General features: G+C 65.2%; 185 protein-coding genes, 1 tRNA gene, 3 pseudogenes and 1 riboswitch (1 of these 190 cut by a window edge). Of the genes and pseudogenes, 101 read left to right on the top strand and 88 right to left on the bottom strand.

The genetic code is table 11. The annotated features are described in order from the left end of the window. The 4 genes from B5M41_RS12575 to B5M41_RS12560 form a co-directional block, all read left to right on the top strand. Positions 1 to 222, top strand: a 222-nt coding sequence (locus B5M41_RS12575) for a hypothetical protein (protein ID WP_230640068.1), incomplete at its 5' end; no start/stop codon positions are given. 325 nt (positions 223 to 547) lie between these two features. Then, the gene (gene hrpB / locus B5M41_RS12570; protein ID WP_134652693.1) at positions 548 to 3016 is read left to right on the top strand and encodes an ATP-dependent helicase HrpB; all 2469 of its coding nucleotides are present in this window, start codon (positions 548 to 550) and stop codon (positions 3014 to 3016) included. Positions 3017 to 3036: 20 nt separating this feature from the next. Further along, the gene (locus B5M41_RS12565; RefSeq protein ID WP_134652696.1) at positions 3037 to 4338 is read left to right on the top strand and encodes an ActS/PrrB/RegB family redox-sensitive histidine kinase; all 1302 of its coding nucleotides are present in this window, start codon (positions 3037 to 3039) and stop codon (positions 4336 to 4338) included. Positions 4339 to 4415: 77 nt separating this feature from the next. Next, positions 4416 to 4985, top strand: a complete 570-nt coding sequence (locus tag B5M41_RS12560; protein WP_134652698.1) for an ActR/PrrA/RegA family redox response regulator transcription factor — start codon at positions 4416 to 4418, stop codon at positions 4983 to 4985. Positions 4986 to 5144: 159 nt separating this feature from the next. On the opposite strand, the gene B5M41_RS12555 is transcribed toward B5M41_RS12560, so the two are convergent. After that, on the bottom strand, positions 5145 to 5675 hold the full coding sequence (locus B5M41_RS12555) for an MmcB family DNA repair protein (protein ID WP_134652700.1): 531 nt from the start codon (positions 5673 to 5675) through the stop codon (positions 5145 to 5147). A 386-nt stretch (positions 5676 to 6061) separates the two neighbouring features. Between B5M41_RS12555 and B5M41_RS12550 the strand changes: the two genes are divergently transcribed. Next, positions 6062 to 6724, top strand: a complete 663-nt coding sequence (locus B5M41_RS12550) for a L,D-transpeptidase (protein WP_134652702.1) — start codon at positions 6062 to 6064, stop codon at positions 6722 to 6724. A 98-nt stretch (positions 6725 to 6822) separates the two neighbouring features. On the opposite strand, the gene B5M41_RS12545 is transcribed toward B5M41_RS12550, so the two are convergent. Together B5M41_RS12545 and B5M41_RS12540 are read right to left on the bottom strand one after the other, a co-directional pair. Beyond that, positions 6823 to 8988 (bottom strand): malate synthase G, encoded by a 2166-nt coding sequence (locus tag B5M41_RS12545; RefSeq protein ID WP_134652705.1) that lies wholly within the window; start codon positions 8986 to 8988, stop codon positions 6823 to 6825. Between the two features lie 124 nt (positions 8989 to 9112). After that, positions 9113 to 11119: a hydantoinase/oxoprolinase N-terminal domain-containing protein gene (locus B5M41_RS12540; RefSeq protein ID WP_134652707.1), complete on the bottom strand. Its 2007-nt coding sequence runs from the start codon at positions 11117 to 11119 to the stop codon at positions 9113 to 9115. 125 nt (positions 11120 to 11244) lie between these two features. Here B5M41_RS12540 and B5M41_RS12535 point away from each other — a divergent pair, with 125 nt between their 5' ends. Further along, entirely contained in the window at positions 11245 to 11796 is a 552-nt protein-coding gene (locus B5M41_RS12535; protein WP_134652709.1) for a hypothetical protein, read from the top strand. On the opposite strand, the gene B5M41_RS12530 is transcribed toward B5M41_RS12535, so the two are convergent. The 5 genes from B5M41_RS12530 to hslV all read right to left on the bottom strand — a co-directional run bounded on the left by B5M41_RS12530 (position 11741) and on the right by hslV (position 16751). Beyond that, positions 11741 to 13147, bottom strand: coding sequence for a cytochrome P450 (locus B5M41_RS12530; protein ID WP_134652711.1), 1407 nt, complete (start codon positions 13145 to 13147; stop codon positions 11741 to 11743). The genes B5M41_RS12535 and B5M41_RS12530 overlap by 56 nt on opposite strands. A gap of 122 nt (positions 13148 to 13269) precedes the next feature. Further along, on the bottom strand, positions 13270 to 14217 hold the full coding sequence (locus tag B5M41_RS12525) for a DUF1402 family protein (protein ID WP_167719472.1): 948 nt from the start codon (positions 14215 to 14217) through the stop codon (positions 13270 to 13272). A gap of 178 nt (positions 14218 to 14395) precedes the next feature. Next, a complete protein-coding gene (gene hslU / locus B5M41_RS12520; protein WP_134652714.1) occupies positions 14396 to 15700 on the bottom strand; it encodes an ATP-dependent protease ATPase subunit HslU in 1305 nt (434 codons plus the stop codon). Between the two features lie 9 nt (positions 15701 to 15709). Next, complete coding sequence (locus tag B5M41_RS12515) at positions 15710 to 16204, bottom strand: GNAT family N-acetyltransferase (RefSeq protein ID WP_134652716.1); 495 nt, start codon at positions 16202 to 16204, stop codon at positions 15710 to 15712. Continuing rightward, entirely contained in the window at positions 16191 to 16751 is a 561-nt protein-coding gene (gene hslV, locus B5M41_RS12510; RefSeq protein WP_134652718.1) for an ATP-dependent protease subunit HslV, read from the bottom strand. The genes B5M41_RS12515 and hslV overlap by 14 nt, the downstream gene beginning before the upstream one ends. 58 nt (positions 16752 to 16809) lie before the next feature. Between hslV and B5M41_RS12505 the strand changes: the two genes are divergently transcribed. The 8 genes from B5M41_RS12505 to coaA all read left to right on the top strand — a co-directional run bounded on the left by B5M41_RS12505 (position 16810) and on the right by coaA (position 22797). Next, positions 16810 to 17103 (top strand): hypothetical protein, encoded by a 294-nt coding sequence (locus tag B5M41_RS12505; RefSeq protein WP_134652720.1) that lies wholly within the window; start codon positions 16810 to 16812, stop codon positions 17101 to 17103. A 919-nt stretch (positions 17104 to 18022) separates the two neighbouring features. Continuing rightward, positions 18023 to 18616 carry an imidazoleglycerol-phosphate dehydratase HisB gene (hisB, locus tag B5M41_RS12500; RefSeq protein WP_134648628.1) on the top strand — a complete coding sequence of 198 codons (594 nt, stop codon included), beginning with the start codon at positions 18023 to 18025 and terminating at the stop codon, positions 18614 to 18616. A 71-nt stretch (positions 18617 to 18687) separates the two neighbouring features. Continuing rightward, positions 18688 to 19158 carry a DUF2628 domain-containing protein gene (locus B5M41_RS12495; protein ID WP_134648627.1) on the top strand — a complete coding sequence of 157 codons (471 nt, stop codon included), beginning with the start codon at positions 18688 to 18690 and terminating at the stop codon, positions 19156 to 19158. A 1-nt stretch (position 19159) separates the two neighbouring features. After that, positions 19160 to 19801 carry an imidazole glycerol phosphate synthase subunit HisH gene (hisH, locus tag B5M41_RS12490; protein WP_134648626.1) on the top strand — a complete coding sequence of 214 codons (642 nt, stop codon included), beginning with the start codon at positions 19160 to 19162 and terminating at the stop codon, positions 19799 to 19801. A 13-nt stretch (positions 19802 to 19814) separates the two neighbouring features. Next, entirely contained in the window at positions 19815 to 20558 is a 744-nt protein-coding gene (hisA, locus tag B5M41_RS12485) for a 1-(5-phosphoribosyl)-5-[(5-phosphoribosylamino)methylideneamino]imidazole-4-carboxamide isomerase (RefSeq protein ID WP_134648625.1), read from the top strand. 106 nt (positions 20559 to 20664) lie between these two features. Beyond that, a complete protein-coding gene (gene hisF / locus B5M41_RS12480; RefSeq protein ID WP_134648624.1) occupies positions 20665 to 21441 on the top strand; it encodes an imidazole glycerol phosphate synthase subunit HisF in 777 nt (258 codons plus the stop codon). A gap of 40 nt (positions 21442 to 21481) precedes the next feature. Continuing rightward, positions 21482 to 21802, top strand: coding sequence for a phosphoribosyl-ATP diphosphatase (locus B5M41_RS12475; RefSeq protein WP_134648623.1), 321 nt, complete (start codon positions 21482 to 21484; stop codon positions 21800 to 21802). Beyond that, complete coding sequence (coaA, locus tag B5M41_RS12470) at positions 21802 to 22797, top strand: type I pantothenate kinase (protein ID WP_134648621.1); 996 nt, start codon at positions 21802 to 21804, stop codon at positions 22795 to 22797. Before B5M41_RS12475 ends, coaA begins: the two co-directional genes overlap by 1 nt. 17 nt (positions 22798 to 22814) lie before the next feature. Here the strand turns inward: coaA and B5M41_RS12465 are convergent, their stop codons facing one another. The 4 genes from B5M41_RS12465 to B5M41_RS12450 all read right to left on the bottom strand — a co-directional run bounded on the left by B5M41_RS12465 (position 22815) and on the right by B5M41_RS12450 (position 26157). After that, positions 22815 to 23438: an alpha-ketoglutarate-dependent dioxygenase AlkB family protein gene (locus tag B5M41_RS12465; RefSeq protein ID WP_134648619.1), complete on the bottom strand. Its 624-nt coding sequence runs from the start codon at positions 23436 to 23438 to the stop codon at positions 22815 to 22817. A 1-nt stretch (position 23439) separates the two neighbouring features. Beyond that, positions 23440 to 23898, bottom strand: coding sequence for a peptidoglycan-binding protein LysM (lysM, locus tag B5M41_RS12460; RefSeq protein WP_134648617.1), 459 nt, complete (start codon positions 23896 to 23898; stop codon positions 23440 to 23442). A gap of 96 nt (positions 23899 to 23994) precedes the next feature. Beyond that, positions 23995 to 24429, bottom strand: a complete 435-nt coding sequence (gene arfB / locus B5M41_RS12455) for an alternative ribosome rescue aminoacyl-tRNA hydrolase ArfB (RefSeq protein ID WP_134648615.1) — start codon at positions 24427 to 24429, stop codon at positions 23995 to 23997. A gap of 117 nt (positions 24430 to 24546) precedes the next feature. Next, positions 24547 to 26157, bottom strand: a complete 1611-nt coding sequence (locus tag B5M41_RS12450) for a phosphoenolpyruvate carboxykinase (RefSeq protein WP_134648613.1) — start codon at positions 26155 to 26157, stop codon at positions 24547 to 24549. A gap of 314 nt (positions 26158 to 26471) precedes the next feature. On the opposite strand from B5M41_RS12450, the gene B5M41_RS12445 reads away from it, so the two are divergent. The 12 genes from B5M41_RS12445 (at position 26472) to trxA (ending at position 44052) form a co-directional block, all read left to right on the top strand. After that, positions 26472 to 27203, top strand: coding sequence for a response regulator transcription factor (locus tag B5M41_RS12445; protein WP_202402299.1), 732 nt, complete (start codon positions 26472 to 26474; stop codon positions 27201 to 27203). A 132-nt stretch (positions 27204 to 27335) separates the two neighbouring features. Next, a complete protein-coding gene (locus B5M41_RS12440; RefSeq protein WP_134648638.1) occupies positions 27336 to 29081 on the top strand; it encodes a sensor histidine kinase in 1746 nt (581 codons plus the stop codon). Next, positions 29078 to 29539 carry an HPr kinase/phosphorylase gene (locus B5M41_RS12435; protein ID WP_134648609.1) on the top strand — a complete coding sequence of 154 codons (462 nt, stop codon included), beginning with the start codon at positions 29078 to 29080 and terminating at the stop codon, positions 29537 to 29539. The genes B5M41_RS12440 and B5M41_RS12435 overlap by 4 nt, the downstream gene beginning before the upstream one ends. 150 nt (positions 29540 to 29689) lie before the next feature. Continuing rightward, a complete protein-coding gene (locus tag B5M41_RS12430; protein WP_134648607.1) occupies positions 29690 to 30091 on the top strand; it encodes a PTS sugar transporter subunit IIA in 402 nt (133 codons plus the stop codon). 15 nt (positions 30092 to 30106) lie between these two features. After that, positions 30107 to 30379: an HPr family phosphocarrier protein gene (locus B5M41_RS12425; RefSeq protein WP_134648605.1), complete on the top strand. Its 273-nt coding sequence runs from the start codon at positions 30107 to 30109 to the stop codon at positions 30377 to 30379. Between the two features lie 109 nt (positions 30380 to 30488). Then, the gene (gene ahcY, locus B5M41_RS12420; protein ID WP_134648603.1) at positions 30489 to 31889 is read left to right on the top strand and encodes an adenosylhomocysteinase; all 1401 of its coding nucleotides are present in this window, start codon (positions 30489 to 30491) and stop codon (positions 31887 to 31889) included. Positions 31890 to 32092: 203 nt separating this feature from the next. Continuing rightward, on the top strand, positions 32093 to 34639 hold the full coding sequence (locus B5M41_RS12415; protein WP_370359679.1) for a sensor histidine kinase: 2547 nt from the start codon (positions 32093 to 32095) through the stop codon (positions 34637 to 34639). 1 nt (position 34640) lies between these two features. After that, the gene (tsaE, locus tag B5M41_RS12410) at positions 34641 to 36137 is read left to right on the top strand and encodes a tRNA (adenosine(37)-N6)-threonylcarbamoyltransferase complex ATPase subunit type 1 TsaE (RefSeq protein ID WP_134648599.1); all 1497 of its coding nucleotides are present in this window, start codon (positions 34641 to 34643) and stop codon (positions 36135 to 36137) included. A 13-nt stretch (positions 36138 to 36150) separates the two neighbouring features. Continuing rightward, on the top strand, positions 36151 to 36885 hold the full coding sequence (locus tag B5M41_RS12405; protein ID WP_134648597.1) for a nucleotidyltransferase family protein: 735 nt from the start codon (positions 36151 to 36153) through the stop codon (positions 36883 to 36885). Next, positions 36882 to 40070, top strand: a complete 3189-nt coding sequence (gene addB / locus B5M41_RS12400; protein WP_134648595.1) for a double-strand break repair protein AddB — start codon at positions 36882 to 36884, stop codon at positions 40068 to 40070. The genes B5M41_RS12405 and addB overlap by 4 nt, the downstream gene beginning before the upstream one ends. Next, the gene (gene addA, locus B5M41_RS12395; protein ID WP_134648594.1) at positions 40063 to 43623 is read left to right on the top strand and encodes a double-strand break repair helicase AddA; all 3561 of its coding nucleotides are present in this window, start codon (positions 40063 to 40065) and stop codon (positions 43621 to 43623) included. Before addB ends, addA begins: the two co-directional genes overlap by 8 nt. A 108-nt stretch (positions 43624 to 43731) precedes the next feature. Further along, positions 43732 to 44052, top strand: coding sequence for a thioredoxin (gene trxA / locus B5M41_RS12390; protein ID WP_134648592.1), 321 nt, complete (start codon positions 43732 to 43734; stop codon positions 44050 to 44052). A 53-nt stretch (positions 44053 to 44105) separates the two neighbouring features. Here the strand turns inward: trxA and B5M41_RS12385 are convergent, their stop codons facing one another. The 5 genes from B5M41_RS12385 to B5M41_RS12365 form a co-directional block, all read right to left on the bottom strand. Continuing rightward, a complete protein-coding gene (locus tag B5M41_RS12385) occupies positions 44106 to 45449 on the bottom strand; it encodes a bifunctional folylpolyglutamate synthase/dihydrofolate synthase (protein ID WP_134648590.1) in 1344 nt (447 codons plus the stop codon). A 1-nt stretch (position 45450) separates the two neighbouring features. After that, entirely contained in the window at positions 45451 to 46362 is a 912-nt protein-coding gene (gene accD / locus B5M41_RS12380; RefSeq protein WP_134648588.1) for an acetyl-CoA carboxylase, carboxyltransferase subunit beta, read from the bottom strand. 89 nt (positions 46363 to 46451) lie between these two features. Then, entirely contained in the window at positions 46452 to 47291 is an 840-nt protein-coding gene (gene trpA / locus B5M41_RS12375) for a tryptophan synthase subunit alpha (protein WP_134648586.1), read from the bottom strand. Between the two features lies 1 nt (position 47292). Next, positions 47293 to 48513: a tryptophan synthase subunit beta gene (trpB, locus tag B5M41_RS12370; RefSeq protein ID WP_134648584.1), complete on the bottom strand. Its 1221-nt coding sequence runs from the start codon at positions 48511 to 48513 to the stop codon at positions 47293 to 47295. Beyond that, the gene (locus tag B5M41_RS12365) at positions 48510 to 49184 is read right to left on the bottom strand and encodes a phosphoribosylanthranilate isomerase (RefSeq protein WP_134648582.1); all 675 of its coding nucleotides are present in this window, start codon (positions 49182 to 49184) and stop codon (positions 48510 to 48512) included. The genes trpB and B5M41_RS12365 overlap by 4 nt, the downstream gene beginning before the upstream one ends. Positions 49185 to 49313: 129 nt before the next feature. On the opposite strand from B5M41_RS12365, the gene B5M41_RS12360 reads away from it, so the two are divergent. After that, positions 49314 to 49508: a YqaE/Pmp3 family membrane protein gene (locus tag B5M41_RS12360; RefSeq protein ID WP_134648580.1), complete on the top strand. Its 195-nt coding sequence runs from the start codon at positions 49314 to 49316 to the stop codon at positions 49506 to 49508. A 24-nt stretch (positions 49509 to 49532) separates the two neighbouring features. Here the strand turns inward: B5M41_RS12360 and B5M41_RS12355 are convergent, their stop codons facing one another. From B5M41_RS12355 to B5M41_RS12315, 9 genes are all read right to left on the bottom strand, one after another. After that, the gene (locus tag B5M41_RS12355; RefSeq protein ID WP_134648578.1) at positions 49533 to 50294 is read right to left on the bottom strand and encodes a M48 family metallopeptidase; all 762 of its coding nucleotides are present in this window, start codon (positions 50292 to 50294) and stop codon (positions 49533 to 49535) included. Between the two features lie 142 nt (positions 50295 to 50436). Then, positions 50437 to 50871, bottom strand: a complete 435-nt coding sequence (locus B5M41_RS12350) for a DUF2852 domain-containing protein (protein ID WP_134648576.1) — start codon at positions 50869 to 50871, stop codon at positions 50437 to 50439. 128 nt (positions 50872 to 50999) lie between these two features. Then, positions 51000 to 52298: a polyhydroxyalkanoate depolymerase gene (gene phaZ / locus B5M41_RS12345; RefSeq protein WP_134648574.1), complete on the bottom strand. Its 1299-nt coding sequence runs from the start codon at positions 52296 to 52298 to the stop codon at positions 51000 to 51002. Positions 52299 to 52480: 182 nt separating this feature from the next. Further along, positions 52481 to 53497 (bottom strand): zinc-binding alcohol dehydrogenase family protein, encoded by a 1017-nt coding sequence (locus tag B5M41_RS12340; RefSeq protein WP_134648572.1) that lies wholly within the window; start codon positions 53495 to 53497, stop codon positions 52481 to 52483. Position 53498: 1 nt separating this feature from the next. Beyond that, a complete protein-coding gene (locus B5M41_RS12335; RefSeq protein WP_134648570.1) occupies positions 53499 to 54473 on the bottom strand; it encodes an ABC transporter permease in 975 nt (324 codons plus the stop codon). 83 nt (positions 54474 to 54556) lie between these two features. After that, on the bottom strand, positions 54557 to 56110 hold the full coding sequence (locus B5M41_RS12330) for a sugar ABC transporter ATP-binding protein (protein WP_134648568.1): 1554 nt from the start codon (positions 56108 to 56110) through the stop codon (positions 54557 to 54559). 84 nt (positions 56111 to 56194) lie between these two features. After that, positions 56195 to 57184 (bottom strand): ABC transporter substrate-binding protein, encoded by a 990-nt coding sequence (locus B5M41_RS12325; RefSeq protein WP_134648566.1) that lies wholly within the window; start codon positions 57182 to 57184, stop codon positions 56195 to 56197. A gap of 209 nt (positions 57185 to 57393) precedes the next feature. After that, on the bottom strand, positions 57394 to 57840 hold the full coding sequence (locus B5M41_RS12320) for an RbsD/FucU family protein (protein ID WP_134648564.1): 447 nt from the start codon (positions 57838 to 57840) through the stop codon (positions 57394 to 57396). Between the two features lie 18 nt (positions 57841 to 57858). Next, complete coding sequence (locus B5M41_RS12315; RefSeq protein ID WP_134648562.1) at positions 57859 to 58878, bottom strand: aldo/keto reductase; 1020 nt, start codon at positions 58876 to 58878, stop codon at positions 57859 to 57861. A 180-nt stretch (positions 58879 to 59058) separates the two neighbouring features. Here B5M41_RS12315 and B5M41_RS12310 point away from each other — a divergent pair, with 180 nt between their 5' ends. Both B5M41_RS12310 and B5M41_RS12305 read left to right on the top strand, forming a co-directional pair. After that, positions 59059 to 59937 (top strand): GntR family transcriptional regulator, encoded by an 879-nt coding sequence (locus B5M41_RS12310; RefSeq protein WP_134648560.1) that lies wholly within the window; start codon positions 59059 to 59061, stop codon positions 59935 to 59937. Positions 59938 to 59947: 10 nt separating this feature from the next. Beyond that, positions 59948 to 61039, top strand: coding sequence for a mannitol dehydrogenase family protein (locus B5M41_RS12305; RefSeq protein ID WP_134648558.1), 1092 nt, complete (start codon positions 59948 to 59950; stop codon positions 61037 to 61039). Here the strand turns inward: B5M41_RS12305 and B5M41_RS12300 are convergent. Further along, on the bottom strand, positions 61033 to 61833 hold the full coding sequence (locus B5M41_RS12300; protein WP_134648556.1) for an aldolase/citrate lyase family protein: 801 nt from the start codon (positions 61831 to 61833) through the stop codon (positions 61033 to 61035). The two genes, B5M41_RS12305 and B5M41_RS12300, sit on opposite strands and share 7 nt — an antisense overlap. Positions 61834 to 61903: 70 nt before the next feature. After that, the gene (gene gabD / locus B5M41_RS12295) at positions 61904 to 63355 is read right to left on the bottom strand and encodes an NADP-dependent succinate-semialdehyde dehydrogenase (RefSeq protein ID WP_134648554.1); all 1452 of its coding nucleotides are present in this window, start codon (positions 63353 to 63355) and stop codon (positions 61904 to 61906) included. 160 nt (positions 63356 to 63515) lie between these two features. Between gabD and B5M41_RS12290 the strand changes: the two genes are divergently transcribed. Then, positions 63516 to 64109: a nitroreductase family protein gene (locus B5M41_RS12290; RefSeq protein WP_134648552.1), complete on the top strand. Its 594-nt coding sequence runs from the start codon at positions 63516 to 63518 to the stop codon at positions 64107 to 64109. Positions 64110 to 64150: 41 nt separating this feature from the next. Here B5M41_RS12290 and gyrB read toward each other — a convergent pair whose 3' ends face one another. The 5 genes from gyrB to B5M41_RS12265 all read right to left on the bottom strand — a co-directional run bounded on the left by gyrB (position 64151) and on the right by B5M41_RS12265 (position 69473). After that, entirely contained in the window at positions 64151 to 66583 is a 2433-nt protein-coding gene (gene gyrB / locus B5M41_RS12285) for a DNA topoisomerase (ATP-hydrolyzing) subunit B (RefSeq protein ID WP_134648550.1), read from the bottom strand. Between the two features lie 136 nt (positions 66584 to 66719). Beyond that, complete coding sequence (locus tag B5M41_RS12280; protein WP_134648548.1) at positions 66720 to 67097, bottom strand: helix-turn-helix domain-containing protein; 378 nt, start codon at positions 67095 to 67097, stop codon at positions 66720 to 66722. Beyond that, positions 67094 to 67660: a Smr/MutS family protein gene (locus tag B5M41_RS12275; RefSeq protein WP_134648546.1), complete on the bottom strand. Its 567-nt coding sequence runs from the start codon at positions 67658 to 67660 to the stop codon at positions 67094 to 67096. The genes B5M41_RS12280 and B5M41_RS12275 overlap by 4 nt, the downstream gene beginning before the upstream one ends. Further along, the gene (gene mltA, locus B5M41_RS12270; protein ID WP_134648544.1) at positions 67647 to 68762 is read right to left on the bottom strand and encodes a murein transglycosylase A; all 1116 of its coding nucleotides are present in this window, start codon (positions 68760 to 68762) and stop codon (positions 67647 to 67649) included. The genes B5M41_RS12275 and mltA overlap by 14 nt, the downstream gene beginning before the upstream one ends. 9 nt (positions 68763 to 68771) lie before the next feature. Further along, positions 68772 to 69473, bottom strand: a complete 702-nt coding sequence (locus tag B5M41_RS12265; protein ID WP_134648542.1) for a Tim44/TimA family putative adaptor protein — start codon at positions 69471 to 69473, stop codon at positions 68772 to 68774. 80 nt (positions 69474 to 69553) lie between these two features. Between B5M41_RS12265 and B5M41_RS12260 the strand changes: the two genes are divergently transcribed. Together B5M41_RS12260 and secB are read left to right on the top strand one after the other, a co-directional pair. After that, positions 69554 to 70075: an FxsA family protein gene (locus B5M41_RS12260; protein ID WP_230640066.1), complete on the top strand. Its 522-nt coding sequence runs from the start codon at positions 69554 to 69556 to the stop codon at positions 70073 to 70075. A 70-nt stretch (positions 70076 to 70145) separates the two neighbouring features. Further along, on the top strand, positions 70146 to 70622 hold the full coding sequence (secB, locus tag B5M41_RS12255; RefSeq protein ID WP_134648540.1) for a protein-export chaperone SecB: 477 nt from the start codon (positions 70146 to 70148) through the stop codon (positions 70620 to 70622). A 79-nt stretch (positions 70623 to 70701) separates the two neighbouring features. Here secB and dnaQ read toward each other — a convergent pair whose 3' ends face one another. Genes dnaQ through B5M41_RS12230 form a run of 5 tightly spaced genes read right to left on the bottom strand, consistent with a single transcriptional unit; the run spans position 70702 to position 74340 of the window. Further along, positions 70702 to 71406, bottom strand: a complete 705-nt coding sequence (dnaQ, locus tag B5M41_RS12250; RefSeq protein ID WP_134648538.1) for a DNA polymerase III subunit epsilon — start codon at positions 71404 to 71406, stop codon at positions 70702 to 70704. 51 nt (positions 71407 to 71457) lie between these two features. Beyond that, positions 71458 to 72045, bottom strand: coding sequence for a dephospho-CoA kinase (gene coaE, locus B5M41_RS12245; protein WP_134648536.1), 588 nt, complete (start codon positions 72043 to 72045; stop codon positions 71458 to 71460). Beyond that, on the bottom strand, positions 72045 to 72902 hold the full coding sequence (locus B5M41_RS12240) for a shikimate dehydrogenase (RefSeq protein WP_134648534.1): 858 nt from the start codon (positions 72900 to 72902) through the stop codon (positions 72045 to 72047). The genes coaE and B5M41_RS12240 overlap by 1 nt, the downstream gene beginning before the upstream one ends. Further along, the gene (locus B5M41_RS12235; RefSeq protein ID WP_134648532.1) at positions 72895 to 73494 is read right to left on the bottom strand and encodes a Maf-like protein; all 600 of its coding nucleotides are present in this window, start codon (positions 73492 to 73494) and stop codon (positions 72895 to 72897) included. The genes B5M41_RS12240 and B5M41_RS12235 overlap by 8 nt, the downstream gene beginning before the upstream one ends. A 24-nt stretch (positions 73495 to 73518) precedes the next feature. Continuing rightward, complete coding sequence (locus B5M41_RS12230) at positions 73519 to 74340, bottom strand: pyruvate, water dikinase regulatory protein (protein WP_134648530.1); 822 nt, start codon at positions 74338 to 74340, stop codon at positions 73519 to 73521. Positions 74341 to 74818: 478 nt separating this feature from the next. Between B5M41_RS12230 and hemE the strand changes: the two genes are divergently transcribed. The 8 genes from hemE (at position 74819) to B5M41_RS12190 (ending at position 83523) form a co-directional block, all read left to right on the top strand. Continuing rightward, positions 74819 to 75781, top strand: a complete 963-nt coding sequence (gene hemE, locus B5M41_RS12225; RefSeq protein ID WP_268998334.1) for a uroporphyrinogen decarboxylase — start codon at positions 74819 to 74821, stop codon at positions 75779 to 75781. Further along, the gene (gene hemJ / locus B5M41_RS12220) at positions 75778 to 76317 is read left to right on the top strand and encodes a protoporphyrinogen oxidase HemJ (protein ID WP_134648526.1); all 540 of its coding nucleotides are present in this window, start codon (positions 75778 to 75780) and stop codon (positions 76315 to 76317) included. Before hemE ends, hemJ begins: the two co-directional genes overlap by 4 nt. Before the next feature lie 186 nt (positions 76318 to 76503). Beyond that, positions 76504 to 77769, top strand: a complete 1266-nt coding sequence (gene rho / locus B5M41_RS12215) for a transcription termination factor Rho (protein ID WP_134648524.1) — start codon at positions 76504 to 76506, stop codon at positions 77767 to 77769. Positions 77770 to 77887: 118 nt separating this feature from the next. Further along, complete coding sequence (mnmE, locus tag B5M41_RS12210; RefSeq protein WP_134648522.1) at positions 77888 to 79210, top strand: tRNA uridine-5-carboxymethylaminomethyl(34) synthesis GTPase MnmE; 1323 nt, start codon at positions 77888 to 77890, stop codon at positions 79208 to 79210. A gap of 67 nt (positions 79211 to 79277) precedes the next feature. Further along, positions 79278 to 81167 carry a tRNA uridine-5-carboxymethylaminomethyl(34) synthesis enzyme MnmG gene (gene mnmG / locus B5M41_RS12205; protein ID WP_134648520.1) on the top strand — a complete coding sequence of 630 codons (1890 nt, stop codon included), beginning with the start codon at positions 79278 to 79280 and terminating at the stop codon, positions 81165 to 81167. After that, the gene (gene rsmG, locus B5M41_RS12200) at positions 81164 to 81799 is read left to right on the top strand and encodes a 16S rRNA (guanine(527)-N(7))-methyltransferase RsmG (RefSeq protein WP_134648518.1); all 636 of its coding nucleotides are present in this window, start codon (positions 81164 to 81166) and stop codon (positions 81797 to 81799) included. The genes mnmG and rsmG overlap by 4 nt, the downstream gene beginning before the upstream one ends. Before the next feature lie 14 nt (positions 81800 to 81813). Further along, positions 81814 to 82608: a ParA family protein gene (locus tag B5M41_RS12195; RefSeq protein ID WP_134648516.1), complete on the top strand. Its 795-nt coding sequence runs from the start codon at positions 81814 to 81816 to the stop codon at positions 82606 to 82608. A gap of 24 nt (positions 82609 to 82632) precedes the next feature. Next, complete coding sequence (locus B5M41_RS12190; RefSeq protein WP_134648514.1) at positions 82633 to 83523, top strand: ParB/RepB/Spo0J family partition protein; 891 nt, start codon at positions 82633 to 82635, stop codon at positions 83521 to 83523. 15 nt (positions 83524 to 83538) lie between these two features. Here the strand turns inward: B5M41_RS12190 and holA are convergent, their stop codons facing one another. The 3 genes from holA to leuS are packed head-to-tail and all read right to left on the bottom strand — an operon-like array spanning position 83539 to position 87748. Further along, positions 83539 to 84573 carry a DNA polymerase III subunit delta gene (gene holA, locus B5M41_RS12185; protein ID WP_134648512.1) on the bottom strand — a complete coding sequence of 345 codons (1035 nt, stop codon included), beginning with the start codon at positions 84571 to 84573 and terminating at the stop codon, positions 83539 to 83541. Between the two features lie 6 nt (positions 84574 to 84579). Further along, a complete protein-coding gene (gene lptE, locus B5M41_RS12180) occupies positions 84580 to 85104 on the bottom strand; it encodes an LPS assembly lipoprotein LptE (RefSeq protein WP_134648511.1) in 525 nt (174 codons plus the stop codon). Beyond that, positions 85091 to 87748: a leucine--tRNA ligase gene (gene leuS, locus B5M41_RS12175; protein ID WP_134648510.1), complete on the bottom strand. Its 2658-nt coding sequence runs from the start codon at positions 87746 to 87748 to the stop codon at positions 85091 to 85093. Before leuS ends, lptE begins: the two co-directional genes overlap by 14 nt. A 232-nt stretch (positions 87749 to 87980) precedes the next feature. Here leuS and B5M41_RS12170 point away from each other — a divergent pair, with 232 nt between their 5' ends. Continuing rightward, positions 87981 to 88640 (top strand): YggS family pyridoxal phosphate-dependent enzyme, encoded by a 660-nt coding sequence (locus tag B5M41_RS12170; protein ID WP_134648508.1) that lies wholly within the window; start codon positions 87981 to 87983, stop codon positions 88638 to 88640. Between the two features lie 123 nt (positions 88641 to 88763). After that, entirely contained in the window at positions 88764 to 90662 is a 1899-nt protein-coding gene (locus B5M41_RS12165; protein WP_134648506.1) for a propionyl-CoA synthetase, read from the top strand. A gap of 99 nt (positions 90663 to 90761) precedes the next feature. Here the strand turns inward: B5M41_RS12165 and B5M41_RS12160 are convergent, their stop codons facing one another. Then, positions 90762 to 91463 (bottom strand): DUF1013 domain-containing protein, encoded by a 702-nt coding sequence (locus B5M41_RS12160; RefSeq protein ID WP_134648504.1) that lies wholly within the window; start codon positions 91461 to 91463, stop codon positions 90762 to 90764. A 231-nt stretch (positions 91464 to 91694) separates the two neighbouring features. On the opposite strand from B5M41_RS12160, the gene acs reads away from it, so the two are divergent. Beyond that, complete coding sequence (acs, locus tag B5M41_RS12155; protein WP_134648502.1) at positions 91695 to 93650, top strand: acetate--CoA ligase; 1956 nt, start codon at positions 91695 to 91697, stop codon at positions 93648 to 93650. Between the two features lie 224 nt (positions 93651 to 93874). On the opposite strand, the gene B5M41_RS12150 is transcribed toward acs, so the two are convergent. Beyond that, on the bottom strand, positions 93875 to 94072 hold the full coding sequence (locus B5M41_RS12150) for a DUF1674 domain-containing protein (protein ID WP_134648500.1): 198 nt from the start codon (positions 94070 to 94072) through the stop codon (positions 93875 to 93877). Between the two features lie 157 nt (positions 94073 to 94229). On the opposite strand from B5M41_RS12150, the gene htpX reads away from it, so the two are divergent. The 4 genes from htpX to purH all read left to right on the top strand — a co-directional run bounded on the left by htpX (position 94230) and on the right by purH (position 100090). Beyond that, complete coding sequence (htpX, locus tag B5M41_RS12145) at positions 94230 to 95195, top strand: zinc metalloprotease HtpX (RefSeq protein WP_134648498.1); 966 nt, start codon at positions 94230 to 94232, stop codon at positions 95193 to 95195. Continuing rightward, positions 95192 to 96598 carry an RsmB/NOP family class I SAM-dependent RNA methyltransferase gene (locus B5M41_RS12140; RefSeq protein ID WP_134648496.1) on the top strand — a complete coding sequence of 469 codons (1407 nt, stop codon included), beginning with the start codon at positions 95192 to 95194 and terminating at the stop codon, positions 96596 to 96598. The genes htpX and B5M41_RS12140 overlap by 4 nt, the downstream gene beginning before the upstream one ends. A 100-nt stretch (positions 96599 to 96698) precedes the next feature. Continuing rightward, the gene (locus tag B5M41_RS12135) at positions 96699 to 98381 is read left to right on the top strand and encodes a heparinase II/III family protein (protein WP_134648493.1); all 1683 of its coding nucleotides are present in this window, start codon (positions 96699 to 96701) and stop codon (positions 98379 to 98381) included. 98 nt (positions 98382 to 98479) lie between these two features. Beyond that, the gene (purH, locus tag B5M41_RS12130; RefSeq protein ID WP_134648491.1) at positions 98480 to 100090 is read left to right on the top strand and encodes a bifunctional phosphoribosylaminoimidazolecarboxamide formyltransferase/IMP cyclohydrolase; all 1611 of its coding nucleotides are present in this window, start codon (positions 98480 to 98482) and stop codon (positions 100088 to 100090) included. A gap of 57 nt (positions 100091 to 100147) precedes the next feature. On the opposite strand, the gene B5M41_RS12125 is transcribed toward purH, so the two are convergent. Together B5M41_RS12125 and B5M41_RS12120 are read right to left on the bottom strand one after the other, a co-directional pair. Then, a complete protein-coding gene (locus tag B5M41_RS12125; protein WP_134648489.1) occupies positions 100148 to 101533 on the bottom strand; it encodes an MFS transporter in 1386 nt (461 codons plus the stop codon). 82 nt (positions 101534 to 101615) lie between these two features. Beyond that, on the bottom strand, positions 101616 to 106385 hold the full coding sequence (locus B5M41_RS12120; protein ID WP_134648487.1) for an NAD-glutamate dehydrogenase: 4770 nt from the start codon (positions 106383 to 106385) through the stop codon (positions 101616 to 101618). A gap of 287 nt (positions 106386 to 106672) precedes the next feature. On the opposite strand from B5M41_RS12120, the gene pdxY reads away from it, so the two are divergent. Next, complete coding sequence (gene pdxY / locus B5M41_RS12115; RefSeq protein ID WP_134648485.1) at positions 106673 to 107548, top strand: pyridoxal kinase PdxY; 876 nt, start codon at positions 106673 to 106675, stop codon at positions 107546 to 107548. A gap of 92 nt (positions 107549 to 107640) precedes the next feature. Continuing rightward, positions 107641 to 108282: a carbonic anhydrase gene (locus tag B5M41_RS12110; protein ID WP_134648483.1), complete on the top strand. Its 642-nt coding sequence runs from the start codon at positions 107641 to 107643 to the stop codon at positions 108280 to 108282. 88 nt (positions 108283 to 108370) lie between these two features. On the opposite strand, the gene B5M41_RS12105 is transcribed toward B5M41_RS12110, so the two are convergent. The 3 genes from B5M41_RS12105 to B5M41_RS12095 all read right to left on the bottom strand — a co-directional run bounded on the left by B5M41_RS12105 (position 108371) and on the right by B5M41_RS12095 (position 110753). After that, complete coding sequence (locus B5M41_RS12105) at positions 108371 to 109192, bottom strand: lytic murein transglycosylase (RefSeq protein ID WP_134648481.1); 822 nt, start codon at positions 109190 to 109192, stop codon at positions 108371 to 108373. Positions 109193 to 109399: 207 nt separating this feature from the next. Next, positions 109400 to 110434 (bottom strand): aspartate-semialdehyde dehydrogenase, encoded by a 1035-nt coding sequence (locus tag B5M41_RS12100; protein ID WP_134648479.1) that lies wholly within the window; start codon positions 110432 to 110434, stop codon positions 109400 to 109402. Positions 110435 to 110546: 112 nt separating this feature from the next. Further along, positions 110547 to 110753 (bottom strand): hypothetical protein, encoded by a 207-nt coding sequence (locus B5M41_RS12095; RefSeq protein ID WP_134648477.1) that lies wholly within the window; start codon positions 110751 to 110753, stop codon positions 110547 to 110549. 183 nt (positions 110754 to 110936) lie between these two features. Here B5M41_RS12095 and B5M41_RS12090 point away from each other — a divergent pair, with 183 nt between their 5' ends. Beyond that, positions 110937 to 112826, top strand: coding sequence for an MFS transporter (locus B5M41_RS12090; RefSeq protein WP_134648475.1), 1890 nt, complete (start codon positions 110937 to 110939; stop codon positions 112824 to 112826). A 59-nt stretch (positions 112827 to 112885) separates the two neighbouring features. Here the strand turns inward: B5M41_RS12090 and B5M41_RS12085 are convergent, their stop codons facing one another. The 5 genes and pseudogenes from B5M41_RS12085 to B5M41_RS12065 all read right to left on the bottom strand — a co-directional run bounded on the left by B5M41_RS12085 (position 112886) and on the right by B5M41_RS12065 (position 116305). Next, entirely contained in the window at positions 112886 to 113581 is a 696-nt protein-coding gene (locus B5M41_RS12085; protein ID WP_134648473.1) for a phosphatase PAP2 family protein, read from the bottom strand. 135 nt (positions 113582 to 113716) lie between these two features. Beyond that, a complete protein-coding gene (gene leuB, locus B5M41_RS12080) occupies positions 113717 to 114826 on the bottom strand; it encodes a 3-isopropylmalate dehydrogenase (RefSeq protein WP_134648471.1) in 1110 nt (369 codons plus the stop codon). A gap of 108 nt (positions 114827 to 114934) precedes the next feature. Continuing rightward, positions 114935 to 115290, bottom strand: a pseudogene (locus B5M41_RS12075) (RidA family protein). 4 nt (positions 115291 to 115294) lie between these two features. After that, a complete protein-coding gene (leuD, locus tag B5M41_RS12070; RefSeq protein ID WP_134648469.1) occupies positions 115295 to 115900 on the bottom strand; it encodes a 3-isopropylmalate dehydratase small subunit in 606 nt (201 codons plus the stop codon). Between the two features lie 150 nt (positions 115901 to 116050). Further along, positions 116051 to 116305: a hypothetical protein gene (locus B5M41_RS12065; RefSeq protein ID WP_134648467.1), complete on the bottom strand. Its 255-nt coding sequence runs from the start codon at positions 116303 to 116305 to the stop codon at positions 116051 to 116053. Between the two features lie 109 nt (positions 116306 to 116414). Between B5M41_RS12065 and B5M41_RS12060 the strand changes: the two genes are divergently transcribed. Together B5M41_RS12060 and B5M41_RS12055 are read left to right on the top strand one after the other, a co-directional pair. Further along, positions 116415 to 117323 carry an HpcH/HpaI aldolase/citrate lyase family protein gene (locus B5M41_RS12060; RefSeq protein WP_134648465.1) on the top strand — a complete coding sequence of 303 codons (909 nt, stop codon included), beginning with the start codon at positions 116415 to 116417 and terminating at the stop codon, positions 117321 to 117323. Beyond that, positions 117320 to 117526 carry a DUF1737 domain-containing protein gene (locus B5M41_RS12055; protein ID WP_134648463.1) on the top strand — a complete coding sequence of 69 codons (207 nt, stop codon included), beginning with the start codon at positions 117320 to 117322 and terminating at the stop codon, positions 117524 to 117526. Before B5M41_RS12060 ends, B5M41_RS12055 begins: the two co-directional genes overlap by 4 nt. A gap of 85 nt (positions 117527 to 117611) precedes the next feature. On the opposite strand, the gene B5M41_RS12050 is transcribed toward B5M41_RS12055, so the two are convergent. Then, positions 117612 to 118055 carry a metallopeptidase family protein gene (locus B5M41_RS12050; RefSeq protein WP_134648461.1) on the bottom strand — a complete coding sequence of 148 codons (444 nt, stop codon included), beginning with the start codon at positions 118053 to 118055 and terminating at the stop codon, positions 117612 to 117614. A gap of 366 nt (positions 118056 to 118421) precedes the next feature. Between B5M41_RS12050 and B5M41_RS12045 the strand changes: the two genes are divergently transcribed. Together B5M41_RS12045 and bfr are read left to right on the top strand one after the other, a co-directional pair. Beyond that, positions 118422 to 118733 carry a (2Fe-2S)-binding protein gene (locus B5M41_RS12045; protein ID WP_134648636.1) on the top strand — a complete coding sequence of 104 codons (312 nt, stop codon included), beginning with the start codon at positions 118422 to 118424 and terminating at the stop codon, positions 118731 to 118733. After that, complete coding sequence (bfr, locus tag B5M41_RS12040) at positions 118699 to 119184, top strand: bacterioferritin (RefSeq protein WP_134648459.1); 486 nt, start codon at positions 118699 to 118701, stop codon at positions 119182 to 119184. The genes B5M41_RS12045 and bfr overlap by 35 nt, the downstream gene beginning before the upstream one ends. 54 nt (positions 119185 to 119238) lie before the next feature. Here the strand turns inward: bfr and B5M41_RS12035 are convergent, their stop codons facing one another. From B5M41_RS12035 to obgE, 10 genes are all read right to left on the bottom strand, one after another. Continuing rightward, entirely contained in the window at positions 119239 to 119766 is a 528-nt protein-coding gene (locus B5M41_RS12035) for an RNA pyrophosphohydrolase (protein WP_134648457.1), read from the bottom strand. 9 nt (positions 119767 to 119775) lie between these two features. Next, positions 119776 to 120969, bottom strand: a complete 1194-nt coding sequence (locus B5M41_RS12030) for a divergent polysaccharide deacetylase family protein (protein ID WP_134648455.1) — start codon at positions 120967 to 120969, stop codon at positions 119776 to 119778. A gap of 70 nt (positions 120970 to 121039) precedes the next feature. Continuing rightward, positions 121040 to 122362, bottom strand: a complete 1323-nt coding sequence (locus tag B5M41_RS12025) for a S41 family peptidase (protein ID WP_134648453.1) — start codon at positions 122360 to 122362, stop codon at positions 121040 to 121042. Continuing rightward, complete coding sequence (locus B5M41_RS12020) at positions 122352 to 123782, bottom strand: murein hydrolase activator EnvC family protein (RefSeq protein WP_230640063.1); 1431 nt, start codon at positions 123780 to 123782, stop codon at positions 122352 to 122354. Before B5M41_RS12020 ends, B5M41_RS12025 begins: the two co-directional genes overlap by 11 nt. Positions 123783 to 123904: 122 nt before the next feature. Then, the gene (rlmH, locus tag B5M41_RS12015) at positions 123905 to 124387 is read right to left on the bottom strand and encodes a 23S rRNA (pseudouridine(1915)-N(3))-methyltransferase RlmH (protein ID WP_134648634.1); all 483 of its coding nucleotides are present in this window, start codon (positions 124385 to 124387) and stop codon (positions 123905 to 123907) included. Positions 124388 to 124521: 134 nt separating this feature from the next. Continuing rightward, complete coding sequence (gene rsfS / locus B5M41_RS12010; RefSeq protein WP_160871824.1) at positions 124522 to 125001, bottom strand: ribosome silencing factor; 480 nt, start codon at positions 124999 to 125001, stop codon at positions 124522 to 124524. A 31-nt stretch (positions 125002 to 125032) separates the two neighbouring features. Continuing rightward, a complete protein-coding gene (locus B5M41_RS12005) occupies positions 125033 to 125641 on the bottom strand; it encodes a nicotinate-nucleotide adenylyltransferase (RefSeq protein WP_230640071.1) in 609 nt (202 codons plus the stop codon). 37 nt (positions 125642 to 125678) lie between these two features. After that, the gene (locus B5M41_RS12000; protein WP_134648449.1) at positions 125679 to 126956 is read right to left on the bottom strand and encodes a glutamate-5-semialdehyde dehydrogenase; all 1278 of its coding nucleotides are present in this window, start codon (positions 126954 to 126956) and stop codon (positions 125679 to 125681) included. Then, positions 126949 to 128121: a glutamate 5-kinase gene (gene proB, locus B5M41_RS11995; protein WP_134648447.1), complete on the bottom strand. Its 1173-nt coding sequence runs from the start codon at positions 128119 to 128121 to the stop codon at positions 126949 to 126951. The genes B5M41_RS12000 and proB overlap by 8 nt, the downstream gene beginning before the upstream one ends. A gap of 1 nt (position 128122) precedes the next feature. Beyond that, positions 128123 to 129133: a GTPase ObgE gene (gene obgE, locus B5M41_RS11990; RefSeq protein ID WP_134648445.1), complete on the bottom strand. Its 1011-nt coding sequence runs from the start codon at positions 129131 to 129133 to the stop codon at positions 128123 to 128125. A gap of 85 nt (positions 129134 to 129218) precedes the next feature. Here obgE and B5M41_RS11985 point away from each other — a divergent pair, with 85 nt between their 5' ends. After that, complete coding sequence (locus tag B5M41_RS11985) at positions 129219 to 130079, top strand: endonuclease/exonuclease/phosphatase family protein (protein ID WP_134648443.1); 861 nt, start codon at positions 129219 to 129221, stop codon at positions 130077 to 130079. A gap of 160 nt (positions 130080 to 130239) precedes the next feature. Here B5M41_RS11985 and B5M41_RS11980 read toward each other — a convergent pair whose 3' ends face one another. The 4 genes and pseudogenes from B5M41_RS11980 to rplU all read right to left on the bottom strand — a co-directional run. After that, positions 130240 to 130830: a GNAT family N-acetyltransferase gene (locus B5M41_RS11980; RefSeq protein ID WP_134648441.1), complete on the bottom strand. Its 591-nt coding sequence runs from the start codon at positions 130828 to 130830 to the stop codon at positions 130240 to 130242. Beyond that, positions 130827 to 131459, bottom strand: coding sequence for a GNAT family N-acetyltransferase (locus B5M41_RS11975; protein ID WP_134648439.1), 633 nt, complete (start codon positions 131457 to 131459; stop codon positions 130827 to 130829). Before B5M41_RS11975 ends, B5M41_RS11980 begins: the two co-directional genes overlap by 4 nt. Positions 131460 to 131585: 126 nt before the next feature. Continuing rightward, on the bottom strand, positions 131586 to 131855 hold the full coding sequence (gene rpmA, locus B5M41_RS11970; RefSeq protein WP_134648437.1) for a 50S ribosomal protein L27: 270 nt from the start codon (positions 131853 to 131855) through the stop codon (positions 131586 to 131588). Between the two features lie 88 nt (positions 131856 to 131943). Next, a pseudogene (rplU, locus tag B5M41_RS11965) lies at positions 131944 to 132255 on the bottom strand (50S ribosomal protein L21); the annotation flags it as partial. 338 nt (positions 132256 to 132593) lie between these two features. On the opposite strand from rplU, the gene B5M41_RS11960 reads away from it, so the two are divergent. Then, positions 132594 to 132683 (top strand) — tRNA-Ser (locus B5M41_RS11960). A gap of 71 nt (positions 132684 to 132754) precedes the next feature. Here B5M41_RS11960 and B5M41_RS11955 read toward each other — a convergent pair. Continuing rightward, a pseudogene (locus tag B5M41_RS11955) lies at positions 132755 to 133554 on the bottom strand (endonuclease/exonuclease/phosphatase family protein). A 222-nt stretch (positions 133555 to 133776) separates the two neighbouring features. Between B5M41_RS11955 and B5M41_RS11950 the strand changes: the two are divergent. The 10 genes from B5M41_RS11950 to B5M41_RS11905 all read left to right on the top strand — a co-directional run bounded on the left by B5M41_RS11950 (position 133777) and on the right by B5M41_RS11905 (position 143160). Then, complete coding sequence (locus B5M41_RS11950) at positions 133777 to 134595, top strand: SDR family NAD(P)-dependent oxidoreductase (protein WP_134648433.1); 819 nt, start codon at positions 133777 to 133779, stop codon at positions 134593 to 134595. Positions 134596 to 134675: 80 nt separating this feature from the next. Beyond that, on the top strand, positions 134676 to 135974 hold the full coding sequence (locus tag B5M41_RS11945; RefSeq protein WP_134648431.1) for an ABC transporter substrate-binding protein: 1299 nt from the start codon (positions 134676 to 134678) through the stop codon (positions 135972 to 135974). Between the two features lie 158 nt (positions 135975 to 136132). Beyond that, positions 136133 to 136828 (top strand): ABC transporter ATP-binding protein, encoded by a 696-nt coding sequence (locus B5M41_RS11940; protein ID WP_306159437.1) that lies wholly within the window; start codon positions 136133 to 136135, stop codon positions 136826 to 136828. Continuing rightward, the gene (locus tag B5M41_RS11935; RefSeq protein WP_134648429.1) at positions 136825 to 137556 is read left to right on the top strand and encodes an ABC transporter ATP-binding protein; all 732 of its coding nucleotides are present in this window, start codon (positions 136825 to 136827) and stop codon (positions 137554 to 137556) included. Before B5M41_RS11940 ends, B5M41_RS11935 begins: the two co-directional genes overlap by 4 nt. Next, positions 137543 to 138400 (top strand): branched-chain amino acid ABC transporter permease, encoded by an 858-nt coding sequence (locus B5M41_RS11930; RefSeq protein WP_134648427.1) that lies wholly within the window; start codon positions 137543 to 137545, stop codon positions 138398 to 138400. The genes B5M41_RS11935 and B5M41_RS11930 overlap by 14 nt, the downstream gene beginning before the upstream one ends. Positions 138401 to 138404: 4 nt before the next feature. Then, positions 138405 to 139448, top strand: a complete 1044-nt coding sequence (locus tag B5M41_RS11925; protein WP_230640062.1) for a branched-chain amino acid ABC transporter permease — start codon at positions 138405 to 138407, stop codon at positions 139446 to 139448. Next, entirely contained in the window at positions 139445 to 140458 is a 1014-nt protein-coding gene (locus B5M41_RS11920; protein WP_134648425.1) for a zinc-dependent alcohol dehydrogenase, read from the top strand. The genes B5M41_RS11925 and B5M41_RS11920 overlap by 4 nt, the downstream gene beginning before the upstream one ends. A 25-nt stretch (positions 140459 to 140483) precedes the next feature. Then, entirely contained in the window at positions 140484 to 141263 is a 780-nt protein-coding gene (locus B5M41_RS11915; protein ID WP_134648423.1) for an alpha/beta fold hydrolase, read from the top strand. Positions 141264 to 141322: 59 nt separating this feature from the next. After that, the gene (locus B5M41_RS11910) at positions 141323 to 142549 is read left to right on the top strand and encodes an acyl-CoA dehydrogenase family protein (protein WP_134648421.1); all 1227 of its coding nucleotides are present in this window, start codon (positions 141323 to 141325) and stop codon (positions 142547 to 142549) included. After that, complete coding sequence (locus B5M41_RS11905) at positions 142546 to 143160, top strand: flavin reductase family protein (protein ID WP_134648419.1); 615 nt, start codon at positions 142546 to 142548, stop codon at positions 143158 to 143160. The genes B5M41_RS11910 and B5M41_RS11905 overlap by 4 nt, the downstream gene beginning before the upstream one ends. A gap of 33 nt (positions 143161 to 143193) precedes the next feature. Here the strand turns inward: B5M41_RS11905 and B5M41_RS11900 are convergent, their stop codons facing one another. Further along, complete coding sequence (locus B5M41_RS11900; RefSeq protein WP_134648417.1) at positions 143194 to 144144, bottom strand: LysR family transcriptional regulator; 951 nt, start codon at positions 144142 to 144144, stop codon at positions 143194 to 143196. An 80-nt stretch (positions 144145 to 144224) separates the two neighbouring features. On the opposite strand from B5M41_RS11900, the gene B5M41_RS11895 reads away from it, so the two are divergent. Genes B5M41_RS11895 through B5M41_RS11855 form a run of 9 tightly spaced genes read left to right on the top strand, consistent with a single transcriptional unit; the run spans position 144225 to position 153474 of the window. Continuing rightward, positions 144225 to 145085 (top strand): dioxygenase family protein, encoded by an 861-nt coding sequence (locus B5M41_RS11895; protein ID WP_134648415.1) that lies wholly within the window; start codon positions 144225 to 144227, stop codon positions 145083 to 145085. Next, entirely contained in the window at positions 145082 to 146146 is a 1065-nt protein-coding gene (locus B5M41_RS11890) for a maleylacetate reductase (protein WP_134648413.1), read from the top strand. The genes B5M41_RS11895 and B5M41_RS11890 overlap by 4 nt, the downstream gene beginning before the upstream one ends. A 24-nt stretch (positions 146147 to 146170) precedes the next feature. Next, positions 146171 to 147448, top strand: coding sequence for an ABC transporter substrate-binding protein (locus B5M41_RS11885; RefSeq protein ID WP_134648411.1), 1278 nt, complete (start codon positions 146171 to 146173; stop codon positions 147446 to 147448). A gap of 3 nt (positions 147449 to 147451) precedes the next feature. Then, entirely contained in the window at positions 147452 to 148171 is a 720-nt protein-coding gene (locus B5M41_RS11880) for an ABC transporter ATP-binding protein (protein ID WP_134648409.1), read from the top strand. After that, on the top strand, positions 148171 to 148881 hold the full coding sequence (locus B5M41_RS11875) for an ABC transporter ATP-binding protein (protein WP_134648407.1): 711 nt from the start codon (positions 148171 to 148173) through the stop codon (positions 148879 to 148881). Before B5M41_RS11880 ends, B5M41_RS11875 begins: the two co-directional genes overlap by 1 nt. Next, positions 148878 to 149741 carry a branched-chain amino acid ABC transporter permease gene (locus B5M41_RS11870; protein WP_134648405.1) on the top strand — a complete coding sequence of 288 codons (864 nt, stop codon included), beginning with the start codon at positions 148878 to 148880 and terminating at the stop codon, positions 149739 to 149741. Before B5M41_RS11875 ends, B5M41_RS11870 begins: the two co-directional genes overlap by 4 nt. Before the next feature lies 1 nt (position 149742). Then, positions 149743 to 150828, top strand: a complete 1086-nt coding sequence (locus tag B5M41_RS11865) for a branched-chain amino acid ABC transporter permease (protein ID WP_134648403.1) — start codon at positions 149743 to 149745, stop codon at positions 150826 to 150828. After that, positions 150828 to 152582 (top strand): FAD-dependent oxidoreductase, encoded by a 1755-nt coding sequence (locus tag B5M41_RS11860; RefSeq protein ID WP_134648401.1) that lies wholly within the window; start codon positions 150828 to 150830, stop codon positions 152580 to 152582. The genes B5M41_RS11865 and B5M41_RS11860 overlap by 1 nt, the downstream gene beginning before the upstream one ends. Before the next feature lie 7 nt (positions 152583 to 152589). Beyond that, entirely contained in the window at positions 152590 to 153474 is an 885-nt protein-coding gene (locus tag B5M41_RS11855) for an intradiol ring-cleavage dioxygenase (RefSeq protein ID WP_134648399.1), read from the top strand. Positions 153475 to 153526: 52 nt separating this feature from the next. Here the strand turns inward: B5M41_RS11855 and B5M41_RS11850 are convergent, their stop codons facing one another. After that, on the bottom strand, positions 153527 to 154519 hold the full coding sequence (locus B5M41_RS11850) for a LysR family transcriptional regulator (protein ID WP_134648397.1): 993 nt from the start codon (positions 154517 to 154519) through the stop codon (positions 153527 to 153529). 164 nt (positions 154520 to 154683) lie between these two features. Here B5M41_RS11850 and B5M41_RS11845 point away from each other — a divergent pair, with 164 nt between their 5' ends. Both B5M41_RS11845 and B5M41_RS11840 read left to right on the top strand, forming a co-directional pair. Then, on the top strand, positions 154684 to 155640 hold the full coding sequence (locus tag B5M41_RS11845; RefSeq protein WP_134648395.1) for a VOC family protein: 957 nt from the start codon (positions 154684 to 154686) through the stop codon (positions 155638 to 155640). Positions 155641 to 155704: 64 nt separating this feature from the next. Next, a complete protein-coding gene (locus B5M41_RS11840) occupies positions 155705 to 156295 on the top strand; it encodes an alpha/beta hydrolase (RefSeq protein WP_230640061.1) in 591 nt (196 codons plus the stop codon). A 38-nt stretch (positions 156296 to 156333) separates the two neighbouring features. Here B5M41_RS11840 and B5M41_RS11835 read toward each other — a convergent pair whose 3' ends face one another. From B5M41_RS11835 to B5M41_RS11825, 3 genes are read right to left on the bottom strand one after another with little or no spacing between them, the layout of a single operon-like run. After that, a complete protein-coding gene (locus B5M41_RS11835) occupies positions 156334 to 156639 on the bottom strand; it encodes an antibiotic biosynthesis monooxygenase (RefSeq protein ID WP_134648391.1) in 306 nt (101 codons plus the stop codon). Between the two features lie 41 nt (positions 156640 to 156680). Next, entirely contained in the window at positions 156681 to 158243 is a 1563-nt protein-coding gene (gene lsrK / locus B5M41_RS11830) for an autoinducer-2 kinase (RefSeq protein WP_167718958.1), read from the bottom strand. Between the two features lie 6 nt (positions 158244 to 158249). After that, positions 158250 to 159197 (bottom strand): sugar-binding transcriptional regulator, encoded by a 948-nt coding sequence (locus B5M41_RS11825; protein WP_134648389.1) that lies wholly within the window; start codon positions 159195 to 159197, stop codon positions 158250 to 158252. A gap of 238 nt (positions 159198 to 159435) precedes the next feature. Between B5M41_RS11825 and lsrA the strand changes: the two genes are divergently transcribed. The 8 genes from lsrA to B5M41_RS11785 all read left to right on the top strand — a co-directional run bounded on the left by lsrA (position 159436) and on the right by B5M41_RS11785 (position 168439). After that, positions 159436 to 160938 carry an autoinducer 2 ABC transporter ATP-binding protein LsrA gene (gene lsrA, locus B5M41_RS11820; protein ID WP_167718955.1) on the top strand — a complete coding sequence of 501 codons (1503 nt, stop codon included), beginning with the start codon at positions 159436 to 159438 and terminating at the stop codon, positions 160936 to 160938. Then, positions 160931 to 161962, top strand: coding sequence for an autoinducer 2 ABC transporter permease LsrC (gene lsrC, locus B5M41_RS11815; protein ID WP_134648385.1), 1032 nt, complete (start codon positions 160931 to 160933; stop codon positions 161960 to 161962). The genes lsrA and lsrC overlap by 8 nt, the downstream gene beginning before the upstream one ends. Further along, positions 161959 to 162972 (top strand): ABC transporter permease subunit, encoded by a 1014-nt coding sequence (locus B5M41_RS11810; protein WP_134648383.1) that lies wholly within the window; start codon positions 161959 to 161961, stop codon positions 162970 to 162972. The genes lsrC and B5M41_RS11810 overlap by 4 nt, the downstream gene beginning before the upstream one ends. A gap of 2 nt (positions 162973 to 162974) precedes the next feature. After that, complete coding sequence (gene lsrB, locus B5M41_RS11805) at positions 162975 to 164006, top strand: autoinducer 2 ABC transporter substrate-binding protein LsrB (RefSeq protein WP_134648381.1); 1032 nt, start codon at positions 162975 to 162977, stop codon at positions 164004 to 164006. Between the two features lie 66 nt (positions 164007 to 164072). Beyond that, positions 164073 to 165326, top strand: a complete 1254-nt coding sequence (locus B5M41_RS11800) for a class II aldolase (RefSeq protein WP_134648379.1) — start codon at positions 164073 to 164075, stop codon at positions 165324 to 165326. A gap of 84 nt (positions 165327 to 165410) precedes the next feature. Beyond that, positions 165411 to 166079, top strand: a complete 669-nt coding sequence (locus B5M41_RS11795) for an RluA family pseudouridine synthase (RefSeq protein ID WP_134648377.1) — start codon at positions 165411 to 165413, stop codon at positions 166077 to 166079. A gap of 10 nt (positions 166080 to 166089) precedes the next feature. Beyond that, positions 166090 to 166716, top strand: a complete 627-nt coding sequence (locus tag B5M41_RS11790; RefSeq protein ID WP_230640060.1) for a class I SAM-dependent methyltransferase — start codon at positions 166090 to 166092, stop codon at positions 166714 to 166716. Between the two features lie 100 nt (positions 166717 to 166816). Then, on the top strand, positions 166817 to 168439 hold the full coding sequence (locus tag B5M41_RS11785) for an ABC-F family ATP-binding cassette domain-containing protein (protein ID WP_134648373.1): 1623 nt from the start codon (positions 166817 to 166819) through the stop codon (positions 168437 to 168439). Positions 168440 to 168465: 26 nt separating this feature from the next. Here B5M41_RS11785 and B5M41_RS11780 read toward each other — a convergent pair whose 3' ends face one another. Further along, positions 168466 to 168870, bottom strand: a complete 405-nt coding sequence (locus B5M41_RS11780) for a (R)-mandelonitrile lyase (RefSeq protein WP_134648371.1) — start codon at positions 168868 to 168870, stop codon at positions 168466 to 168468. Positions 168871 to 168982: 112 nt separating this feature from the next. On the opposite strand from B5M41_RS11780, the gene B5M41_RS11775 reads away from it, so the two are divergent. Then, complete coding sequence (locus B5M41_RS11775; protein WP_134648630.1) at positions 168983 to 170221, top strand: TIGR03862 family flavoprotein; 1239 nt, start codon at positions 168983 to 168985, stop codon at positions 170219 to 170221. 209 nt (positions 170222 to 170430) lie between these two features. Beyond that, entirely contained in the window at positions 170431 to 171315 is an 885-nt protein-coding gene (gene purU, locus B5M41_RS11770; RefSeq protein WP_134648369.1) for a formyltetrahydrofolate deformylase, read from the top strand. Positions 171316 to 171367: 52 nt separating this feature from the next. On the opposite strand, the gene B5M41_RS11765 is transcribed toward purU, so the two are convergent. After that, positions 171368 to 172672 carry an NAD(P)/FAD-dependent oxidoreductase gene (locus B5M41_RS11765; RefSeq protein WP_134648367.1) on the bottom strand — a complete coding sequence of 435 codons (1305 nt, stop codon included), beginning with the start codon at positions 172670 to 172672 and terminating at the stop codon, positions 171368 to 171370. Beyond that, a complete protein-coding gene (locus B5M41_RS11760; protein WP_134648365.1) occupies positions 172672 to 174021 on the bottom strand; it encodes a glutamine synthetase family protein in 1350 nt (449 codons plus the stop codon). The genes B5M41_RS11765 and B5M41_RS11760 overlap by 1 nt, the downstream gene beginning before the upstream one ends. A gap of 138 nt (positions 174022 to 174159) precedes the next feature. Between B5M41_RS11760 and B5M41_RS11755 the strand changes: the two genes are divergently transcribed. Next, positions 174160 to 174855, top strand: a complete 696-nt coding sequence (locus B5M41_RS11755) for a GntR family transcriptional regulator (protein WP_134648363.1) — start codon at positions 174160 to 174162, stop codon at positions 174853 to 174855. 2 nt (positions 174856 to 174857) lie between these two features. Here B5M41_RS11755 and B5M41_RS11750 read toward each other — a convergent pair whose 3' ends face one another. After that, a complete protein-coding gene (locus B5M41_RS11750; protein WP_230640070.1) occupies positions 174858 to 175163 on the bottom strand; it encodes an MOSC domain-containing protein in 306 nt (101 codons plus the stop codon). Positions 175164 to 175195: 32 nt separating this feature from the next. After that, complete coding sequence (locus B5M41_RS11745; protein ID WP_134648359.1) at positions 175196 to 175561, bottom strand: MOSC N-terminal beta barrel domain-containing protein; 366 nt, start codon at positions 175559 to 175561, stop codon at positions 175196 to 175198. A 163-nt stretch (positions 175562 to 175724) separates the two neighbouring features. On the opposite strand from B5M41_RS11745, the gene B5M41_RS11740 reads away from it, so the two are divergent. After that, positions 175725 to 176978, top strand: a complete 1254-nt coding sequence (locus tag B5M41_RS11740; RefSeq protein ID WP_134648357.1) for an NAD(P)/FAD-dependent oxidoreductase — start codon at positions 175725 to 175727, stop codon at positions 176976 to 176978. A gap of 241 nt (positions 176979 to 177219) precedes the next feature. Here B5M41_RS11740 and B5M41_RS11735 read toward each other — a convergent pair whose 3' ends face one another. Next, positions 177220 to 177660, bottom strand: coding sequence for an Lrp/AsnC family transcriptional regulator (locus B5M41_RS11735; RefSeq protein WP_160871774.1), 441 nt, complete (start codon positions 177658 to 177660; stop codon positions 177220 to 177222). Positions 177661 to 177770: 110 nt separating this feature from the next. Here B5M41_RS11735 and B5M41_RS11730 point away from each other — a divergent pair, with 110 nt between their 5' ends. Continuing rightward, positions 177771 to 178871 carry a saccharopine dehydrogenase family protein gene (locus tag B5M41_RS11730; RefSeq protein ID WP_134648353.1) on the top strand — a complete coding sequence of 367 codons (1101 nt, stop codon included), beginning with the start codon at positions 177771 to 177773 and terminating at the stop codon, positions 178869 to 178871. A 153-nt stretch (positions 178872 to 179024) separates the two neighbouring features. Here B5M41_RS11730 and B5M41_RS11725 read toward each other — a convergent pair whose 3' ends face one another. Genes B5M41_RS11725 through hglS form a run of 4 tightly spaced genes read right to left on the bottom strand, consistent with a single transcriptional unit; the run spans position 179025 to position 184653 of the window. Further along, entirely contained in the window at positions 179025 to 180257 is a 1233-nt protein-coding gene (locus B5M41_RS11725) for a pyridoxal phosphate-dependent aminotransferase (RefSeq protein ID WP_134648351.1), read from the bottom strand. A gap of 22 nt (positions 180258 to 180279) precedes the next feature. Further along, entirely contained in the window at positions 180280 to 181803 is a 1524-nt protein-coding gene (gene amaB / locus B5M41_RS11720; protein ID WP_134648349.1) for an L-piperidine-6-carboxylate dehydrogenase, read from the bottom strand. Between the two features lie 22 nt (positions 181804 to 181825). After that, a complete protein-coding gene (locus B5M41_RS11715; protein ID WP_134648347.1) occupies positions 181826 to 183244 on the bottom strand; it encodes an FAD-binding oxidoreductase in 1419 nt (472 codons plus the stop codon). Between the two features lie 11 nt (positions 183245 to 183255). Continuing rightward, positions 183256 to 184653 carry a 2-oxoadipate dioxygenase/decarboxylase HglS gene (gene hglS / locus B5M41_RS11710; protein ID WP_134648345.1) on the bottom strand — a complete coding sequence of 466 codons (1398 nt, stop codon included), beginning with the start codon at positions 184651 to 184653 and terminating at the stop codon, positions 183256 to 183258. Positions 184654 to 184821: 168 nt separating this feature from the next. On the opposite strand from hglS, the gene B5M41_RS11705 reads away from it, so the two are divergent. Beyond that, positions 184822 to 185718, top strand: a complete 897-nt coding sequence (locus B5M41_RS11705; protein WP_134648343.1) for a LysR family transcriptional regulator — start codon at positions 184822 to 184824, stop codon at positions 185716 to 185718. Between the two features lie 116 nt (positions 185719 to 185834). Next, positions 185835 to 187118: an NAD(P)/FAD-dependent oxidoreductase gene (locus B5M41_RS11700; RefSeq protein ID WP_134648341.1), complete on the top strand. Its 1284-nt coding sequence runs from the start codon at positions 185835 to 185837 to the stop codon at positions 187116 to 187118. Between the two features lie 58 nt (positions 187119 to 187176). On the opposite strand, the gene B5M41_RS11695 is transcribed toward B5M41_RS11700, so the two are convergent. Then, positions 187177 to 188379: an MFS transporter gene (locus tag B5M41_RS11695; protein WP_134648339.1), complete on the bottom strand. Its 1203-nt coding sequence runs from the start codon at positions 188377 to 188379 to the stop codon at positions 187177 to 187179. A gap of 107 nt (positions 188380 to 188486) precedes the next feature. Between B5M41_RS11695 and B5M41_RS11690 the strand changes: the two genes are divergently transcribed. The 6 genes from B5M41_RS11690 (at position 188487) to B5M41_RS11665 (ending at position 193787) form a co-directional block, all read left to right on the top strand. Further along, complete coding sequence (locus B5M41_RS11690) at positions 188487 to 189308, top strand: AraC family transcriptional regulator (protein WP_134648337.1); 822 nt, start codon at positions 188487 to 188489, stop codon at positions 189306 to 189308. Positions 189309 to 189435: 127 nt separating this feature from the next. Then, entirely contained in the window at positions 189436 to 190215 is a 780-nt protein-coding gene (gene cobF, locus B5M41_RS11685) for a precorrin-6A synthase (deacetylating) (protein WP_134648335.1), read from the top strand. Further along, positions 190212 to 191666 (top strand): precorrin-3B synthase, encoded by a 1455-nt coding sequence (cobG, locus tag B5M41_RS11680; protein ID WP_134648333.1) that lies wholly within the window; start codon positions 190212 to 190214, stop codon positions 191664 to 191666. Before cobF ends, cobG begins: the two co-directional genes overlap by 4 nt. Continuing rightward, positions 191663 to 192295: a precorrin-8X methylmutase gene (locus B5M41_RS11675; protein ID WP_134648331.1), complete on the top strand. Its 633-nt coding sequence runs from the start codon at positions 191663 to 191665 to the stop codon at positions 192293 to 192295. The genes cobG and B5M41_RS11675 overlap by 4 nt, the downstream gene beginning before the upstream one ends. Then, positions 192292 to 193026 carry a precorrin-2 C(20)-methyltransferase gene (locus tag B5M41_RS11670; RefSeq protein ID WP_134648329.1) on the top strand — a complete coding sequence of 245 codons (735 nt, stop codon included), beginning with the start codon at positions 192292 to 192294 and terminating at the stop codon, positions 193024 to 193026. Before B5M41_RS11675 ends, B5M41_RS11670 begins: the two co-directional genes overlap by 4 nt. Beyond that, positions 193023 to 193787: a precorrin-3B C(17)-methyltransferase gene (locus B5M41_RS11665; RefSeq protein WP_134648327.1), complete on the top strand. Its 765-nt coding sequence runs from the start codon at positions 193023 to 193025 to the stop codon at positions 193785 to 193787. Before B5M41_RS11670 ends, B5M41_RS11665 begins: the two co-directional genes overlap by 4 nt. On the opposite strand, the gene B5M41_RS11660 is transcribed toward B5M41_RS11665, so the two are convergent. Next, positions 193751 to 194521, bottom strand: a complete 771-nt coding sequence (locus B5M41_RS11660) for a cobalt-precorrin-6A reductase (protein WP_134648325.1) — start codon at positions 194519 to 194521, stop codon at positions 193751 to 193753. The two genes, B5M41_RS11665 and B5M41_RS11660, sit on opposite strands and share 37 nt — an antisense overlap. Here B5M41_RS11660 and cbiE point away from each other — a divergent pair. Further along, positions 194505 to 195770 (top strand): precorrin-6y C5,15-methyltransferase (decarboxylating) subunit CbiE, encoded by a 1266-nt coding sequence (gene cbiE, locus B5M41_RS11655; protein WP_134648323.1) that lies wholly within the window; start codon positions 194505 to 194507, stop codon positions 195768 to 195770. The two genes, B5M41_RS11660 and cbiE, sit on opposite strands and share 17 nt — an antisense overlap. A gap of 3 nt (positions 195771 to 195773) precedes the next feature. After that, entirely contained in the window at positions 195774 to 196535 is a 762-nt protein-coding gene (gene cobM / locus B5M41_RS11650) for a precorrin-4 C(11)-methyltransferase (protein ID WP_134648321.1), read from the top strand. Here cobM and metH read toward each other — a convergent pair whose 3' ends face one another. Together metH and B5M41_RS11640 are read right to left on the bottom strand one after the other, a co-directional pair. After that, the gene (gene metH, locus B5M41_RS11645; RefSeq protein WP_134648319.1) at positions 196536 to 200327 is read right to left on the bottom strand and encodes a methionine synthase; all 3792 of its coding nucleotides are present in this window, start codon (positions 200325 to 200327) and stop codon (positions 196536 to 196538) included. Positions 200328 to 200408: 81 nt separating this feature from the next. After that, positions 200409 to 200624 carry a hypothetical protein gene (locus tag B5M41_RS11640; protein ID WP_134648318.1) on the bottom strand — a complete coding sequence of 72 codons (216 nt, stop codon included), beginning with the start codon at positions 200622 to 200624 and terminating at the stop codon, positions 200409 to 200411. A 96-nt stretch (positions 200625 to 200720) separates the two neighbouring features. Next, positions 200721 to 200948, bottom strand: a riboswitch (cobalamin riboswitch). Between the two features lie 404 nt (positions 200949 to 201352). On the opposite strand from B5M41_RS11640, the gene B5M41_RS11635 reads away from it, so the two are divergent. Beyond that, positions 201353 to 201969, top strand: the beginning of a protein-coding gene (locus B5M41_RS11635) for a GH36-type glycosyl hydrolase domain-containing protein (RefSeq protein WP_134648316.1). 7885 nt of this gene lie beyond the right edge of the window; 617 of the gene's 8502 nt are visible here — the first part of the coding sequence; the start codon lies at positions 201353 to 201355; its stop codon lies beyond the right edge, outside the window.

The raw sequence follows: 201969 nt of genomic DNA, 5'->3' as shown, positions 1-201969 counted from the left end.
CTCTTTCCAGGACCGGTTCAAAAACCGATCCGCGACATCGCCGACCACGTTTCTCTTTCTTCTCTCTTCAATTGTCAAAAAGCCGACGGTCAAAACCGTCCCAGTCTCACACAAAGCAGCGAAATCCCCGAACCTCGTTCGGCTCAATTCTCACCAGCTTCTCAAGGAAACCCTAGAGCGAGTTCGTCGGCCGCCAGAAGCGCCGCCGCTCTCGTTCGATGAGCGGCGTTATAGGACCATCATTCGGAACCGTCAACAGCCGATTTCATAAAAATGCAGAAAAGATGTAAGTATCTGGTTTTAAACACATAATTCGGATGAAGAGGGCTTGGCCCGCTCGCGGACGGCGCTGGGAAGCCTGATTTCCGTGTAAAAATCTTGTCCAGGTGGTAAAAATTCTCGCCGCCATCGCAAAACGTGCCGACCGGCCTCGCGATCCCGGCCTCTTTTACAGATCATGCATGTCGGGCTATGCAGACGGCGAACACGGACGCGAAGGATTGGCTTCTATATTGGGCGTATCCTTCAGGCATGCGCAGGCGCGATCATGGCATTCCTCTCAGACACTCTGCCGAAACTGCCCGTCACGGAGGCGCTGCCCGCACTCGGTGCGGCGCTCTCGTCAGGCACGCGCGCCATCCTTTCGGCGCCGCCGGGTGCGGGCAAGACGACGCTGGTGCCGCTCTTTCTTCTCGATGCGGCCTGGCGGGGCGACGGCCGGATCATCCTGCTCGAACCGCGCCGGCTGGCGGCGCGCGCCGCGGCCGGGCGGATGGCGTCCCTGCTCGGGGAAAAGGTCGGCGAGACCGTCGGCTACCGCATGCGGCTCGATGTCAGGGTTTCCCAGAAGACCCGCATCGAGGTGGTGACGGAGGGCGTCTTCGCCCGAATGATCCTCGATGACCCGGAACTGTCAGGCATTTCCGCCGTGCTGTTCGACGAGTTCCACGAACGCTCGCTCGATGCGGATATCGGGCTGGCGCTGGCGCTCGACGTGCAGGCGGCGTTGCGCGACGATCTCAGGATCGTCGTCATGTCGGCGACGCTCGATGTCGAGCGGGTGACGACCCTGCTCGATCATCCGCCGTCGATCGTCAGCGCGGGGCGGAGCTTCCCCGTCGAGATCCGCCACCAGGACCGGCCCGCCGGCGAGCGCATCGAGGACACGATGGCGCGCGCCATAACAGAGGCGCACCGCGCGGAAAGCGGCTCCATTCTCGCCTTCCTGCCGGGACAGGCCGAAATCACCCGAACGGCCGAGCGGCTGGCCGGCCGGTTCGGGCCGGAAACGACGGTCGTGCCGCTCTACGGCACTCTCGGCCAGAAGGAACAGGACGCCGCGATCCGTCCCGCGCCCGCGGGCACGCGCAAGATCGTGCTGGCGACCTCGATTGCCGAGACCTCCATCACCATCGACGGCGTGCGCATCGTCATCGACAGCGGATTGCAGCGCCTGCCGGTCTTCGAGGCGGCGACCGGCATCACCCGGCTGGAGACGGTGCGCGTGTCGCGCGCCTCGGCCGACCAGCGCGCCGGCCGTGCCGGGCGAACGGAGCCGGGCGTGGCGATCCGGCTGTGGCATGCCGGCCAGACGGCGGCGCTGCCCGCCTTCACGCCGCCGCAGATTCTCTCCAGCGACCTCTCGGGCTTCCTGCTCGACCTTGCCCATTGGGGCGTGACCGATCCTTCGGCGCTGCTTCTGGTCGACCAGCCGCCGGCCGCCGCCCTGGAGGAGGCGCGCAACCTGCTGCGCCTGCTCGGTGCGCTGGACGCCGCCGGCGCGCTCACGCCGTCCGGCAAACGCATCCGCGACCTCGCCCTGCCGCCGCGGCTCGCGGCGATGATCCTGCATGCGGCTGAGGACGGCGAACAGCTCGCCGCCGCGCGGCTGGCTGTGCTGCTCACCGAACAGGGGCTGGGCGGCACGGCCGTCGATATCGAGGAGCGGCTGCGGCGCTTTTCCAGCGAGCGCGGCGAACGGGCGGAGGCCGCCCGCCGGCTGGCGCAGCGCATGGCGGAGGGTTTCGGCACGGCGAAGGCCGCCGGTTCCCGCGCGCCCGGCGCCCTGCTCCTGCATGCCTTTCCCGATCGCATCGCCCTGCAGCGCGGCGGGCGCGGCCGGTTCGTGATGGCCAACGGCCGCGGCGGCGAGCTGCCGGAGACCGAGCGCCTGGCCGGCGCCGACATGATCGTCGTGGCCGATCTCACCGGACAGGCCGGCCGCCAGCGCATTCTCGCCGCCGCCGAGATCGACCGCGCCACGGTCGAGGCCGAGCTTGCCGACAAGATCGTGCGCGAGGACCAGTGCGTCTTCGACCGCGCCAGCCGGCAGGTGCGGGCGCGCCGGGTGGTGCGGCTCGGCGCGATGATCCTGGAGGAAACGCCGCTGCCGCGCCCGAGCGGGCCGAAGGCGGCGCAGGCGCTTGCCGATGGCGTGCGCCAGCTCGGGCTCCAGGTCCTGCCGTTTTCCCGCGAGGCGGCGCAGCTGCGCGACCGGATCGGCTTCCTCCACCGCTCGATCGGCGAGCCCTGGCCGGACACGGGCGAAGCCGCACTTCTTGCACGGCTCGACGACTGGTTCGTGCCCTTCCAGGAGAACACGCGCGGCCTTGACGACGTCACGGCGGCGAGCCTGCACGAGGGGCTGATGGCGCTGGTGCCCTATGAGATGCAGCGCGATATCGCCCGCCTCGCCCCCACCCATTTCGAGGCGCCGACGGGACAGCGCCATCCGATCCGCTATGATGGCGAGGAACCGGTGCTGGCGATCCGCGTGCAGGAACTGTTCGGGCTGAAGCAGCATCCGGCCGTCGCCGGCGGGCGGCTGCCGTTGCTCTTGGAGCTGACATCGCCGGCCCACCGGCCGATCCAGACGACGCGCGACCTGCCCGGCTTCTGGGCGGGCTCCTGGCGGGACGTGCGCGCCGATATGCGCGGCCGCTATCCGAAACACCCCTGGCCGGAAGACCCGGCCGCGGCCATGCCGACGACGCGCGCCAAGCCGCGCGGCACATGATGATGAAGAAGGACCCTACGATGGCAGGCTACCAGGACATCGATTTCGAAGGCTCCGGCCGTCGGCTGCGTCTCGAAACGCTCATCCGCCTGCGCTGGCTTGCGGTGGCGGGCCAGTCGATCACCGTCATCGCGGTCAGCCTGTGGCTGGAATTTCCCCTGCCGCTGGTGCCGGCCGCCATTCTCATCGCGCTGCTCGCCGCGGTGAACTTCTTCCTCACCGTGCGCTTTGCGCCCGCCCATCGCCTGACGCCGCCATCGGCGCTGCTGCTGCTCGCCTTCGACCTCTGCCAGCTGATGGCGCTGCTCTTCATCACGGGCGGCCTTGCCAATCCCTTCGCGCCGCTGGTCTGCGTTCCCGTCATCATCTCGTCGTCGCTCCAGCCGGTGCGCTTCAGCGTGGTGCTCGGCCTGCTTGCTGTCGCGGGCATCACGGCGCTGGCCTTTACGCCCTTTCCGCTGCCGTGGTTTGCCGGCACGCTGCTCGTGGTTCCGCCGATCCTGACGGCCGGCTTCTGGTTCGCGATCGTCTGCACGACGGCCTTCGCCGCCTTCTATTCCTACCGCGTGTCGCAGGAGGCGACCGAGCTGTCGGACGCGCTTGCCGCCACCGAACTCATCCTGCAGCGGGAAAAGCACCTGTCGCAGCTCGACGGGCTGGCGGCCGCCGCCGCCCATGAACTCGGCACGCCGCTTGCCACGATCAGCGTCGTCGCCCGCGAGATGGAGCGCGAACTCGGCAGCGACGAGCGCTTCCGGGAGGACGTGCAGCTTTTGCGCAGCCAGAGCGAACGCTGCCGCGACATCCTGCGTCGGCTCACGACCCTCTCCACCGAGGACGAGGCCCATATGCGCGTGCTGCCGCTCTCCTCGCTGATGGAGGAGGTCATGGCGCCGCACCGCGAATTCGGCATCGCGCTCAAGCTCGTCGAGAACGGCGACCGCGCGAGCGAGCCGGTCGGCACCCGCAATCCCGGCATTCTCTACGGCCTGGGCAACCTTCTCGAAAACGCCGTCGACCATGCCCGGGCGGAGGTGACGGTCACCGTGAGCCACACGCCGGAGCGGGTGACGATCGTCATCGAGGACGACGGCGAAGGCTATGCGACGGACATTCTCCAGCGCATCGGCGATCCCTATGTCACCAAGCGCCAGAAGGACGAGCGCGCCGGCGGGCTCGGGCTCGGGCTGTTCATCGCCAAGACGCTTCTGGAGCGGTCGGGCGCCAGATTGGCCTTCGGCAACCGCACCGGCGACCAGCCCGGCGCGCGGGTATCGGTCGATTGGCCGCGGGCGCGCATGGAGGCAAAGGGTGCGAAATGACTTTACCCGCCGCATCTTAAGGGTGATAAGCTGATCCCGGTCAAGAATGGACGAAAATCCGCGACGGAAGACGTAAAATGGCAGAAAGCACCGAACCGCAGACGCAAACCGACGATATCGGCCCCGATCCCTCGCTTCTCCTCGTCGATGACGACGCGCCGTTCCTGCGCCGCCTGGCGCGCGCCATGGAGACGCGCGGCTTCGCCGTCGATACGGCCGAATCCGTCGCGGAGGGCATCGCCAAGGCCAAGACCACGCCGCCGAAATATGCGGTGGTGGACCTCAGGCTGGGCGACGGCAGCGGTCTCGACGTGATCGCCGCCATCCGCCAGCGCCGCGACGACACGCGCATCATCATGCTGACCGGCTACGGCAATATCGCGACGGCGGTGAACGCGGTGAAGCTCGGCGCCGTCGACTATCTCGCCAAGCCGGCGGATGCCGACGATATCTTCGCGGCGCTGACCCAGCGGCCGGGCGAGAAGGTGGAGCTGCCGGAAAACCCGATGTCGGCGGATCGCGTGCGCTGGGAGCATATCCAGCGCGTCTACGAAATGTGCGACCGCAACGTCTCGGAAACCGCCCGCCGCCTCAACATGCACCGCCGCACCTTGCAGCGCATCCTGGCGAAGCGCGCGCCGAAGTAATCATCGCAGGATTGCGGACCCCCCTCATCCGCCTGCCGGCACCTTCTCCCCGTCGGGGAGAAGGAGGACATCAGAGGGCGCATCTCCTCCCTCCCTTCTCCCCCCGGGGAGAAGGTGGCCCGAAGGGCCGGATGAGGGGGTTTTTTACCGCAATGCTCCCTAAGCCGGCGTGTCCCGCCGTCCCGAAACGATGGCGGAGATATCCGGCCCGTCGCGCCTGGTATCCATGGAAAATTCCGCCAGCAGCAGCCGGCCCGCGGCCACGCGGGCAAAGGCGAAGGTCACGGCCTTGCGCGTCGGCGCGGCCAGCCTGTGTTCGGGCGCCTCGCGCAGCATATGCGCGCCGTAGCCGTCCGACAGGATGAGCCCGCAGTCCTCGGGAAAGATATCGAGCGGCACGTCCTTGTGCGTGGCGAAGAACAGCCGGTCGCAATGGCGCCGGTAGTCCGGCCATTTGCGATCCACCCGGAAATCCTCGATCGAGGTCTTGATCTCGACGATCCAGATCTCGCCCTTGTCGGAGAGACTGATGAGGTCGGCGCGCCGGCCGCTCGCCAGCGTCAGTTCCGGCAGCACGGCATGGCGCATGTCCATCAGCATGCGCTGCACCCCGCGGCGTACCATCATGGCACGGTCGGACTGGCGGCCGTCGAGCAGCGGGTTGTCATTGTGCAGGGAAACGATCGTCATGTGGGTCAACCTCGGCGATTCGCCATTCTAGCGCGAAGCGCGCGGGATGGCTCGAAACGGCCGGAAAAGTTAAGGCGCGCGGGTCGGGACCGGTACGCGCAACAGTTCATTAACCGCGCCGCGCGGTTCCTGTTCGCGCAGGGGCCGGCGGAGAGAAAACCGTTGAACGGCGCGCGGGGGCATGCTTGGCAAGAAACCGGGCATGGTGGAAGCGGCTGGCGGCCGGGCATTGTTGTTGCAAAAAAACAATCCCGCGGCTTTTTGCTTTGGCCAGAGCTCAGGCAAGGGCGCGCAGACTTGCATTGACCGGTTTAATCGAAAATAAACCATAATCAATGAAAGCTCCGCGTACCGGAACTTCTTAATCCCTGATCCAAGAGACTCACATGCGCTTCCGCAATGCCCTCCTTCTGTGCGGCCTGGCAGCGGCCGTCACACTCGCCGGTTGTTCGTCGTCCTCCACCTCAACGCCGGGCGAAAGGGTGGCGACCAATGCCATCTTTACCTCGGAATATGGCGCTGTTGAGGACAACGGTTACGCGCTGCCGGCCATCCCGATCAGCAGGGTGAACGAGAAGTTCCATCGCCAGATCGTCGATTACGCGACGAGCGAGAAGCCCGGCACCATCGTGGTCAACACGCCGAACCGCTTCCTCTATTATGTCCTGCCCGGCGGCAAGGCCGTGCGTTACGGCATCGGCGTCGGCAAGCAGGGTTTTGCCTGGCAGGGCGAGGCCTATATCGCCTGGAAGCAGGAATGGCCGACCTGGCATCCGCCGCAGGAAATGGCCGCCCGCAAGCCTGACGTCGCCCGCTACGTCAAGGAAGGCATGGGCCCGGGCCTGAAGAACCCGCTCGGCGCACGCGCGCTCTACCTCTTCAATGAAAAGGGCCAGGACACGCTGTTCCGCCTGCACGGCACGCCGGAATGGGCCTCCATCGGCACGGCCGCCTCGTCGGGCTGCATCCGCCTGATGAACCAGGACATCATCGACCTCTACAAGCGCGTCCGCCCCGGCCGCTCGGCCCGCGTCGTCGTCCAGCAGTAACCGGACGAAACCCCCATCCGACAAGAAGCCGCCGGATCGCTCCGGCGGCTTCTTTCGTTTCGGGTCGATGCGGTGCCCCTCCCCGCGTTACGCGCAATTTACCCCTTCGCCTTCAGCTCCAGGCGGCGGCGATGCAGGACGGGCTCGGTGTAGCCGTTCGGCTGCTCGCGGCCCTTGAGCACCAGGTCCAGGGCGGCCTGGAAGGCGATGGAGCCCTTGAAATCGCCGGCCATCGGGCGATAGAGCGGGTCGCCGGCATTCTGCCCGTCGACCACGGCCGCCATGCGCTTCATCGTCTCGACGACCTGCGCTTCGGTGACGACGCCGTGGTGCAGCCAGTTGGCCATGTGCTGGGCGGAAATGCGCAGCGTGGCGCGGTCTTCCATCAGGCCGACATTGTTGATGTCGGGCACCTTGGAGCAGCCGACGCCCTGGTCGATCCAGCGCACGACATAGCCGAGGATGCCCTGGGCGTTGTTGTCGAGTTCACGCTGGATCTCCTCCGGCGTCCAGTTCGGCCGGACCGCGACCGGCACCGACAGGATATCCGACAGTTTGGCGCGCAGGCGTGCGCGCAGCGACGCCTGCACGTCCGCGACATTGACCTTGTGGTAGTGCGTGGCATGCAGCGTCGCGGCCGTCGGCGACGGCACCCAGGCGGTGTTGGCGCCGGCCTTGGGATGGGCGATCTTCTGCTCCAGCATCGCCGCCATCAGGTCCGGCATGGCCCACATGCCCTTGCCGATCTGCGCATGGCCGGACAGGCCGCATTCCAGGCCGATATCGACGTTCCAGTTCTCGTAGGCGGAAATCCAGGCGGCCTGCTTCATGTCGCCCTTGCGGATCATCGGCCCCGCTTCCATCGAGGTGTGGATCTCGTCGCCGGTGCGGTCGAGGAAGCCGGTATTGATGAAGACGACGCGCTCCTTCGCCGCGCGGATCGCCTCCTTGAGGTTGACCGTGGTGCGGCGCTCCTCGTCCATGATGCCCATCTTCATCGTGTTGGGCGCCATGCCGATGGCAGCCTCGACGCGGCCGAAGAGCTTCGAGGCGAAGGCCACCTCTTCCGGCCCGTGCATCTTGGGCTTGACGACATACATCGAGCCGGCCTGCGAATTCTTGCGCCGGCCATTTTCGCCGACGTCGTGCAGTGCGATCAGGCCGGTGACCATCGCGTCCATGATGCCTTCCGGCACCTCGTTGCCGTCGCGGTCGCGGATCGCCGGATTGGTCATGAGGTGGCCGACATTGCGCACCAGCATCAGCGAGCGGCACTTCACTTCGAAGGTCGAGCCGTCGGGCGCGGTGTAGTCGAGATCGGGGTTGAGGCGGCGGATGAAGCTCTTGCCGCCCTTCGAAACCTCCTCCGAGAGGTCGCCCTTCATCAGGCCCAGCCAGTTGCGATAGACGACGACCTTGTCCTCGGCATCGACGGCGGCGACCGAATCCTCGCAGTCCATGATGGTCGTGAGCGCGGATTCGACCCAGACATCGGAAATATGCGCGGGATCGTCCTTGCCGGTCGGCGTCGCCGCATCGATCAGGATTTCGATATAGAGGCCGTTGTTGCGAAGCAGGACCTGGCTCGGGGCCGCCGCTTCACCAAGATAGCCGGCGAACTTCCCGCCGTCGGCAAGGCCCGTCCGCACGCCGCTCGTCAAGGCGACGACAAGCTTTCCGCCTTCGACCGCAAGGCCGGCGACATCGCGCCAGAAGGCGCCGTCGAGGGGGACGCTATCGTCCAGGAACGCGCGAACCCAGGCGATGACCCTGGCGCCGCGCACGGGATTGTAGCCCTTGCCCTTTTCCGCGCCGTCGGTCTCCGGGATCGCATCCGTGCCGTAGAGCGCGTCATAGAGCGAGCCCCAGCGCGCATTGGCGGCGTTCAGCGCATAGCGCGCGTTCATGACGGGCACGACGAGCTGCGGGCCGGCGAGGCTGGCGATTTCAGGGTCGACGTTCTCCGTCGTCACCGTGAAGGCGTCGCCCTCGGGCAGCAGATAGCCGATCTCGCGCAGGAAGGCCTCATAGGCCGCCATGTCCGAAGGCGCACCGTTTTCGCGATACCAGGCGTCGATCTTCTCCTGCAGCACGTCGCGCTTAGCGAGCAGCGCGCGGTTCTCAGGCGCAAGCTCGTGCACGATGGCGGAGAAGGCGGCAAAATAGGCCTCGGCGTCGACGCCCGTGCCGGGAAGGGCCTCCTTGACGAGAAAATCGTATAGATCGCTGTCGATCGAAAGACCGGCTTTTTCCGTATAGGTCATGAAAAGACTCCGAAGAACGGGACGAAGGGGGAGTATCCCGAATGCTGCCACTTTCCGCGGCTTTCATTCATAGTCAATTCGGCAATAACGTGAATTATTTATTCCGTAACGGAAACAATCCCGTCTAAGCCTCCCGGGCGATGCGCGGCCGGCCGCTCGCGGTCGCGGTAAAGCGCGCCTCGATCAGCTTGCGGCTGCCCTCCACCTCGGGCGCGTCGATCTCCTCGGCGAAGGTCACGGCCGGCTCGTCGGCGCCATTGGCGCGGGCGGCATGCAGGGCACCCGTCATCGCGCGTTCGCGGGCCAGCGAGAAGGCCGCGGCTGCGTCCACGTGACGCACGCTTTCCCCCGCCCCGGCGACGACGAACACGCCCTCTTCCGGCTGCGTCACGAAGACGGTCACGCTGTTGCGCACCTGGCCGACGACCGCGCCGACGGCATTGGCCACCCCGGCATCGGCGGGAATGACCGATTCGGCACCGAGCATGGAGGCGATATCGGGATAGTAGACCGGCGCGGACGCCCCTAGACCGACGAGCGGCCGGTCGAGCGCGATCTGGAACCGCACGATGCCGGCGCGCCGGTGCAGCGCCCGGTCGACGGCGACGGAACCGGCCGGATCAATCGCGCCCACGCCGTCATCGGCAAGGCAGGCGGAGAGGATGACATCGGACGATTGCCGGGTCAGCCGGTCGACGATGCGCCGCGCGAGCGCGTCCGGGCTGTCGGCGATCGGCCGGCCGGTGCCGTCTTTCACGCGGGCGGCAAGGGCGAGACCGAGACGCGCGGCCTCGGCATCCCACTGTCCCTGCCCGCCCAGCACATGCATGGCGTCCGAGGGCGTGACCCCGCAGATATGCACGAGGCCGCGCGCCACAAGCCGGTCGAGCGTCGCCTTCTGCGGCGTCGTCATCAGCAACCCCTCGAGCGGAACCGGCGCGGCGCCGATCTTTTCGTAGAGCGCCTGTTCCTGCGGCTGGAGGCCGCTTGCCAGTCGCTCGGGAACGCCCGTGCGCACGGCAAAACGCCCGTCGTGCCGGCCGACATGGGCGGTGCGCAGCTGGCGCTCCAGCACCGGCAGGATGCTGTCGGGATGCAGCGTCGAGGCAAGGCTGAGCGGCAGGAAGCGCCGCGGTCCGAGATCGATGCGCGCCGCAAGCCCGCGGTCGTCGATGCGCACCTCCGAATCACCGCCGAGGCCGAAGGTGCGCATGGCGACAGCCTCCACCATGGTCCGGTAGCCGCCGACGACGGCTCCCTCCGCGTCGAGCTTCGGGCGGCCCTTGTCGAGCACCGCCACGTCGGTCGTCGTGCCGCCGATATCCGACACCACGGCATCGTCGAGGCCCGTCAGGTGGCGCGCGCCGACCAGGCTGGCCGCCGGGCCGGACAGGATGGTCTCGATGGGGCGCAGCCGCGCTTCGGCCGCCGAGATCAGCGCGCCGTCGCCGCGCACCACCATCATCGGCACCTGGATGCCGCGACGCTGGAGAAAATCCTCGCAGGCGCCGATCAGCCGGTCGATCATCGAGACGAGGCGGGCATTGAGCAGCGTCGTCAGCGCCCGGCGCGGCCCACCGAGCTTGGAGGACAGCTCGTGGCTGCAGGTCACCGGCAGGTGCGAGATGGCGCGGATGCGTTCGCGCACGCGCTGTTCGTGCGCGGGGTTGCGCACGGCGAAATAGCCGGCGACGGCAAAGGAGGACACGGTCTGCGACAGGGCCGGCAGCGCCTCGTCCAGCGCGCGCATGTCGAGCCGCGTCTCGTTGCCGTGCACATTGTGGCCGCCGGGCAGGAAGAGCACGGGGTCGGTGCCGAGCGCCTCGGCAAGACCGTCGCGCTTGAGGTCGTCGGGGCCGAAGCCGATCATCACGAGACCCGCCCGGCCGCCCTGGCCTTCCACCAGCGCATTGGTGGCGAGCGTGGTGGAAAGCGAGACGAGGCCGATGGCGGAAACCGGCACCCTCGCCTTACCGAGCACCGCATCCACCGCGCCGGAAATGCCGACCGAAAGATCGTGGCGGGTGGTCAGCGCCTTGGCGCGCGCCACCACGCCGAGGGTTTCACTGTAGAGGGCGGCGTCCGTATAGGTGCCGCCGGTATCGATGCCGAGTAACAAATGGTCTGCCACGAGAATACTTCCAAACCGCATGCCGTCCCTGTTCAAAGCCGGCCTGGAATGGTGTTATGGCATGTCCGGCGCCGTTGTCACCATCCCGCCGGCGACATGCCTGTGAAGCATCGAGGAGACCCAGAGTGTTTGATCCGCGTCATGGAAACCGCCTGCTGAAAGCCCTCCTTGTCGGGACGGCCCTGCTCACCGCAGGCCTGCCCGCTGCCGCCCAGGAGGACGACGGGGCGGAGTATCAGGCCCAGATCCCCGATGTCTCGATCTACAAGGCGATGCTGGATGCCAACAAGCGCACGGGCTGGGTGCAGTTCCGCGAATATGCCGGCCAGCAGCTCATCTATTTCACGGCGTTGCAGAGCATGCATTGCCGGCTCAAGGAAGTGCGCTACTCCATCAATTCCGATGCGCTCGACCAGACCTTCCCGATGGCGACGTGCGATCCGGAGCTGCCTTTCAACCTGCCCTCGGACGACAGCCAGAACTGGATCTACATCAAGCTGAAGCCCGGCGAGGCGCAGACCATCGCCGTGCAGGCCGTCTGGGACGACGGCAGCGGCAGCGAGATCGTCGTCTACCAGCCGTGCAAGAACCCGGAAGCCACCTGCGCCGCGATCAAGACGATCAAGAAGGCGAAGGCCCGCGGGGACGAGCCCGCACCTTCAACGCCAGTCCGTTAGCCGGCTGCGTCGTCAGGCGCTGCACCGGCCAGGGCCTGGTGTCCTCCGTCATGTCGAAGCGGAAACGGTGCATCAGCACGCCGAGCGCGATGATCGCCTCCTGCATGGCAAAGGTCGCGCCGATGCAGATGCGCGGGCCGGCACCGAAGGGCAGGTACTGGAAACGGTGGATCTGGTCGCGGTTCTCGGGCAGGAAGCGCTCGGGCATGAAGGCGCGCGGCTTCTGCCACAGCCGTTCGTGGCGGTGCAGCGTCCAGGGCATGACGAGGATCGTCACGTTGCGGGGTATCTCCACCACCTCGCCGTCCGGGCTCGTCCAGCTGTCGTCGGCGATGGCCTCGCGGTTGATGGAGGGTGCGGGCGGATAAAGCCGCATCGCCTCCTCGAAGGCCGCGCGCGTCCAGGGCATGCGGTCGAGCCAGTCGACCGGATCCGCCCCGCTTTCCACCACGCGGTCGATCTCCTCTTCCATCGCCTCGCGCACATGCGGGGAATTGGCGACGCAGTAGAGCGTCCAGGCGAGCGCCCGGGCCGTCGTCTCGTGGCCCGCGCCGATGAAGGTCAGGATATTGTCCTCCACCTCCTCCATGGTCAGCCCGTCCGGCCCGGCGGCGCGCAGCAGCAGCGTGAGGAAGTCGCTCGGCGCGTCGCCGCCTTCCGCCATGCGCTTGAGGCGAAGCTCCATGGTGTCGCGCACGATCTTGCGGAACTTGCCGAGCACCCGCTGCCCGCCGATGCGCGTGACGCGCGGCACCCAGGTCGGCGCGCGCAAAAGATCCATCGGGTCGACGCGGCCCATGGAATGCAGGAGATCGTCCACGTCATCGGCGAAATTCGTGGAGGCGGTGACGATCTCGCCGGAAAACAGCGTGTCCGACAGGATGGAAAAGGCAAGCTCCGTCATGTCGTTGCCGATATCGAAGACCGTGCCGTCAGCGCCCTCGTATTTCTGCACATAGAGCTCGGACTGTCTGAGCATCTGCGTGGCAAAGCCCTTGGCGTGGCGCGGCGTGAAGATGGGCGCGACGGCCTTGCGCGAGCGGCGCCAGACGGGACCCTCGGCCGTCAGCAGCCCGTCGCGCAGGATCGGCCGCAACACAAGCTGGCGCACCACGGACATCTTGTAATTGGCGGCGTTGTCGACGAGCAGGTATTTGATCAGGCCGGGATCGTTGACGATCAGCGTCTTCTCGCCGACGAAGCTCGTCATGATCCAGGGCAGCGTGTAGGAGGGCTCGCCCCACAGCTCCAGCGGATTGCGGAAGACGGTGCGGATGATCTCGAGTTTCGACGGCGGCACCGTGCGCGGGATCGGCGCGGGCGGTTCGAACGGCTCGGGACGCATGTCCATGGTCGGCTTCCTTCCTTCGGCTCGCCGTCAATATGGGGCGCAACTGGGCCGAGAGGAAGGCGGCGGCCGGTCAAGGCCGCGTGAACCGGCGCCCGATCGACGCCGAATTCGAGGAAAAGCCGCTAGAGCAGGCTGCGCAGGTCGTCCAGCTTGTCGTTGACCAGCCAGCCGTAATAGTTCTCTTCCGGCCAGGTCGCCTCGCCGGCGGCGCGGCGCGCGGCGAAGGCCGCGGCGCGCGCATCGGGCGTACCGATATTGTAGAGCGTCGCCGTCAGGCCGGGATTCCTGGAAATGTCCACGCCGGCGATCTTCTTGTAGGCGTCGATCGAGCGGCGGATGGCCGCGGCCATGTAGGCCAGCGAGATGTCCGGGTCCATGATCGCCTGGTAGACGCCGGCCGCATCGTTCTCGTCGAGCGGCTTATAGCCGGAGAAACGCGCCACGTCGTCGGTCAGCGTCAGCGCCGTCAGCGGGTTGATCTGGCCGAGGCCGAAGGTCTGGCCGGCATAGAAGGGCTGGAAGAACACCGCGCTGAAACGGTTCTTCGGGAAGGACGTGCCGCCGACCGTCTTGCCGCTGAAGGAGCGGTTCCAGACGTTCTCGCGGCAGGTCCACAGCGCGTAGGAACCCTTCTTGCCCTCGCATTCGCTAAACTGCGGACGCTTCAGGAAGTCGTCGATCGCCTCGCCTTCATAGGCGAAGCGGAAATTGCCGGTATAGGAGGCCGCCTTGACGTAATAGCTCTGCAGGCGGTCGTAGGCGTCGACATTGTAGGTGTGCTCGCCGACGATGGCGCCGACGATATGGATGGGGTCGATGCCGTATTTACCGGCCGCCGCCTTGATCTTGCCCGTCAGCTGCCGGTCGCCTGCCAGAAGGTCGCGCACCTTCTGGTATTTCGCCTCGAACGAGCTCTTGTTGCCCTTCGTGCGGCGGATGGAGGCGCCCGGAATAGCGGGCTGCTCCGCGTTGCGGTTGCCGGCGGGCACCACGTCGATCGCCAGCGCCGTGGTCTGGCTCTGCACGAAGAGGGCGGCTGCAAGGGCAAGCACGGGGAAGAGCTGTCGCACGGTTCCGGTTCCTGTCTGGTCAATCGTTCTAGATGGCATGGACGGGATGCAGGACAATCGTGTCGTCATCATGCCGGACGCGGCAATGGCCTAGGCCGCGTGTGCGGTTCTGTCGAGGGGGCGCGTGCCCAAAAGCGCGACACCGGCAGTTGCTAAGACAACCACCGGTGCCGAAACGTCACAGGATGTAGCGCGACAGATCCGTGTTGGCCGCCAGCGCGCCGACATGCGTCTTCACATAGTCGGCATCGATGACGAGGCGGTTGCCGCCCTTGTCCGGCGCCTCGAAGGAGATCTCGTCGAGCACCCGCTCCATCACCGTCTGGAGGCGGCGCGCGCCGATATTCTCGACGCTCGAATTCAGCTGCACGGCGACATCGGCCAGCGCGTCGATGCCGTCCTCGGTGAATTCGAGGTCGACATCCTCCGTGCCCATCAGCGCCTTGTACTGGCGGATGAGGCTCGCTTCCGTCTCCGTCAGGATGCGGCGGAAGTCCTCGCGCGACAGCGCCTTCAGCTCGACGCGGATCGGCAGGCGGCCCTGAAGCTCCGGCAGGAGGTCAGAGGGCTTGGAGACATGGAAGGCGCCCGAGGCGATGAAGAGGATATGGTCCGTCTTCACCGGCCCGTATTTCGTGGCGACCGTCGTGCCTTCCACGAGCGGCAGCAGGTCGCGCTGCACGCCCTCGCGGGAAACGCCCGCGCCCATGCCGCCGTCGCGCGCGGCGATCTTGTCGATCTCGTCGATGAAGACGATGCCGTCGTTCTCGGCCGAGCGGATGGCCTCGCGCTGGATCTGCTCGTTGTCGAGCAGCTTGTCGGACTCGTCGTCGATCAGGATCTTGTAACTGTCCTTGACCGTCGTCTTGACCTTCTTGGTGCGGCCGCCCATTGCCTTGCCGAACATTTCCGACAGGTTCAGCACGCCGATATTGGCGCCCGGCATGCCGGGGATCTCGAAGCCGCCGGGCGTGCCGGTATCGGCCACGTCGACCTCGATGTCCTTGTCGTCGAGCTCGTTGGCGCGCAGCTTCTTGCGGAAACTGTCCCGGGTCGCGGGCGAGGCGGTGGCGCCGACCAGCGCGTCGAGCACGCGTTCCTCGGCATTGGCATGGGCTTTCGCCGTCACCTCGGCGCGCTTCTTCTCGCGCACCAGGCCGATGCCGACCTCGACGAGGTCGCGCACGATCTGCTCGACATCGCGGCCGACATAGCCGACCTCGGTGAACTTGGTGGCCTCGACCTTGACGAAGGGCGCACCGGCGAGCTTGGCGAGACGGCGGGAAATCTCCGTCTTGCCGACGCCGGTCGGGCCGATCATCAGGATGTTCTTCGGCATGACCTCGTCGCGCAGGTCCGGCGCCAGCTGGTGGCGGCGCCAGCGGTTCCTCAGTGCGATGGCCACGGCGCGCTTGGCGTCATGCTGGCCGATGATGAAACGGTCGAGCTCGGAAACGATCTCGCGGGGGGAAAAATTGGTCATGGGTTTCCTCTAGCAACGGTCCCGGGCCAAGATCAGCGCCGGGCCGTCCTTTGTCATGCGTTGATCGAAAGCATGGAATCCGGCCTTCTCATAGGCCCGGATGGCATGCGCATTCTCGGGATGCGGATCGAGCACCACCCGCTCCACGCCCTCGGCGAAGACCTTTTCCACGAAGGCATCGATCATGGCCGGCCCGTGGCCGAGGCCGACCATGTCGGCAGGGCCGATGAACTGGTCTATGCCGAGCGTGCGGTCCGGCCGGTCGCCGAAGGACAGGTCCGACGGGTCGATCCTGTAGCTCTGCAGATAGGCGAAGGGCTTTCCGTCGTGGGAGACGATGAAGGACGCCATTGCAGGTTCGTCGAAATCCGCGGCGATACCCGCAACCTCCTCAGCCGGATCGCCCCACCAGCGCCGGACATGCGGCGCGGCGAGCCAGCGTTCCAGCATCGGCAGGTCGGCGGCCGTCACAGGCCGGAAAGCGTATGCCTCAGCGGTCGGCATCCAGCGTCTCCACCACGACGTTGTGGTTGGTGTAGACGCAGATGTCGCCTGCGATCTGCATGGCCTTGCGGGCGATCTCCTCGGCCGACTTGTCGGTGTCCATCAGCGCGCGGGCGGCGGCATAGGCATAGTTGCCGCCCGACCCGATCGCCATGGTGCCGTGTTCCGGCTCCAGCACGTCGCCATTGCCGGTCAGCGCCAGCGTGACGGACTTGTCGGCCACCAGCATCATCGCTTCGAGACGGCGCAGGTAACGGTCGGTGCGCCAGTCCTTGGCGAGCTCGACGGCGGCGCGCATCAGCTGGTCGGGATATTGCTCCAGCTTGGCCTCGAGCCGCTCGAGCAGGGTGAAGGCATCGGCGGTCGCGCCGGCAAAACCGGCGATGACATCGCCCTTGGCAAGGCGGCGCACCTTGCGCGCATTGCCTTTCATGACGGTCTGGCCAAGGCTTACCTGGCCATCGCCCGCCATGACCACCTTGCCGTCCTTGCGGACGGTGATGATCGTCGTGGCGTGCATGGAAGCATAGGGATCGTGTTCACTCATATCAGACCTCTGAGGCCCGAGGACCGGGCAGGGATACCGCCGGCGAGGCGGCTTCGTTGTGCCCTATGTAAGCAGCGGTTCGGCGATTGCAAAGGCCGCGCGCCGTCATCGCGCGCCCGGCCCATGGAAAGCGCGGGAGAGGCTGGCTTCGTCCAAAATAAGCCTTGCTTTGTCTCTGGAATATGCGGGTTATGGTTTCCCATCCAATGTGAGGGTAATGACGATGGCCAAGGGTCAGGTCCGCAGCAACAAGGAAGTCCGCAAACCCAAGAAGGACAAGGTGGCCGCAAAAGCCGCCCCGACCCTTGGCGCGCAGGTCAAGAACAGCGAAAGCGCAACCAAGAAGAAATGACGCCAAGGGGCGCCGCTTCGCCGGTGCCCCCTCTCCTGCATTCATCGCCCGAGACGACACGGCGCGCCCGCGCGCCCCTCCGCGCTACGTCTCCACGGCGCCGTACGTCCCCTGCCGCGCGACGTTACCCTGCCACGCCATGTCTTCCACGCTACGCCTCTGCTGCGCTACCGCCCTCTCCTCCGTCATCCTCGGGTCAAGCCCGAGGATGACGTCGGTGGGTGTGGCCTGGCGCGTGCGGCGGCTGTCGGTGTGACAACGGCAGGTGTGGTGGCGGTTGATATAATGACGACCGCAACCACCCGTGAAACACGGGGACGCCGTCACCGAAAAAACCCAATCATTCCAGTCCCCATCGCCCTTTTCACGCGCAAATCATCCCCGTCTTCCGCTCATCGCCTATCCTGAACGTCCTTCCGCCGCCGGACGGATCGCGTAACGTGTCGATGCGGGCGGGAGGAGGCGCTTTCGTTGTCTGCCGTAACGTGCGGCGGGGCGAGAGAGGTTTGGAGCGACGAAGGGGTGACGCCCTTCGCCGTGCGGGGCTTCCCCCGTCCCCGGGTCGCGGGGACGGTTTGGGTCCGCCATGCAGGCAGGATAGCAGCCCATGCCCCCGGAAAGTGCGGAACGCGGTTTCCGGACAAGGCGCATGGGCCAGCCAGAATGCGCAGCGAAGCCCTGCCATGCCTGAAGGAGGACAAGACCGCCTCCGAAGAACGCCTGGGCCGCGCGAAAGCGAAGCCACCACACACCCTTTCCAGAGGCGACGCTTTCGCGCGGTTCTCCGGATTGCCGAATGCTGATCATCCCGGCGGCGTCTGCGCGCGGGATCATCGCCGCATGCGCCGGAAACCCTCGAAAGACTGGCGTTTTATGAAGAGCCCTGTTAAGGAGCGCCAATACTTTACCGGAGACTGCAATGAGCCGCACCGCCAGCGTTTCGCGCAAGACGAACGAGACCTCCGTATCGGTCACCGTCGATATCGACGGCACCGGCACGTCGACCATTTCGACGGGCGTCGGTTTCTTCGATCATATGCTCGACCAGCTGTCGCGCCATTCGCTCATCGACATGGAGATCAAGACCGAGGGCGACCTGCATGTCGACGATCACCACACCGTCGAGGACACCGGCATCGCCATCGGCCAGGCCATCGCGAAGGCGCTCGGCGACCGTCGCGGCATCACGCGCTATGCCTCGCTCGACCTTGCCATGGACGAGACCATGACGCGCGCCGCCGTCGATGTCTCCGGCCGCCCCTTCCTCGTCTGGAACGTCGATTTCTCGGCGCCCAAGATCGGCACCTTCGACACCGAGCTGGTGCGCGAATTCTTCAACGCGCTTGCCCAGCACGCCGGCATCACGCTGCATATCCAGAACATCTACGGCGCAAACAACCATCATATCTCGGAGACGTGCTTCAAGGCCGTCGCGCGCGTGCTGCGCACGGCGACCGAGATCGATCCCCGCCAGGCGGGCCGCGTTCCCTCGACGAAGGGTTCGCTGGCCTGAAAGCAATTCCAGCAAAAGCGTGAAGCGGTTTGCGTCCGGAATTGCAAAGCTAACAAAAGCCGGAGGCCGTCATGGCCACATTCCTCGTTCTGATACCACCGGGTGCCCTGAGCGGCGATGAAAAGGCCCGGTTCGTGCGCGACCGCTTCTCCTGGGTCGCCTTCTTCCTGCCGTTCCTCTGGCTCGCCTGGCATCGCGCCTGGCTTGCGGCCGCCCTCGCCTTCGCCGTGCAAATGCTCGGCTCGGCCATCTCGGATCACCCAGTCTTCGGGCTTGCCGGGCTGGGCGTCTGCCTTGCCACCGGCCTGCTCGTGGCGCTCGAAGGCCCCTCGATGGTCGTCGCGGGCCTCGAGCGAAAGGGCTGGACGATCGATGCCGTGATCTCGGCCGAGGACCGCGCGACGGCGGAAGACATCTACGACATGGAAACCCCGGCCGGCGAGACGGAGGCGCGCGACGGCGTGTCCCTGCCGGCCTCCGGAACCGCGACGCGCCCGCATGCTCCCATGCTCGGCCTCGTCGGTTTCAAGGAAGGACGATAGAATGCGCGTAGCCATCATCGATTACGGTTCGGGCAACCTGCGCTCGGCCACCAAGGCCTTCGAGCGTGCCGCCCGCGAAGCCGGGATCGACGCCGAGATCGACCTCACGGACAAGGCCGACCGCGTGGCATCCGCCGACCGCATCGTGCTGCCCGGCGTGGGCGCCTATGCCGATTGCCGCCGCGGCCTCGACGCCGTGCCCGGCATGGTGGAGGCGTTGCGCGAGGCGGTGGAGGCCAAGGCCCGCCCCTTCCTCGGCATCTGCGTGGGCATGCAGCTCATGTCGTCGCGCGGCCTGGAAAAGACCACGACGCAAGGCCTCGGCTGGATCAAGGGCGACGTGGTGCTGATGACGCCGAGCGAGCCCGACCTCAAGATCCCGCAGATCGGCTGGAACACGCTGGACCGCAAACGCGCGCATCCGCTGTTTTCCGGCATCCCGGAAACGCTGCACGCCTATTTCGTGCACTCCTACCACCTCGCCGCCGAAAACCCCGACGACGTCGTCGCGACCGTCGACTACGGCGGTCCGATGACCGCCTTCGTCGCCAGGGACAACAAGGCCGGCGCGCAGTTCCACCCGGAAAAGAGCCAGGCGCTCGGCCTCGCCCTCATCTCCAATTTCCTCCGCTGGAAGCCCTGAACTGGAAAACGCCATGATCCTCTTTCCCGCCATCGACCTGAAGGACGGCCAGTGCGTTCGCCTGAAACTCGGCGACATGGAGCAGGCCACCGTCTACAATCCCGACCCGGCCGCACAGGCCAAGGCCTTCGAGGACCAGGGCTTCGAATGGCTGCATGTGGTCGACCTCAACGGCGCCTTCGCGGGGACGAGCGTCAACGGTGCTGCCGTCGACGCCATCCTGAAGGCGACGAAGAACCCCGTGCAGCTCGGCGGCGGCATCCGCACGCTCGACCATATCGAAAGCTGGCTGGCGCGCGGGCTCTCCCGCGTCATCCTCGGCACCGTGGCCGTGCGCGATCCAGCACTCGTCATCGCGGCCTGCAAGGCATTTCCCGGCAAGGTCGCCGTCGGCATCGACGCCAAGGGCGGCAAGGTGGCCGTCGAGGGCTGGGCGGAAGCCTCCGAGCTCGGCGTCATCGAGCTTGCGAAGAAGTTCGAGGGCGCCGGCGTTGCCGCGATCATCTACACCGACATCGACCGCGACGGCATCCTGACCGGCATCAACTGGGCCTCCACGCTGGAACTGGCCGACGCCGTGTCCATCCCCGTCATCGCCTCGGGCGGCCTCGCCTCGATGGACGACATCCACCGCCTCGTCGCCTCCGACGCCCGCAAGCTGGAAGGCGCGATCTCCGGCCGCGCGCTCTACGACGGCCGCATCGATCCCGCCGAAGCGCTGGCAACGATCCGCGCAGCACGGGGAGAAGCCGCATGACCCTCAAGGCCCGCGTTATTCCCTGCCTGGACGTGAAGGACAGCCCGCGACGCCCGCAGCCGCGGAGCGGCGAGGACGCGCAAAACGAAAAGATGGAGGCCGTCCTTTGACCCTCAAGGCCCGCGTTATTCCCTGCCTGGACGTGAAGGACGGCCGCGTCGTGAAGGGCGTCAGCTTCCTCAATCTGGTCGATGCCGGCGATCCCGTCGAATCGGCCAAGGTCTATGATGCCGCCGGCGCGGACGAGCTGTGCTTCCTCGACATCACGGCGTCCTCGGACAACCGCGACACGATCTTCGACGTCGTGGCGCGCACCGCCGACCATTGCTTCATGCCGCTCACCGTCGGCGGCGGCGTGCGCACGGTCGCCGATATCCGCAAGCTGCTGCTGGCCGGCGCCGACAAGGTCTCGATCAACTCGGCCGCCGTCTCCAATCCGGATTTCGTCGCCGAGGCCGCCGACAAGTTCGGCAACCAGTGCATCGTCGTCTCGATCGATTCCAAGAAGGTCTCGGCCGAGGGCGAGGAAGACCGCTGGGAGATCTTCACCCATGGCGGCCGCAAGCCGACCGGCATCGACGCCGTCGCCTTTGCGGAAAAGATGGTGGAGCGCGGCGCGGGCGAACTGCTTTTGACCTCCATGGACCGTGACGGCCAGAAGGGCGGCTATGACATCGCGCTGACCCGCACCATTGCCGACCGCGTTTCCGTGCCGGTCATCGCATCGGGCGGCGTCGGCACGCTGGATCATCTCGTCGAGGGCGTGCGCGACGGCCATGCGACGGCCGTGCTCGCCGCATCCATCTTCCACTTCGGCACCTATACGGTGGGCGAAGCCAAGCGCTACATGGCCGAGCACGGCATCGCCATGCGGCTGGACTGACGGGCAGCGGCACATGCCAAGCAATGAACAGGAGGCCCCGATGAGCACGTTTACCCTGGCCGATCTCGAAGCGATCGTGGCTGCCCGCGCGGCTGCCGATCCCTCGGAAAGCTGGACGGCCAAGCTCGTGGCGGCCGGGCAGCCGAAGGCGGCAAAGAAACTGGGCGAAGAAGCCGTCGAGACCGTGATTGCGGCCATCGAAGGCGACAAGGCCGCGCTGACCAGCGAGGCGGCCGATCTGCTCTATCATCTGATGGTCGTCTTGAAAATCGGCGGGGTGCCGTTACAAGATGTGCTGGGGGAGCTGGAGAGGCGCACAGGCCAGTCCGGCCTAGCGGAAAAGGCCAGCCGGAAGAATTGATGATCCAGGCAGCGCGCGACAAGGACCAGCCGGATATTCCGGATGATTTCGGCAACCGGAACTATTCGCCCTATCGATTCTTCCCCGCCGAGGAATGGGCGCATTTCCGTGCCGATACGCCGCTGACGCTGACGGCCGACGAGGTCCAGCGCCTGCGCTCGCTGAACGACCCGATCGATCTCGACGAGGTCCGGCGCATCTATCTCTCGCTGTCGCGCCTCCTGTCGGCCCATGTCGAATCCTCGCAGATGCTGTTCGAACAGCGCAAGCGGTTCCTGGCGCTGTCGAACGAGGCCAAGACGCCGTTCGTCATCGGCATTGCCGGCTCGGTGGCGGTCGGCAAATCGACCACGGCGCGTATCCTGAAGGAACTGCTGTCGCGCTGGCCGTCCAGCCCGAAGGTCGATCTCGTCACGACGGACGGTTTCCTCTATCCGAACGCCGTGCTCCAGCGCGAGAACCTGATGGAGCGCAAGGGTTTCCCCGAGAGCTACGATACCGGCGCGCTGCTGCGCTTCCTGTCGGCGATCAAGGCCGGCAAGCCGAACGTGCCGGCGCCGATGTATTCGCACCTCACCTATGACGTGCTGCCGAACGCCTTCCGTGCCGTCGACCGGCCGGATATCCTGATCTTCGAGGGCATCAATGTCCTGCAATCGCGCAACCTGCCGGCCGACGGCAAGATCGTGCCGATGGTATCGGACTTCTTCGACTTCTCGATCTATATCGACGCCGAGGAAAGCCTGATCCACAGCTGGTATGTCGAGCGCTTCATGCGGCTGCGCGACACCGCCTTCCAGAACCCGGATTCCTACTTCCACCGCTATGCGCGGATCAGCGAGGCGGATGCGCTCGCCATCGCCGAAGGGCTCTGGCACAACATCAACCTGAAGAACCTGCACCAGAACATCCTGCCGACGCGCCCGCGCGCCGACCTCATCCTTCAGAAGGGCGAGAACCACCTCATCGAGACGGTGGCGCTGCGCAAGCTTTAGCCGGAGTCGGGGACCGTTCAAGGATTGACGCGTCGCAGCGTCAGGTTGATGCGCCCGGGATTTCTCAGGAGCGTGGACGTGCCGGGATAGATCCGGTCGACGCCATGGAAGATGAGCCGGCTTTCGCCCCCGAACACGAAGACGTCGCCGCTCGACAGCCGGAACGAGCGCGTCGGATCGCTGCGCGACGTGCCGCCGACGCGGAACAGGCACTGGTCGCCGAGCGAGACGGAGACGACGGGTGCGGCAAGATCCGTCTCGTCGCGGTCCTGATGCAGGCCCATCTTCGCCTCCGGGTCATAGAAATTGACGAGGCAGGCTTCCGGCGGCTTTGCGAAGCCGGAAACCGCTTCCCACAGGGCCAGAAGCGTTTGCGGGATGGCCGGCCAGGGGCGGCCCGTTTCCGGGTGGGTGGGCTGGTAGCGGTAGCCGTTGTCCTTGTCCGTCACCCAGCCGAGCGCGCCGCAATTGGTCATGCGCACGGACATCGCCTTGCCGGTCTTCGGCATGCGCGGCACGTAAAGCGGTGCATCGGCAACGACCGCGCGGATGGCGGCCACGAGGGCTTCCTGCGCCGCGCGATCGAAATAGTCAGGGACATAGCGCAACCCCGGTGCGAGGTCGTGCCCCGTCTCCGTCACATCAGGTCTCCGACAGGTCCGGGATGCGCAGAACCTGGCCGGGATAGATCTTGTCCGGATGGGACAGCATCGGCCGGTTGGCGTCGAAGATCACGGTGTGCTTGGCGCCCTTGCCCTTGCCGTACTGGGCTTCGGCGATCTTCCAGAGGTTGTCGCCCTTCTTGACCGTGTAGAAGACCGGCTCCCTGGCGGGCGCGGACGCAACGGCAAGGCCTTCCGTATCGACCTTGGAGACGCCCAGCGTGTTGCCGACGGCGACGATGGCTTTCTCGAAGACGGCCTGGTCCGCGACGCTGCCCTTCAGGACGACCTTGTCGTCGACAACCTCGACCTGCACCGCGTCGGTGCCGAGGCCGTGCGATTCCAGTTCCTTCTTCACCGCTTCGGCATCCGGTGCATCGTCGCCGCCGCCGATGCCCAGCTTCTTGCCCGCGTTCTTGATAAAGCTGAAGAGACCCATGTGTTTACCTCCCGTTCTCAGCCGAATTAAGCAGACCCTTCCGGTAAAGGGAAGGAATTGTTTTCTTCAAACCGATAAACGGCCAAGTTGCGGCCGTCATTCGCCATCCGGCCGGGCGCGCATGCGCTTGACGTCGGAACGGCCGGATTTCGCCTTGAGGCGGCGCTCGACCGAGCCCTTCGTCGGCTTCGTCTTGCGACGCGGCGGCGGTGGCGGTTCAGCGGCCTTGAGGATCAGTTCCTTCAGCCGTTCGCGTGCATCCTCGCGGTTGCGCTCCTGGCTGCGGAAGCGGCTGGCCTCGATCATCAGCACGCCGTCCTTGGACACCCGGCGGCCGGCGAGCTTCAACGCATTGGCCTTCACCCGCTCATTGAGCGCGGGCGAGTTGCGCAGATCGTAAAACAGCTGGACCGCCGTCGAGACCTTGTTGACATTCTGTCCGCCCGGACCGCCCGCCAGCACGAACTGCTCGGTCAGTTCCCAGCCGGCAATGGTGATCGTGTTGCTGATATGGAGGGGTTCGCTGGCCATGAGAGTTCCTTTCCACGCCGTTGTAACGGCGCGACCAGGAAACGGGAAGCCATTTGCGGCAACGAAAAACCCGGCCTTGCGGGCCGGGTTTCACGTGAATCACCGTCTGCAACAGGCTTATTCTGCTGCAACCTTGAGGCCGGGAGCGGCGTCGCGCACGCTGCCGTCGACCTGATCCTCGAACTTCTCGAAGTTCGCAACGAACATGTCGACGAGCTTCTGGGCCTGCTTGTCGTAGGCGGCGCCATTCGACCAGGTCGAGCGCGGATCGAGGATCTTCGTGTCGACGCCCGGCACCGAGACGGGCACCTGGAAGCCGAAATTGTCGTCGCGGCGGAAGAGCGCATCCTTCAGCGAGCCATCGAGGGCGGCAGCGAGCAGGGTGCGGGTCGCCTTGATCGGCATGCGACGGCCTTCGCCGTAGGCACCGCCGGTCCAGCCGGTGTTGACCAGCCAGCAATCGACGCCGTGCTCGGCGATCAGTTCCTTGAGCAGGTTGCCATAGACCGTGGGGTGGCGCGGCATGAAGGGCGCGCCGAAGCAGGTCGAGAAGGTGGCTTCCGGCTCGGTCACGCCGCGCTCCGTGCCGGCGACCTTGGCGGTGTAGCCGGACAGGAAGTGGTACATGGCCTGGTCCGGCGTCAGACGGGCGATCGGCGGCATGACGCCGAAGGCATCGGCCGTCAGCATGATGATCGTCTTCGGATGCGGCGCACGGCCGGTGTCGCTGGCATTCGGAATGAAGTGCAGCGGATAGGCGCAACGCGTGTTTTCCGTCAGCGAGCCATCGTTGAAGTCGGGCACGCCGTTGGCGTCGAGCACGACGTTCTCCAGGACGGTGCCGAAACGCTGCGTCGTCGCGTGGATTTCCGGCTCGGCCTCGGCCGACAGGCGAATGGTCTTGGCGTAGCAGCCGCCTTCGAAGTTGAAGATGCCGTTCTCGCCCCAGCCGTGCTCGTCATCGCCGATGAGCGTGCGGTTCGGATCGGCCGAAAGCGTGGTCTTGCCGGTGCCCGACAGGCCGAAGAAGACGGCGGCGTCGCCATCGGGGCCGACATTGGCCGAGCAGTGCATCGGCATGACCTTTTCGCTCGGCAGCAGCCAGTTGAGCACCGTGAAGACCGACTTCTTCATCTCGCCGGCATAATAGGTGCCGGCGATCAGCACGATGCCGCGCGTCAGGTCGCAGGCGATCATGGTTTCGGTGCGCGCACCGTGGCGGGCCGGATCGGCCTTGAAGGTCGGCAGGTCGATGATGGTGAGCTTCGGCGCGAATGTCGCAAGATCCGCCTCTTGCGGGCGGATGAGCAGATTGCGGATGAACAGCGAATGCCAGGCGAGTTCGGTGACGACGCGGGTCGGCAGCGCGTAATCGGCATCGGCACCGCCGATCAGGTCCTGCACGAAGAGATCGCGTTCGGCGGCATGGGCGAGCATGTCGGCGTGAAGCGCATCGAAATGCGCGCGCGACACGGCCTTGTTGTTATCCCACCAGATGGCGCTTTCGGTGTTTTCGTCGCGCACGACGAACTTGTCCTTCGGCGAGCGGCCGGTGTGCTGGCCGGTCAGCGCGCGAAGCGCGCCATGGGCGGTCTTGACCGCCTCGCCGCGGCCGAGCGCTTCTTCATAGAGCGCCTCGGCTGCAAAGTTGTACCGCACCGTGCCGTTTGTATGGATACCTATCGCGGTAAGCCCCTGCGCGGGGTTGCGAACGCCAAGTTCCTGCATGGTCCAGCTTTCCTCCGTGGACGAAGACGCAAGGTCAATCTGGGCGGAACCTAATATGCAACTGTCACAAAGGCAAGCGCCTGATCGAAATTAGGCAATGATATCAAACAATTAATCGATTTAAATCTTTGTACTACTTTTTTAATCGTTTGAATAATCGATTTAAAAATGATTCGAAAAACCGCGGCGGAACGTCACCCTTTATCTTTGCCACAATTTGTTCCACCTTTATCCCCACAGAGGCGCATCACTTACCAGGACAGGAACTCGATCCGAGGTCGGGAAAGGCGCTCATGACTATGGAGACCAGCAGGATGCAAACGATCGCACTCGTCGACGATGACCGGAATATTCTGACATCCGTGTCGATCGCGCTTGAGGCGGAAGGATACAAGGTTGAGACCTATACGGACGGCGCCTCCGCGCTCGACGGCCTTCTCGCCCGCCCGCCGCAGCTTGCAATCTTCGACATCAAGATGCCCCGCATGGACGGCATGGAGCTTCTGCGCCGCCTGCGCCAGAAGTCCGACATCCCGGTGATCTTCCTCACCTCCAAGGACGAGGAGATCGACGAACTGTTCGGCCTCAAGATGGGCGCGGACGACTTCATCACCAAGCCGTTCTCCCAGCGCCTGCTGGTCGAGCGCGTCAAGGCGATCCTGCGCCGCTCCTCCAACCGCGAGGCCGCCGCATCGGCCGGCGCCGGCGGCAACGCCGCCAAGGCCGGCGAGATCGCCGCCCGCTCGCTGGAGCGCGGCCAGCTGGTCATGGACCAGGAGCGCCACACCTGCACCTGGAAGGGCGAGCCGGTGACGCTCACCGTTACGGAGTTCCTCATCCTGCATTCGCTCGCCCAGCGCCCCGGCGTGGTGAAGAGCCGCGATTCGCTGATGGACGCCGCCTATGACGAACAGGTCTATGTCGACGACCGCACCATCGACAGCCACATCAAGCGGCTTCGCAAGAAGTTCAAGATGGTCGACACCGATTTCGACATGATCGAGACGCTCTACGGCGTCGGCTACCGCTTCCGCGAGGCAGCGTAAGGCGCGATTTCGCTTGCATGAACCGCGGCGGCAATGGCATGCCGCGGTCGGCTGCGGAATGGCTCGAAAGGACGGATGCGCGTGTTGCAGGAGGTGCAGGAAAGGGCTGGTGAGGACGCCGAAGGCCGGCAGATGCCGCGTTCGTTGCGCCGCCGCTGGACCCATCCCTTCACGCTGGCGCGCCGTATCTTCGGCAATGCCGTCTTTTCCAGCCTCACGCGCCGCATCCTGTTCTTCAATCTCGTCGCGCTCGTCGTGCTGGTGGCGGGCATCCTCTATCTCAACCAGTTCCGCGAGGGGCTGATCGATGCGCGCGTCGAAAGCCTGCTGACGCAGGGCGAAATCATCGCCGGTGCGATTTCCGCCTCCGCCTCGGTCGACACCAACTCGATCACCATCGACCCGGAAAAGCTGCTCGAACTCCAGGCCGGCCAGAGCATCACGCCGCTGCCGAACGACGAGGACCTGGAGTTCCCGATCAATCCCGAACGCGTGGCGCCCGTGCTGCGGCGGCTCATCTCGCCGACGCGCACCCGCGCCCGCATCTACGACACCGACGCCAACCTGCTGCTCGATTCGCGCCATCTCTACACGCAGGGCCAGGTGCTGCGCTTCGACCTGCCGCCCGTCGAGCAGGAGAATGCCGGCGTCTTCGAGCGCCTGAACATCTGGTTCAACCGCATGCTGCAGCCCAGCAGGCTGCCGCTCTACAAGGAAGCGCCGGGCGGCGACGGCTCGATCTACCCTGAAGTGATGAACGCGCTGACGGGCGTGCGCGGCGCCGTCGAGCGGGTCAACGACAAGGGCGAGGTCATCGTCTCGGTCGCGGTGCCGGTGCAGCGCTTCCGCGCGGTGCTGGGCGTGCTTCTGCTCTCCACGCAGGCCGGCGACATCGACAAGATCGTGCATGCCGAGCGTCTCGCCATCATGCGCGTGGCGGGTGTTGCGGGTCTCGTCAACATCGCGCTGTCGCTGCTGCTCTCCAGCACCATCGCCAACCCGCTGCGCCGCCTTTCGGCCGCGGCGATCCGCGTGCGGCGCGGCGGCGCGAAGGAGCGCGAGGAGATCCCCGATTTCTCCGTCCGCCAGGACGAGATCGGCAACCTGTCCATCGCGCTCAGACAGATGACCACGGCGCTCTATGACCGCATCGACGCGATCGAAAGTTTCGCCGCCGATGTGAGCCATGAGCTGAAGAACCCGCTGACCTCGCTGCGCAGCGCCGTCGAGACCCTGCCTCTGGCGCGCACGGACGAATCGAAAAAGCGGTTGCTGGATGTCATCCAGCACGACGTGCGCCGCCTCGACCGGCTGATCAGCGACATTTCCGACGCCTCGCGCCTCGACGCCGAGCTGGCGCGCAGCGATGCCCGCACGGTTGATCTGGAAAAGCTGCTGGGCGACCTCATCGACGTCTCGCGGCAGATCAACACGCGCAAGAAGCCGGTGACGCTGGATTTCGTCGTCGACCGCAAGGACAATCCGAAGGCCCGGTTCGAGGTCAGCGGCTACGAACTGCGCATCGGCCAGATCGTCACCAATCTCATCGAGAACGCCCGCTCCTTCGTGCCCGATCCGGGCGGGCGCATCGTGGTGCGGCTGTCGCGCGGGCGCGGCGACCGCTGCCTCGTGCAGATCGAGGACAACGGGCCCGGCATCCAGGCAGAAAACATCGACCGCATCTTCGAGCGCTTCTACACCGACCGGCCGGCCGGCGAGGCCTTCGGGCAGAATTCCGGCCTCGGCCTCTCCATCTCGCGGCAGATCGCCGAGGCGCATGGCGGCACGCTGAAGGCGGACAACATCATCGACAAGGCGACGGGGGAGATCGCCGGCGCGCGCTTCACCCTGTCGCTGCCCGCCGACAAGCAGAAATGACGGCCCCTGCCCCTGTCAATGTGCATGGAACGGCCATCGTGATCGGCACGACGGGGCTTCTCTTCACCGGTCCCTCCGGCGCGGGCAAGAGCATGGCCGCGCTGCATTGCATGACGGAGGCGCGGGCGCGCGGGCTGTTTTCCGCGCTCGTCAGCGACGACCAGATCCTGGTGAGCGTCGAAGGCGGCAGGCTCATCGCCCGGGCTCCCGTTTCCATCGCCGGTCTTGCCGAACTGCGCGGCGCGGGCATCGTCTCCGCCGGGACCATCGAGGCGGCCGTGCTGCACCGTGCCATCCGGCCGATCGCACCACCGTTTGCCGAGCGGCTGGCCCCGGAAGGCGAAACCGTGGAGGTGCTGCCCGGCCACGCCCTGCCGCTGACGCGGCTGCCGCTTGCCGCCGGTTGCACCGCCTTTTCGCTGCTCGCCGCAATTCACCCGGAAATTATCGGGACTTGATCGCGAAAGCCGCCCGAAAAGGGAAAAACGGCCATTTTAGGCTTGCCTTCGGACTTTTCATTGACATGATGGCCACCCCAATGGTGGACGGAATTGTTGCATTGCGATATTCCGCCGTCCGTTCGAATTGGGAAACGGGAGCGACTGCTGATGATCGGACTGGTGCTTGTCACCCATGGCAAGCTGGCGGAGGAATTCCGGCACGCCCTTGAACACGTTGTCGGACCGCAGAAGGCGATCGAGACCGTCTGTATCGGCCCCGAGGACGACATGGACCAGCGTCGCCAGGATATCCTGCGGGCGGTCCAGGAGGCCGATCAGGGCAACGGCGTCATCATCCTCACCGACATGTTCGGCGGCACCCCGTCCAACCTCGCCATCTCCGTGATGAACGGCGACGGCATCGAGGTGATCGCCGGCGTCAACCTGCCGATGCTGATCAAGCTTGCCGGCATCCGCGGCGAGAACAACATGGAGAAGGCGCTGATCGACGCATCGGAAGCCGGCCGGAAATACATCAACGTCGCCAGCCGCGTCCTCAGCGGCAAATAAGGTCTCCCGCCCTCCATGACCGTCTCGAAAGAGCTCCTCATCATCAACAAGCGCGGCCTGCACGCCCGCGCCTCGGCGAAATTCGTCCAGACGGTCGACGGCTATGACGCGGAGGTCACCGTCTCCAAGGACGGCATGACCGTGGGCGGCACCTCCATCATGGGCCTGATGATGCTCGCGGCCAGCCCCGGATGCAGCGTGCATGTCACCGCCACCGGCGCGCAGGCCCAGGAGGTTCTCGACGCGCTCGACGCACTGATCGCCGACAGGTTCGGCGAGGAGATATAATCCTCCATCAGACATAAGGACATAAAGACTTCTTTATGTCTTGGTTGCTCCAGCCGGCATTTCCTGATAGGAAGCGCCATCAACCAGAGCCAGAAGGCTGGAGTATTTCATGACCACCACGCATGACTACCACGTCGCCGACATCGCGCTTGCCGATTTCGGCCGCAAGGAAATCGAGATCGCCGAGACGGAAATGCCGGGCCTGATGGCCTGCCGCGAAGAGTTCGGCGCATCCAAGCCGCTCAAGGGCGCGCGCATCACCGGCTCGCTGCACATGACCATCCAGACCGCCGTTCTCATCGAGACGCTGGTGGCGCTGGGTGCGGACGTGCGCTGGGCCTCGTGCAACATCTTCTCCACGCAGGACCACGCCGCCGCGGCCATCGCCGCCGCCGGCATCCCGGTCTATGCCGTGAAGGGCGAGACGCTGACGGAATACTGGGAATATACCGACAAGATCTTCCAGTGGACCGATGGCGGCCTCTCCAACATGATCCTGGACGACGGCGGCGACGCCACCATGTACATCCTGCTCGGCGCCCGCGCCGAAGCCGGCGAGAACGTGCTGTCCAATCCGGGCTCGGAAGAAGAAGAGATCCTCTTCGCCCAGATCAAGAAGCGCCTTGCCGCCTCCCCGGGCTGGTTCACCAAGCAGCGCGACGCCATCAAGGGCGTGACCGAGGAGACGACGACCGGCGTCAACCGTCTCTACCAGCTGCAGCAGAAGGGCCTGCTTCCCTTCCCGGCGATCAACGTCAACGACTCGGTCACCAAGTCGAAGTTCGACAACAAGTACGGCTGCAAGGAATCGCTGGTCGACGGCATCCGCCGCGGCACCGACGTCATGATGGCCGGCAAGGTCGCCGTGGTGTGCGGCTACGGCGACGTGGGCAAGGGCTCGGCCGCCTCGCTGCGCGGCGCGGGCGCGCGCGTCAAGGTCACGGAAATCGACCCGATCTGCGCCCTGCAGGCCGCCATGGACGGTTTCGAAGTCGTGCAGCTCGAGGATGTCGTGTCCTCCGCCGACATCTTCATCACCACGACCGGCAACAAGGACGTCATCCGCGTCGAGCACATGCGCGAGATGAAAGACATGGCGATCGTCGGCAATATCGGCCACTTCGACAACGAGATCCAGGTCGCCGCGCTCAAGAACTTCAAGTGGACCAACATCAAGCCGCAGGTCGACATGGTCGAGTTCCCCAAGGGCAACCGCATGATCCTGCTTTCCGAGGGACGCCTGCTCAACCTGGGCAACGCCACCGGCCACCCGTCCTTCGTGATGTCCGCCTCGTTCTCCAACCAGGTGCTGGCGCAGATCGAGCTCTTCACCAAGGCCGACGCCTACAAGAACGAAGTCTATGTCCTGCCCAAGCAGCTCGACGAGAAGGTCGCACGTCTGCACCTCGCCAAGCTCGGCGCGAAGCTGACGGAGCTTTCCGATGAACAGGCCGGCTATATCGGCGTGACGGTGCAGGGCCCGTTCAAGGCCGAACACTACAGGTACTGATCCTTACCCGGATTATCCACAACATCTAGGGGCGGCGCGCTTGACACGAGCGCGCCGCCTCTTTTTTAGGCCCGTCCCTTCCCGACGATTCGGTAAACAAGTATCGTTAACGCGTTGATTCGGCGTGCAGATGCGGACCCTTCGCGCCGGATTGGGATGTCTTGTCGATCAGGCGGCAAACGGACGGAGACATACCGGGGATGATGTCGGAACTGAAACGAGGCCGTTCCGGGCAGGCTTTTGGCATGCCGGAGCGGGACAGGGCGCATTCGGTTGCGCCGCAAAATGGATTTATGGTTAACGGACGGTTGATGCGCCCCGTGGCGCGCCGCCTGGCATCCGTGCTGGCGGCGGGATCGGCGCTTGCAGCATTCGCAGGACCGGCGCATGCCGCCGGCCCCTATCTCGCCACCACGGAAATCGTCACCGTCTCGATGCTGCTGGGCGTGATGTCCGCGGCCATGCTCTCCGCCATCTGGATGATCCGCCAGCGCGGCCGCATGGAAGCGGAAAACCGCGAACTGCGCGCCCATCTCTCCGACGCCCGCCACAACGTGTCGCGCCTGCAGGCGCTGATCGGCGACAAGGATCGCCGCATCGTCATGTGGGACGGCCTGTCGGGCAAGCCCGAATTCCTCGGCCAGCTGGCGCCGGAAACCGGCGCGCCGGTCGCCGACCGCGATTTCCTGGCCTTCGGCCGCTGGCTGAAACCCACCTCCGCCGCCGAGATCGAGCGTGCCGTCGAGCGGCTGCGCACGCAGGCGCAGAGCTTCGACCTCATTCTCGAAACGAGCCGTGACGAAGTGCTGGAGGCACAGGGCCGCGTTTCCGGCGGGCAGGCCTTCGTGCGCTTCGTGGCGCTGAACAATCTGCGCGCGGAAGCCGCCGAGCTGAAGCTCGAACGCGAACGGCTCGTCGCTGCGCTGAGCACGTTGCAATGCCTCATCGACCAGATCGATCTTCCCGTCTGGCAGCGTGCGCCCGACGGCTCACTCGCCTGGGTGAACGAGGCCTATGCGGAGGCCGTCGAGGCGAAGGACGCCGCCGCCGCGGTGCGCGAGGCGCGCGAGCTTCTGCCGACCGTCGCGCGCGAAAAGATCCGGGCGACTAGCACCTACGACACCCCGTTCCGCGACAAGGTCTCGACCGTCGTTCGCGGCAATCGCAGCTTCTTCGACGTGGTGGATGCGCGCACGCCCAATGGCTCGGCCGGCATCGCGATCGACGTCTCGGATGTCGAGGCGGTGCGCGAGGAACTGACGCGCACGCTGAAAAGCCATGCCGAAACGCTCGATCACCTTGCCACGCCCGTCGCCACCTTCGACGGCGAGCAACGCCTGCAATTCTACAACCAGGCCTTCCAGCGCATGTGGGAGTTCGACACGGCGTTCCTGGAGAGCAAACCCGGCAACGGCGAACTGCTCGACCGGCTGCGCGCCGCCGGCAAGCTGCCCGAACAGCTGAACTGGAAGCAGTGGAAGGACACAGCCCTTTCCGTCTACCGCGCCATCGACACCCAGAGCGACCTCTGGCACCTGCCGAACGGCCAGACGCTGCGCGTCTTCGCCACCGCCCGCCCGCAGGGCGGCGCCACCTGGGTCTTCGAGAACCTGACCGAGAAGGTCGACCTGGAGACGCGCTACAACACGCTGATGCTGGTGCAGGACGAGACCATCGACCACCTGGCCGAGGGTGTCGCGGTGTTCAGCCCCGACGGGCGCATCCGCCTGTCCAACCCGGCCTTCCGCGCCATCTGGGGCATCAGCGAGGCCGAGGCGAAGTCGGGCACGCATATCCGCGCCATCGAGCAGGCCTGTGCGCCGTCCTATGACAAGCCGGACGGCTGGAAGCGCTTCGGCCAGATGATCACCAGCTTCGACGACGAACGGCCCTCCTCGCAGGGCATGCTGGAACTGCGCACCGGCCTCGTGCTCGACTACGCCGTCATCCCGCTCTCCAACGCGCAGACGATGCTGACCTTCGTCAACATCACCGACAGCGTGCGGGTCAGCCGGGCGCTTACGGAGAAGAACGAGGCGCTGCGCAAGGCGGACGCGCTGAAGAACGATTTCGTCCAGCACGTTTCCTACGAGCTGCGCTCGCCGCTGACCAATATCATCGGTTTCGCCGACCTCCTGAAGACGCCGACCATGGGCGAGCTCAACGAGCGGCAGGCCGAATATGTCGACCATATCGCCACCTCGTCCGCGGTGCTGCTGACGATCGTCAACGATATCCTCGACCTTGCGACCGTCGACGCCGGCATCATGGAACTCGACTATACCGAGATCAACCTGACGGACCTGCTCGACGACGTGTCCATGCAGTTCGCCGACCGGCTGCACGAGGCGCAGGTGACGCTCGAGATCACCGCGCCCGACAATCTCGGCACCATCGTCGCCGACCAGCAGCGCCTCAAGCAGATCCTCATCAAGCTCCTGAGCAATGCCGCCAACTTCGCGCCGGAAGGCAGCGCCATCGGCCTGCGCTGCTGGCGCGAAGGGGCCGACCTCGTGCTCACCGTGACCGACCGTGGCCCCGGCATTCCGCAGGACGTGCTGACCACCGTCTTCAACCGCTTCGAAAGCCATGGCCGCCAGGGCGGGCCGGGGCTTGGCCTCTCGATCGTCGAGAGCTTCGTCAGCCTGCACCACGGCACCGTCACCATCGACAGCCAGGAAGGCCGCGGCACGAAGGTCACCGTGCGCATTCCTTCCGCGTCGATGACCTCGTTTGCAGCGGCGGAATAGCATGGCGCTCGACATCGTCCTTGCCGATGAAGCCGCAACCATCCGCTTCGGCGAGGACATGGCGCTGGCACTGAAGCGCGGCGACTATGTCGCGCTATCGGGCGATCTGGGTGCCGGAAAATCCACCTTCTCCCGCGCCCTGATCCGCGCCATCGCCGATGACGCTTTTCTCGAAGTGCCGAGCCCGACCTTCACGCTCGTCCAGACCTATGACCTGCGCATTCCCGTCGCGCATTTCGACCTCTACCGCATCGCCGATGCCGCCGAGATCGACGAACTGGGCTTCGACGAGGCGCTGTCGGATGGCATCTGCCTGGTGGAATGGCCGGAAAAGGCGGACGGCGCGCTGCCCGCCGATGGCATAAGCCTGACTTTCGTGCATGAGGGCGATGGCCGGCGCGTCTTCATCGACGGCCCGGCACCGGCGCTCGCCCGCATCCGCCGGTCGCTCGCGATCCGCGCCTTTCTTGACGAAGCCGGCTACAGAAACGCCACGCGCCGCCACCTGACGGGCGACGCCTCCACGCGCGCCTACGAACATATCCATACCGGCGCGAGCCGCTTCGTGCTGATGGATTCGCCCGCGCACCTGCCCGGGCCGATCCTCGCGCAGGGCAAGTATTACCAGCAGATCGCCCATATCGCCGAGGACGTGAAGCCGTTCGTCGCGGTGGGCCGCTATCTCGTTTCGCGCGGCCTGCGCGCGCCGGCAATCCATGCCATGGATATCGCGCAGGGCATTCTCCTGATCGAGGACCTCGGCAGCGACGGCATACTCGACGCCGGCGGCGCGCCGATCGCCGAGCGCTACCGCGAAAGCGCCGCCTGCCTTGCGCATCTGCACGGACAGGCTTTCGAGCGCGACCTGCCGGTGACCGACGGTATCATCCACCGCGTGCCGGATTTCGACCGGGACGCCATGCAGATCGAGGTGAGCCTGCTCACCGACTGGTACCTTCCCTTCACGCGCGGCACGCCGGCAAGCGACGCCGAGCGCCGCGACTATATCGCCATCTGGGACGGGCTGATCGAAAGCCTTGGCGCGGCGGAGCACAATCTGCTGCTGCGCGACTTCCACTCGCCCAACATCATCTGGCGGCCGGATGCCGCGGGCACCGACCGGGTCGGCATCATCGACTTCCAGGACGCGATGATCGGTCCTTCGGCCTACGACGTCGCCTCGCTGGTGCAGGATGCCCGCGTCGACATGCCCGACGCGGTCGCGCAGGGCGTGCTCGACCACTACCTTTCGCTGCGCGCGGCTGAGGGCGGCTTCGACCGGGCGCGCTTCCTGCGCGACTGGCACGTCATGGCCGCGCAGCGCAACTGCAAGCTCATCGGCCTGTGGGTGCGGCTGATGCAGCGCGACGGCAAGCCGGCCTATATGCGCCACATGCCGCGCACCTTCCGCAATCTCACGCGCGCGCTTTCCCATCCCGACCTCGCCCCCTTGCGCGACTGGTGCGAAAAGGCTGGAATCCTCGCGACCGAATCATAAGCGCGGGATAGCGATGAAGATCGAAGACGCCATGGTGCTGGCCGCCGGCCTTGGAACGCGCCTGCGGCCCATCACCGACACGATGCCGAAGCCCCTGGTGCCGATCGCCGGAAAACCGATGATCGACTACGGGCTCGATGCGCTGGCCGCAGCGGGCATCACGCGCGCCGTCGTCAACGTGCATCACTTCGCCGAGCAGATGCGTGCGCATCTCGCCCGCCGCGCGGTTCCGGAAATCCTTCTCTCCGACGAGACGGAGCGGCTGATGAATTCCGGCGGCGGGCTGGCCAGGGGCCTGAAGCTGCTCGGGCGCGGGCCGGTCATGGTGATGAACGCGGATCTCTTCTGGATCGGCGAAAAAGCCGGCGAAACAACCAATCTCCAGCGGCTTGCCGAACGGTTCGACCCTGACGCCATGGACATGCTGATGCTCTGCGTGCGGCTGGAGGATACGACAGGCCATAACGGCAAGATCGATTTTTCGCTCGACGATGCCGGACGCCTCACCCGCTATCGTGAAGGCTTCGGCACGCCGGTCGTCTATGCCGGTGCCCTGGTGCTGATGCCGGGCCTGCTCGACGACGCGCCCGACGACGCCTTCAACCTCAACATCTATTTCGACCGGGCCATCGAAAAGGGGCGGCTTCACGGCATGCTGCTCGACGGGCACTGGATCACCGTCGGCACGCCCGAGGCGGTCGGCGCGGCGGAGGCCGTGATCGCCTCGTTCGGCGAGGCGGCGGCATGAGCGGCGCGCCGGGCGGCCGGATCTACACGATCCCGGCGAGCCTGCCCTTCCTGAAGACGGTCGCCGAAGCGCTTGTCGACGGGCGGCTCGTGCCCGGCTTCACCTACGATCCCGCCGATCCGCTGGCCTTGGCGGATGTCACCATCTATGTGCCGACCCGCCGCTCCGCGCGCGTGCTGCGCTCGGAATTCGTCGACCTGTTCGGCGGCCGCTCGGCCATCCTGCCCACCATCCGGGCGCTGGGCGAGACCGAGGACGACAGCGGTTTCTTCGACGAGGTGGCGCCGGCATTGCTCGACATGGCCGAGCCGCTCTCCGGCCCGACGCGGCTTCTGGAACTCGCCCGCCTCGTGCTGGCCTGGCGCAACCAGCTGCCTGCCGCCGTGACCGCGGTGCATGCCGAAAGCCCGCTCGTCGCCCCGGCCAGCCCGGCGGATGCCGTCTGGCTTGCCCGCAATCTCGCCGACATCATCGATGCGATGGAGACGGAGGAGCTGGACTGGACGGCGCTCGATACGCTCGATACGTCCAACCATGCGCTGTGGTGGCAGCTGACGGCCGAATTCCTGAAGATCGCCAGCGATTTCTGGCCGGCGCGGCTGGCAGAACTCGGCCGCTCCTCCCCTTCACTGCGCCGCAACGCGACGCTGCATGCCGAGACGGAGCGCTATCGCCACACGCCGCCGGCAGGCCCCGTGATCATCGCCGGCTCCACGGGCTCGATTCCCGCCACCGCAGGGCTGATCGCGGCAGTGGCAAAGCTGCCGAACGGCGTCGTCATCCTGCCCGGCCTCGACCGCTTCATGAGCGACACCGACTGGCTGCTCGTCGGGCACCAGGGCGGCGGCGCGGACACGACGCGCAAGCCGGATGCGGCCTCGCGCAGCCATCCGCAATACGGCCTCCACCGCCTGCTCGCCCGCATGGGCTGCACGCGCGACGATGTCGAGCCGCTGGGCACGCCGCCGGAGACGTTGGAATACCGCGCGCGGATCCTCTCCAGTGCATTCCTGCCGACGCAGGCGACGGCGGGCTGGGGCGACGTGCGCTCGACACTGGATGCCGGGCGCGTGGCCGATGCCTTCCGCGACGTCGCGCTGGTGGAAGCGGCCAATGAACGCGAGGAGGCCGTGGCGATCGCCATCGCGCTGCGGCTTGCGCTGGAGGACGGCCCGGACGCGCAGGCCGCGCTGATCACGCCGGACCGCAAGCTCGGCCGGCGCGTCGCCGCCGAGCTGGCCCGTTTCGGCATCGAGGCGGACGATTCCGCCGGCACGCCGCTCCTTTCCACCCCGCAGGGCACGCTGCTGCGCCTGCTCGCCGAGGCGGCCCTGCGCCCCGGCGATCCCGTGGCGCTCGTGGCGCTGCTGAAACATCCGCTTGCCCGCTTCGGACTTTCCGCCGACGACCGGCGCGACGCGGTGACGGCACTGGAGCTGACGGCCCTGCGCGGCGGCACGGCGGAAATCGACATCTCGACGCTGGAGCCTTTGCTCGACGCCGCGCTGGCGCGGCAGGCCGAGGATCGCCACCCGCCGCGCTGGCGCAGTGCGCTGCCGGAAACCGCCCTTCCCCTGGCGCGCACGCTTGCAAGGCGCGTAGCAGACGCGGTGGAGCCGCTCGCCGGTGTGCTCGTGCAGCAGAGCCGCACGGGGCGGCGCTTCTCTTCCAGGCTTGCCGTCTCGGACTGGGCGGAGCGCACCGGCCGTGCGCTGGAGGCCGTCGCCATCGACGAGCGCAACGACCTGGCCGCGCTGTGGTCCGGCGAGGCGGGCGACAGCCTCGCCAACCTGCTCAAGAGCGTGATGGAGACCGACGGGCAGATCGAGGCCGACGGGCCGCAATGGTGCGATATCATCGAGGCGCTGGCGGCGAGCGAAAGCGTCAAGCCGCGCTCGATGCGCCATCCGCGGGTCTTCATCTTCGGCGCGCTCGAATCGCGCCTCCAGAGCGTCGATACCGTGGTCATCGGCGGGCTCAACGAGGGCACCTGGCCAGGCCAGGCGGCCAACGACGCCTTTCTCTCCCGCATCATGAAGGTGGAGATCGGCCTGGAGCCGCCCGAGCGCCGCATCGGCCAGCTCGGCCACGACCTGCAGATGGCCGCGGGCACGCGCAAGCTGATCCTCACACGGGCCTTGCGCAACGGCACCGCCCCGACCGTCGCCTCGCGCTGGCTGCAACGGCTGCTCGCCGTCGGCGGTCCTTCGCTGGCGAACGACCTGCGCAGCCGCGGCCGCGACCTGATCGACTGGGCCGGGCGGATCGATCAGGGCCAGAGCGTGCCGAACGCGCCGCGCCCATCGCCCAAACCGCCGGCCGGGCTGCAACCGAAGAAATATTCCTTCAGCGAGGTCGGGCGGCTGCGCCGCGACCCCTATGCGATCTATGCGCGGCATATCCTGCGGCTCGACCCCATCGCGCCGTTCAACCTCGACCCCGGGCCGGCCGAGCGCGGTTCGCTCTATCACCGCATCGTCGACCGGTTCGTGCGCGAGGAGAAGACCGGCGAACCGCTTACCCTGATCGACCGCATCCTGCACGAGGAATTCGACGCGGTCGCGCTGCCGCCGCATATCGATGCCGTCTGGCGGCCGCGCTTTGCCGCCGTCGCCCGCGCCTTCGTCGCCTGGCATGGCGAGCGGGCCGGCGGCGTGCGCGAGAGCCTGACGGAGGTGCCGGCGTCGCTCGATCTCTCGGTCGGCGACATAAGGCTGACCGGGATTGCCGACCGCATCGACATCCTGCCCGACGGCAGCGCCGACATTCTCGACTACAAGACCGGCAGCACGCCTTCGCTCAAGGTGGCGCGCGCGCTGCTCGATCCGCAGCTGGCGCTGGAGGCGGCGGCGATGCGGCGCGGGGCCTTCCGCGGGCCGGGACGCCGCGACCCGGCTAATCTTCTCTATGTGCGCCTGAAGCCCGGCGAGCGCTTCAAGGTCGAGCAGGTCAACAACGAACACGCGAAATCCGCCAGCACGACGCCGAAATCCGCGTTCGACCTTGGCGAGGAGGCGCTGGCGGAGCTGGAGAAGCTGCTGACCGGGCTGATCGAAGGGCGCTTCGGCTTCGCCTCGCGGCTCATTCCAGAACAGGAGCGCGACTATGGCGGCGAATACGACCATCTGGCGCGTGTCGCCGAATGGTCGTCTGCCGAAAACGGCGGGGAGAGCGACGATGCTTGAAGACGACCGTCCCGCATCGGCGGAGCCGGCCGCCTGGCTGAGCTGGACCACGCAGAAACAGGCGATGGCGTCCGATCCCGCCCGCTCGGCCTGGGTTTCGGCCAATGCCGGCTCGGGCAAGACGCATGTGCTGACGCAGCGGGTGATCCGGCTGCTGCTCGCCGGCTGCCGGCCATCCGCCATCCTCTGCCTGACCTATACCAAGGCCGCCGCCTCGGAAATGTCGAACCGCGTCTTCGAGCGGCTGGCCGAATGGGCGACGCTCTCGGATGAGGACCTGTCCGACCGGGTGGCGGCCATCGAGGGCGCGCGGCCCGACGTCTTCAAGCTCGCGGAGGCGCGGCGGCTCTTTGCACGCGCGCTCGAAACGCCGGGCGGCTTGAAGATCCAGACCATCCACGCCTTCTGTGAAGCGCTGTTGCACCAGTTTCCGCTCGAGGCCAATGTCGCCGGCCACTTCTCCGTGCTCGACGACCGTGCGGCGGCCGTGCTGCTGGCGGATGCGCGGCGCACGCTCTTGACGGCGACGGCGAGCGAGGACGACCAGGCGCTGGCGGATGCCTTCGCCACGGTGCTCGACATTGCCGACGATACCGGCCTGGAACGGCTGCTCTCCGACATCATCGCCAGCCGCAGGCCGATCCGCGATTTCCTCGAGCGGGCGGACGCGGCCGGCGGCATCGAGACGATCCTTCGCCGGGAAACGAGTCTTGGCCCGCAGGAAACGGCTGACGACATCCTCGCCGCCTTCTGGCCGCTCGACGGGCTGAACGGGGCGGTACTGGACGCCTATCTCTCGGCGGCGGAAAACCTCGGCAGCGAGACGGTGAAGACCTCGGCCGCCGGCCTGCGCGGCGTGATGCGCCTCACCGATGCCGAAGCGCGCCGGGCGGCGCTGCACGATCTGTTCTTCACGGCGACCGGCTCGCCGCGCAGCATCGACCGATCCTTCCTCTCGAAGAAGGTGCGCGACAGCGCGCCGCATTTCGAGGCGGCCCTGCTGTCCGCGCAGGCCCATGTCATCGCCTGCGACGACCGCCTGCGGCGCTTTCGCATGTATGAGGCGACGAAGGCGGCGCTCGTGATCGCCGAGCGGCTGACCGGCGACTACGAAGACCTGAAGCGGGCGCGCAGCCTGCTCGATTTCGACGACCTGATCGACCGCACGGCGACGCTTCTGACCCGCGACCGGGTGAGCGCCTGGGTGCATTACAAGCTCGACCAGGGCATCGACCACATCCTCGTCGACGAGGCGCAGGACACCAGCCCGCGCCAGTGGCAGATCGTGAAAGCGCTGACGGACGATTTCTTCGCCGGCGAAACGGCCCGCATCGCCGGCCGCACGATCTTTGCCGTGGGCGACGAGAAACAGTCGATATACTCCTTCCAGGGCGCACGGCCCGAGCGGTTTGCGGAGGAAGGCCGGGCGGTCGCCCGGCGCACCCAGGTGGCCGAAACCGCCTTCAGCCCGATCCGCCTGCTCCTGTCCTTCCGCTCGACGCGGGACGTGCTTTCGGCGGTCGACCAGGTGTTTCTCGATCCCGCCAATGCGCGCGGGCTCACCCCCGACGGCGGCGATATCGTGCATGCCTCCAATCGCGGGCGCGAGCCGGGGGCCGTCGATGTCTGGAGCATGATCGCCGCGCCGCCCGGCCTCGACGAGGAGGACTGGACCGCGCCCTTCGACGCGGTGGCCGAGGAAGCGCCGATCAACGTGCTGGCGCGGCGCATCGCCGATACGCTTGCCGGCTGGATCGGCCATGAGACGGTGACGGAAAAGGGCAAGGCGCGGCCCATGGCGGCCGGCGACATCATCGTGCTGGTGCGCAAGCGCGACGCCTTCGTGAACGCGCTGACACGCACGCTGAAACAACGCCACGACCTGCCGGTGGCGGGCGCCGACCGGCTGGTGCTGACAAAGCATATCGCCGTGCAGGACCTCATGGCGCTGGGCCGCTTCGCCGTGCTGCCGCAGGACGATCTGTCGCTCGCCGCCCTCCTGAAAAGTCCGCTCTTCGGCCTGAGCGAGGAGACGCTGTTCGAACTTGCCGCCCGCCGCGGCGAGAACGAGGCGCTCTGGGCGCATCTTTGCAGCGTGGCCGCGTCGGACGACCGCCTTGCGCCCATCGTCGCGCGGCTGGAGCGGCTGATTGCCGATGCGGGCACGCAATCCGTGCATGATTTCTATGCGCGCATCCTCGGCGCGGGCGGCGGGCGGCGGGCGTTTCTCGCGCGGCTCGGCGTCGAGGCGGGCGAGATCATCGACGAGTTCCTGACCTTCGCCCTGGAGCAGGAGGACAACGGCCTGCCCGGCCTGCAGGCCTTCGTCTCCACGCTGGAACTGGAGGCGCCGACGGTCAAGCGCGAACAGGACAAGGCGCGCGGCGAGATCCGCATCATGACCGTGCATGCCGCCAAGGGGCTGGAGGCGCCAGTCGTCTTTCTCGTGGACGGCGGCGCCAAGCCCTTCAGCCACAGCCACATGCCGCAGCTGCGCTTTCTCTCGACGACGGATCTTGTCGGCGGCCTGCCGGCCTGGCTGCCGCTCAAGGACTTTGCCAACACGCTGACGGAAGCGGATGCGGAGCGCATCAAGGACAGCGCCGAGGAGGAATATCGCCGCCTGCTCTATGTCGCGATGACGCGTGCGGCCGACCGGCTGATCGTCTGCGGCTATCGCGGGCGGCAGGAAAACAAGGACACCTGGCACACGATGATCGCGACGGCGCTCGCCGCCGATACGCAGCGTTGCGTGGAGGCGACCTTCTCGACGCGCAGCGAAAGCTGGGAGGGGCTGTCCTGGCGCGAGGCGGGCGCGGCGGCGATCGGCGACGTGACGGTGGCAAGCGCCGAGGAAAAGCCGCAGATCACGCTTCCGGAGGCGCTTGCAAGACCGCTTCCACCGCAGAAATCCCTTCCGCGGCCGCTCAGCCCCTCGGGTGCGGCGGCGGTGATCGAGACGGATGCGGCCGATCTGCTCGTGCCCTCCGCCCTGTTCGGCAAGGGCAAAGGCGGCCCGCCGGGCGCCGGGCTTGCGCTGGAGCGCGGGCGCATCCTGCACCGCTTCCTGCAGGTCCTGCCGGGCTTCGACCCCGCCGAGCGGCCGGCGGCGGCGCGGCGCTATCTGGAGCGGGCGGCCGCCCATTGGCCGGAGAGCGCGCGGGCCGGGCTGATTGCGGCGGCGCTTCACGTCATCGACGACGAGAGCCTGCGCGCCGTCTTCTCATCCGCGGCGCGCGCGGAAGTCTCCATCATGGGCACGTTGATGCTGGGCAGCCGGGAGTTTGCGGTATCCGGCCGCATCGATCGCATGGTGGTGACGGAGAGCGCGGTCGAGATCGTGGATTTCAAGACGAACCGCGTGCCGCCTCATACCGTCGACGCCATCCCGTTCGAGCACCGGGCGCAGCTCGCCATCTACCGCGCAATCCTCGCACCGCTCTATCCCGGCCGGGAGATCCGCTGCGGGCTGATCTATACGGAGGCGGCGAAAACCTTCTGGCTGGAGACGGCGCTGATGGAGGCGAGCCTTGCCGAACTCACGGCAAAGTGAGATACGGGACAGGACGTTTCGCCCATGGTGCGCGCCCTGACGGGCTTGAAAACGCAGCCCGGCGGCATCACATCTTGTGCAACACCCACCATTCAAGGAGCAGCCCTTATGGCTACCGTTAAAGTCGACCAGTCCAATTTCGAAGCCGAAGTGCTGAAGTCCGCAGAGCCGGTCGTCGTGGATTTCTGGGCCGAATGGTGCGGCCCGTGCAAGATGATCGCGCCTGCGCTGGAAGAAATCTCGACGGAACTCGCCGGCAAGGTGAAGGTCGCCAAGCTCAACATCGACGAGAACCCGGAGCTTGCCGCCCAGTTCGGCGTGCGCTCGATCCCGACGCTCGCCATGTTCAAGGGCGGCGAAGTGGCCGACATCAAGGTCGGCGCCGCACCGAAGACGGCCCTGTCGTCCTGGATTTCCGGCGCCGCCTGATCGGCCCGACCGGTCCAACCGAAAAGCCCGGCTCGAAGCCGGGCTTTTTGTTGTCAGGTGGGCGGCGTGCCGTTGTCGGCCAGCACGTCGCCGACGAGATAGAGCGAACCGCCGATCAGGATACGCGGCGGCACCGAATCCTCGGCCGTGATGCGCACAATCTCCACCAGCGCCTCGCCCACCGTCGCAAGCGGTGCGGCCTCGAGGCCCGCGCGTGCGGCATCCTCGGCGAGTGCGGCGGGGTCGAGCCCGGCATCGGAGCCGCGGATCGGCACGGTGAAGACCCGCTCGGCCAGCCCGCGGAACGGGTCGAAATAGCCGACGGGATCCTTCGTGTTGATCATGCCCGTGATGAGGAAGAGCGGACGCGCCTCGCGCTCCTCGAAATTCGCCATGGTCTCGGCAATGACCTGTCCCGCACCGGGATTGTGACCGCCATCGACCCAGATCTCGCTTGCGGGCGGGGCGAGGCGGAAGAGCGCGCCATCGGGGAGCCTTTGCAGGCGGCCCGGCCATTCGACGCGTGACAGCCCCGTCTCGATCGCCGGCTCGCCGACAGAAAAACCGGCCGCCTTGACGGCGCGAATGGCGGCGGCGGCATTGGCATATTGGTGCCGGCCCGGCAGGCGCGGCAGGGGAAGATCGGCAAGGCCGAACTCGTCCTGATAGACGAGACGGCCGAATTCCTCATGGGCGAGAAAATCCTGACCGTAGACGGCGTGCGGGCAGCCCAGCCGCTCGGCGATCTCGATCAGCACGTCGCGGGCCGCCTCTTCCGGCTGGTAGCCGATGACGACGGGCACGCCACGCTTCATGATGCCGGCCTTTTCGGCGGCGATGAGTTCGACCCGGTCGCCGAGATAGGCCTGGTGGTCGAGCGAGATCGGCATGATGACGCATGCGGCCGGTCGCGGCATGACATTCGTGGCATCGAAGCGGCCGCCGAGGCCGACCTCGATGATCGCCACATCCGCCGGATGCTCGGCAAACAGCAGGAAGGTGACGGCGGTCAGGATTTCGAAGACGGTGATCTTCTCGCCGCCATTGGCATCGGCCACGCGGCGCACGGCATCGGCGAGAACGGCGTCCTCGACGAACTGCCCACGGCCGCCGGCGACACCGAGGCGATAGCGCTCGTGCCAATTGACGAGGTGGGGCGAGGTGTGGACGTGCACGCTGAGGCCCTGGGCCTCGAGGATCGCCCGGCAGAAGGCCGTGACCGAGCCCTTGCCGTTGGTGCCGGCCACATGGATGACCGGCGGCAGTTTCAGGTGGGGATTGTCGAGCGCCGCGAGAAGCCGCGTGATGCGGTCGAGCGAGAGGTCGAAGCCCTTGGGGTGGAGACCGAGAAGCTTCTCGATCTCCAGCGCCGCTTCGCTGACCGCGACGCCCGTCATGTTATTGCGCCGCGATGGCGACGGCGGCGGTTTTTTCCACCACGGGTGCGGAAGCGGCCGGCTTCTTCATCAGGATCTTCAGAAGGCGGGCAAGCGTGGCGGGGATATCGTGGCGCTTGACGACCATGTCCACCATGCCGTGCTCAAGAAGGTATTCCGACGTCTGGAAGCCCTCGGGCAGCTTCTCGCGGATGGTCTGCTCGATGACGCGCTTGCCGGCAAAGCAGATTTCGGCGCCCGGCTCGGCGAGATGGATGTCGCCCAGCATGGCGTAGGACGCCGTCACGCCGCCCGTCGTGGGGTTGGTGAGCACGACGATATAGGGCAGGCCCGCTTCCTTGAGCATTTCCACGGCGACCGTGGTGCGCGGAAGCTGCATCAGCGAGAGGATGCCTTCCTGCATGCGCGCGCCGCCGGAGGCGGGGAACATGACGAGCGGGCACTTCTCGGCGATGGCGCGCTCGAAAGCCTTGATGATGGCTTCGCCGGCGGCGATGCCGAGCGAACCGCCCATGAAGCTGAATTCATGCACGACGGCGACCAGCTTGACGCCGCGCACCTTGCCGACGCCGGCGAGGATCGTGTCCTCCAAGTCCGTCTTGATACGGCTGTCCTTCAGGCGATCGACATATTTCTTGGAATCGCGGAACTTCAGCGGGTCCTGCGCCACCTTCGGCTGCTGCAACGACTCGAAGACGCCATCGTCGAACAGGTCCTTGAGGCGGGCTTTCGCCGGCATCTTCATGTGGTAGCCCGAGGCCGGGATGACCCACTTGTTTTCCTCGAGATCGCGATGGAACACCATCTCGCCGGTTTCCGGGCACTTGATCCAGAGGTTTTCCGGCACATCCCGGTCAGGGCGGCCGAGCATCGAGTTGATCTTCGGCCGAACGTAATTCGTGATCCAGTTCACGGTCTAGACTCCCGTTAATCTGCGCAATTCCGGGCGGAAAACCGCTTCACGGTTCTCCTGGATTTGCTTTCCGGTCCCATGTGGGAACTTTACTCCGCCGCCGCAAGGCGCGATGCGCGCACGCCCGATGCGAGGCTCCTGACGAGCGTCTCGACACCGGGAACGGTGGCCGCGCTCGCCTTGCCGTCCGCCGTCAGGCTGGAGGCGATCTGGTTGACGATGGTGGTGCCGACGACGACGCCATCCGCCGACGCGCCGATGGCGCGGGCGTGTTCGGCCGTCTTGACGCCGAAGCCGACGCAGACCGGCAGCCTGGTATGCGCCTTGATGCGACCGACCGCGTCGCCGATCAGCGACGGATCCGGCAGGGCCGAACCGGTGATGCCGTTCATCGAGACATAGTAGACGAAGCCCGAGGTGTTCTTCAGCACGGCCGGCAGGCGCTTTTCATCCGTGGTCGGCGTGGCGAGGCGAATGAAATTGATGCCGCGCGCCAGCGCCGGGATGCACAGCTCGTCGTCCATCTCCGGCGGCAGGTCCACGACGATGAGGCCGTCGATGCCGGCCTCCACGGCGTCATCGAGGAAACGCTCGACGCCGTAGATGTAGATGGGGTTGTAGTAGCCCATCATGACGATCGGCGTCGCATCGTCCTCGCGGCGGAAATCGCGCGCCATCTGGATGGTCTTGGCAAGCGTCTGGCCCGCCTTCAGCGCGCGCTGGCCGGCCACCTGGATCGCCGGGCCGTCGGCCATCGGATCGGAGAACGGCATGCCCAGCTCGATGACATCGGAGCCTGCCTTGGGCAGCGCCTTCATGATCTCCAGCGAGCTCGCATAATCGGGATCGCCGCCCATGAAATAGGTGACGAGCGCCGGGCGGCCTTCGGCTGCGAGATCCGCAAAACGTTTGTCCATGCGTGCGGTCATCTTAAAGCTCCATGCCGAGGATCTTGCCGACGGTGAAGATATCCTTGTCGCCGCGGCCCGAGAGGTTCATCAGGATGATCTGGTCCTTGCCCATCTTCGGGGCGCGCTTGATCACCTCGGCGATGGCATGGCTCGGCTCCAGCGCGGGAATGATGCCTTCGAGCCTGGTCAGCAGCTGGAAGGCCTCCAGCGCCTCGTCATCCATGATCGGCACATATTCGGCACGGCCGATATCGTGCAGCCAGGCATGTTCCGGACCGATGCCGGGATAATCCAGACCGGCCGAAATGGAATGGCCTTCCTTGATCTGGCCGTCCTCGTCCTGCAGCAGATAGGTGCGGTTGCCGTGCAGCACGCCCGGGGAACCCGCGGTCAGCGATGCGCAATGCTCCTCGCCCTCCAGCCCCCGGCCGCCGGCCTCGACGCCGACGATCTGCACGTCCTTGTCGTCCAGGAACGGATGGAAGATACCGATGGCGTTCGAACCGCCGCCGACGGCGGCGATCACCATATCCGGCAGGCGGCCTTCGGCGGCCAGGATCTGTTCGCGCGCTTCCGTGCCGATGACCGACTGGAAATCGCGCACCAGCTCCGGATAGGGATGCGGCCCGGCCGCGGTGCCGATGAGGTAATAGGTGTCGTCGACATTGGTGACCCAGTCGCGCAGCGCCTCGTTCATGGCGTCCTTCAGCGTGCCGCTGCCGGCGGTGACGGGCTTCACCTCCGCACCGAGCAGCTTCATGCGGAAGACGTTCGGCGCCTGACGCTCGACATCGGTCGCGCCCATATAGACGACGCAGGGCAGGCCGAAGCGCGCGGCGACCGTGGCGGAGGCAACGCCGTGCTGGCCGGCACCGGTTTCGGCGATGATGCGCGTCTTGCCCATGCGCTTGGCAAGCAGTATCTGGCCGATACAGTTGTTGATCTTGTGCGAGCCGGTGTGGTTCAGCTCCTCGCGCTTGAAGTAGATCTTTGCACCGCCGAGATGCTGCGTCAGGCGCTCGGCATAATAGAGCGGGCTCGGACGGCCGATATAGTGGGCGCCGAGGTCCTTGAGTTCGGCCTGGAAAGCCGGATCGGTCTTGGCCTTGTTCCACTCTTCCTGGAGATCGAGGATCAGCGGCATCAGGGTTTCGGCAACGAAACGACCGCCGAAGATGCCGAAGCGTCCGTCTTCATCCGGTCCCTCGCGGAACGAATTCAGGTTGGGTGACTGGTTCACGTGCCTCTCCCTGCGACGGCGGTTTCGCTTTGCGCGTTTCGTGCCGCTTCAAAAAACGCTTCGATCAGGCCGAGATCCTTGACGCCGGGCGCACTCTCGACGCCGGAACTGGTGTCGATGCCGGGCGCGCCGGTCAGCTGGATCGCCTCGGCGAGGTTATCCTTGTTCAGCCCACCCGAAAGCATGTAATCCACGCTTCCGTCAAGCAAATGCATGAGGTTCCAGTCGAAGGAAACGCCGTTGCCGCCCGGGAGCTCAGAGCCTGCCGGCGGCTTGGCATCGAAGAGGAACCGGTCGGCGATGCCGATATAGGGATCGATCTTCTTGAGGTCGTCGGCTTCGCGCACCGAGAAGGCCTTGATGACCGGCAGGCCATAGACCGCCTTGACGGTGAGGACCCGTTCGGGGCTTTCCTTGCCGTGCAGCTGGAGAATGTCAGGCGAAAGCTGGTCGACGATCTCGTCCAGCGTATCGCTGTCGGCATCGACCGTCACCGCGACGATCTTGACGCGGCCGCGCACGCGATCGGCCAGCCGGCCGGCATCGGCCGGCTCGATGTTGCGCGGGCTCTTGGGAAAGAAGATGAAGCCGATATGGGTCGCGCCGAGCGCCACCGCCTTGTCGACGGCATCCTCGGTCTTCAAACCGCAGATCTTGATATCGAGTGTCATGGGGGACGAAGTCGCACGAATCACCGGAAGAGTCGAGCCGAAAGACGGCGGCAATAGGGCTTGCTGCGACGCCCTTGTCCGCCGCGTTGCCGGGCCCATATGGAAGGAAACGACCGATCGGAGACCATCATGCGGCTCATCATCGCCATCCTCCTGCCCTTTCTCGCGTTTTTCACCATCGGGCGACCTGTTGCCGGCATCATCTGCCTCATCCTGCAGGTCACGCTGATCGGCTGGCTGCCCGCCGCGATCTGGGCCGTCTATGCGCTTGGCCAATACAACACCGACAGGAAGATCAGCGAGGCGCTCGGCAACCGGCGTTAGACTTCACCGCGCTGTCGGGCCGGATCAGCCAAAATCGACCGCGTGCAGGAGGCTGCCGTTGCGCTTCAGCCAGCGCTTGGCCTCCTCCGTCGCGGGGCAGAGCCTTTCGCACAAGGCCCAGAAGGCCGCACTGTGGTTCATCTCCTGGAGATGCGCCACCTCGTGGGCGGCGAGATAATCGATGACATGGGGCGGCGCCATGGCGATGCGCCAGGAGAAGCTGAGCGCGCCGTCCGCCGAGCAGGAGCCCCAGCGGCTGCGGGTATCGCGCAGCGTCATCGACTTGACCTTGCGCCCGATCCGGCCGGCATGAACGGCGACCAGCCGGTCGAGATCCAGCCGCGCCTCCTTCTTCAGGAAATCGCAGATGCGGCGGGGAATGCTTTCCTCCATGCCGCCGACACGCAGCACCGCCTCGTCGTCCACCACCACCGCTTCGGTGATCCCGCGCAGGCGGCCCGTCGCCTCGATGCGATGGGACACGCCGCGGACCATGACATAGCCGCCATCGGCCAGTTCGTTCGTCGTGCGGAACCTCGCAAGCTTCGTCATCAGCCAGCCCTGGTGACGATCCAGAAAATCCTTGATGTCGCGCTCTGCGATGCCCGAGGGCACCGTCATGCGCAGCGCCCGGCCGCCGGGTTCGATGCGCAGCGTCAGGCGCGTCGCGCGCAGATCCCGCCGGATGGTGAGCGGCAGCTGCCGGCCGTTGACGTCGATCTCCCGCCGCTCCGGCGGAGGCGGTGACTTCAGGGCCTTTCTGGGCGTGCGGAACGAGGGAAACATGCTGTTCTTCTTAGCCGATTCGAGACCGTCTGAAACGGCCCAACAAAAAACCGGCGCTCGCGGCGCCGGTCGATTTCAGTGCTTGTCCAGCCTCTCCGCATCATGGCCAGGTTGACCCGGCCATGACGAGAGCGCAGGCGGCTTACGTTGCCGGGAAGCCGGGGACGTCGCCCTTGCCTTCGTTGCGGCGCTCGCGCATGAAGCGGTCGAACTCCTCCTGGTCCTTGGCGCGGCGAAGCTCGCGGACATAGGAATCGAATTCTTCACGCATCTCGTCGAGCTTGCGGCGTTCCTCGTCGAGGCGCGACAGCTCGGCGTCGCGCCAGTCGTCGAAGGCGACATTGCCCGTGGCACGGCGGAAGGCCGGGCCCTTGCCGCGGCCGAAGGCGCTGCGGCAGGAGGCGAACACGCCATCGACGGCATCATTGGCGTCCTTCCTGAAGGACTTCAGGCGGTCGCCGAAGATGATGTAGGCCAGCATGGCGAGGCCGAGCGGCCAGAACACCACAAAGCCGAGCACCATCAGGGCGATGGTCGCGGGGGTCCAGTCGGGACGGATCAGGGCTGACTGATTCATGTGCAATCTTCCTCACGATCGGCGGAAACCACCTCGGTTTCCGGTGAATCCGATGTGGTTAGACCGCCGGTCGCGTTCAAGACAGCACAAGGTTAATTCGGGCAAGTGCCTGTAAACGGCCTGAAAAATCAGGCCGCACCGTCGGATTTTCCGCCCTTGATGACCCGCGGCACCGGTTTGGCCGGCTTGGCCCTGGACGCCTTGCCATGCGCCTGCACGAAGGAGACGATGCGCGGCGCGATCTCCTTGCGGAAGCGCGAGCCGTTGAAGACGCCGTAATGGCCGACATCGGGCTGCATGTAGTGCATGCGCATGTCATCGGGGATGTTGGTGCAGATCGTCTGCGCCGCCTTGGTCTGGCCGACGCCGGAAATGTCGTCGTTCTCGCCCTCGACGGTCAAGAGCGCCACGTTGCGGATGGCGGTCGTATCGACCGGGCGCGCGCGGTGCATCATCTCGCCCTTCGGCAGGGCGTGCTTCATGAACACCGTCTCGACGGTCTGGAGGTAGAACTCCGCCGTCAGGTCCATGACCGCGAGATATTCGTCGTAGAAATCGCGGTGCTTCTCGGCCGCGTCGCCGTCGTTCTTCACGAGATGGGCGAAGAACTCCTTGTGGGCGACGACGTGGCGGTCGAGGTTCATCGACATGAAGCCCGACAGTTGCAGGAAACCGGGATAGACCATGCGCATGAAGCCCGGCTGCGGCCACGGCACCGGCATGATGACATTGTCGCGGAACCACTCGATCGGCTTTTCTTTTGCCAGCTGGTTGACGGCGGTCGGGTTGATGCGCGTGTCGATCGGCCCGCCCATCAGCGTCATGGTGGAGGGCGCGAGCGGGTCGTCGTCGGCTTCCATCACCGCGACAGCGGCCAGCACCGGCACCGCCGGCTGGCAGACCGCCACGACATGGGTATCCGGTCCCAGCGCATGCAGCATCTGGATGACGTAATCGATGTAATCGTCGAGGTCGAAGCCGCCGTCGGCCAAGGGCACCATGCGCGCATCCACCCAATCGGTGATGTGCACCTCGGCATGCGGCAGCAGCGCTTCCACGGTGCCGCGCAGCAGCGTCGCATAGTGGCCGGACATCGGCGCGACGATCAGGATCTTCGGGTCCTTGGGATGGCCCGCCGGCAGACAGCGCTCGAAATGGATGAGATTGCAGAAGGGCTGCTTCCAGACGATCCTCTCATGCACGGACACGCTCTTGCCGTCGATGGTGGTCTGCGGCAGGTCGAAATCGGGCTTGCCATAGCGGCGGGTGCTGCGCTCGAGAACCTCGAAGCCCGCTGCCATCGTGCGGCCGAGATAGGTGTGCGCGAGCGGGTTGAGCGGGTTGCGGAAGGCGATCCGCATCTGGTCGGCCGCCGCGCGCCAGGGCGCCATCATCGCATGGTTGAGTTCATAGAGCTGATAATACATCGGTCGCGTTATCCCATTTCCCGATGCGGGGCGTTGGGCCGCCGCACCGTCTCACCCGGTTTCCGCAGTTGCGAAAACACTAACAGGTTTTCGCTGCGTGGCAACATGCCACGCCGGCATCCTAGACGCGGGATCCTTTCCGGGAAATGAACGGGTTGCGGCCCGGCCCGCACCGCCGCGGTTCAGGCCGCGACGTGCACGATGGCCTTGATCAACCCGGATTTCTGCGTTGCCCAGCGGGCGAGATCCTGGGGCGCCTCTTCCAGCGTGGTGCGGTGGGTGACGAGCGCCTCGACAGGCACCCGGCCCGCCCGCATGCTGGCCATGACGTGATCGAAATCGACACGCAGCGCATTGCGGCTGCCGACCAGCATCATTTCGCGTTTGTGGAATTCCGGGTCGGAAAACCGGATCTCGTCCTTCACCACGCTCACCAGCACCAGCGTGCCGCCATGGGCGACATGGGCAAAGGCGCCCTCCATCGAGCCGGCGTGGCCGGTCGCGTCGAACACGACGTCGAAGCCCTCGCCATCGGTCATCCGCGCGACATCGGCGGCGGCCGACGCGCCCGCAAGCAGGCCGTCCCGGAAGCCGAAACGCGTATCGGCCATGGCCAGCCGTTCGGCGGAGGTATCCATCATCGTGACCGCATGGCCGGCGATGCGCGAGAAGATCGCGGTGCCGAGACCGATCGGCCCGGCGCCGATGACCAGCGCCCGCGACCCTTCCGGCGCCAGCGAGCGGCGCACGGCATGCGCGCCGATGGCCAGGAACTCGACCATGGCCGCGGCCTCGGGCGAAAGCCCTTCGGCCGGATAGAGGTTTTCGCCGGGCACGACGATCTCCTCGCAGAAGGCCCCGTCCGTGTGCACGCCGAGCACGCGGATCGCCGTGCAGCAATTGGGCTTGCCCTTGCGGCAGGCAATGCAGGTGCCGCAGGAAATGTAGGGATTGACCACCACCGTCATGCCGGTGGTCAGCCCGCTTTCGCCCGGCTCGACGACGGTGCCGGAGATCTCGTGGCCCATGATGCGCGGATATTCCAGGAACGGGTGCTTGCCCTCGAAGATGTGGTAATCGGTGCCGCAGATGCCGACATGGCTGACGGCGACGCGCGCCCAGCCCGGCGGAACGCTGGCCGGCGGCTCCCGTTCGACCAGCGCAAGGCGGCCGGGTTCAAGGCAGATGACGGCTCTCATCTCAGCGGCTTCCGCGGCGACGCAACTGGTCGAAATAGACGATCACGATGATCAGCAGGCCGGTGATGATGCGCTGCCAGAACGAATTGACGTTGAGCAGGTTGGCGCCGTTGTTGATGGTCGCGAGGATGAAGGCGCCGAGCAGCGGGCCGTGCACCGAGCCGACCGCGCCGAACAGGCTCGTGCCGCCGATCACCGACGAGGCGATCGCCTGGAGTTCCCAGCCTTCCGCCTGCGTGGCATTGCCGATGCCGATGCGCGAGGCGAGCAACAGGCCGACGAAGGCCGCGCAGGTGGCCGACAGGATATAGGCGAGATAGATCGTCCGGTCGACATTCACGCCGGAAAGCCGCGCCGCCTCCTTGTTGGAGCCGACGGCGAAGAGATAGCGCCCGAAGCGAGAGAGATGGAGGAAGATGAAGGCGGGGATGCCCACCAGGATGACCATCCAGAACAGGCTCGGGATGCCCAGGAAATCCGCGCGGGAGAAGTTGGTGAACCCCTCGTGCGTGATCGAGATGGTGGAGCCGTTCGTGATCAGGAGGCCGATCCCGCGCAGCGAGGTCAGCGTCGCCAGCGTGATGATGAAGGGCGGCAGGCCCATGCGCACGATGCCGAAACCGTGGAAGGCGCCGATCGCCACGCCCATCAGCAACGTGAGGATGATGGCGGCCCAGAGCGGCACGCCGGCCTGCAGCAGCCAGGCGACGATGACGCTGGTGAAGCCGACAATGGCCCCCACCGAAAGATCGATGCCGGCGGTGATGATCACGAAGGTCTGGCCGACGGCGAGGATCGCCGTCATCGCGCCCTGGCGCAGCAGGTTCGAGATGTTGTTCGGCGACCAGAAGGCATTCGTTGCAAAGCCCAGCGCCACCCAGAGCGCCAGCAGGAGCCCGAGCAGCGTCAGGCCGAGCAGGATGTTCGTGCCCTTTCTGGGTGCCGGTGCGCTTTCCGTGGTCGTCTCAACGCTCATGTTCTTCTCCCTTTCTGCGCGACGCTCAGCCTGTCCTGCGCGATTGCGGACGAATGCCGCCGCGCAGTCCTGCCGGCACTGCTCTAACTGCCGATGGCCTGGGTCAGGACGTCCTCGTGCGTGGCCGCCCGGTGGTCGTGGCTGGCGACGAGCCGGCCGCCGCGGAAGACGTGCAGCCGGTCGGCAAGCTCGTAGACCTCCGGCAGGTAGGACGAAATCAGGATGATGCCCGCCCCCTGCTTGAGGAGCGCGCCGAACAGCCGGTAGATTTCCGCCTTGGTGCCGACATCGACGCCGACGGTCGGCTCGTCGAAGATGAAGAGCCGGGCGCCATGGCTCAGCCACTTGCCGATGACGATCTTCTGCTGGTTGCCGCCGGACATGGCCGAGGCGAGCACATGGCGCGACGGTGTCTTGATACGGAGGTCGGCGATCTGGCGCTCGGCGTTGCGGGCGGCATCGCCGCGCCTAATCGTCAGGCCCGAACTCAGCCGCTTGAGAACCGGCAGGTTGATGTTGAGCCCGATGGGCAGGTTGAGGCACAGGCCCTGGTCGCGCCGGCTTTCCGGCGCAAGCGCGATGCCGAGCGCCATGGCGACCCGCTCATTGGGAATGGAAACCTTGCGGCCCTCCCAGACGATCTCTCCGGCGGTCACGGGCTGGCGGCCGTAGAGGCCGAGCGCGAACTCGCTGCGTCCCGCCCCGATGAGGCCGTAGAGGCCGACGATCTCGCCGGCGCGGACCGTCATCGAGACATCCTCGAAACCCGGGCCGGACAGGCCCTTCGTCTCGACGATGACATCGCCGATGGGCACCTGCTCCTTGTGGTAGATCTGTTCTATCGAGCGGTTGATCATCAGGGCGATCAGCTCGTTCTCGTTGGTCTCGCCGATCAGGCGCGTGCCGACATGGGTGCCGTCGCGCAGCACGGACACGCGGTCGGCCAGCTCGAAGACCTCCTCCATGCGGTGGCTGATATAGACGACGGTGACGCCCTGATCGCGCAGGCGGCGGATGAGGCGGAAGAGCTGGGCCGATTCCTGGCGGGTCAGATAGGCCGTCGGCTCGTCGAAGATGATGAAGCGGATGCCGCGCATGGCGGCCTTGGCGGTGGCGACCAGCTGCTGCTGGCCGATGGTGAGGCTCTCCAGGCGCGCGCCGGCCGGCAAGTGGAAGCCGAGATCGTCCAGCACCGCCTGCGCGGCCTTTTCCATGGCGGCCTTGCGCATCAGGCCATTGCGGTTCATCTCATCGCCGAGGAACATGTTGGCGGCCACGGAGAGGTGCGGGCACAGCACGACTTCCTGATGCACCGCGTTGATGCCGCGGGAGATGGCCTCGGTGGGGGTGGCGAGCTGCACCGGCTTGCCGCACCAGAAGACCTCGCCGGCCGTGCGCCGGATAACCCCGGTCAGAAGCTTGATCAGCGTCGATTTGCCGGCACCGTTCTCGCCGACGATGGCGTGGATTTCACCCGCCAGGAAGCTGACCGTCACCGGCTTCAGCGCCTCCACGAGGCCGTATTTCTTCTGCAGGCCACGCAATTCGAGGATGGGCGCGCCGCGCGGCACGGTGTCGGATTCGGCAAGCCCGGCCTGGTCTTCATGCCGGCGGCTGAGTTCTTCGAGGCTGCTCATGGCGTTTTCTCCCGGACTGGGGACGGCATCCCGCCCGAAGCAGAGCCCGGGCGGGATGTGGCAGGGCCGCGAAGGCCCGGCCGATCAGTTGACCTTCGGGTTCAGCAGGGCGTCGATCTTGGGATCGGCCATGTTGTCCTTGGTCACGAGGTTGGCGCCGGTATCGACGAAGGTCTCGACCTTCTCGCCCTTGGAGACGGCGAGCGCCGTCTTCACGCCGTCATAGCCCATGCGGTAGGGGTCCTGCACGACGAGGCCGGCCAGCACGCCCTCCTTGAGGAAACCGACGGTCTTTTCGTCGCTGTCGAAGCCGATGACCTTGATCTTGTCGCCGAGCTTGTTTTCCGCGATCGCCTGGCCGACGCCCTGCGCCATGATGAGGTTGGAGGCGAAGACGCCGACGAGGTTCGGATTGGCGGTGATGAGGTCGGTCATGATGTTGAGGCCGGTCGTGGCCTGGCCGTCCGCATACTTGTCCGCGACCACCTTGAGGCCCGGATACTTGGTCTTCACCTCATCCAGGAAGCCTTCACGGCGCTGGTCGAGCGAGCCGACGCCGGGAAGGCTGGTGATGATGGCGATGTCGCCCTCGTCCTTGCCCGTCGCGGCCTTGATGGCGGCGGCGAGGCCATCGGCGGCGATGCGGCCGCCCTGGACGTTATCGGTCGTCAGGAACGAGGTGAAGGCCTTGGAATCCGCCGACGAGTCGATGCCGATGATCGGAACGGACTTCGCGGCTTCGTCGATCGGCTTGCCGAGCGCCTTGAATTCCGTGGGCGAAATGACCACGGCGGCGGGTGCGCCGGCCACCGCGTTTTCGAGAATGGTGATCTGGCCGTTGATGTCGGCTTCCGACTGGGCGCCGAGTTCCGGCACCTTGACGCCGAGATCCTTGCCGGCCTGGCGCGCGCCGGCCAGCACGATCTGCCAGTAGAAGGAGGTGGTGTCCTTCACGATGATCGGAATGGTGACTTCCTGCGCGAAAGACGGCGCCGGGGTCATCGTGGCGAGGACTGCGGCACCCGCAAGCGCGGTGAAGGCGCGGCGGGTCAGAAGCGATCTTACAATGCTCATCTGGTTTCTCCTCTCAGGTGCTTCCTGTCCTCCTTGCGGGATCGGGTTGCAGGAAGCGAACAACTCGATCTTTTATCGATAAAAAACATTTATCGTTGCAAGCTACACCCGCTTCCATGCCTTGGCAAGCGGGGCATTTCTCTCTCGGAAACCTTGTTTTCCAGCACTCCAGTCCATGCCCTCGTCCTCCCAAACGACGGCGTCGGGCCCTAGACCCGGACGGATTCCTGCGGGTGTACGACACCCATCTTCAAGATCAGATTGCCATAAAGACGGGCTTCCGTCGTGGCCACAATGCAGGCCGCCTTGCGCGCCATCTCGTAGAAGGCGAAACGCTCGACCGGATGGATCGTGAAATCGCCCGCATGGCGATGCACGACCTCCTGAAAGGTGGCGCAGACCTCCGGCACCGCACCCGGATCGCCCACGACCTCCATGCGCCAGGCGGCCTTCGGCACGAAGGTATCGAGCGGCATGTGGGTCAGGATCGCCTCGGCCATCGCGACGGCATCCACGCCATCCGCGCGCACGACCCTGGGCCCGAGGAACGTCACCGGAAAATTGGCATCGGCAATGACGATATCGTCGCCGTGGCCCATCGACCGCAGCGCATGCAGCAGGTCGGGACCGAGCAGGGGATGAATGCCTTTCAACATGGGTTTCGACCTTCCACGCTATTGCCGCACGGCCTCTTGCCCGAGTTCGGGCGCGACCAGCGTATACGGCTCGAAAGCCGGGTAAATGTTTTGGGGCAGCGGCGCGCGCGCCAGCTGCATGTTCCGGCGCAGGCTCTCGGGCCGCGCAGTGCCGATGAGGATGGAGGCGACGGACGGGTTTTCCAGCGGGAACCGCAGCGCCGGCGCGGCGAGCGGCACACTGTTCCTCTCCGCGACCTCCACCATCGCGCCGACCTTGGCGGCGACGTCCGATGTTGCCGGCATGTAATCGAAATGCGCGCCTTCGACCGGCCCGGTCGCGAGAATGCCGGAATTGAACACCCCGCCCACCACCAGCGACGTTCCCCGCGCCGCGCAGAGCGGCAGGAGCGCGCTCTCGGCCGTGCGGTCCAGCAGTGTGTAGCGTCCGGCGAGCAGGATGCAGTCGAGATCGGCGTGGCGCATGACATCGAGGCAGACCGGCACCTCGTTCACGCCGAGCCCATAGGCCTTGATCGCGCCCGACGCCTTCAGTTCCGACAGCGCCTTCAGGCCGGAATCGAGCAGCTGGCGCAGATGGAAGGCGTTGCGTTCGGCACCGTGCGTATAGACCCCGATATCGTGCACATAGAGGATATCGATGCGGTTGAGGCCAAGGCGTGCATGGCTGAGTTCCACCGAGCGCATGATGCCGTCATAGCTGTAGTCGTAGCGCACATCGAAGGGCAGCGGATCGACATAGCCGTAGTCCGGCACCTTGTCGTCGGCGACGGGAACCATGATGCGGCCGACCTTGCTGGACAGCACATAGCTTCCCGACGGCTTGTCGCGCAGGAAATCGCCGGTGCGGCGCTCCGCCAGGCCGAAACCGTACCAGGGCGCGGTATCGAAATAGCGGATGCCCTCGTCCCACGCCGCTTCGAGCGTCGCCATTGCCGCATCGCGCGGGCAGGCCCGGTACAGGCCCCCAAGCGCTGCCGTGCCGAAACTGAATTCGGTGACGGCAAGGCCGGTGCGCGCGATGGTGCGTGTCTTCATGGATCCTCCCGGGCGGCGTCCTCCCGCCGGCTATTTGTCTTTTATCGACAATAGACAGATCGTCGTCAATGGGTAATATGAAGTCCCAACGCAACAGGACGGCGCGCACCCCGCCAGGACATCTGGCCATTCGCCCGCTCAGCCGCTAAGGGGCGCAGGACACAACGAACGGCAGCATTCATGGCCAAGCAGAACACCGTCTTCAAGGACGCCTTCAACCGCTGCCTCAAGCTTCTGGAACAGACGGCGAGCCTGCCTTCGGAACCGGAACTGGGCGCCACGCTCGGTGTGAGCCGCACCACCGTCCGCGCGGTGCTCGGGCGGCTGGAGGAAGTGGGCCTCTTGGCCTGGGACAAGCGGCGCAAGATCGTGCTCCGCAAGCCCGTGGCGGCCGACTACTTTCCGACGGAAGAGACGGATTCGCTTTCCGAGATCATCGAGCGCAGCTTCATGCGCCGGATTCTCGATGGCGGCGCCCAGCCCGGCATGCAGATCAACGAACTGGAACTTGCCCGCGAGATCGGCATCGGCACGACGGGTGTGCGCGAATTCCTGATCCGCTTCAGCCGCTTCGGCCTGATCGAGAAGCGGCCCAACAGCCATTGGGTGCTGAAAGGCTTTACCCGGGAATTCGCGCTCGAACTCACGGAGGTGCGCGAGATCTTCGAGCTGCGGTCGGCGGCGGCCTTCGCGCATCTGCCGAAGGATCACGCGGCCTGGCAGGAGCTGGACGCCATCGAGGCCGTGCACCGTGACATCCTGGCCGACATTGACAATCGTTACCTGGATTTCTCCGAGCTTGACGAGCGTTTCCATCTTCTGGTGCACCGCGCCTCGCGCAACCGTTTCATCGTCGATTTCTACGACGTGATCGCCATCGTCTTCCACTATCACTACCAGTGGAACAAGACGAATGCGCGCCAACGCAATGCCCGCGCGCTGGAGGAACACCTGGCCTATATCGCGGCCTTGCGCTCGCGCGACCCGATCGAGATCGAGCTGGCCTGCCGCCAACACCTGAAATCCGCCCGCGAAACCCTGCTTCAGTCCATCAACTGACGGAGCCGCCATGGCCACGCCGATCCTGCAATTCGGAACCAGCCGCTTCCTCCAGGCGCATGCCGACCTCTTCGTCGACGAGGCCCTGAGAAGCGGCGGCGCGCTCGGCCGCATCACGGTGGTGCAGACCACGGGCGCGGCGGAACGCGCCGGCCGGCTCACCGCACTTGCGGCTCCGGGCGGCTATCCCGTCGTCATCCGTGGCCGCAAGGACGGCCGCGACATCGAACGGCGGCAGCAGGTCGAAAGCATCGCCCGCGCGCTTTCGACGGCAAGCGACTGGGACGCGGTGCGCCAGGTGTTCCGTGACGAAGCCGCCGTGATCATCTCCAATACCGGCGATACCGGCTATCGGGTCGAGGCCGACGATCTGCGCGATGCGGTTCCCGCGTCCTTTCCCGGCAAGCTGCTGGCCCTTCTCCAGGCGCGCTTTTCGGCGAACGGCCGGCCGCTCACCATCCTGCCCTGCGAGCTGGTGTCGCGGAACGGCGACGTGCTGAAGCGGATCGTGCTGGAACTCCAGGCCGATCTTTACCCGGATTCCGCTTTCCGGGATTGGCTGGCGAACACCGTCATCTGGGCCAATACGCTGGTCGACCGGATCGTTTCCGAACCGCTCGAGCCGGCGGGCGCAATCGCCGAACCCTATGCGCTCTGGGCGATCGAGGCGCAGCCGGGCCTCACCCTGCCCTGCCGCCATCCCGACATGGTGCTGGTCGACGACCTCATGCCTTTTGAAAAGCTCAAGCTGCACATCCTCAATCTCGGCCATACCGTTCTGGCGGATATCTGGATGCGGGAGAGCCGGCCGGCCGACGAGACGGTGAAGGCCATTCTGGCCGATCCCGCTGTTCGCGCACGGCTTCTCTCACTCTATCGCGACGAAGTCGTTCCCGGTTTTGCCGCGCACGGCCTTGGCGCAGAGGCCGAGGCCTATGTTGCGGCAACGCTGGAGCGCTTCGACAATCCGTTTCTGGCGCACCGCCTGCGCGATATCGCGAACCATCATGCGGAAAAGCGTGCCCGCCGCATCGGCGATTTCCTGGCCTGGAGCCCGTCCGTCCCGATGCCGGGACTGGCGGCCATCGCCTGCGGTCAGTAACCGCCGCCGCGCGCCGCCGGAGCGGCTTCGCCGAGAAACTGGCGACGCAGGTCGCCCACGGCCGCGACAAGGCAGTTGACGTCGGTGCCGATCGCCATGAAATCCGCGCCGAGATCGCGATAGACCGCAGCCTGCGGCAGCGAGACGGTCATGATGCCGCGGGCCTTGCCATGGGCCTTGATCCGGCTAAAGGCATGGGTGATCGCGGCCAGCACCTCCGGCGCGCCGGGATTGCCCAGATGGCCCATGTCGGCGGCGAGGTCGGACGGGCCGATGAAGACGCCGTCGACACCCTCGACCGTCGCGATCTCGTCGATGGCGGCGAGGCCTGCACGGTTTTCCACCTGCACGATGAGGCAGATCTCGTCATTGGCGGTGGTCACGTAATCCGCCACGCGGTTGAAATCGCTCGCCCGGCCAAGGCCCGCGCCGACACCGCGGATGCCGTGCGGCGGATAGCGCAGCGCCCGCACCAGCGCCCTGGCCTGTTCGGCGGATTCGACCATGGGAATGAGGAAGGTCTGGGCGCCCTGATCGAGCAGCTGCTTGAGAAGCCAGGCCTCACCCATCGGCGGGCGAACCATGGCATGCGTCGGCGTATGGCGCAGCGCGCCGAGCTGGGCGCCCATCAAGGGCACGTCGTTGGGGCCATGCTCGCCGTCGATCAGCAGCCAGTCATAGCCGCTGGTCGCAAGGATTTCGGCCGCATAGGCGTTGCCGAGCGCTGCCCAGAGCCCCAGCTGGAACCGGCCTTCGCGCAGCGCGGCCTTGAAGGTGTTTTTCGGAGCGGACACGGTCTTTCCCTTCTTCAAACGCAAACCGGCCGGCAAGCGCCGGCCGGAAACATCAAACCCTTGCCTGATCTCAGCCGATACCGCCGAGGCAGACATATTTGATTTCAGTGAACTCCTCGATGCCGTAGCGCGAGCCCTCGCGGCCGAGGCCGGAGAGTTTTACGCCGCCGAAGGGCGCTTCGGCCGTCGAGATGAGGCCGGTATTGACGCCCACCATGCCGTATTCCAGCGCTTCGGCCACGCGGAACACCCGCGACAGGTCCTTGGCATAGAAATAGGAGGCAAGGCCGAACTCCGTATCGTTGGCCTGCACGATCACATCGTCCTCGTCCTTGAAGCGGAAGAGCGGTGCGACCGGACCGAAGGTCTCCTCGCGCGCCACCGCCATATCGGGCGTAACGCCGGCAATGACCGTTGCTTCATAGAAGGTGCCGCCCAGTTCATGGCGCTTGCCGCCCTGGATGACCTTGCCGCCCTTCCTGACGGCATCGGCCACATGCTCCTCGACCTTCTCCAGCGCGGCCTCGTCGATCAGCGGCCCGAGGATCACGCCCTCGTCGAAGCCGTTGCCGGTCTTCAGCTTGCCGACGGCGGCCGCGAGCTTTTCGGAGAAGGCATCATAGACGCCGTCCTGCACGTAGAGGCGGTTCGCGCAGACGCAGGTCTGGCCGTTGTTGCGGAACTTGGCGATCATCGCGCCCTCGACGGCCGCATCCAGATCGGCATCGTCGAAGACGATGAAGGGGGCATTGCCGCCAAGTTCCAGGCCGAGCTTCTTGATGGTCGGCGCGCACTGCTTATAGAGCTCGGCGCCGATTTCCGTCGAGCCGGTGAAGGTGAGCTTGCGCACGGTCGGATTGGCGGTCAGTTCCGCACCGATCTCGCGGGCCGAGCCCGTGACGACGGAGAACAGGCCGGCGGGCAGGCCGGCGCGCTCGGCCAGCACGGCAATCGCAATGGCCGAGAACGGCGTCTGCGAGGCCGGCTTCAGCACCATGGCGCAGCCGGCGGCGAAGGCCGGGCCGGCCTTGCGGGTGATCATCGCATTGGGGAAGTTCCACGGCGTGATGGCCGCGACCACGCCGATCGGCTGCTTCATCACGAGGATGCGCTTGTCCTTCTGGTGGCCGGGCACGATATCGCCATAGAGACGGCGGGCTTCCTCGGCGAACCACTCGATGAAGCTTGCGCCATAGACGATCTCGCCGGTGGCTTCCGCCAGCGGCTTGCCCTGTTCCAGGGTGAGGATGCGCCCGAGATCGTCCTTGTTCTCGATCATCAGGTCGAACCACTTGCGCAGCACCGCAGAGCGTTCCTTGGCGGTGCGCGCCGCCCAGCCCTTCTGGGCTGCCGCGGCCGCGTCGATGGCCTCCTTCGTCTCCGCAGCACCGAGCTTCGGGACATAGCCGACCAGCTCACCCGTCGCCGGGTTCTTCACCGCGATGCCGCTCCCATTCGCTTCGATCCAGCGTGTGCCGACAAGGGCTGCCTGGCGCAGCAGGCTCGGGTCTTTCAGGCTCATCGGTAATTCTCCCATGTCACGATGCCATCCGGTCTTCGACCAGTGTTATAGGGCGTCAGCCACCCCTTCGACAATGCGACAGACATGCAATTTTGGCGCTTCGCAGCGGCCGGGCGCGGGTCTAATGTTGCAACGCACAGTCTGACATTCGAGGTTCGCAATGACCCATCCGACCGGCCGCAAGGCCGACCACACCATCGATCCGATCTTTCTCGACCGCTGGTCGCCCCGCGCCTTTACCGGCGAAGCCATGCCGCAGGAGACGCTGCTGTCGCTGTTCGAAGCCGCCCGCTGGGCGCCGTCGGCCGCGAACAGCCAACCGTGGCATTTCGTCTACGGCCACCGCGGCACGGAAGCCTTCGACACGATCTTCAACACGCTTTTCGAGGGCAACCGCCGCTGGGCAGACAAGGCCTCGGTGCTCGTCGCCATCGTGTCGCAGACCCATATTCCCAATGCCGAAGGCGAGTTGCGCCCGGCCTTTACCCATGCCTTCGATACCGGCGCGGCCTGGGCCTATCTGGCACTGGAAGCGACGCGCGCCGGCTACTATGCCCATGCGATGGGCGGTGTCGACCGGGAGGCCCTGAAAGAGGTTTTGGGCATTCCCGACAATTTCCGGGTGGAAGCAGCGCTTGCCATCGGCAAGATCGCACCGAAGGAGACGCTGCCGGAAGACCTGATGCAGCGCGAAGTGCCGAGCACGCGCAAACCCGTCACGGCCTTCATTTCCGAAGGCAAGTTCTCCGCCTGAGCCCGATATGAAAGAGCCGCCCCGCGGGCGGCTCTTTGTCATCAGATATCCAGGTTGGCGACGCTCAGCGCGTTTTCCTGGATGAAATCGCGCCGCGGCTCCACCTCGTCGCCCATCAGGCGGGCAAACAGGCCGTCGGCGTCGGTGGCGTCGTTGACCTTGACCTGCAACAGCGAGCGGACGTTCGGATCGAGCGTCGTTTCCCACAGCTGTTCGGCGTTCATTTCACCTAGGCCCTTGTAACGCTGCATGGACAGGCCCTTGCGGCCGGCGGCGAAGACGGCGTCCAGAAGGGCGCGCGGACCGGTGATCTCCGTCTGGCCATCCTTGCGGCGCAGCACCGGCGGCACCGCGTAAGTTTCCTTCAGGCGCGCGGAGAGCTGATCGATATGGCGCGCATCGGCAGAGCCGATCAGGGCCATGTCGAGATGGGCGAATTCCTTGACGCCGCGCACCATGCGCTCGAACCGCAGGCCGCCATCGGTTGCGACGGAGCCCTCCCAGCCACGCTCTGTCTCCTCGGCGATGATATCGAGGCGGCGGGCGACTTCCGTTGCCATGACGGCATAGGCATCGCGGTCGTGGCTGGTTTCGAGGTTCAGCGCGCCGGCAATGGCGGCCTGCTCGATGAGATCACGGTTGTAGCGCGAATGCAGGCCTTCAAGCAGCGTGCGCAGGCGCAGCGCATCCTGGATGAGCTCCATGATATCGCGCCCGACGCGCACTTCACCCGTCGAAAGCTCCAGCGCCGCATCATCGAGGCCGGTGCCGATCAGGTAGTCTTCCAGCGCCTTTTCGTTTTTCAGGTACTGGCTCGATTTGCCGCGCGACACCTTATAGAGCGGCGGTTGCGCGATATAGAGATGGCCGCGCTCGATCAGCTCCGGCATCTGGCGGAAGAAGAAGGTGAGCAGCAGGGTGCGGATATGGGCGCCGTCCACGTCGGCGTCCGTCATGATGATGATCTTGTGGTAGCGCAGCTTGTCGGCGTTGAACTCGTCCTTGCCGATCGACGTGCCGAGCGCGGTGATCAGCGTGCCGATCTCCTGGCTGGAGAGCATCTTGTCGAAGCGCGCGCGCTCCACGTTGAGGATTTTCCCGCGCAAGGGAAGAATGGCCTGGTTCTCGCGCGAGCGGCCCTGCTTGGCCGAGCCGCCGGCCGAATCGCCCTCGACGAGGAAGACTTCCGACTTGGCGGGATCGCGCTCAGAGCAGTCGGCGAGCTTGCCGGGCAGCGAGGAGATGTCGAGCGCGCCCTTGCGGCGCGTCAGTTCGCGCGCCTTGCGGGCGGCCTCGCGGGCGGCAGCGGCCTCGACGACCTTGCCGATCAGCGTCTTGGCATCGGCCGGATGCTCTTCCATCCAAGTGCTGAGCGCCTCGTTGACGAGGCTTTCCACGACGGGACGAACCTCCGACGACACCAGCTTGTCCTTGGTCTGCGAGGAGAATTTCGGATCGGGCACCTTCACCGAGAGAACGGCGGTCAGGCCTTCGCGGCAGTCGTCGCCGGTCAGCGTGACCTTTTCCTTCTTCATGATGCCGGAGCTTTCGGCATAGGAGACGACCTGACGCGTCAGCGCGCCGCGGAAGCCCGCCATATGCGTGCCGCCATCGCGCTGGGGAATGTTGTTGGTGAAGCAGAGCACGTTCTCGTGGTAGCTGTCGTTCCACCACATGGCGACTTCGACGGTAATGCCGTCCTTCTCGCCGCGGATGGAGATCGGCTTGTCGACCAGCGGTTTCTTCGCCCGGTCGAGGAAGGTCACGAAGGCTTCGAGGCCGCCTTCGTACATCAGCTCGTCCTGCTTGATATCCGAATGCCGGCGATCGGTCAGGAGGATGCGCACGCCGGAATTGAGGAAGGCGAGCTCGCGCAGGCGGTGTTCCAGCGTCGAATAGACGAATTCGATATTGGAGAATGTCTCGGTCGAGGGCAGGAAGGTGACTTCCGTGCCGGTCTCGTTGCCGGCATCACCCGTTACGGCCAGCGGGCCGTCCGCGACGCCGTGGGTGAAGGACATTTCGTGGATCTTGCCGCTGCGGCGGATCTTGAGCTTGAGCTTGACGGAGAGCGCGTTCACCACAGACACGCCCACGCCGTGCAGGCCGCCCGAAACCTTGTAGGAGTTCTGGTCGAATTTGCCGCCGGCATGGAGCTGGGTCATGATGACCTCGGCCGCCGACACGCCCTCTTCCTTGTGGATGTCGGTCGGGATGCCGCGGCCGTTGTCCGTCACCGTGACGGAACCATCCGGATTGAGCGTGACCGTCACGATATCCGCGTGTCCCGCCAGCGCCTCGTCGATCGCGTTGTCGACGACTTCGTAGACCATGTGGTGCAGGCCCGAGCCGTCATCGGTGTCGCCGATATACATGCCGGGGCGCTTGCGCACCGCGTCAAGCCCCTTCAGAACCTTGATCGAATCTGCGCCATACTCGGCCGGGCCGTTTTCGGTCTCGGGTGTGTCAGTCATACAAACGTCTTTCCAGAGGTTTCGCGAAACGCGGGAGGCGCGGCGAATCACCGCTTTCCAAGTCCCTGAATATAGGGATTTTGGACCCAAGTTCCAAATCGGAGAGCACCGAAAACCGGCAGAATTCAGGGTATCTTCAGGGTTTTACCCGGGAATTGCACGCTTTTTCGAGAATACCCGCCAGACGGCGGACGGTCGCGGGTGGCAGATTGCGGATCTCGGCAGAAAGCCGGTTGGCAAAGGCGGTGTATTCCGGCGGAAGACCCGATGTATCCACCACCACGCGGGGGTCGGAAATCTGGGCGATACGGAACAGTTCTTCCGCCTCGTCCCAGATGACGTTGAAGTAACCGGCGACGCGCTGGAGGAAATCGAAACTCGGCGTGCCGCGCTTGCCATGCTCCAGCGCCGAGAGGTAGGCCGGGCTCACGCCAAGGGCCGCCGCCATCTCCTTCTGCGAGACGCCCTTGCGGTCGCGCAGGTGGCGCACGGCCTTGCCGAAGGGCGTGGTCATCGCTTTTCCCCCGGCTGGCGGGCGAGCCGGACATAGAGCGCGCCCTCGCCGCCGTGATTGCGCGCGGCCGGCTCGTAGGACGAGATGAGCGGCCGAAATTCCGGCAGGGAGAACCAGAGCGGCACCGCCCGCTTCAGCGCGCCGTCGCTGCCGAGCGACGTGCCCTTGCCGGTGATGACGAGCACATGGCGCATGCCGCGCTCGTGGGCGCGGATAAGGAAGCCGAGCAGAAAGCCGTGCGCCTCGCTCTGGACCATGCCGTGCAGGTCGATGCGCGCCTCCAGCGCCAGGCGGCCCTTGGCGATCTTGCGCTTGACGGGAAGCTCAAGCGGATGGTGCCTCGTCTCCTTGCCGCGGCCGGCGCTGAGCGCGATGCCTTCGCCGGCCGGCTTCTCCGCCTTGGCCTTTTTCGGTGCGGGGACCGGCTGTTCCCCGGCGGTCTCGATGAAGGCCGCCTCGAATTCGCTCAGCGCGTCAAGCTTGCCCGGCATGGCGCGCGTGCTGCGCGCCACCTTGCCCCACAGAATGCGATCCTCGCTGGAAAGGTTCTTATCCTTCGGCATGCAGGTAGCGCTCCGCTGCCGCCCGGGGGAGGAGAATATGGAAGGTCGCGAGGTTGCGGACATGGCCCGCCAGCGCGCCCGCCGCGTCGCCCGATCCGGTGAAAATATCGCCGCGCGCCGGCCCGACGATGGCCGTGCCGGTGTCCAGCGCCAGCATCAGCCGCCGGAACGGCTTGCCGCCGTCCATATGGGTGAGGCTGTCGCTCGAGATGAAGAAGGGCAGGCCGAAAGTATGGATCATGCGGTCGACCGCAAGCGAGCGTCCGGCGACCAGCGGCACCTTGGCGGCGGCTATCGGCCCGAGTTCGATATCGTCGACTACGGCCTCCTTGAAGAAGATGAAGGAGCGGTTGTGCCACAAGACGGCATCGACCTGGTCCTCATGGCGGGCGAGCCAGTTGCGGATCGAGGCCATCGAGACGGTTGCCGCATCGATCTCCCCACGGTCGATCAGGAGCTTGCCGATCGGCGAGAAGGGATGGCCAGACTTGCCGGCATAGGTGATGCGCTTGAGCGTGCCATCGGGGTAGACGAGCCGAGCCGCGCCCTGCACATGCGCGAAGAACACGTCGACCTTCGACCGGGCATAGGCGATTTCCAGCCCGCGCCCCGCAAGAAAACCGCGCTCGATTTCGCCGCGATCCGGATGCTCGACGATGCCGCCCCCGGTCTGAAGGCCGAAGGCGTAGCCAGCCGGAAAACCCGCCGGCCGATTGTCGTCGTCGATATCCACCAGGTCGTCCGGCCGGCGATAGAACGGATAGCGATATTCCGCATCCGGCTCGGCACGCACGGCCACTTCCGGCTCGTAGAACGCGGTGACGAAGCCGGGCGCACCATCGGCTTTCTCGATCAGGAACGGAATGGTGTGGGCCTCGAAAAAGGTGCGCACGGCGTCCGCGCCTTGCGGGTCTTCGGCGACCACCGCATCCAGCAAGGACAAAAGCTCGCCGGCGGTGATGCCGAGCGAGCCTGTCTTGTAGGGCTTGACGTCGCGGATATGGTCGCGACAGCGGCGCATGGCCGCCATCAGCGGTGTCGGATCGTCCTCGTCCCAGCCGGGAATCGCGGAAAACCGGGCCGGAACCAGACGGTAGTCCATGACGCGTGCTCAGCCTTCCGATTCGGTGGCGATCAGTTTCCAGTTCGGATCGCGCGAGCGGGTGTCGCGGGCGAAGGTCCAGAGGTCGTTGACCTCGGCCACCGTGTCCGCATCGCCCTCGACCAGCTTGCCTTCCTTGTCATAGGTGGCGGAAATCAGCTGGCTGACGATGCGCAACGTGATGTTCGCCTCGCTGTCCTTGACCTCGGCGCCGACGATATCGGCCTTCTCGATGCCGACGAACGAGGACCGCACGACCTCGCCCTTGCTCTCGCGCTCGGAAATCGCGGCGTCGAAGCCTTCATAAACCTCGCGGGAGAGAAGATTCTTCAGCGTCTTGCGGTCGCCATCGGCGAAGGCGACGACGATCATCTCATAGGCCATGCGCGCGCCGTCGATGAATTTCTTCGGCTCGAAGGACGGGTCGGTCTTGGCGAGCGCCCGCAGCGGCTCGTTGAGCGGCGTGCCGGGCGCGGCATAGGCATCGATGGCGGCATAGGGGTTTTCATCCTCATCGAGGTCCCGCCGCGGCAAGGTGACGACCTTGCCGCGATCGGCCGAATCAGCCGGCTCCACACCTTCCCGCTTGGAATAGGGATCGAACGGCGGGCGCTCGTTACCGGTGCGGCGGCCGAGCACACTGCGCAACTGGAGAAAGATCACCACCGCAGCCACGAGGAAGAAAATCGTTACAAAGTCGAATGAGCCCATTATCGATCCGCTGCCGGTTCCTGTTTTTAGTTATCTTCCCCATATAGTCCGCAACGGCGGATCATTCAAATGGCGATGACGTGAATGCGCCGGCCATCTGCGCGCGGTATCGGCTGACGGAAATCTATGCGACACTGGAGACCATGTTGAGACTTCTCTTTGCGTTCTTCTTTCTTCTCTTGCCGCTGGCGGAAATCGCCTGCTTCATCCTTGTCGGACGGCGGATCGGACTGATGCCCACGCTCGGACTCGTCGTGCTCTCCGGCGTGGCCGGTATCGTGCTGATGCGCATACAGGGGTTCGGCGTGCTGGCCCGCATCCGCCAGTCCGGCCGGCAGGGCCGCGCGCCCGGCAAGGAACTGCTCGACGCCGCGATGATCCTGATTGCCGGCATCCTCTTCATCATTCCCGGCTTCCTGACCGATATCGTCGGGCTGGCGCTGTTTCTTCCGCCCGTGCGGACCTTTTTGTGGAACCGGCTGATGCGCAACATGGTTGTGGTGGATATCGGCAACATGCAGGGTGGAACGCGTCCGCAAACCGGACCGGACCGCACCATCGATCTCGACCGGGACGACTTCCATCGCGACGGCCGGCCCTGAGCCGAGGGTTGTAAGCCCATGGCCGAAATGCTAGATGGCCTGACTTTCCAGAGTCCCCGAGGATATTTCCATGACTGACGCAGCCACCCAGAACGACGCCGCGAACCCCTCGCTCAACATCCTTGCGCAGTATGTGAAGGACTTCTCCTTCGAAAATCCGGGTGCGCCGCGCTCGCTCCAGGCCCGCGACAAGGCCCCGGCGATCAATATCAGCGTCAATGTCAACGCCAACCCGCTGGCCGAATCCGATTTCGACGTCGTGCTTTCGCTGAACGCCGAAGCCAAGGACGGCGACAAGGTGCTGTTCAACGCCGAGCTGTCCTACGGCGGCGTGTTCCGCATCACGGGCTTCCCGCAGGAGCACATGCTGCCGGTTCTCTTCATCGAGTGCCCGCGCCTGCTCTTCCCCTTCGCCCGCCAGATCATTTCCGACGCCACCCGCAACGGCGGCTTCCCGCCGCTGATGATCGATCCCATCGATTTCGCGCAGATGTTCGCCCAGCGCATGGCCGAAGAACAGGTCAAGGCAAAGGTCCAGCCGAACTAAGCGGCCGAACCACACGCACACGAAAACGCCCGGCCACATCGTGACCGGGCGTTTTTCTTTGATCGGTCGTAAGCCGGATTCAATCCCCGTATCTGGCCCAGATGGCTTTCGCGCCCATCTTCTCCACCATGGCGGCATGGGCGGCGCGCTCCTCCTGCGAAAGGCGGGGCGCAAGGGGCCTCGGCCGTATGCCGAGCGGCTGGATGACCTCGTCGTCCGCTTCGACCAGGGTCTTGCGGCCATTTTCGGCGGTGCCGAGACCGAGCGCCGCCTGCCGGCCACCGATCATCTCGATATAGACTTCGGCGAGAAGTTCGGAGTCGAGGAGCGCGCCGTGCTTCGTGCGGTGCGAATTGTCGATGCCGTAGCGCCGGCAAAGCGCGTCCAGCGAGTTGGGACCCATCGGGTGCTTGCGACGGGCCAGCGCCAGCGTGTCCGTCACATATTCCATGGAGATGGGCGGCATGCCGAGCCGCTCGAATTCGGCATTGATGAAGCCCATGTCGAAATTGGCATTGTGCGCCACCCAGCGGGCGCCGGCGAAGAAGGTAGTGATCTCGTCCGCCACCTCGGCGAACGGCCTCTTGTCCTTCAGGAACTCATCTGTGATGCCGTGCACGGCAAGCGCATCCGGATGAACCTTGCGATCGCCCGGATTGATGAAGATGTGCAGCGTGCGGCCGGTCGGAAAATGGTTCTCCAGCTCAACGCCACCGATTTCGATGATGCGGTCGAGCTTGTTGTCGAGGCCGGTGGTTTCCGTATCGAAGATGATCTCGCGCATCCGTCCGTCGTCCTTTCATAGTCCTGGCCGCGCCTCATGCGCGCAGGCGGTTCACATCGGGGATGTGAGTTCCGCAATCACCTCTTCCACCTGTTTGCGCGCCGCTTCAAGCCCCCGGCCCGTATCGATGATGAAATCGGCCCGCCGGCGCTTCTCCGCGTCCGGCATCTGGCGCGACAGGATTAGTTGGAATTTCTCCTCGGTCATGCCGGGGCGGGCAAGGACACGCGCACGCTGCGTCTCTGGATCGCAGGTCACGACGACCACCTTGTCCACCCGCGCTTCGCCGCCGGTTTCGTAGAGCAGCGGGATATCGAGCACAACGAGAGGTACGCCCTTCTCCCGCTCCTTGGCGAGAAACGCCGCCTCACGCGCCCGCACGAGCGGATGAATGATCGTCTCCAGGTCGCGAAATCCGTCCGGCGCTTCGGCGAGGAGCGCCGACAGCGCCTTGCGGTCGATGACGCCATCCTTCAGCGCGCCGGGAAAACGCGCCGCCACCGGCTGCACCGCCTCCCCCCGATAGAGGTCGTGCACGGTCGCGTCCGCGTCATGCACGGGGATATCCAGATCGCGGAACATCGCAGCCGTCGTCGACTTTCCCGTGCCGATCGATCCGGTCAATCCCAGCACGATCATCAGTGCGCATCCATGTCGGCAAGCACGACGGCGCGCAGCGCCGCGTCGACCTGCGGGCGCACGCCGAACCATTTCTCGAAGCCCGGGACCGCCTGGTGCAGCAGCATGCCGAGGCCATCCACCGTCGCAAAACCCTGTTCCTGCGCCTGGTGCAGGATCGGCGTGACGAGGGGCACATAGACGATATCCGTCACGACCGCGCCGGGCGCCAGCGGCGAGAAATCGAAATCCGGCGCCGGCTCTCCTTCCATGCCGAGCGACGTGGTGTTGATGAAAAGCCCCGCCCCGCGCAAGACCTCGGCCAGCGCATCCATGGCATGCGCATGAACCCGCGGCCCGAACCGGTCGGCCAGTTCACGGGCGCGGGGTACGGTGCGGTTCAGCACATGAATTTCCCCCACGCCGCGATCGCGCACCGCCTGGATGATCGCCCGGCTCGCACCGCCGGCGCCCAGAACCACGGCTCGGTCCGCCCTGTCCCAGCCCGGCGCAAGCGCATCGAGATTGGCCAGGAAGCCGTAGCCATCCGTATTGGTGGCGTGAAGCTCTCCCTCGTCGAGCCAGAGCGTGTTGGCCGCACCGAGCTCCTCGCTCAGGGCATCCGGCCTGTCGGCCAGCTGGAAGGCCAGCTCCTTGTGCGGGATGGTGACATTCCCCCCAATGAAGCCGGATTCGCCGCTCTTGAGCCTTGATATGAAGCCGGCAAACTCAGTCGGTTCGACTTCCTGGCGCGTATAGTTTCCCGCGAGACCAAGCTTTTCCAGCCAGTGGCGGTGGATCAAGGGCGATCGCGAATGTTTGACCGGATAGCCCGTGACGAAAGCGCGGCGGGGGAATGTTTCACGTGAATCATGCATCAATGGCATCCAGATCGCGAAGTTTAGCCAGCAAGGGAAGCAGCGGCAGGCCGAGGATCGTGAAGTAATCGCCCTCGATGCGCTCGAAGAGCTGCACGCCCTCCCCCTCCAGCTGGTAGGCGCCGACGCTGGCCAGAACACGGGTTCCGACCCGCGCGAGATGGCGGTCGATGAAATCGGACGATAGCGGCCGCATCGTGAGATGGGCGACGGACACGTGACGCCACAGCACCGTCCCGTCCTGCACAAGCGCGACGCCGCAGTTCAGCGAATGGGTACGGCCGGACATGGCGGCGAGATGCGACTTCGCTTCCCCCATGTCGGCGGGCTTATGAAACACGCGGCCTTCCAGCGAAAGCGTCTGGTCCGAGCCGATCACCAGCGCACCGGGATTGCGGCCGGACACGTCGCACGCCTTTTCAACGGCAAGCGCCTCGGCAATTGCCTGCGGCGTCGGATTGCGTGCAGCAAGCGCGGCTTCTGCGGCGCGCTCGTCGATGGTCGCGGCCTCGGCCGTAAAGGCAAGGCCGGCATTCTCCATCAACATGCGGCGAAAGGGGCTTTGCGAAGCAAGGATGAGTGGCGGCGTCATGGCAATCTCCCGTTACCCTCCGCGTTACCGAAGCTTGGGACGAAGAGCAACGATGGCGGCGGCCGTTTCCTCGATCGAACGGCGCGTGACATCGATGACGGGCCAGTTGTTGCGGGCACAGATGGCCCGGGCGTACTTCAGTTCCTCGGAAATCTGCGCGCGGTCGATATAGTCGTCACCACGAAAATCCTGGGTCTGGCCGAGCACCCGGTTCTGCCGCACCTGGGCGATCCGGTCGGTGGTGGCGATCAGCCCGACGATCAACGGCCGCCTGGCCTCCGACAGGCGCTCGGGCAGCGGCACGCCGAGCACGATCGGCACATTCGCCGTCTTGATGCCCCTGTTGGCGAGATAGATGCTGGTCGGTGTCTTCGATGTGCGGCTGATACCGATGAGAATGACATCGGCCTCCTCCAGATCGAGCGGTAGCTGTCCGTCGTCATGGTCCATGGTGAAGTTCAACGCATCGATGCGCGCGAAATAATCCGCGTTCATCACATGCTGCGCCCCGACGCGACGGCGCGACGGCGCGCCGAGATAGGACTGGAAGAGATCGATCACCGGCTCCAGCACGGAGACACAGGGCACGCCCATTTCCCGGCAGCGCTGGTCGATGATTTCCGAAAGCTCGCGGTCGACGACGGTGTAGAGCACGATGCCGGGGGCGCCATCGATCGCCTCGAGCACCGGCATGAGCTGCTTGCGATTGCGAATCAGCGGATAGACGTGCTCCAGCGCCTGGGAGGACTGGAATTGCGCGGCGGCGGCGCGGCCGGCAGCGATCAGCGTTTCGCCCGTCGAGTCCGAAATCAGGTGCAAATGAAAGTAGTTCTTGGTGCTGTCCACATTATCCTCCGCCCCCTGTTGATGACGCGGGACAAAGCGGAGCTAAGAACGGCCGGCCGGCGGAGGCAAGAGGATAAGTGCCGACTTGTCCACAATTGGCGATCGGCGGGAGACGGCGCGAAAGGGCATGTGGATAAGACTCACGGCCATGGCATAGTGTCGCTGTTGCCCACAGCCTGTCCACAGGCATGCGGTTTTGGAGGCCTCGGCAATCCGTTTGATTCCAAAGAGTGAATCGGCTTTTCCGCGTTTTGCGCCGAGAATCTGCTTTCTCAGATCGCTTTGTCCCGGCCACAACCGCAACCGCTGGCTTTGTGTGGACGGGATTTAATCCTTGATAGTCACCGACTCTAAGAAATAGAAACCTCTTCAAAGAGATTATTTCTTGATTGGGAGAACCCCTCAGGTGTCTGTGAAAAGCCGGAAGATCGTCGATGTCCTGAATGGGAAGACGATTTCCCCTCCTCCCCTGTGGCTCATGCGTCAGGCCGGCCGTTACCTGCCGGAATACCGTGCAACGCGCGCAGCGGCTGGAAGTTTCCTTGATCTCTGTTATTCGCCAGAGCTGGCCACGGAAGTCACGCTCCAGCCGATCCGCCGCTATGGCTTCGATGCGGCGATCCTGTTTTCCGACATCCTCGTCATTCCCGATGCGCTCGATCGGAATGTCCGCTTCGAAGAGGGCCATGGGCCGCGTCTCGATCCGATCGATACCGACGGCATCTTCGCCCTGAAGTCGGACGGTGTGCAGCAGCACCTCACGCCGGTCATAGAGGCGGTGAGCCGCATCCGGCAGGCCCTGCCCGAGGAAACCGCCCTGCTCGGCTTCTGTGGCGCCCCCTGGACCGTTGCGACCTACATGATCGCTGGCCACGGCACGCCCGACCAGGCGCCGGCGCGGCTGTTTGCCTATCGCGAACCGAAGGCCTTCGCGCGTCTGCTCGATCTGCTTGCCGATCTCTCCGCCGATTACCTGGTCGCACAGATCGATGCGGGAGCGGATGCCGTTCAGATCTTCGATTCCTGGGCTGGCGTTCTCGGCGAAAAGGAATTTGCCGACTATGCCATCCGGCCGGTGCGGCGTATCATCCAGTCGGTCAAGGCGCGGCGGCCGCAGGCCAAGGTCATCGCCTTTGCCAAGGGGGCGGGCCTGCTCCTGAAGACCTATCGCCAGCAGACCGGTGCGGACGCGATCGGCCTCGACTGGTCGGTTCCGCTCTCCTTCGCGGCGGAACTGCAGAAGGAGGGACCCGTGCAAGGCAATCTCGATCCGATGCGGGTCGTGGCCGGCGGAAACGCGCTCGACGAGGGCATCGACGCCATTCTCCAGGCGCTCGGCAACGGACCGTTGATCTTCAATCTCGGCCACGGCATTACGCCGCAGGCCGATCCGGAAAACGTGACGCGGCTGGTGGCGCGGGTGCGGGGAGACGTCCGGTGACCGACAGGCAGACGGGTGACGATACGGGACGCCGCGCACGGATTCGTGCTGCCGCGGCCCTGACCGTCTTCGTCCTCGTGGCCGGCCTGCTGGTGCTCTTTCCGCCCGACGATCTCTATCTCTGGATCAAGGCGCTGCACATCGTGGCGGTGATTTCCTGGATGGCGGGCCTGCTCTACCTGCCGCGCCTGTTCGTCTATCACACGGATGCGCCTGCCGGTTCCCCGCAATCGGAAACCTTCAAGGTGATGGAGCGGCGGCTTTTCGGCACGATCATGCAGCCGGCAATGGCGCTTTCCTGGCTGCTCGGTCTCTATCTCGCATGGTCGGTCTACGGCTTCCAGGGCGGCTGGCTGCATGCCAAGCTCGCATTCGTGGTGCTTTTGACCGGCGTGCATGAATTCTACGGTCGCGCCGTCAAGGCGTTTGCCGAAGACAGGAACCGCAGGACCGGCCGGCAATGGCGCCTGTGGAACGAGGTGCCGGCGCTGCTGATGGTCCTCATCGTGATCATGGTCGTCGTCAAACCTTTGTGAGCCGCCGCGACAAATCGGACGAAATTCCAAAGCCCCCTTGCGAGCACGGGCCGGAACCGCTATTTTCCGCGCATCTCATCTTTCGTGGCATGTGTATTCGTTCAGTGAACTGCATTCTTCCCCTCGCAGTTCGTCCTTGACCCGCACGCCTTTTTCCATCCCGATGACCCGCAGCATGGACCATTCATGGCCGAAATGAAGCTACAAGACCTCAAGAACAAGACTCCGACCGACCTCCTAGCCTTTGCCGAATCGCTCGAGGTCGAGAACGCGAGCACGATGCGCAAGCAGGAACTGATGTTTGCCATCCTCAAGATGCTGGCCTCCCAGGATGTGGAAATCATCGGCGAAGGCGTCGTGGAAGTGCTGCAGGACGGTTTCGGCTTCCTGCGGTCGGCCAATGCGAACTACCTGCCGGGCCCTGACGATATCTACATCTCGCCGTCGCAGATCCGCCGCTTCTCGCTGAAGACCGGCGACACGGTGGAAGGGCCGATCCGCGGCCCCAAGGAAGGCGAGCGCTACTTCGCCCTGCTCAAGGTCAACACGATCAATTTCGACGACCCGGAGAAGATCCGCCACAAGGTTCATTTCGACAACCTGACGCCGCTCTATCCGAACGAGCGCTTCAAGATGGAACTGGACATCCCGACGTCCAAGGACCTCTCTCCCCGCGTCATCGACCTCGTTGCGCCGCTCGGCAAGGGCCAGCGCGGCCTGATCGTCGCCCCGCCGCGCACGGGTAAGACCGTTCTGCTCCAGAACATCGCCCATTCGATTACCGCCAACCATCCGGAATGTTACCTCATCGTCCTTCTGATCGACGAGCGTCCGGAAGAAGTGACGGACATGCAGCGTTCGGTGAAGGGCGAAGTGGTTTCCTCCACCTTCGACGAACCGGCAACGCGCCACGTCCAGGTCGCGGAAATGGTCATCGAGAAGGCCAAGCGTCTCGTCGAACATGGCCGTGACGTCGTCATCCTGCTTGATTCGATCACCCGTCTCGGCCGCGCCTACAACACGGTCGTCCCGTCGTCCGGCAAGGTCCTGACCGGCGGTGTGGATGCCAATGCCCTGCAGCGCCCGAAGCGTTTCTTCGGCGCCGCGCGCAATATCGAGGAGGGCGGCTCGCTGACGATCATCGCGACGGCGCTGATCGATACCGGCAGCCGCATGGACGAAGTCATCTTCGAAGAGTTCAAGGGCACCGGCAACTCGGAAATCGTGCTGGATCGCAAGGTCGCAGACAAGCGTATCTTCCCGGCCATGGATATCCTCAAGTCCGGTACCCGCAAGGAAGACCTGCTCGTCCCGCGCCAGGATCTTCAGAAGATCTTCGTGCTGCGACGCATCCTCGCGCCGATGGGCACCACCGATGCGATCGAGTTCCTCATCGACAAGCTGAAGCAGACGAAGAACAACGGCGATTTCTTCGACTCGATGAACACCTAACCTTCGTTCGGGTGAAAACATCCGATGGTCCCGCCCTCGTGCGGGGCCATTTTTGTTTGAGACCATATCGATTCTCGACCGAAACGAACCCTTTCGATTCGTATCCGGAATAGTTTAGATGCGTGCTGGAACCATTTTTGCTCTGTCGAGCGGCGGCTTACCCTCCGGGGTTGCGGTCATCCGCATCAGCGGACCGGATTGCCGCACCGCGGTGGCGCAGCTTTGCGGCGCGGTGCCCCCTGAGCGCCGGGCATCGCTGCGATCGATTCGAGGCCGCAACGGTGACGTGATCGACCAGGGAATCGTGCTGTTCTTCCCGGGGCCCAACTCTTTTTCCGGCGAGGATTGTGCGGAACTGCAAATTCATGGCGGGCGCGCCACCGTCGCCGCCGTGCTTTCTGCCTTGGGCGCTATCGACGGTCTGCGTCCGGCGGAAGCCGGTGAGTTCTCAAGACGCGCTTTCCTGAATGGCCGCATGGACCTGGTCGAGGTCGAGGGTTTGGCGGACCTGATCGCCGCAGAGACCGAAATGCAGCGCCGGCTCGCAGCGGAGCAGGCGTCCGGCGGCTTGTCGCGCCTGTACGATTCGTGGGCGAAACGATTGACGCATGCGCGCGCGATGATCGAAGCAGAACTCGATTTTGCGGACGAAGATGATGTGCCCGGTTCCGTTGCTGCGTCCATCTGGGCGGACATGCGCGCTTTGTCGCAAGACATCCTTAACCATACCGACGGCGCGCGTGTGGGCGAGATTGTCAGAGATGGCCTGAAAGTGGTCATCGCGGGCCCGCCCAATGCCGGGAAGTCGAGCCTTCTCAACTATCTCGCACAGCGTGACGTCGCGATTGTCACCGATGTCCCCGGCACGACGCGCGATGTCCTGCATGCCGATCTCGATATTGGCGGTTATGCGGTTCGTCTTTACGACACCGCGGGTTTGCGGGAGACGGATGATGTGGTGGAGCGCGAGGGTATCCGGCGCACCCGGCTTTCGCTTCAACAGGCGGATCTGGTCCTCCTGCTTTCCGACGATGATGATACGGACGCGGCGGACTTCCTGGGGAATTTCAGTGGGCCATTTCTGCGCATTCGAAGCAAATCGGACATTTTTGGCGAGACTTTGCCGGATAGCGCGATCGATGTTATGATCTCCACCAAATCCGGTGACGGTGTCGACGACCTGATCGAGCGGATCAGAGCTTATCTGCCGACGCTCGAAGTCGGGAACGCTTTGGCATTGCCGACGCGCGCGCGGCACAGGGACGGTCTTGTGACCTGCCGGCAGCATATTCTGGCGGCGCTGGAGAATGCGTCCGCGGGCCTCGATATCCAGGCGGAGCATCTGCGTTTGGCGGGTCAGGCCCTTGGACGGATCACGGGCCGGGTCGATGTCGAGAATCTTCTTGACGTCATCTTCTCGGAATTCTGCATAGGAAAATGATTCACGTGAAACAGTACAACGTCTACGAGTCGTGTGACGCGTTTCACGTGAAACAGGTGGATGAACCATGACCACAAAAGATCATTACGACGTCATCGTTATCGGCGGTGGGCATGCCGGCATGGAAGCGGCCGCGGCGTCAGCGCGTTTCGGTGCTTCGACCGCGCTGGTCACGCACAAGGCGAGCACGATCGGCGTGATGTCCTGTAACCCGGCCATTGGCGGCCTTGGCAAAGGGCATCTCGTCAGGGAAGTGGATGCACTTGATGGGCTGATGGGCCGGGTCGCGGATAAGGCGGGCATTCAATTCCGCTTGTTGAACCGTCGCAAGGGCCCGGCCGTGCGCGGACCACGCACCCAAGCGGACCGGAAGCTGTATCGCGAAGCCATGCAAGCTGAAGCCGCTTCCATTGCAAATCTTGCTATTGTCGAAGGCGACGCCTTCGACATCGTCCTTGATCAGGGGCGCGTTGCCGGGCTGACCCTTAAAGACGGACGTTCCCTGTCCTGTCGTGCCGTGGTGGTTACCACCGGAACCTTCCTGCGTGGCCTTATTCATATCGGCAACGAAAAGATCCCGGCGGGACGTGTTGGGGAAGCCCCATCCCTTGGTTTGTCGGCGACTTTTGAACGCCTGGGTCTTGCTCTGGGCCGTCTCAAGACGGGAACGCCGGCGCGACTGGACGGGCGCACCATCGACTGGGCGGCGGTCGGCCGCCAGGCTGCGGATGAGGAGCCCGTTCCCTTCTCCTTCATGACGGACCGAATCACGACGCCGCAGATCGAATGCGGGGTCACGCGCACGACATCAGCGACGCATCGCATTATCGAAGAGAACATCGGCAAATCCGCCATGTATTCGGGGCAGATCGAGGGTGTCGGGCCGCGCTACTGCCCGTCGATCGAGGACAAGATCGTCAAGTTCGGCGAGCGGGACGGACATCAGATCTTTCTGGAGCCGGAAGGCCTCGATGATCCTACCGTGTATCCCAACGGTATTTCGACGTCGCTCCCGGCGGACGTCCAGGCCGCGTTCATCCATACGATACCCGGGCTTGAGACCGTTACCATCCTCCAGCCGGGTTACGCCATCGAGTACGACCATGTCGATCCGCGCGAGCTTTCTCCCACGCTGGAAGTGAAGCGCCAGGAAGGCCTTTTTCTTGCCGGCCAGATCAACGGCACGACCGGATATGAGGAAGCAGCGGCACAGGGTCTCGTTGCGGGCCTGAATGCCGCGCGCCGGGCCGCCGGTCGCGACGGGCACGTTTTCAGCCGGACGGACAGCTATATCGGCGTGATGATCGACGACCTGACCTCGCGCGGCGTCACGGAGCCCTATCGCATGTTTACCTCGCGGGCAGAGTATCGCCTCTCCCTGCGCGCAGACAATGCCGATGTTCGCCTGACGCCGCTTGGGATCGATCTCGGTATCGTCGGTCGCGAGCGGGAGGCCCGTTTTTCGGCTTGGTCCGACGCGATTCAGGCGCTACGCGGGACGTTGCGCGCGCTGAAGCTATCCCCCAATGAGGCTGGGATTCACGGCATCCGCTTGAACCAGGACGGTGTGCGGCGCAGCGCCTATGAGCTTCTCGCTTATCCTGACATCGATTATGCGCGCCTCGCGGCCGTCTGGCCTGAAGCGCTCGCCGATGTGCCTGCCCGCGTTTCCGAGGCGGTCGAAATCGAGGCGGCCTATGCGGTCTATATGAACCGACAGGAAGCGGATATTTCGGAGGCGCGCCGCGAGGAGCAGCGGCAGATTCCGGATGATTTCGACTTCAACACGCTGCCGGGCCTCTCCATCGAGCTGCGTCAGAAGCTGACGGCCGCGCGGCCTGCCAACCTGGCGCAGGCGGCCCGCGTGGATGGCGTTACCCCCGCCGCCCTCACCCTCCTGCTTGCTTATCTCAAACGCCTGGGTACCGAACCGGCGCAAAGAATTGCGAAGACATGACTGCACTTCCCCGGCTTTTACGCGATCTCGATGTTTCACGTGAAACTGAAGAGCGCCTGACGATCTTTGTCGCGCTGTTTCAGAAATGGGCGAAGGCGATCAATCTCGTCGCACCCTCCACCCTGTCGGAGGTCTGGAACCGTCATATCGTCGATAGCGCTCAGATTTACGCCCTTCGACCGGGTGCGCGGATATGGGCCGATCTTGGTAGCGGAGGCGGCTTCCCGGGGATTGTGACAGGCATCCTGTTGGCCGGAATCGGTGACGGATGGGTGCATCTCGTTGAAAGCAACAACAAGAAGGCGGCGTTCCTGCGGACGGCGATCCTGGAAACGGGCGCCCGCGCGTCTGTTCATGCCATCCGCATCGAGCAGGCTCCTGCTGTCATCGAGCGTTGTGATGCTATTTCGGCGCGTGCCCTCGCCGATCTCGATTTGCTGTTGGAATTCGGTTTGCCCTGGGCCGAACGAAATCCCGACCTCAGCTTTTTTCTGCACAAAGGCCGGGATTACCAGCGCGAGGTCGATAAAGCGCTTGGTCGCTGGAGATTCGATCTGGTAAAACATGCCAGTGTGGTCGAGCCGGATTCTGTCGTGCTCGAAATCGCAAAGCTTTCGCGACAACCTCAGTGAGACTGGCAGCGTCCATGATAGGCGAGAAGAACCGGATCATCACCATTGCAAACCAGAAGGGCGGCGTCGGCAAGACGACGACGGCCATCAACCTGGCGACCGCCCTCGCCGCCATCGGCGAACGGGTTCTGATCGTCGACCTCGATCCGCAGGGCAATGCCAGCACGGGTCTCGGCATCGACCGGCGCAATCGCGAACTCTCGTCCTACGATCTTCTGGTCGGCAGCCATGGTGTAGCGGAGACGGCGCTGGCGACAGCGGTGCCGAATCTGTCGATCATTCCGTCGACCATGGACCTGCTCGGTATCGAAATGGAAATCGCCCAGCAGAACGATCGGGTGTTCCGCCTCAAGCGCGCACTGGCATCGGCCGATGCAATGACTTACTCTTACGTCCTGGTCGATTGCCCGCCGTCCTTCAATCTCCTTACGATGAACGCGCTTGCCGCGGCGCATTCCGTTCTGGTACCGCTGCAGTGCGAGTTCTTCGCGCTGGAAGGTTTGAGTCAGTTGCTGGAGACCGTCGATCAGGTGCGTCGCACCGTCAATCCGCGCCTCGATATCCAGGGGATCGTGCTGACCATGTTCGATTCGCGCAACAATCTGGCGCAGCAGGTCGTCAACGACGTGCGCACCCATCTTGGCGAAAAGGTCTACCACACGCTCATTCCCCGGAATGTGCGGGTGTCGGAAGCGCCGTCCTATGGTAAACCGGCCATTCTTTACGATCTCAAATGCGCCGGAAGCCAGGCTTATCTTCAGCTCGCTTCCGAGGTCATTCAGCGTGAAAGGCAGCGCAAGGCCGCCTGACATTCGTATCTGTGAGTAGAATCGATGAATGAAGACAACTCAAAGAGGCGGCTTGGCCGTGGACTTGCGGCCCTGATCGGCGAGATGGACCAGATTCCAGCCGCCGAGATTGGCGCCGCGCCATCGGTGAACCCTGATCGGCTCGTCCCCATCGAGTTTGTCGGGCGCAACCCTCGCAATCCGCGCCGGTACTTCGACGAGTCGGAACTTCAGGATCTTGCGTCCTCGATCCGCCAGCACGGCATCGTCCAGCCGGTGGTCGTGCGCACCACGTCCGACAACCGCTACGAGATCATTGCCGGTGAGCGGCGCTGGCGTGCGGCGCAGCTTGCGGGCCTCACGGATATTCCTGTCATCATCCGCGACGTCGATGACCGTACGGCGCTGGAAATCGCCATCGTCGAGAACGTCCAGCGCTCCGATCTCAACCCGCTTGAAGAAGCGATGGGATACGAGCTGTTGATCGCCGATCACGGTTATACGCAAAACGACCTCGGCGAAATCATCGGCAAGAGCCGCAGTCACGTGGCAAACAGCCTTCGCCTGTTGAAGCTGCCGGATCCTGTCAGGGAAATGCTGGCGTCGGGCACGCTTTCGGCGGGTCATGCGCGTGCGCTTGTCCCGACCTCCGACCCGGTCGCACTCGCCCGGGCGATTGTCGCCAAGGGCATGTCGGTGCGCGATGCCGAGCGTCTGGCGCAGAACGATATCAAGTCGCAGAGCGATCCGAACCACGGCCAGGCGCCGCGCAAGGACGAGAAGGATGCCGATACGCTGGCGCTGGAGCGCACGCTGTCCGATGTCCTGGGTCTCGACGTGACCGTCAACCACAAGGGCAATGGCGGGCACCTGAAGATTTCCTACAAAACGCTGGAGCAGCTGGAGGAAATCTGCCGGCTTCTGGAACGCCGGTAACTTTCTTAGCCGGATTCAACGCCGTGCGGATTGCAGCACCGTCGCCAGCAGGGTCTGCATGGCGATGGTGTCTTCCAGGGCCGGTCGCTGCCGGCTTTGCAGAATGGCGGCCTGCAGGCGCTGCGTTTCACGCCGGATTGCGGGCGAAGCCCATGTCTTCAGCGCGTTTTCCACGATCGGCTTGCGCCGGAAATGCAGATGGCGGCCGAGCGTTGCCATGGCCTGGGCGGCCGGTGCCCGTTTCTCGTCCATTTCCGCACGCATCAGTTCCAAGAGCTGGAACTGCCTGAGGCAGCCCTGCAGCACGAGGAAAATGGGTGTTTTCGACGTCACGATCTTCTGGATCGCGTGGAGAAAACCGTCCTTGTCGCCCTTGAGGATCGCATCGATCGCGTCATCGGTGGAGATGGCGCTGGCATCCCCGACGATGTCCTCGACATCCTGCTCCTCAATGAGATCGCGTCCGCGGCAGTAAAGCGTGAGCTTGCGCAGTTCGTTACGGGAAGCTAGTCGGTCGCCGCCGATCGTTTCAACGAGCCGCTGGCGTGCTGCGGGCGCAATACGAAGGCCCTCTGCTGCAAGCTCCTGATCGATCAGCGCCTGAAGCGCGCGTCCGTCATCGGCATAACACGGGATCGCAACGGCCTGGGATGCGGCTTCCGCCGCCTTCCGCAGGGCGGAGCCCTTCTTGAGGTCGCCGGCCTCGACGATGAGTGTCGAGGGGCCGGGGGATGCGCTGGCCAGCATATCGATGGCGTCGGCGACGCCTTTCTCGCCTGCGGCATTGCGGACCCAGACGAGCCGTTCGCCGCCGAAAAGGCCGATGGCGTTCATCTCGTCCATCAGGCGCCCCGGTTGGCTGCCGATTTCGCCGGCATCGAGTTTCACAACGGAGAAGGCGTCATCGAGATCGACGCCGCTGGCTGCCGCGATTGCCGCCGCCCGCTCGGAGACCAGGCCCCTGTCGGGGCCGTAGATCAGAAAAAGCCGCACGGGCAACGGCTTCCGTTTCAGGAAGGCGTCGAATTCGTGCGACTTCACTTCCGCCATGACAGATCAGCGACGGCTGAGCGCCGTGGCGACGTCGGCGCGGATCAGCTCGGCAAGCTCGCGGGCGGCGCGGTTTTCCGCATCGCGAATGGCGCGGACCTTGGCGAATTCCTGCCTGGGAAAGTCGACGAGGGCGATTGCGGAGCGCTTACCGGAGGTGACCGTTTCGCCCGTATCGACCTTCACCAGGGTGAAGGTTCCCGAAACGGTCGTGCGGCCTGCGCGCATCGTGTCGGTCGCGGGGTCGTTGAGCACGCCGCCCGTTCCCGCGGTGACGCTCAGGTCGAGCCGGTAGGCGGCATTCTGCGGCTCGCCCGCGCCGCCGGCGAAGAGGAAGATCAGGTCGTTGCGAACCTGCTGCCCGACGCGGTTGTTGATCTCTGGGATCGACACCGATGCAAGCTTGCCTTCCGTGCCGCTTGCCGTGGAATAGAGGGGACGCACCTGGCAGCCGGCGACGGCGGCCAGAAGCAGGACGCCCGCGATGGTCTTTCCAAGCCGCGAGAAACCGGTTCCGTTAGACAACAACATTCACGATCCTCTGCGGTACGACGATGATCTTCTTCGGGCGCTGGCCGGCAAGAGCGGCCTGGACCGCCTCTATGGCCAGAACCGCGGCCTCGACCGCACTCTGGTCTGCGTCGCGGCTGATTGTCAAATCCGCACGCTTCTTGCCGTTGATCTGCACGGGCAGCGTCACTTCGTTTTCGGCGACGAGGCGCTCTTCGTATTCCGGCCACGCGCTCATGGCGATGAGGCCCTCGCCGCCGATGGCACGCCAGCATTCCTCGGCAAGGTGCGGCGTCATCGGCGCGACGATACGGATCAGGATATCGACGGCGTCGCGCAGGGCGGCCACGAGGTCGTCCGAGGCGTTTCCGGCGGCGGCCGTGGTCAGCGGTGCGGCCAGCGTATTGACGAATTCGTAGATGCGGGCCACCGCCTTGTTGAAGGCAAGCTTGTCGTAGTCGCCCTGGACGGCCTTCAGCGTGCGGTGCGCGACCTGCGATACCGCCAGTGCTTCGCCTTCGGCGCCCGGCCGGCCTTGCACGGCCTTCAGGGCCGGTGCGGCTTCGGACAGCAGGCGCCAGACACGCTGAATGAAGCGGTGCGCGCCTTCGACGCCAGCTTCCGACCAGATCACGTCGCGGTCCGGCGGCGAGTCCGACAGCATGAAGAAGCGGGCCGTATCGGCACCGTAGGAGGCGATGATGTCGTCCGGGTCGACCACGTTCTTCTTGGATTTCGACATCTTCTCGATCGAGCCGATGGCGACTTCTTCGCCGGATTCGACGTGGATCGCGCGCCGCCTGCCGTCGATATCCTCGATGCGGATCTCGGCCGGTGTTACCCATTCGCGCTTGGCACCCTCGCCGCGGCTGTAGGTTTCATGCACCACCATGCCCTGCGTGAAGAGGCCCTTGAAGGGTTCCTTGAGATCGAGATGGCCGGTCGCTTGCATGGCGCGGGTGAAGAAGCGCGAATAGAGCAGGTGCAGGATCGCATGCTCGATGCCGCCGATATACTGGTCGACCGGCAGCCAGGCATTGGCGGCCGCCGGATCGGTCGGATTGTTTTCCCACGGCGCGGTGAAGCGGGCGAAGTACCAGGACGAATCGACGAAGGTATCCATCGTGTCGGTCTCGCGGCGTGCATCCTTGCCGCAATTCGGGCAGGCGACGTGACGCCAGGTCGGATGGCGGTCGAGCGGGTTGCCCGGCTTGTCGAAGGTCACGTCGTCCGGCAGCTTCACCGGCAGGTCGGCCTTCGGCACGGGAACGACGCCGCAGTCCTCGCAATGGATGACCGGGATCGGGCAGCCCCAGTAGCGCTGGCGCGAAATGCCCCAGTCGCGCAGGCGGAAATTCACCTTGCGCTCGCCCACCGGCCTGTTGCCGAGGGTGGCGGCGCTGAGGCGGTTGGCGACGTCCTCGAAGGCTTCCCTGGTGTCGAGACCATCCAGGAAACGCGAGTTGATCATCACGCCGTCGCCGACATAGGCTTCGTCACCAATGGTGAAGCTCGCGGCATCCGCACCCTTCGGCATGACGACGGGCACGACGGGCAGGTCGTATTTGCGGGCGAAATCCAGGTCGCGCTGGTCGCCGGACGGGCAGCCGAAAATCGCGCCCGTGCCGTAGTCCATCAGCACGAAATTGGCGATGTAGACCGGCAGCTCCCATTCCGGGTCGAAGGGATGGCGCACGCGAATGCCGGTGTCGATGCCCTTCTTCTCGGCCGTTTCGAGCGCAGCGAGCGACGTGCCGGCGCGGCGGCACTCTTCGGCAAAGGCTTCGATAGCCGGATTCTGCGCGGCAGCGGCCTTGGCCCACGGGTGGTCGGCCGCGATCGCGATGAAGGATGCGCCGAACAGCGTGTCGGGGCGCGTCGTGTACACGGTGATTTCGGGTGAGAGCTGCTCTTCGGCGCGCAATGCCGCCGCTGCGCGTTCGGTGTCCTTGACCACTTCCCAGCGGACCAGCATGCCTTCGGAGCGGCCGATCCAGTTGCTCTGCATCAGCCGGACCTTTTCCGGCCATTGGTCGAGCGTCTCCAGCGAATCGAGCAGATCCTGGCTGAAATCGGTGATGCGGAAGAACCACTGCGTCAACTCGCGCTGTTCGACCAGCGCGCCGGACCGCCAGCCACGGCCGTCGATGACCTGCTCGTTGGCGAGGACGGTATGGTCGACCGGATCCCAGTTCACCTTGGACTGCTTGCGGTAGACCAGACCCTTCTCCAGGAAATCCAGGAACAGGTGCTGCTGGCGCTGATAGTATTCGACGTCGCAGGTGGCGAATTCGCGTGACCAGTCGAGCGACAGGCCCATCGATTTCAGCTGGCCGCGCATGGTCGCGATGTTCTCGTAGGTCCAGCCCTTGGGATGGACCTTGTTCTGCATGGCAGCGTTTTCGGCCGGCATGCCGAAGGCATCCCAGCCCATCGGATGCAGCACGTTGTAACCGCGCGCGCGCTTGTAGCGCGCGACCACGTCGCCCATGGCATAGTTGCGCACATGGCCCATATGGATGCGGCCGGAGGGATAGGGGAACATCTCGAGGACGTAGTACTTCTCGCGCGGGTCGTCGTTGTCGGTCAGGAAGACGTTTTCATCGTTCCATTTTGCCTGCCAGCGGGGTTCGGCATCGCGCGGGTTGTAACGTTCGGTGGCCATGTCTTTGATGTTCCGGAAGTCTTTTGGGAGTCTTGGAGGGCGGTTCGCCCCTGCGAATATGGTGTCGAGACCTTCATCATGAAACCACCGAAGCGTCAAGTTTTCCGGGCTTGCGGCGCTTGGCAAGGCGTGCCGTTTTCGCTAGGTCCGGGGTCTGGATGCCCGCGCATGCCGTTTCCGCAGATTTGCCCTTCGAATCCGCCCGGCCTGCCTTCGCCGATGGAGAGTGATCATGGAACTTGAGGACCGTCTCGAAGAGGTGCACAGCCGCGTGCGCAAGGCCGCAAGCGAGGCTGGCCGCAAGCCGGAGCAGGTCACGCTGGTCGCGGTATCGAAGACCTTCGATGCCGATGCGATCCGGCCCGCCATCGCAGCCGGGCAGCGCGTCTTCGGCGAAAACCGCGTGCAGGAAGCGCAGGGCAAGTGGCCGGAGTTGCGCGCGCAGACGGCCGGCATCGAGTTGCACCTGATCGGCCCCTTGCAATCGAACAAGACGGCGGATGCCGTTGCCCTGTTCGACGTGATCGAGACGGTCGACCGGGAAAAGATCGCGCGCAGCATCGCCGACGAGATGAAACGGCAGGGACGGGCGCTGCGGCTTTACGTGCAGGTCAATACGGGGCTCGAGCCCCAGAAGGCCGGCATTGCGCCTGATGATACCCTCTCCTTCGTGACCTTCTGCCGCGAGGAGCTGGGCCTGACCATCGAGGGCCTGATGTGCATTCCGCCGGCGGATGAAAATCCCGGGCCGCATTTTGCCCTGCTGGCCAAGCTTGCCGCCCGCTGCAGCCTCGACCGGTTGTCAATGGGCATGTCGGGTGACTACGAGGTCGCCATCGGTTTCGGCGCGACCAGCGTGCGCGTCGGTTCGGCGATCTTCGGCACGCGCTGAGAAACGGCGCCCAGGCATACCGACCGTCCATCTCAGGCTTTGGTCTGGCTTTGCGATGGTATCGCCCTCCCCTATTCTTCCTCTCGGAGGAACCGGCCGCGGCCGGGCATGTGGGAGAAGACGATGCAAAAGACCTATGCCGAGATCTATCGCGCGTGGAAGGACGATCACACGCGTCACTGGGCCGAGGCCGCGCAGGCGATAGACTGGTTCACGCCACCGGATGCGATTTTCGACGAGCGGCAAGGTGTCTATGGCCGCTGGTTTCCCGATGCCACCGGCAATACCTGTCACAATTGCGTGGATCGCCACATCGCGGCCGGCCGCGGCGACCAGGTGGCGCTGATCCATGATAGCCCGGTGACCGGCCGCAAGGCGATCTACAGCTACGACGACCTGCTTTCGAATGTCAGCGCCATGGCGGCCGTGCTCCTCGATCACGGGGTGGAAAAGGGCGACCGCGTCATTCTCTATATGCCGATGATCCCGGAAGCCGTGTTCGCCATGCTGGCCTGCGCGCGTATCGGTGCGATCCATTCCGTGGTCTTCGGCGGCTTTGCGGCGAGCGAGCTTGCGACGCGCATCGACGATTCGTCGGCCAAGCTGGTCGTCTCGGCAAGCTGCGGCGTCGAGCCGAACCGGGTGGTGGCGTATAAACCGCTGCTGGATGTCGCCATCGCGCTGGCCCGGCACAAGCCGGCGCGATGCCTCGTGTTGCAGCGGCCGGAACTGACGGCCGAGTTCGACCCCGCGCGCGATGTCGATCTTGGTCCGGCGCTCGCTGCGGCCCGGGGCCGGACGGTCCCCTGTGCGGATCTCGCCGCAACCGATCCGCTTTATATTCTCTACACTTCGGGCACGACCGGTCAGCCGAAGGGCGTCATCCGTGACAATGGCGGGCACATGGTGGCGCTCGCCTGGACGATGCGGGCGCTGTACGGCGTCGAACCCGGCGAGGTCTATTGGGCGGCCTCGGATATCGGCTGGGTCGTCGGCCATTCCTATATCGTCTATGCGCCACTGCTGAACGGCAGCACGACGGTGCTTTACGAGGGCAAGCCGGTCGGCACGCCGGACGCCGGCGCCTTCTGGCGCGTGGTGGAAGAGTACAGGGTCTCGGTGCTGTTCACCGCGCCCACCGCCTTTCGCGCCATTCGCAAGGAGGACCCGGAGGGCGTTCTCGTCAAACGGTGCGATCTCTCCAGCCTGCGGGCGCTGTTTCTGGCGGGCGAGCGGGCCGATCCCGATACGGTGCGCTGGGCGGAGGCCGTGCTCGGCGTGCCCGTCATCGATCACTGGTGGCAGACGGAAACCGGCTGGGCCATCGTCGGCAATCCGCTCGGTCTCGACCGGCTGCCGGTGAAACATGGCTCGCCCACCGTGCCGATGCCGGGCTACGAGCTGCATGTGCTCGACGATGCCGGCCACGCGGTGGCGCCGGGCACGCTCGGCAACATCGCCATCAAGCTGCCCCTGCCCCCCGGCTGCCTTCCGACATTCTGGAACGCCGATGCGCGGTTTCGCGAGGCCTGTCTTTCGGAGTTTCCCGGTTACTACAAGACGGCGGATGCCGGCTATGTCGATGAGGACGGTTACGTCTTCATCATGTCGCGCACCGACGACATCATCAATGTCGCCGGCCATCGCCTTTCGACGGGGGCGATGGAGGAAATCTGCGCCAGCCACCGGGACGTCGCCGAATGTGCGGTCATCGGCGTGACCGACGCGTTGAAGGGGCAGATCCCGGTCGGCTTCCTCGTTTTGAAGAGCGGTGTTTCACGTGAATCATCGGAGGTGGAACAGGAGGTGGTTGCCATGGTGCGCGAGCGGATCGGCCCCGTCGCCGCCTTCAAGACGGTGATCTGCGTGAAGCGGCTGCCGAAAACCCGGTCGGGCAAGATCCTGCGCGGTACCATGCAGAAGATCGCCGACGGGCAGGATTGGACGATGCCCGCGACCATCGATGACCCCGTTATTCTGGACGAGATCGCTGAGGCGCTTTCGGAGCGCAGGATCTGCTGAGACGCAAACCCCGGTTGGCAACCGGGAGCCTGAAGGTGCCGGAGACAAAAAACCGGCCGCTTTTGGCGACCGGTTTTGTCAATTCGATTTGACGACGGCTCAGAAGTTGTCGTCTTCGTCCTCGTCCGGCGTGGACGACTTCAGCGACTTGAGCTTGGCGAAGACGGCGTCGGCGTTGATTTCCTGCTCGTCCTCGCGGTCGGTGCTGTAGGGCAGCTTTTCCGTTTCCTGGGCCGATTCGAGGGTGGCGCCGAGTTCGGCGGCGGTCGGCAGCGGACGGCCCTTGGAGGCGCGCTCGACTTCCAGGTCCAGATCGATCTGCGAGCACAGGCCGAGCGTCACCGGGTCCATCGGCGCCAGGTTGGCCGAGTTCCAGTGGGTGCGGTCGCGGATCTGCTCGATCGTCGACTTGGTGGTGCCGACGAGACGCGAGATCTGCGCATCCTTGAGTTCCGGATGGTTGCGCACCAGCCAGAGAATGGCGTTGGGACGATCCTGACGCTTGGAAACCGGCGTGTAACGCGGGCCCTTACGCTTGGACTCTGGAACGCGAACCTTCGGGTCGGAAAGCTTGAGCTTATGGGCGGGATTGGCTTCCGCGCGGGCGATCTCGTCGCGCGAGAGCTGGCCGGTGGCGATCGGGTCGAGGCCCTTGATGCCCTGGGCCGATTCGCCGTCGGCAATGGCCTTCACTTCGAGCGGGTGCAGTTTGCAGAATGTCGCGATCTGTTCGAAAGACAGCGCCGTGTTGTCGACCAACCAGACCGCGGTCGCTTTTGGCATGAGGAGCTGCTGAGCCATGCATATAGTCCTTCTGTCCGTCCGCGCCGGGGTCGCGGGCCGTGGGTCGTAAACCACAATGTTCCGGGAATTCGGCCCTCTATAACCTCACTGTCTCAGAAATGCAATTCTTCAAGCACAAATGACCTTTTGTCTAATTGCCGGAAGGATTTGACCTGATATGAATGGTGCCGGAATGGCCGGGGCCGGAGGAAAAGCGGTGTCCCGCGCATGCGCAGTGAGGAGGAATCCATGTCCGCAAAGACCTATCCGGTCCTGAAATCCGCGAAAAGCCGTACGCTGATCGACAACGACACCTATCAGAAATGGTATCGCGAAAGCATCGAGAACCCGGAGCGTTTCTGGGACAAGCACGGGATGCGGATCGACTGGTTCAAGCCTTATACGAAGGTCAAGAACACCTCGTTTACCGGCAAGGTCTCGATCAAGTGGTTCGAAGACGGCATCACCAACGTCTCCTACAACTGTATCGACCGCCACCTGAAGGCACATGGCGACGATATCGCCATCATCTGGGAAGGCGACAACCCATATATCGACAAGAAGATCACCTATAACGAGCTTCACGAACACGTCTGCCGCATGGCGAATGTGATGAAGAAGCACGGCGTGAAGAAGGGCGATCGCGTCACCATCTACATGCCGATGATCCCGGAAGCGGCCTATGCCATGCTCGCCTGCGCGCGCATCGGCGCCATCCATTCTGTGGTCTTCGGCGGCTTTTCGCCGGATGCGCTGGCCGGCCGTATTGTTGACTGCGAATCGACCTTCGTTGTGACCTGCGACGAGGGCGTGCGCGGCGGCAAGCCGATCCCGCTCAAGGAAAACACCGACACGGCGATCGATATCGCCGCCAAACAGCACGTCATCGTCAACAAGGTCCTCGTCGTGCGCCGCACCGGCGGCAAGACCGGCTGGGCGCCGGGCCGCGACATCTGGTACCACAAGGAAGTGCTGACCGTGCCGCGCGATTGTCCGCCGGCGAAGATGAAGGCGGAAGATCCGCTGTTCATCCTCTATACATCGGGTTCGACCGGCAAGCCGAAGGGCGTGCTGCACACCACCGGCGGCTACCTCGTCTATGCCTCGATGACGCACAAATACGTCTTCGACTACCAGGACGGCGATATCTACTGGTGCACGGCCGATGTGGGCTGGGTGACCGGCCATTCCTACATCGTCTACGGGCCGCTCGCCAACCGCGCGACGACCGTGATGTTCGAAGGCGTGCCGAATTTCCCGGATGCCGGCCGCTTCTGGGAGGTGGTCGACAAGCACAAGGTCAACATCTTCTATACCGCACCGACCGCGATCCGCGCCCTCATGGGCGCAGGCGACGATTTCGTGAAGCGTTCGTCGCGTTCGTCGCTGCGGCTGCTCGGCTCGGTCGGCGAGCCGATCAACCCCGAGGCCTGGGAATGGTATTACAACGTGGTCGGCGAAGGCCGCTCGCCGATCGTCGATACGTGGTGGCAGACGGAGACCGGCGGCATCCTCATCACCCCCCTGCCCGGCGCGACGGAGCTGAAGCCCGGCTCGGCGACCCGGCCCTTCTTCGGCGTCAAGCCGGAACTGGTCGACAATGAGGGCCGTGTTCTGGAGGGCGTCGCCGACGGGAACCTCTGCATCACCGACAGCTGGCCGGGCCAGATGCGCTCGGTCTATGGCGATCACAAGCGCTTCGTCGAAACCTACTTCTCCACCTACAAGGGCAAGTATTTTACCGGCGACGGCTGCCGCCGCGACGAGGACGGCTACTACTGGATCACCGGCCGCGTCGATGACGTGCTCAACATTTCCGGCCACCGCCTCGGCACGGCGGAAATCGAATCGGCGCTCGTCTCGCACCATCTCGTGTCGGAAGCGGCCGTCGTCGGCTATCCGCATAGCCTCAAGGGCCAGGGCATCTATTGCTATGTCTCGCTGATGGCCGGTGAGGAAGGTAACGATGCGTTGCGCCAGGACCTGGTCAAGCACGTCCGCAAGGAGATCGGCCCCATCGCGACGCCGGATAAGATCCAGTTCGCGCCGGGCCTGCCGAAGACCCGCTCGGGCAAGATCATGCGACGCATCCTGCGCAAGATCGCCGAGGATGATTTCGGTTCGCTGGGCGACACCTCGACGCTCGCCGATCCCGCCGTCGTCGACGACCTGATCGCCAACCGCCAGAACAAGGCGGGCGGCTGAGAAGCGGACGTTACTACAAAGCGAGACGGCGGCCGATCGGCCGCCGTTTTCATTTAGGGAGATGCTTGCAGGGGTATTGAGTGAGGCAACGCCCCTCCACCTCTCTTACGTCATCCTCGGGCTTGACCCGAGGATCTTCCATACCCGTACCGTCAATATGACGGAGGAGAGATGGTGGCAGGGATGCACGAACGGAGCGGATTCCTGAGCCGGCTTCCCAAACCTCAGAAGTCGATGGCGCGGCCCTTGATTTCCCAGTCGCCGAAGCGGGCGGGGTCTTCGCCGCCGCGGCCGCCGATCTCGGGTTCCCGTTCGACCGGGGCGGCCGCCTTGCGTCGCTCTTCGGCTTCCTTCAGGGCGCGCTGCGCCGCGGGCGGGAGCACCTTGCGGCCATCCGAATGATTGTCGTTGTCGCTTTCCATGAAAACCGGCATCCTCCAGGGATATTGAAGACGTGCTGTTGGTTCACCATCATATAGGAGCGTGAGCGCGCTGTGGAAAGCGCTGATTCACGTGAAACATTCCCTTGACACGGGGAATTGTCAGGCAAGCACACGATTTTACGGGAGCCGGAAACGCATGAACATCCTTCGCACAGCCATGCTTCTCGCCTTCATGACGGCGCTTTTCATGGGCGTGGGTCTGCTCATCGGCGGCAAGGGCGGCATGATGATCGCGCTCCTCGTCGCGATCGCCATGAACTTCTTCTCCTATTGGAATTCCGACAAGATGGTGCTGTCCATGTATGGCGCCAAGGAGGTGGATGAACGCTCGGCGCCGGAATATTACGGCATCGTACGCGATCTCGCCAAGCGGGCCGGCCTGCCCATGCCGCGCGTCTTCGTCATCAACAGCGAGCAGCCGAACGCCTTTGCGACCGGCCGCAACCCGCAGAACGCCGCCGTCGCCGCCTCCACCGGCCTTCTTCAGGCGCTGAGCTATGAGGAGGTCGCCGGCGTGATGGCGCATGAACTGGCGCATATCCAGAACCGCGATACGCTCACCATGACGCTGACGGCCACGATTGCCGGTGCGATCTCCATGCTGGCGAACTTTGCGATGTTCTTCGGCGGCAGCGGCAACCGCGAGAACAACAATCCGCTCGGCTTCATCGGTATTCTCATCGCCATGATCGTCGCTCCCTTCGCCGCGATGCTGGTGCAGATGGCGATCAGCCGCACGCGCGAATATTCCGCCGACAAGCGCGGCGCGGAAATCTGCGGCAACCCGCTCTGGCTCGCCTCGGCCCTGAAGAAGATCGCGATCGCCGCCGGCCGCATTCCCAATGATGCCGCCGAGCATAACCCGGCGACGGCGCATATGTTCATCATCAATCCGCTGTCGGGCGAGCGCATGGACAACCTGTTTTCGACCCATCCGAACACGGAAAACCGTATCGCCGCGCTGCAGGAATTGGCCCGCGGCATGCAGGCCCGCTCGACGGAACCGGTCCGGACTGATAATGCCTCGCGCAAATCGCGTTCCGTCCCGACCACCGGCTGGGGACGCGGTGGTTCCGAACCACCCAAGGGTCCCTGGTCTTGAACGACGACATTCGCAGAAAAAAACCGCATCCCAACCGTCATCGTGGCAAAGGCGCTCAAAAGCCTGCGCCGGTGGATGATCACGTCGAAAAACCGGGCCTGCGTGCCCGGCAGGCGGCCGCCAAGATCCTTGCGGCGGTGGTCGACCGCAGGACGTCGCTCGACGGGATGCTGGATCCCGAAAACGGCAATCCGGCCTATCGGCAGCTGAACGACGCCGACCGCGCGCTCGTTCGCGCTATCATCAACACGGCGTTGCGCCATCTGCCCCGCATCGAGGCGATCCTCGATACGCTCGTCGGCACGCCGCTCCCGGACGGCGCCCGCGCGCTGCATCATGTGCTGACGGTGGCCGCCGCGCAGATCCTCTATCTCGACGTGCCCGATCATTCCGCCGTCGACCTCGCCGTCGAACAGGCGCAGCTCGATCCGCGCAACCGCCGTTTCGCCAGTCTCACCAATGCCGTGCTGCGCCGCCTGTCGCGCGAGAAGGCAACGCACCTTGCGGCCACGCAGGCGCTGCCGGTCATTCCGGCCTGGTTCTACGAGCGGCTGATATCGGTTTACGGCGAGGCGCATGCCGCCAGCATTGCCGATGCCGTGCTGGAACCCTCCGCCATCGACCTCACCGTCAAATCGGATCCCTCTGGCTGGGCCGGCAAGCTGGGCGGGCTCGTCCTGCCGACCGGCTCCGTTCGCCTGCCTGCCGCCTCCGGCGCGATTCCGGCGCTCGAGGGTTTCGAGGCGGGAGAATGGTGGGTGCAGGACGCCGCTGCCAGCCTGCCGGCCAGGCTTTTCGGTGACCTCGCGGGCAAGCATGTCGCCGATCTGTGCGCCGCACCGGGCGGCAAGACCGCGCAGCTTGTGCTGGCCGGTGGCGCCGTGACGGCGCTTGACCAATCGGGCAACCGGCTTCGGCGGCTGGAAAGCAATCTGGCGCGGCTCGGCCTTTCCGCGACCACGCTGGAGGCCAATATGGCGGATTTCCGCCCCGAGACGCTGTTCGATGCCGTCCTGCTCGATGCGCCCTGCTCCTCGACCGGCACGATCCGCAAGCATCCCGACGTGCTCTGGACCAAGGGGCCGGAGGATATCGAAAAGCTGGCACGCCTGCAGGAACGCCTGCTGCGCCACGCGTTGACGCTGGTGAAGCCGGGCGGCGATCTCGTCTTCTCCAACTGCTCGCTCGATCCCGCCGAGGGTGAGGACATGATCGACCGGGTGCTGGCGGACAATCCGGACTGGCGGCTCATTCCCGTCGACGCGGCGGACTGGCCCGGCCTGGAGGAGGCGATTTCGCCGCGCGGCGAATTCCGCACCACGCCCGCCATGCTGCCTGCGACCGCCGGCCACGCCGGCGGCGTCGATGGCTTCTATGCGGTCCGGCTGCGCAGAAACGGCTGATCCCCCGCATATTGCCGTCATCAACAGTCCATCAGCAGGCGATGAATTGACGCCGCTCCTCTCCTCGGCCTACCTATAGGCTTGGAGGCATTTGTTAACCATGCAGCTTTCCGACCGCCAACGGCTTCTCTATCTGTATCTGCGTGAGGGTTGGCGCCGCTTCTCGCGAAGGCTTGCGCTTGGCAAGATCAGCGCCGTGCGCTTTTCCGGCGGCGCGCCGGACCGCCTCATCGTCGCGCCGACCGACCTGCACCCCGCCGATTCCTTCGCCGGCGAAGAGATCACCGCCGGTCGTTTCCCGCTTGCCGGTCGCATATTGGATTGCGAGGGCGAATCACCCTTCGCGCTGGAGCTCCCGTCCGAGGAATTCGCCGTCCGCCTGCATTCCTTCGGCTGGCTGCGCCATCTGCGGCTCGTCGATCCCGACAAGGCGGCGCATACGGCCCGCTTCATCGTCGATGACTGGCTGCAAAGCCACGGCCGTGTCATCGGCGGGCTTGCCTGGCGCCCGGATGTCGCGGCGCAACGCATCATCGCCTGGCTGTCCCATTCGCCCGTCGTGCTGAAAGACGCGGATTATCCGTTCTACCGCCGGTTCCTCAAGAGCCTTGCCTTCCAGGTGCGTTACCTGCGCCATGTCGCCGATACGACGCGGGACGGCGAGCCGCGGCTTCGCGTGCGCATCGCGCTGGCCATGGCCTCGATCGCCATGCCCGCGACCGCGTCCAAGATGCGCAACGCCGCCCGCAATCTCGATGCGGAGCTGGATCGGCAGATCCTGCCCGATGGCGGCCATTGCTCGCGCAATCCGCGGGCGGCGCTCGACCTGCTGCTCGACCTGCTGCCGCTGCGGCAGACCTATGTCAATCTCGGCCACGACATGCCCTTGCAGCTCATCCCGAGCATCGACCGCATCTATCCGGCCCTGCGCTTCTTCCGCCACCAGGGCGGTGAACTCGCGCTGTTCAACGGCGCGACCTATACGCTCGCCAACGAACTGATGTCGGTGCTGCGCTACGACGAGACCGGCGGCGCGCCCTTCAAGGCCCTGCCTTCGATCAATTACGACCGGCTCGCCGTGAAGGAGACGGTGGTGCTGATGGATACCGGCATGCCGAAATCCATCGATCTCTCCGCGACGCATTCCGCCGGCACGCTTTCCATCGAGATGTCGTCGGGCAAGAACCGTTTCATCGTCAATTCCGGCCGGCCGCGCTTTGCCGGCGATGCGATGCGCCAGATGGCGCGCATGACGGCGGCGCATTCGGTCGCGACCCTCAACGACACCTCGTCGTCGCGCATCTCCACCTCCCGCTTCCTCGGGCCGATCATCATCGGCGGCGTCAGCAAGGTGAATGTCGTCCGGGCCGAGCGCGATTCCGGCGCCGACGGCATCACGGCGAGCCATGACGGCTATCTCCAGCGCTTCGGCCTGATCTACGAGCGGGATATCTTCGTTTCCGCCTCGGGAACGGAAATTCGCGGCAGGGAGCGCTTCTTCAAGCCGGGCGCGCCCGGAGCCGCCATCGACAAGGGCACGGCCGTCGTGCGCTTCCACGTCCATCCGAACATCCAGCTCTATCCGGCTTCCGACAATGAGGTGCGGCTGGTCGCGCCCGATGGCGAGGCCTGGGCGCTGACCTGCCTTGATATCGGCATCGAGGAGGAGGAGGATGTGTTCTTCGCCGATCCCTCGGGCGTGCGCGCGTCGCGCCAGCTGACGCTGACCATGCCGCTTGCCGAGACGCCGGAAGTCCAGTGGTCGCTGGCGCGTCGGCGCTGAGCTTTTCTCATTCGAGGTTTTCTCCGGGCGGCGCCTGTGTTAACGGGGCGCATGACCATCCGGCCCCCTCCTCCCGGGCCGTCAGAACGGAGCGCCCAATGGCCGTTGTTTCCAAGAAGATCCCCGCCCCCGATCGTGTTGCCGTGCGCACCGCGCTGCTCTCCGTCTCCGACAAGGCCGGGGTCGTCGCGCTCGCCAAGTCGCTCGCCGAAAAGGGCGTTCGTCTGCTCTCGACGGGCGGCACGCACAAGGCGCTCAGCGATGCCGGGCTTGCCGTCACCGACGTTTCCGAGGTCACGGGCTTTCCGGAAATCATGGACGGTCGCGTGAAGACGCTTCATCCTTCGGTTCATGGCGGGCTTTTGGCGATCCGAGACGATGCCGAGCATGTCGAGGCGATGAAGGCGCACGGTATCGGCGCCATCGACCTTGCCGTCATCAACCTCTATCCGTTCGAGGATGTCCGCGCCAAGGGCGGCGACTATCCGACGACCGTCGAGAACATCGATATCGGCGGCCCGGCCATGATCCGCGCCTCGGCCAAGAACCACGCCTATGTCACCATCGTCACCGATCCTGCCGATTACGAGGCGCTGATCGCGGAACTGGCTGACGGCACGACTTCCTATGCCTTCCGCCAGCGCATGGCGGCGAAGGCCTATGCGCGCACCGCCGCCTATGACGCCGCGATCTCCAACTGGTTCGCCGAAGCGCTCGACATCGCCATGCCGCGCCATCGCGTGATCGGCGGCGTGCTGAAGGAAGAGATGCGCTACGGCGAAAACCCGCACCAGAAGGCGGGCTTCTACGTGACCGGCGAAAACCGCCCCGGCGTCGCCACCGCGACGCTCCTGCAGGGCAAGCAGCTTTCCTACAACAATATCAACGATACGGATGCCGCCTTCGAACTGGTCGCCGAGTTCCTGCCGGAAAACGGCCCGGCCTGCGCGATCATCAAGCACGCAAACCCCTGCGGCGTCGCCACCGGCAAAACGCTGAAGGACGCCTATGCCCGGGCGCTGGCCTGCGACCCGGTCTCCGCCTTCGGCGGTATCATCGCGCTCAATTCGACGCTGGACGGCGAGACGGCGGAAGAGATCGTCAAGCTGTTCACCGAGGTCATCATCGCGCCGGATGCGGATGAAAAGGCCCGCGCGGTGATTGCCGGCAAACCCAATCTGCGCCTTCTCGTGACGGGCGGCCTGCCCGATCCGCGCGCGCCCGGCCTCTCCGCCAAGACCGTATCGGGCGGCCTTTTGGTGCAAAGCCGCGACAACGGCGTGGTCGAGGACCTGGAGCTGAAGGTCGTCACCAAGCGGGCGCCGACCGAACAGGAGCTGATCGACATGAAGTTCGCCTTCAAGGTGGCCAAGCATGTGAAGTCGAATGCCGTGGTCTATGCCAAGGACGGCCAGACGGCCGGCATCGGCGCCGGTCAGATGAGCCGCGTCGATTCGGCCCGCATCGCCGGCCTGAAGGCCGAAGCCGCCGCCAAGGCCATGGGGCTTTCGCAGCCGCTGACGCGCGGCTCGGCGGTGGCGTCGGAAGCCTTCCTGCCCTTTGCCGACGGCCTGCTCTCCGCCATCGCCGCCGGGGCCACGGCCGTCATCCAGCCCGGCGGCTCGATGCGCGACGCCGAAGTCATTGCCGCGGCCGACGAGGCGGGCGTTGCCATGGTGTTCACCGGCATGCGCCACTTCCGCCATTGATCCTTACCCGGATTCTTGTCCGGATGGAGACGCCCCGCTTGCGGGGCGTTTTGCGTTTCAGCGGGTGACTTTGGCGGCGGGATAAGGCGTGCGCAGCAGGAGCAGGAAACCGGCTACAAGGAAGACGATCAGCGCCATCATGCCCAGGCGTGCCGAGCCCGTCGCCGTGGTGACGAGGGCGACGGAGAGCGGCGCCAGGAAGGATGTGGCGCGGCCTGAAAGCGCATAGAGCCCGAAATAACGGCCCGCCTCGTCCGGGTGGATGCTTTGGGCGAGATAGGAACGCGCAGACGCCTGGACAGGGCCGAATGCGAGCCCGATCAGCAGGCCGTAGAGGATGTAGGCCTTTTCCGCAGCTGTGCCGAACAGCCCGCCGGTACTCTTGACGGACAGCGGGACGAGGCCGAAGAGCGTGAAACCCGGTCCCGTCGAGACGATGCCGATCGTCGCCATCGTCAGGCAGACGAGACTTCCGACGACGACGGCCTTCGAGCCGAGGCGCTTGTCCAGCCGGCTGGCATAGAGGCAGCCGCCGATGGCGACGACATTGAGGATGATGCCGTAGATGCCGAGCTCGAAGGTCTGCCAGGCGAACATGCCGGCGGCGAAGGTACCGCCGAGCGCGATGAGGCCGTTGACGCCGTCCTGGTAGACCATGCGTGCGATGAGAAAGCGCAGGATGCGAGGCCTGCCGCGAAGATCGCGCAAGGCCGCGGTGAGGTCCGCGAAGCCTGCGCGAACGGCGTGTGCGATCGGCAGGCCCCTGCTCTGGTCCGGCGTGAAGAAGAACATCGGCAGGATGAAGACGAGATACCAGATCGCCGAGATCGGTCCGGTGATGCGGGCATCCTCGCCGGTCGCGGGATCGATCCCGAATATCGGCCTGATGCCGAGGACCGTCTCGCCCGTTACGGGATTTGCGGCAATCAGCGCGATGACCACGATCAACACGATCATGCCACCGAGATAGCCGAGGCCCCAGGCAATGTTGGAGATGCGGCCGGTATCGGCCGGGCTCACCAGGCGCGGCATCATGGAATCGTTGAAGACGATCGAAAATTCCGCCGCGACGGTGGCGAGCACGATCATCGCCATGGCGAAGACGAGGCTGCTGCCCGGCGTGGCATACCAGAGCCCCATGAGGGAGAGGATCTTCACCACGGCGAAGGCGGCGATCCAGGGTTTTCGGGCGCCCGAGGCATCGGCGATCGATCCCATGACGGGCGCCAGCAAGGCAATCACGATGCCGGCGATCGTCAGCGTGTAGCTCCAGGCCGCCTGTCCCGCGACCGGATCGTCCGTCAGGCGCGCGACGAGATAGGGACCGAAGATGAAGGTGGTGATGACGGTGAAAAACGGCTGCGCCGCCCAGTCGAACAGCATCCACCCGGCAATGCCGAGACGGCTTGCGCGCGGCGCGGCGGTTTTCGTGTCCATGCTCATCGCCCTCCTTTGCCGGGGCGATGATGCGCCCGTCCTCAAGCCGGCTAACGGAGCGTCGTCCGCCAGCCGGCAGGGGACTGTGTCATTTCACCCTTTCCTGCGCAAGGTCGCTCAGGATGCCGGCGGCGACGCTGACCTTGGCAAGCGTCGCCTCGCCCGTCTCCGTCAGCGCGGAGAGGTTGGCCGTCACACGGGCCAGCCGTTCCTTCTCGCTCTGTTGCCAGGCGGTAAGAGGCGCCTTGTCGCCCTTGTGGCGGGTCAGCACGGCGGTGGTGAGGTCGCGGCGGGCATTGGCGATGTCGGTGAGGCTGCGCTGCAGGGCCAGCGCCTCGTAGAGATCGCCGGTCGGAATGCGGGCGGCCGCGGCCAGCAGGCGGCCGATGTTCAAGCTGCCGCTGATGCCCGCGAAGGCCTGCGCGGTTTTGCTCAGCGTATCGCCGGTCGCCGTCGCGATCAGCATCACCTCGGGAACGAAGATCAGCATGGAAAGCGTCGTGATCTCGGCGGCGAGCTCTGCCGGCACGCCTTCATCCTCATAGGCATGGGCCCTGCGGCGGGCCTCGTCGCCGGCGGCCTCCGACACGAGCGTCGAAAGATGCGGGCGAAGCTGCTTCAGCACGTGCTTGAGCTTGTGGATCGCCTGGTCGAGCGGGCCGGACACGGCGCCCGTGGTCAGGAGCAGGCTGGTGACCGTCGCATAGATGCGGCCGATCTCCTCGTAGAGTTCGTTCTGGACGTCTCCGGAAACCTGGTTGTCCAGCGCATCGACGCCGGCATAGAGCGCAGGCAGGCCGTAGCCATCCCGCGCGATGACGGCCGCCTTGACCGCATCGGCCGGGCCGAAGCCGGTGCCGTCGGTGAGGCCGTTGATGAAGGCCGGGCCGCCGCGGTTGATCACCTCGTTGACGAGGATGGTCGCGATGATCTCGCGGCGCAGCCGATGCGAGCGGATATCGTCGGCATAGGCCTTCTGCATCTTGGCGGGGAAGTAGCCCGTCAGCGTCGGCTCAAAATAGGGATCATCGGGCAGGCTGGTGTGAATGAGTTCGTCGAACAGCACCAGCTTGGCATAGGAGAGCAGCACGCCGATTTCCGGGCGCGTCAGCGGCTTGCCGGCCTGGTAGCGTTCGGCGAGCGTGCGGTCATCAGGCAAGGTCTCGACCTTGCGGTTGAGATGGCCGGAGCCCTCCAGGCGGTCCATCAGGCGGGTCAGCGATGCGCGGTTGCCCGTGCCCTGCCGTTCCGTGAGCGAAATCGCCAGCGATTGCAGGTAGTTGTTGCGCAGGACGAGTTCGGCGACCTCGTCGGTCATGGAGGCGAGCAGCACGTTGCGCTTGGCACGTGTGAGCCGCTCGTCGCGCATGGCCGAGGCGAGCGCGATCTTGATGTTGACCTCGACGTCGGAGGAATTGACGCCCGCCGAGTTGTCGATGGCGTCGGAATTGCTGCGTCCGCCCTTCAGGCCGAAGGCGATGCGGCCGCGCTGGGTAACGCCGAGATTGGCGCCCTCGCCGATCACCTTGGCGCGCACGTCCTCGCCGACGATGCGGATGGCGTCGTTGGCGCGGTCGCCGACCTCGGCATCCGTCTCGTTCTGGCCGCGGATATAGGTGCCGATGCCGCCGAACCACAGGAGATCGACGGGCGCTTTCAGGATCGCCGTCATGATCTCGAATGGCGTCGCCTTGGCCTTGTCGATGCCGATGACCGCCATGGCCTCCGGCGTCAGCGTCACGGATTTTTCCGTGCGCGGAATGATCATCGCACCCTTTGAAAGCACCGAGCGGTCGTAATCCTGCCAGCTGGAGCGCGGCAGGTTGAACATGCGGCGCCGCTCGGCAAAGGACGTGTCGGTATCCGGGTTCGGATCGATGAAGATGTCGCGATGGTCGAAGGCCGCGACGAGGCGGATCTTGCGCGACAGCAGCATGCCGTTGCCGAAGACGTCGCCCGACATGTCGCCGACGCCGGCCACCGTGAAGGGTGTCTTCTGGATGTCGATGTTCATTTCGCGGAAGTGGCGCTTGACGGTTTCCCAGGCGCCGCGGGCGGTGATGCCCATCTTCTTGTGGTCGTAGCCGGCCGAGCCGCCGGAGGCGAAGGCGTCGTCGAGCCAGAAGCCGGCTTCCTGGGCAAGGCCGTTGGCCGTGTCGGAGAAGGTGGCCGTACCCTTGTCGGCGGCGACGACGAAATAGGGGTCGTCCCCGTCGATGCGGACCGTATCGGCCGGCGGCACGACGTCCTGTCCGACAATGTTGTCGGTGACGGAGAGCAGCGTGCGGATATAGGTCTTGTAGGCCTCGGTGCCCGCCTTGAAGATGGCGTCGCGGCTGCCGCCGGCGGGAAGCTGCTTGGGATAGAAGCCGCCCTTGGCGCCGACAGGCACGATGACGGCGTTCTTCACCTGCTGCGCCTTCACAAGGCCGAGCACTTCGGTGCGGTAATCCTGCGCCCGGTCGGACCAGCGCAGGCCGCCGCGGGCGACCTTGCCGAAGCGCAGGTGCACGCCCTCCACCTCGGCACCGTAGACGAAGATCTCGCGGAACGGCCGCGGCTCCGGCAGGCCGTCGAGCGCCTTCGGGTCGAGCTTGATCGCCAGCGTCTTGCGCGGCTTTCCGTCGGCATCGTGCTGGAAATAGTTGGTGCGCAGCGTCGCCTGCAGCGCGTTGACGTAGCGGCGCAGGATCCGGTCCTCGTCGAGGCTCGGCACGTCGGCCAGCGCATCCTCGATGGCCGTTGCGGCTTCGGTGGATTTCTTGTCGCGCTGTCGTTCGGACAGTTTCGGGTCGAGGCGTGAATCGAACAGGCGGAACAGGCTCGCGGCAATGGCCGGGTACTTGTTCAGCGTATCGGCGATATAGCCCTGGGAATAGGCGATGCCGGTCTGGCGCAGGTAGCGCGAATAGGTCCTGAGCGCCATGACCTCGCGGGCGGAAAGCCCGGCGGTGATGATGAGGCGGTTCAACGCGTCGTCGTCCACCTCGCCATGCCAAGCGGCGAGGAAGGCCTCTTCCAGCATCGGGCGCAGCCTGGCGAGATTGATCTCGATACCGTCGCGGTGCTTCAGCTCCATGTCGTGCAGCAGCACGCGGCGCTGCTCGCCGTCGAGACCGACGACGGTGAGGTCATGCGTCTGCTCGCTGATGACGTTGAAACCGAGATTCTCGAGCAGTGGAACGCGGCGTGACAGCGAGACCGGCTCGTTGGCGTGGAAGATCTTCAGCTCGACGGAGCTGAGGTCGGTGTTCCAGGCCTTGCGGTAGAAGGCGATGCTGATCGGGTTGTCGGCGGTCGCGGTGGTGATGAGCGCGAGGTCGGCATGGGCTTCGGCGGGGGTGAAATCCTCCTGATAGCCGCGATCGGCAATCAGCCTGAGACCATCCCTGTTCGACAGCGCCTCGAAGCGGTCGGTCCAGCGCGTCGCGATCTCGCGCACGGCCTGTTCGAGCTTGTTCTGCGCGATGCGCGGCGTCTTGCCGCCGGAGCGGCCGATGATGAAATGCACGCGCGCGAGGCCGCCTTCCGGGAAGGCCGGATAATAGGCGGAGACGCGGCCGTCGTAAGCCGACTTCAGGTAATTGCCGATCTTCTCGCGCACATCCGAATCATATTGCTCGCGCGGCACATAGACGATGACGGAGACGAAACGGTCGAAGCGGTCGATGCGCGGCAGGACCCGGATGCGCGGCCGGTCGGACAGTTCGTTGATCTGTTCACAGAAGGTGGCGAGCAGGCCGGTGTCGATCTGGAAGAGGTCGTCGCGCGGATAGGATTCCAGCGTGTTGATCAGCATCTTGCCGGAATGGCTCTTGGGGTCGTAGCCGAAATGCTCGACGACATGCTCCACCTTGGAGCGCAGCAGCGGGATCTGGCTGGCGGCGTGGGTATAGGCGGTGGAGGTGAACAGGCCGACGATACGCAGTTCGCCGATGACCTTGCCCTTCTCATCGAAGCGCTTGAGGCCGATATAGTCCATATAGGCGCGCCGGTGCACGACGGACTTCGCATTGGCCTTGGTGACGATGAGGAAATCCGGCCCCTCCAGGAATTCCAGGATTTCCGGTGTTGTCGTCACGGCGTCCTTGCCGAGGCGCAGCACGCGGACGTCGGGATCGGAGAGAATGCCGAGGCCCTCGCCGCCGCGTTCCACCGTCGCATTCGCGCCCTTGCCGGAATAGCTGTATTCCCGCATGCCGAGGAAGGTGAAGTTGTTGCCGCGCAGCCAGTCGAGGAAGGCGAGCGCTTCGCTCTTGCCGGCTTTCTCCTTGGCGAAGCGCTCCAGGTCGCCCCGCGCGCCATCGAGCTTTTCCAGCATGGCGGGCCAGTCGTCCACCGCGAGATGGACCTGATTGAGGACGTTTCTCACGCGCTCGGTGAGGGCCGCGGCTTCCGCCGCCGACATTTCGGGCAGGTGGATCTCGATATGGCTGACCCGCTGGCCGGGTTCGCTCGGCTCATCCGGCGAAAACAGCTTCGGCGCGGCACCGGGCGCGACAACGAGAATGGGGTGGATCGCCAGAAGGATATCGCGGTAGCTGCTGGTCACCTCGCCCATCACCGAATCGTAAAGGAACGGCTGGTTGCGGTCTGTGACGGCGAGGACGGACACCGGCTGGCCCTGCGGCTTCACGTCCGGCAGGGTGGTGACCGTCACGCGCGGTGCGGTCCCGTCCCAGGCTTCCAGCTCGCCCATGGCATGGGCGGAAGCAACCGCCAGCATCGCGCCGGTATAGTGGTCGAGATCGTCCTTGCTGGCACGTCCGAAAAGGATGTCCGGGTTCAGTGTTTTCGCGCCGAGGGCTGCGGCAGCCGCCTTGGCGGCCTCGATATGCTTTTCTCTTTTCATGCTCATCCTGGAACCCCTGGAAATTCCCTCGAATCCGATGCCGGGACGTTAGCAGAAGAAAAAAACGGCGCGATGAAATTTGTGTTTTCCTGAGAAAATTCAATCGATTTTGTCCGAAATAGGTCAGTTATACTGTCGTTTCGACGGGAAATTCATGGATTTTCGTCGGAATGCCGTTTGAAGCGGCTCCAGACCGTATCGGACGTCGGTCTGCATGATGCCTTCTGTCGGTGCCGACGTTGACAGGGCGTGGTGCGGTTTGCCATCACTTTTGCGCAGAAGGGGAGCAGGCCATGGGTGAGAGCGACAAGGGCGCGGTCATCGTCATTTCGAGCCATGTGGTGCGTGGCACGGTGGGCAATCGCGCGGCCGTCTTCGCGCTGGAGACGCTCGGCCATCCGGTCTGGGCGCTGCCGACGGTCATCCTGCCGTGGCACCCCGGCCATGGGAAATCCACGCGCGTCGTGCTGTCGCCGGAAGAGTTCGATGCGATGATCTCCGACCTCACCCAGGCGCCATGGCGCGGCGAGGTCAAGGCCGTCCTGACCGGCTATCTCGGCAGTGCCGCGCAGGTGCGCTCCGTGGCGCGGCTGGTCGAGAGTCTGCGGGCCGAAAATCCCGATCTTCTCTATATGTGCGACCCGGTCTGCGGGGACGAGAAGGGCCTCTACATCGCCGAGGAGACGGCGGTCGCCATTCGCGACGACCTCATTCCGCTCGCATCGATCGCAACGCCCAACCGGTTCGAGCTCGCCTGGCTTGCCGGCGCGCCCTTGGAGACGAACGGGCAGATCATGGAGGCGGCGCTGGCGCTCGGTCCCTCACGCATGCTGGTCACCTCGGCGCTGCCGCTGATGGCCGGCAGTACGGGCAATCTCTATCTGTCCGGCCGCAACGCGCTCTTGGCCGAGCACCGGCTCGTGCCCAACCCGCCGAACGGCACCGGCGACCTGCTGGCCGCCATTTTCCTGTCGCGCCTGATGGAGGATCTGACGGAGGAGCGACGCCTGATGACGGCGACGGCCAGCGTCTTCGAGATCGTTGCGCGCACGGCCAAGCGCGGCGCCGACGAACTCACGCTTGAACAGGACGCATCCAGCATCTCCACGCCGATGGCCATGGTGCACATGCGCCGGCTGATGCATCCGGCGCAGACGCGCAAGACCTGACGCGATCCGGCCTTGCGCGGTGGCCTTCGGGATGGTTTATGCAGAACCGGATGAGGCCATCCGCCAGATCGCACACGGGGTATTCCGACACCATGAACCGCTTTCCCGATCGCCTCCTGAACGGCTACCGCAATTTCATGTCCGGGCGTTATGCCGAGCAGTCGGCGCGTTATCGCGCGCTGGCCGAGACCGGCCAGAAACCCAAGACGCTCGTGGTCGCCTGTTGCGACTCCCGCGCCGCACCGGAGACGATCTTCGACAGCGGCCCGGGTGAACTCTTCGTCGTCCGCAACGTGGCCAACCTCGTGCCGCCCTATGAGCCGGACGGGCAGTTCCACGCCACGTCGGCCGCGCTCGAATTCGCGGTGCAGTCGTTGAAGGTCACGGACATCCTCGTCATGGGCCATGGCCGCTGCGGCGGTATCTCGGCAGCGCTCGATCCGGAAGCCGAACCGCTCTCGCCGGGCGATTTCATCGGCAAGTGGATGGGCATGCTCAAGCCCGTCGCCGAGCAGATCCAGGGTGCGGAAATGCTCACGCAGGGCGAGCGCCAGCGTGCGTTGGAGCGCGTTTCCATCCGCAATTCCATCGCCAATCTCAGGACCTTCCCCTGCGTGCGTATTCTGGAGGAAAAGGGTCGCCTCCAGCTGCATGGCGCCTGGTTCGATATCTCGACGGGCGAACTGTGGATCATGGACGCGGTCACCGGCGATTTCCGGCGCCCGAGCGCATGAAAAAACCGGCGTGGTTGCCCGCGCCGGTTTCATGTCCATGAGTTGGTAGCCCTGCGGCGGCGCGATGCGCCGCGCAGCAAGACGTTCCTCAGTTGCCGTCGATTTCAGCGCCGATGATGGCGATCGCGCGCTGGTAGACGCTTGCGGCGTTCCAGCCCTGAAGCGCGCCGAAGTTCGGCTGGCCGGGCTGGTAGCCCGCGCCCGCGCTCCAGCCGTGGCCGCGCAGGAAGTTGGCCGTGGAGGCCAGCGCGTCGGCCTTGGAGCCGACGAGGTCGATGCGGCCGTTGCCGTCGCCGTCGACGCCGTATTTCAGGACGTTTGCCGGCAGGAACTGCGTCTGGCCGATCTCGCCATGCGCCGCGCCGCGGGCCGTGGTCGAAAGCGTGCCGTTCTGCACGAGCTGTAGCGTCGCGTAGAGCTGGTTGGTGAAGTATTCCGAGCGGCGGCAGTCATAGGCGAGCGTCGCGACGGCGGAGATGGTGTGCTCCTTGCCGAGGAAGCTGCCGAAGCCGGTTTCCATGCCCCAGATCGCCAGAAGCGGGCCGGCGGGAACGCCGTAGCGGGCTTCGATGCGGTTGAACAGCGCCGCGTTCTGCTGCTTCAGGCTCTTGCCGCGGCGAATGATCGCCTGCGCGCCGCGCTTCTGCATGAACTGGTCGCGGGAAAGCTTGAAGCTCTTCTGTCCGCGGTCGGCGCGGATCGTCGCACGGGCATAGCTGACATTGGCGAAGGCCTTGTCCAGCGTCGAACGGCTGATGCCGCGGCTTGCCGCCTCGCCCTTGAAAGCGTCGATCCAGGCGGGGAACCCGCCCGCGTCGTTGCCACACTTGGCAGCGTGTGCCGCCGCCGGCATCGCCGCGATGGCGATCATTGCGGCCAGAACCTTGCCCGCGCTCTTTGTCATGCCCATCAAGAACCCCGTGATCTCGTCAATACCGCTGCGGGAACATGCCATGCTCCCCTGTTCCTGTCATCGCAACTCGGCGTGAACCGGCCGAGGCCTTCAAGACAAAGCCCCGACTGTTCTTTAACGGAACAACCGGGACTTTTATTGAAACATGATTAAGAGAACGTTGCCATTTCTTGAGAAAGCCGGCCGAACCGTCCCTTTATCCTGTCAGGCGGCCTGCTTCTTCGCCTTGATCAGGCCGCGGGCAACGAGCAGCTCCGCGATCTGGATGGCGTTGAGGGCTGCACCCTTGCGCAGGTTGTCGGAAACGACCCACATGTTCAGGCCGTTTTCGACGGTCGCGTCCTCGCGGATGCGCGAGATGTAGGTGGCGTCCTCGCCGGCGGATTCGTAGGGCGTGATGTAGCCGCCGTTCTCGTGCTTGTCGATGACCTGGCAACCGGGTGCTTCGCGCAGGATCTCGCGCGCCTCGTCGGCGGTGATTTCCTTCTCGAACTCGATGTTGACCGATTCCGAATGGCCGATGAAGACGGGAACGCGCACGGCCGTGCAGGTGACCTTGATCTTCGGGTCGAGCATCTTCTTGGTTTCGGCGAGAACCTTCCACTCTTCCTTCGTGTAGCCGTCTTCCATGAAATTATCGATGTGCGGGATGACGTTGAAGGCGATGCGCTTGGTGAACTTCTTCGATTCGACGGGATCGGCGACGAAGACGGCGCGGGTCTGCTGGAAGAGTTCGTCCATGCCTTCCTTGCCGGCGCCGGAGACGGACTGGTAGGTCGAGACGACGACGCGCTTGATGGTGGCGCGGTCGTGCAGCGGCTTCAGCGCAACGACGAGCTGGGCGGTCGAGCAATTCGGGTTGGCGATGATGTTCTTCTTGCTGAAGCCCGCAATCGCATCCGGGTTCACTTCGGGAACGATCAGCGGAACCTCGGCGTCGTAGCGCCAGGCCGACGAATTGTCGATGACGACGCAGCCCTGGGCGCCGATCTTCGGCGAATACTTCTGCGAAACGGTGCCGCCGGCCGACATCAGGCAGATGTCCGTATCGGAAAAATCGTAGTTTTCGAGGTTCTGCACCTTCAGCGTCTTGTCGCCGAAGGAGACCTCGGTGCCCTGCGAACGGGCGGAGGCCAGCGCCACGACCTCATCGGCGGGAAAACCGCGCTCGGAAAGGATGTTCAGCATTTCACGGCCGACATTGCCGGTCGCGCCGGCGACTGCGATCTTGAAACCCATGTCTAAAGCTCTCTTTCTCTGTCTCTCCGCTGGGTCAGGAGGGGAAACCCGTCGGCCATGACGCGGGTTTCGGTCCCCGGCCATACCGGGGAGAGAGCGGTGGCCAGAGACGTCAGACGGTTTTCGTCGTCGTTTTGGCCGTTGTTTTGGAAATCGATACGCAATGACGAACCCGTCCGGCGTTGAAGGCCGGAGCGATCATGCGGGCGATGGAATTTCCAAGGCGAAACATGGCGGTCCCTTTTGCGTGCGTGCTGAATACGCTCATCTGGTGAAGAGTCAAGTGTTCCTTGACGCTCGGCGGCATTCCATCGGCCACCCAGTCTCCATCTAAGGCTTCCACTTAAGTCTTAGGCCAAAAGTCATAAGCCGAAAGCAGCGGTGATGTCACAATCTGTTTTCTGTCATCCTTTCATCAGGCGCACCCTGCCCTGTGTTCTCGGGAGGAACACGGGGCCTTTCACGGGCTGCCCGACACGCCGTTTTTGTGGAGGACAATGAAATGGCAAATGTTTCGACCGTGGGCGACGCCAAGGCCGCGCCCATGACGGGCGAGCAGAAGAAGGTGATCTTCGCCTCTTCGCTCGGCACCGTCTTCGAGTGGTACGACTTCTATCTTTACGGTTCGCTGGCCATCTATATCGGCGCGACCTTCTTCAGCCAGTATCCGGAAACGACGCGCAACATCTTCGCGCTTCTGGCCTTTGCCGCCGGCTTCCTGGTGCGCCCCTTCGGCGCGCTGGTGTTCGGCCGTCTGGGCGATCTCGTCGGGCGCAAGTACACCTTCCTCGTCACCATCCTGATCATGGGCGTCTCGACCTTCGTGGTGGGCCTGCTGCCCGGCGCGGCCACCATCGGCATCGCGGCTCCGATCATCCTGATCATCCTGCGCATGCTGCAGGGCCTGGCGCTTGGCGGCGAATACGGCGGTGCTGCGACCTATGTTGCCGAACACGCCCCCCAGGGCCGGCGCGGCTACTTCACCTCGTGGATCCAGACGACGGCGACGCTCGGCCTGTTCCTGTCGCTGGTGGTGATCCTTGCGGTACAGTTCATCGTCGGCAAGGAAGCCTTCGCCGAATGGGGCTGGCGCATTCCGTTCCTGCTGTCTGTCGTTCTGCTCGGCGTTTCCGTCTGGATCCGCCTGAAGATGAACGAATCGCCCGCCTTCAAGAAGATGAAGGAAGAGGGCAAGGGCTCCAAGGCGCCGTTGACGGAAGCCTTCGGCCAGTGGCGCAATGCCAAGATCGCGCTGCTTGCGCTGTTCGGCGCCGTCGTCGGCCAGGCCGTCGTCTGGTATTCCGGCCAGTTCTACGCTCTGTTCTTCCTGACGGGCGTGCTGAAGGTGGACGGCCAGTCGGCCAATATCATGGTCGCCTGTTCGCTTCTCATCGGCACGGGCTTCTTCGTCTTCTTCGGCTGGCTGTCGGACAAGATCGGCCGCAAGCCCATCATCATGGCCGGCCTGCTGCTGGCGATGCTGACCTACTTCCCGCTGTTCAAGGCACTGACCTGGGCCGGCAACCCGGCGCTCGCCGAGGCGCAGGCGACGATCCGCGCGACCGTCACCGCCGCGCCCGGCGACTGCAAGTTCCAGTTCAACCCGACGGGCACGGCGAAGTTCACGACATCGTGCGATATCGCCACCTCGTTCCTCACCCGCAACTCGGTGCCTTATGACGTCGTCACGACGGCGCCGGCCGGCACGCCGGCCACGGTGAAGATCGGCGAACAGACGATCACGAGCTATGACGCGATCGCTGCCGGCGACCAGGCCAAGGCCCTCGACGGCGCCTTCCAGAAGCAGACCAACATCGCGCTCCACGACGCCGGCTATCCGCTGGTGCGCGGCGCGGCCAAGGTCCCGGACTCCAAGCTCGACGCCTTCGTCGCGGCCAATCCGGAACTTGCGCTCGATGCGACGGCGATCCGTGCCGGCGAGAAGGCGACCACGCCGGTCGCCGACCTGATCACCGCCAAGCTGCTGACGGCCGAAGAGGCTGCCGGCGCCACCGAGATGGACGTCTACACGATTGCCAATGGCGGCGCCTTCACCATGGTCGCCGACCCCGCAAACGTGAACTGGATCGGCACCATCGCGGTCCTGACCGTCCTCGTGATCTATGTCACGATGGTCTATGGCCCGATCGCCGCGCTGCTGGTCGAACTTTTCCCGACCCGCATCCGCTATACCGGCATGTCGCTGCCCTACCATATCGGTAACGGCTGGTTCGGCGGCCTGCTGCCGGCAACGGCCTTCGCGATGAGCGCGGCCCAGGGCGATATCTATTACGGTCTCTGGTATCCGATCGTCTTCGCAGGCATCACGCTGGTCATCGGCCTTCTGTTCCTGCCGGAAACGAAGGACCGCGACATCCACGCCATGGATTGATCACCCCCTTCCGATCCGCCCATGGCGACCCGGCTCGTGGCAACACGAGCCGGGTTCTTTCATTTCGGGGATGGAAGAAGCGTGGTCAGCCGCGGCCAGCCGTTTTCGCCGAACCGGAAGAGCCATTGCCGGCTCGCGAAGAAAAAGGCGGTCGCCACCGCCGTCCAGAGGCCGAGCAGGAGGCCTGCGGCCACGTCGCTCGGATAATGCGCGCCGACAATGACACGCGAGACGCCGATCGTGAGAGCGCCCAGCAGGAAAAGCGGCCGCAGCCGTGGCGCCAGCATCGAAAAGGCGCCGAAAAAAGCCCCGACGGCTGCCGAATGGCCGGACGGGAAGCTGGAATAGAGATCGTCATAGGCGAACGGCGTCAGGCTGTAGGCGCCGTGGTCGGCAAAGAGTTCCGGCCGTGCCCGGCCCACGATCAGTTTGAAAAGATGCACGAGCGCGCTCGTCGCGCCGATGGCCACGAAGAAATAGAGCGCCAGCCATCCCGCCGCCGTCGCCCGCTCTCCCAGCGCATGGTTCCAGCTCACGCGCCCGAGGATGTAGGCGAGGATCACGACCAGCCCGGAGCCGTAGATCATCCAGCGGAAGGTGCCGAAATCCGTGATGTGCCGGTTGAAGGTGACGATGGCGTCCGGAAGCCCCTGCGCGTGTTGTGAAATCAACGGATCGAGGGGAAGCAGGGCCACGACGAGCACGGCCGTGGCGGCGAAAATCCAGAGCGAGGAGGTCGCAAGCGATCGGTTCATGGTGGTCCTTTGCAACAGGCGTCGTCTGCATGTGTTCGCCGGTTGTGGCTTTTCAAGGGATGCAAACGAAAAAGCTCCCGGCGCGCTGGCGACGGGAGCCTTTTTGGACCACGCCGGCGATGCCGGCGCGTGTTGTCAGGCGGAGAGTTTCTTGAAGGCGGCGAGGATGGCGTCGCCCATTTCGACCGTGCCGACCTGGCGGCAGCCTTCGGCCATGATGTCGCCGGTGCGCACGCCGCTGTCGAGAACCTCGGCGATCGCCTTCTCCAGGTTGTCGGCCTCGGCGATCATGTTGAAGGAGTAGCGCAGGCACATGGCGAACGAGGCGATCATGGCGATCGGGTTGGCGATGCCCTTGCCGGCAATGTCGGGCGCCGAGCCGTGGACCGGCTCGTACAGCGCCTTGCGCCGACCCTTGACGTCGGGGGCGCCGAGCGAGGCCGACGGCAGCATGCCGAGCGAGCCCGTCAGCATGGCGGCGACGTCGGAGAGCATGTCGCCGAACAGGTTGTCCGTTACGATGACGTCGAACTGTTTTGGCGCACGGACGAGCTGCATGCCGCCAGCGTCGGCCAGCATATGCTCCAGCTTGACGTCGGAATAGGCGCGCTTGTGCGTCTCGGTCACGACCTGGTTCCACAGCACGCCCGACTTCATGACGTTGCGCTTTTCCATGGAGCAGACGCGGTTGTTGCGCGTGCGGGCCAGTTCGAAGGCGACGCCTGCGATGCGCTCGATCTCGTAGGTGTCGTAGACCTGCGTGTCGATGCCGCGCTTCTGGCCGTTGCCGAGATCGATGATCTCCTTCGGCTCGCCGAAATAGACGCCGCCCGTCAATTCGCGCACGATGAGGATGTCGAGGCCTTCCACGAGCTCAGGCTTCAGCGAGGAGGCATTGGCAAGCGCCGGGTAGCAGATGGCCGGACGCAGGTTCGCGAAAAGCTGCAGGTCCTTGCGCAGGCGCAGCAGGCCGGCTTCGGGACGCACTTCATAGGGTACGTCATCCCACTTCGGGCCGCCCACGGCGCCGAACAGAACGGCGTCGGCCGCAAGCGCCTTCTCCATGTCGCCTTCCGAGATCGCCGCGCCATGGGCGTCGTAGGCGCTGCCGCCGACGAGGCCTTCGTCGGTGGTGAAGCCCGCGCCGAGTTCGGCGTTCATATAGGCGATGATCTTGCGGACTTCCGCCATGGCTTCCGGGCCGATGCCGTCGCCGGGCAGAAGGAGGAGGTTACGCGCTGTCATGGGATTGTCCTTGATGTCACGGAATGGTCGCGCGCTTCTTAGCGCAACTTCCGTTCAAGGAAAATCGCCGAAAAGAAAGAATTTTGCGCGATTGCCTCGGCCTTTCGGCTAGGTCCGGCGCAGGGCCGTGACTTCTATCTCGATCAGCATTTCGGGCCGGATGAGATCGCAGACGATCATGGTCGCAGCCGGCCGGACCGTGCCGAAGGTTTTGCCGAGAATGGGAAAGACGCGGTCCGCGAAGGCGGGGTCCGTCACGTAATAGTGGCAGCGCACGATGTTTTCGACACCGATGGTGGCAAGGCAGTTGCGCGTCTGATCCTCGACGCTGTCCGGCATGGTCACGGTGGTATAGTCGTAGCCGGTCGTGCCGGAAACGAAGCACCAGTCGCCCTGCACGACGGCGCACGAATAGCCCGCCGTCACTTCGAAGGGAGAGAGCCGGATGAAATCAGCCGGCGCATGGCATCAAGCCCAGGGGCGCGAGGATGCGGTCTGCTTCTCGAAGCTGTCGATGGCGGTCGCCTTCTCCAGCGTCAGGCCGATGTCGTCGAGGCCGTTCAGCAGGCAGTGGCGGCGGAAGGCATCGATTTCGAAGCCGATGCGGCCACCGTCGGGACCGGTGATTTCCTGGGCTTCCAGGTCGACGGTCAGGATGGCATTCGCGCCGCGGCTGGCGTCGTCCATCAGCTTGTCCAGGTCTTCCTGGCTGACGACGATCGGCAGGATGCCGTTCTTGAAACAGTTGTTGTAGAAGATGTCGGCGAAGCTCGTGGAGATCACGCAGCGGATGCCGAAGTCGAGCAGGGCCCACGGCGCATGTTCGCGCGAGGAGCCGCAGCCGAAATTGTCGCCGGCAACGAGGATCGAGGCGTTCTGGTAGGCCGGCTTGTTCAGCACGAAGGTTTCGTTGAGGCTGCCATCCTCATTGTAGCGCGCTTCGGCGAAGAGACCCTTGCCGAGGCCCGTGCGCTTGATGGTCTTGAGGTAGTCCTTCGGAATGATCATGTCCGTGTCGATATTGACGACGGGGAGCGGCGCGGCGACGCCGGTCAGCTTGACGAACTTGTCCATGCGGAAACCCTCGGAATATGGAAGTCGATTTCGCCAAGCGTTTAAATCAGTTTTCCCGGAATTTGAAGGAAAATCTTGATCAGGGCCGCAAGGACGGCGCCGGGCGCGGAGGCAGGCGCCCGGATATCCTCTTTCGGGAGGACGCCTCTGTCAGAGGTCGATGATCGTGCCGCGGCCGTCGTTCCAGATCCGCGGCTCGCGCTGACCGGCGGTCGCGCGGTCGTTGCGGGCGCGCGCCGTTGCGCGGACCGGAGTCGGCTGGAATTTCGCTGCAAGCAGGGAGCCGAGCATCAGGACGGCGGTGATGCCGACGATGGCGAGGCCGACCGAGGCGGCGAACACGATGGTCACGCCGGCGACAAGCATGGCGAAGACGGTGAAGATGATGGAGCGAATGCGCTGCATTTTGATTTGCCCTTTTCTCTGACAAGCAATGTGGGGGGCGATTTTGTCCATTGCAAGGCCGAATCTCATCGTGCTTGCGGGTTGCGACAAAGCGCGTCACAAAGGCACGATGAACAGGACACCGCATCACCATCCGCTTCACTTGCGCCGCTCGCTGTTGAGCGTTCCCGCGGTCAATGCGCGGGCGCTCGCGAAATCCGCGGCGCTCGATTGCGACGCGATCATCTATGATCTCGAGGATTCCGTCCTGCCGGAGAAGAAGGCCGAGGCGCGCGCCGCGCTGATCGCGCATTTCGCCGCGCTCGACCGCAGCGACGGGCGCGAGCACGTGATGCGGATCAACCCGCTCGACGGGCCGGACGGCCTGCGCGACCTCGAGGCCGCACTCCAGTGCATGCCCGATGCCGTGCTTCTGCCAAAGGTGTCGGGGCCGCAGGATATCCTCGCGGCTGCCGACTGGTTTTCCGAAGCCGGTGCCGACGACGGGCCGCGCCTCTGGGCGATGATCGAGACGGCCGCCGCCCTTCTCAATCTCTCCTCCATCGCCGAGACGGGGCGTACGCAGGGCGGGCGCCTGGATTGCTTCGTCGTCGGGCTGAACGACCTGCGCAAGGAAACCGGGATCGCCGATATTGCCGGCCGGCCCTTCCTTGTGCCTCTGTTGCTTCAGGTGGTCGTGGCCGCGCGCGCCTGCGGCCTCGATGTCGTCGACAGCGTCTTCAACGATTTCGCGGACAGCGACGGCCTGGCCGCCGAATGCCGGCAGGGCCGCCAGATGGGGTTCGACGGCAAGATGCTGATCCATCCCGCGCAGATAGCCGCCGCCAATGACGCCTTCGGCGTGACGGAAGCGGAAGCCGCCGAGGCGATCGCCATCGTTGCCGCCTTTTCGGCGCCCGAAAATGTTGGCAAGGCCGTCATTAATATCGCCGGCCGCATGGTGGAGAAGTTGCATGCCGAGCAGGCGGAGCGTCTGCTCGGAAAGGCCGATCTGATCAACGAGAGAAAGAAAGCATGAAAGTCTACCGATTCCTCACCGGCCCCGACGACGCATCCTTCTGCCACAAGGTCACGCTTGCGCTGAACAAGGGCTGGGAGCTGCACGGGTCGCCGACCTACGCCTACAATGCGGAGGCGAAGATCATGCAGTGCGGCCAGGCCGTGGTGAAGGATGTGCCCGGCAAGGACTATACGCCCGACATCAAGCTTTCGGAGCAATGAGCGCGATATAAGCGGCTGGTGCGTGCACAGCCCAAGCGCTTCAAGCCCGATGCATTCCGGTATCATCGGTCGGGCTTGACCCGCTTCAGGAGGATTGCTCCGCCGCGATCTCCGCGCTCGCCTCGATGCGCTCCATATCATCGTCGGACAGGCCGAAATGATGGCCGATCTCGTGGATGAGGACATGGGTGACGATGTCGCCGAGCGTTTCCTCGTTCTCCGCCCAGTAATCCAGGATCGGACGGCGATAGAGCGTGATGCGGTTCGGCATTTCGCCTGTCTCGACGGTGAAACGCTCGGTGATGCCGCGGCCCTCGAACAGGCCGAGCAGATCGAAGGGCGTTTCGAGCGCCATGTCCTCGAAAACATCGTCGCTGGGGAATTCGGAGATCTCGATGATCAGGTTGCCCGTCAGCGCGCGGAATTCCTCCGGCAGGTGGCCGTAGGCCTCGAGCGCAAGGGATTCGAATGTGCTGATAGTCGGGGCGTGGCGGTTGCGCCAATCCTCGGTCTGGTCAATGCGGGCCATGAAGTCTCCTTTGACCGTCATATAGACGATTTCCAGCGTTTTTCGAGGGTTGAATTTGCACGCCGGGCATGCGCGCCGGGCGTCCCTCAAGGCGAGGCGGGACGATTCGTGTCGCCAGACGCGTGGCAAAGGCGGCAGACCGTCTTTTATGCAATAAAACGTGATCAGTCAGTTTGTCGCATGCTTTCGCGATTTTTGTCCGCTGGTTTGAGGCGTAAGCGCATGAAAAGACGATATTTTTAATCAAGATTAGAACGACTCTAAGTTTGCGCAGGGCAGCAAGTGATGCGATCATTCTTGACAGCCAATGTCCTCTTTTGCTTAATCCCGGAAACTCAGTGCTTTGCGTATGACGGGCAAGTCGAAATGCTGGTTTGCAGCTGCAATTTCATCACCGAAAAGGACATCGTCGACGTGATCAACGGCCTCCTCGACGAGGACTGTTGGCAGCTCATCGTGCCTGCGAAAGTCTATCACGCGATGCAAAAGCGTGGCCGCTGCTGTGGCTGTTTTCCCAACGTCGTGGACATCATCATCCGCACGACGGAGCAATACCACGCCCGCGGCGACTCGACGGATGCCGAGATTTTTGATTTCATGACCCGCCTCAAACAATTCCATGAAGAAAACAGGAGAGCGGATCTTGAAAGGCGACACAAGGGTCATCGAGCAGCTTAACGAAGCGCTCTATCTCGAGCTGGGTGCTGTCAACCAGTACTGGCTTCACTACCGCCTTCTCGAGGACTGGGGTTACACGCTTCTCGCCAAGAAGGAACGTGCCGAGTCCATCGAAGAAATGCAGCACGCCGACAAGCTCGTCGCCCGCATCATCTTCCTTGAAGGCCACCCGAACCTGCAGACCGTCGCACCGCTGCGCATCGGCCAGAACGTCAAGGAAGTTCTGGAAGCCGACCTTGCCGGCGAATACGATGCCCGCACGGCCTACAAGAAGTCGCGTGACATCTGTCACGACGCCGGTGACTACGTCACCATGAAGCTGTTCGAAGAGCTGCTGATCGACGAGGAAGGCCATATCGACTTCCTCGAGACCCAGCTTGAGCTGCTCGGCAAGCTCGGCGAGGAAAAGTACGGCCAGCTCAACGCAGCGCCGGCGAACGAAGCCGAATAAGACCGGCCTTCATCCACGCATACGAAAATCCCCGGCTTGCCGGGGATTTTTTTGTCAGGGCGCGAGATGGGCGAAGGTCGCCACGACCTCCTCGTAGACCTTGCGCTTGAACGGAACGATGAGCTCGGGCAGGTCGCGCATGGGCTTCCACGCCCATTCGTCGAACTCGGCCGTGTGCCCGCCCGGCGGCGGGTTGATGGCGATCTCGCTTTCATCGCCCTCGAAGCGGAAGGCGAACCAGCGCTGCGTCTGGCCGCGATATTTTCCCTTCAGGCCAATGCCGATCAGGTGCGCCGGCAGGTCGTAGTTGATCCAGCGGCCGGCATCGGCGATCAGCGAGACGCTCTTCATGCCGGTCTCCTCGTAGAGCTCGCGGTACGCGGCCTCCAGCGGGTCCTCGCCCTCGTCGATGCCGCCCTGCGGCATCTGCCAGAGCTGCGGCGAGCCGTCATATTCGGAATTGCCGACCGCGAGCCGGTGACCGGCCCAGACCTTGTTTTCGGCGTTCAGCACCATGATGCCCACACAGGGGCGGTAAGGCAGGTCCTCGGCCCTGACCACCTTGTCCTTTTCCTTGCCCATCGGGAGTTCCTATCGTTTGGCGGGAATGTCTGCGAGCGATGCGACGCCGACGATTTCGATGCCGCGCGTGCCGGCTTCCTCGCACCATTCGCGGATGGCGTCCACACTTTCGTCGAAGGCCGAGGCGATGCCGATCGCGGTGCCGTTGCGCCGTGCGATGCGTTCCAGCTCATCGAGCTTCTTCAGGACGGCCGTGCGCGAGAGATCGGCGTCGAGCTGGAGGTCGGCAAAGGCATGCGGTGCGGAGACGGCGCCGGCAATGGTGCCCGAAAGCGACTGGGCGGAGCTGGCGTCGTCCAGGAAGAGCAGGCCGCGGCTCGCCACGTCGCGCATCACGGGCTCCAGCGCGTCGGCGCTGGAGAGGAAGCGGCCGCCCATGAAGTTCACGATGCCGGTATAGTTGGTGATCCGCGCCATCGCGCGGTGCAGCTCGGCAAGGTTCTGCGCCTCGCTCATGTCCGTGCGCAGCGTGTAGGGACCGGGATCGTTCTGCGGATAATCGAAGGGTTCGAGCGGCAATTGCAGCAGGATTTCGTGGCCGGCGCGCCGCGCCTCCTGCATCCAGCGCTGCAGGCTGTTGCCGCTGGCGGCAAAGGCCAGCGTCACCTCGCCCGGCAGTTCGCGGATGGCGCGCTGCGTGCCCGTCTGGCTGAGGCCGAGGCCGCCCACCACGATGGCGATCCGCGTGCCGCGCGCGCCCGACCATGGGCGGGCATACTGGTCCATCGGGCGCGTGCCGTCGAGACCGATGACCGGGATCTTGCCGTCGGAGGTGTCTTCCAGGAGATCTTCGTTCGGGAAGGCTGCCGTGCGGGCATCCTGGCCGACACGGTTTGCCTCGAGGATGACGGGACCGGTGCCGTCGCGGGTGCCGGGCGCATATTTGCGCACGACGCTTCCGTCGTCGGTGACGGTTTCCTCGACGCGGGCGCCGGAAAGGCCGTTGGCCCTGCGCACGCCGTCGCCGGGCTCGGCGGCCTTCCGGTCGGGCCCGGCATCTGCCGTTTCGATGGTTTCAGCGGGGACGGCAAACGGTTCCGTGCGCAGGCCGCTGGGCGCCAGCGCCGTCCAGCCGGACAGTCCGACCAAGCCCGCGACGGCCAAAGCAGACACGACCCTACCGGCGGGGAACCGTGACGGTCCCGTCCGTCCGGCCCTCGCCTTGCGGTCCTGGCCGAGAGGTGCGTGAATGTCTGTGCCCAAGGTCAGTCCGCGCTGGCCGGAAGGTGCGTGAAGACAGGGCCCGCGCGGTGACGGGCCCTGCGAATGCGACTTACTGCTTCAGCTCGGCCTTTTCCGGATTGGCCGGGAAGGACGGGTCGGACTTCTGGCCGCGCAGCAGTTCGAGTGCGTATTGAAGCTGAACGTCGTCCTTGGCTTCCGGCGGCACATAGGCGGAGGAGCCGGAGCCCGCTTCCGTCTCGCTCTGGCCCTGGATATGGCCGCGCAGGCTGGATTCGGCCGCGTTCTCGATCTTGCCCTGCAATTCGGGCGGCAGCGGCTGCTCGACGGTGATGTCGGGCGTAATGCCGGTGCCCTGGATCGATTTGCCCGACGGCGTGTAGTAGAGCGCGGTCGTCAGGCGCAGTGCGCCGGCGTCGCCCATCGGGATGATGGTCTGGACCGAGCCCTTGCCGAAGGAACGTGTGCCGAGCACGGTGGCGCGGCGCAGGTCCTGCAGCGCGCCGGCGACGATTTCCGAAGCCGAGGCCGAGCCGCCGTTGATCAGCACGACGACCGGCTTGCCGTCGGTGATATCTCCAGGCGTCGCGTTGAAGCGGCGGGTTTCGTCATCGTTGCGGCCGCGCGTCGAAACGACTTCGCCGCGCTCCAGGAAGGCGTCGGAGACGTTGATCGCCTGGTCGAGCAGACCGCCGGGGTTGAGGCGCAGGTCGAGCACGTAGCCCTTCAGCTTGTCGGCCGGAACCTCTTCCTTGATCTTGGTGATCGCGGCTTCGAGATCGTCATAGGTCTTCTCCGTGAAGGAGATGACGCGCAGATAGCCGACATTGTCCTCGACACGCGACTTGACGGCCCTGACAGCGATGATGTCGCGCTTGATCGTCAGTTCGATCGGCTTGTCGGCGCCCTTGCGGATCAGCGTGAGCTTGATGGGCGTGTTGACCGCGCCGCGCATCTTCTCGACGGCGTCCTCGAGCTTCAGGCCGCGCACGTCCTGTCCGTCGATCTTGGAGATGAAGTCGCCGGCCAGAACGCCCGCGCGCGAAGCCGGCGTATCGTCGATCGGCGTGATGACCTTGACGAGCTCGTCTTCCATCGTGACCTCGATGCCGAGGCCGCCGAACTCGCCCTTGGTCTGGGTGCGCATGTCCTCGGCATCCTTGGCATTCATGTAGGACGAATGCGGGTCGAGCGAGGTCAGCATGCCGTTGATGGCATTCTCGATCAGCTGGTCTTCCTTCGGCGGCGTCACATACTGGGCGCGCACGCGTTCGAAGACATCCCCGAAAATGGAAAGCTCGCGATAGGTCGACGAGCCGGCGGCTTCCGCGGGCAGCGTAACCGTGTTGATGACGCTCATGGCCGTGGCACCCATGAGTGCACCGACGATAACAAGTGAAGCCCTACGTATCATTGCGTGCCTTTCCAGAAATTTTGGCGGACCACCACGGTCGGGAATCAACCGGTTTTCCGTTCTTTCGAAACTCAATGTAAAGTGTCGGCTTGTCCGTTTCCAGCGTCAAAGCGTTCACACTTGCGATCCTCTTTTCGCCCATCACGGCGAGCGGCTCTCCCGCCACGACGAACTGGCCTTCCCGCACGTTCACCTTGTCCATGCCGGACAGGACGAGGTGGTAACCCTCCCCCGCGTTCAGAATGATCATGCGTCCGTAACTGCGAAACGTCCCGGCAAAGACGATCCATCCGTCGGCAGGGGCGGTGACGAGCGCGCCGGGATTGGTGGCGAGCGTGAGCCCCTGGGAATCGTGGCCGGTTCCGTCGGCGTCGCCGAATTGGCGCAACGGGTCGCCTGCCACGGGATAATCGAGTTTTGCCTGCAACTGTGAAAATTCATATGCGGGAGCAATGCGGTTTTTGTCGGGCACGCTGTCGCGCGCCAGCGCCCTCGCCTTCTCCCGCTCGGCCTCGCTCAGGCCGCGCCGTTCCTCTTCCTTGGCGCGGGCGAGCGCGGCGGCGTCACGCACCGAGCCGATCTCTTTCTCCAGGCTGCCGATCAGGCCTTCCAGGCTCGTCGCGCGGCCGGCCAGCTCCTCCGCGCGCCGCTTTTCGGCGGCAAGCGTGCGGTTGTTGGTTTCCGTCAGCGCCTCGTTCTGGGCGACCAGCAGTTCCGAGCGTTTCTCCTCGTCCAGCCGGATCTGCATGGCGTCCGTCAGTTCGGTCTTTTCGCGGTCGATGTCGCTCTTGATGTCCATCAGCGCGGCGAGATCGTCGATCAGCGCATCGGTTTCCTTGCGGATTCCGGGCACGACCGCACCGAGCAGGATGGCGCTGCGCACGGAGGCCAGCGCGTCGTCGGGCGTCACCAGCAGGGCGGGCGGCGGATTGCGGCCCATGCGCTGGAGGGCAGCGAGAACCTCGGCCAGCACGCCGCGCCGCTCGTGCAGCGAGGCGCGCACGCCCGCCTCCTGTTCACGCATGCCTTCGAGCCGCTTTTCGCCGGCGAGAATCTTCTCCTCCATCTGCTTTCGCAGGGCGGCGGACTGGACGATGGCGTCGCGCAGGGTCTGGCGGGACTTGTCGAGCCGGGCGATCTCCGCCTCCAGCTCTTTCGTCTTTTCCTCGGAAACGCTGATGGACTGGGAGAGCGATTCGAGTTCGCGGCGCGTGCTGTCGCGGCGAAGGGCGAGGGCCGCGGCAGGATCCGGTTCGACACGGGGCAGCGAACCGGTCTTTTCGGTCGTGACAATCGTTTCGTCCGGTTCGGCGAGGACGGGGTGAACGAGCGCAGCCACCAGGAGCACAGCCGACAGCATTGCCGGCCGCAGCAGGCGGCTGACACCTTCACCGGGATGGGCTGTGCCGGTTTTCCTCATCGTCTTCCGAACATCCGTTCCCTTCGCTCTATGCTGATTTGCGGACTTCGCCAAGAAAGAGCGCCAAAAATAGGGCTGGCGGCACAGTGCACGGTCAGGCTTGCGCGGCCATGGCGCGTGTGTCAGCTGCGATGATAGGGGTGGCCGGAAAGAATGGTGACGGCGCGGTAGAGCTGCTCGGCCAGAAGGATGCGCACGAGCTGGTGCGGCCAGGTCATCTTGCCGAGGCAGAGTGTTGCGTCCGCGCGGTCGTAGAGGGCGGGAGCGAGCCCGTCGGCGCCGCCGATCGCGATCATCAGCTCGCGCTTGCCGGCATCGCGAAAGCCGCCGAGAAGAGTGGCGAAGCCGGGCGAATCGAGCGATTTGCCGCGCTCGTCGAGCAGGATCAGCACGGCGCCGTCAGGCAGCGCCTTTTCCAGCATCGCCGCTTCCTCGCGCTTTCGCGTATCGGCGTTGCCGGCGCGGCTTTCGCCGACCTCCGTCATCTTGCCGAGTTCGAGGCCGATCGCCGGGCCGGCCTTGGCGAAACGGTCGATATAGCGGGCCGCAAGATCCTTCTCAGGGCCGGCCTTGAGCCGTCCAACCGCAAAAAGTCCCACCCGCATCGCCGAAGCCCTGTCCGTTGTCGTGGTGCGGCGATCTCTACGCACGCACCGCTCTTCCTCGCCGGACAGGCGCCCGGCGTTATGTCAAAGCGCAGGTCTCACGCAAAACCGCATCGCGGTCTTGCCGGATCCGCTCAGTGAACCGTACCGTCCTCGATTTCGGGAGCCGCCCACATCCGTTCGATGTTGTAGAACTCCCGGATTTCCGGCCGGAACACATGGATGATGATATCGCCCGTGTCGATCAGCACCCAGTCGCCGGCTTCAAGGCCCTCGACGCGGGCATTGCCCAGGCCTTCGTCCTTGAGATCGGAGATGAGGTGATCGGCGATCGCCATCACATGACGGTTCGAGCGTCCGGACACGACCACCATGTAGTCGCCCAGCGCCGATTTCCCGGCAATGTTGATGGACACGATATCTTCTGCCTTCGAGTCCTCGAGACTGGCGAGGACCAGTTGAAGGGCACGGTCGGCTGCATCGTCGCTGCGTCCCGCGCTCTTGGAGAAAACGCCATAGACGTTCCCCTTTGCGTGCACTGTTGTCAGGTTCGTTCCTTTCTGGATCAGAACAGCACGTCCCGTACCGGCAAAGCGCGCCGATACCTGCCAAATGTAGGCATCAATGGGTATCGGTTTCAAGACGTCACTTCTGAGGGATGGTTTTATCTAGGTCGGTGCGCGTGCGCAGGGCCGTGGAACTGAGCGCCGAGCGCGGCCCGTGGATGAAGGTCCAGGCGGGTGCGCGCCGGCCCGGCAGCGTCATGGCGTCCTCTTCGTCGACGCGGGCATAGTCGAAGGTCTTGGCCATGCGCGAGGAGAGATAGGCGAGCGTCGAGCCCGGCCGGTCGATGACGGCGATGGGGAAGGTGCAGGCGATCTTCCGCCAGTTCTGCCACTTGTGGAATGTCGCGAGATTGTCCGCGCCCATGATCCAGACGAAATTCACCCCGCGGTTCAGCGCCTGCACGCGCTCCAGCGTCTTGGCAGTATAGCTCTGGCCGAGCCGCTTCTCGAAGGCCGTCACCTTCACACGCGGCCCGGGCGCGATGGCCTCGCTCATGCGGATGCGCTCTGCGAGCGGCGCAAGTTGCTTGTGGTCCTTCAGCGGGTTTCCGGGCGTCACCATCCACCAGAGCTGGTCGAGGCCGAGCCGGCGCAGGGCCGTTTCGGCCACGAGCGCATGGCCCTCGTGCGGCGGATTGAAGGAACCGCCGAACAGGCCGACCGCCATGCCTTTCTCGACATGGGGCATTCTCAGATAGCGTTCTTCGACCGCGTCCGACGTCACCTCAGGGCCGCACCTGTCCGGTGCCGCGCACTCGGTACTTGAAGGAGGTGAGCTGCTCGACGCCGACGGGGCCGCGCGCATGCATCTTGCCGGTGGCGATGCCGATCTCGCCGCCCATGCCGAATTCCCCGCCATCGGCGAACTGCGTGGAGGCATTGTGCAGCAGGATCGCCGAATCGATCTCGGTGAAGAAGCGCTCGACCACGCCGGGGTCGTCGGCGATGACAGCCTCCGTATGGGCGGAAGACCAGCGGTTGATGTGCTCGATGGCGCCCGAGATACCGTCGACCAGCGAAACGGAGATGATCGCGTCGAGATATTCGGTCGACCAGTCCGCCTCGGTCGCTGGCACGAGACTGGGGATGCGCGCGCGGATCTCGTCCGTCGCCCGGACCTCGCAACCGGCGGCCAGCAAGCCTTCGACCAGCGGGGCAAGATGCGTATCGGCCGCGGCGCGGTCGATCAGCAGCGTTTCGGCGGAGCCGCAGACGCCGGTGCGGCGCATCTTGGCGTTCAGGACGATATCCCTTGCCATTTCCAGCCTGGCGGATTTGTCGACATAGACGTGGCAGAGGCCTTCGAGATGCGCGAAGACCGGCACGCGGGCCTCGCTCTGCACGCGCGCGACGAGGCTCTTGCCACCGCGCGGCACGATGACGTCGATGGCGCCGCCGAGGCCCGACAGCATGGCGCCGACGGCCGCACGATCCGTCACCGGCACATACTGGATGGCGTGCTCCGGCAGGCCGGCGGCCTTGAGACCGGCGACCAGGCAGGAATGGATAGCCTGCGATGAATTCACGCTGTCCGACCCGCCACGCAGGATCACGGCGTTTCCGGCCTTCAGGCACAGCGCGCCGGCATCCGCCGTCACGTTCGGGCGGCTCTCGTAGATCACGCCGATGACGCCGAGCGGCGTGCGCACGCGTTCGATATGCAGGCCGTTCGGCCGGTCCCATTCGGCAATGACGTCGCCGACCGGATCCTTGAGGCCGGCAATGTCGCGGATGGCGGCGGCGATGCCTTCGATGCGCTCGGGCGTCAATGTCAGCCGGTCGAGGAAGGATGCGGCGACGCCGCTCTCCTTCGCATTGGCAAGGTCGAGCGCATTGGCGGCAAGGATCGCGTCGCGGTTCGCCAGGATCTCGGCGGCCATGACTTCCAGCGCGCGGTTCTTCTCTTCCGCGCTGGCGATGGAAAGCGGACGGGCGGCGGCGCGGGCATTGCGGCCGATCGTGTCCATCAGGGCGTCGATATCGGTCCTGACCTGGTCAAGCATGGCTCAAATCCTTCCCTGCCTCGGCAGCGGCCGGCACGGCAAGGCCGGTCACCACGAGGTCGTCCCGGTGCACCATGGCGGCGCGGCCGGCATAGCCCAGAATGGCGGCGATATCCGCCGATTTCTTGCCGACGATCAGCCGCGCCTCGTCGGCATCGTAGCCCGCGAGGCCGCGGGCGATCTCGCGGCCGTTCGTACCGTAGATCGAAACCGTGTCGCCGCGCGAAAACGACCCCCATACGCCGCGCACGCCGGCGGGCAGCAGGCTTTTCCCGGCACTGAGCGCGGTTTCCGCACCCGCATCGATTTCCAGCCGTCCGGCCGGCTGCAATTGCCCGGCAATCCACGTCTTGCGCGCGGTCACAGGCGACCCCGACGGTGCAAACCACGACGAGCGTGCGCCCTCTTCGATGGCGCGCAGCGGATGGTCGACCTTGCCCGAGGCGATGATCATGGCGCAACCCGCGCCCGTCGCGATCTTGCCGGCGTCGATCTTGGTGCGCATGCCGCCGCGCGACAGTTCTGACGCCGCGCCACCGGCCATCGCCTCGATTTCCGGCGTGATGGCCGGGATGATCTCGAGGAATTTCGCGTCGGGGTCGAGATGCGGCGGGGCGGTGTAGAGCCCGTCGATATCCGACAGCAGCACCAGCAGGTCGGCGCCCGTCATGGTGGCGACGCGGGCGGCTAGCCGGTCGTTGTCGCCATAGCGGATTTCCGTGGTGGCGACCGTGTCGTTCTCGTTGATGATCGGCACGGCCCCGAGTTTCAGGAGCTGGTTGATCGTCGCGCGCGCATTGAGGTAGCGGCGGCGCTCCTCGGTATCGCCCAGCGTCAGGAGGATCTGGCCGGCGACGATAGCGTCGGCCGAAAGGCTTTCCGACCAGGCGCGCGCCAGCGCGATCTGGCCCACGGCGGCGGCGGCCTGGCTTTCCTCCAGCTTCAGGGCACCAGAGGGCACCTTCAGCACGGAACGGCCGAGCGCGATGGCGCCGGAGGAGACGACGAGAACCTCGGTGCCGCCGGCCTTCAATGCGGCAATATCCTTGCACATCGCATCGAGCCAAGCCTTCCTGAGGCCGCTCGCGCGGTCGACAAGCAGCGCCGAGCCGATCTTGATCACAATCCGGCGGTATTTTCCGAGCGGTTTGCGGTTCCTGGTCATCTCAGTCGTCGGATCCGGCATTCTTCGATTGAACGATGACGTCGCGGAGCGCGCGCAGCGTGCCGACCATGCCGACATTGGCGACGGCGGAAAGCTGCAGAACGGGCTGACCGCAGGCCTTCTGCAGCGCCTTGGACTTCTTCTTCAGCTCGTCCTCGTCGAGCAGGTCGATCTGTGAGAGCGCCACGATCTCCGGCTTGTCGGTGATGCCGCCGCCATAGGCTTCCAGCTCGTGCTTCACCGTCTTGTAGGCCTTGGCGACATCCTCCTCCTGGGCGGAGACGAGGTGCAGCAGCACGCGCGTGCGCTCGACATGGCCGAGGAAACGATCGCCGAGGCCCACGCCGTCATGGGCGCCTTCGATGAGGCCGGGAATGTCCGCCAGAATGAACTCGCCGCCGTCGATGGTCGCCACGCCCAGATTGGGATGCAGCGTCGTGAACGGATAATTGGCGATCTTCGGCCGCGCGCGCGTGCAGGTCGCGAGGAAGGTCGACTTGCCGGCATTGGGCAGCCCGACGAGACCGGCATCGGCAATCAGCTTCAGCCGCAGCCAGATGGTCTTTTCCTCGCCCTCCAGGCCGGGATTGGCCCAGTTCGGCGCCTGGTTGGTCGAGGATTTGAAATGCGCGTTGCCGAAGCCGCCATTGCCGCCGGCGGCCAGCTTGAAGCGCTGTCCTTCCTGCACGAGATCCACGATCAGCGTCTCGTTGTCTTCCTCGAAGATCTGCGTGCCGACGGGCACCTTCAACGTCACGCTCGCGCCGTTCGCGCCGGTGCGGTTGCGGCCCATGCCGTGCGTGCCGATCGTCGCCTTGAAGTGCTGCTGGTAACGGAAGTCGATCAGCGTGTTGAGGCCGTTGACGGCCTCCACCCATACGTCGCCGCCGCGTCCGCCGTCGCCGCCGTCGGGGCCCCCGAATTCGATGAATTTTTCGCGGCGGAACGAGACAGCCCCTGCCCCGCCGTCGCCGGACCGGATATAGACTTTTGCTTCGTCCAGGAACTTCATCGGCTCGCCGTTCGCTTTACTCTGATCAATATGGTCATTTTGCCGTCTTCGATATAGCCGCTTCCCGCAGAGGTCAAAGACTATCGTGAAATTCGTCAGCTATAACATCCAGTACGGGATCGGTCTCGACGATCGCCTCGACCTGCCGCGCATCGTCTCCTCGATCCATGGCGCCGACATCATCGCGTTGCAGGAAGTGACACGCAACTTCCACCGCAATGGCGGCATCGACATGGTCGCCGAATTGCAGACCCTGCTGGCGAACCACTACTCCGTCTTCTGGCCGGCCTGCGATCTCGATGCCGGATCGGCGATCGAAAAGGGCCGCGTGGTCAATCGCCGCTTCCAGTTCGGCAACATGATCTTTTCCCGCTGGCCGATCCTCTCCAGCCGTCTCATCCCGTTGCCGCGCACCCGCACGCTGGACAAGCTGAACCTCCAGCGCGGCGCCACCGAAGCGGTCATCGCCACACCGGGCGGCGCGCTCCGCGTCTACTCCGTGCATCTCGACCATGTGCACCGCGACGAGCGCATCGCCCAGATCCGGTATCTCAAGGACCGCGCCCAGCTCTACGGCTTCGAGGGCGGTGCGATTTCCGGCGCCCATGAACTCGGCCTGCCCGAACCGCCCGTGCCGGAGGACTATGTCCTGATGGGCGATTTCAACATGGTGCCGGAATCGCCCGAATATTGCGAAATGGTCGGCGGCGTCGATCCGCTTTATGGCCGCCAGATCCGCGCCGGCAACCCGGTCGATGCGATCGCCGGCCTCGGCAAGCGCCATGCCGCGAGCTTCAGCTGGATCAATCCCCAGGACCATGCCGACCGCATGTTCCTCGATTACTGTTTCCTCAGCCACGGCCTCGTGGAGCGCCTGACGGATGCCTGGGTCGACGAGACGGCCTTCGGCTCCGACCACATGCCCGTCTGGTTCGAATTGTCGTAAAGCGGCAGTTTTCCCAGCTTCGGCTGAAGCACTACCCCTCTCCTCCGTCACGGGCGGGCTTGACCCGACCATCCACCGCCGCGGGCGCCGCGTGGATCCTCGGGTTGAACCCGAGGATGACGAAAGAGAGGTGGGCGGATGTCTCCGCCCCGCTTGGTTGTCACTGCCTTGGCATCGCAGGGCGAAAATCGCCCGGCGCCAGCACGGTCTCGAGATGCGGCACCATGGCGGCGCGCGCGACGCTGAAGACGTCGCTGCAACCGGTGATGCGGAAGCCCGCCTTTTCCTGCACGCGAAGAGACGCGAGGTTGTCGGCGAAGATGCCCGAGTGGATTTCCGTGCCCGGCATGCGCATCAGGAAGCGGGCGATGGCCGCATGCACGGCCTCGCTCATATAGCCGCGCTGCCAGTAGAAGCGGTTCAGCCAGTAGCCGATTTCCCAGCCTTTGCTCCGTCTCTCGAAGGAAACGCAGCCGATATGCACGTCGTCGCCGGCGGTGATGGCGAAGGCCCAGCCATCGTTGAGATCGGTGGTCGCCACGGCAAGCCACTCGGCGGCATCCTGCCGGTCATAGGGGGCGGGAACCCGCGCCAGCATGCGCGAGACCTGGAAGTCGGCAAGCGACTGGGCGATGGCGTCGGCATCGGACATGCGGTGCGGACGCAGCACCAGGCGCGCCGTCGCGATGGTCGGGCAGGGGCCGGGGCCGGCGGTGCGGGCCCGTTCGACGGAGGTTTGCATGGCGTTCATCGCATGCCTCCCCAGCTCTTCAGCGAGACCCAGGTCTTGCGGTCGAGCCGGTACCATTCGACGGGCACCATGCCGCCGACGGCAAGGCTCTGCACCATGCCGGTCGCCTGGAACTGGAAGCCGCACTTCTGGATGACCCGCCGCGAGGGGATGTTCATGACCCGGCAGCGCGCATCGATCTGTTCGATGTCGCGGGTGCGGAAGACCATGTCGATCAGCGCATGGGCCGCTTCCGTGACATAACCCTGGTTCCAGTAGGGTTCGCCCAGCCAATAGCCCAGCTCGACCGTGCGTCCGTCGTCATGCGGCTCGATCCCGCAGCAACCGAGGAAGGCGCCGTTGTCGGCTTTCGTGATGGCATAGACGCACTTGCCAATCGCGCCGTCGCGCGTGCGTCGCACGAAATCGGCGGCGTCCGCAACCGTGTAGGGGTGCGGCATGCGGGCGACCATGTTGGCGATATTGGCGTTGTTGGCGAGATGGGCAAGGGCGTCGATGTCGTCTTCGTGCGGGGCTCTCATGACGAGCCGCGGCGACAGCAAGATCGGGCAATCGGTCCTCGACCGTTCAGGCCTTGGCCTTTCCTGGGGAGACCTTGATTGGTCTTCCCGCAACAGTTCGGTTTGCATGTTCAGTCCTCCAGAACGAAAAAGGGAGATAAGGTCTTGCCTCATCTCCCTTTTTCTTCTTCAGGCCTGAAACCTGTCGCGCCAGCCGGGTCGATGAGACGCCGGCTGTTTTAGAGCGCTACCGGCTTATTCCGCTGCTTCCGCTTTCGGGGCCACAGACACGTAAACGCGACCGTTGGCCTTCGTACGGAAATTCACATTGCCAGCCGTGAGAGCGAAGATCGTGTGATCCTTGCCGAGACCGACATTGGCACCGGGATGCCACTGCGTACCGCGCTGACGCACGATAATGTTGCCTGCGAGCACGGCTTCGCCGCCGAACTTCTTCACGCCAAGACGCTTGGACTCGGAATCGCGACCGTTGCGCGAGGAACCGCCAGCTTTTTTGTGTGCCATGGGAGTTCTCCTTTACCTGTCCGGGTTATTCGGCTGCTGCAACGGCTTCGGCTTCAGACTTCTTGGAAGCCTTCTTTGCCTTGCCGCCGGCGGCTGCGATGTCGATGATACGGACAGTCGTGTTGTGCTGACGATGACCGCGCGAACGCTTCGAGTTCTGGCGACGACGCTTCTTGAAGGCGATGACCTTCTTGGCGCGGCCGTGCTCGACGACTTCTGCGGTGACGATCGCGCCTTCGACGAAGGGCGCACCGATCGTCGCATCGGCGCCGACGCCGACCATCAGCACTTCGGTGAATTCGATCTTTGCACCAGCGTCGCCCGACAGCTTTTCAATTGTCAGAACGTCGTTGGCGGCCACGCGGTACTGCTTACCGCCGGTCTTGATGACTGCGAACATTTTGTATCCTTTCATGTTCGTGCCGGCTCTGCGCCCTGGGGCACGGCCGTCTTTTTATCAGTCGACAGGGATGGCGATGCATTGGCGCATCACCGGCTCGGGTGGTTCCCGCAGAACGCGGCGCCGAAAAATCAGGCCGCTCGACAAAAAGAACCATGTCGCGGCACGGGCGAGACCCATGCCACTGCACCTTGCGCAATAGGTGAGGGGCGGGAAACTGTCAAGGGAATTTCCGTCACCATGACAAATAGATGACCTTTCAGCAGTCAAGGCCTCTTGCCAGCCTGCACGACACCCGCTATGTACCGCCCGCGCCTCAAAGGTGCCGACCGACATCCGGAGAGGTGGCAGAGTGGTCGAATGCACCGCACTCGAAATGCGGCATACCTGCAAGGGTATCGTGGGTTCGAATCCCACCCTCTCCGCCATTCCTCGCTGATGATCGCACTCCCGCAAAACCGTCTTCACAGACGTGCTGCGATCCCCGCTGATATACTGGTTATAATTGTAGAACGAGAGGGCAGTGATCCGAGACTTCCGGGTCATGGATGACGTCGAACGACGTCACGGCGTCCACGCGGTTCACAAGCATATAGTCGGCGAACCGGCCCTGTTTCTTGTAGTGCGTGGTTCGGGTGCTCTCAATGCCACGCGCCGTCACCAGCTCATGCAGTCCGGCATCGGCGAGGATGGCGAGCGTTTCGCTGCCGGGTTCGACATTGAAGTCGCCGCAGACCACTACGACGTCACCCGGCTCTGAAATCTGTCGGAAAGATCGAGCAACCTTCGTGCCTGCGCGGCGCGTTCGGGTGTATCCATCTTGCCGTTCAGATCGCGCAGCCCGTGCATATGCGTGATACTGACGGACCGTCCCGCGCTGTGATCATAGACCCTGACGCCATGGGCGCTGCGAGACCGCGGATGCTCGCCATAGCCGGCCGGTGAAAAGCCCTTGTGAACAAAGCCCTGTATCTGGCCGATGATGGGCAGAGAGCGGCGCACGAACGTCGCCAGCCCCCATTGCGACGGGACGGGTTGGTCCTGATCCCAGAGGACGCCCTGTGCCGCCGGGCAGAAGATGGCGACATGACCGGGCAAGGCGTTCGAGACATCGCGAAAGAAGTTGGCGCGCTGCGCCAGGACGTGGTCGCCATCGCGATAGGTCAGCCAGTCCTTGCCGGATTCGGGACTGTGAATGACTTCCTGCAGGCAAAGGACATCGGGTTCGCTGTTTTTGAGATAGGGCAACAGTTTTTCGTGCAGCTTGCCGCCCCAGCCGTTCAGGCACATCACTTTCACGAATCTATCCTTCAGGCCTCAGAGTCTCGAAAACACGACTTTGGATACTTCGAGAGCCGTCTGCAAGTCGGGTCAAGGCGAATGGGTTATCCGTATCAGCGGCGCAGTTTAAGCCGGGACGACAAGGTTCCAGAACATAACGATCCGACATATTAAAGTTGAAAAAAATCATTAAAACGGGTGTTGGCCACTGTTAGCCTCCTGGTAATCGGGAGGAGAAGAATGGCGACATTGGAGGAAATGTTCGACGTTCGCGGCAAGTCGGTCATCGTGACCGGCGGCGCCAGTGGCATCGGCCGTGCTTATGCCGAGGTCATGGCGGACAACGGCGCGCGGGTCTGTATTTTCGATCTCAATCCAACGCAGCTCGACAGCGTCGTGGCCGAACTCAAGGCCGATGGCGGCGATGTCTGGGGGCAGGTGGTCGATGTGGCCGATCGTGCCCGCATGAAGGAGGCCTTCGATGCGGTGGCCGAACGCCATGGCCGCATCGACGTGGTCTTCGCCAATGCCGGCATCGATGCCGGACCGGGCTTCCTGTCGACGACCGGCGAACGCATCCCCGAAGGGGCGATCGACGTGCTCGACGACCATCACTGGGACCGGGTCATCGAGGTCAATCTCTCATCCGTCTACACCACCGTGAAACATTCCGCGCGCCACATGAAGGCGACGGGCGGCGGCCGCATCATCGTCACATCCTCGATTGCTGCGCAGATCAACGAGGCGATCGTCGGCACGCCCTATATGCCGGCCAAGGCGGGCGTCGACCATTTCGTCCGGCAGATGGCGATGGAGCTGGGCATGTTCGGCATCCTGGTGAACTGCATCTCGCCCGGGCCTTTCATGACGAACATTGCCGGTGGGCGGCTGAAGATCCCGGCCGACCGCAAGGCCTTCGAGGAGCAGTCGCTGATCGGCCGGATCGGCGACACCGAGGATATCAAGGGGCTGGCGCTTTATCTGGCATCGCCCTGCTCATCCTATGTCACAGGGAGCCAGATCGTGATCGACGGCGGTTCGATGAACCGCATCAAGTGAGGCGATTGCCGGGTCTGGGAGGACCGGCCGCCACCGCATGCGCGTCAAGACGACAAGAACACCAGAGGGAGGAGACCAAGGTGGACCTGAAGACGAAATTTGCGCAGCCATCCCGCCGCACCCTGCTCAAGGGCATGGGGGCCGGCCTTGCCGCCGCCACGCTCGGCGCGCCGATGATCGCCAGGGCGCAATCGGCCGGCACGATCAAGCTCGGCTTCGTGACGCCCACCACCGGTCCCCTCGCGCTGTTCGGCGAGACGGACGGCTGGGCGGCGCAGAAGGTCAAGGAGATGCTGAAGGACGGCCTGGAGACCGCCGCCGGCAAGTTCGATGTCGAGATCCTGATCCGCGACAGCCAGTCCGATCCGAACCGCGCCGCCGAAGTTGCCGGCGACCTCATCCTGAACGACGGCGTGCATCTGCTCCTGCCGGCCTCGACCACCGATACCGTCAGCCCTTCGGCCGACCAGGCCGAACTCAACGAATGCCCGTGCCTGTCGACCGGCGCCCCCTGGCAGGCCGTGATCTTTCCGCGCGGCGGCCAGAACGAGCCCTTCAACTGGACCTACCACTTCTTCTGGGGTCTCGACGAGGCGCTGAACACCTTTGTCGGCCTGTGGAACACGCTCGACACGAACCGCAAGGTCGGCATGCTGTTTCCGCAGAACGCCGATGGCGAGACCTGGGGCAACAACGATTACGGCCTGCCCGCCCCCACCCAGAAGGCCGGCTTCGAGATCACTGTTCCCGGCTTCTTCCAGCCGCGCACCAACGACTATTCGGCACAGATCGCCGCGTTCAAGAATGCCGGCTGCGAAATCGTCGGCGGCATTACCTATCCCGATGACCTCAAGACCTTCGTCAACCAGTGCGCCCAGCAGGGCTACAAGCCGAAGGCCATCACCGTGGCCGCAGCACTTCTCTTCCCGGGCGGCGTGCAGGCGCTCGGGCCGCTGGGCGACGGCATGTCCTCGGAAGTCTGGTGGACGCCCGCCTTCCCGTTCAAGTCGACGCTGACGGGCCAGGTGAGCCGCGAGATCGCCGACCAGTGGGAAAGCGAGACCAAGAAGCAGTGGACGCAGCCGCTCGGCTATAGCCATGCGATCTGGGAAGTGGCGCTCGACATCCTCAAGCGCGCCGCCAACCCGCTCGATCGCGCCTCGATCCGCGACGCCATGGTCGAAACCAAGGTGGAGACGCTGATCGGCAAGGTCGATTTCTCCAGCGGACCGCACAAGAATGTCTCGACGACGCCGATCTTCGGCGGCCAGTGGGTGAAGGGCGATAAATGGCCCTACGACCTGAAGATCGTCGACAACACCGTCAACAAGCTGTTCGAGCCCGAACAGAAGATGAAGGTAATCCCCTGGGCGAGCTGAGCCCGGGCATGCTGGACATGGTTGCCGGGCGGCAATGCGCCCGGCCACAGGCAGAACCATCCGAGTGCATGAGAAAACCGGGCACGCAGCGCGTGGAGGCGCTTGCCGCGGCCGGGGCGGAGGATCGATTGGACGGCGTATTGCTAGAAGCGAGAGGATTGAGCAAATCCTTCGGTGCGCTCCGCGTGCTGCACGACATCAGTTTCGATGTCCGGCGCGGCGAGGTGCTGGGTATTCTCGGTCCCAACGGCGCCGGCAAGACCACGCTGTTCAACCTGATCAGCGGCGACCTGCACAACGATGCCGGCGACCTTGTTTTTGGCGGTGAACGGCTCGTCGGCCAGCGGCCCTATGCGCGCTGCAAGATCGGCATCGGCCGGACCTACCAGATCCCCCGGCCCTATGTGGGCATGTCGACCTTCGAGAATCTGCTCGTGGCGGCCACCTTCGGGGGCGGGCGCACGGAGGCGCAGAGCTATGCGTTCTGCGCCGAGATCCTGCGCGACTGCGAGCTGGCGGACAAGGCCAACCGCTCGGCCGGATCGCTGACGCTGCTCGATCGCAAGCGGCTGGAGCTTGCCCGTGCACTGGCGTCCGGCCCGAGCCTGCTCCTGCTCGACGAAATTGCCGGCGGGCTGACGGATGAGGAAGGCAAGGCGCTCGTGCAGCTGATCCGCCGCATCCGCGACCGCGGCGTCACCATCGTGTGGATCGAACATGTGCTGCACGCCCTGCTGGCGGTGGCCGACCGGATCATGGTGCTGAACTTCGGCGAGAAGATCGCCGAGGGCCAGCCGGATGACGTCATCAAGGACCCGGAAGTCCGCCGCGTCTATATGGGGATCGAGGCATGACGGCAAAGACGCTCCTCTCCACCCACGATCTCAAGGCCCGCTACGGCGATTTCCAGGCGCTCTACGGTGTCGATTTCGATATCGCCGAGGGTGAAGTCGTCGCCCTGATCGGCGCCAACGGTGCGGGCAAATCCACGCTTTTGAAATCGATCATGGGCCTGATCAGGGTCGGGGCCGACATGGTGCGTCTCGATGGCCGGCCGGTCGGCGGCAGCAAGCCGCACCACATGGTGGCCGATGGCGTGGCGATCGTGCCGGAGGGACGCCGGCTGTTTGCCGGCATGTCGGTGCTCGACAACCTGCGCGTTGCCGTCGATCATGCCGCACCAGGCCGCGGCGATGCCTGGACGATCGAGCGCGTCCATGCGTTGTTTCCGATCCTGAAGGAAAAACAGGCGGTGCCGGTCCAGTCGCTCTCCGGCGGCCAGCAGCAGATGGTGGCGATCGGCCGCGCGCTGCTCAACCAGCCGCGCCTGCTTCTGTGCGACGAGATCAGCCTCGGGCTGGCGCCCAAGGTGGTCAAGGAAATCTACCAATCCATCCCGTCGATTTCGGCAAACGGCACGGCCATCGTGCTGGTGGAGCAGGATGTCGGCCTCGCCAAGTCCTCTTCGGACCGGCTCTACTGCATGCTGGAGGGCCGCGTGACGCTGACCGGCCGCTCTGCGGACCTGTCGCGCGAGGCGATCGGCGAAGCCTATTTCGGAGCATCCCATGCAGTGGCTTGACGGACTGGTCCAGGGCGTTCTTCTGGGCGGCCTCTATGCACAATATGCCCTCGGCATGGCGCTGATGTTCGGGGTGATGCGGGTCGTCAACATCACCCATGGCGACCTCATGATCCTGCTGGCGCTGGTCGGCATCAGCCTCGCCTCGACCTTCGGCCTCGGCCCCTGGTCGGTGCTGGTGGTGCTGGTCGCGCTCGGCGGCATCATCGGCATCATCCTGCAGCGGCTGATCCTCAACCGCGTCGTCGGTGCCGATCCGCTGCCATCGCTGATCGCCACCTTCGGCCTGTCGATCGCGCTGCAGAACGCGATGCTGCAGGTCTGGTCGGCCGACACGCGCTCGCTGCCGAGCGACGGCCTCGCCCAGGCGTCCTTCCAGCTCGGGCCGCTCTTCGTCGGCGTGCTGCCGGTGATCGTGCTGGGCACGGCCACGGTGCTGACGGCGGCGCTTGCGGTCACGATGCAATATACCCGCTTCGGGCGCTCGCTGCGCGCGGCCGCCGCCGATGTCGAGGCGGCTGCGATGACGGGTATCGACCCCAAGGCCGTCTATGCCGGCGCGACCGCGCTTGCCGTCGGTATCCTGGGCTTTGCGGCCGTCTTCCAGTCGATGCGCGCAACGGTCTCGCCGGCCGATGGCGCCTTCCAGCTCATCTATGCCTTCGAGGCGGTCATCATCGGCGGCATGGGTTCGATCTGGGGCGCCTTCATCGGGGCCATGGTGCTCGGCATCAGCCAGTCGATCGGGTTCCGCATCGATCCCGGCTTCGGCATCCTCGCCGGCCACCTCGTTTTCCTCATCATTCTCGCACTGCGGCCGCAGGGCATTCTCGGAAAGGGCTGAGACCGTGACCCAAGCGTTCGCAACCGCATCAGCATCGGCCGGCGCCATGGATCTTCCGCCGGTGCGCGTCCAGCGCCAGACCCTGTCGGGCGTCGTCGCCATGGGGCTCGGCATCGTCGCGCTCCTCGCCATCGCCGCGATGCCGTTCTGGGCGAGCCAGGGGCTGATCCGCGATGTTGTCGAGCTCTGCTGCTACATCGCCGTCGCGCAGATGTGGAACCTGCTTGCCGGCTATGCCGGGCTGGTATCGGTCGGCCAGCAGGCCTTTATCGGCGTCTCCGCCTACATGATGTTCGTGATGGCGCAGCTCTGGGGCATCAACCCCTTCGTCGCCGTCGTGCTCGCGATGATCGCGCCGGCCCTGCTTGCCATTCCCACCTATGGCCTGCTGCATCGGCTCGACGGTCCCTATTTCGCAATCGGCACCTGGGTCATCGCCGAGGTGCTGCGGCTTGGCACATCGGTCTTCGGCTATGTCAACGGCGGGGCGGGCATGAGCCTTCGCGTCATGACCGGCTATTCGCCCATGGAACGCGCCATCGGCGTCTCGCTGCTCTGCGCGCTGATGCTGCTCGTCACGGTCGGCGGCAGCTACTGGCTCCTGCGCTCGCGCTACGGGCTGGCGCTCATCGCCATGCGGGACAATCCCGTCGCCGCCGCCAGCCAGGGCGTGAATGTCGGCCGGCTGCGCTTCCTCATCTGGGTCGCCGCGGCGGTCGGCACGGGTCTTGCCGGTGCCATCTATTTCATGGCGCAGCTGCGCATCACCCCGCCCTCCGCCTACGATCCGAGCTGGGCCAATATCGCGATCTTCATCGTCATGGTCGGCGGACTGGGCTCGCTGGAGGGCGTGCTGATCGGGGCGCTGATCTACTTCTTCGCCGAGCGCTGGTTCGGCGAATATGGCGCGACCTACATGGTGGTGCTCGGCCTGCTCACCGTGTTCATGGCGCTGTTTGCGCGCGGCGGCCTCTGGGGTCTCATCTGCAAGGTCGTCGATGCCCCCTGGTTCCCGACACGTCGGCGTCTGATGGAGGACCGGACATGAAGGCCGTTCTGTTCGATGCTGTCGGATTGCCGTTGACCGTGGGCGAGCGCCCCGCCCCGGAGCCAGCGGAGGATGAAGTCCTGCTGAGGATCGCCGCCTGCGGTATCTGCGGTTCCGACCTGCACATGACCGAGGATCCCAAGACGTTCGGGCTCAACCGCCATGACGTTCTCGGCCATGAATTCGCCGGTGAGGTGGTCCGCTGCGGCAGCGCTGTCCACGATCTCAAGCCGGGCGACCGGGTGGCGGTGGCGCCGATGCGTGGCTGCGGGTCCTGCGACAGTTGCCGCAAGGGCGAGCCGGCCTGGTGTGCCGAGATGGAGCTGATCGGCGGCGGATATGCGGAGTTTACCACCGTCGCCGCCCGTCAATGCCGCATCCTGCCCGACGACCTGCCCATCGAGGAGGGCGCGCTGGCCGAGCCGGTCGCCGTGGCGCTGCATTGCGTCATGCGGTCGGGGCTGAAGCCGGGCGATCGCGTGCTGATCCTCGGCGCCGGGCCGATCGGCCTGCTGGTCGCCTTCTGGGCGCGGCGCCACGGCGCGCGCGACGTCGTCGTCGCCGATATCAACACGCATCAGGAGGAGCGCGCGGCCGCCGTCGGCGCGACCGGTTTTGCCCTTTCCGGCCCCGGCCTTGCCGAGGACTTTAAGGCCCGGACGGGCGGGGAGGCCGACATCGTCTTCGAATGCGTCGGCAAGCGCGGGCTCATCGATTTCGCCTGCCGGCTCGTGCGTACCCATGGAACGGTGGTCGGTGTGGGCCTCTGCGTCGGCGGTGACGAATGGGATCCGTTCGTCGCCCTGTCGAAGGAAATCCGGCTCGTCTTTGCGGTGTTCTTCAACATGGCCGAATTCGAGACGGCGCTTGGCGCGCTCGGCCCCGGCCATTACCGCCCGCAGGCGCTGATCACGGGCCGGATCGGCTTCGATGCCGTGCCCGAGACTTTCGAGGGGCTAAGGCGCCGCACGACGCAATGCAAGGTGCTGATCGCTGCCGATGCCGCGTGACGCGAATGGACGAGGAGGAGAGGTTATGGAATTCGAGACGCTGACCCGGGACATCGACGGTGTGCGCACGGTCGTCAAGGCGATCGGCAACGGACCGGCCGTGATCGCCCTGCACGGCGCGGCGACGATCGAGGGTTACGACTGGGCGCGCGGCCTTGCCGACCGCTTCCGCGTCTACCTGCCCTTCCATCCCGGTTTCGGTGAGAGCGCCGAAGCGCCGCATATTGCCGGCATGCAGGACATGGTGGTCCACAATCTTCGCCTCGTTGCCGCGCTCGGCCTCGAGCGCCCGCATCTCGTCGGCCATTCCATGGGCGGCTGGATGGCGGCCGAGATCGCCGCGGTCGCGGGCGAGCGGTTCGGCAAGCTGGTGCTGAATGCGCCGGCCGGGCTCAATCATCCGGATCATCGCGGCGCCGACCTCAGCCGGATTCCGCCGGAAGAGTTTCCCGCCTATCTCGCGCACGATGCCGCGGTTGCGGCGCGCTACTTTCCCGGCGGTTCGGAGTGCCCTTCGGCGGAGGCCTTCGTGGCGGCCCGCGAGAAGGAGGGGCCGGCACTGGGCAACATTCTCAAGGTGCACGGCATGGGCCATCCCAATCTCGGCCGCTGGCTGAGCCGTATTCCCAACGAGACATTGATCGTCTGGGGCGACAGGGACCGCATGCTGTTGGCCTCGCAGGCGCCGCTCTGGCAGGCCGCCATTCCCAATGCCCGAATGCTGATCATCGAGGAGGTCGGCCATTTCGCCATGCAGGAAGATCCGCGCACCGTCACGGCCATCGGCGACTTCCTGGCCACGTGAAAACCGAGCGCGGCGCTCCGGGCGATCCGCGACGACAGGACCATCAAGGAGGAATTGTCATGAACGCACCTATCAAGCACGCATCCGGCTACTGGGGCACGAAGACGGACTTCGCATCCCTCATGGCGCATATCGAGACGATCGGCCCGATCCTCGACAGGAATTCCGAGGCGAACGAGAAGCTCGGCCGCCTCAACGAGGAAACCTTCGAGGCGCTCAAGCCTATCCGCATGAGCCATATCTTCGCCGGCGAGGATATCGGTGGCGCGCAGCTCTCGCCGACGCAGGGCCTGCAACTCATCGAGGCCATCACCTATCACAGCGGCGCGGCCGGCTGGGTATCGATGGTGCATGCCGGCATCGGCGCGATGTCGGCGGCCTTCCTGCCCGATACCGCCATCAGCCGCCTCTATGACGGCAAGACCGACAACCGCTTCTCCGGCCAGGGCACGCCCACCGGCATGCTGAAGAAGGTCGATGGCGGTTATCGCCTGAACGGCAAGTGGTCCTATGCCAGCGGCATCTACCACGCGACCTACACACATACCGCCGCCCTGCTGGACGACGGCAACGGCCAGCCGGCCAAGGACGAGAAGGGCGATGTGATCGTGCTCTGCGCCCATGCGCCGGTCGAAGAGCATGAATTGCTCGGCAACTGGAACGTGCTCGGCCTTCAGGCCACGGGCAGCATCGATTACGCCGCCAACGACGTCTTCATCCCTGACGACATGGTGTTCCCGATCCTGACGGCCGAGCCGCAGCGCATGCAGGAATTCTTCAGCCTCGGCGTGGTGGGGCTTGCTGCCATCGGCCATTCCGGCTGGGCCATCGGCGCCGCGCGCCGCATGCTGGACGAAGCCGCGAAATATGCCAAGACCAAGACCGGCCGCGCCGGCCTGCTCGGCGAGAGCGACAAGTTCTGGTATGATTTCGGCCGGGCGGAGGCCCGGGTTCGCGCCGCCCGCGCCTTCCTGTTCGAGGTCTGGCGCGACGTGGAATCCTCCATCGAGGCCGGCAATCGCATGACGACGCGCCATATCAGCCTGGTGCATCTTGCGAAGTCGGAAGTGCATGAGGCGGGCGTCGATGCCTGCCATTTCGTCTACCGCTCGCTCGGCGGAGCCTCGCTGCGCTACGGCGTGATGCAGCGGATCTACCGCGAGATGCTGACGGCGGCGAACCATTTCACGATCAACCCGAACATCGTCGGTGCCGCCGGCCGCGACCTGGCCGGCCTGTGGAGCGATCGCACCTGGCAGTTCTACGACCTGATCGAGAAGAAATGAGCGCGCCGGCGAAAGACATGCCGGGCACGGCGGCTGCGCCTGAAACGGGCGCCGCCCCAGCTGGCTCCGGCCTCACCGAGGCGTTCCTGGCCGCCTTCCGGCATCATCCCTCCGGCGTCGCCATCATCACGGCGGAGGGAGCGGAGGGACCGGTGGCGCTGACGGTGAGCTCGCTGATCTCGATCAGCGCGTCACCGCCGATGGTGGCCTTCTCGCTTTCGGCATCCTCTTCCAGCGCGAAGGTGGTGGAGCGCGCCGCCTCGGTGGTCGTGCATTTCGTGCGCCGCGCCGACATGCAGCTTGCCCGGCTCTGCGCCACGTCCGGCAAGGATCGCTTCGGGCCGGATGTGCGGTGGTCGCGGCTCGACAGCGGAGAGCCTTACTATCCGCAGGTCGAGCTGTGGTTTCGCGCCGAGCTGCGCGGCCGGCTGGAAACGCCGGGCGCCTGCCTGGTGACGGCGGAGCTGACTTCCGTCTCTGCCGGAACGCATGCCACCCGGCAGGCCGAGGCGCTGGTCTATTCCAACCGCGCCTGGCATGCGCTGGGTCCGGTGGTCGACACCGCCTCGGCGCCGGTGCTGTTGTGGCCGGACGATTCCGCGACCTTCTGAGACAAGAGCCGGCGAGATGCCGCCGGCTCTCCCCTAAATGCCCCAGATAACGGATTGTTCGTGGCGCTTGATGAGATGCCGCAGATTCTCGAAACTCTTGCGCAGATGCACCGAAAACGCCTCGATGGCGGGTGCCCCGAGATCGCCCGAGCGCCTGAGCAGGCCGAGTGCCCGCTCCGGATGCGGGATTTCGACCGGCAGTGCGGTGATCGCCCGGTCGTTGCGATAGGCGAAGACGACGCTGTGCGGCAGGATCGTCAATGCGTCGCTTTCCTTCATGTAGTTGATCGCGCTGGTCAGCGAACCGCCGGCATAGCGGATCTTCGTCTCGGTGGCGCCGAGCGAGAGGACGAGGCTGCGCAGGTCGGCGAGCAGCGGGCTGCCGGGCGGCGGCGCGATCCAGGGAAAATCGAGCAGCTCGGGGCCCGAAAGCTTGCGCTTGAGCAGCAACGGATGCGTGACGCGGCAGGCGACGACGTTGCGGCCGGGCAGCAGTTCCTGGAAATGCATGCCCGAGCCTTCCTCGAGCATGTCGATCGGGCAGATGGCGAGGTCGATGCGATCGGCGACGATGGCGGCTTTCAGTTCCGAAAGGTAGCCGTAGCTTTGCTCGACGCGCACGTCGGGAAAGGCATTCTGGAAGCCCGCGACCATGCCGGCGATCAGGGCATCCATGAAGAAGGGCGTGCCGCCGACGCGCACCAGCCCGGTGCGGCCATGGCGAAAGCCTTCCACCAGGCTCGATGCCTTGCGGGCGGAGGTCAGGATCGCCTGGCCGTGATCGGCCAGCGCCCGGCCGAGTGGCGTGGGCTGCAGCGGGCGTCGTCCCTTGAGGAACAGCGGCTCGCCCAGGCGCTTTTCCAGCATGGCAAGCGTGCGCGACACCGCCGGCTGGCTGAGGCCGAGCAGGGTCGCGCCCTCGGTCACGCCACCCGCCTGGACGACCGCTGCAAGCTGCGCAAGGTGCCTTTCGTCAATCTTCATAACAATAACGAATATAAATCGCCGAAAAAATTATCAAGTACGCAGTTTCGGCCTGTTAGGTTCTCGTTATGGGAGAAGTCATGCCAGACATATCGTTCAGTGAGCGCACCTCTGCGCAGCGCGTTGCCGAGCGGCTCGACAAGCACGCCGCGGGACCGCTGCAAGCCTTCATGGTTCCCTTCATCGAGCACCTGCACAAGCTGATCCGGGAGACGCGTCCCTCGCAGGCCGACTGGCGGCGGGCGATGGAATTCCTGACCGATGTCGGCCATGCCAGCGATGGCCGCCGGCAGGAATGGGTGCTGCTTTCCGACCTGCTCGGCGTGACCGCGCTGGTCGAGGAGATCAACACGAACCGGCCGAAGGGCGCGACCCCCAACACGGTGCGCGGCCCCTTCTACCGGGCCGATGCGCCGCGGCTGCCGCTCGACGCCAACATATCGCTCGATGGCGTCGGCCCCGTGCTGTCCGTCAGCGGCCATGTGCGGGATCTCGACGGCAAGCCCGTCGCCGGCGCGACGGTCGAGACCTGGCAGGCCAACAGCGAAGGCTTCTACGAGAACCAGCAGCCGGACCAGCAGCCGGAATTCAACCTTCGCGGCATCTTCACGACCGATGGCCAGGGGTGCTTCCGCTACAAGACCGTGCGCCCGGGCGGCTATGCCGTGCCCAGCGACGGCCCCGTGGGCCAGATGCTGGGCGGGCTGGGTTTTGCCATGCGCCGTCCCGCCCATCTCCACTTCCTGATCAAGGCCGCCGGCTTCGAGACGATCAGCACGCATGTCTACGACGGCAGCGATCCGCATCTCGGCCAGGACGCGCTGTTCGGCGTGAAGGACGAGCTGATCGGGGAATTCAAGCCGACCGGGAAGGGAGATGCGTCGACGCTCGACTTCACCTTCACCATGGTCCGGGCGAAGAAGGGACGCGGCACGCCATGACACTCGACTTTACCTATCAGGCAAGTGCGGCCCGTATCGTCTTCGGCAACGGGGCGAGCGGCGATGTCGGCAAATGGGTGGAGGCGCTGGACTGCCGACGCGCGCTCGTGCTGTCGACGCCGCATCAGGCCGGCGATGCGGAGGCGCTGTCGAAGCGGCTCGGGCCGCTTTCGGTCGGCACCTTCACCGAGGCCACCATGCATACGCCCGTCGATGTGACCGAGCGCGCCGTCGCGCGTGCGGCCGAGCTCGGCGCCGATTGCGTCGTCTCGCTCGGCGGCGGCTCGACGACCGGGCTCGGCAAGGCCATGGCTTATCGCACGGATATTCAGCAGATCGTGATACCCACCACCTATGCCGGCTCCGAAGTCACGCCGATCCTCGGCCAGACGGAGAACGGCGTCAAAACCACCGTCCGCAGCCCGAAAATCACGCCGGAAGTGGTGATCTACGATCCGCAGCTGACGCTCGGCCTGCCCGTCGGCATGAGCGTCACCAGCGGCCTGAACGCCATCGCGCATGCGGCCGAAGGGCTCTACGCGCCGGATCGCAATCCCATCACGACGATGATGAGCATCGACGGCATTCGCGCGCTCAAGGAGGCCCTGCCGGCCCTGATCGACAGTCCGCGCGATGGCGCGGCGCGCGAGAAGGCGCTTTACGGCGCCTGGCTCTGCGGCACCGTCCTCGGCCAGATTTCGATGTCGCTGCATCACAAGATCTGCCACACGCTGGGCGGCAGCTTCGACACGCCGCATGCCGAGACCCATTCCATCATGCTGCCGCACACGATCGGCTTCAACGCCTCGGCGGTGCCGGAGTTGATGACGCCGATTTCCGACATTTTCGGCGGCGCGACACCCGGGCGGGCGCTCTACGATTTCGCGAAATCCATCGGCTCGCCGATGGCGCTGAAGGATTTCGGCCTCAGCGAGGCCGATCTCGACCGCGCCGCCGATATCGCCACCAGGAACCCCTATTCCAATCCGCGCCCGATCGACCGTACGGCGATCCGCGCACTGTTACAGGACGCCTGGAGCGGAACACGACCGCCATATTGAATTCTTTTGGGAGGAGGAATGAATATGCTTACGAGACGTGACTTGCTGAAATCCGCAGCCGCCACGGGCGCATTGGCGGCGACATCCGGCCTCGCCATGCCGGCCCTGGCCCAGGGCGCGCCGATCAAGCTCGGCTATGTCAGCCCGCAGACCGGCCCGCTCGCCGCGTTCGCCGAGGCCGACAAGTTCATCATCGATGGCTTCATGGCCGCCACCAAGGCGGCGGGCCTGAATTACGAAGTTGTGGTGAAGGACAGCCAGTCCAACCCGAATCGCGCGGCCGAGGTCGCCAAGGAACTGATCGTCAGCGACGAGGTCAATCTCGTGCTCGTGGCCTCGACGCCCGAGACGACCAATCCCGTGGCCACGACCTGCGAGGCGGAGGAGGTGCCCTGCATTTCGACGGCCGCGCCCTGGCAGCCCTGGTTCATCGGCCAGCAGGCCAATCCGGGCGACCCGGCCTCGTGGAAGCCGTTCAACAGCGCCTTCCATTTCTTCTGGGGGCTGGAAGACGTCATCGCCGTCTATACCAACATGTGGGGACAGCTTGAGACCAACAAGAAGGTCGGCGGCCTGTTTCCCAACGACGGCGACGGCAACGCCTGGGGCGACAAGGCCGTGGGCTTCCCGCCGGTGCTGGAGAAGCTCGGCTACAGCCTCAACGATCCCGGCCGCTACCAGAACCTGACCGACGACTTTTCCGCCCAGATCAACGCCTTCAAGTCCGACGGCAGCGATGTCATCACGGGCGTGATGATCCCGCCCGATTTCACCACTTTCTGGAACCAGGCGCAGCAGCAGGGCTTCAAGCCCAAGGTCGCGTCCATCGGAAAGGCGATCCTGTTTCCGCAGGCACTGGAGGCGCTCGGCAAAAACGGCCATAACCTGTCCTGCGAAGTCTGGTGGTCGGCGAGCCATCCCTTCAAATCGTCGCTGACCGGCCAGAGCGCCGGTGAACTGGCGGAGGGCTTCACCAAGGCCACCGGCCGGCCCTGGACCCAGCCCATCGGCTTCGTCCATGCGCTGTTCGAGGTCGCCGTCGATGTGATGAAGCGCGCCGATCCGACCGACAGCGAAGCGGTGATTGCCGCCATCGCCGCCTCCAATATCGAGACGATCGTCGGCAAGGTGGCCTGGGATGGCGCCAACCTGCCGCCCTTTGCCGGCAAGAATGTCGCCAAGACGCCGCTGGTCGGCGGCCAGTGGCGCCTCAAGGACGGCGGCGGCTACGACTTGGTCATCGTCGACAACCAGACGGCGCCGAACATTCCGACCGGCGGCAAGATGGAAGCGATCGGCTGAGCCATGCCCATCCTCGCCCTCGACCAGGTCTCGAAAAGCTTCGGCGCACTCAAGGTCGCCGACCGGATTTCGTTTGCGCTGGAAAAGGGCGAGGCGCTCGGCGTGATCGGGCCGAACGGTGCGGGCAAGTCGACGCTGTTCAACCTCATCACCGGCAATATCCGCGTCGATGCCGGCACGATCCGCTTCGCTGGCGAGGACGTGACGCGCCAGCCGCCGATGGCGCGGTGCCTGGCCGGCGTCGGACGGACGTTCCAGATCCCGCAACCCTTCGAAAAGCTGACGGTGTTCGAGAACCTGCTGGTCGCCGGCGCCTTCGGCTCGCGCAAGACCGAGAAGGAGGTGGGCGACCGCTGCGCCGACATTCTCGTCGAGACCGGGCTCTACCCCAAGGCAAACCAGCCCGCCGGAAGCCTCGGGCTGTTGCAGCGCAAGCGTCTCGAGCTTGCCCGGGCGCTCGCTACAGAACCGAAAATCCTCCTGCTCGACGAGATCGCCGGCGGGCTGACGGAAGGGGAATGTCAGGAGCTGGTGGAAACGATCCGCGCCATCCACCGGCGCGGCGTCTCGATCATCTGGGTGGAGCATGTGCTGCATGCGCTCAATTCGGTGGTCAGCCGTCTCGTCGTCCTGCATTTCGGCCGGGTGATCGGCGACGGCGATCCTCAGACCATCATGGCGTCCAGGGATGTGCGCGAAATCTATCTCGGGATCGATGTGTGATGGCGCTGCTCGAGACCCATGGCCTGACGGCCTTCTACGGTGATTTCCAGGCCTTGTTCGGCGTCGATATCGCGCTCGACGAAAGCGAGACGGTCGCCGTGATCGGCGCCAACGGTGCGGGCAAGTCGACCCTGCTGCGCTCGATTTCCGGCCTCATCCGCAATGTTCCGGGACAGATCCGCTTTGATGGCCGGGAGATCGGCGCGCTTGCCGCGCCCGATGTCCTTCAACTGGGCATCGCCATGGTGCCGGAAGGCCGCCGTCTCTTTCCATCGCTTTCCGTCGAGGAAAACCTGCTGATCGGCAAATACGGCCGCGTCGGCAACGGCGCCTGGTCGCTCGACAGCATCTACGACCTTTTTCCCGTGCTGAAGGAGCGCCGCCACCAGCCGGGCACGGCTCTGTCAGGCGGGCAGCAGCAGATGGTCGCGATCGGCCGCGGGCTGATGTCCAATCCGCGCGTGCTGCTCTGCGACGAGGTGAGCCTCGGGCTGGCCCCCGTCGTCGTCAGGGACATTTACGCGGCCTTTCCGAAGATCCGCGCAACGGGCGCATCCATCGTCATCATCGAGCAGGATATCGGCCAGGCGCTGAAGGTGGCCGACCGGGTCTATTGCATGATGGAGGGACGGGTGACGCTTTCGGGCACGCCGGCGACGCTGAGCCGCGAGGATATCCACGCCGCCTATTTCGGAGCGCATGCGCGATGAGCTGGCTCGACACCATCCTTCAGGGCATCCTGCTCGGCGGGCTCTACGCGCTCTTCGCGGCGGGCCTTGCCCTCGTCTTCGGCATCATGCGGCTCGTCAATCTCGCCCATGGCGACCTGATCGTGCTCGCTGCCTTCCTGATCCTGCTGCTCGTTTCGGCGCTCGGCCTCAATCCCTTCATCGCTGCCGCAGTCGCGCTGCCGGTGATGTTTGCGCTCGGCTGGGCGCTGCAATTCCTCGTGCTCAACCGCACGCTCGGCAACGATATCCTGCCGCCGCTGCTGGTGACGTTCGGCCTTTCGGTGGTGATCCAGAACGGCCTGCTCGAGGGCTTTTCGGCTGATAGCCGCCGGATCTCGGCGGGCGCGCTGGAAACGGCGTCGCTCCAGATCGGCCCCATCAGCATCGGCACCATGCCGCTCCTCACCTTCCTGTCGGCGGTCGGCGTCATCGTCGCGCTCAACCTCGTCTTCTATCGTACCTCGCTTGGCCGCGCCTTCCGCGCCACCTCGGATGACAGCGCGACGGCCGGCCTGATGGGCATCCGCGCGGAGCGCATCTTCGCCACCGCCACCGGGCTTGCCATGATGGTGGTGACGATCGCCGCGCTCTATCTCGGCACGCGCGCCAATTTTGACCCGACCATGGGGCCGGCACGGCTGATCTACGCCTTCGAGGCCGTCATCATCGGCGGGCTCGGCTCCTTCTGGGGCACATTGGCCGGCGGCATCATCATCGGCGTCGCGCAGACCGTGGGCGCGGCAATCAACCCGGAATGGCAGATCCTTGCGGGCCACATCGCCTTCCTTCTGGTGCTGCTTGTGCGGCCGCGCGGCCTTTTTCCACGGGCGGTGGACTGACATGAGCGATCATCTTTCCGCATCCTCCTGGACCGTTTCGACTCGCACCCGAGGCTCCGCCGTTTCGATGCTGGCGATCCTCGCGCTCGTGGCGCTCGCCTTTGCCGCACCGCTCTTCGTGTCGCGTTCGGTCGTGCAGGATCTGTTCTTCATCCTGACCATGCTGGTGCTGGCGCAATGCTGGAACCTGCTTGCCGGTTATGCCGGCCTCGTCTCCGTCGGGCAGCAGGCCTTTGTCGGCTTCGGCGCCTATGCGATGTTTGCCGGCGTCAGTCTGCTCGGCATGGACCCGATGGCGGCGATCCTGCTTGGCGGGCTTGCGGCGCTGGCGCTGTCGGTGCCCACGGCCTTCTTCGTCTTCCGCCTGCAAGGCGCCTATTTCGCCATCGGCACCTGGGTCATCGCCGAGATCGTACGGCTGTCGCTGGCGCAGTGGAAGGCGCTCGGCGGTGGAACCGGCACCTCGCTGCCGTCCGGTGCCACGCGCGACATGGTCGGCGTGCGTTTCGTCGCCGATCTGCTCGGCGTGCGGGGGCCGCAGGCCACCGATATCGTCTGCTACTGGCTGGCGCTCTTCCTGGCCGTCGTCACCATCGGTTCGATCTACAAGCTGCTGCGCTCGAAGCAGGGCCTGGGGCTTGCGGCGGTGCGCGACAACCGCGAGGCGGCCCGCTCCGTCGGCGTTGATCCGACCTGGACGAAGTCGTTCGTCTATCTGGTGGCCGCACTCGCGACGGGCCTTGCCGGTGCGCTGATCTATGTGCAGAAGGCGCGCATTTCGCCGGATGCCGCCTTCTCGGTTCCCGACTGGACCGCCTATGTGATCTTCATCGTGGTGATCGGCGGCATCGGCACGATCGAGGGGCCGATCGTCGGCGTCATCGTGTTCTACATCCTGCAGAGCCTGCTGGCCGATTACGGCTCCTGGTATCTGCTGATCCTCGGCCTCATCGGCATCCTGATCATGCTGTTTGCGCCGCGCGGCCTGTGGGGCCTGTTTGCCGACCGCACCGGACTCCAGCTTTTTCCTGTCCGCCGTATCCTGGCGGGCCAGCCCAAACCCAAAGACATCAGAGGGAGTGACTGATGGCCGATATCGAAACCGACGTCCTGATCATCGGAACCGGCCCCGCCGGCTCGGCGACCGCCGCGCTGCTTGCGAGCTACGGCGTCGAGAACATGGCGATCAACCGTTACCGCTGGCTGGCCAACACGCCGCGCGCCCACATCACCAACCAACGGACCATGGAGGTGCTGCGCGATCTCGGCCGCGAGGTCGAGGCGGAAGGCTACCTCCATGCCAGCCCGCAGGAGATCATGGGCGAGAACGTGTTCTGCACCGCGATTGCCGGCGAGGAACTCGGCCGTCTCAAGACCTGGGGCACCCATCCGACGTCCAAGGCCGAGCATCTGCTCTCCTCGCCGAGCGAGATGAACGACCTGCCGCAGACCTTCATGGAGCCGCTTTTGTTCAAGACCGCCTGCGCGCGCGGCACGCAGGCGCGCATGTCGACGGAATATGTCAGCCACGTGCAGGACGCCGAGGGCGTGACGACCACCTGCCGCGACCGGCTGACCGGCAAGGACTTCACCGTCCGCTCGAAATACCTGGTCGGCGCCGATGGCGGCAATTCGCTGGTCGCGCAGCATCTCGGCCTGCCCTTCGAGGGCAAGATGGGTGTCGCCGGCTCGATGAACATCCTGTTCAAGGCCGACCTCACCCGCTACGTCGCGCATCGCCCCTCGGTGCTCTACTGGGTGCTGCAGCCGGGCTCGAATGTCGGCGGCATCGGCATGGGCCTCGTGCGCATGATCCGGCCGTGGAACGAGTGGCTGATCAACTGGGGTTATGACATCAGCCAGGGCGTGCCCGATGTCGACAACGCCTTTGCCGAGGGTGTGGCCCGCGACCTGATCGGCGATCCCGATATCGACATCGAGATCACCTCGGTCTCCACCTGGACGGTCAACAACTGCTACGCCACCCGAACCCAGAAGGGTCGCGTCTTCTGCATGGGCGACGCGATCCATCGCCACCCGCCGTCGAACGGGCTCGGTTCCAACACCTCGATCCAGGACGGTTTCAACCTCGCCTGGAAGCTCGCCATGGTGCTGAAGGGCCAGGCCGGCCCCGGCCTGCTCGAAACCTACACGGAAGAGCGCGCGCCGGTCGCCAGGCAGATCGTCACGCGCGCCAACCAGTCGATCGAGGAATTCGGCCCGATCTTCGGCGCGCTCGGCCTGTTGGATTCCATCGATCCGGTGAAGATGCAGGAGAACATGGACCGCCGCTGCGAGGACGGAAGTGCCGCCGAAAGCCAGCGCGCGGCGCTGCGCGAGGCGATCGCCTTCAAGGTCTATGAATTCGATGCCCATGGCGTGGAGATGAACCACCGCTACAAATCCGCAGGCATCGCGACCGATGGCCAACCCGAGCCGGCCTTCACCCGCAATCCGGAACTGCATTTCGAGCAGACCACCTGGCCCGGCGCGCGCCTGCCGCATGCCTGGCTGTTCGGCGAGGGCAACCGCAAGGCCTCTACGCTCGATCTGTGCGGCCACGGCAAGTTCACGCTCCTGACGGGTATCGGCGGGCAGGCCTGGGTCGATGCGGCCGAGACGCTGTCGGCGGAGCTTGGCCTGCCGCTCGTGGCCCATGTCATCGGGCCGCGGCAGACCTGGCAGGATCATTACGGCGACTGGGCGCGTGCCCGCGAGGTGGGCGATGCCGGCGTCGTGCTGGTCCGGCCCGATCATCATGTCGCATGGCGCTCGGAAGGGCTGGTGGCCGACCCCGCCGGCGAACTGCGCCGTGTGCTGAAGACAATTCTGGATCTGTGAGGCGACGATGGAAGCGCATGAGAAGGGTTATTTCACCGAGGAGAACTCCGTCGAGGTCGTGACCGGCCGCAATGCCGGCGCCAGGGACGCGCGCCTGAAGGCGGTGATGGAGGTGATCACCCGCAAGCTGCACGAGGCGGTGAAGGAACTGGAGCCGACGCAGGAGGAATGGATGGAGGCGATCCTCTTCCTCACCCGCACCGGCCAGATGTGCAACGAATGGCGGCAGGAATTCATCCTGCTGTCGGACGTGCTGGGCGTGTCGATGCTGGTGGACGCGATCAACAACCGAAAGCCCTCCGGCGCGTCGGAAAGCACGGTGCTCGGCCCGTTCCACGTCGCCGACGCGCCGGAACTGCCGATGGGCGCCAATATCTGCCTCGACAGCAAGGGCGAGGACATGGTCATCGAGGGACGTATCCTCGATACCGAGGGCAAGCCGATCGCCGATGCCGTCATCGATGTCTGGCAGGCCAATGACGAGGGTTTCTACGATGTGCAGCAGAAAGGTATCCAGCCGGATTTCAATCTGCGCGGCATCTTCCGCACCGGGCCGGACGGGCATTACTGGTTCCGCGCCGTGAAGCCGAAATACTATCCGATCCCGGACGACGGCCCGGTCGGGCAGCTGCTCGGCCATCTCGGCCGCCACCCCTACCGCCCGGCGCACCTGCACTACATCATCAGCGCTGACGGGTTCGAGACGCTGACGACGCATATCTTCGACCCTGACGATCCCTATATCCATTCGGATGCGGTGTTCGGGGTCAAGGAAAGCCTGCTGGCGAAATTCGACCGGGTAAACGATCCGGCCCGCGCGAAGGCCTATGAATTCGACGGCGAATTCTGGGAGGTCAAACACGATTTCGTGCTGGCGCGCGACCAGGCCTGACAGCGGCATCTGAAAGAAAACGGGGGCGGATGCGGATCGCGTCCGCCCCTTTTCATTCTGCCGAATGGATTCGTTCGCGCTCGCCCATGAACGGGCCCTGCACCCACTGGATCGTCTTTTCGTGCTTTTCGACCGCGCGGCGGAGTTCGGCGAACTCCCGGCGCATATGGCCGAGAAACTTGCGGCCGGCGGGGTTCGAATAGGGTTTCTTGCGCGTCATGACGCCGAGCACGCGCTCGGGCTGGGGAATATCCAGCGGGATGATGCTGATCTTGTTTTCGCCGCGGAAGGCGTGGACGACGGAATGCGGCAGGATCGCCAGCGCATCTGTGCCGGCAAGATAGTTCACGACACTCAGCAGCGAGCCGCCGGCATAGCGCAGCGATACCTCCGCCAGCCCCAGCGTCAGCAGGATATTGTGCAGGTCCAGCACCAGAGGCGAGCCCGGCAGCGGCGCGATCCAGGGGTAGTTGACGATATCCTCGGTTGCCAGGGTGCGCTTGCGCACCAGGGGATGGCCGGCGCCGCAGGTCAGCACGTTGCGCGCCGTCAGGATCGGTTCGAAATGCAGGTCGGCGCGCAGGTCGACGGAGCCCGTCGGGGTCACCGCAAGGTCGATCTGGCCGGAATCCAGTTCCGCCACGAGGTCGGGATAGTTGCCGTAGGACTGGTAGACCATGATACCAGGCTCGCCGCGCTGGAACGAGGCGATCATCGGCGACACCACCGCATCCATGAAGAAGGGCACGCCGCCGATCCGCACGCGTCCCGACGAGCCGGACTTGAAGCTGCGGATGATCTCCATCGCCTTGCGCGACGATGCCAGGATGGCCTTGCCTTGCTGGCCGAGCTGTTCGCCGAGCGGCGTCGGCTGCATCGGCCGCCGGCCGGATACGAAGAGTGGCTCGCCGATGCGCTTTTCCAGGATCGACAGCGTGCGCGACACCGCCGACTGCGTCATGCCGAGCATGGCGGCCGCTTCGGTGACGCCGCCGGTCTCGATGACGGCCGCGAGCTGGACGAGGTGGGCTTCGACGATCTTCATAGCAAATTGCTATAGCTTACATGAACAAAGTCAATCACCGGCGGGCTCGAACCTCTATAGTGGAGACAATCACGGACGGCTTGCGACAGGCGGGCTCCAGCCGTGGTTCCCGAGGCGGTGGAGGAACCGCATCCGGAATTGCAATGTCTTTGGAGGAGGACACCATGGCCCTTGTCAGCGGCTATCATCACCTGACGCTCTGCACCGACGGCGTGCAGGAGGATTACGACTTCTACACGAAGGTGCTCGGGCTTTATTCGGTCAAGCGCACCGTGCTGTTCGACGGCACGATCCCCGTCTACCACCTCTATTACGGCTCGCGGAACGGCGACGCCTCGACCATCATCACCACCTTCCCCTTCCGCAAGCCGGCGGTGTTCGGAAAGCGCGGCACCAACCAGTCGAAGATCATCCAGCAGGCCATTCCGGTCGGTTCGGCCGACTATTGGGTCGACCGGCTGAACGAGAAGGGCGTCGAGGCCGCCAAGACGTCGCGCTTCGGCATCACCCGCGTGGCCTTCAAGCATCCGTGCGGCATTCCGCACGAGCTGGTCGAAAGCCCGGCCGACAACCGCCCTTCGATCGTCAACGAGGCGCAGGGCGTGAAGCCCGAGCACGGCATCAAGGGCATCTATGGCGCGGCCATCGCCGTCTTCGATCGCACCGCGATGGACGACTTCCTCGGCGTCGGCATGTCGATGACGAAGGAAGCCGACAGCGACGAGGGTCTGATGTTCTCGGTGCCGAATGCCGGTGGGCCGAACAGCATCGTCGAGGTGCTGCACGAATCCTCCGGTCCGCAGGGCACCTGGACCTTGGCCGGCGGCACGATCCATCACCTCGCGCTGAACACCGGCAACGAGGAAAACCAGCTCAAGCTCAAGGCGCATCTGGAAGGTCTCGGTTTTACCGACGTGTCGGACCAGAAGGACCGCAACTACTTCAAGTCCTGCTATGTCCGCTCGCCCGGCGGGGCGCTGTTCGAGATCGCCTGGTCGGTCGAAGGCGGCTGGGCGCTCGACGAGCCGGCCGACCAGATCGGCACGACGCTGGTCTTCCCGCCATGGTTCGAAGATCGCCGGCAGGAGCTGATTGCAGGTCTCGAACCCGCAAAATTCTGAGCCCGGCGCCATGTCGAACCATGACACGCCACTCCTCCTCGGCGCGAGCCCCGGGGAGGCCCTGGTGCACTGCGTCTTTATCCACGGGCGGACCCAGTCGCCCGAGGATATGGTCGAGCAGGTGATTTCCAGGCTGAAGGTGCCGGGCGTGGCCTTCGTGCTGCCCCGGGCCCGCGGCAACAGCTGGTATGATGCGCGCGCGACGGATGTGCTGACGGATCGCACCCGCAAACAGCTCGAGCAGTCGATCGCCTATGTCAGGCAGCTTGTCGGCGATCTCTCGGGCGCGAAGGATCATGCCAGGCCGCTCCTGATCGGCGGCTTCAGCCAGGGGGCGTGCCTTTCCATCGAATATGCAATGCGGCACGGCCCGTGGAACGGCGCGCTCGCAAGCCTGACGGGATGCCGCGTCGGCACGCCGGATTGCGACCGCCCCTTCGCCGATCTCGATCGGCTGCCGGCCTATCTGACCGGCTCCGACAAGGATCCCTGGATCCCTGTCGATGCCTTTGCCCAGGCAGCCGCGGCGCTCGCCCGCGCCCGCGCAAAGCTTCATTGCGATGTTCTGCCGGACAGGTCGCACGAGGTCTCGGCAACCGAGATCGCGCAGTTCGAGACGATGCTGCGCGGCCTATCGCATCAAAGCTGGTGGTAGCCGCTAAACCGGGCGCTGGTTCGCGCCCGGTGCCTTGCTCATTCGCCCAGGAAATCGGCCATTTCGACCTGATAGAAGGTCTTGGTGCGCGGGCCAGCGAGGATCGGGTCGATGCGGCGCACGCATTCCTGGTAATGCGCGGTCTTGCGGTGTTCGTCGACGGCTTCGGGCGAGGTGAACACCTCGTAGATCGTGAAGCTGTTTTCGTCCTCGGGATTGCGAAGCACGTCAAAGCGCACATTCCCCGGCTCCTGCCGCGTGCCCTCGTAATTGATGCGGAACGCCTCGAGAAACTCCGCGGCATGGCCCGGCTTGACGTTGATGCTGACCATCTGGATGAGCATGTCTTATTCCCTGTTATCTGTTGAAGTCCTGAATGAAGGGGTCAAAGGCCCGGCGCTTTCCACATGGCGGTGGTAACGCCCTCGTCGACGAGCTGGCGTTCCAGCGCATAGGCCCGCGCCCAGCGTTCGCCCGCCTCGTCATAGACGGCCTTGTGCGTGAAATCCGGCGCGAAGTGCCTGTCCCAGCGCACCCAGCCATCCGCCGCCTCGACGAAATCCCGGCGCAGGCCGATGCCGATGGCCGCGGCCGCCGCGCAGCCCAGCGCGGTTGCTTCCTTCACGACGGGTGTGACGACGGGAAGGCCCGTGGCGCTCGACAGGATCTGCGACCAATGGGCGGATTTCGATGCGCCGGCGGCGAAGACGATCTTGTCGGGTGTCCTGCCCGACAGCTTGAAGATGGCGGCGAGATTGCGCGCCGCGACGATGGCCGCATTCTCCTGCAGGGCGCGGAAGATCGCGGCCTTGCCGGATTTTTCGGGATCGATGGAGAGGTTCAGCAGCGAAGGGGCTGCGTGATACCAGTTGCCGTAGTGCATGACGTCGGAAAAGACCGGGATGATGCCATGCGCGCCGACCGGCACTTTCGCAGCCTTCTCCTCCAGCAGCCGGTAGGCATCGCCGCCGGGGCCGGCCGCCGCCAGTTCCTCGGCGCCGAAACTGTCGCGGAACCAGCGCATGACGATGCCGACGAAGAAGCTGATCGCTTCGGCCTGGTTGAGGCCGGTGACGACATGCGGATTGATGCGCAGGTCCATGGACGGGTCGGAGACATCGAGGCCGACATTCACCACCTGCTGCCAGAAGGTGCCGCCGAGCACGGCGCAGTCGCCCTCGTTTACGACGCCGATGGCGGCCGCCCCGCTCTGGCAGTCGCCACCGCCCATGACGACGGGCGTGCCGGGCGCTAGGCCGGTCTCGTCGGCCGCCTTCTCCGTGACGCGGCCGATGACCGTGCCGGGCTCGACGCTTTCGGGGAAGATATCGTCGCGCATGCCGGCCTTGGCCATCGCTTCCGGCAGCCAGTCGCGTTTCGCAAGGCTGTAGAGCCCGGTCGTTCCCGCATTGGACGGATCGCTGGCGATGACGCCGGACAGGCGTGCGAGCACCCAGTCGGACAGCATGCTGATCCGGTCGATGCGGGCATAGACGTCGGGCAGGTTGCGCTTCAGCCAGAGCAGGCGCGGCAGTGCGCCGAGCGCGAAGGTCTGGCCGCTCTGCGCATAAAGCTCGCTTTCGAGGCCCGGGAAATCGCGCTTGAGGTCGCGCACTTCGCTGACGGCGCGGCTGTCGACATTGGCGCACGCCCAGATTTCCCGTCCGCCGCGATCATAGGCGACGATGGCCTCGCGCATGCTGGTGGCGCTGACGGCGCGGATATCGGCGGCCGTTATGCCGGCCTCGGCGATCGCCTGCCGGATGGCGCGCGAAAGGAGCGCCCAGTTGCCCTCCACGTCGAAATCCATCGAGCCGGGAAAGCGCGGATCGGTCTTGTGCCACCATTCGTGCTGGGCGCTGGCGATCTGGTTGCCGTTTTCGTCGAAGATCACGGCCCGGCCGCTGCCGGTGCCGGCATCGACGGCCAGCAGATATGTCGTCGTCATGGCGGTTCAGTCCTTGATTTCGAGGAGGCCGGCGGCCGTTGTCTCGTCCGTGATGAGGATGCCGACGAACTTTCCGCGCAGGGCGGCGTGGATGGCCTGGACCTTCTGGATGCCGCCGGCCGCCGCCACGACCTTTTCGGCGCGCGAGAGCCCCGCGAGCTTCACGCCGATCACCCGGTCGTGCAGGGGCAGGTCGAGCGCTTCGCCGCGCTCGTTGTAGAACTGGCAGAGGATATCGCCGACCGCGCCCTTGCGGCGCAGCGGCTCCACCTCGTCGGGGCTGACATAGCCGGCCCGCACCACCGTCGAGGCAGCGGAAAGCTCGCCGATGCCGACGAGCTGGTAGGTGGCGTTGAGCGCCATGTCGAGCAGGTTCGCGACGGCCGGTTCGGAGGAAAGATTGCGCGCCACGTCCGGGTCGCGCACGACGAGCGGTGCCGGCACCAGATGCACACCGCTGCCCCAGTTGGCGGTGCGCATGCCGTCGACATAGGTGCTGACGCCGCCGGTGAGGCTGACGAGGCCGATATTGCGCTCGTTGGCGAGATGGCCAAGGCGCTGGATCGTGTTGGAGACGGTAGCCCCCCAGCCGACGGCCAGCAGGTCATCGGTCTGGAGGCGCTGCATCAGGAACTGCGCGGCGGCCTGTCCCAGCCGGTCGCTCGGGTCCTGATCGGGCAGCTGCGGCACGACATAGGCCTCGAGCAGCCCGTAGCGTTCCTTGATCTGCCGTTCGAGGGTGAGGCAGCCCTGATAACGCGAGTTGATGCGCACCTGGATGATGCCGGAACGGCGGCCGCTTTCGAGCAGGCGCGACACCTTGATGCGCGACATGTTCAGCTTTTCGCCGATCTCGTTCTGCGTCAGTCCGTCGTTGTAATAGTACCAGGCGATGCGGGTGAGGATTTCCTCGTCCGTATCGGCATAACTCCATTCCCCGTTATCCGTCGCCATCAAGCGCCCTTTCGGTCAATATCTGATCATTTGAATAGCAAAAAAACTTTTGATACGTCAACGCGTCGCGGCGGCGAAAAATTCTTCGCACGGGCAATGCATTGATTTTCGCCGAGAAATCATATTTTGCAGTGCAATATCGCATGCTTGCGGCGGCACCGCGCACCGTGAGCATATTGACGGCCTTCGATCATTGTGATCACATGATTGCCGTGAATTACATATGAACAGGTGCAGAATGACGGATCAAGCGGCGACCGGGAGGGTCGCGCAGCTGACGGATATCTGGAAGTCCTACGGTGCCGTCCCGGTGCTGAAGGGCGTTTCGCTCGCCTTGCAGGCAGGGGAGGTGCATGCGCTTCTCGGCGGCAACGGTGCGGGCAAGTCGAGTCTCATGAAGATCATGTCGGGCGTCATTGCGGCCAATTCCGGCGCAATCGAAATCAACGGCCGGCCGCTCACCCAGGCCTCACCCGCCCATGCGCAGGAGCTTGGCCTCTATCTGGTGCCGCAGGAAGCGCATATCCTGCCCAACCAGAGCGTTCTGGAAAACATCTGCCTCGGCCTTTCCGCCTCGCCACGGGCGCTGCGCCCGCGCGTCGCGCAGCTGGTGGCCGAGCTCGCGGTCTCGCTCGATCTCGATGCGCAGGCCGCAGCACTCGAAATCGCCGAGCGGCAGATCGTCGAAATCCTGCGCGGCCTCGTGCGCGATGCGCGCGTGCTGATCCTCGACGAACCCACGTCCGCCCTCACCCCCTTCGAGACGAATGCGCTGTTCCAGCGGGTGCGCAAGTTGCAGGCCCAGGGCGTCGGCATCTTCTTCATCTCGCACAAGCTGCGGGAAATCCGCGAAATCTGCCGCACGATCAGCGTTCTGCGCGATGGCGTCATCGTGCTGTCCGGTTCGCTCGACAGCTACAGCGACGCCGAGATCATCGATGCGATGAGCCGGGTGCAGATCACCGAGGCCTCCGGCAAGGACCGCACCGGCCGCAAGGTCTCGCAGATCGGCCAGCCGCGCCTCAGCGTGCGCGGCCTGAGCGGCGAGGGCTTCCGCAATATCAGCCTCGATGTCCGGGCGGGCGAGATCCTCGGCCTTGCCGGCGTCGTCGGCGCGGGCCGCACCGAATTCGCCGAAACGCTGTTCGGCCTGCGTCCCCAGACGGCGGGCAGCGTCGTCTTCGATGGCGCCGAGATGAAGAAGCGTTCGCCGCGCGTCTGCATCGACCGCGGCCTCGTCTACCTGCCGGAGGACCGCCAGCAGCACGGCCTCTTCCTGGAAGCGCCGCTGTTCTGGAATGTCTCGTCCTATCTCGTGCATCGCCTGCCGTTCTTCCTGCGCCCGGGCGCCGAGCGCAAGGTCTTCGAAACGTTCCGGTCCTCCATGGGCATCAAGTGCACCGGTCCCGGACAGGAGGCGCGCGGCCTTTCGGGCGGCAACCAGCAGAAGGTTCTGTTGGCGAAGTGCCTGTCGGCCCGGCCGAAGGTGCTGATCCTCGACGAGCCGACGCGCGGCGTCGACGTGGCGGCGCGCAACGATATCTACGATCTCATCCGCAAGCTTGCCGCCGAGGGCGTTGCCATCATCCTCATTTCCTCGGATTTCGACGAGATCGAGCAGCTTGCCGACCGGGTGGAGGTCATGGCGTTCGGCCAGTCCGGCGGGGCGCTCACGGACAATATCTCGGTCGACGCCATCGCCCGGCTCGCCTTCGGCGCTTCGGAGGCCCGTCATGCTTGATCTTTTCGCTCGCAACCGCGTTGCAACGCTCATCGTCGTGCTCGCCGTCGCCTATGCGGCGATCGGTGCAGTCGCGCCCGGCTATCTCTCGGGCGCCACCGCCTCGGTCGTCATCTCCAACAGCCTCGTCTTGATGCTGATTTCGCTCGGCACGATGATCGTCATCCTCACGCGCAACATCGATGTGTCCAGCGGCTCCGTGCTGGGCCTCAGCGCCGCCGTGCTGGGCCTCTCGCTCAATGCCGGCGCCGGCCTGCCGCTCGCCATCGTCTTCTGCCTGATGACCGGCGCCGCCGCAGGCGCCTTCAACGGTTTGATGGTCGCCTATCTCGGCATACCCTCCATCGTCGCCACGCTCGGCACGCTCGGCCTTTATCGCGGCATCATGCTGGTGCTGACGGGCGGGCGGTGGATCGAGGACCTGCCGCAGGGCCTGAAGGCGCTCGCCGGCAATCTCGGCTTCGGCTTCTCGGCGCTGACCGTCGTCGTGCTTCTTCTCGTCGCGCTCGCCTGGCATGTCCTGCGCAAGACACGCTTCGGCCGCTATTTCTACGCCGTCGGCGACAACCGCGCCGCCGCCCACCATCTCGGCGTGCCGGTGCGGCGCGTGCAGTTCACGGCCTTCGTCGCGACGGGCCTTTGCGCCGCACTTGCCGGCCTCGTCTTCGCCGCGCAGATCGGTTTCATTCCCAACCAGGCCGGCAACGGCGTCGAGCTGAAGGCGATTGCCGTCAACGTGCTCGGCGGTGTCAGCCTGCTTGGCGGCACCGGCTCGGTCGCGGGCGTGTTTTCGGCCGTCATCTTCATAACCTCCATCGACAGCGCGCTCGTCTTCCTGAAGATCCCCGCCTACTGGAACGACTTCATTGCCGGCGCCATCCTGCTTTCGGTGCTTTTGCTCGACGGGCGCATCCGCCAGATCATCGATCGGCGCATCCGTGCCCGCCGCTACGCCGTGCATGCGCGCGGCCCCGTCCCATCCGATGAAACGACAACGGCACAGACCGTGGAGGCGGGCCGATGAAAAAGCTGATCTTCCGCTGGGAGACCGCGCTCCTCGTCATGCTGGTCGCCGAACTCGTCATCTTCGGCATCATCAATCCGCGCTTCCTCAATGTCGCGAACCTGATCTACGGCACCTCGGATTTCGTGCAGATTGGCATCGTCGCCCTGCCGCTCACCCTGGTCATCATCGCCGGCGGCATCGATGTGTCCTTCGCCTCGGTGATCGGCCTTGCCGCCATCGTCTTCGGCGTCGCCACCTTCTACGGCGTGCCGCTGCCGCTCTCGATTGCGCTGGCGCTCGTCGCCGGTGCGCTGTGCGGGCTGCTCAACGCCACTGTCACCCATCTGTCGAAGATCCAGCCGCTCGTCGTGACACTCGGCAGCCTCTATCTCTTCCAGGGCACCGCGACGGTCGCGTCGGGTCTTGTCGGCGCGGGCGGCTACGAGGGCATCGGCAACTTCCCGGATGCCTTCAACGCCTTCGGTTATGCCCAGGTTCTCGGCCTGCCGGCGCCGCTCGCGCTGTTCCTTGTGCTCGCGCTGGTGCTGATCGTGCTTTTGCATTTCACGCGTTTCGGCCGCGCCGTCTTCCTGTCCGGCGAGTCGGAAAGTGCCGCGCGCTTTGCCGGCATCCCGGTCGGGCGCGTGCAGACCATCACCTATGTCATCACCGGCGTTTCGGCCGCCATCGCCGGTCTCGTCATGTCGGCCTATTTCGGTTCAGCCCGCGTGGACCTCGGTTCGGCGACGCTTCTGCCTGCCGTTACGGCCGCCGTGCTTGGTGGCGCCTCGATCTATGGCGGCCAGGGGTCCATCCTCGGCACGCTGATTGCCACCTTCGTCATCGGCTACCTGCAGCAGGGCCTGCAGGCCACCGGTGTGCCCAGCCAGATTTCCAGCGCACTTTCGGGAGGGTTGCTGGTTGTCGCGGTCGCATTGCGCCACGGAAGCGCCATGCTGGCCGATTTCATCGCCGTCGCCCGGCAACAGAAAAAATCCCGGGCGGCGGTCACTTCAGGAGGAGAATGAGAATGATCAAGTCCATGTTGAAATCCGGTGCTCTGGCCGCCGCGCTCGTTGCCGGCACCATGCTCGCCTCGGGCACGGCCCATGCCGAAAACCAGATCGCCTTCATCCCCAAGCTGGTGGGTGTCGGCTTCTTCACCTCTGGCGGCGCTGGCGCGACGAAGGCCGGCGAGGAGCTCGGCGTGAAGGTCACCTATGATGGCCCGACGGAACCCAGCGTTTCCGGCCAGGTGCAGTTCATCAACAACTTCGTCAACCAGGGCTACAATGCGCTGATCGTCTCCTCCGTCTCGCCGGACGGCCTGTGCCCGGCGCTGAAGCGCGCCATGGACCGCGGCGTACTCGTCATGACCTGGGACAGCGACGTCAACCCGGATTGCCGCAGCTACTACATCAACCAGGGCACGCCCGAGCAGCTCGGCGGCCTGCTCGTCGACATGGCGGCCGAAGGCGTGACGAAGGAAAAGGCAAAGGTCGCCTTCTTCTATTCCAGCCCGACCGTGACCGACCAGAACGCCTGGGCCGAAGCCGCCAAGGCGAAGATCGCCAAGGAGCATCCGGGCTGGGAAATCGTCACCACGCAATACGGCTATAACGACGCGCAGAAGTCGCTGCAGACGGCCGAAAGCATCCTGCAGACCTATCCGGATCTCGATGCGATCATCGCGCCCGATGCCAATGCCCTGCCGGCGGCCGCGCAGGCTGCCGAAAACCTGAAGCGTGCCGAGGGCGTCACCATCGTCGGCTTCTCCACGCCCAACGTCATGCGCCCCTATATCGAGCGCGGCACCATCCAGCGCTTCGGCCTGTGGGATGTCACGCAGCAGGGCAAGATCTCGGTCTATGTCGCCGATCATGTCCTCAAGAACGGCCCGATGAAGGTCGGCGACAAGCTGGAAATCCCCGGTGTCGGCACCGTCGAAGTCTCGGCAAACAAGGTCCAGGGCTACGACTACGAGGCCGACGGCAACGGCATCATCCTGCTTCCCGAGCGCACGGTCTTCACCAAGGACAATATCGCCAACTTCGACTTCTGATCACGCATGCGCGGCGGGCGGCTTCGGCCGCCCGCCGTATCCATTTCCAAAGACAGGACGATACGCATGAAAAGCCGCTGGAACGACGAGACTGCAGCCCGCTACGTGGAGGCCGCGCTGGCGGCAGGGCAGAGCGAGGCGCTTGGCCTTCGCATCTATACCTCGCGCATCATCGGCGGCGATCCCGATCTCGTGCTGCATGGCGGCGGAAACACCTCCGTCAAGGTCACGTCGGCGACGGGCGAGGCGCTGATGCATATCAAGGGCAGCGGCTGGGATCTTGACACGATCGAGGCGCCGGGCCTGCCGGCCGTGCGTCTCGAACCATTGCTGGAAACCCGCAATGGACCCAGGCTTTCCGACCCCGACATGGTGTCGCTGCTGCGCGCCAGCCTGATCGATGCGGACGCGCCCAACCCGTCCGTCGAGGCGCTGCTGCACGCCTTCCTGCCCTTCGCCTTCGTCGACCATACCCATGCGACGGCCATCCTGGCGCTGGCCGACCAGCCGGACATGCGCGAGCCGGTCCGGCGCATCTATGGCGATCGGCTCGCCTATGTGCCGTATGTCATGCCGGGCTTCGATCTTTCCATCGTCGCCGACCGCATCTATCGCGAGCATCCCGGCTGCGAGGGCCTCTGGCTGGAGAATCACGGGCTCTTCACCTTCGCCGACGGTGCCCGCACCTCCTACGAGCTGATGATCGAATTCGTCACCATGGCCGAGCAGGAGCTTGCCCGGAAGGGTGTGGCGCTTACCGGCCCGCAGCCCAGCGACGGCCCGGAGGACATGGCGCTCAGGGCGCGGCTGGAGACGGCGCTCGTCCGTGACGGCTCGCCTTTCGCAAAGGGCGTCTTCCTGGATTATCGCTCCACCGCCGCCATCCGCGCCCATGCGGGCAAGGCTGACGTCGAGGAGATCGGCCTGCGCGGCACGGTGACGCCCGATCACGTCATCCGCATCAAACCGTGGCCGATGGTCATCGAGGCCGACGCGGACGCGGACGCGATCGATGCGGCGCTTGCCGCCTATGCCGACCGCTACAGGGCTTACTTCGCGCGAAACGCCACGCGCACCAGCGAGCCGAAGCAGATGCTCGACGTTTATCCGCGCGTCGTCCTCGTCAGGAACAAGGGGGTCTATGCGCTGGGTGCGAGCGCCAAGGCCGCCGTGATCGGCGGCGATCTCTGCGAGCAGGCGACACGCGCCATCAACGCCGCCGAAGCCTATGGCCGCTTCACCCCCATCGGCGAGGCCGACCTGTTCGATATGGAATACTGGTCGCTGGAGCAGGCCAAGCTGAAGGTCGGCGCGAACTAGCGCCGGAGCGGGCCCCTTGTTCGCCAAGGGGCCGCCTGCGCGCTGCTGATGCACAAGGCTCGGGAAACGTGCTAATGGCGCGCCATGAATTCTTACTCGGAAGATGCGCCGGTCTATCATCCGCCGCTGGAGCCCCATCTGTCGCTGCTTCACCGCGACGCCGATCTGCTCGTCTATGACAAGCCGAGCGGGCTGCTTTCGGTACCCGGACGGCATCCCGCGCTGCAGGACAGCCTGCTGACACGGGTGCAGGCGTCGTCGCCGCAGGCGCTGATCGTGCATCGGCTGGACAAGGACACGTCCGGCGTCGTCGTCTTCTCGCGCAATCGAAAGGCCCATGCCTTCGTGGCGCAGCAGTTCGAGGCACGCACCACGCGCAAGTCCTATGTGGCCGTGGTCTGGGGGCGGGTTGCGGACGAGGCGGGCGAGATCGATCTGCCGCTGGCGATCGACCCCGAGAACAAGCCGCGGCACCGCGTGGATTTCGAAAACGGCAAGCCGGCCCGCACGCGCTTTGAGGTGATGGCGCGCGGCGAGACCACGACACGGCTGCGGCTCTTTCCGCTGACCGGCCGCACCCATCAGCTGCGGGTGCACATGAAAGCGCTCGGCCATGTCATCCTCGGCGATGAATTCTACGCGGACGGTCTTGCGCTTTCGAGCGTGAACCGCTTGCATCTGCATGCGGAGGAGCTGGGCTTCCGCCATCCCGATGGCTCGGAGGTCACCTACCGGGCTCCCGTTCCCTTCTGAGACCGACAGCGTGCAGAAACTCGAAAAATCGCCATTGATCGTCGATTTCGTCGGTGGGGCCGTCGGCCACCGCTTCCGTTCGGGTGAAGGGCGCGGGCAGGGGCTGGCAAAGGCCGCGGGCTTTTCCCCGGGCGTCACGCCTGACATCGTGGATGCGACCGCGGGCCTGGGGCGGGACGCGTTTCTGCTGGCGTCGCTCGGCGCGCGGGTCACGCTCATCGAGCGCTCCGAACAGATGCATGCGCTGCTTGCCGAGGGCATCGCGCGGGCGCGGGCGGAAGGCGGGCGCTATGCCGAGACGGTCGCGCGCATGACGCTGATCCACGGCGATTCCCGCGAACTGCTGGCTGGGCTGGCGCCGCAGGTCGTGCTGATCGACCCGATGCATCCGCCACGCGACAAGACGGCGCTGGTGAAGAAGGAGATGCGGCTGATCCGCGATATCGTCGGTGCCGACCCCGATGCCGTGGAGCTGATGCAGGCCGCGCTCGAAGCCGCGCAGAACCGTGTCGTGCTGAAATGGCCGCTGCGGGCGCAGCCCATGGCGGGCATACGCAAGCCCTCCCACCAGATCATCGGGAAGAGCACGCGCTACGACGTGTTCGTCAAGGCGAAGATCGCCGCGCCGGCGAACTAGACGGGCTCGGCCCCCGGATTGTGCGGTTTGCCGTGACGAATGCGTGGACTTTTTGCGCTGCGTCATGGCATAGGGCTGGCACACGACGAGGCCCGTTTCCATGATCCGCATCGAGAATATCAGCAAGTCCAACAGCCATCGCATCCTCTTCATCGAGGCGGCCGCCGCGCTCAATCGCGGCGAGAAGATCGGGCTTGTCGGGCCGAACGGCGCCGGCAAGACGACGCTGTTTCGCATGATCACCGGGCAGGAGCAGCCGGACGAGGGTCAGGTCTCCGTCGAGAAGAACGTCTCGATCGGCTATTTCAGCCAGGATGTTGGCGAGATGGCGGGCCGCAGCGCCGTCACCGAGGTGATGGACGGGGCAGGGCCGGTCAGTTCCGTCGCCGCCGAACTGCGCGAACTCGAGGCCGCCATGGTCGACCCCGACCGCCTCGACGAGATGGACGAGATCATCGAGCGCTACGGCGAGGTGCAGGCGCGCTACGAGGAGCTCGACGGCTACGGGCTGGAAAGCCGGGCGCGCGAGGTTCTGGCGGGCCTGAGCTTCAGCCAGGAGATGATGGACGGCGATGTCGACAAGCTCTCCGGGGGCTGGAAGATGCGCGTGGCGCTTGCCCGAATTCTTCTGATGCGCCCGGACGTCATGCTGCTCGACGAGCCGAGCAACCACCTCGATCTGGAAAGCCTGATCTGGCTGGAGCAGTTCCTGAAAAACTACGACGGCGCGCTCCTGATGACCTCGCACGACCGCGAGTTCATGAACCGCATCGTGACGAAGATCATCGAGATCGATGCCGGCTCGCTCAACACCTATTCGGGCGATTACGGCTTCTACGAGCAGCAGCGCGCGCAAAACGAAAAACAGCAGCAGGCGCAGTTCGAACGCCAGCAGGCGATGCTCGCCAAGGAGATCAAGTTCATCGAGCGCTTCAAGGCGCGCGCCTCCCATGCCGCGCAGGTGCAGAGCCGCGTGAAGAAGCTCGACAAGATCGAGCGCGTCGAGCCGCCGCGGCGGCGCCAGACCGTGATGTTCGAGTTCCAGCCGGCGCCGCGCTCCGGCGAGGACGTCGTCAATATCCGCAACATCGACAAGAGCTACGGCAGCCGGGCGATCTACCGGGATTTCAGCTTCCTCGTCCGCCGGCGCGAGCGCTGGTGCGTGATGGGCGTCAACGGTGCGGGCAAGTCGACGCTGCTGAAGCTTGTCGCAGGTGCCGCGGAACCTGATAGCGGCAGCGTGACGGTCGGCGCGAGCGTCAAGGTCGGCTATTTTGCACAGCATGCGATGGACCTGCTTGACGGCGACCTGACGGTGTTCGAATGGCTGGAGGCGGAGTTTCCGCGGGCCGGCCAGGGGCCGTTGCGCACGCTGGCCGGCTGCTTCGGCTTTTCCGGCGACGACGTCGAAAAGAAGTGCCGGGTGCTGTCAGGCGGCGAGAAGGCGCGTCTGGTGATGGCGGCGATGCTGTTCGATCCGCCGAACTTCCTCATCCTCGACGAGCCGACGAACCATCTCGACCTCGACACGAAGGAAATGCTGATCAAGGCGCTTTCGGACTATGAGGGCACCATGCTCTTCGTCTCGCACGACCGCCACTTCCTCGGCGCGCTGTCGAACCGGGTTCTGGAACTCAACGGCGACGACGTGCACCAATATCCGGGCGGCTATACGGAATATGTCGCGCAGACGGGACAGGAGGCGCCGGGCCTGCACGGCTAAGGTATCGGCAGGCGGGCGCCTGCCTGTCAGGCGCCCTTGCCGTGGTACTGTTCGTCCGTCACCTTTTCCAGCCACGTCACCGGCGAGCCGTTCTCGGCTTCGGCGATGGCCACATGGGTCATGGCGGTCCTGTCGGTGGCGCCGTGCCAGTGCTTTTCGCCGGGCGGAAACCACACGACATCGCCCGGACGGATTTCCTCGATCGGGCCGCCTTCGCGCTGCGCCCAGCCGAGGCCGGCGGTGACGATGACCAGCTGGCCGAGGGGATGGGTGTGCCAGGCGGTGCGCGCGCCGGGTTCGAATGTCACGATCGCGCCGCCGGCGCGGCCCGGCGCTTCCGCCTTGAACGGCGTGTCGAGGCGCACATTGCCGGTAAAGTAATCCGCAGGGCCCGATGTCGAGGGGCTGGTGCCGTTGCGTCTGATATCCATGGCTCTCTCCGATTCGCTGCCGCTATCCTACACGCCGGACGGGCCGCGATCACTGGCGCGGTCGCCGCGGAGCCTCTATGAGAACGGCGACGGGTTTGAAGGCGGGTGTGCGATGGGCAAGCGGATCGGGATCGTCGGCGGCGGGCCGGCCGGGCTGATGGCGGCGGAGGTGCTGTCGGCACGCGGCCACGCTGTCACCGTGCTGGAGGCCATGCCCACCATCGGGCGAAAATTCCTGCTTGCCGGCAAATCCGGCCTGAACCTCACCCACGCGGAGCCCTACGACCGCTTCATCACCCGTTTCGGTGCCGCCAATGAACGGTTGCGGCCGGCACTCGATGGTTTCACGCCGCAGGATATGCGGGCCTGGGCGCAGGGCCTCGGCACGGAAACCTTCGTCGGCACCTCCGGCCGTGTCTTCCCGACGGTGATGAAGGCTTCGCCGCTGCTGCGTGCCTGGCGCGCGCGTCTGGAGGCGCAGGACGTCGACATCCGCGTGCGCCATCGCTGGACCGGTTTTGCGCCGGGCGGGCTTTCGATCGAGACGCCGGAAGGGCCGGGGACCATGGCCTTCGATGCGGTGCTTCTGGCGCTCGGCGGCGCAAGCTGGCCGCGGCTCGGTTCGGATGCCGGCTGGGTCGACATGCTTGCCGCGAAGGGCGTGGCGCTGGCGCCGTTCCGTCCGGCCAATTGCGGTTTCGACGTGGACTGGTCGGCCTTCTTCACGGAGAAATTCGCCGGGGTGCCGGTCAAGGGCGTGACGGCGCAGTCGGTGGCCGGCACCATCCCGGGCGAGTTCGTGATTTCGAAGACGGGCGTGGAAGGCAGCCTGATCTATGCCCATGCCGCGGTGCTGCGCGATGCGCTGGAGGAAACGGGGGCGGCGACGCTGATGCTCGATCTGGCGCCCGGCCGCAGCGCCGAGCGACTGGAAAGCGATCTGGCACGGCAGGGCGGCAAGGCGAGCTTCTCCAGCCGGCTGCGCAAAGGGGCGGGGCTTGACGGCGTGAAGGCGGCGCTTCTGCGCGAGGGCTTTGCCGATAGCGCGGCACTCTCCCCCGCCGCGCTGGCGGCCGCCATCAAGGCGGTGCCGGTCCGGCTCGTGCGGCCGCGCCCGATCGCCGAGGCGATTTCGTCGGCCGGCGGTGTCGCATTCGACGCCATCGACGCGGCCTTCATGCTCAAGGCGCTGCCGGGCGTTTTCGTCGCCGGCGAAATGCTCGACTGGGAGGCCCCGACGGGCGGCTATCTCCTGACCGCCTGCCTTGCAAGCGGACGCGCGGCGGCGAACGGTCTGGATCGCTGGCTTTCGGGCCCCGAAGCCGCATTTGAGGGTGCTCCCGCCCGCTAGCGTAGGCTTTCGCTTGCCGCGTGGCAATTTCGACGCACTGGATGTCGCGAACCGGAAGGAGTCGCGGCAAGCGACAGCGTAGCTTTTGGCCATTCCAGGGGCTTGCACTGTCGCCAACCACCTGAAATATGCGCCAAGCCGTCGTTGCGGCCTCAGACAGGGGATTGCCGGGGCCACGCGCGCGCCGGCCGAACATGAGAAAAGAACCGATGACCAGCCACGTCCTGACCGTTTCCTGCCAATCGACCCGCGGCATCGTTGCTGCGATCACCGGCTATCTCGCCGAGAAGGAATGCAACATCGTCGACAGCTCGCAGTTCGACGATCTGGAGACCGGCCTGTTCTTCATGCGCCTCACCTTCACCAACGAGGGCGGTGTGCCGGAGGAGGACATCACGGCAGGTTTCGCGCCGGTCGCCAAGCCGTTCGACATGAACTACCAGTTCCATTCGAGCGAGGAGCGCATGAAGGTGCTGCTCATGGTCTCGCGCTTCGGCCATTGCCTCAACGACCTGCTCTACCGCTGGAAGATCGGCGCGCTGCCGATCGACATCGTCGGCGTCGTCTCCAACCACTTCGATTACCAGAAGGTCATCGTCAATCACGACCTGCCCTTCTACCACATCAATGTGACGAAGGAGAACAAGCCGCAGGCCGAGGCGCGCCTGATGGAAGTGGTCGAGCAGTCCGGCGCCGAGCTCATCGTGCTCGCGCGCTACATGCAGGTGCTGTCGGATGCCGTCTGCAAGAAGATGTCGGGCCGCATCATCAACATCCACCACTCGTTCCTGCCGTCGTTCAAGGGCGCCAACCCCTACAAACAGGCCTTCGAGCGCGGCGTGAAGCTGATCGGTGCGACGGCGCACTACGTCACGGAGGATCTCGACGAGGGTCCGATCATCGAGCAGGACGTCGCGCGCATCACGCATGCGCAGTCGGCGGAGGACTATGTCTCGATCGGCCGTGACGTCGAAAGCCAGGTTCTGGCGCGCGCCGTGCACGCCCACATCCATCATCGCGTCTTCATGAACGGCAACAAGACCATCGTCTTCCCGCCGAGCCCGGGCTCCTATGCTTCCGAGCGCATGGGGTGATCTAAGCCATCAACACGAAAAAGCCGGCGGAGACGCCGGCTTTTTTGTTGGTTTAAAGACCGAAGGCATCCTTGAACTGATACCACCAGGAACCGATGGTGGAATATTGCGCGCGGAACATGCGCCCGCCGGGGAAGGGAATCCACGGCAGCTTCTCGAACTGGTTGAAGCGCGACAGGTCGCCATGGATCGCTTCGCTCAGGATCTTGCCGAAAAGATGCGAGCCGGTGACGCCGTGGCCGCTATAGCCGTGGGCGAAATAGGTGTTCTTGCCGATCTTGCCCATCTGCGGCACGCGGGAGAAGGACAGGGCGAAATTGCCGCTCCAGGCATAGTCGATCTTCACGCCCTTGAGCGAAGGGAAGACCTTTTCCAGGTTCGGCCGGATCTTTGCGCGCACATCGGCGGGGTCGGTGCCGCCATAGACGGTGCCGCCGCCGAAGATCATGCGCTTGTCGGCCGACAGGCGGAAATAATCGAGGATGTAGCGCACGTCCTCCACGCACATGTCGGAGGGGATCAGCGCATCGGCGCGCTCGCCCAGCGGTTCGGTGGCGATCATCTGGGTCGAGACCGGCATGACGCGCGAGACGAGCTTCGGCACCACATGGCCGAGATAGGCATTGCCGCAGAGCACGGCCGTGTTGGCCGTCACGCTGCCCTTGGCCGTATGGATGACCGGCTTTTCGGCCTCGTGCTCGACGCGCACGACGGGCGACTGCTCGTAGATCACGCCGCCGAGCGATTCCAGTGCCGCCGCCTCGCCGAGCGTGAGGTTGAGCGGGTGCATGTGGCCGCCGGTCGTGTCCAGCATGCCGCCGATATAGGCGTCGGTGTTGACGAGCTTGCGCATCGCCGCCTTGTCGAGCATCTGGTGATCGTTCATCCCGTAGCTCGCCCACAGCGCCTTCTTGTGCTCCAGCTCCTTCATGTGGGCGGGCGTGTAGGCGGCGTAGATATTGCCGTTCTTCAGATCGCACTCGATGCCGTATTGCGAGACGATGCGGCGGATGATCTTTCCGCCCTCCTGCACGAGGCTGCCGACGAAGGCGCCCGCCTCGTCGCCGTAGCGCCGCTTGATCGTGTCGAGGCTGGCATTCAGGCCGTTGACGATCTGGCCGCCGTTGCGGCCGGATGCGCCCCAGCCGATGCCCGCACCTTCCACGACCACCACCTTGTAGCCCTTTTCGGCAAGGTGGATGGCGGTGGACAGGCCGGAATAGCCGGCGCCGAGCACGGCGACGTCGGCGGTCACGGCGCCTTCCAGCACCTTGGGTGTGCGGATGATGTTGCGCGAGGCGGCGTAATAGCTGTCGGGATAGGCGCCGTTGCCGGCATAGGACGCGGTGTTTGCCATCAGACGATTTCCAGGTAGGCGCTGAATTCGAAGTCGGTCACCTGCTCGGCGAAACCGGCGATTTCCTGCCGCTTGCAGGCGATCAGCATGGAACGGAGATCCTGGTCGAAGATCTCCGAGATGATCGAACCGTTCTCGAAGGCCGTCACGGCCGAACCCCATTCGGAGGGAATGCGCGGCAGCTGGGACTGGTACGCCCGGCCCGAGACGGGTGCCGGCGGCTCCCACTTGTTACGGATGCCGACGAGGGCGGCGCCGAGAATGCCGGCCATGACGAGATAGGGATTGGCGTCGGCGCCGGCCACGCGGTGCTCGATGCGCCGCGCCTTGTTGTTGCCGCCGGGAATGCGGATGGCGGCGGTACGGTTCTCGTAGCCCCAGGAGATGGAGGTCGGCGCGTGCGTGTCGGGGCGAAGGCGGCGATAGGAGTTGAAGTGCGGCGCAAAGAGCAGCGTCGATTCCGCCATGCCGCGCGTCAGGCCCGCCACGGCATGTTTCATGATGTCCGATCCTTCGGGCGTGCCGTCGTCGAAGACGTTGTTGCCGTCGGCGTCGACAAGGCTGAAATGCATGTGCATGCCGCTGCCCGAGCGCATGCCATAGGGCTTGGCCATGAAGGTGGCGGCAAAGCCGTGCTTGCGCGCCACGCCCTTGATGATGCGCTTGAAGAACAGTGCGTCGTCGGCGGCCTTCAGCGGGTCGTCGGAATGGATGAGGTTGATCTCGAACTGGCCGATGCCGTTTTCGGCGACGGCCGAATCCGCCGGCACGTTCTGCCGCTCGCATTCCGCATAGACATCCGAGAAGAACTGGCCGAAATCGTCGAGCTCGTCGATGGACAGGATCGCGTCGGAATCGAGCCGCTTGCCGGTATAGGGCGAGATCGGCGGCTCGGCATGGTCGGGCTCGGCGTCGATCAGGTAGAATTCCATCTCGGAGGCGACGACGGGCTTGAGGCCCAGGTCGTGGTACTGGCGCACGATATTGGCGAGGGCCTGGCGCGGATCGGCAAGGAAGGGCTCGCCGTTTTCCTTGAACAGCCACAGCGGCACCACGGCGGACGGTTTCAGCGTCCAACTGACGGGCAGCGCGCCGCGGCCGGTCGCCGCGCAGATGCCGTCCATGTCGCCCGAGGCGAAGACGTGGCTCGAGCCGACGATATCCTCGCCCCAGACATCGACGCCGACGATGGACAGCGGCATGCGGATGCCGCCCTTCAGCACCTTTTCGGCCTGTCCGACGGGAACACGCTTGCCGCGCAGAATGCCGTTGAGGTCGCAGACGACGGCCTGGATGCTCTCCACGCCATCGGCATCGATCAGCCATGCGGAATCTTCGCTCAAGGTCATGGTTCCCTTTCCATATCACATAATTATTTTTGTGATCACATTTTCAAAATATGCACACTTTCTTGTCACGGGTCAAGCTGCTAGAAACTGTGACAAGGGATCGAACAGCACCCGGCAGCCTGGCACAGGAGGAATGGATTGGGCAACTTGGCGCTTGAGCCGCTGGACCGGCCGGACGGTATGACAACGCATGAATATGCGCACCGGCGCCTGCGCCAGGCCATCATGGTGGGTTCCATCCGGCCCGGGGAATCGCTGACGATACGGGGCATCGCCGAGGCCATGGAATCGAGCCCGACGCCCGTGCGCGAGGCGCTGCGCCGGCTGTCCTCGGAGGGGGCGCTCAGGGTGCTGGACAACCGGCGCATCATGGTGCCGCGCATGACGGCGGACCGCTTCAGCGAACTCGTCTCGCTGAGGGCGGTGCTGGAACAGCATGCCGCCCGCCGCGCCGTGCCGCACATCACCGAACGGCGCATCGACCGGCTGGAGGAGATCGACAAGGCGCAGGACGAGGCCATCGCCCGCAAGGACAACGGCACGGCCTTGCTGCTGAACCAGGAATTCCACCGCACGCTCTACACGGCCAATCCCGAGCAGGTGATCATGCCGATGGTGGAAAGCGTGTGGCTGCAGCTCGGGCCCTTCCTCGGCATCGCCATGGAGCATGTGGCCCAGCTCTATTTCGTCGATCGTCACCAGGAGGCGATCGCGGCGCTGCGCAAGCGCGATGCCGACGGCGTGGCCGCGGCCATCAAGGCGGACATTTCCGAGGGCATCGGCGGTTTCGAGCGTTCGGCGATCGAAAACCTGCTGCGGCTCGCCGGGCAGTAGCGCTAAACGACGGTCACGCCGTCGCCGCATGCCACGCGGCCCGTGCCCATCACACTCGCCAGCACCCCGAAACCGCCGCCGCCATGCCGGGCGATCGCGTGCAGCACGTCCTTGTCGAAGGGGATGCCGGGCTGGCCGAGCGCGGTGAAGGCGCATCGCGTGCAGGGTTCGGTGATCTCCACCACCGTATTTCCGAGGGAGAGTCGGCGGCCGACAAGCTTCTGCTCGGTGAAACCGGCATCGTTGCCGTCGGTCTCGATCAGGATGTTCGGCCGGAACCGGCGGACATCGAGGACCGCTTGCGGCAGCAGCGCCTGAAGGCGGGCGAGCGAGGATGTCGTCAGGATGTGCAGGTGGCCGCGCTCGTAGCGCGGCGCCGCATCGGTGCCGAAGGGCAGGAAGCGGACGGGAAAACCGAGATGCCGGATGCGGCTTCGTCGGCCTGGGGCGAGGGCACGGCATGCCAGACCGCGCCGTCGCGGCTGATCTCCAGCCCGCCCGCGCCGAGCCGGGAGCAAAGATCGGGCACGGGCCGCCAGCGTCGCGCGCTTTCAGGTGCTGCGGCTTCGAGGCCGCCTGCGTCGAAGAGGCCCCATTGCCGGTCCCCGGCGACACCGCCATCGTCGAGATTCGTCATCTCAAGCCGTTCGCCTGTCAGCGAGCTTACGGGGTAGCGCCAGAGTTCGCGCACGGTACCGAACCGCATGCCGTTTCCTTTCCGTGCCGATCGGATGCGACGCTATCGCCACATCCGCCTGATGTCGACCGTCGATCGCTGACGGCGCTTTACCGCGGCCAGGCGGCTTGCATCGCGCGTTCGGGCCATGCAATGGATCGACAAGCGTGGCTATCGACGAAGGGGCGGGTGCATGAAGACGGATGTCATCGTTCTCGGTGCGGGCGTGGTGGGCATTTCGACCGCCATCCATCTGGCGCGGCGCGGCAAGTCCGTGGTGCTGGTCGATCGGCGCGGCGCGGCGGAGGAGACCTCCTACGGCAATGCCGGGCTCATCCAGCGCGAGGGCGTATTTCCCTATGGTTTCCCGCACGATTTCGGCGCTCTGTTCCGCTACGCGCTGAACAACACGATCGATGCGCACTACCATCCCTCGGCCATTCCCGGCATCATCCCGTTTCTCGCCCGCTACTGGTGGCATTCGGGCTTTCGCCAGCACCAGAGCATCGCCCATCTCTACGCGCCGCTGATCGAGAACTCGATTTCCGAGCACGCCGACCTCATCGCCGCCTCCGGCGCCGATGATCTCATCCGCAAGGACGGCTGGATGAAGGTTTTTCGCACGGAGAAGGAGCGTGACAAGGCCTATGCGGATGCGGAGAAGCTCTCGGCCAATTTCGGCGTCAACCACCAGAAGCTGACGACGGCGGAAGTGGCGGCGGCCGAACCATCGATCCGCGCGGATCTCACCGGCGGTCTGCGCTGGACCGATCCCTGGTCGATCCTCGATCCGCAAGGTCTTCTCAAGCGCTACCTCGCCTATTTCCAGTCACTGGGCGGGCAGCTGAAGGCGGGCGATGCCGCGACTATCGAGCATGTGCTGGAAGGCGAAGGCTGGCGCATCGCCACACCCGAGGGGCCGCTGGAGGGCAGGGAGGTCGTCGTGGCGCTCGGTCCCTGGGCCGATACGGTGACACGCAAGCTCGGCTACCGCTTCCCGCTCGCCGTCAAGCGCGGCTACCACATGCATTACGGCACGCAGGACGGGGCAAGCCTCAACAACTGGGTGCTGGATGCCGAGCGCGGCTATTTCCTCGCGCCGATGAACCAGGGCATCCGCCTTACCACGGGTGCGGAATTCGCCCGACGCGACACGCGCAAGACGCCGGTGCAGTTGCGGCGGGCCGAAAAGGTCGCGCGCGAATTCTTCCCGCTTGCTGAACGCCGCGACGAAGAGCCGTGGATGGGTTCGCGCCCCTGCACTCCCGACATGATGCCCATCATCGGCAAGGCCCCGCGCCATGCCGGCCTGTGGTTCGCCTTCGGCCACGCCCATCACGGCATGACGCTGGGGCCGATCACCGGCCGCGTGCTGGCCGAGAAGATGCTGGGCGAGCGCACGGTGATCAATATCGGGCCGTACCGGCCGGAGCGGTTCATCGCCTGATGGCGGTGATGTGAAGGCGAAAACGTCGTGAAGGGGAGACGTCTGGGCAAGGGATGCTGGCCCAGCAGGCTTATTTGCCGCTGCCGCCTACCCCACCGACGTCATCCTCGGGCTTGACCCGAGGATCCACGCTTCACGGCACGCCCAGAGTTTGTGGCATGGATTCTCGGGTCAAGCCCGAGGATGATGGAGGAGAGGTTGCGGGTCGTGGTTGGAGGTTGCTTGGGCCGCAGGCAATCACCTACCGCCTTATCCGCGTCGACAGGATGATCGACGACAGCGTGCGCTCCACGCCCTCGATTTCACCGATGCGGTCGATCAGGTGGTCGAGTTCGGCGATCGACGTTGCCTCCACGATGGCGATCAGGTCGAAGCTGCCGCTCACCGAATGCAGCGTCCGCACGGCCGAGATGGCGTGCAGGTCCGTCGTGATGCGCGCCAGCGTCTTCGGCGCGATGGTGATGAGCACATGCGCCTTCACCATGCCGCTCTCATAGGCGTCGGAAAGTTTCACGCCGTAGCCGGCAATGACCCCGTCCCGTTCCAGCCGGTCGATCTTCGCCTGCACCGTCGTGCGGGACAGGCCGAGCCTGCGGGCGATGGTCGCCGTCTGCTCGCGGGCGTTCTCGCTGAGGATGGCGAGCAGTTCGCGATCCTTGGCGCCTAGCGTCGAAATGCTCATCTTCACCGTCATTATGCCGATACTGGTTATGTATTATGTCATGTATGGCGCTTTAAATCGACGGGCCCGCCTCCAAAATGTGTGCATCAGTTCATGCCGGAGGGAATCACATGAAGGACATCGTCGTCATCGGCGCAGGCAAGATCGGCTCGACCATCGCGCGCATGCTGGCTCACAGCGGAGACTATCGCGTTACGGTCGCGGACCGTTCGGAAGAGCAGCTTGCCGGCATCGAAAGCCACGCTGCCGTCACGACCAAGGTCGTCGATATCGCCGACGCGGCCGCGATGAAGGCCCTGCTGTCCGGCAAGTTCGCCGTTCTCTCGGCCGCGCCGTATCACCTGACCGTTGCCATCGCCGAAGCGGCTGCCGCTGCCGGCGTGCACTATCTCGACCTCACCGAGGACGTCGAATCCACGCGCCAGGTCAAGCGCATCGCCGAAAACGCCAAAACGGCCTTCATTCCGCAATGCGGGCTGGCGCCGGGCTTCATTTCCATCGTCGCCAACGATCTCGCCAGCCGCTTCGACACGCTCGAAAGCGTGCGCATGCGCGTCGGCGCGCTGCCGCAGTATCCGTCCAACGCGCTGAACTATAACCTGACCTGGAGCACGGACGGCGTCATCAACGAATATATCGAGCCCTGCGAGGCCATCGTCGAAAGTGCGCTGATCGAGGTTCCGGCGCTGGAAGAGCGCGAGGAATTCTCGCTCGACGGCGTGACCTACGAAGCCTTCAACACGTCGGGCGGCCTCGGCACGCTGTGCGAGACGCTGAAGGGCAAGGTGCGCACGCTGAACTACAAGACGATCCGCTATCCCGGCCATGCCGCCATCATGAAGGCGCTCCTGAACGACCTCGGCCTGCGTCACCGCCGCGAAGTCCTCAAGGACATCTTCGAGAATGCATTGCCGACCACCACGCAGGATGTCGTCATCATCTTCGTGACGGTTTCGGGCCGCAAGGGCGGGCGCCTGATTCAGGAAACCTATGCCAACAAGGTCTACAGCGCGCCCGTCGCCGGCGCCCTGCATTCCGCCATCCAGATCACGACGGCCGGCTCGATCTGCGCGGTGCTCGATATGCTCGCCGACGGCACGCTGCGCGCCGAGGGCTTCGTGCGCCAGGAGGAAATCGCGCTCGACGCCTTCCTCGCCAACCGCTTCGGCCATCATTACGCCCAGGAGCAGCACGGCGCCCGCGCCGCCTGACCGATAAAACCCATCGAACGCCCGACCCAAAAGGCCGGGGCGTTTTCACGATCGTGGCTCCGCCGCGGGGAAGAGAAGAACGCCGCAAAGGCGCGGACACATAAAAATGGGGCCTTTTTCGAGGCCCCTTTTCTTTTGCCGATTTCCTGCCGCTCAGGCGAGCTTTGCGCAGGCGTCCGCGATGCGCTTCAGCGCTTCGGTCAATTCCGCTTCCGACGTGGCGTAGGAGATGCGGAAATAGGGGGAGAGGCCGAAGGCGGAGCCGGGGACGACGGCGACATTGGCGTCTTCCAGGAGATAATCCGTGAAGTCGCTGTCGGTTTCGAGGCGCTTGCCCCTGGGTGTCGTCTTGCCGATCACGCCGGCACAGCCGGAGAAGGTGTAGAAGGCGCCTTCCGGAGTGCGGCAGGCAAGGCCGGGAATGGCGTTCAGGGCGGAGACGACGAGGTCGCGGCGGTGCTTGAAGCTTGCCTGACGGTCCTTCAAAAATTCCTGAGGACCGTTGAGGGCCTCGACCGATGCGGCCTGGCTGACGGAGGAGGGGCAGGAGGTCGCCTGGCTCTGGATCACGGCCATGGCCTTGATCAACGCCTTCGGGCCACCGGCATAGCCGATGCGCCAGCCGGTCATCGCATAGGCCTTCGAGACGCCGTTGATCGTTAGCGTGCGGCTTTTCAGGCGCGGCTCGATGGCGACGGGCGTCACGAACCTGAATCCATCGTAGACGATGTGTTCGTACATGTCGTCGACCATCAGCCAGACATGCGGGTGCTTCAAGAGCACATCGAGCAGCGGGCGGTAGTCGGCTTCGCTGTAGGCGGCGCCCGACGGGTTGGACGGCGAGTTGAGCAGCACCCAGCGCGTTTTCGGCGTGATCGCCTTTGCCAGTTGCTCGGCCTTCAGGCGGAAGCCGGCTTCGGCGTCGCAGGGGATCAGCACCGGCACGCCGCCGCAGATTTCCACGATGTCGGAATAGGAGGTCCAGTAGGGCGTCGGGATGATCACCTCGTCGCCCGGATCGATGCTCGCCATGAAGGCGTTGAACAGGATCTGCTTGGCGCCCGTCGCGACGGTGACTTCGTCGAGCGCGTAATCCACGCCGTTTTCGCGGCGGAATTTTTCGGAAATCGCCGTCTTCAGCGCCGGGGTACCGTCGAGCGCGGTGTATTTCGTGTCGCCGCGGTCGATGGCGGCCTTGGCGGCTTCCTTGACGTTGTCGGGCGTGTCGAAATCAGGCTCGCCGGCGCCGAGGATGATGACCGGCAGGCCGTCCTTCTTCATGGCAGCGGCGCGGGCGCCGATCTGCAGGATCTTGGAGACGCCGATGGCGGCGATACGTGAGGCGGGCTGGAAGCCCGCCTCCTCGATCTTGGTCTGGTTGTTCATGGTGGTTTACTCGATATCGCCCTTATTCGATGTCAAACGAGACGCCCTGGGCGAGCGGCAGGGCCTTCGAGTAGTTCACCGTGTTGGTGGCGCGGCGCATATAGGCCTTCCAGGCGTCGGAGCCGGATTCGCGGCCGCCGCCGGTTTCCTTCTCGCCGCCGAACGCGCCGCCGATTTCCGCGCCTGAGGTGCCGATATTGACGTTTGCGATGCCGCAGTCCGAACCGTCGGCGGACAGGAAGCGCTCGGCTTCCTGGACGTTGAGCGTGAAGATCGACGAGGAGAGACCGGCCGAAACGGCGTTGTGGTCGTCCAGTACGGCATCGAAGTCGGAATACTTCATGACGTAGAGGATCGGCGCGAAGGTTTCTTCGAGAACCGGGCCGGCCTGATTCGGCATTTCTACGATGGCCGGCTTCACATAATAGGCCGTGTCCTTGCCGGCCTCAATGACGCGCTCGCCGCCGGTGACGGAACCGCCCTCGGCCTTGGCCGCTTCCAGCGCCTTCTGCATGTTGTCGAAGGCCTGCTTATCCACGAGCGGACCGACGAGGGCCGAGGTCTCCAGCGGGTTGCCGACGGAAACGCTGGTATAGGCCTTCTTCAGGCGCGGCACGAGCTGGTCGTAGACGCTGTCATGCACGAAGAGGCGGCGCAGCGTCGTGCAGCGCTGGCCGGCGGTGCCCATAGCACCAAAGGCAATCGCGCGCAGCGCCATGTCGAGATCGGCGGACGGGCAGACGATGCCGGCATTGTTGCCGCCGAGCTCGAGGATCGAGCGGGCGAAACGCTTGGCGAGACGCGGGCCGACTTCCTTGCCCATGCGGGTGGAGCCGGTGGCCGAGACGAGCGCGACCTTGGGATTGTCGACGAGGGCTTCACCGATGGCGCGGTCGCCGATGAGGACCTGGCTGAGGTTTGCCGGGGCATCGCCGAAACGGGCCAGCGCACGCTCGAGGATCGCCTGGCTGGCGAGTGCCGTCAGCGGGGTCTTTTCGGAGGGCTTCCAGACGATGGAATTTCCGGCGACGAGGGCGAGCGCGGCGTTCCACGACCAGACGGCGACCGGGAAGTTGAAGGCCGAGATGATGCCGACGACGCCGAGCGGGTGCCAGGTTTCCATCATGCGGTGGCCGGGGCGCTCGGTGGCGATCGTCAGGCCGTAGAGCTGGCGGGAGAGGCCGACGGCGAAATCGCAGATGTCGATCATTTCCTGCACTTCGCCGAGGCCTTCCGAGGTGATCTTGCCGGCTTCGATGGAAACGAGGCGGCCGAGATCGGCCTTGGCGGCGCGCAGCTCTTCACCGAGCAGGCGCACGAGTTCGCCGCGCTTGGGGGCGGGCACGAGGCGCCATGCCTTGAAGGCTTCGTGGGCGGCGTCGATGGCCTTGTCGGTCTCTGCGCCCGAAACGGTCTTCAGCTTGCCGATCTCTTCGCCGCTGACGGGGCTGAAGGAGGCCATGTCGCCACCCTGCCAGGCGCTGCGGGCAACGCCGAGCTTGTCGAGAAGGGCTTCGGTTTCCTTTTTCACGTCGACTGTCGTCATGGGGGTATCTCCCTGTTGTCTCTCAGAATGTCATGGCGCCGAGCGGGCCCGGCGAGGTGATGGTCTTCAGCCCGGCCGCCAGCTTGCGCAGGTCGTCCGGGGTGTATTTGTCGTAGAAGGCCTGGTTCTTGCGGCCGATGGCGTGTTCCGCGCTGAAGCTGCCGCCGAATTGTTCGACCGCGACGGTGAAGACCCAGTCGCGCAGGTCCATCTCGAAATCGGGATCGGCGAGCCGCGGGTCGTCCTTGGCCACGACGAGGTTGAAGTGCACGCCGCCATCGCCGATATGGCCGAAATCGCAGATCGTCACGTCCTCGAAGTGATCCGGCATCTCCGCCTTCATATGGGCAAGGAAGGGCATGATGTCACCCCGGCGGAAGGACAGATCGAAGGCGATCAATCGCCCGCTATGTTTCACGCCTTCCGACAGCGCATGGCGCAGCGCCCAGATCTCGTGCGGGGGGCCGACAAAGGCATCGGCGAGCGGCGCGTCCTCGCGTTCCCAGATGGCCGCCAGAACCTCTTCCAACACCGCATCGAGCGGCTGCTCGCCGTCGCGCGGCGGGGTCGAGCGGGAGATTTCGGCGAGGATGACGAAATCGGGCACGATGCCGCCCTGGAAGGGATTGCGCAGCGAGGGAACGTGGTCGAGCGCGGCGCTGATGGCGTTGCCGGACATGGCCTCGAAAGCCGAGAGGTAGCTTCCGAGCGCGTCTTCCATGGCCACCAGCAGCGTCGCGACCTCAGCGGGCGAGGATGGCACGAGCAGGGCGGTTGCCGATTGTTTCGGCGCAGGCTCCAGGTTGAGAACGCATTCCGTGATGATGCCGAAGGCGCCGGAGGTGCCGATGAACAGCTGTTTCCAGTCCACGCCGGTGTTGTTCTTGCGCAGGTCCGAGGACAAGTCGAGCACGGTGCCGGCCTCATCGGCGAGAACGACGGTGAGGCCCAGCGTGTTGCGGCGCACGTCGCCGTAGCGCAGGAAGCGCGAGCCGCCGGTGTTCGTCGCGATCATGCCGCCGAGGCGCGGATCGGCGCCGAGGTCGATGGGGAAGAACAGGCCGGTGTCTTCGAGCTTTGCGTTGAGGTCGGAGAGACGAACGCCCGCGCCGGCCTTGATCGTGCGGTTCACCCGATCGAGCGCGAAGGGTGCGGTCAGACGGTCGAGGCTCAAAACGCCCTGACGGCCGCTGTCGTCGGGCGTCGAGCCGGAGACGAGGCCGGTATTGCCGGATTGCGGGACGAGGGCGATGGCGTTCTTCACGCAGTAGGCGACGACGGCGGAGGTCTCGGCAGTCGTTGCCGGGCGGGCGACGAAGGCGGCGCGGCCTTTATCATAGCGCGCGCCGGTCTCGTATGCGGCCATGTCGGCGGGCGCGGTGAGAAGACCCTTCTCACCGACGAGGCTTTTCAGCGCTTCGATATGCCCTGCCTCGATCATGCTGGCGTCCATTATTCCGCGGCGGCCGCCATGTTGACGATGCCGAGGCACATTTCAAGCGAGGCGCGCTGGATGCCGGCATAATGGGCGAATTCGTCCAGAACCGTGGCGCCCAGATCGCGCTCGAACATCACCTGGTTGGGGCTTGCGACGAAATCCTGCGTCGCGTCGTCGCCGAGATTGGACTGGAAGATGCCCGCGGCGCTGACCGGGAGGAAGTCTTCGTAGACGATCGGGTCGAACTGGATGAGGCCGGCTTCGATGGCGGTTTCGAGGTCGGCGCTGCGGTCGGAGGACGCCTTGCCCTTCTCGGTCAGCGAATAGCGGAAATAGCCGAGGCCCGCCTTGCGAATACCGTCCCAGGTGTCCGGAAAGGCCTTGAAGACATCGGCAAGGGCGGCTTCGTATTCGGCGGCGTTGGAGCCGTCGGCGGCCGGGCGCGCGCGGGCGCGCGTGTCGTTCAGAAGCTGGTCGTAGAGCGCGCGGCCCTTCGGGGTCAGCGCCACGCCGCGCTGTTCGATCTCGCCGAAGCGGGCGGTGTGCGAGCCCTTCTGCCAGCTGCCGTCGCTGCCTATGAAGGAGACAGCCTCTTCCAGCGCCTTGAACGAGGTCTGGCGCAGCAGGATGGGGCAGGTGCGGGTCGGCGGGCCCTCGACGATGGCCTTGGGCGCGATGCCCTCTTCCGGCATGCGGGCCTGCACCTTGTCGATATCGAGCGTGCGCGGGGTGAGATGGTTGATATGCGGGCCCTTGAAGGAGACGACGTCGGCGATCAGGCGGTGCGCGTCGTGCAGCCGCTTGTACATGTCGGTGCTGACGATGGCATGGTCGTGCCAGCGGAAGGTTTCCAGCACTTCAGCCACGAAACGGGCGGCATCGGTTTCATCGAGGCCGCCGTCACGCTCGGCCTTTTCGACCAGCCGGACGGCTTCGTCGGTGAAGATCTTGCGCGCGGCCAGAACGGCGGCGGCCTCTTCGCGGAGCTTTTCATCGGCGATCAGGTCGAGACGCAGCAGCGAGGTGAAGACGCGGAAGGGATTGCGGCTCAAGCTCTCCGCGCCGACCGGGCGGAAGGCGGTGGAATGGACCGGCACGCCGGCCGTCGACAGGTCGTAGTAGCCGACCGGGAACATGCCCATGACGGCAAAGACGCGGCGCATCATGGAAAGCTCTTCCGGCGTGCCCAGGCGGATGGCGCCGTGGCGCTCTTCCGAGATGCGGTCGAGCGAATCGGTCGCCTCCAGGCGATCCTTCAGATGCGGATCGGCGGCGAGCGTCTCGTCGTTGACCCTGGCGACCAGGGCCATCAGCGTGCCATAGGCCGGAACCTCGTCGCGGTACATGGCGGACATCGCGGCGGAGAAATCCGCGCGGATCTTGTCGGCGGAAAGGATCGAATTTGCCTTCATGGGAAGTTGTCTCATCTGTTTGACGCGATTCCGGACGGAAAACCGTTTCACACTTTTCCTGGAATTGCTGTACAAGGTGGGAGGCCCTGTTCATTCTCAAAACGGATCATACCGGATCGTTTCCTTGAGTGATTGCGACCGTTCTGACTATGTTGATGCGAGGAATGAATGAAGCTCAGTCGCAGGCTGATCCCCGACGTCACCACGCTGCAGGCGTTCGAATGCGCCGCACGCCATGGCTCCTTCACGCAGGCCGCGCACGAGCTGAACCTCACCCAGAGCGCCGTCAGCCGCCAGATCAAGGATCTGGAGGAACAGCTCGGCGTGCTGCTCTTCGAGCGTGTACGCCAGCGCGTGGTGCTGTCGGACGACGGGCGGCGCTTCCTGCCGGAGGTGCGCAAGCTCCTGCACCAGACGGAAGAGACCATGCTGCGCGCCATGGCGTCCGCGTCGTCGGAACACAGCCTCGCCATCGCGACCCTGCCGACCTTCGGCAGCCGCTGGCTGACGCCGCGCATCCCCGGCTTCCTCGCCCGGCATCCCGGCACGATCATCAACATCGCCTCGCGCTCGGCGCCGTTCGATTTCGACGAGGAGAATTTCGACCTCGCGATCCATTACGGCCAGCCCGTCTGGGCGCGCGCCTCCTGCTCCTATCTATGCAGCGAGATCATCCTGCCGGCGGCAAGTCCCGATCTCCTGAAGTCCTGGGCTCCGTCGGAGCCGAAGGATCTGGAAACGGCGCCGCTGCTGCATCTCGCCACCCGGCCGAAGCTGTGGGCGCAATGGTTCGAGCTGAACGGCGGATCGGCCGATACCGCCTATCGCGGCCACCGCTTCGACCAGTTCTCGATGGTGATCGAATCCGCCGTGGCCGGCCTCGGCTTCGCGCTCCTGCCGAAATACCTGATAGAGCAGGAGCTTGCGAGCGGACGCCTCGCCGTCGTCTTCGACCGGCCGATGGAGACGGAGAACAGCTACTATCTCGTCGTGCCGGAGGGCAAGCTGGAGAACCCGCTCAGCCAGGCGTTCCGGGCCTGGATCGCCGGGCAGGTGCCGGCCTGAGAACCCGCCGGCATCATGCGGCGGGGGCATGACCCGGTTCGCAATTTTTGCTTTAGTGAGAAAGCCGCATGGTCGATGCTGTGCGGACAATCCTCCTTGTGAAAAGACACACCACGATGCTCAATGATCCGCGCTCCCATGGCCTCTGGGAGATGACCGCCCCGCCCGCCCCCGACACCGTCGCCTTCTCCGGAAAGGCCGAAGCGGATGTCGTCATCGTCGGCGGCGGCTATACCGGGTTTTCCGCAGCGCTCCATCTGGCCGAGCGCGGCACGCGGGTCGTCCTGCTGGAAGGCGCGGAGATCGGCTATGGCGGGTCGGGCCGCAATGTCGGCCTCGTCAATGCCGGCATGTGGGTGATGCCCGACGAGCTGCCGGGCGTTCTCGGCGATGTCTACGGCAGCCGTCTGCTCGATGTTCTCGGCAACGCGCCGCGCCTCGTTTTCGACCTCGTCGAAAAGCACGGGATCGACTGCGAGATCAATCCGGCCGGCACGCTGCATTGCGCCGTCGGCCAATCCGGCCTCGACGAACTGAAGCAGCGCGCCGAGCAATGGTCCCGCCGGGGCGCGCCCGTGCGGCTGCTGGATGCGGCGGAGACGGCGACGAAGGTCGGCACCGACGCCTATGCCGGCGCCCTTCTCGACATGCGCGCAGGCACGATCCAGCCGCTTGCCTATGCCCGCGGCCTTGCCCGCGCCGCCATTGCGGCCGGCGCGCAGGTGTTTACCGGAAGCCCTGTGACGGGGGCGGAGCGCAACGGCACCCGCTGGGCGGTGAAGACGGCGCGCGGCGACGTGACGGCCGATTGGGTGATCGTGGCGACCAATGCCTATACCGTCTCGCCCTGGAACGTGGTGCGCACGGAACTCGTGCACCTTCCCTATTTCAATTTCGCCACGGTGCCGCTGTCGGCCGAAATGCAGGCAAGGATCCTGCCGGAGCGCCAGGGAGCATGGGATACGAAGGAGGTGTTGTCCTCCTTCCGGTTCGACAAGCGCGGCCGGCTGGTTTTCGGCAGCGTCGGCGCTCTGCGCGGCACGGGGCTCGGCATCCACAAGGCATGGGCGCGCCGTTCGCTCAGGAAGCTGTTTCCCGGCATCGGTGACGTCGCCTTCGAGGCGGAGTGGTACGGCAAGATCGGCATGACCGCCGACAACCTGCCGCGCTTCCACCGGCTGGCTGACAACGTCGTCGGCTTCTCGGGCTATAACGGCCGCGGCATCGCGCCGGGCACCGTCTTCGGCCGCACGCTGGCCGAGCTCGTATCCGGCCGCATCGCCGAAGCCGACCTGCCGCTGCCGGTCACCGATCCGCAGGCGCAGTCCTTCCGCTCCGCGCGGGAGGGGTACTACGAGCTCGGCGCCCAGCTGGCCCATTTCGCAGGCGCGCGGTTTTAGAGGATGTAACGAACAAAACGCCCGGCCGAAGCCGGGCGTTTTGCATTTCTGGCGGGTCTCAGTGCTGCTTTGACGGCAGGCGCGGCAGGAAGATCGTGAGGATGCCGAGAAGCGGCAGATACGAGCAGATCTGGTAGACGAAGTTGATGCCGTGGCTGTCGGCGATGCCGCCGAGCAGGGCCGCACCCAGCCCGCCCGCGCCGAAGGCGAAGCCGAAGAAGACGCCGGCGATCATGCCGACGCGGCCCGGCACCAGTTCCTGCGCGAAGACGACGATGTTGGAGAAGGCCGAGGAGAAGATCAGGCCGATCAGCACCGTCAGAACGCCCGTCCAGAACAGGTTGGCATAGGGCAGCATCAGCGCGAACGGGATGACGCCGAGGATCGAGAACCAGATCACGAAGCGGGTGCCGAAACGGTCGCCGATCGGCCCGCCCATGAAGACGCCGAGCGCGGAAGCGCCGAGGAACAGGAAGAGCATCAGCTGCGCCTGCTGCACATCGAGACCGAAACGGCCGATCGTGTAGAAGGTGAAGTAGCTCGAGATGCTGGCGAGATAGGCATTCTTCGTGGTGGTCAAGAGGACGAGGACGGCGAGCGCCCAGGCCACGCGGCCGCGCGGCAGCGGCAGGTCGCGGCTGGCGGCGGGCCGACCGGCCGCCAGGCGGCGCTCGCCGGCATACCAGTTGCCGACCCAGGTCAGGATCGTCATGCCGAGCAGGGCGGCGACCGAAAACCACGCGACGCTGGACTGGCCGAAGGGCAGCACGATGAAGGCGGCGAGCAGCGGGCCGAGGGCCGTGCCGGCATTGCCGCCGACCTGGAACATCGACTGCGCCAGGCCGTGGCGACCGCCCGAGGCGAGGCGCGCGACACGCGAGGATTCCGGGTGGAAGATCGCCGAGCCGAGGCCGATCAGGCAGGCGCCGAAGACCAGCACGGGGAAGGAGTGCGCATAGGCCAGCATGATCAGGCCGCAGAAGGTGCTGCCCATGCCGACCGGCAGCGAGAAGGGCATCGGCCAGCGGTCCGTCACGATGCCGACGGCCGGCTGCAGCAGCGAGGCCGTGACCTGGAAGGCGAGCGTCAGGAAGCCGATCTGCATGAAGTCGAGCGCGTAGTTCGCCTTCAGCAGCGGATAGAGCGACGTCAGGAGCGACTGCATGATGTCGTTCAGCATGTGGCAGGCGCTGACGGCGATGATGATGGAATAGGACGTGGTGGCGGCGCTACTGCGCGCCGCGGGGACGACAGTCGACATGTTTTCCTCGAGGTTTCGACCCGGACAGGTTTTTCTTGCTGAATTACAAGTATTGCCTGCGGCCTGCTTTCGTGCTGAGGTCCATTTCTTACGCGATTGGGCCAAAGATGGAAAAACTCACGGAATCCCGCCTCAAGACGCTGCATGAGGAGCATGTCCGCAACCTTGCCCGCATGGAGCAGTCGAACGAGGACGTTCTGGTGCACAGCACGGACGTTCCCGGCGGCTATACCGTGCCGCCGCACCATCACCGCCGCACGCAGTTCCTCTGCGTCTTCTCCGGCGTCGTGCTGGTCGCGACGGATCGCGGCCGCTGGATGATCCCGCCGGGCCACGCCCTGCTCATTCCGCGCGGGCTGGAGCATTCCGTCGAGATGTATTCGGATGTCAGCATGCGCTCGGTCTATATCTATTCGCCCGAGGGACGCGCGGCGGCGCGCGAGCCCGTCGTGCTGGAGGTGACGGATCTTGCCCGCCAGCTCATCGCCGAGGCGCTGCGCAAAGGGGCGGTGGCGGAAGACCGGGTGCGGGGCGAGCTGGTGATGGCCTTGCTGCTCGACGAGATCGGCCGCCTGCAGGAGCGCCGGCTGGGCCTGCCCTTTCCGGCGAGCGGCCGGCTTGCCGGGCTTTGCCGCGATTTCGTCGCGCAGCCGTCGCCGGCCGCCAAGATCGACGACTGGGCGCGCCGCCTCAACATGAGCCGGCGCACCTTCACGCGCTTCTTCCGGCAGGAGATGGGGGTCAGCTTCGTGACCTGGCGCCAGCAGGCCTGCCTTTTTGCCTGCCTGCCGCGCCTTGCGGCCGGCGAGCCGGTGACGCGGGTGGCGCTCGATGCCGGCTATGAAAGCGTGCCGGCCTTTACCACCATGTTCAGGCGCATGCTGGGGGCCGCACCACGCGCCTATCTGACGAACCGCGAGGCGGCCTAAAGTCTCAAAAAGACCGACAAAGGACGTGATCGGGGGGCTGTTTTCCGCCGGCTTTTGGGATTAGGAAGGGCTGCGGGACCCAAACCGGGCCGCAAACCGGGAGCGCTGGCCGCACGGGAGACGGGGCATGAGAAAGATATCGGTCATCGGCATCGGTGCGGGCAACCCCGAGCACATGACCATTCAGGCCATCAATGCGCTGAACCGGGCGGATGTGCTGCTCATTCCGCTGAAAGGCGACGAGAAGGCGTTCCTGGCCGATGCGCGCCGGGACATCTGCGCGCGTTTCCTCACCAATCCCGCCTGCCGCATCCTGGATTATGCCGTGCCGGTGCGCAATGCCGACGGCGTCTACGAAGACGGCGTGCGCGACTGGCACCAGGCCATCGCCGCCATCTACGAACGCACGCTCCTGAACGACCTCGGCGAGGACGAGACGCTCGGCCTGCTCGTCTGGGGCGATCCGATGCTCTACGACAGCACGCTGCGCATTGTCGATCACGTGCGCGCCGCCGGCCACGTCGCCTTCGAGATGGAGGTCATTCCCGGCATCACCAGCGTGCAGGCGTTGTGCGCCGGCCACGGCATCGCGCTCAACCGTATCGGCCTGCCCGTCGAGATCACCACCGGCCGCCGGCTGGCGGAGGGGTGGCCGGCGGCGACGCGCGACGCGCTGGTCATGCTGGATGGCGTGCAGGCTTTCAAGACGGTGCAGGACCCCGACGCGGAAATCTGGTGGGGCGCCTATCTCGGCACGCCGCACGAAATCCTGCTGTCCGGCCGGCTTGCCGAGATGGCCGAGACGATCACGCAGACCCGCTCCAGGGCGCGCGCCGAACACGGCTGGATCATGGACACCTACCTGATCCGCCGGCCGGTCGCCGATGCCGGGGAGGACGCAGCATGACGGCCGCGTCCCACCGCATCGATACCGACACCCTGCGCCGTGGCGCCTGCCCCTCGCTTGCCGCGCCCATGCAGACCGGCGACGGCCTTCTCGTGCGCCTTCGGCCCGTCGCGCCGGCGCTGACGGCGAATGATCTGCTCGCGCTCGCCGGTCTCGCACGCGAAACAGGCAACGGGCTTATCGAAATCACCGCACGCGGCAATATCCAGCTGCGCGGTCTCACGGGCGCCTCGGTGCAGCGACTGGCGCAGGGCCTTGCCGCCGCCGGCATCATGCCGCAGACCGGTGTCGCGATCGAGACGCCAGCGCTGTCCGGCATCGATCCGTCGGAAATCGCCGATGCCACGCCGATGGTCGATGCCTTGCGCGCCGCAATCGCGGCTGCCGGGCTCACGCTCGCGCCGAAACTCGCCATCGTCGTGGATGGCGGCGGCGTGCTGTCGCTTGCCGATATGGTCGCCGATATCAGGCTCGACGCCATCGAGGCGAATGAGGGCGTCGTCTGGCGCCTGGCCGTCGGCGGCGATCGCGAAACGGCGCGTTCCGTCGGCGTGCTTGCAGCCGAATCGGCGGTCGATGGGACGATGGCGGTCGTGGCGGCGCTCGCCGCCATCGGCCCCGCCGCGCGTGGGCGTGATCTTGACGTTCCGGCGCTCGCCGCCGATCTCCCCTTCTCCCCGGTGGGGAGAAGGTGGCCCGAAGGGTTGGATGAGGGGGCTTGCTCACCGGTCGGCGTCTGCGCACCCCCCTCATCCCGTTGCCGCGACCTTCTCCCCGAGGGGGAGCAAGAGGCGAAGTCTTGGTTCAAATCCGGGCTGCGCCATCCGATCGGCGTGCACCATATCGATGGTGCGCTCGTTCTCGGTATCTCCCCGACCTATGGCCAGATGCATGCGGATCGTCTTGCAGCCCTCATTCAAAGCCTCTCGGCCTGCGGCGCCACGGAATTTCGTCTTGCGCCGCACCGCACCCTTCTGGTGCGCGGCCTTTCGGAAGAAGGGCTGGTCGCCGCACAAGGGGCGGCGGAGCGCGAAGGCTTCTGGTGCACGGATCAGGCGCCGGGGCGTTCCGTCTCGATCTGCGCCGGAGCCGCGGGCTGCGCGTCCGCGAGCTTCGATACGCATGCCGCTGCCGATGCCTTGGTGGCCCACGCGGCGGGCCTGCTCGACGGCTCCGTCGATGTCCATATTTCCGGCTGCCCCAAGGGCTGCGCCCATCCGGCGCGCGCGGCCGTCACGCTGTGCGGCACGGCCGGTGGCGTCGGCCTTGTCATGAACGGCAAGGCGTCCGATCCGGCGCTGGCAGCCGTTCCCGCCGAGGGCTTCATGCCGGCGATCCGGCGTCTCGGCGCCCTCTTGCGCAATCGCCGCGCCGAAAGCGAGACGGCGAAAACCCTTCTCGACCGCACGGCGCCCGATACCATCGTTTCCGCATATCAAGGCCATCCATGACTGAATACGACTACATCAAGGATGGCACGGCCATCTACGAGAAATCCTTCGCGATCATCCGCTCGGAGGCCGATCTTGCGCGCTTTTCCGAGGCGGAGGCCGATGTCGCGGTGCGCATGATCCATGCCGCCGGCCTCGTCGAGGCAGCACGGCATTTCGTCTTCTCGCCGGATTTCGTATCGTCGGCGCGGGCCGCACTTCAGGCCGGTGCACCGATCTTCTGCGATGCCGAAATGGTCGCCCGCGGCGTGACCGCCGCCCGCCTGCCTGCCGGCAACGACGTCATCTGCACGCTGCGCGATCCGCGCACGCCGGAACTGGCGGGCGAGATCGGCAATACCCGCTCGGCCGCCGCCATCCGGCTCTGGCTGGAGCGCATGGCCGGCTCCGTCGTCGCCATCGGCAATGCGCCCACGGCATTGTTCTACCTGCTTGAACTGCTGCGCGACGGCGCGCCGAAGCCGGCGGCCATCCTCGGCATGCCGGTCGGCTTCGTCGGCGCGGCGGAATCGAAGGATGCGCTCGCCGAAAATTCCTACGGCGTGCCCTTCGCCATCGTGCGCGGCCGTCTCGGCGGCAGCGCTATGACGGCCGCCGCCCTCAATTCGCTGGCGAGGCCGGGCCTATGAGCACGATGACGGGACGACTCTATGGCGTGGGCACGGGGCCGGGCGACCCGGAACTGCTGACGCTGAAGGCGGTGCGGGCGATCGGCGAAGCCGACGTGCTCGCCTATTTCGCCAAGGCCGGCCGTTCCGGCAACGGGCGCGCCATCGTCGAAGGGCTGCTGAAGCCCGGCATGACGGAACTGCCGCTCTACTATCCCGTGACGACGGAAATCGACAAGGAACACGACGACTACAAGGGCCAGATCACCGGCTTCTACGATGCGTCGGCCGACGCGGTCGCCGCGCATCTGGCGGCCGGCCGCACGGTCGCGATCCTGTCTGAGGGCGATCCGATGTTCTACGGCTCCTACATGCATCTGCATGTGCGGCTGGCCCATCGCTTCCCGACGGAGGTCATTCCCGGCATCACGGCGATGTCCGGCTGCTGGTCGCTCTCCGGCCTGCCGATCGTGCAGGGCGACGACGTGCTGTCGGTCCTGCCGGGCACGATGGCCGAGGGCGAGCTGGAGCGCCGGCTGGGCGACACGCAGGCCGCCGTCATCATGAAGGTCGGCCGCAACCTGCCGAAGATCCGCCGTGCTTTGGCAAGCGCCGGACGCCTCGGCGAGGCCGTTTACGTCGAGCGCGGCACCACGCCGTCGAGCATGTCCATTCGCCTCTCCGAAAAGCTCGACGACACCGCGCCCTATTTCTCGCTGGTGCTCGTGCCCGGCTGGGGCGGGCGGGCATGACGGGCAAGCTCTTCGTGATCGGCACGGGGCCGGGCAATCCCGACCAGATGACGCCGGAAGCGCTGCGCGCGGTCGAGGCGTCCAGCGAATTCTTCGGCTATTTTCCCTATATCGACCGCCTGAACCTGCGGCCCGACCAGATCAAGGTCGCCTCCGACAACCGCGAGGAGCTGAACCGCGCACAGGCGGCGCTCACGCGGGCGGCCGCAGGGGTGAATGTCTGCGTCGTCTCCGGCGGCGATCCCGGCGTGTTCGCCATGGCGGCGGCGGTCTGCGAGGCGATCGACGCGGGACCTGAGGAATGGAAGACGGTCGACCTCGTCGTCGTGCCCGGCGTCACCGCCATGCTGGCGGTCGCCGCCCGCATCGGCGCGCCGCTCGGGCATGATTTCTGCGCGATCTCGCTGTCCGACAATCTGAAGCCCTGGGAGATCATCGAGAAGCGGCTGCGCATGGTTTGCGAGGCGGGCCTCGTCATCGCGCTCTACAATCCGATCAGCAAGGCGCGGCCCTGGCAACTCGGCAAGGCGTTCGAGATCCTGCGCGAGACGCTGCCGGCCGAAACCCCCGTCATCTTCGGCCGCGCGGCGGGCCGTCCCGACGAGCGCATGCTGGTCATGCCGCTGGGGCAAGCCGAGGCTGATCGCGCCGACATGGCGACCTGCGTGGTCATCGGCTCGCCGGAGACGCGCGTCATCGCCCGCCCCGGCCTGCCGGACCTCGTCTACACGCCGCGCTTCCTCAGGGACGTGAGCAGATGATCGGCGAGCCGCTCCGCTTCCTCGGCCGTTCCGGCGCGATGCCCGTCATCGGCCGCCGTCCGCTCGACGAGCACGACGGGCAGGCCGAGAATGCGCGCGGCGACGATCTTGCCGTGGGTGGCCTCGCCGCCGGAATTCTTGCTGACGATCACCTCGATCCGGTGCTCGCGAAGAAGAGCGACCTCGTCCTCCACCGCGAAGGGACCGCGGGCCAGCAGGTATTCGACCTGCGGCGCATCGAGCGGCGGGTCGACCGGATCGACGCTGCGCACGAGATAGTGGTGCTGCGGCGCGGCATCGAAGGCCTTGGCCTCCTGCCGGCCGATGGCGAGGAAGACGCGGCGCGGGTCTTTTCCGAGCGCGGCGACGGCGCCGGCCATCGTGGCGACGCGCGTCCAGCGGTCGCCGTCCGTTTCGTCCCAGCCATGCCGCTCCAGTCGCAGAAGCGGAATGCCGGTCTCACGGCTTGCGGCGCGGGCATTGGCGGAAATCTGCCGGGCGAAGGGATGTGTGGCGTCGATCAGGAGATCGATCTCCTGCGCGCCGAGATAATCGACGAGGCCGGCCACGCCGCCGAAGCCGCCGCTGCGCACCGGCACGGGCTGCGGGGCGGGATCGATCGTGCGGCCGGCAAGCGAGAGCGTCACGGCGAGGTCGTCGCGTTCCGCCAGGCGCGCGGCGAGTTCGCGGGCTTCGGCCGTTCCGCCCAGTATGAGGATGCGTTTCTTGTCCACGCCTGATCCGACCCTTTCGACGGCCGCCCCGTGGCTTTCCATCGTCGGGATCGGCGAAGATGGTCTAGCGGGTCTGGGTGACGAGGCCAAGGCCGCCATCTCCGCCGCGACCGTGGTTTTCGGCGGCGCGCGGCATCTGGAACTCGCCGGCAGCGCCATCCGTGGCGAGCGGCAGGGCTGGCTCAGTCCGTTCGAGCGTTCGGTGGAGGCGGTGCTTGCCGCCCGCGGTCGTCCGGTCGTCGTGCTCGCTTCGGGCGATCCCTTCTTCTTTGGCGTCGGCGTCACGCTGTCGCGCCGCATTGCGCGCGCGGAAATGCGGGTCTTTCCCGCGCCCTCGGCCTTCAGCCTCGCGGCCTCGCGCCTGGGCTGGGCGCTGCAGGACACGGTCTGCATTTCCCTGCACGGTCGCCCCGTCGATCTCATCCGCCCGCACCTGCATCCGGGCGCGCGCATCCTGGCGCTGACATCCGATAGCGATGGGCCGGCCGCGCTTGCCGCCCTTCTTGCCGAAAGCGGGTTCGGCGAATCGCGGCTTACGGTGCTGGAAGCGCTCGGCGGGACGCGCGAACGTGTCAGCCATCACACGGCCGGGCAGTTCGCGCTTGCGGATGCGGATATGCTCAATGTCTGCGCTGTGGAGGTCGCGGCCGCGCATGATGCGCGCATCCTGGCTTTTACGCCGGGGTTGGACGACGCGCTCTTCGAGCACGACGGGCAGATCACCAAGCATGAGATCCGGGCACTGACGCTGTCGGCGCTGGCGCCGCGCCGGGGCGAGCTCCTGTGGGATATCGGCGCGGGGTCGGGCTCGATCGGCATCGAATGGATGCTGGCCGATCCGTCGCTCAGCGCCATCGCCATCGAAGGCCATCCCGAGCGCGCTGGCCGCATCCGCCGCAATGCCGGCAAATTCGGCGTGCCGGGGCTTGCCGTCGTCGAAGGCACGGCGCCGGATGCGCTGGCCGGGCTTGCCGCGCCGGATGCCGTTTTCATCGGCGGCGGCGGCAGCGAGGCTGGCGTGATGGACGCGGCGATGGCGGGGCTCAGGCCCGGCGGCCGGCTCGTCGCCAATGCGGTGACCACGGAAATGGAGGCGGTGCTGCTGGCACATCATGCCCGGCTCGGTGGCGCGCTCATCCGCATCGATATCGCGCGCGCGTCGCCCGTCGGGCAGATGACGGGCTGGCGACCGGCCATGCCGGTCACGCAATGGCGCTGGGTCAAACCGGCCGAACAAGTCGAGGACTAGCACATGACCGTTCACTTCATCGGCGCCGGACCGGGTGCCGCCGACCTCATCACCGTGCGCGGCCGCGACCTCATCGGCACATGCCCTGTCTGCCTCTATGCCGGCTCCATCGTCTCGCCCGAACTCCTGCAATATTGCCCGCCCGGCGCGCGCATCGTCGACACCGCGCCGATGTCGCTCGACGAGATCGAGGCGGAGTATCTCAAGGCCGCGGCGGCCGGTGAGGACGTGGCGCGGCTGCATTCCGGCGACCTGTCCGTCTGGAGCGCGGTTGCCGAGCAGATCCGCCGGCTGGAGAAGCACGGCCTCGCCTATACGATGACCCCCGGCGTGCCTTCGTTTGCGGCGGCCGCAGCCGCGCTCGGCCGCGAGCTGACCATTCCCGCCGTCGCCCAGAGCCTCGTTCTCACCCGCGTTTCGGGCCGCGCGTCGCCCATGCCGAACCGCGAGACGCTGGAGGGTTTCGGTGCGACGGGTGCGACGCTTGCCATCCACCTCGCCATCCATGCGCTCGACCAGGTGGTGACGGAACTGACGCCGCTCTACGGCGCCGATTGCCCTGTCGCGATCGTGGTCAAGGCCTCCTGGCCGGATGAGCGCGTGGTGCGCGGCACGCTCGCCGACATCGCCGCGAAGGTCGCGGAAGAGCCGATCGAGCGCACGGCGCTGATCTTCGTCGGGCGGTCGCTCGGTGCCGAGGATTTCCGCGAAAGCTCGCTCTACGACCCCGCCTACCAGCGCCGCTTCCGCGGCCGCGGCGACTGATTACTCCGCAGCTGCGGCAGCAGGGGCCGGCACGTAGTTCAGCACCGGGCCGAGCCAGCGCTCGACCTCCGTCACGGACATGTCCTTGCGGCGGGCGTAGTCCTCCACCTGGTCGCGTTCCACCTTGGCGACGCCGAAATAGTAGCTTTCGGGCGAGGCGATATACAGGCCCGAAACGGAGGAGCCGGGCCACATGGCATAACTCTCCGTCAGCGCGACGCCGATCTGCTGTTCCGCATCGAGAAGACGGAACAGCGTGGTCTTCTCCGTGTGGTCCGGCTGGGCGGGATAGCCCGGCGCCGGGCGGATGCCGGCATAGGGCTCGCCGATGAGATCGGCCGGGGCGTAGGTTTCGTCCGGCGCGTAGGCCCAGAGTTCCTTGCGCACGACTTCATGCATGCGCTCGGCGAAGGCTTCCGCAAAACGGTCGGCCAGCGCCTTGACGAGGATCGAGTTGTAATCGTCGTTCGCCCGCTCGAAGCGCTCGGCAATGGCGATCTCGCCGATGCCGGCCGTCACGACGAAGCCGCCGAGATAATCGGGCTTGCCGCTGTCGACGGGCGCGACGAAATCGGAGAGCGCCACGTTCGGCCGGCCGTCGCGCTTGGAGAGCTGCTGGCGCAGCGTGAAGAAGGTGGCCAGCTCCTCGTTGCGCGCCTCGTCGGTGAAGAGCCTGATATCATCGCCCACGGCCCCCGCCGGCCAGAAGCCGACGACGGCCTTCGGCGTGAACCACTTTTCCGAAATGATCTTCTCCAGCATTGCCTGCGCATCGGCAAACAGCTGGCGGGCGGCAGGCCCCTGCTTCTCGTCGTCGAGGATCTTCGGATAGACGCCCTTCAGCTCCCAGGTCTGGAAGAACGGCGTCCAGTCGATATAGCGGGCGAGGTCCGCGAGGTCCCAATCCTGCCAGACGCGCGTGCCGAGGAAGGAGGGCGTCTTCGGCCGGTAGGCCGACCAGTCGGCCTTGAACGCGTTGTCGCGCGCCTTGGCGATGGGCAGGCGCTGCTTTTCGGCCTCGCTGCGGGCATGGGCGTCGGCCACCTTGCGGTACTCCGCCTGAAGGGTCTCGACGTAGCCCGGTTTCATGTCGGCGGAGAGCAGGCTGCCGACGACGCCGACGGCGCGGCTGGCATCGGTGACATAGACCGCCTGGCCGCGATCGTAGCGCGGATGGATCTTGACGGCGGTGTGCACGCGGCTCGTCGTGGCGCCACCGATGAGGAGGGGAATGTCGAAGCCTTCACGCTCCATCTCCGCGGCGACATGCACCATCTCGTCGAGCGAGGGGGTGATGAGGCCGGAGAGGCCGATGATATCGACCTTTTCGGCTTTGGCCGTCTCAAGAATCTTCGTCGCGGGCACCATGACGCCGAGATCGATGATCTCGTAGTTGTTGCAGGCGAGCACGACGCCGACGATGTTCTTGCCGATGTCGTGCACGTCGCCCTTGACGGTCGCCATCAGGATTTTTCCCGCACTCTGGCGTTCGCCGCTGCCGCCGTTGGCGAGCTTTTCGGCTTCCATGTAGGGCAGGAGCACGGCGACGGCCTGCTTCATCACGCGAGCGGACTTCACGACCTGCGGCAGGAACATCTTGCCCGCGCCGAACAGGTCGCCGACCACGTTCATGCCGGCCATCAGCGGTCCTTCGATGACGTGCAGCGGGCGCTCGGCGTTCTGTCGCGCCTCTTCCGTGTCCTCTTCGACGAATTCGGTGATGCCGTTGACCAGCGCATGTTCCAGCCGCTTTTCGACCGGCCATTCGCGCCAGGCGAGATCGCGTTCCTTGGCTTCCTTGCCCGCCGCGCCCTTGAAGCGTTCGGCGATGTCGAGCAGGCGTTCGGTGGCGGTGCCGCCGGCCTTCGGCTGGCGGTTCAGCACCACGTCCTCGCAGGCCTCGCGCAGGTCCGGTTCGATCGTGTCGTAGACGGCGAGCTGGCCGGCATTCACGATGCCCATGTCCATGCCGGCCTGGATGGCGTGGTAGAGGAAGACCGCGTGCATCGCCTCGCGCACCGGCTCGTTGCCGCGGAAGGAGAAGGAGAGGTTGGACACGCCGCCCGAGATATGGACATGCGGCAGCGTGCGCGTGATCTCGGCCGTCGCCTCGATGAAGTCGACACCGTAATTGTCGTGCTCCTCGATGCCCGTCGCCACGGCGAAGATGTTGGGGTCGAAGACGATATCCTCGGGTGCGAGGCCGGCAACTTCCGTCAGCAGCCTGTAGGCGCGCGTGCAGATTTCCACCTTGCGCGCCCTGGTGTCGGCCTGTCCGGTCTCGTCGAAGGCCATCACCACGACGGCCGCACCATAGGCGCGCACGAGCCTGGCGTGGTGCAGGAAGGCTTCCTCGCCTTCCTTCAGCGAGATGGAATTGACCAGCGGCTTGCCCTGCACGCATTTCAGGCCGGCCTCGATCACCTCCCATTTGGAACTGTCGATCATGACGGGCACGCGGGCGATATCCGGCTCGGCGGCGATGAGGTTGAGGTACTCCACCATCGCCCTGCCGGAATCGATCAGGCCCTCGTCCATGTTGATGTCGATGATCTGGGCACCGTTCGCGACCTGATCGCGCGCGACATCAAGGGCGCTGGCATAGTCGCCGGCGGTGATGAGCTTGCGGAACTTGGCCGAACCCGTGACATTGGTGCGCTCGCCGACATTCACGAAGGGAATGGCGTCGGTCAGCGTGAAGGGTTCGAGACCGGACAGGCGCATGTGGCGCGGGATATCGGGGATTTCGCGCGGCTTGTGGCGCGCGGCGGCCGCGGCGATGGCGCGGATATGGGCCGGCGTCGAGCCGCAGCAGCCGCCGACGATGTTGACCAGCCCGTCGCGCATGAAGTCTTCGATCTGGGCGGCCATTTCCTCCGGGCTTTCGTCATACTGGCCGAAGGCGTTGGGCAGGCCGGCATTCGGATAGGCGCAGACGAAGGTCTGCGCGACGGCGGAAATCTCGGCGAGATGGGCGCGCATGGCATTGGCGCCGAGCGCGCAGTTGAGGCCGATGGAGAAGGGATCGGCATGGCGCACCGAATTCCAGAAGGCCTCCGGCGTCTGGCCGGACAGCGTGCGGCCGGAGAGGTCGGTGATCGTGCCCGAGATCATGACGGGCAGGTGGATGCCCTTTTCCGCGTAGACCTCGTGCGTGGCGAAGATCGCCGCCTTGGCGTTCAGCGTGTCGAAGATCGTCTCGATCAGGATGATATCGGCGCCGCCGTCGATAAGGCCGCGCACCTGCTCGGCATAGGCGATGCGCAGGTCGTCGAAGGTCACGGCGCGATAGCCGGGATTGTTGACGTCGGGTGAGATGGAGGCGGTGCGGTTGGTCGGCCCCAGCGCGCCGGCCACGAAACGGCGCTTGCCGTCCTTCTGCTCGGCGCGCAGGCCCGCGCGGCGCGCAAGGCGGGCGCCGTCGCGGTTCAGCTCATAGACCATGTCCTCCATGCCGTAATCGGCCTGGGCGATCGTCGTGGAGGAAAACGTGTTGGTCTCGAGGATATCCGCACCGGCGAGCGCATAGCGATAATGGATGTCCTCGATGGCGCCCGGCTGGGTCAGCGTCAGCAGGTCGTTGTTGCCCTGCTGATGGCAGGCGCAGTCGCCGAAGCGGTCGCCGCGGAAATCGTCTTCCACCAGCTTCAGGGTCTGGATCTCGGTTCCCATCGCGCCGTCGAGCACGAGGATGCGTTCGCGCGCGGCGGCCTTCAGGGCGGCGAGGATCTCGCGTTCGTCGCGCGGCGGCTGTTCGGGGCCGAACAAGTCGTCCAGGTGGGAATTGGCCATGGAAGAACCCTCCGGTGCTGCATCTCGCACCGGAGATCACATAAAGATATCTTTATGTCAACATATGTTTTGCGCGCTCGCCTAGTGCAGCGGCCCGTCCGCGCCCGCCAGCGACGTGAACAGCGCCTTCAGCCGCGCGATATCAGGGTCGGGATTGTCGAGTCGTGCGAGCTTGTGCACTTCCTTCAGCGCCTCGGCGGCGAGGTCGGCGCCGCGCGGCTGCCAGAGAAGCCAGGAAATGAACACGGATTCCGGGTTGCCGGTGCCGGATGCCTGTTTTTCGGTGAGTTGAAACATGTCTTCCCCAATCGGATCATTGGGGGATGGCCGGACGCACGCTGCTTGTCGCCAATCCCTGGCATTGCAAGCGCACCCTTGGGACACCCCGCCCAGGTCGTTACAGCTATCAGGGCAGGTCTCCTGGCTTGCGGGTCGTCGCGTCTGTCTGGCCTTCCCGGTGCATGATACCAGTGGCGCGGAGCGACAGACGCTCGCCGCTTACAGTTGCGGGGGCAGCGCCGGTCTTGATGCCCAGGTCTTGATGTCCTGGGCCTCGCACCGGCTTCCCTCTTAGCCTCCGGACCGTTTTCGATTCGGAAGACCCTGATGCCGGCAACCTCGCGCCGCTTGGATATCAAGTCAATGGCAGGCGGCGCGCATTCGGGCGGGAACCTTTTTTATCCCCGTGCATTGTTTGTCCGCCTGCACCTCGCGCGGGCTCGTCTCCTGTTCAGGGGGCGCGATTCACCAAAACCGCAGATGAGGGTCCATGCTGCGCCATCCTGCCCTGTTGACAGGTTGCAAGTCTCTGTCCTTACGGCTAAAAAATGCCGTTTTCATGCACCACGCGGCGTGGATGACAAACAGCGTGTCGCTTGAGCCAAAATCGCATCTGGAGCGCCATGAGGGCGCGGTCGGGTGTCATGGCTGATCGCGACAGTAGAACGAAGCCCGCCCGCGAAAGACAATCCGGCGCAACGGCCGCTGCCGGGTGGCTCAACATGGCCGGTTCCAGAATCAGAGACATGTCCCTTCATACTACGCCGCAAGCCCCTTCGCGCGACGCCGATATCCGGCAGATCGACTATAACGACTCGATCCGCGCCACCTATCTCACGCTGGAGGAGCTCGCCGCCTGCGGCGAAGCGCTCGCCCGAGACAAGACGGCGGTGCTTCCGGGTTTCCACCCCTTCGATTTCCGGGCACGGCACAAGGAAAACGAGAAGGAAATCTTCCGCGTCTATCAGGTCACGGCCAAGGACGTGGAGGCCGGCGCGCAGATCACGCCGGCGGCCGAGTGGCTGCTCGACAATTTCTATGTGATCGAGGAAGCGATCCAGGAAGTCCGTCGCGACTTCCCCCGCCGCTTCTACCGGCAGCTTCCCACCATGGAGATCGACGGCCAGCCCTTTCCGCGCACGCTGGCCCTGGCCTGGCTCTATGTCGCCCATACGCACAGCAGTGTCTCGCAGGAAAGCCTGACCGCCTTCGTACAGGGCTTCCAGACGGTGGATCCTTTGAAGATCGGCGAGCTCTGGGCCCTGCCGTCCTTCGTGCGCTTCGTGCTTCTGGAGAACCTGCGGCGTATTTCCAGCCGCGTCGAACGCTCGCGCAAGATGCGCCTCAAGGCCAACGACGTGGC

Origin of the sequence: Shinella sumterensis (genome assembly GCF_004514425.2) — a bacterium.
GTDB lineage: Bacteria > Pseudomonadota > Alphaproteobacteria > Rhizobiales > Rhizobiaceae > Shinella > Shinella sumterensis.
This window is presented reverse-complemented; position numbering and strand designations above follow the sequence as displayed.

Excerpts from the sequence above, each read along its gene's own strand:
- B5M41_RS11885 (WP_134648411.1), top strand. The coding sequence starts at position 146,171 with ATGCTTACGAGACGTGACTTGCTGAAATCCGCAGCCGCCACGGGCGCA.
- B5M41_RS12530 (WP_134652711.1), bottom strand. The coding sequence starts at position 13,147 with ATGGACATGCGTCCCGAGCCGTTCGAACCGCCCGCGCCGATCCCGCGC.
- pdxY (WP_134648485.1), top strand. The coding sequence starts at position 106,673 with ATGGGTGAGAGCGACAAGGGCGCGGTCATCGTCATTTCGAGCCATGTG.
- B5M41_RS12385 (WP_134648590.1), bottom strand. The coding sequence starts at position 45,449 with ATGACGGGCGTCGCGGTCAGCGAAGCGGCGCTGGAGATCGAGAAGCTT.
- mnmG (WP_134648520.1), top strand. The coding sequence starts at position 79,278 with ATGACCACAAAAGATCATTACGACGTCATCGTTATCGGCGGTGGGCAT.
- purU (WP_134648369.1), top strand. The coding sequence starts at position 170,431 with ATGACCAGCCACGTCCTGACCGTTTCCTGCCAATCGACCCGCGGCATC.
- htpX (WP_134648498.1), top strand. The coding sequence starts at position 94,230 with ATGAACATCCTTCGCACAGCCATGCTTCTCGCCTTCATGACGGCGCTT.
- B5M41_RS12360 (WP_134648580.1), top strand. The coding sequence starts at position 49,314 with ATGCGGCTCATCATCGCCATCCTCCTGCCCTTTCTCGCGTTTTTCACC.
- B5M41_RS11910 (WP_134648421.1), top strand. The coding sequence starts at position 141,323 with ATGAACGCACCTATCAAGCACGCATCCGGCTACTGGGGCACGAAGACG.
- B5M41_RS12000 (WP_134648449.1), bottom strand. The coding sequence starts at position 126,956 with ATGCTTGACCAGGTCAGGACCGATATCGACGCCCTGATGGACACGATC.
- B5M41_RS12350 (WP_134648576.1), bottom strand. The coding sequence starts at position 50,871 with ATGAATCAGTCAGCCCTGATCCGTCCCGACTGGACCCCCGCGACCATC.
- hslV (WP_134652718.1), bottom strand. The coding sequence starts at position 16,751 with ATGAGTGAACACGATCCCTATGCTTCCATGCACGCCACGACGATCATC.
- addB (WP_134648595.1), top strand. The coding sequence starts at position 36,882 with ATGAGCGGCGCGCCGGGCGGCCGGATCTACACGATCCCGGCGAGCCTG.
- leuS (WP_134648510.1), bottom strand. The coding sequence starts at position 87,748 with ATGGCCACCGAACGTTACAACCCGCGCGATGCCGAACCCCGCTGGCAG.
- hisH (WP_134648626.1), top strand. The coding sequence starts at position 19,160 with ATGCGCGTAGCCATCATCGATTACGGTTCGGGCAACCTGCGCTCGGCC.
- gyrB (WP_134648550.1), bottom strand. The coding sequence starts at position 66,583 with ATGACTGACACACCCGAGACCGAAAACGGCCCGGCCGAGTATGGCGCA.
- acs (WP_134648502.1), top strand. The coding sequence starts at position 91,695 with ATGTCCGCAAAGACCTATCCGGTCCTGAAATCCGCGAAAAGCCGTACG.
- B5M41_RS12515 (WP_134652716.1), bottom strand. The coding sequence starts at position 16,204 with ATGCCGACCGCTGAGGCATACGCTTTCCGGCCTGTGACGGCCGCCGAC.
- obgE (WP_134648445.1), bottom strand. The coding sequence starts at position 129,133 with ATGAAGTTCCTGGACGAAGCAAAAGTCTATATCCGGTCCGGCGACGGC.
- B5M41_RS12090 (WP_134648475.1), top strand. The coding sequence starts at position 110,937 with ATGGCAAATGTTTCGACCGTGGGCGACGCCAAGGCCGCGCCCATGACG.
- cbiE (WP_134648323.1), top strand. The coding sequence starts at position 194,505 with ATGCGTTTCTTGTCCACGCCTGATCCGACCCTTTCGACGGCCGCCCCG.
- B5M41_RS12450 (WP_134648613.1), bottom strand. The coding sequence starts at position 26,157 with ATGCAGGAACTTGGCGTTCGCAACCCCGCGCAGGGGCTTACCGCGATA.
- B5M41_RS12340 (WP_134648572.1), bottom strand. The coding sequence starts at position 53,497 with ATGAGAGCCGTCATCTGCCTTGAACCCGGCCGCCTTGCGCTGGTCGAA.
- B5M41_RS12240 (WP_134648534.1), bottom strand. The coding sequence starts at position 72,902 with ATGCATGATTCACGTGAAACATTCCCCCGCCGCGCTTTCGTCACGGGC.
- rlmH (WP_134648634.1), bottom strand. The coding sequence starts at position 124,387 with ATGCGGGTGGGACTTTTTGCGGTTGGACGGCTCAAGGCCGGCCCTGAG.
- B5M41_RS12365 (WP_134648582.1), bottom strand. The coding sequence starts at position 49,184 with ATGACACTCGATATCAAGATCTGCGGTTTGAAGACCGAGGATGCCGTC.
- B5M41_RS12405 (WP_134648597.1), top strand. The coding sequence starts at position 36,151 with ATGAAGATCGAAGACGCCATGGTGCTGGCCGCCGGCCTTGGAACGCGC.
- addA (WP_134648594.1), top strand. The coding sequence starts at position 40,063 with ATGCTTGAAGACGACCGTCCCGCATCGGCGGAGCCGGCCGCCTGGCTG.
- leuB (WP_134648471.1), bottom strand. The coding sequence starts at position 114,826 with ATGACAGCGCGTAACCTCCTCCTTCTGCCCGGCGACGGCATCGGCCCG.
- B5M41_RS11875 (WP_134648407.1), top strand. The coding sequence starts at position 148,171 with ATGGCGCTGCTCGAGACCCATGGCCTGACGGCCTTCTACGGTGATTTC.
- arfB (WP_134648615.1), bottom strand. The coding sequence starts at position 24,429 with ATGGCCAGCGAACCCCTCCATATCAGCAACACGATCACCATTGCCGGC.
- coaE (WP_134648536.1), bottom strand. The coding sequence starts at position 72,045 with ATGATCGTGCTGGGATTGACCGGATCGATCGGCACGGGAAAGTCGACG.
- B5M41_RS11850 (WP_134648397.1), bottom strand. The coding sequence starts at position 154,519 with ATGAAGATCGTCGAAGCCCACCTCGTCCAGCTCGCGGCCGTCATCGAG.
- B5M41_RS12085 (WP_134648473.1), bottom strand. The coding sequence starts at position 113,581 with ATGAACCGATCGCTTGCGACCTCCTCGCTCTGGATTTTCGCCGCCACG.
- hslU (WP_134652714.1), bottom strand. The coding sequence starts at position 15,700 with ATGACCAATTTTTCCCCCCGCGAGATCGTTTCCGAGCTCGACCGTTTC.
- B5M41_RS11745 (WP_134648359.1), bottom strand. The coding sequence starts at position 175,561 with ATGCGGTTCGGTACCGTGCGCGAACTCTGGCGCTACCCCGTAAGCTCG.
- B5M41_RS12235 (WP_134648532.1), bottom strand. The coding sequence starts at position 73,494 with ATGACGCCGCCACTCATCCTTGCTTCGCAAAGCCCCTTTCGCCGCATG.
- cobM (WP_134648321.1), top strand. The coding sequence starts at position 195,774 with ATGACCGTTCACTTCATCGGCGCCGGACCGGGTGCCGCCGACCTCATC.
- rsmG (WP_134648518.1), top strand. The coding sequence starts at position 81,164 with ATGACTGCACTTCCCCGGCTTTTACGCGATCTCGATGTTTCACGTGAA.
- B5M41_RS11895 (WP_134648415.1), top strand. The coding sequence starts at position 144,225 with ATGCCAGACATATCGTTCAGTGAGCGCACCTCTGCGCAGCGCGTTGCC.
- B5M41_RS12050 (WP_134648461.1), bottom strand. The coding sequence starts at position 118,055 with ATGGCCCGCATTGACCAGACCGAGGATTGGCGCAACCGCCACGCCCCG.
- B5M41_RS11900 (WP_134648417.1), bottom strand. The coding sequence starts at position 144,144 with ATGAAGATTGACGAAAGGCACCTTGCGCAGCTTGCAGCGGTCGTCCAG.
- ahcY (WP_134648603.1), top strand. The coding sequence starts at position 30,489 with ATGACCACCACGCATGACTACCACGTCGCCGACATCGCGCTTGCCGAT.
- lsrB (WP_134648381.1), top strand. The coding sequence starts at position 162,975 with ATGATCAAGTCCATGTTGAAATCCGGTGCTCTGGCCGCCGCGCTCGTT.
- B5M41_RS12170 (WP_134648508.1), top strand. The coding sequence starts at position 87,981 with ATGGAACTTGAGGACCGTCTCGAAGAGGTGCACAGCCGCGTGCGCAAG.
- B5M41_RS11865 (WP_134648403.1), top strand. The coding sequence starts at position 149,743 with ATGAGCGATCATCTTTCCGCATCCTCCTGGACCGTTTCGACTCGCACC.
- lsrA (WP_167718955.1), top strand. The coding sequence starts at position 159,436 with ATGACGGATCAAGCGGCGACCGGGAGGGTCGCGCAGCTGACGGATATC.
- B5M41_RS11800 (WP_134648379.1), top strand. The coding sequence starts at position 164,073 with ATGAAAAGCCGCTGGAACGACGAGACTGCAGCCCGCTACGTGGAGGCC.
- B5M41_RS12005 (WP_230640071.1), bottom strand. The coding sequence starts at position 125,641 with ATGCCCCATGTCGAGAAAGGCATGGCGGTCGGCCTGTTCGGCGGTTCC.
- B5M41_RS11735 (WP_160871774.1), bottom strand. The coding sequence starts at position 177,660 with ATGAGCATTTCGACGCTAGGCGCCAAGGATCGCGAACTGCTCGCCATC.
- B5M41_RS11740 (WP_134648357.1), top strand. The coding sequence starts at position 175,725 with ATGAAGACGGATGTCATCGTTCTCGGTGCGGGCGTGGTGGGCATTTCG.
- B5M41_RS12495 (WP_134648627.1), top strand. The coding sequence starts at position 18,688 with ATGGCCACATTCCTCGTTCTGATACCACCGGGTGCCCTGAGCGGCGAT.
- B5M41_RS11785 (WP_134648373.1), top strand. The coding sequence starts at position 166,817 with ATGATCCGCATCGAGAATATCAGCAAGTCCAACAGCCATCGCATCCTC.
- B5M41_RS12565 (WP_134652696.1), top strand. The coding sequence starts at position 3,037 with ATGGCAGGCTACCAGGACATCGATTTCGAAGGCTCCGGCCGTCGGCTG.
- B5M41_RS12045 (WP_134648636.1), top strand. The coding sequence starts at position 118,422 with ATGCTGGTTTGCAGCTGCAATTTCATCACCGAAAAGGACATCGTCGAC.
- B5M41_RS12430 (WP_134648607.1), top strand. The coding sequence starts at position 29,690 with ATGATCGGACTGGTGCTTGTCACCCATGGCAAGCTGGCGGAGGAATTC.
- B5M41_RS12445 (WP_202402299.1), top strand. The coding sequence starts at position 26,472 with ATGCAAACGATCGCACTCGTCGACGATGACCGGAATATTCTGACATCC.
- B5M41_RS11880 (WP_134648409.1), top strand. The coding sequence starts at position 147,452 with ATGCCCATCCTCGCCCTCGACCAGGTCTCGAAAAGCTTCGGCGCACTC.
- B5M41_RS11705 (WP_134648343.1), top strand. The coding sequence starts at position 184,822 with ATGAAGCTCAGTCGCAGGCTGATCCCCGACGTCACCACGCTGCAGGCG.
- B5M41_RS12310 (WP_134648560.1), top strand. The coding sequence starts at position 59,059 with ATGGCCAAGCAGAACACCGTCTTCAAGGACGCCTTCAACCGCTGCCTC.
- B5M41_RS11905 (WP_134648419.1), top strand. The coding sequence starts at position 142,546 with ATGAGCGCGCCGGCGAAAGACATGCCGGGCACGGCGGCTGCGCCTGAA.
- B5M41_RS11670 (WP_134648329.1), top strand. The coding sequence starts at position 192,292 with ATGAGCACGATGACGGGACGACTCTATGGCGTGGGCACGGGGCCGGGC.
- B5M41_RS12550 (WP_134652702.1), top strand. The coding sequence starts at position 6,062 with ATGCGCTTCCGCAATGCCCTCCTTCTGTGCGGCCTGGCAGCGGCCGTC.
- B5M41_RS11930 (WP_134648427.1), top strand. The coding sequence starts at position 137,543 with ATGCAGTGGCTTGACGGACTGGTCCAGGGCGTTCTTCTGGGCGGCCTC.
- trpA (WP_134648586.1), bottom strand. The coding sequence starts at position 47,291 with ATGACCGCACGCATGGACAAACGTTTTGCGGATCTCGCAGCCGAAGGC.
- leuD (WP_134648469.1), bottom strand. The coding sequence starts at position 115,900 with ATGGACAAGTTCGTCAAGCTGACCGGCGTCGCCGCGCCGCTCCCCGTC.
- B5M41_RS12125 (WP_134648489.1), bottom strand. The coding sequence starts at position 101,533 with ATGAGCATGGACACGAAAACCGCCGCGCCGCGCGCAAGCCGTCTCGGC.
- B5M41_RS11715 (WP_134648347.1), bottom strand. The coding sequence starts at position 183,244 with ATGATCGAGGCAGGGCATATCGAAGCGCTGAAAAGCCTCGTCGGTGAG.
- lsrK (WP_167718958.1), bottom strand. The coding sequence starts at position 158,243 with ATGACGACGACATATCTGCTGGCCGTCGATGCCGGCACCGGCAGCGGC.
- B5M41_RS11775 (WP_134648630.1), top strand. The coding sequence starts at position 168,983 with ATGGGCAAGCGGATCGGGATCGTCGGCGGCGGGCCGGCCGGGCTGATG.
- B5M41_RS12415 (WP_370359679.1), top strand. The coding sequence starts at position 32,093 with ATGTCGGAACTGAAACGAGGCCGTTCCGGGCAGGCTTTTGGCATGCCG.
- hrpB (WP_134652693.1), top strand. The coding sequence starts at position 548 with ATGGCATTCCTCTCAGACACTCTGCCGAAACTGCCCGTCACGGAGGCG.
- B5M41_RS11690 (WP_134648337.1), top strand. The coding sequence starts at position 188,487 with ATGGAAAAACTCACGGAATCCCGCCTCAAGACGCTGCATGAGGAGCAT.
- B5M41_RS12035 (WP_134648457.1), bottom strand. The coding sequence starts at position 119,766 with ATGGGCAAGGAAAAGGACAAGGTGGTCAGGGCCGAGGACCTGCCTTAC.
- hemE (WP_268998334.1), top strand. The coding sequence starts at position 74,819 with ATGCGTCAGGCCGGCCGTTACCTGCCGGAATACCGTGCAACGCGCGCA.
- B5M41_RS12335 (WP_134648570.1), bottom strand. The coding sequence starts at position 54,473 with ATGAGCGTTGAGACGACCACGGAAAGCGCACCGGCACCCAGAAAGGGC.
- B5M41_RS12190 (WP_134648514.1), top strand. The coding sequence starts at position 82,633 with ATGAATGAAGACAACTCAAAGAGGCGGCTTGGCCGTGGACTTGCGGCC.
- B5M41_RS11845 (WP_134648395.1), top strand. The coding sequence starts at position 154,684 with ATGGCCCTTGTCAGCGGCTATCATCACCTGACGCTCTGCACCGACGGC.
- B5M41_RS11700 (WP_134648341.1), top strand. The coding sequence starts at position 185,835 with ATGCTCAATGATCCGCGCTCCCATGGCCTCTGGGAGATGACCGCCCCG.
- B5M41_RS12055 (WP_134648463.1), top strand. The coding sequence starts at position 117,320 with ATGAAAGTCTACCGATTCCTCACCGGCCCCGACGACGCATCCTTCTGC.
- metH (WP_134648319.1), bottom strand. The coding sequence starts at position 200,327 with ATGGCCAATTCCCACCTGGACGACTTGTTCGGCCCCGAACAGCCGCCG.
- B5M41_RS11975 (WP_134648439.1), bottom strand. The coding sequence starts at position 131,459 with ATGCAAACCGAACTGTTGCGGGAAGACCAATCAAGGTCTCCCCAGGAA.
- B5M41_RS12105 (WP_134648481.1), bottom strand. The coding sequence starts at position 109,192 with ATGGGCATGACAAAGAGCGCGGGCAAGGTTCTGGCCGCAATGATCGCC.
- tsaE (WP_134648599.1), top strand. The coding sequence starts at position 34,641 with ATGGCGCTCGACATCGTCCTTGCCGATGAAGCCGCAACCATCCGCTTC.
- B5M41_RS12560 (WP_134652698.1), top strand. The coding sequence starts at position 4,416 with ATGGCAGAAAGCACCGAACCGCAGACGCAAACCGACGATATCGGCCCC.
- lysM (WP_134648617.1), bottom strand. The coding sequence starts at position 23,898 with ATGGGTCTCTTCAGCTTTATCAAGAACGCGGGCAAGAAGCTGGGCATC.
- B5M41_RS11870 (WP_134648405.1), top strand. The coding sequence starts at position 148,878 with ATGAGCTGGCTCGACACCATCCTTCAGGGCATCCTGCTCGGCGGGCTC.
- B5M41_RS11860 (WP_134648401.1), top strand. The coding sequence starts at position 150,828 with ATGGCCGATATCGAAACCGACGTCCTGATCATCGGAACCGGCCCCGCC.
- proB (WP_134648447.1), bottom strand. The coding sequence starts at position 128,121 with ATGACCAGGAACCGCAAACCGCTCGGAAAATACCGCCGGATTGTGATC.
- B5M41_RS11825 (WP_134648389.1), bottom strand. The coding sequence starts at position 159,197 with ATGGCGACGGATAACGGGGAATGGAGTTATGCCGATACGGACGAGGAA.
- hisB (WP_134648628.1), top strand. The coding sequence starts at position 18,023 with ATGAGCCGCACCGCCAGCGTTTCGCGCAAGACGAACGAGACCTCCGTA.
- B5M41_RS11795 (WP_134648377.1), top strand. The coding sequence starts at position 165,411 with ATGAATTCTTACTCGGAAGATGCGCCGGTCTATCATCCGCCGCTGGAG.
- B5M41_RS12425 (WP_134648605.1), top strand. The coding sequence starts at position 30,107 with ATGACCGTCTCGAAAGAGCTCCTCATCATCAACAAGCGCGGCCTGCAC.
- B5M41_RS12275 (WP_134648546.1), bottom strand. The coding sequence starts at position 67,660 with ATGCCGAAGGATAAGAACCTTTCCAGCGAGGATCGCATTCTGTGGGGC.
- gabD (WP_134648554.1), bottom strand. The coding sequence starts at position 63,355 with ATGAGCCTGAAAGACCCGAGCCTGCTGCGCCAGGCAGCCCTTGTCGGC.
- B5M41_RS11855 (WP_134648399.1), top strand. The coding sequence starts at position 152,590 with ATGGAAGCGCATGAGAAGGGTTATTTCACCGAGGAGAACTCCGTCGAG.
- rpmA (WP_134648437.1), bottom strand. The coding sequence starts at position 131,855 with ATGGCACACAAAAAAGCTGGCGGTTCCTCGCGCAACGGTCGCGATTCC.
- B5M41_RS11765 (WP_134648367.1), bottom strand. The coding sequence starts at position 172,672 with ATGGCAAACACCGCGTCCTATGCCGGCAACGGCGCCTATCCCGACAGC.
- B5M41_RS11810 (WP_134648383.1), top strand. The coding sequence starts at position 161,959 with ATGAAAAAGCTGATCTTCCGCTGGGAGACCGCGCTCCTCGTCATGCTG.
- B5M41_RS11935 (WP_134648429.1), top strand. The coding sequence starts at position 136,825 with ATGACGGCAAAGACGCTCCTCTCCACCCACGATCTCAAGGCCCGCTAC.
- B5M41_RS12555 (WP_134652700.1), bottom strand. The coding sequence starts at position 5,675 with ATGACGATCGTTTCCCTGCACAATGACAACCCGCTGCTCGACGGCCGC.
- B5M41_RS11780 (WP_134648371.1), bottom strand. The coding sequence starts at position 168,870 with ATGGATATCAGACGCAACGGCACCAGCCCCTCGACATCGGGCCCTGCG.
- mnmE (WP_134648522.1), top strand. The coding sequence starts at position 77,888 with ATGCGTGCTGGAACCATTTTTGCTCTGTCGAGCGGCGGCTTACCCTCC.
- B5M41_RS11725 (WP_134648351.1), bottom strand. The coding sequence starts at position 180,257 with ATGAACAACCAGACCAAGATCGAGGAGGCGGGCTTCCAGCCCGCCTCA.
- holA (WP_134648512.1), bottom strand. The coding sequence starts at position 84,573 with ATGGCGGAAGTGAAGTCGCACGAATTCGACGCCTTCCTGAAACGGAAG.
- hglS (WP_134648345.1), bottom strand. The coding sequence starts at position 184,653 with ATGAAGGCAAATTCGATCCTTTCCGCCGACAAGATCCGCGCGGATTTC.
- B5M41_RS12060 (WP_134648465.1), top strand. The coding sequence starts at position 116,415 with ATGAACAGGACACCGCATCACCATCCGCTTCACTTGCGCCGCTCGCTG.
- B5M41_RS12325 (WP_134648566.1), bottom strand. The coding sequence starts at position 57,184 with ATGAGCATTGTAAGATCGCTTCTGACCCGCCGCGCCTTCACCGCGCTT.
- B5M41_RS12355 (WP_134648578.1), bottom strand. The coding sequence starts at position 50,294 with ATGTTTCCCTCGTTCCGCACGCCCAGAAAGGCCCTGAAGTCACCGCCT.
- dnaQ (WP_134648538.1), bottom strand. The coding sequence starts at position 71,406 with ATGCGCGAGATCATCTTCGATACGGAAACCACCGGCCTCGACAACAAG.
- B5M41_RS11890 (WP_134648413.1), top strand. The coding sequence starts at position 145,082 with ATGACACTCGACTTTACCTATCAGGCAAGTGCGGCCCGTATCGTCTTC.
- B5M41_RS11920 (WP_134648425.1), top strand. The coding sequence starts at position 139,445 with ATGAAGGCCGTTCTGTTCGATGCTGTCGGATTGCCGTTGACCGTGGGC.
- mltA (WP_134648544.1), bottom strand. The coding sequence starts at position 68,762 with ATGGACTACCGTCTGGTTCCGGCCCGGTTTTCCGCGATTCCCGGCTGG.
- B5M41_RS12165 (WP_134648506.1), top strand. The coding sequence starts at position 88,764 with ATGCAAAAGACCTATGCCGAGATCTATCGCGCGTGGAAGGACGATCAC.
- B5M41_RS11980 (WP_134648441.1), bottom strand. The coding sequence starts at position 130,830 with ATGAACGCCATGCAAACCTCCGTCGAACGGGCCCGCACCGCCGGCCCC.
- B5M41_RS12290 (WP_134648552.1), top strand. The coding sequence starts at position 63,516 with ATGACCCATCCGACCGGCCGCAAGGCCGACCACACCATCGATCCGATC.
- B5M41_RS11640 (WP_134648318.1), bottom strand. The coding sequence starts at position 200,624 with ATGTTTCAACTCACCGAAAAACAGGCATCCGGCACCGGCAACCCGGAA.
- B5M41_RS12065 (WP_134648467.1), bottom strand. The coding sequence starts at position 116,305 with ATGCAGCGCATTCGCTCCATCATCTTCACCGTCTTCGCCATGCTTGTC.
- cobG (WP_134648333.1), top strand. The coding sequence starts at position 190,212 with ATGACGGCCGCGTCCCACCGCATCGATACCGACACCCTGCGCCGTGGC.
- B5M41_RS11665 (WP_134648327.1), top strand. The coding sequence starts at position 193,023 with ATGACGGGCAAGCTCTTCGTGATCGGCACGGGGCCGGGCAATCCCGAC.
- cobF (WP_134648335.1), top strand. The coding sequence starts at position 189,436 with ATGAGAAAGATATCGGTCATCGGCATCGGTGCGGGCAACCCCGAGCAC.
- secB (WP_134648540.1), top strand. The coding sequence starts at position 70,146 with ATGACTGACGCAGCCACCCAGAACGACGCCGCGAACCCCTCGCTCAAC.
- B5M41_RS11675 (WP_134648331.1), top strand. The coding sequence starts at position 191,663 with ATGACTGAATACGACTACATCAAGGATGGCACGGCCATCTACGAGAAA.
- B5M41_RS12110 (WP_134648483.1), top strand. The coding sequence starts at position 107,641 with ATGAACCGCTTTCCCGATCGCCTCCTGAACGGCTACCGCAATTTCATG.
- B5M41_RS12545 (WP_134652705.1), bottom strand. The coding sequence starts at position 8,988 with ATGACCTATACGGAAAAAGCCGGTCTTTCGATCGACAGCGATCTATAC.
- B5M41_RS11760 (WP_134648365.1), bottom strand. The coding sequence starts at position 174,021 with ATGACCTTGAGCGAAGATTCCGCATGGCTGATCGATGCCGATGGCGTG.
- hisA (WP_134648625.1), top strand. The coding sequence starts at position 19,815 with ATGATCCTCTTTCCCGCCATCGACCTGAAGGACGGCCAGTGCGTTCGC.
- purH (WP_134648491.1), top strand. The coding sequence starts at position 98,480 with ATGGCCGTTGTTTCCAAGAAGATCCCCGCCCCCGATCGTGTTGCCGTG.
- B5M41_RS12195 (WP_134648516.1), top strand. The coding sequence starts at position 81,814 with ATGATAGGCGAGAAGAACCGGATCATCACCATTGCAAACCAGAAGGGC.
- B5M41_RS12150 (WP_134648500.1), bottom strand. The coding sequence starts at position 94,072 with ATGGAAAGCGACAACGACAATCATTCGGATGGCCGCAAGGTGCTCCCG.
- B5M41_RS11835 (WP_134648391.1), bottom strand. The coding sequence starts at position 156,639 with ATGCTCATCCAGATGGTCAGCATCAACGTCAAGCCGGGCCATGCCGCG.
- B5M41_RS12135 (WP_134648493.1), top strand. The coding sequence starts at position 96,699 with ATGCAGCTTTCCGACCGCCAACGGCTTCTCTATCTGTATCTGCGTGAG.
- B5M41_RS12265 (WP_134648542.1), bottom strand. The coding sequence starts at position 69,473 with ATGGGCTCATTCGACTTTGTAACGATTTTCTTCCTCGTGGCTGCGGTG.
- B5M41_RS12025 (WP_134648453.1), bottom strand. The coding sequence starts at position 122,362 with ATGATACGTAGGGCTTCACTTGTTATCGTCGGTGCACTCATGGGTGCC.
- B5M41_RS12315 (WP_134648562.1), bottom strand. The coding sequence starts at position 58,878 with ATGAAGACACGCACCATCGCGCGCACCGGCCTTGCCGTCACCGAATTC.
- amaB (WP_134648349.1), bottom strand. The coding sequence starts at position 181,803 with ATGACGACAGTCGACGTGAAAAAGGAAACCGAAGCCCTTCTCGACAAG.
- B5M41_RS12440 (WP_134648638.1), top strand. The coding sequence starts at position 27,336 with ATGCCGCGTTCGTTGCGCCGCCGCTGGACCCATCCCTTCACGCTGGCG.
- B5M41_RS12280 (WP_134648548.1), bottom strand. The coding sequence starts at position 67,097 with ATGACCACGCCCTTCGGCAAGGCCGTGCGCCACCTGCGCGACCGCAAG.
- phaZ (WP_134648574.1), bottom strand. The coding sequence starts at position 52,298 with ATGTATTATCAGCTCTATGAACTCAACCATGCGATGATGGCGCCCTGG.
- B5M41_RS12100 (WP_134648479.1), bottom strand. The coding sequence starts at position 110,434 with ATGGGTTTCAAGATCGCAGTCGCCGGCGCGACCGGCAATGTCGGCCGT.
- B5M41_RS12320 (WP_134648564.1), bottom strand. The coding sequence starts at position 57,840 with ATGTTGAAAGGCATTCATCCCCTGCTCGGTCCCGACCTGCTGCATGCG.
- B5M41_RS12305 (WP_134648558.1), top strand. The coding sequence starts at position 59,948 with ATGGCCACGCCGATCCTGCAATTCGGAACCAGCCGCTTCCTCCAGGCG.
- trxA (WP_134648592.1), top strand. The coding sequence starts at position 43,732 with ATGGCTACCGTTAAAGTCGACCAGTCCAATTTCGAAGCCGAAGTGCTG.
- B5M41_RS11950 (WP_134648433.1), top strand. The coding sequence starts at position 133,777 with ATGGCGACATTGGAGGAAATGTTCGACGTTCGCGGCAAGTCGGTCATC.
- B5M41_RS12160 (WP_134648504.1), bottom strand. The coding sequence starts at position 91,463 with ATGGCTCAGCAGCTCCTCATGCCAAAAGCGACCGCGGTCTGGTTGGTC.
- rho (WP_134648524.1), top strand. The coding sequence starts at position 76,504 with ATGGCCGAAATGAAGCTACAAGACCTCAAGAACAAGACTCCGACCGAC.
- B5M41_RS11915 (WP_134648423.1), top strand. The coding sequence starts at position 140,484 with ATGGAATTCGAGACGCTGACCCGGGACATCGACGGTGTGCGCACGGTC.
- B5M41_RS12435 (WP_134648609.1), top strand. The coding sequence starts at position 29,078 with ATGACGGCCCCTGCCCCTGTCAATGTGCATGGAACGGCCATCGTGATC.
- B5M41_RS12330 (WP_134648568.1), bottom strand. The coding sequence starts at position 56,110 with ATGAGCAGCCTCGAAGAACTCAGCCGCCGGCATGAAGACCAGGCCGGG.
- lptE (WP_134648511.1), bottom strand. The coding sequence starts at position 85,104 with ATGTTGTTGTCTAACGGAACCGGTTTCTCGCGGCTTGGAAAGACCATC.
- B5M41_RS11695 (WP_134648339.1), bottom strand. The coding sequence starts at position 188,379 with ATGTCGACTGTCGTCCCCGCGGCGCGCAGTAGCGCCGCCACCACGTCC.
- B5M41_RS12475 (WP_134648623.1), top strand. The coding sequence starts at position 21,482 with ATGAGCACGTTTACCCTGGCCGATCTCGAAGCGATCGTGGCTGCCCGC.
- B5M41_RS11730 (WP_134648353.1), top strand. The coding sequence starts at position 177,771 with ATGAAGGACATCGTCGTCATCGGCGCAGGCAAGATCGGCTCGACCATC.
- coaA (WP_134648621.1), top strand. The coding sequence starts at position 21,802 with ATGATCCAGGCAGCGCGCGACAAGGACCAGCCGGATATTCCGGATGAT.
- B5M41_RS12120 (WP_134648487.1), bottom strand. The coding sequence starts at position 106,385 with ATGAGCATGAAAAGAGAAAAGCATATCGAGGCCGCCAAGGCGGCTGCC.
- lsrC (WP_134648385.1), top strand. The coding sequence starts at position 160,931 with ATGCTTGATCTTTTCGCTCGCAACCGCGTTGCAACGCTCATCGTCGTG.
- B5M41_RS12020 (WP_230640063.1), bottom strand. The coding sequence starts at position 123,782 with ATGAGGAAAACCGGCACAGCCCATCCCGGTGAAGGTGTCAGCCGCCTG.